This window comes from Paraglaciecola aestuariivivens (genome assembly GCF_052983255.1).
The window spans coordinates 173014-403699 of sequence record NZ_JBRKBA010000002.1 but is presented as its reverse complement, the minus strand read 5'-3'; the positions used below and the strand labels follow the sequence as shown (position 1 = coordinate 403699).

The 230686-nt window shown below is 41.4% G+C and carries 176 protein-coding genes, 1 tRNA gene, 2 pseudogenes and 2 riboswitches (2 of these 181 running past the window's edge); of the genes and pseudogenes, 91 read left to right on the top strand and 88 right to left on the bottom strand.

The window, feature by feature from the left end; translation table 11 throughout:
• The 9 genes from ACVCDT_RS04675 to ACVCDT_RS04635 all read left to right on the top strand — a co-directional run.
• Positions 1 to 36, top strand: the 3' end of a protein-coding gene (locus ACVCDT_RS04675) for a multifunctional CCA addition/repair protein (protein ID WP_447131587.1). Its footprint begins 1125 nt before the window's first position; only the last 36 of its 1161 coding nucleotides appear in the window; the start codon falls outside the window, past its left edge; the stop codon is at positions 34 to 36.
• Positions 37 to 229: 193 nt separating this feature from the next.
• The gene (locus ACVCDT_RS04670) at positions 230 to 1474 is read left to right on the top strand and encodes a beta-barrel domain-containing protein (RefSeq protein WP_447131586.1); all 1245 of its coding nucleotides are present in this window, start codon (positions 230 to 232) and stop codon (positions 1472 to 1474) included.
• A 209-nt stretch (positions 1475 to 1683) separates the two neighbouring features.
• Complete coding sequence (locus tag ACVCDT_RS04665; RefSeq protein ID WP_447131585.1) at positions 1684 to 1944, top strand: hypothetical protein; 261 nt, start codon at positions 1684 to 1686, stop codon at positions 1942 to 1944.
• Positions 1945 to 2328: 384 nt separating this feature from the next.
• Positions 2329 to 4470, top strand: a complete 2142-nt coding sequence (locus tag ACVCDT_RS04660; protein WP_447131584.1) for a peptidase domain-containing ABC transporter — start codon at positions 2329 to 2331, stop codon at positions 4468 to 4470.
• A gap of 63 nt (positions 4471 to 4533) precedes the next feature.
• Complete coding sequence (locus tag ACVCDT_RS04655; RefSeq protein ID WP_447131583.1) at positions 4534 to 5238, top strand: CPBP family intramembrane glutamic endopeptidase; 705 nt, start codon at positions 4534 to 4536, stop codon at positions 5236 to 5238.
• 131 nt (positions 5239 to 5369) lie between these two features.
• Positions 5370 to 6023 carry a dUTP diphosphatase gene (locus ACVCDT_RS04650; protein WP_447131582.1) on the top strand — a complete coding sequence of 218 codons (654 nt, stop codon included), beginning with the start codon at positions 5370 to 5372 and terminating at the stop codon, positions 6021 to 6023.
• Between the two features lie 40 nt (positions 6024 to 6063).
• Positions 6064 to 8223: a S9 family peptidase gene (locus ACVCDT_RS04645; protein WP_447131581.1), complete on the top strand. Its 2160-nt coding sequence runs from the start codon at positions 6064 to 6066 to the stop codon at positions 8221 to 8223.
• A gap of 83 nt (positions 8224 to 8306) precedes the next feature.
• Positions 8307 to 8882 carry a DUF6624 domain-containing protein gene (locus ACVCDT_RS04640; RefSeq protein ID WP_447131580.1) on the top strand — a complete coding sequence of 192 codons (576 nt, stop codon included), beginning with the start codon at positions 8307 to 8309 and terminating at the stop codon, positions 8880 to 8882.
• Positions 8883 to 8929: 47 nt separating this feature from the next.
• Positions 8930 to 9469 carry a GNAT family N-acetyltransferase gene (locus ACVCDT_RS04635; RefSeq protein ID WP_447131579.1) on the top strand — a complete coding sequence of 180 codons (540 nt, stop codon included), beginning with the start codon at positions 8930 to 8932 and terminating at the stop codon, positions 9467 to 9469.
• Positions 9470 to 9519: 50 nt separating this feature from the next.
• Here the strand turns inward: ACVCDT_RS04635 and lysC are convergent, their stop codons facing one another.
• From lysC to ACVCDT_RS04605, 6 genes are all read right to left on the bottom strand, one after another.
• A complete protein-coding gene (gene lysC, locus ACVCDT_RS04630) occupies positions 9520 to 10809 on the bottom strand; it encodes a lysine-sensitive aspartokinase 3 (protein ID WP_447131679.1) in 1290 nt (429 codons plus the stop codon).
• Between the two features lie 220 nt (positions 10810 to 11029).
• The gene (locus ACVCDT_RS04625; RefSeq protein ID WP_447131578.1) at positions 11030 to 11479 is read right to left on the bottom strand and encodes a DUF192 domain-containing protein; all 450 of its coding nucleotides are present in this window, start codon (positions 11477 to 11479) and stop codon (positions 11030 to 11032) included.
• 34 nt (positions 11480 to 11513) lie between these two features.
• Complete coding sequence (locus ACVCDT_RS04620) at positions 11514 to 11741, bottom strand: hypothetical protein (RefSeq protein WP_447131577.1); 228 nt, start codon at positions 11739 to 11741, stop codon at positions 11514 to 11516.
• Positions 11742 to 11821: 80 nt separating this feature from the next.
• Complete coding sequence (acnB, locus tag ACVCDT_RS04615) at positions 11822 to 14434, bottom strand: bifunctional aconitate hydratase 2/2-methylisocitrate dehydratase (RefSeq protein WP_447131576.1); 2613 nt, start codon at positions 14432 to 14434, stop codon at positions 11822 to 11824.
• 263 nt (positions 14435 to 14697) lie between these two features.
• Positions 14698 to 17505 carry a bifunctional aconitate hydratase 2/2-methylisocitrate dehydratase gene (locus ACVCDT_RS04610; RefSeq protein WP_447131575.1) on the bottom strand — a complete coding sequence of 936 codons (2808 nt, stop codon included), beginning with the start codon at positions 17503 to 17505 and terminating at the stop codon, positions 14698 to 14700.
• A 372-nt stretch (positions 17506 to 17877) separates the two neighbouring features.
• A complete protein-coding gene (locus tag ACVCDT_RS04605) occupies positions 17878 to 19002 on the bottom strand; it encodes a PQQ-dependent sugar dehydrogenase (RefSeq protein ID WP_447131574.1) in 1125 nt (374 codons plus the stop codon).
• 169 nt (positions 19003 to 19171) lie between these two features.
• Here ACVCDT_RS04605 and ACVCDT_RS04600 point away from each other — a divergent pair, with 169 nt between their 5' ends.
• Positions 19172 to 19582, top strand: coding sequence for a hypothetical protein (locus ACVCDT_RS04600; RefSeq protein ID WP_447131573.1), 411 nt, complete (start codon positions 19172 to 19174; stop codon positions 19580 to 19582).
• Here ACVCDT_RS04600 and ACVCDT_RS04595 read toward each other — a convergent pair.
• Positions 19579 to 20328, bottom strand: coding sequence for a substrate-binding periplasmic protein (locus tag ACVCDT_RS04595; RefSeq protein ID WP_447131572.1), 750 nt, complete (start codon positions 20326 to 20328; stop codon positions 19579 to 19581). The genes ACVCDT_RS04600 and ACVCDT_RS04595 overlap by 4 nt on opposite strands.
• Positions 20329 to 20709: 381 nt before the next feature.
• On the opposite strand from ACVCDT_RS04595, the gene pckA reads away from it, so the two are divergent.
• A complete protein-coding gene (gene pckA, locus ACVCDT_RS04590) occupies positions 20710 to 22353 on the top strand; it encodes a phosphoenolpyruvate carboxykinase (ATP) (RefSeq protein WP_447131571.1) in 1644 nt (547 codons plus the stop codon).
• Between the two features lie 193 nt (positions 22354 to 22546).
• On the opposite strand, the gene ACVCDT_RS04585 is transcribed toward pckA, so the two are convergent.
• The 8 genes from ACVCDT_RS04585 to hpf all read right to left on the bottom strand — a co-directional run bounded on the left by ACVCDT_RS04585 (position 22547) and on the right by hpf (position 32582).
• A complete protein-coding gene (locus ACVCDT_RS04585) occupies positions 22547 to 24829 on the bottom strand; it encodes a YgiQ family radical SAM protein (RefSeq protein WP_447131570.1) in 2283 nt (760 codons plus the stop codon).
• A 181-nt stretch (positions 24830 to 25010) separates the two neighbouring features.
• Entirely contained in the window at positions 25011 to 25562 is a 552-nt protein-coding gene (locus ACVCDT_RS04580; protein WP_447131569.1) for a heme NO-binding domain-containing protein, read from the bottom strand.
• Positions 25559 to 25963, bottom strand: coding sequence for a response regulator (locus tag ACVCDT_RS04575; protein ID WP_447131568.1), 405 nt, complete (start codon positions 25961 to 25963; stop codon positions 25559 to 25561). The genes ACVCDT_RS04580 and ACVCDT_RS04575 overlap by 4 nt, the downstream gene beginning before the upstream one ends.
• Positions 25947 to 27563: an ATP-binding protein gene (locus ACVCDT_RS04570; protein WP_447131567.1), complete on the bottom strand. Its 1617-nt coding sequence runs from the start codon at positions 27561 to 27563 to the stop codon at positions 25947 to 25949. Before ACVCDT_RS04570 ends, ACVCDT_RS04575 begins: the two co-directional genes overlap by 17 nt.
• 231 nt (positions 27564 to 27794) lie before the next feature.
• Entirely contained in the window at positions 27795 to 28985 is a 1191-nt protein-coding gene (locus ACVCDT_RS04565) for a lytic murein transglycosylase (RefSeq protein ID WP_447131678.1), read from the bottom strand.
• A gap of 212 nt (positions 28986 to 29197) precedes the next feature.
• Positions 29198 to 30964 carry an ABC transporter transmembrane domain-containing protein gene (locus tag ACVCDT_RS04560; protein ID WP_447131566.1) on the bottom strand — a complete coding sequence of 589 codons (1767 nt, stop codon included), beginning with the start codon at positions 30962 to 30964 and terminating at the stop codon, positions 29198 to 29200.
• A gap of 124 nt (positions 30965 to 31088) precedes the next feature.
• A complete protein-coding gene (locus ACVCDT_RS04555; protein WP_447131565.1) occupies positions 31089 to 32066 on the bottom strand; it encodes an oxidoreductase family protein in 978 nt (325 codons plus the stop codon).
• Positions 32067 to 32225: 159 nt separating this feature from the next.
• Positions 32226 to 32582 carry a ribosome hibernation-promoting factor, HPF/YfiA family gene (gene hpf / locus ACVCDT_RS04550; protein WP_447131564.1) on the bottom strand — a complete coding sequence of 119 codons (357 nt, stop codon included), beginning with the start codon at positions 32580 to 32582 and terminating at the stop codon, positions 32226 to 32228.
• A 183-nt stretch (positions 32583 to 32765) separates the two neighbouring features.
• Between hpf and ACVCDT_RS04545 the strand changes: the two genes are divergently transcribed.
• The gene (locus tag ACVCDT_RS04545; protein ID WP_447131563.1) at positions 32766 to 33605 is read left to right on the top strand and encodes a DUF2797 domain-containing protein; all 840 of its coding nucleotides are present in this window, start codon (positions 32766 to 32768) and stop codon (positions 33603 to 33605) included.
• A gap of 36 nt (positions 33606 to 33641) precedes the next feature.
• Here the strand turns inward: ACVCDT_RS04545 and lepB are convergent, their stop codons facing one another.
• Both lepB and ACVCDT_RS04535 read right to left on the bottom strand, forming a co-directional pair.
• A complete protein-coding gene (gene lepB / locus ACVCDT_RS04540; protein ID WP_447131562.1) occupies positions 33642 to 34292 on the bottom strand; it encodes a signal peptidase I in 651 nt (216 codons plus the stop codon).
• A gap of 404 nt (positions 34293 to 34696) precedes the next feature.
• Positions 34697 to 34912 (bottom strand): hypothetical protein, encoded by a 216-nt coding sequence (locus ACVCDT_RS04535; protein WP_447131561.1) that lies wholly within the window; start codon positions 34910 to 34912, stop codon positions 34697 to 34699.
• 190 nt (positions 34913 to 35102) lie between these two features.
• On the opposite strand from ACVCDT_RS04535, the gene ACVCDT_RS04530 reads away from it, so the two are divergent.
• A complete protein-coding gene (locus tag ACVCDT_RS04530) occupies positions 35103 to 35627 on the top strand; it encodes a mechanosensitive ion channel domain-containing protein (RefSeq protein WP_447131560.1) in 525 nt (174 codons plus the stop codon).
• A gap of 3 nt (positions 35628 to 35630) precedes the next feature.
• On the opposite strand, the gene ACVCDT_RS04525 is transcribed toward ACVCDT_RS04530, so the two are convergent.
• The 4 genes from ACVCDT_RS04525 to ACVCDT_RS04510 all read right to left on the bottom strand — a co-directional run bounded on the left by ACVCDT_RS04525 (position 35631) and on the right by ACVCDT_RS04510 (position 39089).
• The gene (locus tag ACVCDT_RS04525; RefSeq protein WP_447131559.1) at positions 35631 to 36158 is read right to left on the bottom strand and encodes a hypothetical protein; all 528 of its coding nucleotides are present in this window, start codon (positions 36156 to 36158) and stop codon (positions 35631 to 35633) included.
• Positions 36159 to 36241: 83 nt separating this feature from the next.
• A complete protein-coding gene (locus ACVCDT_RS04520; protein ID WP_447131558.1) occupies positions 36242 to 37156 on the bottom strand; it encodes a M14 family metallopeptidase in 915 nt (304 codons plus the stop codon).
• A 4-nt stretch (positions 37157 to 37160) separates the two neighbouring features.
• Positions 37161 to 37571, bottom strand: coding sequence for an ACT domain-containing protein (locus tag ACVCDT_RS04515; RefSeq protein WP_447131557.1), 411 nt, complete (start codon positions 37569 to 37571; stop codon positions 37161 to 37163).
• 12 nt (positions 37572 to 37583) lie between these two features.
• Complete coding sequence (locus tag ACVCDT_RS04510) at positions 37584 to 39089, bottom strand: Hsp70 family protein (RefSeq protein WP_447131556.1); 1506 nt, start codon at positions 39087 to 39089, stop codon at positions 37584 to 37586.
• Positions 39090 to 39328: 239 nt separating this feature from the next.
• Here ACVCDT_RS04510 and ACVCDT_RS04505 point away from each other — a divergent pair, with 239 nt between their 5' ends.
• Positions 39329 to 39955: a methyltransferase family protein gene (locus tag ACVCDT_RS04505; protein WP_447131555.1), complete on the top strand. Its 627-nt coding sequence runs from the start codon at positions 39329 to 39331 to the stop codon at positions 39953 to 39955.
• Between the two features lie 37 nt (positions 39956 to 39992).
• Here the strand turns inward: ACVCDT_RS04505 and ACVCDT_RS04500 are convergent, their stop codons facing one another.
• A complete protein-coding gene (locus tag ACVCDT_RS04500) occupies positions 39993 to 40793 on the bottom strand; it encodes a substrate-binding periplasmic protein (protein WP_447131554.1) in 801 nt (266 codons plus the stop codon).
• Between the two features lie 232 nt (positions 40794 to 41025).
• On the opposite strand from ACVCDT_RS04500, the gene ACVCDT_RS04495 reads away from it, so the two are divergent.
• Entirely contained in the window at positions 41026 to 42039 is a 1014-nt protein-coding gene (locus ACVCDT_RS04495; RefSeq protein WP_447131553.1) for an SPM autocatalytic domain-containing protein, read from the top strand.
• Positions 42040 to 42281: 242 nt separating this feature from the next.
• On the top strand, positions 42282 to 46412 hold the full coding sequence (locus ACVCDT_RS04490) for an EAL domain-containing protein (protein WP_447131552.1): 4131 nt from the start codon (positions 42282 to 42284) through the stop codon (positions 46410 to 46412).
• A gap of 18 nt (positions 46413 to 46430) precedes the next feature.
• Here the strand turns inward: ACVCDT_RS04490 and ACVCDT_RS04485 are convergent, their stop codons facing one another.
• Positions 46431 to 47657: a threonine/serine exporter family protein gene (locus ACVCDT_RS04485; RefSeq protein WP_447131551.1), complete on the bottom strand. Its 1227-nt coding sequence runs from the start codon at positions 47655 to 47657 to the stop codon at positions 46431 to 46433.
• Between the two features lie 265 nt (positions 47658 to 47922).
• Here ACVCDT_RS04485 and ACVCDT_RS04480 point away from each other — a divergent pair, with 265 nt between their 5' ends.
• Both ACVCDT_RS04480 and ACVCDT_RS04475 read left to right on the top strand, forming a co-directional pair.
• Positions 47923 to 48612: a DUF5020 family protein gene (locus tag ACVCDT_RS04480; RefSeq protein ID WP_447131550.1), complete on the top strand. Its 690-nt coding sequence runs from the start codon at positions 47923 to 47925 to the stop codon at positions 48610 to 48612.
• Positions 48613 to 48715: 103 nt separating this feature from the next.
• Positions 48716 to 50422: an amidohydrolase gene (locus ACVCDT_RS04475; protein ID WP_447131549.1), complete on the top strand. Its 1707-nt coding sequence runs from the start codon at positions 48716 to 48718 to the stop codon at positions 50420 to 50422.
• A 59-nt stretch (positions 50423 to 50481) separates the two neighbouring features.
• On the opposite strand, the gene pulA is transcribed toward ACVCDT_RS04475, so the two are convergent.
• Positions 50482 to 56958 carry a pullulanase-type alpha-1,6-glucosidase gene (gene pulA, locus ACVCDT_RS04470; protein ID WP_447131548.1) on the bottom strand — a complete coding sequence of 2159 codons (6477 nt, stop codon included), beginning with the start codon at positions 56956 to 56958 and terminating at the stop codon, positions 50482 to 50484.
• A 343-nt stretch (positions 56959 to 57301) separates the two neighbouring features.
• A complete protein-coding gene (locus tag ACVCDT_RS04465; RefSeq protein ID WP_447131547.1) occupies positions 57302 to 58204 on the bottom strand; it encodes a tetratricopeptide repeat protein in 903 nt (300 codons plus the stop codon).
• Between the two features lie 242 nt (positions 58205 to 58446).
• On the opposite strand from ACVCDT_RS04465, the gene ACVCDT_RS04460 reads away from it, so the two are divergent.
• Complete coding sequence (locus tag ACVCDT_RS04460; RefSeq protein WP_447131546.1) at positions 58447 to 58698, top strand: hypothetical protein; 252 nt, start codon at positions 58447 to 58449, stop codon at positions 58696 to 58698.
• 16 nt (positions 58699 to 58714) lie between these two features.
• Here the strand turns inward: ACVCDT_RS04460 and ACVCDT_RS04455 are convergent, their stop codons facing one another.
• The 11 genes from ACVCDT_RS04455 to ACVCDT_RS04405 all read right to left on the bottom strand — a co-directional run bounded on the left by ACVCDT_RS04455 (position 58715) and on the right by ACVCDT_RS04405 (position 72500).
• Positions 58715 to 59101, bottom strand: a complete 387-nt coding sequence (locus ACVCDT_RS04455; protein WP_447131545.1) for an MAPEG family protein — start codon at positions 59099 to 59101, stop codon at positions 58715 to 58717.
• 96 nt (positions 59102 to 59197) lie between these two features.
• Positions 59198 to 61030 carry a PepSY domain-containing protein gene (locus ACVCDT_RS04450; protein WP_447131544.1) on the bottom strand — a complete coding sequence of 611 codons (1833 nt, stop codon included), beginning with the start codon at positions 61028 to 61030 and terminating at the stop codon, positions 59198 to 59200.
• Complete coding sequence (locus ACVCDT_RS04445; protein WP_447131543.1) at positions 61017 to 61736, bottom strand: PepSY domain-containing protein; 720 nt, start codon at positions 61734 to 61736, stop codon at positions 61017 to 61019. The genes ACVCDT_RS04450 and ACVCDT_RS04445 overlap by 14 nt, the downstream gene beginning before the upstream one ends.
• Entirely contained in the window at positions 61729 to 64878 is a 3150-nt protein-coding gene (locus tag ACVCDT_RS04440) for an efflux RND transporter permease subunit (protein WP_447131542.1), read from the bottom strand. Before ACVCDT_RS04440 ends, ACVCDT_RS04445 begins: the two co-directional genes overlap by 8 nt.
• Before the next feature lie 14 nt (positions 64879 to 64892).
• Positions 64893 to 66635 carry an efflux RND transporter periplasmic adaptor subunit gene (locus ACVCDT_RS04435; protein ID WP_447131541.1) on the bottom strand — a complete coding sequence of 581 codons (1743 nt, stop codon included), beginning with the start codon at positions 66633 to 66635 and terminating at the stop codon, positions 64893 to 64895.
• Entirely contained in the window at positions 66635 to 68002 is a 1368-nt protein-coding gene (locus tag ACVCDT_RS04430; protein ID WP_447131540.1) for a TolC family protein, read from the bottom strand. The genes ACVCDT_RS04435 and ACVCDT_RS04430 overlap by 1 nt, the downstream gene beginning before the upstream one ends.
• A 119-nt stretch (positions 68003 to 68121) precedes the next feature.
• Entirely contained in the window at positions 68122 to 68502 is a 381-nt protein-coding gene (locus ACVCDT_RS04425; RefSeq protein ID WP_447131539.1) for a hypothetical protein, read from the bottom strand.
• Between the two features lie 149 nt (positions 68503 to 68651).
• The gene (locus ACVCDT_RS04420) at positions 68652 to 70496 is read right to left on the bottom strand and encodes an alkaline phosphatase family protein (RefSeq protein WP_447131538.1); all 1845 of its coding nucleotides are present in this window, start codon (positions 70494 to 70496) and stop codon (positions 68652 to 68654) included.
• Positions 70493 to 71410 (bottom strand): GNAT family N-acetyltransferase, encoded by a 918-nt coding sequence (locus ACVCDT_RS04415; protein WP_447131537.1) that lies wholly within the window; start codon positions 71408 to 71410, stop codon positions 70493 to 70495. The genes ACVCDT_RS04420 and ACVCDT_RS04415 overlap by 4 nt, the downstream gene beginning before the upstream one ends.
• 8 nt (positions 71411 to 71418) lie before the next feature.
• Positions 71419 to 72045: a hypothetical protein gene (locus ACVCDT_RS04410; protein ID WP_447131536.1), complete on the bottom strand. Its 627-nt coding sequence runs from the start codon at positions 72043 to 72045 to the stop codon at positions 71419 to 71421.
• Positions 72046 to 72320: 275 nt separating this feature from the next.
• Positions 72321 to 72500 (bottom strand): amidohydrolase family protein, encoded by a 180-nt coding sequence (locus ACVCDT_RS04405; protein WP_447131677.1) that lies wholly within the window; start codon positions 72498 to 72500, stop codon positions 72321 to 72323.
• 149 nt (positions 72501 to 72649) lie between these two features.
• Between ACVCDT_RS04405 and ACVCDT_RS04400 the strand changes: the two genes are divergently transcribed.
• The 3 genes from ACVCDT_RS04400 to ACVCDT_RS04390 all read left to right on the top strand — a co-directional run bounded on the left by ACVCDT_RS04400 (position 72650) and on the right by ACVCDT_RS04390 (position 76070).
• Entirely contained in the window at positions 72650 to 73642 is a 993-nt protein-coding gene (locus ACVCDT_RS04400) for a tellurite resistance TerB family protein (protein WP_447131535.1), read from the top strand.
• 143 nt (positions 73643 to 73785) lie between these two features.
• On the top strand, positions 73786 to 74964 hold the full coding sequence (locus ACVCDT_RS04395; protein WP_447131534.1) for an acetyltransferase domain-containing protein: 1179 nt from the start codon (positions 73786 to 73788) through the stop codon (positions 74962 to 74964).
• 134 nt (positions 74965 to 75098) lie between these two features.
• Complete coding sequence (locus tag ACVCDT_RS04390; protein ID WP_447131533.1) at positions 75099 to 76070, top strand: alpha/beta fold hydrolase; 972 nt, start codon at positions 75099 to 75101, stop codon at positions 76068 to 76070.
• 54 nt (positions 76071 to 76124) lie between these two features.
• Here the strand turns inward: ACVCDT_RS04390 and ACVCDT_RS04385 are convergent, their stop codons facing one another.
• On the bottom strand, positions 76125 to 77132 hold the full coding sequence (locus ACVCDT_RS04385; RefSeq protein ID WP_447131532.1) for a YncE family protein: 1008 nt from the start codon (positions 77130 to 77132) through the stop codon (positions 76125 to 76127).
• Positions 77133 to 77466: 334 nt separating this feature from the next.
• On the opposite strand from ACVCDT_RS04385, the gene ACVCDT_RS04380 reads away from it, so the two are divergent.
• From ACVCDT_RS04380 to ACVCDT_RS04370, 3 genes are all read left to right on the top strand, one after another.
• On the top strand, positions 77467 to 79065 hold the full coding sequence (locus ACVCDT_RS04380; protein WP_447131531.1) for a serine hydrolase: 1599 nt from the start codon (positions 77467 to 77469) through the stop codon (positions 79063 to 79065).
• A 196-nt stretch (positions 79066 to 79261) separates the two neighbouring features.
• Positions 79262 to 80077, top strand: coding sequence for a substrate-binding periplasmic protein (locus ACVCDT_RS04375; protein WP_447131530.1), 816 nt, complete (start codon positions 79262 to 79264; stop codon positions 80075 to 80077).
• A 163-nt stretch (positions 80078 to 80240) separates the two neighbouring features.
• A complete protein-coding gene (locus ACVCDT_RS04370; protein ID WP_447131529.1) occupies positions 80241 to 82484 on the top strand; it encodes a carbohydrate binding family 9 domain-containing protein in 2244 nt (747 codons plus the stop codon).
• A 294-nt stretch (positions 82485 to 82778) separates the two neighbouring features.
• On the opposite strand, the gene ACVCDT_RS04365 is transcribed toward ACVCDT_RS04370, so the two are convergent.
• Positions 82779 to 83474: a hypothetical protein gene (locus ACVCDT_RS04365; RefSeq protein ID WP_447131528.1), complete on the bottom strand. Its 696-nt coding sequence runs from the start codon at positions 83472 to 83474 to the stop codon at positions 82779 to 82781.
• 726 nt (positions 83475 to 84200) lie between these two features.
• Here ACVCDT_RS04365 and ACVCDT_RS04360 point away from each other — a divergent pair.
• Entirely contained in the window at positions 84201 to 85211 is a 1011-nt protein-coding gene (locus tag ACVCDT_RS04360; RefSeq protein WP_447131527.1) for a hypothetical protein, read from the top strand.
• Positions 85212 to 85829: 618 nt separating this feature from the next.
• Here ACVCDT_RS04360 and gcvP read toward each other — a convergent pair.
• The 3 genes from gcvP to gcvT all read right to left on the bottom strand — a co-directional run bounded on the left by gcvP (position 85830) and on the right by gcvT (position 90397).
• Complete coding sequence (gcvP, locus tag ACVCDT_RS04355; RefSeq protein ID WP_447131526.1) at positions 85830 to 88742, bottom strand: aminomethyl-transferring glycine dehydrogenase; 2913 nt, start codon at positions 88740 to 88742, stop codon at positions 85830 to 85832.
• 136 nt (positions 88743 to 88878) lie between these two features.
• On the bottom strand, positions 88879 to 89268 hold the full coding sequence (gene gcvH / locus ACVCDT_RS04350) for a glycine cleavage system protein GcvH (RefSeq protein ID WP_447131525.1): 390 nt from the start codon (positions 89266 to 89268) through the stop codon (positions 88879 to 88881).
• A gap of 49 nt (positions 89269 to 89317) precedes the next feature.
• On the bottom strand, positions 89318 to 90397 hold the full coding sequence (gene gcvT / locus ACVCDT_RS04345) for a glycine cleavage system aminomethyltransferase GcvT (RefSeq protein ID WP_447131524.1): 1080 nt from the start codon (positions 90395 to 90397) through the stop codon (positions 89318 to 89320).
• A 144-nt stretch (positions 90398 to 90541) separates the two neighbouring features.
• Between gcvT and ACVCDT_RS04340 the strand changes: the two genes are divergently transcribed.
• Positions 90542 to 91393 carry a LysR substrate-binding domain-containing protein gene (locus ACVCDT_RS04340; protein WP_447131523.1) on the top strand — a complete coding sequence of 284 codons (852 nt, stop codon included), beginning with the start codon at positions 90542 to 90544 and terminating at the stop codon, positions 91391 to 91393.
• Positions 91394 to 91828: 435 nt separating this feature from the next.
• On the opposite strand, the gene ACVCDT_RS04335 is transcribed toward ACVCDT_RS04340, so the two are convergent.
• Positions 91829 to 92893: an XrtA/PEP-CTERM system-associated ATPase gene (locus ACVCDT_RS04335; RefSeq protein WP_447131522.1), complete on the bottom strand. Its 1065-nt coding sequence runs from the start codon at positions 92891 to 92893 to the stop codon at positions 91829 to 91831.
• A 151-nt stretch (positions 92894 to 93044) separates the two neighbouring features.
• Complete coding sequence (gene trhA, locus ACVCDT_RS04330) at positions 93045 to 93686, bottom strand: PAQR family membrane homeostasis protein TrhA (RefSeq protein WP_447131521.1); 642 nt, start codon at positions 93684 to 93686, stop codon at positions 93045 to 93047.
• Between the two features lie 120 nt (positions 93687 to 93806).
• On the opposite strand from trhA, the gene ACVCDT_RS04325 reads away from it, so the two are divergent.
• Together ACVCDT_RS04325 and glnE are read left to right on the top strand one after the other, a co-directional pair.
• Entirely contained in the window at positions 93807 to 94100 is a 294-nt protein-coding gene (locus ACVCDT_RS04325) for a GIY-YIG nuclease family protein (protein WP_447131520.1), read from the top strand.
• Positions 94101 to 94107: 7 nt separating this feature from the next.
• Complete coding sequence (gene glnE, locus ACVCDT_RS04320) at positions 94108 to 97014, top strand: bifunctional [glutamate--ammonia ligase]-adenylyl-L-tyrosine phosphorylase/[glutamate--ammonia-ligase] adenylyltransferase (protein WP_447131519.1); 2907 nt, start codon at positions 94108 to 94110, stop codon at positions 97012 to 97014.
• Positions 97015 to 97038: 24 nt separating this feature from the next.
• On the opposite strand, the gene ACVCDT_RS04315 is transcribed toward glnE, so the two are convergent.
• Positions 97039 to 97656 carry a toxin co-regulated pilus biosynthesis Q family protein gene (locus ACVCDT_RS04315; protein WP_447131518.1) on the bottom strand — a complete coding sequence of 206 codons (618 nt, stop codon included), beginning with the start codon at positions 97654 to 97656 and terminating at the stop codon, positions 97039 to 97041.
• A gap of 22 nt (positions 97657 to 97678) precedes the next feature.
• Positions 97679 to 98614, bottom strand: a complete 936-nt coding sequence (gene lpxL / locus ACVCDT_RS04310) for an LpxL/LpxP family Kdo(2)-lipid IV(A) lauroyl/palmitoleoyl acyltransferase (protein WP_447131517.1) — start codon at positions 98612 to 98614, stop codon at positions 97679 to 97681.
• A 132-nt stretch (positions 98615 to 98746) separates the two neighbouring features.
• On the opposite strand from lpxL, the gene ACVCDT_RS04305 reads away from it, so the two are divergent.
• Positions 98747 to 101854 carry a PAS domain-containing hybrid sensor histidine kinase/response regulator gene (locus ACVCDT_RS04305; RefSeq protein ID WP_447131516.1) on the top strand — a complete coding sequence of 1036 codons (3108 nt, stop codon included), beginning with the start codon at positions 98747 to 98749 and terminating at the stop codon, positions 101852 to 101854.
• An 83-nt stretch (positions 101855 to 101937) separates the two neighbouring features.
• Here the strand turns inward: ACVCDT_RS04305 and ACVCDT_RS04300 are convergent, their stop codons facing one another.
• From ACVCDT_RS04300 to ACVCDT_RS04285, 4 genes are all read right to left on the bottom strand, one after another.
• The gene (locus ACVCDT_RS04300) at positions 101938 to 102252 is read right to left on the bottom strand and encodes a DUF3718 domain-containing protein (protein ID WP_447131515.1); all 315 of its coding nucleotides are present in this window, start codon (positions 102250 to 102252) and stop codon (positions 101938 to 101940) included.
• 294 nt (positions 102253 to 102546) lie between these two features.
• Entirely contained in the window at positions 102547 to 102876 is a 330-nt protein-coding gene (locus ACVCDT_RS04295; protein ID WP_447131514.1) for a hypothetical protein, read from the bottom strand.
• 83 nt (positions 102877 to 102959) lie between these two features.
• A complete protein-coding gene (locus ACVCDT_RS04290) occupies positions 102960 to 104084 on the bottom strand; it encodes an MbnH family di-heme enzyme (RefSeq protein ID WP_447131513.1) in 1125 nt (374 codons plus the stop codon).
• The gene (locus ACVCDT_RS04285; protein WP_447131512.1) at positions 104075 to 104944 is read right to left on the bottom strand and encodes an MbnP family copper-binding protein; all 870 of its coding nucleotides are present in this window, start codon (positions 104942 to 104944) and stop codon (positions 104075 to 104077) included. Before ACVCDT_RS04285 ends, ACVCDT_RS04290 begins: the two co-directional genes overlap by 10 nt.
• Positions 104945 to 104962: 18 nt before the next feature.
• Between ACVCDT_RS04285 and ACVCDT_RS04280 the strand changes: the two genes are divergently transcribed.
• A complete protein-coding gene (locus tag ACVCDT_RS04280) occupies positions 104963 to 107698 on the top strand; it encodes a choice-of-anchor B family protein (RefSeq protein ID WP_447131511.1) in 2736 nt (911 codons plus the stop codon).
• A gap of 112 nt (positions 107699 to 107810) precedes the next feature.
• Positions 107811 to 107887 (top strand) — tRNA-Ile (locus ACVCDT_RS04275).
• A 305-nt stretch (positions 107888 to 108192) separates the two neighbouring features.
• Here the strand turns inward: ACVCDT_RS04275 and ACVCDT_RS04270 are convergent.
• The 3 genes from ACVCDT_RS04270 to ACVCDT_RS04260 form a co-directional block, all read right to left on the bottom strand.
• A complete protein-coding gene (locus ACVCDT_RS04270) occupies positions 108193 to 108984 on the bottom strand; it encodes a hypothetical protein (protein ID WP_447131510.1) in 792 nt (263 codons plus the stop codon).
• 279 nt (positions 108985 to 109263) lie between these two features.
• Positions 109264 to 110016 (bottom strand): YiiX/YebB-like N1pC/P60 family cysteine hydrolase, encoded by a 753-nt coding sequence (locus ACVCDT_RS04265; RefSeq protein WP_447131509.1) that lies wholly within the window; start codon positions 110014 to 110016, stop codon positions 109264 to 109266.
• Positions 110017 to 110043: 27 nt separating this feature from the next.
• The gene (locus ACVCDT_RS04260; protein WP_447131508.1) at positions 110044 to 110955 is read right to left on the bottom strand and encodes a DUF2608 domain-containing protein; all 912 of its coding nucleotides are present in this window, start codon (positions 110953 to 110955) and stop codon (positions 110044 to 110046) included.
• A gap of 233 nt (positions 110956 to 111188) precedes the next feature.
• Here ACVCDT_RS04260 and ACVCDT_RS04255 point away from each other — a divergent pair, with 233 nt between their 5' ends.
• From ACVCDT_RS04255 to ACVCDT_RS04230, 6 genes are all read left to right on the top strand, one after another.
• Entirely contained in the window at positions 111189 to 114056 is a 2868-nt protein-coding gene (locus ACVCDT_RS04255; RefSeq protein WP_447131507.1) for an insulinase family protein, read from the top strand.
• Between the two features lie 199 nt (positions 114057 to 114255).
• Positions 114256 to 114981, top strand: coding sequence for a 2OG-Fe(II) oxygenase (locus ACVCDT_RS04250; protein WP_447131506.1), 726 nt, complete (start codon positions 114256 to 114258; stop codon positions 114979 to 114981).
• Positions 114982 to 115040: 59 nt separating this feature from the next.
• Positions 115041 to 115182: riboswitch (cobalamin riboswitch) on the top strand.
• A 145-nt stretch (positions 115183 to 115327) separates the two neighbouring features.
• The gene (locus tag ACVCDT_RS04245) at positions 115328 to 116161 is read left to right on the top strand and encodes an ABC transporter ATP-binding protein (protein ID WP_447131505.1); all 834 of its coding nucleotides are present in this window, start codon (positions 115328 to 115330) and stop codon (positions 116159 to 116161) included.
• A complete protein-coding gene (locus ACVCDT_RS04240; RefSeq protein ID WP_447131504.1) occupies positions 116158 to 117180 on the top strand; it encodes a FecCD family ABC transporter permease in 1023 nt (340 codons plus the stop codon). The genes ACVCDT_RS04245 and ACVCDT_RS04240 overlap by 4 nt, the downstream gene beginning before the upstream one ends.
• 33 nt (positions 117181 to 117213) lie before the next feature.
• A complete protein-coding gene (cobO, locus tag ACVCDT_RS04235; protein ID WP_447131503.1) occupies positions 117214 to 117819 on the top strand; it encodes a cob(I)yrinic acid a,c-diamide adenosyltransferase in 606 nt (201 codons plus the stop codon).
• Positions 117820 to 117845: 26 nt separating this feature from the next.
• The gene (locus tag ACVCDT_RS04230) at positions 117846 to 118691 is read left to right on the top strand and encodes a cobalamin-binding protein (RefSeq protein ID WP_447131676.1); all 846 of its coding nucleotides are present in this window, start codon (positions 117846 to 117848) and stop codon (positions 118689 to 118691) included.
• Between the two features lie 115 nt (positions 118692 to 118806).
• Here the strand turns inward: ACVCDT_RS04230 and ACVCDT_RS04225 are convergent, their stop codons facing one another.
• Positions 118807 to 124935 carry a beta strand repeat-containing protein gene (locus ACVCDT_RS04225; protein ID WP_447131502.1) on the bottom strand — a complete coding sequence of 2043 codons (6129 nt, stop codon included), beginning with the start codon at positions 124933 to 124935 and terminating at the stop codon, positions 118807 to 118809.
• Between the two features lie 321 nt (positions 124936 to 125256).
• Between ACVCDT_RS04225 and ACVCDT_RS04220 the strand changes: the two genes are divergently transcribed.
• From ACVCDT_RS04220 to ACVCDT_RS04205, 4 genes and pseudogenes are all read left to right on the top strand, one after another.
• On the top strand, positions 125257 to 127476 hold the full coding sequence (locus tag ACVCDT_RS04220) for a dehydrogenase E1 component subunit alpha/beta (protein ID WP_447131501.1): 2220 nt from the start codon (positions 125257 to 125259) through the stop codon (positions 127474 to 127476).
• 108 nt (positions 127477 to 127584) lie between these two features.
• Positions 127585 to 128091, top strand: coding sequence for a DUF3087 domain-containing protein (locus ACVCDT_RS04215; RefSeq protein WP_447131675.1), 507 nt, complete (start codon positions 127585 to 127587; stop codon positions 128089 to 128091).
• Between the two features lie 99 nt (positions 128092 to 128190).
• Positions 128191 to 128403, top strand: a pseudogene (locus ACVCDT_RS04210) (hypothetical protein); the annotation flags it as partial.
• Positions 128404 to 128405: 2 nt separating this feature from the next.
• Positions 128406 to 128633: pseudogene (locus ACVCDT_RS04205) on the top strand (sugar-binding domain-containing protein); the annotation flags it as partial.
• Between the two features lie 65 nt (positions 128634 to 128698).
• Here ACVCDT_RS04205 and ACVCDT_RS04200 read toward each other — a convergent pair.
• Both ACVCDT_RS04200 and ACVCDT_RS04195 read right to left on the bottom strand, forming a co-directional pair.
• On the bottom strand, positions 128699 to 129658 hold the full coding sequence (locus ACVCDT_RS04200; protein WP_447131500.1) for a carbohydrate kinase family protein: 960 nt from the start codon (positions 129656 to 129658) through the stop codon (positions 128699 to 128701).
• A gap of 340 nt (positions 129659 to 129998) precedes the next feature.
• Positions 129999 to 130868, bottom strand: coding sequence for a pirin family protein (locus ACVCDT_RS04195; protein WP_447131499.1), 870 nt, complete (start codon positions 130866 to 130868; stop codon positions 129999 to 130001).
• Between the two features lie 203 nt (positions 130869 to 131071).
• A riboswitch (cobalamin riboswitch) is annotated at positions 131072 to 131247 on the top strand.
• 149 nt (positions 131248 to 131396) lie between these two features.
• Between ACVCDT_RS04195 and ACVCDT_RS04190 the strand changes: the two genes are divergently transcribed.
• Both ACVCDT_RS04190 and ACVCDT_RS04185 read left to right on the top strand, forming a co-directional pair.
• Complete coding sequence (locus tag ACVCDT_RS04190; protein ID WP_447131498.1) at positions 131397 to 133277, top strand: TonB-dependent receptor plug domain-containing protein; 1881 nt, start codon at positions 131397 to 131399, stop codon at positions 133275 to 133277.
• Between the two features lie 155 nt (positions 133278 to 133432).
• On the top strand, positions 133433 to 134863 hold the full coding sequence (locus ACVCDT_RS04185; protein ID WP_447131497.1) for a TonB-dependent receptor: 1431 nt from the start codon (positions 133433 to 133435) through the stop codon (positions 134861 to 134863).
• Positions 134864 to 134956: 93 nt separating this feature from the next.
• Here the strand turns inward: ACVCDT_RS04185 and ACVCDT_RS04180 are convergent, their stop codons facing one another.
• The gene (locus ACVCDT_RS04180; protein WP_447131674.1) at positions 134957 to 137344 is read right to left on the bottom strand and encodes a zinc-dependent metalloprotease; all 2388 of its coding nucleotides are present in this window, start codon (positions 137342 to 137344) and stop codon (positions 134957 to 134959) included.
• A 219-nt stretch (positions 137345 to 137563) separates the two neighbouring features.
• On the opposite strand from ACVCDT_RS04180, the gene rfbB reads away from it, so the two are divergent.
• From rfbB to rfbD, 4 genes are read left to right on the top strand one after another with little or no spacing between them, the layout of a single operon-like run.
• Positions 137564 to 138646, top strand: coding sequence for a dTDP-glucose 4,6-dehydratase (gene rfbB, locus ACVCDT_RS04175; protein ID WP_447131496.1), 1083 nt, complete (start codon positions 137564 to 137566; stop codon positions 138644 to 138646).
• A gap of 45 nt (positions 138647 to 138691) precedes the next feature.
• The gene (rfbA, locus tag ACVCDT_RS04170) at positions 138692 to 139573 is read left to right on the top strand and encodes a glucose-1-phosphate thymidylyltransferase RfbA (RefSeq protein WP_447131495.1); all 882 of its coding nucleotides are present in this window, start codon (positions 138692 to 138694) and stop codon (positions 139571 to 139573) included.
• Entirely contained in the window at positions 139574 to 140122 is a 549-nt protein-coding gene (gene rfbC / locus ACVCDT_RS04165) for a dTDP-4-dehydrorhamnose 3,5-epimerase (RefSeq protein ID WP_447131494.1), read from the top strand. It abuts the gene before it with no gap.
• A gap of 41 nt (positions 140123 to 140163) precedes the next feature.
• On the top strand, positions 140164 to 141030 hold the full coding sequence (gene rfbD, locus ACVCDT_RS04160; protein ID WP_447131493.1) for a dTDP-4-dehydrorhamnose reductase: 867 nt from the start codon (positions 140164 to 140166) through the stop codon (positions 141028 to 141030).
• A 6-nt stretch (positions 141031 to 141036) separates the two neighbouring features.
• On the opposite strand, the gene ACVCDT_RS04155 is transcribed toward rfbD, so the two are convergent.
• The 8 genes from ACVCDT_RS04155 to phoB all read right to left on the bottom strand — a co-directional run bounded on the left by ACVCDT_RS04155 (position 141037) and on the right by phoB (position 150888).
• Entirely contained in the window at positions 141037 to 143193 is a 2157-nt protein-coding gene (locus ACVCDT_RS04155) for a S9 family peptidase (protein WP_447131492.1), read from the bottom strand.
• A 24-nt stretch (positions 143194 to 143217) separates the two neighbouring features.
• The gene (locus ACVCDT_RS04150; protein ID WP_447131491.1) at positions 143218 to 144444 is read right to left on the bottom strand and encodes a serine hydrolase domain-containing protein; all 1227 of its coding nucleotides are present in this window, start codon (positions 144442 to 144444) and stop codon (positions 143218 to 143220) included.
• A 155-nt stretch (positions 144445 to 144599) separates the two neighbouring features.
• A complete protein-coding gene (locus ACVCDT_RS04145) occupies positions 144600 to 145787 on the bottom strand; it encodes an ABC transporter permease (protein ID WP_447131490.1) in 1188 nt (395 codons plus the stop codon).
• A 2-nt stretch (positions 145788 to 145789) separates the two neighbouring features.
• Positions 145790 to 146947, bottom strand: coding sequence for an ABC transporter permease (locus ACVCDT_RS04140; protein ID WP_447131489.1), 1158 nt, complete (start codon positions 146945 to 146947; stop codon positions 145790 to 145792).
• Positions 146944 to 147642, bottom strand: a complete 699-nt coding sequence (locus tag ACVCDT_RS04135; protein ID WP_447131488.1) for an ABC transporter ATP-binding protein — start codon at positions 147640 to 147642, stop codon at positions 146944 to 146946. Before ACVCDT_RS04135 ends, ACVCDT_RS04140 begins: the two co-directional genes overlap by 4 nt.
• A 33-nt stretch (positions 147643 to 147675) precedes the next feature.
• Positions 147676 to 148683, bottom strand: a complete 1008-nt coding sequence (locus ACVCDT_RS04130) for an efflux RND transporter periplasmic adaptor subunit (RefSeq protein ID WP_447131487.1) — start codon at positions 148681 to 148683, stop codon at positions 147676 to 147678.
• 171 nt (positions 148684 to 148854) lie between these two features.
• Complete coding sequence (gene phoR / locus ACVCDT_RS04125) at positions 148855 to 150177, bottom strand: phosphate regulon sensor histidine kinase PhoR (RefSeq protein ID WP_447131486.1); 1323 nt, start codon at positions 150175 to 150177, stop codon at positions 148855 to 148857.
• A gap of 21 nt (positions 150178 to 150198) precedes the next feature.
• Positions 150199 to 150888, bottom strand: coding sequence for a phosphate regulon transcriptional regulator PhoB (gene phoB, locus ACVCDT_RS04120; protein ID WP_447131485.1), 690 nt, complete (start codon positions 150886 to 150888; stop codon positions 150199 to 150201).
• A gap of 197 nt (positions 150889 to 151085) precedes the next feature.
• Between phoB and ACVCDT_RS04115 the strand changes: the two genes are divergently transcribed.
• The 7 genes from ACVCDT_RS04115 (at position 151086) to arsJ (ending at position 158707) form a co-directional block, all read left to right on the top strand.
• Positions 151086 to 152807, top strand: a complete 1722-nt coding sequence (locus ACVCDT_RS04115; protein ID WP_447131484.1) for a sensor histidine kinase — start codon at positions 151086 to 151088, stop codon at positions 152805 to 152807.
• A gap of 73 nt (positions 152808 to 152880) precedes the next feature.
• On the top strand, positions 152881 to 153783 hold the full coding sequence (gene rdgC / locus ACVCDT_RS04110) for a recombination-associated protein RdgC (protein WP_447131483.1): 903 nt from the start codon (positions 152881 to 152883) through the stop codon (positions 153781 to 153783).
• A gap of 376 nt (positions 153784 to 154159) precedes the next feature.
• A complete protein-coding gene (locus tag ACVCDT_RS04105) occupies positions 154160 to 154921 on the top strand; it encodes a metalloregulator ArsR/SmtB family transcription factor (RefSeq protein ID WP_447131482.1) in 762 nt (253 codons plus the stop codon).
• Positions 154922 to 154932: 11 nt separating this feature from the next.
• Positions 154933 to 155955, top strand: coding sequence for an ACR3 family arsenite efflux transporter (gene arsB, locus ACVCDT_RS04100; protein WP_447131481.1), 1023 nt, complete (start codon positions 154933 to 154935; stop codon positions 155953 to 155955).
• Positions 155956 to 155969: 14 nt separating this feature from the next.
• Positions 155970 to 156473, top strand: a complete 504-nt coding sequence (locus ACVCDT_RS04095; protein ID WP_447131480.1) for a phosphatase domain-containing protein — start codon at positions 155970 to 155972, stop codon at positions 156471 to 156473.
• Between the two features lie 2 nt (positions 156474 to 156475).
• Positions 156476 to 157486 carry an ArsJ-associated glyceraldehyde-3-phosphate dehydrogenase gene (locus ACVCDT_RS04090; RefSeq protein WP_447131479.1) on the top strand — a complete coding sequence of 337 codons (1011 nt, stop codon included), beginning with the start codon at positions 156476 to 156478 and terminating at the stop codon, positions 157484 to 157486.
• A 9-nt stretch (positions 157487 to 157495) separates the two neighbouring features.
• Positions 157496 to 158707 (top strand): organoarsenical effux MFS transporter ArsJ, encoded by a 1212-nt coding sequence (gene arsJ / locus ACVCDT_RS04085; RefSeq protein ID WP_447131478.1) that lies wholly within the window; start codon positions 157496 to 157498, stop codon positions 158705 to 158707.
• A 680-nt stretch (positions 158708 to 159387) separates the two neighbouring features.
• On the opposite strand, the gene ACVCDT_RS04080 is transcribed toward arsJ, so the two are convergent.
• The gene (locus ACVCDT_RS04080; RefSeq protein WP_447131477.1) at positions 159388 to 160224 is read right to left on the bottom strand and encodes an HDOD domain-containing protein; all 837 of its coding nucleotides are present in this window, start codon (positions 160222 to 160224) and stop codon (positions 159388 to 159390) included.
• A 237-nt stretch (positions 160225 to 160461) separates the two neighbouring features.
• Between ACVCDT_RS04080 and ACVCDT_RS04075 the strand changes: the two genes are divergently transcribed.
• The gene (locus tag ACVCDT_RS04075) at positions 160462 to 162153 is read left to right on the top strand and encodes a dipeptidyl-peptidase 3 family protein (RefSeq protein WP_447131476.1); all 1692 of its coding nucleotides are present in this window, start codon (positions 160462 to 160464) and stop codon (positions 162151 to 162153) included.
• A gap of 57 nt (positions 162154 to 162210) precedes the next feature.
• Here the strand turns inward: ACVCDT_RS04075 and ACVCDT_RS04070 are convergent, their stop codons facing one another.
• From ACVCDT_RS04070 to folB, 4 genes are read right to left on the bottom strand one after another with little or no spacing between them, the layout of a single operon-like run.
• Complete coding sequence (locus tag ACVCDT_RS04070; RefSeq protein ID WP_447131475.1) at positions 162211 to 162576, bottom strand: histidine triad nucleotide-binding protein; 366 nt, start codon at positions 162574 to 162576, stop codon at positions 162211 to 162213.
• A gap of 16 nt (positions 162577 to 162592) precedes the next feature.
• Positions 162593 to 163393 (bottom strand): undecaprenyl-diphosphate phosphatase, encoded by an 801-nt coding sequence (locus ACVCDT_RS04065; RefSeq protein WP_447131474.1) that lies wholly within the window; start codon positions 163391 to 163393, stop codon positions 162593 to 162595.
• Between the two features lie 2 nt (positions 163394 to 163395).
• A complete protein-coding gene (gene folK / locus ACVCDT_RS04060) occupies positions 163396 to 163890 on the bottom strand; it encodes a 2-amino-4-hydroxy-6-hydroxymethyldihydropteridine diphosphokinase (protein WP_447131673.1) in 495 nt (164 codons plus the stop codon).
• Positions 163891 to 163907: 17 nt separating this feature from the next.
• Complete coding sequence (folB, locus tag ACVCDT_RS04055; protein ID WP_447131473.1) at positions 163908 to 164267, bottom strand: dihydroneopterin aldolase; 360 nt, start codon at positions 164265 to 164267, stop codon at positions 163908 to 163910.
• A 75-nt stretch (positions 164268 to 164342) separates the two neighbouring features.
• Between folB and plsY the strand changes: the two genes are divergently transcribed.
• Positions 164343 to 164942 (top strand): glycerol-3-phosphate 1-O-acyltransferase PlsY, encoded by a 600-nt coding sequence (gene plsY, locus ACVCDT_RS04050; RefSeq protein ID WP_447131472.1) that lies wholly within the window; start codon positions 164343 to 164345, stop codon positions 164940 to 164942.
• Here plsY and tsaD read toward each other — a convergent pair.
• Positions 164935 to 165948: a tRNA (adenosine(37)-N6)-threonylcarbamoyltransferase complex transferase subunit TsaD gene (gene tsaD, locus ACVCDT_RS04045; RefSeq protein WP_447131471.1), complete on the bottom strand. Its 1014-nt coding sequence runs from the start codon at positions 165946 to 165948 to the stop codon at positions 164935 to 164937. The two genes, plsY and tsaD, sit on opposite strands and share 8 nt — an antisense overlap.
• A 216-nt stretch (positions 165949 to 166164) precedes the next feature.
• Between tsaD and rpsU the strand changes: the two genes are divergently transcribed.
• The 4 genes from rpsU to rpoD all read left to right on the top strand — a co-directional run bounded on the left by rpsU (position 166165) and on the right by rpoD (position 170781).
• Positions 166165 to 166380, top strand: a complete 216-nt coding sequence (gene rpsU / locus ACVCDT_RS04040; protein WP_006991319.1) for a 30S ribosomal protein S21 — start codon at positions 166165 to 166167, stop codon at positions 166378 to 166380.
• Between the two features lie 85 nt (positions 166381 to 166465).
• On the top strand, positions 166466 to 166912 hold the full coding sequence (locus tag ACVCDT_RS04035; protein WP_447131470.1) for a GatB/YqeY domain-containing protein: 447 nt from the start codon (positions 166466 to 166468) through the stop codon (positions 166910 to 166912).
• Positions 166913 to 167020: 108 nt separating this feature from the next.
• Positions 167021 to 168787: a DNA primase gene (dnaG, locus tag ACVCDT_RS04030; protein WP_447131469.1), complete on the top strand. Its 1767-nt coding sequence runs from the start codon at positions 167021 to 167023 to the stop codon at positions 168785 to 168787.
• Between the two features lie 74 nt (positions 168788 to 168861).
• Complete coding sequence (gene rpoD, locus ACVCDT_RS04025) at positions 168862 to 170781, top strand: RNA polymerase sigma factor RpoD (protein WP_447131672.1); 1920 nt, start codon at positions 168862 to 168864, stop codon at positions 170779 to 170781.
• A gap of 102 nt (positions 170782 to 170883) precedes the next feature.
• Here the strand turns inward: rpoD and ACVCDT_RS04020 are convergent, their stop codons facing one another.
• Together ACVCDT_RS04020 and ACVCDT_RS04015 are read right to left on the bottom strand one after the other, a co-directional pair.
• A complete protein-coding gene (locus ACVCDT_RS04020; RefSeq protein ID WP_447131468.1) occupies positions 170884 to 173988 on the bottom strand; it encodes an efflux RND transporter permease subunit in 3105 nt (1034 codons plus the stop codon).
• 3 nt (positions 173989 to 173991) lie between these two features.
• Positions 173992 to 175053, bottom strand: coding sequence for an efflux RND transporter periplasmic adaptor subunit (locus ACVCDT_RS04015; RefSeq protein WP_447131467.1), 1062 nt, complete (start codon positions 175051 to 175053; stop codon positions 173992 to 173994).
• Between the two features lie 160 nt (positions 175054 to 175213).
• Here ACVCDT_RS04015 and ACVCDT_RS04010 point away from each other — a divergent pair, with 160 nt between their 5' ends.
• Positions 175214 to 175702: an NUDIX hydrolase gene (locus ACVCDT_RS04010; RefSeq protein WP_447131466.1), complete on the top strand. Its 489-nt coding sequence runs from the start codon at positions 175214 to 175216 to the stop codon at positions 175700 to 175702.
• A 143-nt stretch (positions 175703 to 175845) separates the two neighbouring features.
• A complete protein-coding gene (locus tag ACVCDT_RS04005; RefSeq protein ID WP_447131465.1) occupies positions 175846 to 177606 on the top strand; it encodes an acyl-CoA dehydrogenase family protein in 1761 nt (586 codons plus the stop codon).
• A gap of 86 nt (positions 177607 to 177692) precedes the next feature.
• On the opposite strand, the gene ACVCDT_RS04000 is transcribed toward ACVCDT_RS04005, so the two are convergent.
• Complete coding sequence (locus ACVCDT_RS04000) at positions 177693 to 181016, bottom strand: endonuclease/exonuclease/phosphatase family protein (protein WP_447131464.1); 3324 nt, start codon at positions 181014 to 181016, stop codon at positions 177693 to 177695.
• 417 nt (positions 181017 to 181433) lie between these two features.
• Between ACVCDT_RS04000 and ACVCDT_RS03995 the strand changes: the two genes are divergently transcribed.
• Both ACVCDT_RS03995 and ACVCDT_RS03990 read left to right on the top strand, forming a co-directional pair.
• Complete coding sequence (locus tag ACVCDT_RS03995; protein WP_447131463.1) at positions 181434 to 182291, top strand: SPFH domain-containing protein; 858 nt, start codon at positions 181434 to 181436, stop codon at positions 182289 to 182291.
• Positions 182292 to 182501 carry a type II toxin-antitoxin system antitoxin gene (locus ACVCDT_RS03990; protein WP_447131462.1) on the top strand — a complete coding sequence of 70 codons (210 nt, stop codon included), beginning with the start codon at positions 182292 to 182294 and terminating at the stop codon, positions 182499 to 182501. It abuts the gene before it with no gap.
• On the opposite strand, the gene ACVCDT_RS03985 is transcribed toward ACVCDT_RS03990, so the two are convergent.
• Positions 182498 to 183232 (bottom strand): choice-of-anchor H family protein, encoded by a 735-nt coding sequence (locus tag ACVCDT_RS03985; RefSeq protein WP_447131461.1) that lies wholly within the window; start codon positions 183230 to 183232, stop codon positions 182498 to 182500. The genes ACVCDT_RS03990 and ACVCDT_RS03985 overlap by 4 nt on opposite strands.
• A gap of 245 nt (positions 183233 to 183477) precedes the next feature.
• Between ACVCDT_RS03985 and katG the strand changes: the two genes are divergently transcribed.
• Entirely contained in the window at positions 183478 to 185679 is a 2202-nt protein-coding gene (gene katG, locus ACVCDT_RS03980; RefSeq protein WP_447131460.1) for a catalase/peroxidase HPI, read from the top strand.
• A gap of 65 nt (positions 185680 to 185744) precedes the next feature.
• On the opposite strand, the gene ACVCDT_RS03975 is transcribed toward katG, so the two are convergent.
• The 4 genes from ACVCDT_RS03975 to djlA all read right to left on the bottom strand — a co-directional run bounded on the left by ACVCDT_RS03975 (position 185745) and on the right by djlA (position 189372).
• Positions 185745 to 186128 (bottom strand): putative quinol monooxygenase, encoded by a 384-nt coding sequence (locus tag ACVCDT_RS03975; protein WP_447131459.1) that lies wholly within the window; start codon positions 186126 to 186128, stop codon positions 185745 to 185747.
• A 17-nt stretch (positions 186129 to 186145) separates the two neighbouring features.
• Positions 186146 to 187411 (bottom strand): serine hydrolase domain-containing protein, encoded by a 1266-nt coding sequence (locus tag ACVCDT_RS03970; protein WP_447131458.1) that lies wholly within the window; start codon positions 187409 to 187411, stop codon positions 186146 to 186148.
• A gap of 74 nt (positions 187412 to 187485) precedes the next feature.
• Complete coding sequence (locus ACVCDT_RS03965) at positions 187486 to 188538, bottom strand: helix-turn-helix domain-containing protein (protein WP_447131457.1); 1053 nt, start codon at positions 188536 to 188538, stop codon at positions 187486 to 187488.
• Positions 188539 to 188541: 3 nt separating this feature from the next.
• Complete coding sequence (djlA, locus tag ACVCDT_RS03960; protein ID WP_447131456.1) at positions 188542 to 189372, bottom strand: co-chaperone DjlA; 831 nt, start codon at positions 189370 to 189372, stop codon at positions 188542 to 188544.
• A 228-nt stretch (positions 189373 to 189600) separates the two neighbouring features.
• Here djlA and ACVCDT_RS03955 point away from each other — a divergent pair, with 228 nt between their 5' ends.
• The 8 genes from ACVCDT_RS03955 (at position 189601) to ACVCDT_RS03920 (ending at position 198820) form a co-directional block, all read left to right on the top strand.
• Complete coding sequence (locus tag ACVCDT_RS03955) at positions 189601 to 191790, top strand: LPS-assembly protein LptD (RefSeq protein WP_447131455.1); 2190 nt, start codon at positions 189601 to 189603, stop codon at positions 191788 to 191790.
• A gap of 92 nt (positions 191791 to 191882) precedes the next feature.
• Complete coding sequence (gene surA / locus ACVCDT_RS03950; RefSeq protein ID WP_447131454.1) at positions 191883 to 193175, top strand: peptidylprolyl isomerase SurA; 1293 nt, start codon at positions 191883 to 191885, stop codon at positions 193173 to 193175.
• Entirely contained in the window at positions 193176 to 194159 is a 984-nt protein-coding gene (pdxA, locus tag ACVCDT_RS03945) for a 4-hydroxythreonine-4-phosphate dehydrogenase PdxA (protein WP_447131453.1), read from the top strand.
• Positions 194156 to 194974, top strand: a complete 819-nt coding sequence (rsmA, locus tag ACVCDT_RS03940; protein WP_447131452.1) for a 16S rRNA (adenine(1518)-N(6)/adenine(1519)-N(6))-dimethyltransferase RsmA — start codon at positions 194156 to 194158, stop codon at positions 194972 to 194974. The genes pdxA and rsmA overlap by 4 nt, the downstream gene beginning before the upstream one ends.
• Before the next feature lie 14 nt (positions 194975 to 194988).
• The gene (gene apaG, locus ACVCDT_RS03935) at positions 194989 to 195357 is read left to right on the top strand and encodes a Co2+/Mg2+ efflux facilitator ApaG/CorD (protein ID WP_447131451.1); all 369 of its coding nucleotides are present in this window, start codon (positions 194989 to 194991) and stop codon (positions 195355 to 195357) included.
• A gap of 1 nt (position 195358) precedes the next feature.
• A complete protein-coding gene (locus ACVCDT_RS03930) occupies positions 195359 to 196174 on the top strand; it encodes a symmetrical bis(5'-nucleosyl)-tetraphosphatase (protein ID WP_447131450.1) in 816 nt (271 codons plus the stop codon).
• Between the two features lie 164 nt (positions 196175 to 196338).
• Positions 196339 to 198363 (top strand): methyl-accepting chemotaxis protein, encoded by a 2025-nt coding sequence (locus ACVCDT_RS03925; protein WP_447131449.1) that lies wholly within the window; start codon positions 196339 to 196341, stop codon positions 198361 to 198363.
• A 187-nt stretch (positions 198364 to 198550) separates the two neighbouring features.
• Positions 198551 to 198820, top strand: coding sequence for a hypothetical protein (locus ACVCDT_RS03920; protein ID WP_447131448.1), 270 nt, complete (start codon positions 198551 to 198553; stop codon positions 198818 to 198820).
• A gap of 53 nt (positions 198821 to 198873) precedes the next feature.
• Here ACVCDT_RS03920 and ACVCDT_RS03915 read toward each other — a convergent pair whose 3' ends face one another.
• Positions 198874 to 199359, bottom strand: a complete 486-nt coding sequence (locus ACVCDT_RS03915; RefSeq protein WP_447131447.1) for a VOC family protein — start codon at positions 199357 to 199359, stop codon at positions 198874 to 198876.
• Positions 199360 to 199484: 125 nt separating this feature from the next.
• Here ACVCDT_RS03915 and ACVCDT_RS03910 point away from each other — a divergent pair, with 125 nt between their 5' ends.
• The 4 genes from ACVCDT_RS03910 (at position 199485) to ACVCDT_RS03895 (ending at position 206294) form a co-directional block, all read left to right on the top strand.
• On the top strand, positions 199485 to 200372 hold the full coding sequence (locus ACVCDT_RS03910; RefSeq protein WP_447131446.1) for a LysR family transcriptional regulator: 888 nt from the start codon (positions 199485 to 199487) through the stop codon (positions 200370 to 200372).
• A gap of 174 nt (positions 200373 to 200546) precedes the next feature.
• The gene (locus tag ACVCDT_RS03905; RefSeq protein ID WP_447131445.1) at positions 200547 to 201935 is read left to right on the top strand and encodes an efflux transporter outer membrane subunit; all 1389 of its coding nucleotides are present in this window, start codon (positions 200547 to 200549) and stop codon (positions 201933 to 201935) included.
• Entirely contained in the window at positions 201928 to 203223 is a 1296-nt protein-coding gene (locus tag ACVCDT_RS03900; RefSeq protein WP_447131444.1) for an efflux RND transporter periplasmic adaptor subunit, read from the top strand. Before ACVCDT_RS03905 ends, ACVCDT_RS03900 begins: the two co-directional genes overlap by 8 nt.
• On the top strand, positions 203220 to 206294 hold the full coding sequence (locus ACVCDT_RS03895; RefSeq protein ID WP_447131443.1) for an efflux RND transporter permease subunit: 3075 nt from the start codon (positions 203220 to 203222) through the stop codon (positions 206292 to 206294). The genes ACVCDT_RS03900 and ACVCDT_RS03895 overlap by 4 nt, the downstream gene beginning before the upstream one ends.
• 106 nt (positions 206295 to 206400) lie before the next feature.
• Here the strand turns inward: ACVCDT_RS03895 and ACVCDT_RS03890 are convergent, their stop codons facing one another.
• The 3 genes from ACVCDT_RS03890 to ACVCDT_RS03880 form a co-directional block, all read right to left on the bottom strand.
• Positions 206401 to 207747, bottom strand: a complete 1347-nt coding sequence (locus ACVCDT_RS03890; RefSeq protein ID WP_447131442.1) for an extracellular catalytic domain type 2 short-chain-length polyhydroxyalkanoate depolymerase — start codon at positions 207745 to 207747, stop codon at positions 206401 to 206403.
• 72 nt (positions 207748 to 207819) lie between these two features.
• The gene (locus ACVCDT_RS03885; protein ID WP_447131441.1) at positions 207820 to 208074 is read right to left on the bottom strand and encodes an Ig-like domain-containing protein; all 255 of its coding nucleotides are present in this window, start codon (positions 208072 to 208074) and stop codon (positions 207820 to 207822) included.
• Positions 208050 to 208379: a hypothetical protein gene (locus ACVCDT_RS03880; protein WP_447131440.1), complete on the bottom strand. Its 330-nt coding sequence runs from the start codon at positions 208377 to 208379 to the stop codon at positions 208050 to 208052. Before ACVCDT_RS03880 ends, ACVCDT_RS03885 begins: the two co-directional genes overlap by 25 nt.
• A gap of 251 nt (positions 208380 to 208630) precedes the next feature.
• Between ACVCDT_RS03880 and ACVCDT_RS03875 the strand changes: the two genes are divergently transcribed.
• Entirely contained in the window at positions 208631 to 209929 is a 1299-nt protein-coding gene (locus ACVCDT_RS03875) for a cystathionine gamma-synthase family protein (protein WP_447131439.1), read from the top strand.
• Between the two features lie 86 nt (positions 209930 to 210015).
• Here ACVCDT_RS03875 and ACVCDT_RS03870 read toward each other — a convergent pair whose 3' ends face one another.
• Genes ACVCDT_RS03870 through ACVCDT_RS03860 form a run of 3 tightly spaced genes read right to left on the bottom strand, consistent with a single transcriptional unit; the run spans position 210016 to position 211776 of the window.
• On the bottom strand, positions 210016 to 210537 hold the full coding sequence (locus tag ACVCDT_RS03870; RefSeq protein ID WP_447131438.1) for a CC0125/CC1285 family lipoprotein: 522 nt from the start codon (positions 210535 to 210537) through the stop codon (positions 210016 to 210018).
• Positions 210538 to 210553: 16 nt separating this feature from the next.
• Entirely contained in the window at positions 210554 to 211291 is a 738-nt protein-coding gene (locus ACVCDT_RS03865; RefSeq protein WP_447131437.1) for an anti-sigma factor, read from the bottom strand.
• Positions 211288 to 211776, bottom strand: a complete 489-nt coding sequence (locus tag ACVCDT_RS03860; protein ID WP_447131436.1) for an RNA polymerase sigma factor — start codon at positions 211774 to 211776, stop codon at positions 211288 to 211290. Before ACVCDT_RS03860 ends, ACVCDT_RS03865 begins: the two co-directional genes overlap by 4 nt.
• Before the next feature lie 130 nt (positions 211777 to 211906).
• Between ACVCDT_RS03860 and ACVCDT_RS03855 the strand changes: the two genes are divergently transcribed.
• Positions 211907 to 213232, top strand: a complete 1326-nt coding sequence (locus ACVCDT_RS03855) for a S8 family serine peptidase (protein ID WP_447131435.1) — start codon at positions 211907 to 211909, stop codon at positions 213230 to 213232.
• Here ACVCDT_RS03855 and ACVCDT_RS03850 read toward each other — a convergent pair whose 3' ends face one another.
• Positions 213233 to 214162 (bottom strand): surface lipoprotein assembly modifier, encoded by a 930-nt coding sequence (locus ACVCDT_RS03850; RefSeq protein ID WP_447131434.1) that lies wholly within the window; start codon positions 214160 to 214162, stop codon positions 213233 to 213235. It lies immediately after the preceding gene.
• Between the two features lie 68 nt (positions 214163 to 214230).
• Positions 214231 to 215055, bottom strand: a complete 825-nt coding sequence (locus tag ACVCDT_RS03845; protein ID WP_447131433.1) for a prolipoprotein diacylglyceryl transferase — start codon at positions 215053 to 215055, stop codon at positions 214231 to 214233.
• A gap of 243 nt (positions 215056 to 215298) precedes the next feature.
• Here ACVCDT_RS03845 and ACVCDT_RS03840 point away from each other — a divergent pair, with 243 nt between their 5' ends.
• From ACVCDT_RS03840 to ACVCDT_RS03790, 11 genes are all read left to right on the top strand, one after another.
• Positions 215299 to 216591, top strand: a complete 1293-nt coding sequence (locus tag ACVCDT_RS03840) for a M24 family metallopeptidase (RefSeq protein WP_447131432.1) — start codon at positions 215299 to 215301, stop codon at positions 216589 to 216591.
• A gap of 29 nt (positions 216592 to 216620) precedes the next feature.
• Positions 216621 to 218345 carry a DUF885 domain-containing protein gene (locus ACVCDT_RS03835; RefSeq protein ID WP_447131431.1) on the top strand — a complete coding sequence of 575 codons (1725 nt, stop codon included), beginning with the start codon at positions 216621 to 216623 and terminating at the stop codon, positions 218343 to 218345.
• Complete coding sequence (locus tag ACVCDT_RS03830; RefSeq protein WP_447131430.1) at positions 218329 to 218997, top strand: GDSL-type esterase/lipase family protein; 669 nt, start codon at positions 218329 to 218331, stop codon at positions 218995 to 218997. Before ACVCDT_RS03835 ends, ACVCDT_RS03830 begins: the two co-directional genes overlap by 17 nt.
• Before the next feature lie 157 nt (positions 218998 to 219154).
• On the top strand, positions 219155 to 220783 hold the full coding sequence (locus ACVCDT_RS03825) for a TldD/PmbA family protein (RefSeq protein WP_447131429.1): 1629 nt from the start codon (positions 219155 to 219157) through the stop codon (positions 220781 to 220783).
• Positions 220784 to 220809: 26 nt separating this feature from the next.
• The gene (locus ACVCDT_RS03820; RefSeq protein WP_447131428.1) at positions 220810 to 222153 is read left to right on the top strand and encodes a TldD/PmbA family protein; all 1344 of its coding nucleotides are present in this window, start codon (positions 220810 to 220812) and stop codon (positions 222151 to 222153) included.
• Positions 222154 to 222204: 51 nt separating this feature from the next.
• The gene (locus ACVCDT_RS03815) at positions 222205 to 222912 is read left to right on the top strand and encodes a DUF4159 domain-containing protein (RefSeq protein WP_447131671.1); all 708 of its coding nucleotides are present in this window, start codon (positions 222205 to 222207) and stop codon (positions 222910 to 222912) included.
• Positions 222913 to 223076: 164 nt separating this feature from the next.
• On the top strand, positions 223077 to 224099 hold the full coding sequence (locus ACVCDT_RS03810) for an AAA family ATPase (RefSeq protein WP_447131427.1): 1023 nt from the start codon (positions 223077 to 223079) through the stop codon (positions 224097 to 224099).
• 6 nt (positions 224100 to 224105) lie between these two features.
• Positions 224106 to 224999 (top strand): DUF58 domain-containing protein, encoded by an 894-nt coding sequence (locus ACVCDT_RS03805; protein WP_447131426.1) that lies wholly within the window; start codon positions 224106 to 224108, stop codon positions 224997 to 224999.
• A gap of 25 nt (positions 225000 to 225024) precedes the next feature.
• Entirely contained in the window at positions 225025 to 226161 is a 1137-nt protein-coding gene (locus ACVCDT_RS03800; RefSeq protein ID WP_447131425.1) for a BatA domain-containing protein, read from the top strand.
• A gap of 117 nt (positions 226162 to 226278) precedes the next feature.
• Positions 226279 to 228441: a hypothetical protein gene (locus tag ACVCDT_RS03795; RefSeq protein WP_447131424.1), complete on the top strand. Its 2163-nt coding sequence runs from the start codon at positions 226279 to 226281 to the stop codon at positions 228439 to 228441.
• Complete coding sequence (locus ACVCDT_RS03790) at positions 228438 to 230345, top strand: hypothetical protein (RefSeq protein ID WP_447131423.1); 1908 nt, start codon at positions 228438 to 228440, stop codon at positions 230343 to 230345. The genes ACVCDT_RS03795 and ACVCDT_RS03790 overlap by 4 nt, the downstream gene beginning before the upstream one ends.
• Before the next feature lie 21 nt (positions 230346 to 230366).
• Here ACVCDT_RS03790 and ACVCDT_RS03785 read toward each other — a convergent pair whose 3' ends face one another.
• Positions 230367 to 230686, bottom strand: partial view of a sulfite exporter TauE/SafE family protein gene (locus tag ACVCDT_RS03785; protein WP_447131422.1) — the final stretch only. 433 nt of this gene lie beyond the right edge of the window; the window shows 320 of its 753 coding nt (coding positions 434-753); its start codon lies off the right edge, out of view; the stop codon is at positions 230367 to 230369.

The following is a 230686-nucleotide window of genomic DNA, read 5'->3' as shown; positions in this document are numbered from 1 at the left end:
CAGAGCTTTAAGTTACAGCATACAAAACCATCTTAAATTCTATTTAGATCTAAAAATCATTTTTTTGAAGGCAAATAATCTTAGCCTTAGGTCAATTCTTTAACCTAATGAAAATTAGCACTTTAATTCTAAAACTCGCTAGCGGATCAATGGCTAGGCCTTAGAATCTTTTTGACAGCTAACTTTAGCTAACCTAAGTTTTGCTTAACAATGATTTCAAGGATATGAAATGTCGCTGTTTAGAAAGGAAGCTATCAAACAACAAAGCGAGCGCCTTACAGGTGAAATTAGCTTAGCCCAACCCCTATCAATTCAACTAACAGTGATAGTTTTAGTCTGTGTGGCAATCTCTATTATTGTATTTTTATTTAATGCTGAGTATGCGCGAAAAGAAACCGTTCGTGGCTTTTTAATGCCTGACAAAGGCATGATAAAAAGTTTTGCCAACCAAGGCGGCATCATCGAGAAATTATGGGTAAAAGAAGGTGACAAAGTCGCAAAAGGCCAGTCATTAGCCACTATTGTAATCAAGCAACACAATTTCCAAGGTATAGATTTAAGTAGCCAATTAATCGAACAATTACAACAGCAAAATCAGTTGCTACAAGATGAAATACAGCAACACCAACAATTAAAACAGCAAGAAATTGCTAACTTAGACACGCAACAACAAGCACTAAAAAAACAGCGTTGGGCATTAAAAAATCAATACCAATTAGCCAACGACAAACTCAACATTTTACACATGCAACAACAACAGTTAGGCCAACTGAATGAACAAGGTTTTGTCACCAGCCTAGAAAAAGATCAGCAACAACAAGCCCTGTTAGAGGCAAAGCAAGAAAAACAAAATATTGCTCGGTTACTGTTACAACTCGAAAACGATCTGAATCAAATAGCCTTTAATCACACTAATATTCCGCAGCAATATACCTTGCGTATTAACAACTTAAAACGCCAACAAGCAGATTTACAACGCCAACTAGCTCAGGTTAACAGCAATCACAAATACACTATTACTGCCAGTAACAGCGGCTTAGTTACAGGTATTCAAGTGGTTGAAGGTGAAACTCTCAATTCAACAAAACCACTACTGCATATATTACCCGAAGGCTCTGAGCTAATTGCCGAATTATTGTTACCCACTCGCTCTGCGGGCTTTGTGCAAATAGGTAATATCACTCGTTTACGCTTTGACGCTTTCCCCTACCAAAGGTTTGGGTTTATAGAGAGTGAAATTATACGTATCGATCAGGCACTTATTAGCCCAAACGAAATACAGTTACCTATTGCATTGCAAGAGCCAGTTTACCGCTTGCGCGCCAAACTCAATCAACAACAAATGCTGGCCTTTGGTAAAAGCTTTAACCTAAAAAGTGGCATGTTATTCGAGGCAGATATTATGTTAGAGCGACGCAGCTTAATTGAGTGGTTATTGCAGCCAATCTACAGTTTAAAAGGGCGAGTGAGCTAACGGATATAAAACAAAAAATAACGAATTTTTCTACTAAGGCGGTGCACGAATTACCCATCATCTTTTTAGAAAATAAAGCGGCCGACCTTAGTCACACTTAGCAAGAACAACTAAAGCCGGCCTTATTAATCGCCAGCTTATATAAGTTGGCAATCAACAACCCAACCACTCTTTAGACAAAGAAGGTTGGATACAAGGAGTATAACATTATGCGTGAATTAAACGTAAATGAGTTTAAACAAGTAAATGGTGGTGGTGAAGACGGTGGTGTGGAAGAAAAAGATAGCCCGTGGACTACTCCAAATGCAGAGAGTGGACAAAATTGTTTAAACGAAATGGTTGAGATGGGTGGTGTTGGTGCAATCGGAGGAGCCTTAGGCGGCCCTGTTGGCTCTTTTGTTGGAGCTATAATAGGAGCTTTCGGCGCTTTTGTTGGTTCCGAAGAATGTAAAGACGCCAAAAACGCATAGTAATTTCGAGAGTAATCAAATGCTATAAGTTAAGTTTGGGGAAGCAAGTTCTTATTTTCCCCAAACTATTAACAATAATATATGGGGATTTAATAAATGAACAAAATAGATTTTGTAACAGAACAAAGGTTATTAAAAAAAATCAAACAGAGCTTTACGTTTCATTCTCTAATAGGGTGCTTTGTGGTCATTTTTTTGCTATTTCTATCTATATTTGAGCATTCAATATTTAATTTAATTCCTTTTTTACTTGTAGTTTTAACACTTTCATTAAATTATTTATTTATTAATGACTGTTTAAAAGAGCTATTTAGTATTTTTTCGACAAATGAAAAGGAATAAGATAAAAAGCATGCTTATTCTTTTGAAGAATGCATTTTCAATATGAAAATTGAAAATAAAATTCAATTTAGGTCTTTGAGAAGCCCACCTCTAATTTTGCAGACTGAATTGGCAGAATGTGGTTTAGCATCATTAGCTATGATAGCCAGTTTCCACGGTCATAAAATTGATTTGCCTGCTATAAGAAAGCGTTTTACCTCTAGATTAAAAGGAATTAATCTGCAAAATTTAACTGAGTTGTCTGATTCTATTGGTTTAGCAAGCCGAGCTGTAAGTTGCTCACTTGATGAAGTGCGTAAAGTTCAAACTCCATGCATACTTCATTGGGATATGAATCATTTTGTTGTACTTACAAAGGTTTCAGGGAGGGGAAAATCTGCAAAATATTTAATCAATGATCCGGCAAAAGGTAAGCTGAATTTAACTAATAAAGTATTCAGCAAACACTTTACCGGTATTTGTTTAGAGCTTTCCCCTACTAGTAAGTTTGAAGTCAAACAAGAACAAGCCCAGATGAAGTTCACCCAGTTGTTCAGTGCAATAAAGGGGTTAAAGTCGGGTCTGGTTAAACTTTTTGGTTTGTCCTTGGTATTACAACTGTTTGCCTTAATGGCACCCTATTACATGCAATGGGTGGTAGATGAAGTACTTATTAGTTTTGATAAACCACTTTTAACTGTTTTGGCGTTAGGCTTTGCCTTAATAGCAGTGATTTCGGTTATCACCAACTCTGTGCGTAGTTGGCTAATTTTACGTTTGTCTAGTTTGCTAAATATGCAAATGGGAGTAAACCTACTTAGGCATTTATTACGCTTACCCATGAATTATTTTGAATCACGGCATATAGGTGACATAGTCTCGCGCTTTGGCTCACTTGCTCAAATACGAGAACGTATTACCACAGGCTTTGTTGAGACATTAGTTGATGGGGTAATGGCCATCACTGTACTTATCATGATGTTGTTATATTCAATTAAACTAACTGCTGTGGTACTGACTGCCATAGCTTTATATACCTTAGTTCGCTTAGCTCTATACCGCCCCTTACATCAAGCCACCGAAGAAATGATTCAAAACTCCGCCAAAGAACAATCGAATTTTTTAGAAAACATTCGAGGAATACAAACCATCAAACTTTTTGGCAACGAGCCGCAACGCCAAGGCATTTGGCAAAACCAATTTGCTGAAGTCATTAATAGTGGTATACGTTTAGGGCGGTTAAATATTAGCTTCAATGCATTCAAAAACCTGCTCTTTGGCTTAGAGAACATTTTAGTCATTTATTTTGCCGCCATTATGGTGATGGCAAATAGTTTAACAGTGGGTATGGTGTTAGCTTTTATTGCTTATAAAGGTCAACTTACTAGCCGCTTTGCCAACTTAATTGAACAAATTATTCAATTCAAAATGATGCGGCTGCACCTTGACCGAATTGCCGATATTGCATTAACTAAACAAGAAGCTAATCGCGATGGCAATGCGGACTTTACTTATGCGCCAAAAGGTAAGCTTGAGTTGCGAGACATCTGTTTTAGTTACAACAATGACCAAACACTAATTTTAGACAGGGTTAATATACAGGTGAACGCTGGTGATTCAGTTGCAATCACTGGTCCGTCAGGAGCGGGAAAAACCACGCTAATGAAAATTATGCTGGGGTTATTGCAGCCCACCTCTGGCAAAGTGTTATTAGATGGTAAAGACATTACCCACTTAGGCCTCAAAAATTACCGCAAACACATAGCTGCTGTGATGCAAGACGATACCCTTTTAGCGGGTTCGATAGCCGATAACATTAGCTTTTTTGACCCTCAGCCAAATCATCTAAAAATAGAGCAATGTGCTCATATTGCAGCAATTCATGAAGATATTAGCCAGATGACTATGGGATATAACTCATTAGTTGGGGATATGGGCGCTAATTTTTCTGGGGGGCAAATTCAGCGTTTGTTATTAGCCAGAGCACTGTATCAATCACCCTGTGTGTTATTTATGGACGAGGCCACCAGCCATTTAGACAAAACTAACGAAGCAAAAATAAGCGAACAAATTCAGCATCTTCCAATCACTCGCATAATGATTGCCCACAGACAAGAAACTATTGATATGGCTGAACAGCTGTATTTGCTAAATAAAGGCAAACTTAATAATTTAACCTCCAGTTTGACACAAACTGCTAGCTAAAAATAAAAGTTAATAAGCTGGATGCTTTATTAATCTAAATGGAAATTAGGACATACTTTTACCATGCAAACTAACACAACAACAGCACCCGAAATTAACAGTACTCCATTGAGCTATACCAAAATCATTGGCTGGCTGCTAATTTTATTCTTAGTACCGAACATATTGGGCGTAATGGTTACTCAATTCATTTTTGATATTGATAGTAGCGTAACGGAAAAAATCAATCTTAGAGTTTGGCTTTTCCATAGCTTAATTGCGGCCGTTATTACCGCAATCATTATGTATAGACTAATCAAAATTAGTCCTAATATGATTTGCCTTGAGCCAGTTTCAAAAATTAAAATATTGATGTGTCTTTTGACTTGGCTGGTAATTACACTTGGCTATTGGATTATTTTTAACTACTTCAATCTTCCAAAATCTGACTTTCTTAACGGTATAAATCAATCAAGCACAAATTTGGCGCTTGGTATTTTAGCGGTCTGTACTATTGCGCCAATAATTGAAGAGTTAATTTTCAGGGGAGCCTTTTTTTCATTGTTATTAGATAAAAAGGTGAACAAATATGTAGTTTTATTTAGTACTTCTTTTATTTTTACAATAATACATGTTCAATACAGCGTAGCAGAATTAGGTGTAATCTTTACATTAGCATTATTTTTTGGCTCTGTTAGGCTAATCACCAAGAATGTGTTGCTGTGCATTGCCCTTCACATGCTAAATAATGTGTACGCATTTTTTTATTTTCTAATTACTCAATCTTAATTCTAAGCTTTGCATCAAACTGAGTAAAAACTCAAACGCCTTTAGGTTATTTTAGTCATGTCTCATGGTATAAATGCTAGTCACTTTTTTGTAGTATTAGCCGCAAATTTTCTAATAGGATCACAACAACTATGCTTAACGCCACCCAACTCGCCACTATGTTATCGCTGCAAGACGGCATGAATAAAAAGGTCAACCCAGATTGGTTAAACGCAGGGTACGCCTATTTGCGCGCGGCCATGATTGAGTCGGTTGAGGGGATAGAGCATCACGGTTGGAAGTGGTGGAAAGCTCAACAAAAAGACCTAGCTCAATTGCAAATGGAGTTGGTAGATATTTGGCACTTTGCTTTGTCAGATATCATTATTGGTTTTAATGGTGATATTGAGAAATCAGCTCAAACTATTGCTGAAGAATTAGCGTCTGGGCGTAAGTCAGTCACCTTTGATGGTAAGAATTATCCATTCAGCCAACAGCACATTTTAGATAACTTAGAATTAATGGCGGGGTTATGCGCGGCTAAGCGTTTTGATGTGCCATTATTTTTACAAATAGTTGAGCAAGCCGAAATGACGTCTGACGAATTGTATCGTCAATATGTAGGCAAAAATGTTTTGAATTTTTTCCGCCAAGATCACGGGTATAAAGAAGGCACTTACATAAAAATTTGGCAAGATCGTGAAGATAACGAACATTTAGTTGAGGTACTCGACAGCTTAGATATCGCGTTAGCTGATTATAGTGATCAGGTGTATGCTGGGCTTAAATTAAGGTATCCATCTTAATCATTACAAGATTTTTTACAGTCTATTTAAGGAGAAGATTATGCAGCTATTGGCTCTTAATCAGCGGGCGACTTGGGGTAAATTTAACCCAGTAACTGCTGTAAAAGGCTTAGCTAAAGCCAGTGTGTTTTGGGCAGTCGCCACCTCAACTTTGGTGAGCGTTGCTAGTGTAGCCGCCGAAGACAAACCAGCACAATCAAAACGCTTCACTGCCGAACGTGTATTTGACATTGAATATGCAAATGATCCGCAAATATCACCTGATGGAAAAAGCATTGTTTATTTGCGTCAAAGCATGGATAAGATGACAGATAAAAACGTCGGCAAGTTATGGATCCTAGATCTTAAATCTGGCAGCAATCGCCCACTAATTGCCGATATGAGTGCGTCTTCTCCTCGTTGGTCACCAGACGGAAAAAGTCTCATTTTTACTAGCTACCATGCTGGAAAACCTGAAATTAGACGCGTATTTTTAGATTCTGGCGCAAGCTTTTCATTAGCTCAGTTAGATTCTGGTGCTTCTAATGTAACTTGGTCGCCTAATGGCAAACATATTGCTTTTAATATGTTTGTTGAGTCAGAAAAACCCGCTTTTGCTAAGCCGGTTAAAAAGCCTAAAGGCGCTGAATGGAACGACCCTTTTAACGTAATAGACGATTTCACTTTTAGATTCGACGGTGCAGGTTATTTAAAAGAAGGGGCAAACCAAGTATTTACCTTACCTGTAAATGGCGGAACTCCAAGGCAAGTAACCTTCGAAGAGTCTGGCATGTCTAACCCCGTGTGGCTTAACAACAATAGCTTGTTGTTAACCGGTAACTTAGCTGCCGATCGCGATTTAGATCCTGTTGAAAGTGAAATTTATCGTCTTGATTTATCTAGCTTAGCTATTACGGCCTTAACCACAAGAAACGGCCCAGATCGTTCACCTGTTGTTTCTCCAGACGGTAAAACCATTGCTTATAATGGCTACGACGATAAAACCCTGTCTTATCAACAAAATGATTTGTACTTAATGGACGCTGATGGCAGCAATAGTAGACCTTTAGCTGAGGACTTTGCCGGCACTATAGGTCAAACTTTGTGGGCGCCAGATGGTAAAAGTCTGTTGGTTCTGTCGCAAGATCATGGAGTGTTAAGCCTGTATAACATTAGTTTAAAAGGCAAAGTGACTAAATTAGTGACCAATATTGGTGGCACATCTATAGGTCGTCCTTATGCTGCTGGAAGTTTTTCTGTCAGTGCTGGCAAAAAGCCTATGATTGCATTTACTGCGGGTTTTAGCGAGCGCCCTGCTGAAGTGGCTGTAGTTGATATAAAAGGTAGACACCAAAAGGTTTTAACTAACCTAAATGACGATGTTCTGCCTTATTTAGACTTAGCTAAAGTTGAAGAAATCAAAGTTAAATCATCTCACGATGGCCTAGAAATTGAGGCTTGGGTAGCCTTTCCACCTGATTTTAAAGCAGATGGCAGCTTTCCTATGATCATTGAAATTCATGGTGGTCCTTATGCTATGTACGGCCCTTATTTTGCCAGTGAAATTCAACGCTATGCGGCAGAAGGTTATGTCACAGTTTGGGCTAATCCTCGTGGCTCTACAGGCTATGGCGAAGACTTTGCTCTGGCCATAGATTTAGCTTACCCAGGTTATGATTACGATGACTTAATGTCGGTAGTTGACGAGGTGGTTAAACGTAAATATGCCGATCCAGAACGTCTATTTGTTACTGGTGGCTCGGGTGGTGGCATATTAACAGCTTGGATCACCACTAAAACCCAACGCTTTGCTGCAGCCGCGTCTATCAAACCTGTAATTAATTGGATGACCATGGCGCTGGCTGCAGATATTGGCCAAATGGTACGCCGTCATTGGGTGCGCGCCGATCCTTGGACTAATCCTGAGGTTTTCCTTAAACGCTCACCTATTAGCTATGTTGATAAAGTCACTACCCCTACCCTATTGATGGTAGGTGAAGAAGACTATCGCACCCCAGCTTGGGAAGCCGAACAATATTACACTGCATTAAAAATGCTAGAAGTTGATACTGCCCTGATCCGGGTACCCAGTGCACCTCATTATATTGCTTCTCGCCCTAGCCGATTGATCAGCAAAACCGACAACATTATGGGTTGGTTTGCTAAATACGATCCAGCTAAAAAACAAGACAAAAAAACCAGCTCAGAACAAACTAAATAAACCTTTGGCACTCATAGACTCTGCTCTATGAGTGCCTGACTTTTGTTAGTATTCAGCTCAATTCAGATAAAGCGATCTACTCTATGCGTTATTTATTGATTTTTAGTTTATTCATTAGTTCTACTGCTATTTTTGCCCAAGACAATCCAAGCTTGTCACAGCAACTAATTAAAATGGCTGAACAAAGCCAAGAGATTCAGCAAAAACTGGCGCAGTACCAAGATAAAAAAGCCCCAGAAGCGTTAAGCTTAATTGCGCGCCAAATTGATAAAACCCATACTCAAACCTTAAATTCTATAATCGAACTTCACGGTTGGCCCACCCAAAAACTTGTTGGCACAACTGGTGTGATAGCTGCCTTTACCTTGGTTAATCACGCTTCAAACTTAAGCTTTCAGCAAACTATGTTGCCTTTAATCATTCAGTCTTATCTCGACCAAGAGGGGTTAAGTGGCCAGGATGTAGCTGAACTCACAGACAATGTGTATCTTAAACAAGGTAAGGCCCAAGTATTTGGCACTCAAGCCGACTGGTTAAATGGCCAAGTAGTGTTTTTACCAATAGAAGATCAAGCATCAGTAGACCAATTAAGAGCACAATTAGGATTAGCGCCTTTGGCAGAATACAAAAAGTGGCTTCAAAACCAGCATCAAAACTAAGGTTGCCAATAGTTAATCTAAGCCAATATTTGAGTGAATAAATACCTATGAAAATTCAAAATTCTTGCCGTTTAAGCTATCAGTTAATCACTCAACCTGAGCCTGACTTTTTAATGCAGGTTGATAACGATCCAGAGGTTATGCGCTTTATTAACGGCGGAAAAAAAAGTACAGCAGAGCATATCGAAAAGGTGTTTATACCACGCATTGCCAAGTTTACTCAGGCAGAATTAGGTTGGGGTGTATGGAAAGTCAGCTTACTGGAAAACCAACAAGCCATAGGCTGGGTGTTAGTAAGGCCTATGGGATTTTTTACCGGCATAGCTAACCCCAAAGATCTAGAACTCGGTTGGCGTTTTGTGCGCGACTCATGGGGACAAGGCTATGCAACAGAAGCCGCCGAGCACGTAAAAAACCAGGTCAGTAAAGTGAACCACAATACTCATTTTAGTGCGATTGCGGTTCAACAAAATCATGCATCTATAAAAGTTATGCAAAAGCTAGGCATGAGTTATGTAAAAACCTACCTGCATCAAGATCCATTATTTACGGACGAAGTGGTGTTGTATCAAATGCCAGTGACTTAACGCGTGCTTGGCTAAGCAAGCACGCTAAGTTAATCACTGTTAAGACTTAATTATTCAAACAATTCTTTGTGTAAGGCACAAACTACATCAGAACTGTCTTGGTTACTTACCAACATAGATAAATTATGCGGGTTGGCACCATAACAAATCATACGTAGATTAAAGTTAGCCACGGCCGCAAATATCTTACTAGACACTCCTGCAGCGCTATGCATGTTATTACCAACAACAGTAATTAAGTCGTAGTTTTCTTCAACTAATACATCACAGAATTGGCTTAGCTCTTCAATGGTTTCAAAGTTTAAACGCTCAAGCACTGAGTTAGCGGGGTTATCTAGGGTAAAAGACACCGCAATTTCTGAGGTGGTAATAAGATCAACACTCAACTTATGCTCAGCAATAATAGTAAAGACTTTCTGCAAAAAGCCTTGGGCATACATCATTTTAGGGGTTTTTACCGTCACCATTACTTGCTCTTTACGGCGTGTAATAGCGCGATAAGATGGCTCTGTTTGGCAATCTCTCACAATCCAAGTGCCGCCTTTTTCAGGCTCGCGGCTAGATCCCACAAACACCTTAATATCTTGCCTAAGAGCAGGCTCCATAGTGGCAGGGTGTAAAACTTTAGCACCAAAGGTGGCCATTTCAGCGGCTTCTTCAAAGCTTAACTCGGGCAAGGGGCGAGCAGCAGAGGTAATGCGTGGATCTGTAGTGTAAACCCCTATTACATCTGTCCAAATCTCGCAGGTTTGGGCATCTAATGCTTCGGCTAACAAAGCAGCAGTAAAGTCTGAACCACCACGTCCTAAAGTGGTGGTATTGCCAAATTGATCGGCACCAACAAATCCTTGGGTGACTAATACAGTGTCGGTTAACTCAGGCAACATTAGCTTTTTAGCACATTGACTAATCTGCTCTAAATTAGGGGCGGCTTTACCAAATTCACTATCGGTTTTTAGCACATTGCGTACATCAAAATTATCTGCCACTAAACCAGATTGATTTAATACCGCAGTAAATAATAACGACGACATTCTTTCGCCGTGAGACAACAAGGCATCTTTTAAGTCGTGGCTGTGGTTAAGCTCTTCATGCAAGGCAAGATCAGTTAAAGATGCTAGCAACAGCGCCAGTTTAGGCTGCACCTCATCCGCTTTATCAAGCTTGTTTAAAATCGCCTGTTGAATGTTTTCGACTTCTGCTAGTTTTTGTTTGATTTGCTCTTTTGCCATAGCCGTATGAGCAATATCCACTAACAAGTTAGTCACACCAGCAGAGGCACTGACAACTACCACTTTGGTATTGGGGTTATTGATAACAATTTGCGCGCAGTTTTTCATGGCCGCAAAGTCGGCCACACTGGTGCCACCAAATTTCGCCACATTAATTTTGTTAGGGACTGAATTATTCACTAAGTTATGCTCGGGTTTAGGCTGTTAATGCTGCAAAAATAACAGCTTTTTTACTGTTTTAAAAAGCAAAACCTACGCTTAAAAACTACATTTTTTGGAATAGGTTATGCGAGAAGGTTAAAGCCAATAAAATTTGGCCTAAAGCAGGCTATTCACTTGCTTTGGGTAGGCTTATGCTATCACCCACTTTTATCCCTTGTTTTTCAAACCAGCCTCTGTTCATTTCCCATGCATAAAGCACAGGTTTAGAAGCGCTAGTGGTATTGAGATCGTGAGGTTGCATGGTTTTGATATCAGTGATTGTGCCGTTTTTACTAATAAAGGCCACATCCAATGGAATTAAGGTGTTTTTCATCCACATGCCAGCAAGCCTTTGGTATTCAAACTTAAATAACATGCCACAATCGTCACACAGACTTTCGCGGTGCATTAAGCCTAAGGCTCTTTGTTCAAAGGTATGGGCATATTCTAAGGAATAGGTTTGCTCATTGATTTTTATCTCTACTTGCCCAAAAGCCACATCTTGAGCATTTAACAAAGGCTGCCAAACAACCAATAAAAGCACAAACACAAAGGCAGAATATTTAGCTTGAAACATAAGTTTAATTCTTAATTAAATAATAAAACTTAGCTTACAACTTTTTGCACGAGCATCCCATTTGTTTATCACTGGTTTGCCATTCTTGGTATTCACCAAAAGTACATTGTTGTTGTAATTGATTGCATTTTAGGCGCGAAAACTCTACTTGTGTATCAACAGAGTTGCCAATGGCATTAGCTAATACTTGCCTGACCCCATTTTTAGTACAACTCGCCAACACCACCGCTACCAAAACCACAACAGTGACATTTTTACCCATCTGTTATTCCTTGTAAAAATCCTATAAATAAAAAAGCCGGCATAACTTACGCTATGCCGGCTTATATTTTTACGTGGTTTTTAGCTAATATTCAACGCTGGAATAATATTCGCCTGCGCTGCTTGCTCAGCCTGTTTAAAGGCATCCATACGGTCGAAATTAAGGTATCTAAACACTTCGGAAGACATAGACTCAATCTTACTGGCGTAAGACATGTATTCTTCTGTTGAAGGTATTTTACCCATAATCGCCCCTACCGCCGCTAGCTCAGCCGAACATAAGTACACATTGGCTCCATCACCTAAACGGTTAGGGAAATTACGGGTTGAGGTAGACAAGACGGTCGCATTTGGCTCAACCCTAGCTTGGTTACCCATGCACAATGAACATCCCGACATTTCGGTACGTACACCGGCCTTTGCATAAATATTGTAATAGCCTTCTTCGGTTAGCTGGGCCTGATCCATTTTAGTTGGAGGCGACATCCACAAACGTGTGGGTAGTCTTCCTTCAAATTGTTCTAGTAACTTACCAGCGGCACGGAAATGGCCAATATTGGTCATACAAGAGCCAATAAAGACTTCGTCAATTTTATCGCCGGCCACCTCTGACAAGGTTTTAGCATCATCAGGATCATTCGGGCAGCATAAAATTGGCTCTTTAATTTCGTTAAGATCAATTTCTATGGTTTCGGCATATTCAGCATCGGCATCAGCGCGCATTAGCTCAGGGTTATCTAACCATTCTTGCATCTTACGGGCACGACGCTCTAAGGTACGGGCATCACCATATCCCTCGTTTATCATCCAACGTAACATAGTGATGTTAGATCTTAAGTATTCAGCAATAGAAGCTTCAGACAGCTTAATGGTACAGCCTGCTGCAGAGCGTTCAGCTGAAGCATCAGACAATTCAAAGGCTTGCTCTACGGTAAGGTCGTCCAATCCTTCTATTTCTAATACCCGACCCGAAAATGCATTGATTTTGCCTTTTTTCGCTACTGTTAATAAGCCTTGTTTAATGGCGTAAAGAGGAATGGCATGCACTAAGTCACGTAGCGTGATGCCAGGCTGCATTTTACCTTTAAAACGCACTAAGACAGACTCAGGCATATCTAGTGGCATCACACCTGTAGCAGCAGCAAAGGCCACTAAACCAGAGCCCGCCGGAAAAGAAATCCCTAAGGGGAAACGAGTATGCGAGTCGCCGCCTGTCCCAACTGTATCTGGCAATAACATACGGTTTAACCATGAATGAATAATACCATCGCCCGCTCGTAACGACACGCCACCACGGTTCATAATAAAATCTGGCAAGGTATGCTGAGTTTCAATATCAATTGGCTTAGGGTAAGCCGCTGTGTGACAAAAAGACTGCATAGTTAAATCGGCAGTAAAACCTAAACAGGCTAAATCTTTAAGTTCGTCGCGGGTCATTGGGCCTGTGGTATCTTGCGAGCCAACTGTGGTCATTTTGGGCTCACAATAAGTACCAGGACGGATCCCTTCTACACCACAAGCACGCCCCACCATTTTCTGCGCTAAGGTATAACCTTTGCCAGTGTCTTTAGGTTGCTCGGGTTTGCGGAATAAGTCAGTAGGGCCTAAACCTAAAGACTCTCGAGCTTTTTCGGTTAAACCACGACCAATAATCAGGTTAATACGTCCGCCGGCTCGCACTTCGTCAAGCAACACTTCTGACTTATATCGATATTCGGCTAATAGCTCGCCTGTTTCTGCATGAGTGATTTTACCCTCAAGCGGGTAAATGTCGATCACATCGCCCATATTCATTTTGTCTACATCTGCTTCAAAGACCAAAGCACCGGCATCTTCCATAGTGTTAAAAAATATCGGCGCTACTTTGCCGCCTATACAGATCCCACCACCACGCTTGTTAGGTACACCAGGTAAGTCTTCACCAAAGAACCACAACACTGAGTTAGTTGCAGACTTTCGCGACGAACCTGTCCCTACTACATCACCCACAAAAGCAACCGGATGGCCTTTAGCTTTCATTTCTTCAATTTGTTTTAATGGCCCCACTTCACCATGCTTTTCTGGCTCTAGCCCTTCGCGGGTCATTTTAAATGCGGCACGTGCATGTAAAGGAATATCTGGACGCGACCATGCATCTGGTGCAGGCGACAGATCATCAGTATTGGTTTCGCCTGTTACTTTAAAAACAGTGGCAGTAATTTTTTCCGGTAAATCAGGACGCGAGGTAAACCATTCGGCTTCGGCCCAAGATTCAATTACCTCTTTAGCGTATGCGTTGCCAGCTTTGGCTTTTTCTTCAACATCATGAAAGGCATCAAACATTAACAAGGTATGCTTTAGCTCTTCTGCAGCAAGCTCGGCCAATTCTTCATTGTCTAGTGCTGCCACTAAAGTCACTATATTGTAACCACCGTGCATATTACCTAAGAGCTGGATAGCAGCATCTTTACTAATTAATGGCGAGCTGGTTTCGCCTTCCACTATAGCGGTTAAAAATCCCGCTTTAACATAGGCCGCTTCATCCACACCTGGAGGAACTCGCTCAGATAATAACTCAAGTAAAAATGTTTCTTCACCGGCTGGCGGTGACTTTAATAACTCAACTAATTCGGCAACTTGCTCTGCATTAAGTGGCTTAGGAGGTATACCCTCTGCTTCGCGCTCTTGTACATGTTTACGATAGGCTTCTAACACTTTTTGGTCCTCTTAGTTGACTCCATAAAATACGATTTAACGGAGTGTAGGAAAGTAACCGTACAATTATAAGGGTAATTAATAAAAAGTGGAATGAACTCAGTGACTTGAATTTATCTACAGACAAACTAGAGAAGCTAGCTGAAGGCTAAAATTTGTATTTCTTAACAAAGGCGAGCAATAACTAAAACGCAGAAATAAATTAAAAAAAAAGGTAAAACAAGCCGTTTGGCCTGTTTTACCTTTAGGTTTGACTATACCCTTTAGCTAGGGTCAGCAATTCTCACTGCAGCCGCAGGAGCTGAAGTTAAGGTATGAGTAGGAGGCGCAAAATCTGTTAGATTAATTCCCTCTACTGCTGCTGTGTACTCGTCCATTGTGGGGAAACGTCCTAACATAGTTGACAGCACAACTAAGGGAGTTGAGCCTAACAATGATTCACCTTTTTTCTCAGCTGAGTCTGCAACCACTCGACCTTGGAATAAACGTGTAGACGTAGCGATAACAGTGTCGCCTGGTTCAGCTTTTTCTTGGTTACCCATACATAAGTTACAACCTGGGCGTTCTAAGTACATGATGTTTTCGTACTTAGTACGTGCTGCATTTTTAGGTGAAGCATCGTCAAATTCAAAACCAGAATACTTTTTCAAGATCTCCCAGTCACCTTCAGCTTTTAGCTCATCTACTATGTTGTATGTAGGCGGCGCTACCACTAAAGGCGCTTTAAATTCAATTTTGCCATTTTGCTTTTCGATGTTACGGAACATTTGCGCGATAATTTGCATATCACCTTTGTGCACCATACATGAACCCACAAAACCTAAGTCAACTGGCTTATCTTTGTAATAAGACACAGGGCGGATCACGTCATGGGTATAACGCTTAGATACGTCTTCGTTATTCACATCAGGATCGGCAATCATAGGCTCGTTAATTTGATCTAAATCAACTACCACTTCTGCATAGTACTTAGCAGTGTTATCTGGGGTTAAGGCAGGTGTCTTACCTGATTTAATTCCTTCAATACGCTTGTTGGCAATTTCAATTAATCCTTGAAGCGTTTTGGCTTGGTTATCCATGCCTTTGTCGATCATGATTTGAATACGGCTTTTGGCAATTTCTAATGAACCAATTAAGGTTTCATCTTCAGAAATACAGATAGAAGCTTTGGCCTTCATTTCTGCAGTCCAGTCGGTAAAAGTAAAGGCCTGATCGGCTAATAAGGTACCAATATGCACTTCAATCACACGCCCTTGGAAAACGTTTTCGCCACCAAATTGTTTAAGCATTTGCGCTTGAGTTGCGTGTACCACATCACGGAAGTCCATATAACCTTTCATTTTGCCTTTGAAAGTTACTTTGACCGACTCAGGAATAGGCATGGCCGCTTCACCTGTGGCTAAAGCCAAGGCGACTGTGCCCGAGTCTGCACCAAATGCGACCCCTTTAGACATACGCGTGTGAGAATCACCACCAATAATAATTGCACGATCATCCACAGTAATATCGTTTAATACTTTGTGAATAACGTCTGTCATAGCTGGATATTGACCTTTAGGATCACGCGCTGTGATCAAGCCAAAGGCATTCATAAAGCTCATAAGTTTAGGAATATTCGCTTTGGCTTTGCTATCCCAAACCGAAGCAGTGTGACAACCAGATTGGTAGGCACCGTCAACCAAAGGCGAAATGGTTGAAGCCGCCATCGCTTCAAGCTCTTGGCATGTCATAGGGCCAGTGGTGTCTTGTGAGCCTACTATGTTCACTCTTACACGAACGTCAGAGCCCGCATGTAAAGCGTTTTCAGACGTGACACCTACAGCATTACGGTTAAAGATTTTTTCAACTGCGGTTAAGCCTTGACCTTCGATTGAGGTTTCTTTTGAAGGAGCAAAAACAGCAGGGATCTCAACACCTAAAGCTTCTGCGGCAAAAGTTTGTAACTTTTTACCAAAGACTACGGCATAAGAACCACCGGCTTTCATGAATTCTAATTTTTGCGGAGTAAAGGCTGAAGAAATATCGACTAACTCTTTATCGCCGTTAAATAGTTTTTTAGCTTTAGTGTCGATAGTTAAAATAGTGCCAGTTGCAACAGAGTATGCTTCTTCTAACACAGCGTCGCCATTTTGATCGACAACAGTATTGCCATCAGCGTCCACTTTCTTAACCCAGTTTTTCAGATCTAGACCAATACCACCTGTCACATCTACTGTAGTTAAAAAGATTGGAGAAATACCATTTGTCCCTGCTACTACTGGGGCAATATTTATAAAAGGTACATAAGGACTAGCTTGTTTACCGGCCCAAAGTGCGACGTTATTCACGCCAGACATACGTGAAGAACCTACGCCCATAGTACCTTTTTCAGCAATAAGCATGACTTTGGCGTTAGGGTGTTTAGCTTGCAAGGCTTGAATTTCACTTTGCGCATCTTCTGAAATCATGCACTTACCATGCAGTTCACGGTCTGCACGAGAGTGAGCTTGATGACCAGGTGATAATAAATCAGTAGAAATATCACCTTCACCAGCGATATAAGTTACTACTTCGATTTTTTCTGGCACATCAGGTAATTTAGTGAAGAATTCAGCTTGGGTGTAGCTTTCTAATAGTTCTTTAGCAACAGCATTACCGGCTTTATAAGCAGATTCTAAACGAGCCGTATCAGCGTCGTATAAGAAAACTTGAGTTTTTAATACGTCTGCAGCTTGCTTAGCTAAGGCTGAATCGTCACCTAATGCAATGTCCAATAACACTTCAATTGAAGGGCCACCTTTCATGTGTGATAACAATTCAAAAGCAAAATCTGCTGAAATTTCATCAAGGCTTTCGTTGCCTAAGATAATGTCTTTTAAGAATTGCGCTTTTTTGCCCGCCGCACCTGTCGTACCAGGCAAGGTATTATAAATAAAGAAATGCAAAGACTCTTGGCGATGTTGATGAGACTTATCTTTAATTTGTTCGATAATTTCGGCTAATAAATCTGCACTATCAATAGGTTTTGGCGCAAGACCCAAATCCTTTTTACGACTTTCAATTTCTTCAAGGTATTCTAAAAACAAACTCATATATAACTCCCAAGGGCGATAACATGCTAATTAGCAGGGTAAAAATTTAATCGAACTTTTACTTAACCAGTAAAAGTTAAGTGGTATTTGGTCGAGACAACAATGTTGGTTTAACAACGAGTGTAGCAACGAAGGCGTGGGTTGATCAGACCCAAGCTGAAAATTTAAGGTATTTAATGATTTCGAATTGACTCACTGAATGGCGACTTTATTAGCTAATAACTAAGCAAGTTCACCAGACAAAAACACCAGAACTTCAAAATATAACAAGTAATTATAAAGGTTTAAGTGCAAAAGTTAAATTGGCATAAGTAATTGTTTATTTATAACCAATATTTTCTATATTTATATCCCTTTATTGGGGCCTGTTTTTTAATCACTTTTAGCAATTACCCGATAAAGTGCACCTTGGGCACTATCAGTTAAAAAATAAATAGCCCCGTTACCATCAACACGCACATCGCGAATTCTTTGGCCTAGTTCAGTAAATAACGGAATTTGTTCGACTACTTCAAGACCATTCATTTTTAACCAAAGCACTTGTTTAAACTTAAGCACACTAACGAAAAGATCGCCATTTAGCTCATTGAACATTTGCCCTTGATGCACCGCCATACCAGATGGCGCGATTGACGGGGTCCAATCGACTAAGGGTTGTTGCATATTAGGATAATGGGTAAAAGGGCTAATTCTGGCGCCTATGTAGTCTCGACCATGGGTAATCACGGGCCAGCCATAATTGACTCCCGCTTGGATGATATTGAGTTCGTCTCCGCCTTCTGGCCCATGTTCGTGAGAGAAAATCACTTGGCGTTTCGCATCAAAAACTATGCCCTGATGGTTTCTATGTCCATAACTAAACACATAATTACGCAAAGCTTTAGTATCGTTACTAACAAAAGGGTTATTTGGCATGGCGCTGCCGTCGTCTTTTATGCGAATCGTTTTTCCTAATAAACTATCAAGCCTTTGCGCATCTTCGCGATAATCAAAGCCATCACCACTGGTTATTAACAGGCTATGGTCAGGTAAAAATGTCATGCGCCCTGCATAATGCACAGGCGTGTCTTTATTAGGCATTACCCTTAATAAAACTTGGGTTTCAGTTAGGCTATTCCCAACTAGTTTTGCACGTATCACTTTTAAGCCGTTACTGTTGGCACTGCCGCTTGCATAAGACAAATAAACCCAAGCGTTCTGAGAAAAATTAGGATGCAAGCTAACGTCTAATAACCCACCTTGTCCTTTAACATAGATGTCTTTGGGCAGGCCTTGAATCGCTTCAACCTGTTTGTCTTGGTTAATTTTTAATAATTGACCGCTACGCTCTGTAACTAACCACTCGCCACTTGGCAAAAACGCTAAAGACCAAGGGAAATGTAAATCAGTTGCTAAGGCTTGCAGTTGGTATTTAGGAAAACTGCTTGGGCTAGGATTGGCCAAAATCTGAAAACTCAATAACATCATCAAGGCCCATAGCAGAGTAGGCTTAATCATAACATCCTCCCACCAAAGGCCGTTTCTTTTGGGTTTAAACAGCTACTAATATTGATCTTCACCGGCAGTTCACTCATTATCGCTTTCAATTTAAATAGTAGGTTTATCACACTTGATGAAAATTACATATCTTCTTAGGCAGTGTACGCACTTTTTGGTGGCGGTGATTATGGCATTTGTATTAGCCAGTTTATTGCATAGTCAGTTAGTGATTGCAGAACTTGTAAAAGTTGGCGTGCAAGTGTCTATTGCAGACAGGTTAAGCATGAGCCTGGATGACTTATTGGGCCTGTACCCTACTTACGGAATAGTGATTGCCCTAAGTTTTTTGCTTGGGTTTATTGTCGCGCACCTTTGCCAAAAACGTTTTAATTTAAACCCATACTTGCTTTATGCTGCTGCAGGAGGCACAAGCATAGTAGTTGCACTTTGGGCTATGTACCCCATTTTAAACATTACCTTACTGGCCAGTGCGCGCTCTAGCTTGGGGGTAATTTGTCAAAGTTTGGCTGGATTAGTTGGCGGTTTGATTTATGTTTATTCTCGAAAACACTATACAAATCAACCCCAGCAGAACTAAAAGTTAAGCTGGTGTAATTGCAAAACCTTTTCTACTGCATTTTGTAATTTTTGTACTGTGTGTTTATCTACATCTTGACTAAGGGCAAAGTAATATCTTTTGGCGGGGAAACGGTAAACCACTTCAAAGTCATTGGGGTTTAAATTGGATGCTAGCAGCGATTCGCGCCAACCATCTTCCCCAAATATCCATAAATCTATGCGCCCCATTGCTAACATTTTGCCCAAATTAGTTGAATGACTCAGCAATACTATGCTGCGCATAGGAACCCCTTCAGAAAGCAATATTTCTTCCCCTACATCTCCTCTAACGGCACCAGTTAGGTAGTCTTTCATTTGTTTAGGATCGGCAATAACAAGCTTGCGAGATTTGGCAGCAATTAACACATCACTTTCGGTGGCAATAGGTCCAACCCATTGAAATTTAGCTTCGCGCTCTGAGGTTCGTATGGTACTAAACAATACTTTGTTTGGCCCTTCAATGGCTTGTTTAAAGCCTCTTGACCAAGGTAAAACTAAAATATCATCTCGCTGAATTGGCGAGTTTAAGTATTGAGAAGCGGCCAATAACAGATCGACTGCGGGTCCTTGCAACTTGCCATCACGTACAAAATTATACGAAGCGCTGCTTTCGGTAATAAATGTCAATTGATTTAGCGGCACTGACGCTAAGGCCTGACATGTTACCCACACAGAACAACCTATAAATAGCATTGTATGTAACAACTTGGTTAATTTGCGCTGCATTTAACCCCTTGCAAGTTTGACTGCTAAATTTGTTGCTAAAGCATTGATATGTTTTAAATCAGTGAATGGATCAAAAACACTGGAATGGAGGTTATTTGAGCAAAAAAAGAGTCGATGCATCTTAAAAAATACTTGTCTACTTAGCTCATTTACCTCTAAGCATATTTTCAAAAACCTCGTCAATGTGTCATATACGCAGCAAATTTGCATGGTTTATTTTCGATTTACCACGAAAAACTGCTCAAAATTCACACAAACCTCTTAGAGTGTATAAAAATAGTGCCAATTTGACCTAGGTAAGATACTGGGCTGGAACTATTCTTATGCTTTTTTTATCTTTAAAATAGCAAAATAATTCAGACTAAGACTAATGGACATAAAATGACCACTTCCGCCCCAATTTCTAGTAATACCAGACTCGATAAAGTTCGCGCACATTTAACTTCTATTGGTCTTGAAAATATTAATCAGATTATCCACAACCCCAGCTATGACGAACTATTTGAAGCCGAAACAGATGCTAATTTAACTGGATACGAAAAAGGCACTATTACAGACTCAGGGGCAATTAATGTAGACACTGGCATTTATACAGGGCGTTCACCTAAAGATAAGTTCATAGTGCAAGACCAAACCACCAAAGATACTGTGTGGTGGCGAACTGACAGCAATAAAAATGACAACAAACCTATGAGCCCAGAGACTTGGCAAGCACTAAAGAAAATCTGCCAGTCGCAACTGTCTAACAGCAAGTTATATGTAGTAGATGCCATTTGTGGTGCCAACCAAAACACTGCACTAAAAGTACGTTTTGTTATGCAAGTGGCTTGGCAAGCGCACTTTGTCAAAAATATGTTTATTCGCCCAAGCCAGCAACAGCTAGATGATTTCGAACCCGACTTTGTGGTGATGAATGCGTCTAAAACCAGCGATCCTGACTTTAAAGCCCATCAAACCAACTCTGAAACCTTTGTAGCTTTTAATTTAACTGAAAAAATGCAACTGATTGGCGGCACCTGGTACGGTGGCGAAATGAAAAAAGGCATGTTCTCTATGATGAACTACTTTTTACCTTTGCAAGGTATCGCCTCTATGCATTGCTCAGCCAATGTAGGAAAACAAGGGGATACCGCTATCTTTTTTGGATTATCTGGCACCGGAAAAACTACCTTATCAGCCGATCCAAACCGCGCATTAATAGGCGATGACGAACACGGTTGGGATGACGATGGTATTTTCAATTTTGAAGGGGGTTGTTATGCCAAAACCATAGATTTAGATCCAGCCAAAGAGCCAGAAATCTATCAAGCAATTAAGCGTAACGCATTGTTAGAAAATGTAGTAGTAAATGGCAGCACCCCTGATTATAGCGACAATAGTAAAACCGAAAACACCCGAGTATCTTACCCCATAGAACATATTAAAAACCGTGTTATGGGCGTGAGTAAAGCTGGTCATGCTAAAAAGGTTATTTTTCTAACTGCCGATGCCTTTGGTGTTTTCCCGCCAGTTTCGCGTTTAACTAGCGAACAGGCAAAGTACCATTATTTGTCTGGCTTTACTGCCAAACTTGCAGGTACTGAACGCGGCATAACTCAACCAACCCCAACCTTTTCATCATGCTTTGGTCAAGCCTTTTTAAGCTTACACCCTACCCAATATGCCCAAGTGTTAGAGCAACGCATGGCCGCTTCTGGGGCCAGTGCATATTTAGTAAACACAGGTTGGAATGGCACAGGAAAACGTATCAGCCTTGCGGCTACACGCGCCATAATTAATGCGATTTTAAATGGTGAAGTAGAACAGGCAGAATGCGAAATAATGCCATACTTTAACTTGGCCTTTCCAAAAGCGTTAACTGGTGTGGATAGCCATATTTTAGATCCAAGAAACACCTATGCTCAGCTAGAAGACTGGGATAAAGAAGCACAAAAACTAGCAACTTTATTTATCGATAACTTTACTAAATTCACTGATAACCAAGAAGGCCTAGCCCTAACTGCAGCTGGCCCTCAACTAGGGTAATGCTAACCTAATAGCAAATACCATTATCAACCGTTAGGCCTTCAAAACATTAACAGTCACTTTGTTATAAAGTGACTGTTTTACCCATAAAGCCTAAAGCTACCAAGTTATTCTTTTACTCATTTTGACTACAAAAAAAACCACTAGATATTTAGCTAGTGGTTTGTTGATTTGTAACTAAAAGGCGTAAAAATTAACGGACTTTTCTTCTTTGCCCCTTAGGCTTTTTACTTTTTGCGGCTTCATTGTGAGGTTGGTTGTCACTAAACCGGGTTAGGCCTTTTTGTGCTTTTGCCGCATTAGCCGATTTGCCTTTGGCATAGGCTTTGTTAACCGAACGTTTAGCGTATTCTTTTTGTTCTCGTCCGCGTAATTCATTACGGCTTTCAGCAGGCACTAAACAGGTTGGCGAGTTGCCAATAAGATGAGCTTTGCCCATTTCCTTTAGGGTTTTACGTAATAATGGCCAGTTTGCTGGGTCGTGATAACGTAAAAACGCGCGGTGTAAGCGGCGATGAATTTCACCCTTAGGTACTTCAACCACTTCACTTTTGTGCGTCACTTTATGTATCGGATTTTTATTGGTGTGATACATAGTAGTGGCATTGGCCATTGGCGAAGGATAAAAGTTTTGTACTTGATCTAACTTAAAATTACGGGCTTTTAACCATAGCGCCAAATTAAGCATGTCTTCGTCTTTGGTGCCCGGGTGCGCCGATATAAAGTACGGGATTAAGTATTGGTCTTTGCCCGCTTCTTTGGTGTATTTGTCGAATAGTTCTTTAAATCTGTCATAAGTCCCCATGCCCGGTTTCATCATTTTATCTAATGGAGCTTTTTCTGTGTGTTCTGGGGCAATTTTTAAGTACCCTCCCACATGATGGGTGACTAATTCGCGCACATAATTTGGGTCTTCTATGGCCAAGTCGTAACGTACCCCAGAAGCGATCAATACTTTTTTCACTCCTTCTACATCGCGCGCTTTGCGGTATAGTTCTACCGTTGGGGTTTGGTCGGTATCTAAATGACCACAAATTTCAGGCCATACACAAGACAGCCTTCTACAAGCTTGTTCTGCTTTGGGGCTTTTACAGCGCAATTTATACATATTGGCTGTGGGGCCACCTAAATCTGAAATCACCCCAGTAAAGCCAGGCACTTTGTCACGAATTTGCTCGATTTCGCGAATGATGGATTCTTCAGAACGACTTTGGATCACTCGGCCTTCGTGTTCGGTAATAGAACAAAAAGTACAACCACCAAAACATCCTCGCATGATATTCACCGAGGTTTTAATCATGTCGTAAGCAGGAATTTTAGCTTTGCCGTAACTTGGATGAGGTACGCGGGCATAAGGCAAATCAAATACCGCATCCATTTCTTCGGTTTCTAGCGGGTAAGCAGGTGGATTGATCCACACTATCCTGTCGCCATGGCGCTGCACTAAAGCGCGCGCGCATCCTGGGTTGGTTTCTTTATGCAAAATACGCGAGGTGTGTGCGTAATGGGTTTTCTCAGCGCGCACCACATCGTAGGGTGGCAACAACACATAGGTTTTATCCCAAGGTTTAACTCGTTTAGTTTTAGAGGTAAATGGCTGCACTACTATGGGCTGAGCTTTTTGCGCATCTATGGCCGCTTGTTTGTCTTCTTCCGACGACACCGCACATTTTTCTTCTATGTTTTCGTATGGACTAATAATGGGGTCGATTTTGCCTATGGTATCTAGATGGGTCGAATCTACTCCTTGCCAGCCAGGTAAAGGCTCTTTTCGAATAACAGCGGTACCACGAATATCGTGCATTTGCTCAATGCTTTCTCCAGAGGCAAAACGATGGGCCATTTCAAGCAATGGACGCTCGGCATTACCAAACATCAACATGTCGGCTTTTGAGTCAAACAATACACTACGGCGCACTTTGTCAGACCAATAATCGTAATGAGCAATACGCCGTAAACTGGCTTCTATGCCGCCAATAATAACCGGTTTTTTGTAGGCTTCTTTGCAACGCTGAGTGTAAACCGTTACGGCTCGATCTGGACGTTTTCCGCCTTCGTTATTTGGTGTGTATGCATCATCATGACGTAATTTTCGATCAGCAGTATAACGGTTGATCATGGAGTCCATGTTGCCAGCAGTCACCCCAAAAAATAAATTAGGCTCGCCTAATTGCATAAAGTCATCTTTGCTATGCCAATTGGGCTGCGAAATAATCCCTACTCTAAAACCTTGGGCTTCTAAGGTTCGCCCAATAACCGCCATCCCAAAACTAGGATGGTCAATGTAGGCATCGCCAGTAACAATAATAATGTCGCAGCTATCCCAGCCTAATTGATCCATTTCTCCACGAGACATAGGCAAAAAGGGGGCAGGTTCAAAACATTCCGCCCAGTACTTAGGGAATGAAAACAAGCCACGTTCGGCTTTCATACGGGCCACAGGCTTAGAGCGAGAAACAGGTTGAATGGTTGGCATGATGCCCTCTAAATAAAACAACTAAAACGCAGTAGTAACGAGAAAACTAAAGCTGGTCAAAAAATCGGCGGGATTATAGCAGATATTTCAATATTAAACGATTTTCAATTCAGACAATTATTAAGACATTTGATCGGCGCGCATTAAGTACTGGCAAGTTTTGCGTTACTTTAAACATGTTCTAAGCCTTATTAGTTAACACTATATGTATTTCAATGGCGTCTTGGCCTTTAAAAGCGCCTGGCTTTTTGGTGACTTCGGCATCTGTATTAAAATGCGCTAAACAGCCTTTTATTAATCCTATTGCTAAGTCTTCAAAGTGCCGAGAAGATAGATAATACATGGTTAAATGGTTTTCCGATTGTAGATCACAATAAAAGCGCGGTAACTCAGCATCTGGATAAAGTTTTTTTACTTCTACATGGATATAACTGTCAACGTTTTGTAAAAATGAAAATGGAGTACGAGTAATTTCAAAAAACACTGGATACTTTTGATAAAAACGGCCAAATAGGTGCTGTCCAAAGGCTTCTAATAAACTTGATACTGGCAGATCAACTAACTGACTTAAATGGGTGGTCATTCTGACTATTTCTTGATGACTGTATGTGCCTACTGCTGTATATGCTCCGTCATTGGGTAAGTCGCTAAGTTCGATAACCTCCTCTAATATATCTTCTGAAAAGACCTCGGCCACCATATCCATAAATTCGGTAAAGACTATGCCTTTCATAGTAGCTTTTCCTTTTTAAGGTAATTTTGTAAGGTTTCTTCGATGCGTTTTGAATTAAAGGGTTTTACCACAAAGCCATTAGCGCCACTTTTGATGGCTTGGGTCACATTGTCGGCAGAGCTTTCGCCAGAGACCATTACCACCATCACTTCGCCGTAAATTTGTCGAATTTCTTTTAAGGTCTCTAGTCCACTTTTACCCGGCAAATCAATGTCTAAATACACTATATTGATATTTTGGCTATTGATGAAATCTGGGATCCCTTCTCCGTTAGAAGAATTAAAAAAAGTGGGTTTAATATCTACATCTTGCTCGTGAATACAGGCCAATAACGCAGCACGTAATATCTGCCTGCTATATTCCACGTCATCTACAATCAAAATGTTAAGATATATGCTCATCTAATACTTCCGTTATGCTTGTTCTTAATTTAGTGCAAAGTGTCAAACCTTGCTTATATTCTTTTTTTCTAAGTGACAATAACGCCTGATCGGCCAATTGCCCAAGTTCGTCGTAACCAAATGTAGCCGCAGCACCTTTGATAACATGGGATAAGTGAGTTAATTCTTGATAGTTAGACTGCTGAATAGATTGGTCTAACATTTTGTGTTGCTTTGTTAACTCAGCGTAAAATAAAGCCGTTATTTCTGGAGTAGGCACAAATTTAGATAAAGTCGCGCTTTGACCAACTTTTAGATGTTTATTCAGTATTTTATAGAGCAAAGGCAACTCTATAGGTTTACTTAAGGTGCCGTTAAACCCTAAGGAGTCATAGATTTTAATATCATCAGACATTACATTGGCTGTTAGCGCATAAATAGGTAAGTTAATGCCTAATTGCCGCAGTGACTGCAAGGCTTGTTTGCCGTCCATAATTGGCATTTGAATATCCATTAGCACTAGATCGTAGGCGCCAGACAAAACTTTTTGAATGCCTAGTTCACCATTTTCGGCTAGGTCAACCTGCACCCCTGTTTTTTCTAAATGCAGCATAATCAATTCTTGGTTCAATTTATTGTCTTCAACCAATAACACTTGCCCTTGTAACTTAGGGATGGAAATAAGTTGACTATGACTTTGTTCAGTATCAGTTAAAGAGTGACATTCTCCTTCTTGTGCATGGCATTTTATAGAAAATGAAAATGTCGAACCTTGCCCAACTGTCGAATTAATAGTTAACTTCCCCCCCATTAATTCAGTTAAATTTTTGGCTAAATATAACCCTAACCCTGCGCCTTCTAAATTATGCATTTTGCTTGGGTTATCTTGTTGAAAAGATTCAAATATCAGTGCTTGTTTGTGTTCAGCTACCCCTTCACCTGTATCTATTACATCAAAAGTTAATAATTGTTGCGCTGCGTCAAAAGCAATATTTAAACTCACACTACCTTGATCTGTATAGCGAATGGCATTGCTGAGTAGGTGATTAAGAACTTGGGTTAATCGCAACGGATCGGCTGTCAGCCAGACCGGTACACTAGAGTCTAGTTTTAAACTGAAATCTAATTGTTTATGTAAACAATTCAATTCATAAACTTGCTCAATATCTTGTAACAGTTGGGGTAGATTAAAGCGTTCTGGATTAATGCTTAATCTATCAGTTTCGATGTTACTTACGTCAAGTATTTCCCCTAGTAAAGCACTGAGGTGACGTCCACTTCTAATAATAGTATTCAGGTATTTTTGACTGTCTTGGGGATTGAGGTCTTGCTGCAATATCATCTCTGCAAAACCAATTATGGCAGTTAGAGGAGTGCGGATCTCGTGACTCATATTAGCTAAAAATTGAGTTTTGGCATGATTTGCCCTATCTGCATCTTCTTTAGCTTTTTCGACTTCGTAAGTTCTGGCTATGACTTTAAGCTCAAGGTTGTCTTTTAACTCTTCTAACTCTTGATTACGCTTAAATAACTCTAATGACTTTTGCTCAAGCAAAGCCTCGGCTGCAAGTCTCGCCTGCCGCTCTCTGTCATAACGTTTTTTTAATCTCTCTTCATCCATGCAATTAATTTCTGATGACTATTAGGTAAACCATAACAGAGAATTCACTTTTTGATATTCTACCAAAGTAGCTAAGTGTATCGGATCTATAGTCTTGTTTTAGCAGAGGTTTATCTAATGTCAAAAATTCGCGCCAGAAAACCTAGCAAGCCTTAGCAGTACATAATGGAATTTATGTACTGCTAAAACTTCGATCAATGATTAGAAATTTAAGTGTGAAATATTGCTAGCTTAGATATCTAGCTGCTGGCTAATGGCCTGTTTAACTGCGGCAACTGTTGCTTGAGAAGGATAGCCATCAGCAATTAGGTTATGTTTTGCTTGAAAGGCACGTACCCCAGTACGCGTAGCTGGCCCTAAAATACCGTCAGCTACCCCCACATCAAATCCTAAGCTGTTCAGATTTTCTTGAAATTGTTTCATTTCATCTAAGGTATAATTAGGCAGTTCAGGCAAAGGTTTAGATAAACTCGACTTACCTGCTATGCGATCGGCTAAGTGCCCAACTGCGATCCCGTAATATTCAGAATTGTTCCAACCTAGTATCACATCAAAGTTCGAATACACTAAAAAGGCTGAACCTGTATGCCCAGCTGGGATAAGTAATGAAGCTTGAATATCGCTAGTGTCTAACGCTTGGCCATTGGTTTGAGTCACACCTTGCTGTGCCCAAAATGTTAAAGCTTTGGTTTGTTTTTTACCTGCTAACACATAATTAAAATCATCAGGCAATTGTACTTCTCGCCCCCACTTAAACCCAGACTTCCAACCCAACTGCTGCAAAAAGTGTGCAGCCGAGGCTAAGGCATCAAGTTCATTATTCCAAAGATCAATCTTGCCATCGTTATCACCGTCTTTGGCATACTTAATATAAGCGGTAGGCATAAATTGAGTATGCCCCATAGCCCCAGCCCAAGAGCCAATCATTTGTTCTGGAGATAAATTGTCTCGCTCTAATAATAAAAGAGCTTGGACTAATTCTTTAGAAAAGAAGGTACTTCTGCGTTGATCACAGGCTAAAGTGGTTAACGCAGCCAAGGTAGGGATTTTGCCTTTAATTCCGCCAAAATTAGTTTCTAGGCCCCAAAACGCCATTAAATAATGGCCAGGCACACCATATGTCTGGGTCAATTTTGCTAAAAACTCTTTATGCTCAGCTAACTTTTCTCGCCCTTTATTAATACGCCAGTCTGTCACGCGTTTCGAAAAATAGCCTACAAAGGTTTGCACAAACTCTGGTTGATTACGGTCGTACCCTAGAATTTTAGGTAAGGGCTGAATCTTGCCTAAAATATCGGTAGTGGTTGTACTAGAAACCCCCGCCTCTAAAGCTTGCTTTTGCAAACCACTAAGACAAGCAGCAAAGTTTGTTTCTGGGTTAGTGTTGGTTTCTTGGGCTGCAAGCTCAGTAGACAGCAGCATAACAGAAGCAGACAAAAACAAACCTGAAAATGAAAAAATAGATGCCAAAATAAATGTCCTGATGTGAATGAAAGAACATGCTAACCGACTCGATTCACTTTGATAAGTAAATTTCTTTAAGCAAAGAACATTTGCTCCAACATACTTAGTTGATTGAAGGTGAACTCACTAGCTTTTTCCGATTAAATGTTCTTATTTGCTTTAAACATGCCTTAACTAACAAATTGCAATTGGGCAAATTCGCGATACAAAGCATTGCTAGCCAATAAGTCTTGATGATTACCTATGGCCACAATTTGACCTTTATCTAAAACTATTATGCGATCAGCATTAATAACAGTGGCTAACCTATGCGCAATGACCAAAGATGTTTTGCCTTGCATTAGCCTTTCGAGCGCCAGTTTTACTTGTTGTTCACTGCTTGCATCAAGCGAGCTGGTTGCTTCGTCTAGAAGCAGTATTGGACGATCTGCCAACATTGCCCTAGCTATGGCAATACGTTGTTTTTGACCACCAGATAAGCGCACCCCTCGTTCACCTAAATAGGTATCATAGGCTTGAGGTAAAGCCTGAATAAACTCGTCTGCACAAGCAGCTTTTGCCGCTAACTGGATCTCTGATTGGCTGGCGTTTGGTCGTCCGTAAGCAATGTTTTCACTTACACTGGCTGCAAATATTACCGACTCTTGTGGAACCAAAGCATATTGCTGTCTTAACTCGCTAATATCCAATTGGCGAATATCTTGATTGCCTAACAATATTTGCCCTTGGGTCACATCATAAAAACGCAAAAGCAATTGAAACAACGTTGACTTACCTGCGCCACTTGCCCCCACTAAAGCAACACGCTCACCACTTTTAATACGTAAGTTAATATCCTTTAGCACAGTGATATTGTTGGCTAGCGGATAACTAAAAACTAGTCCATTCAGCTGTATATCTGGAATACTCTTGCTCACTAAGGGGTTGCTTTGTGCTAAAGATGAGATGCTACTAGGGGTTTGTAAAAGCTCTAACAACCTTTCGCTGGCTCCAGCGGCTTTTTGAATTTCACCTAGCACTTCGCTAATAGTTGCCACCGCGCCACCAGCTAAAACTGCGTAAAACATAAAAGCCGTTAACTCCCCTGCGCTTAACTTTTGTTGTAACACTTGCTGCGCCCCAACCCAGGCCACAATAGTTATGGCCAATATACTTATGCCAATAATCACTGCCACTAACAAAGCACGGTATTTAATTCTTAATTGGGCAGCCTGCATCACGCTTTCGATACGCGAGGTAAAATGCTGTTTATCAATATCTTCGTGGCCGTATGCTTGTACTGTATGGATTTCATGTAGAGTTTCGTCTACGTATGCCCCTACATCAGCCACTTTATCTTGGCTGTTTTTGGCGTGAATTCGCACCTTTTTACCGAATATTTTAATAGGCAACAAAACCACTGGAACAGCCACCAACACATACAAAGTTAAGATTGGACTAGAAACCAACATTAAAGCTAAAGCTCCAATAAAGGTAATACTGGCTCTTAAGCCCATGGATAAGCCCATACCAACAACAGATTGCAATAAAGTGGTATCAGCAGTAAAACGTGAAATCACCTCTCCGGTACGAGTTTTAGCAAAAAAAGCTGGTGATAAAGTTAATAAATGACTAAACACTTGTAGTCTAATATCAGCGCTAACTCTTTCGCCTAACCAAATCATCCAATAAAAGCGAAAGTAGGTGGCCAAGCTGCCAATTAAAGCAATGCCCAATATCATCAACATTGCCTGATTTAGGTGTTCTGCGTTATTCGCCACAAACCCGTTATCTACGACTAACTTAATGCCTTGGCCTAACAGTAACCAAGCGCCTGCTCCTACCAATAGTGCACTTAGGGCATAAGCAACTTTACTTTTATAGGGGATAAGTTGGCCAAACAGCCACTTCATTATTTCGCTGGTTTTTGCTGAAGACAATAGGGTTCTCTTAGTCATTAGGGCCTAACCACTTTTTGCTATTTGCCCATGGCCAAATGAATGGGAGTAGAAGGTGGGTTAGATCAGTCTGATTTTTGTTTGCTCACCATAAATCAAACGGTCTAAGATGCAAGGGCCTTACTTATAAATTTGTAATTACCCGCTCAGCTCGTTCTTGCATATAAGCGTTAATTTTAAAGTGCTCAGGACTCCAGCCTAATAAAAATCGATAAAAGTCTGCCCAAGCAAAATCATACAGTCTGCGCCACTCAGACTCTAAAGCTGACCAATCTAGATCCTGTTGGTAATGTTCAAGTCCTTGTTTTAAGTAGCTAAAGTAGCAATCGACTAAAGGTTGTTCTAAGGCAAATAAATCTGCCTCAGCTAAACAAGAGCCTAAAAAGTAAGCCAAATCTTTTACCCCTACTCCTTTACCTACATATTGAAAATCTACTGCGGCGAGTCTGTCACTTTGGCGATCATCAGGAAAACAAAAGTTAGCTAACTTAGCATCCCCATGCACTAAGGTTTGAAACTTAGCTTGGTTAAGGGCTTGATCTATTTGCTGCGCATGTTGTTTTAACGGGCCGTCTTGCATGGCAGCCAGCTCATCTTGCCGAGTTGCTAAATGCCAGTAGCAGCCAATAGGCCATAGGTCTTGCGCTTGATGCTGAAAAAAACGCGCGTGAAAATTTGCCAACCATTTGATGCCATGTTTTATATCATCATTTGATGCGGTGCTTTTTCTAACTGAAAAACCCAGGCTGTCTAAATCAGTTAAAACTAAAACTTGCTGCTGATTTTGATTAAAAGAAGTAAGCAGGTTAGGCACTTTACAATCGAGATCACACTGGTCTGCATAGAATTTATAAAACGCCCCTTCCACTTGGTAAGAGTGTAATTTTCGTAAATGACTGGTTTGAGTATTCCAACCTTTAGGATGTTTTGGCTGGCGCACAGGATCGATATGTTTAACGATTATTGACTGATCGAGTCGCGGACTAAAATACCGTGCAATTTCGCCATATCCACTCCATAGCGATTGCACAACTTCCTGTTTGGTTATACAAGGATCTGAAAAGTGCTGTTTTAATAAAGATAATATTTGTAGTTGCGACATTAACTCAAAAGTCCATTTGCGCGTTAAATCAAAAAATATACAAAGGGTATGATAAGCAAACTAGACTGCACAAATAAACTACAAAATGAATTTTATTCGGAATGTATAAAACTAGGGATGGCACTTACCTTTAAAAGTTAAGTGCCAAAATTGAGTAAATTAACTTAAATCCATGCCTTGAATGATTTCATGGGCGATTTCTGGGGTGGTCACAACTGGCTTTTCGTGTAAGTCGCCTTTAAGTTGCCCTTTACGGTGTTTCAGCGCTGCATCTAATTTTTTACAGGCTTGAGAAATGGCAGGATACATCACAGCACCTTTGCCTCGAACGGCTATACTGCTTCCTTCGTATTTGGTAGAGACTTCAGCACTAAACTCTCCGTGCTCTTTGGTTACTATGATATCTAAAGCGATTAAACTTGGAAAATGATTGGCGATTTTAGAAAACTTTTGTTGAATATCTTCTTTTACAGACTCTGTGATATCGCAATGATGACCTGAAACATTTATTTTCATAGAATTTCCTCTTTGCTTTAATTACATTTTTTTTACACTCTCTTTATAGCTTGGGTCATCATGCCCAGAAAACAAGAAAGATCCAAGATAAATAAATTATTCAAGCAAGAATTGATTGCTTAGCCCAAAGCACATGGTATTTTGACTCCCATAGTTTTTGTTTTTATAGGGTTCAGTTTTTTTATGACCATTTACCAGGGCAACATTCGCAAAATGCGCGTTAGCACCAATCAAGATAACCTAGCTCAATACCAATTACCCGTTGGTGACAGCAGCATTAATATGAACGCGCTAATTGGCGAAAATATTCAAGTAAAATATGCTGGCGAAATACATTGTGTACATTGCGCCACGAAAACCAAAAAAAGCTTTAATCAAGGCTATTGCTATCGTTGTTTAACCAAACTCGCTCAGTGTGATACTTGCATAATCAAACCCGAACTTTGCCATTATGATGCGGGTACTTGCCGCGAACCTGAATGGGGCGAAGCCAACTGTTTATCTGATCATTTTGTGTATTTGGCCAATACTGGCACCATTAAAGTGGGAATTACTCGACACGTAACAGACGGGGTATCTAGCCGTTGGATAGATCAAGGTGCCACCCAAGCCATTGCTATCATGCGGGTACAAAATAGATTGACCAGTGGCCTAGTAGAAACTGCCTTTAAAGCACATATTGCCGACAAAACAAACTGGCGCACCATGTTAAAAAGCCAACCCGAGCAAGTTGACCTAGTGGCGCTAAAAGAGTCCTTGCTGGAGCAAGTTGAACCTGAGCTAGACGAAATCATTGAAGAGTATGGCTTTCAGGCAATAGGCATAACCGACTCACCAGCCATAGATATTCATTACCCAGTCAGCCAATACCCCGAAAAAGTTAAGTCTATTAATCTAGATAAAGAACTAAGCTTTGAGGGAACACTAGTTGGCATCAAAGGGCAATATCTGATGTTAGATAACGACAGAGTGATTAATATGCGTAAGTATGCTGGTTATCACTTACACATAGAAACCTCCTAACCTATAACAGGGCCTAAGAACTAAGAATAAGGTGTATTAGATCAAAGGAATATTAAAGCGCTCAGTGCGCGGCAAATAATAATTTTCAGCATCTAAAGATACCAACACCTTATTCGCTTTGCCTTGAATCTCGATAGCTGGCACAAAACCATAAAAACGTGAATCTGCACTGTTATTTCTGTTATCACCTAAGACCAAGTAATGCCCTTGTGGCACCGTCACTTCAGCAAAACTGTGTATGGCATTGGCCACTGGCATAAATTGCACCTTATGTTCAATTTTACCTAAATGTTCGATTTTTCCTTGAGCATGGTTAGTCTTTGTATAACGTACTTTTTTGCCATTTATAATCAACTGATTGTTTCTCATGGCCACTCTATCACCAGGCTCACCAATCAATCTTTTAACTAATCTATTACCGGCTTTTTTTGAAGTAAAAACCACAATATCACCACGTTTAGGTTGACCGGTTTGCATGATTTCAATATCTGTAAAAGGCAGTTCTAAACGATAAGCCATTTTATCCACCAGAATACGATCTCCCTCCACTATAGTGGGCAACATTGAACCTGTGGGAACTACATACCAATCAGCAAAACTACTGCGTGAGGCAAATAACACTAAAACAAAGAGTAAAAATCCTAGGTTTTCTTTTATTACTTGTTTGAACGAAAGTTTAGTTGGCATGGCTATTCCTTGAGTAAACGTCTTGATGCTGAGACTCAAACCATCAATAAAAGTTTATTTTGCCTTTGTAACCTTTTGTTTCGAACATATTGCTTAATACAAAACAGACTTGTATGAATTGTTTTTAAAGCCGTGCTCTATTGCCAGAATATTTCAGGTAAATAATTTGCACTTATGAATTTTTCTGACTAATTTTTGCAGGTAAGATTTATAGGCGATTTATTTTAATATTAGATGAAATTTTTTTGTCATCTTTGTTGTCTATATTGATGTAAGGATATTGAAACAAAAAGGTATTTTGTTTTGATGTTCGTCTTCAGAGAAAACAACTCCTCCCAAGAGTACTTTAAGAGATCCATTTGGATCTCTTTTTTTGCCTAATTGAAAGCGATTATCAGCCAGCTTTAGAGTTCAACACCAGCATATTTTGCCGCCAAATTGTCTAACTCAGATAGGGTGTAATCAAAACCCATGCCGTCAAATTGATAACTTACTTTTACCGACTCTGAGCCTTCAAAGAGCTTGGCTTGTACTTTTGCAACCGGCCAATGTTTTAACTCATTCAAAAATCGATTGGCATTTTGAGCCAAGTTAAATTGATAACAAATATCGGTTTGCATTTAGTTTAAACTCTTTTTATTGCAGGGCTATTTTAATGGCATGGCAGTGTGAGCATTTTTAGCAAAGAGTCAAGGCATTAACTTTAAGTTTGCCCTAGTAAAATAGTTTTACATTCTTGCTTGCCGTATTGGCATAAATACTCGATCATGCCTAAAGATAGCAAAGCGCAATAAGGTTTAAGGACCGACCATGACCTACAACTGGTTTTTATTATTACTGATTCTTATTTTATTTTTAATTACCCGCAGATGGGTAATAGCCGCATTCGAACGTTTTGCTAAACACAAAAAAGCCACATTAAAACGTAAATTAATGGTTAGGCAAATATTATTGCTCACTCACCTTATTGGCTTTTTTATTATTGGCTCTATTACATTAGGCATAGATTACGGTAAATTTACCGTGTTTTTATCTTCGGCTTTTGCCGTATTAGGTATAGCCTTGTTTGCTCAGTGGTCTATCTTGAGCAATGTCACAGCTGGCATTTTAATCTTTTTTAACTTTCCTTACCGAGTGGGAGACACGGTAAAAATCGCCAACAAAGATTTTGATTTGGTGGGCATGATAGAAGAGATAACCACCTTCCATGTACTAATTAGACACGCCGATGGCGACCTCATCACCTACCCCAACAGCCTGATCTTGCAAACACCAGTTATTAAATTAAAGCCCGCTAAGTTAAAAGCCCCAGAAGAAGATGAGCATAACGAATAGGTACTAGCTAGCTAGTTTGGCTCTTAGGTCATTTAACGCTTCAACCGAAAAACCTTGATCGTAAAAGTAAGCGATTCGGCCATTTTTATCTAAAAGGATGACCCGCGCATTATTAGGGTTAAGGTTGCCTGTAAAGCGTTGTACCGCTTCTCCATCGCCATATACAGTGATTACCCCTTGCCACAAAGCTTTGGGAATACCTTTGCGCATACCGTTATCAATTATAGGGCTAAACATTCGCGGAAACATACCTTGAATAGTAGGAATTTCGTAGGTAGGCACTTGAGTTTGGGTCATGTCTAAGGCAATAAGCCAGCGATCTATATCAAACTGGCTATCTTGTTTATACCCAAATAACAACAAGGTATTTTGACCTGAAAAAGCACTAGGAATTTGCACCTTTTCACCGGCTAAACTTTCTCCCTGAAAGTTTATGATAGTTTTGCCTACTTCTACCTCACCCGGGTAATCATAGGTTGCACAACTTACTAGTCCAAGCACAATCAGAAGCGTCAACAATCTGTTTTTCATCGTTAGTCCTTTTAGATTTTTTTAAAGCCTACGATGAAAGTGAGAAAATGGATTATTTTTTACTGATCTTTTTTACTTAGCTGTTATTTAGTTTTTTTTAATAAATAATCTAAGGCCCCAGTTATTGCTGCTACTTGCGCCAAAATACAGTTTTCGGCATCCACTTTAGGGCTATCTGGGTAAACTTCAGTGGTACTAACATAGTCAGCATTAGTTACGCAGGCGCATAAACCCAATTTTTTTAATGGATAGTTAATCACGCCCGGTTGCTGCAAAGCCGAGCCAATAATGCAGCCGTTTTCATCAGCTGGTGCAATATGCGTGACTTTGGCTACCGACTGGATAATGGCAGCTTGAAATCCTTCACAAGGATTTTCAGTATCACCCACAGTGTAAAAGCCATCAGGGATTGCCCATTCTTTATGCTCCACAGCATCGCGGGCCGACAAGGCCGGACGAAACTCCGAATTATCGGTATCTGTGGTTTCGTGTAAATCAATATGCATCAAAAAATCTAAGTCACCCACTAGTTTCATCAATGCTGCAGATTCTTGAGCAGGGCTTGGCGTATAAAAAGAACGATTAGGATCTATGGCATCTGGATTCCAGCGATTAATGGTTTCGTATCCCCAAGGACTGATGCAGGGCACTACCATAAGATTAAAATGCTGGTGATAATCCTGGGCTGCCGATTTTGCAAACCTAAGTGCACCATGTACTCCACTGGTTTCGTAACCATGTACGCCACCCGTTACTAATACATTGGGTTTGTTTTTATCCCAGTTTAAACTACCCAATGCATAAAGATCGTATTGACCTTGCGCGTAGGTTAGGCGTGCATATTCTTCGATATCAAATTGCTTTTCTAATCCTGCTAGCTGGCTCACCACATCATCTTGGTATGAACGTTTTATCTGTTGTGCATTAAGCCATTGTTGCTTTTCTGCCTCTGCCCACTTTTTGCCGGGTGTACCTATAGGGTAAATATGCTGGGTCATTTGATTATTCCTTTGAATTAAGGGTTAGTTGTGACAAACAAGTTAAAGCTTGCTCAGCAGCCTCGGATGGCACAAAAATATGATCGTGAAAATAAGCAGCCACCACATTGGCACTTATCCCTTGCATGGCCAAAGCCGACGAAATTGCAGCAGTGAGTCCCACTGCCGATAAACTCGAGTGTACCTTTAAACTAATCAGCCGAAACACCCCTTGATAATCCCAGCCTTGCTGTTCTGCTTGGCTTTTTAACAAGATAACACTTAATCCTTCTTGTTCTGCAAATGTGCCTAAGGGGTTAAGCTCTGCTAAGTGACTGCTTTGCTCGCGGGTTAGACTCACAAATACATATTCATCAGGCATAATTTCGGGTTGCATACTGCTTAATAACTTAGCTAAGTTGGTTTCGCCAGACATAGTCACCTCGGATTAATTTTGGTTTAATTTAGCCGCTTGTATGGCCAGCCCTTCACATACAGAATTAAAGGCATCGCCTTGCATTAAGGGTAAGTCAGGTAATAACTCTAGCAGCGCTTTTTTCACTATGGGCGATAAACTCATGCCACCGGTTATAAATAACATTTCGGGTGCTTCGCTACTTTTTTGCAAGCACTCTGTCACTAAGCTTTTTACTCGGCGCAGCCAAGACTGCATAGAGCGATTTAATTCTTCGGTGTTTAAATCAACTTCGTAGCCTTGCTCAATGTAATGCAAAGGCAAAGTAATTTGTTCTTTTGAGGATAACAATTCTTTGGCCAATCTAGATGAATTTACTAGGCGAGCCGATAGTTTGTCTTCTTGCACAACCTGTAGACGTTCTAACAATTTAGGCTGTTTAACTAATGATTTAGTTTGGGCAATGTCTAACCAATATTCATCAGAAAAAAAGTGATTAAGTTTAGGAATATCATCTACTGCACACATATCAGAAAAATACGCAGGCGGTACTGGCAAGCCATTGTGCATCAATAAGCCTTGCCCCATAGTAGGTGCGATAGATTTTATAATTAAATTTTTGTCACATTCCATACCACCTAAACGCGTGCCGGTAACCGACATCACATCTTGTTGACGGTCAATATTAGCCAGTTTTTCTGGTGATAATTTAATACAGCATATGTCTGTGGTTCCGCCGCCAATGTCTACTACTAATACATTGGTATGTTGTTTAAGCTCACGCTCTATTTTGTAGGCAGCAGCAATAGGCTCTTCTAAAAACTCAACTTGTTTAAAGCCCGCCATGTTTGCTGCTTGTTGCATGATTTCAATGGCTTGTTGATTACCTTCTTGTCCTCGGGTGCCATGAAAGCGCACAGGTCGCCCAATCACAGCCGACTCAACAGATTGGCCTAATTGCTGCTCGGCACTATTACGAAAAAACGCCAATTGTTTAGCGATTAAGCCAACAAAAGCTTGTTGTTGTCCGGCAACTAAATTTGCCCCAAGGAAATTCTTAGGTGAATAAATTAATCGCCCTTTATCGGGCATTTTTAAATAGCGTTTAAAGCCTTCTTCTCCAAAGGCAAATTCGCCAGTTTCTACCAACTGTTGCAAAGGCAGATCTTGCACTGTCATATCTTCTAAAAGGAATTCAATGGCGCGTTGTTGCAATGCAGGCAAGTTGTGGAATTCGGCTCTTAGATCATCAATTTTATTGCTGTAAATCTTTTGCTCTCTAGGATCTTGCGCGTCGTAATAGCCTTCTTTGGCTTTTTCAATTTTTTCACTGATAGCGCGTTTTATTTGCGCCACTTTAGCTTCAATGACGGGAATGGGCGGCGTAGGCAATTCATCTTTATAATAAATAAAAACCGAAGAGCGAATTTTGTTGACATTGTCTTGACTAGGATCGAGTTTGATAAAATGATGTTGTTGCCCATCAAAATAGGCTACTTCTGAATTAGATGTACCGTAATCTATACCTATTGCTGCCATAACTGCTGAAATTGCCCTTAAAATAAAGCGCAGAATTGTAATGCAAAATATCTAGGACTTCATTAACTCTTTCACCCACTGCTTGCCTAGGCTCACTTGTTGGCAAAGCTCTAAAACCTAAGCAAGGTAAAAGGCAAAAAGCTAGGTAAAGATTCTGGCCTAGATTGTGTTGTGTAGATTTCTTCTATACTGTACAAACCTTGTATATTTCCAACCCATTAACCCACTAAGTTGCTTGCATGATCTTGACCTTTACTACCCCAGAATTAATTGAGTTTACACGAGTTTATCTTGCTGGTTTTTATACTTTTGTGGCCTGTTTTTACACAATAAAAATAATCTGGATGAATAAACAGCAGCGCCGTTTTTTTATTTTTACCGGGGCGCGCTTTAGTGATACATGGTGGAACCATATAGTGTTTCGCATATTTAGAGCCACAATATGGCTAATATGTGTGATGCGATTATTTTACCCCGAGCTAGATTACTTTTTGTTTGAAATTACGCTTATGCAAGAAGTGGCGGTGATAGTAACAGGTTGTATGTTTTTAACTTTAGGTTTTGCCTGGACCATGGCCGTGCATTTTTATATGGGCAAAGTATGGCGAAGTGGCATAGATCCACAAGGTCCGCCTAAGTTAATTACAACAGGCGTTTATAGCTACTCACGTAACCCAATGTTTATGGGCATTATGCTGGCGCAACTAGGCTTTTTCTTAGCATTACCAAGTGTATTCTCTGCCTTGTGTTTGGTTATTGGGGTGGTGGTATTGATTAGGCAATCAAATGCCGAAGAACGTCATCTATCACAGGTTTTTGCTTCAAAATATCAAGAATATCAAGCTCGTACCCCTAAATGGCTTTAGCAACAAGTTGTCAAATGCTCATTGAAGTAAAAGCACTTTATGATTTTGAAGACCCCATATGACATGAAAGGCGACTTGGAAACTTCATCAAAGACGAATGATTACGAAGAGACTCTTGCATCTTGCCATTTGAGATAAACTGCTCAATTTGTTGATTAACAAGGCTATGCACTTCTGGCATGTCTGGGCGCATAATTAAAACTAAATCCACTTCATTGGTTGTAATGGGTGATTGATAAATAGTGGTATTGCAAAACGCTTTATTGGCAAAAATAGCCGCGGCATTATGGTTATTCATCACTACATAATCACAGCGGTTTTTTAATAACATCATGGCCATGTTCGGCTGACCACTAGAATCTACTCTTACTAAAGAATTATTCTCAAAATATTGATTTAACCCAGGATAAACAAAGCCCCATCTTGCACATATTTTCGAATTTTTGATGGAATCTAATGAAAAGTCTTCAGGAAAGGGAGTAAGGCTATATAAGTAACTCTTAAATTTTAAAATTGGCACACTGCTAATCAATTTGTCTGGATTATCTAACCAGTCTGGACTGTTTAGCATCATGTCTGCTTTGCCAGCAATGATAAAACGTTCGCTACGTTTGCGACTAGAATCAATAAATTTAGCTTTTAATATTTGTTGATTTTCTAGTTCTTTAAAAAAATCGACAACTAGCCCTTGGTAAGCGTTTTTGACTTTATTAAAATATAAATAAGGAGGTGCACCAGGAGAGTTGACAACAAACACAAGGGCACTAGAAGCGCTAGACTTTTGACTAAATAATAAAATGGTCGCTAAGCATAGAAACAAACAAATTAAACGTGGCAAATTTACAATCCTTGGAGTATCAGCTCTAGTTATTTTTTATATTTCAAAGTGAAAAGATTAACTCTTTTAACCTTTACACTTTAGCATATAGTTCAAAATTTAAGCACTAAATTTAATTGCAACTATACCCATTAGGTTCACCTTTTTTCATTTCCCCTCAAATAAAATCGACACAGAAAACATTAAAGTAATTTAGAACTCGGCAGATAAAGCTAACGAGGAGGAGATTATTATGCAAATGTTGAATCAACTAACCACAGTTGACCATATATTTGAGCATAAAAGTGAGCAAGAAGTTAACCCTGTTGTTAGTTCACCTAATAGGCCAATTACAGAGTCGCTACAACTTACAGACAAGGCAACTAGCCAAACTACCACTGTGCCAGAAAATGCCAGTGCTGAAGAAGTCACGCTTTCGCCTAAATTACAAATCAATCAAAAGATCATTGAATTATTTGCACGCCAAGCTAATGGCTTAAGTATTGAGCCTAAACAATTTGGCTTAAAATCTTTATATGCAGAAAAATCAACAGAAACCGAGTTTAAACAAGCAGAGTTAAATCAAGCTAAGCCAGCAGGTCCCGCCCCTACAGAACTAAGTTTTACAATTTTGACTGCTACCCAAACTGTCTACGAACATGAACGTTTAGACTTTCAACGCCATGTTCAAGTGATCCAAAATGATGGTACTCAAAGCGAACTAAGCTTGGCCTTTTCTTATCAGCGCGAATTACAGCTTAAACAAGAAATCAGCTTCTCAGTGGCTCAACTAAAAGATCCATTGATCTTAAACTTAGGCCAACAGAGCAGCTTGTTCTCCCAAGACACCCAAGAATTTGATCTAGACGGTGATGGACAAAAAGAATTGATCCCAGTTCTTAGCGACAACTTATGGTTTTTAGCCTACGACCGCAATAACAACGGCATAATAGACAACGGATTAGAATTATTTGGCGCTAAGACTGGCGACGGATTTGCTGAGTTAAACGCCTATGACAGCAATGCTAATGGATTACTCGACTATGAAGATAAAGACTACAAATCTTTTGTATTGCACCATAGCCAAGCCGAACAACAGACTTTAGCCCAAGCTGGGATCAAGGCCATTTCACTCGATGCTAGCCATAGTCCTTTTTCATTTAAAGATAATCAAGGCAATACCCTAGCACAAATGCGTAAAACCAGCGTTTACCTAAACGACAAACAACAACTTGGCGCTATTCATCAAGTTGATTTTGTGGTGTAAATTGTTTGCACCACAAAATTAAAAGCAGAAAATTTTAATAAAGGTGTTAAGCCAGCCCAAAAAACCTCAAGCTTACTTCTATTTTTAGTGCATACTTAGATCACTTAGCGTAAAAATCATCCAGGATTGTTTACCCTAAGTTCTCGCTGTGATTAATAAAATCATCAATATAAAGTCTAGATGCAGTTGACAAGATGCCATTTAAAGCTCTATTGAAAATTTACCTTTGCTTAGTACTTTTAGTGCCTGAACTGGTTTGGGCAAAATCAAGGCATTTTCAACCTATCTCAACTGAATCCGATTTACCTTCACCTTTTGTTAATCATATTGAAGTGTTAAATAATGGTTTTTTATTATTCAGTACTAAATCTGGCGCGAGGTTATATGATGGCTATCAATTTATTCCGGTGCTTTCTGAGTCTAGTGCTCAATTTAGCGTATTAAATACTACGGTTTATATTACTAAACAAGACAGTGCTGGTCATATATGGTTTGGAACAACCTCTGGTTTATTTAGATTAGATCCCAACACATCCAAGCTCAAACGCTTTGCTCACGATCCCAACGACCCTACAACCTTAGTCAATGATTCTGTCAAAAGGATTTTTGAAGACTCCCAAGGGTATATTTGGTTTGGCACCACCAACGGCTTAAGTCGTTACGATCCTAGAGAAGATAGCTTTAGTGAATTTACCCCTAAAAACGACTTGGCATTAACCAATTCGGCCTTCGATATTCGTTTTATTTTAGAAGATGGGCAACAAAGAATTTGGTTCGGCGGCTCTCATGGCAGTTACTTTTATGATTATGCTGAAAAGCATACTTACCAGCCAGAAGCTAACATATTTAAGCAATACACTACATCGGGCATTATTAGTGGTATAAACCAACAAAGCGCGACTAATACTTTATGGTTAGCAAGCTTTCGTAATGGATTGTATCAAATTGATTTAAGCCATGAGCAATTTGCCTACAAGCACTATCAAACTGCAGCACAAAGCCAGAATTCTTTATCAAGCAACAGTGTTTGGCGCCTTTTTGAAGATGAACAAGGCTTGATTTGGATAGGCCATTGGGACTCTGGCTTAAACATACTTGATCCTAAAACTGGCAAGATTGAAACCTACAACCACAACCCTAGTGAACTATCTGGCTTACCTAGTAATGCAATCAGCGCTATTACCCAAGATAAATCAGGTTTAATTTGGTTAGCTACCGCCAACGGTGCGGTTAGCTACAATTCAAATGCCCTTGAAATCACACATTTAACTAGTCAAAAAACTCGAGCATTGTCATTGCTTACCAATGAAGTGTGGAGCATTTTAGAACAAAATGAGCAACAGGTATGGATAGGAACAAGCAAAGGCCTAAATGGGTGGAATACCACCAATCAAAAGATCGAAAGCTTTATTCATTTAGCAGACAACCCCCAGAGTATTTCTGCAGGTTCAGTGTGGGCAATTAAACCACTTAATAACACTGAGCTCTTAATTGCTACTGATTCAGGCTTGAATAAATTTAATAAAATCAATGAAACTTTCACGCAGATTGCCCAAACAGGACAAAGTGAATTTGAACATCAGCCTATTTACGCTCTACATTCAATAGCAGAAGGGCAATTTTTAGCGGGTGGAAAAAGTGGCAATATTTACCATTTTAACGCTCAAACAAATAAGCTAACGCCTTTTATCATTCGACAAAACCATCCTGAATTACATAACCTTGAGTACATCAATACCATCAAGAGCGATGCCAAAAACAATATTTGGTTTGGTACCACTACTGGCTTATATCGCTATGACCAAAAATCTCAAAAAATAATGACATTTAACACTGATAGCTCAATGTATAAGTTAAATGCTAACAATATTGAAAGTTTGGTGATTGATACAAAAAATCAGGTTTGGGTGGCAACACGAGGCGCAGGCATTCAAAAAATCACGCCTACTAATAAGGATTTAAATGCATTTAATATTACTAGCATAACCACCAAACAAGGATTGCCTGAAAACTCTGTAACAAACTTAATCTTAGATAAAAATGACTCGCTCTGGTTCACTACTCGTCGTTTTATTGGTCAAGTCAACAATATTACCAACCAAATAACCACCTTACCTACTCAAAAACACTATCGTTTTGGTTTTACTCCAGGTGCGGCTTATGTAGGGCAATCAGGTCAATTTTATTTAGGAGGGGAAGGTTTGTATCGATTTTCCCCTAATTCGTTAACCTCGTCGACCTTTGCCCCTTCAATTGTCATTACAGGGGTGACAAGTATGCATCGAGACTATGCTAACTTTTCACCCTTAGCGGTAAACCCTAACATTGAGTTAACCGCACAGGACACTTTAGTTACATTCAGCTATTCGGCGTTAGATTACCGCTTTCCTAACTTCAATCGATATCGATACAAACTTGAGGGGGTAGACAATCATTGGTTAGAACCTAAAGCAGAACATCAAGCCACTTATTCGCACCTGCCTTTTGGTGAATTTTTACTGCGCGTACAAGGTACTAATGGTCATGGCGTGTGGAGTACTCAAGAAGCACAACTTAAGGTAAAAGTCATTGCTCCTTGGTGGCGAACAAATCTGGCTTATAGTCTTTATGCCATTAGCATTCTATCGTTCATTTTGGGATTAGTTGTTTATTTCACAGGTAAACGTGCGCAAGAACGCAAACGTAATAAAGCCATTAAATTAAGTGAGTCGAGACTTAAAAGTACCTTATGGGCCAGTGGAGATGAACTTTGGCATTGGGATCTAAAACAAGGCCTTATTCTTCGAACTAATTTGATTTTTGCGCTAGCAAATACGCCAAACCCAGAAAAGCTGAACCAAAAGGATTTTTATACAATTCTTCACCCAGAAGATAAATCCATCTTAGAAAACTCAATTTCAAAGCATTTGCAGGGTGAATCTAAACATTTTGAATGTGAATGTCGGCTTCTCATTCAGAATATTGGCTATCAATGGGTATTAATGCGCGGACGTATTATTAAAAAAGATAAAATCAATCAGCCCTTGATAATAGCTGGCACAGTTAGAGACATAGCTGAATTAAAGAAAAAGGAAGATGCCCTCACCTCCATGGCAAATTACGATCAATTAACCGGATTGCCTAATCGCCATTTGTTTAAAGAGCAGCTAGATCATGCCATTTCTCAAGCTAAACGCTTTGATGAATCAGTTGCCCTGTTATTTTTAGATCTAGACGCCTTTAAACTAATCAATGACACCCATGGTCACGCGGTAGGCGACGAGTTACTCATACAAGTGGCCGAGCGACTAACTGAATCAGCCAGAAAAAGTGACAACGTAGCCCGTTTAGGTGGTGACGAATTCACTGTTATTTTAGAAAGAGTGACAAATCAAAATACCATTATTTTGTTCTTAGAAAGGTTATTACAAGATATAAACCTTCCTTATAAGCTCTCCGAACATACAGTTAATACCGCAGTTAGTGTTGGTGTGGCGGTTTTTCCAGACGATGGTCAAGACGCTCAAGAATTACTTAAAAGCTCAGACATTGCTATGTACGAAGCTAAAAAGGCGGGTAAAGCAACCTTTAGATTTTTTACCGAAAAAATGAATACTCAAATCCTACAAAGAGTAGAGCTTGAGGCCGAACTCAGGTCAGCAGTAAAAAATAACGAGTTTGAATTGCACTACCAGCCCAAAGTTAGTGTAAAAACCAGTGAAATATTAGGCGTAGAAGCCCTAATAAGATGGCAGCATCCAAGCAAAGGTTTTATTCGCCCAGACCTTTTTATTCCTATTGCAGAAGAAATTGGATTAATTAATCTGATTGGACAATTTGTGTTAAACCAAGCTTGTAGCCAATGTGCAAAATGGCGAGAGAAAGGCTGGCTAGGTGTAATGGCAGTGAATGCTTCTGCCAAAGAAGTACAAAATTTACAATATATTGAAAGTATTGATGAAGTGTTAAATAGGTACCAACTTCCTGCACATTCCCTTGAAATAGAAGTTACTGAAGGGGTGTTTATTGCCAACTTACAACATACTCAGGCTTTACTACAAAAAATTCGCGATAAAGGCGTACGCTTAGCATTAGATGACTTTGGCACTGGCTATTCATCACTCGCTTACTTGAAGAACTTACCTATTGATACGCTTAAAATAGACCGTTCTTTCATTGCAGAAATAGAAGCAGGACAACGAACTTACCACTTAGTTAAGGCCATAGTGCAAATGGCCCATAGCCTTAATTTAGAAGTTGTAGCTGAAGGAATAGAAACCCAAAAGCAGCTTAATGTACTAAAAGAGTTTGGCTGCCAAGAATACCAAGGTTTTTACTTCGCCAAGCCCATGAGTGCAAGTGAAATTGAGCGATTAATTTTTAATTCAAACTAACGAGTAAAGCTTCCTTTTCTATAAAGCCTTACGCGTAGGCATTACTACGTTAGCAAATATCAATCCTGCCACTAACGACATTAATATTAAGAAGGTTTCTTGGCCAATGTGGTCAGTTTTTATAATGTCTTGCCCTGAAATAAACGAATTTAAGCCAATGTAGGTTTTTGAACCAGGAACCAATACGATCAAACCATGCATAGCCACTATACTCGAAGGTGCATTGGCAATACGCGAAAACACATTAGCAAACACCCCTAGAGCAAAAGCGCCAACGAAGGCCCCTAACCCATTTTCTAAATAGGCTGAGCTCCAAGTTGAGGCGCTGTAGGCAATAAATGTAGAAGTGACCGCCCATAAAACGTGCTTCATCCGAGTTCTAAATATGGCCACTAGCCCCACACTTAGCATTAACACCCCTAACCAGTTCACCCAAAAAGGTAAAGTTTCGGCTAGGGCTAAGTCTTGTTGGCCAAATAATTGATAACCTAAACTCACCCCTAAAAACGCCCCAAAATACAATTTAAATAATTGCATACAGGCATCCATCACTCGCACAGTGCCCGACACCATATTGCGAGACGACAGCTCTGCTAAGCCCATGGTTAAAGACAATCCTGGCACTAAAATGATCAGAGAAGATAGAATAATTAACCAAATGTTTAATCCAGAAGCTGAATAGTGATTAATTGCACACACTACAAAGCCCACAGTAAAAGAAGCAACAGGCTCTAACATCAGATTCACCCGCTTCGACCGCAGCGCCCATAAGGTCCAAAAATACACCATCACGCCTAACAAACCGGCATAAAAAATTTCAGACCACCCTGCTCCCATTAGCATGGCAAAGGCACTAGTAGACAAACCAAAGGCTAAACCTGTAATGGTTTTACCGTAGGGGCTGGGCATTTTGTCAATTTCATCTAATTTTTTGTCGGCTTCTGCCAACGAAATATTGCCCGAAATTAATTCAAAGGCCAGTTCATCGGTTAACGACAAAGCGTTCATATCCAACTCACCGGGTTGCATTCTGGCTGAGTGGTTATATTCGTCTTCGTGACGATCACTCCACAACACTATAGATAGTGAAGTAGGGGTAGAGATAAAAGACGCATGCACACCAAAATGCGTAGCAATTTCAGTTAGATAGGCTTCAAGCCTAAAAGATGGCGAGCCGTATTTGTGCAACATTTTACCCAATTTAAGGATAAATTTACGTATTTGAATAAACTCTAACTTGTCCATTTCATCACTACTATTATTTGAAGACTAGGCCAATTTTTGCCCAATAAAATTAGCGGCGGATCCTAGTGCGAGTTGCACTGACTTACAAGGTACATTTTTTAGTCATTATGCATTATAAAAACTAATACATAGCCATACTCCCAAAATCTTAGCTCTGATAGACTAAAGTTTTGAATTGTCTAGAAATCATGCTAAACCATAGGGGGCGTTAAAACAATTTTATGATTTATAAAGATAACCACACTAGACAAAGAGTAGGAATGAAATGAAGTTTACTGTTGTATTAATACTCGCGGTATTGGCTCTGCCTAGTCTGGCTAATCCATTACGCACCGACACCAGTTTAACCTTGCTTTATGGTAGCCAATACCAAGTGGGCGATGCGACACGCACAGTCTTTACCCTAGAGCACAGCAGTGGTTTTACTTGGGGTGATAATTATTTCTTTCTCGACCGTATGTTTGGTGAAAATGGTAATCACAGTACCTATTTTGAACTTGCTCCACGGTTTTCTATTAGCGACTATCAAAACCAATGGATCAAAGGCATAAAAATTGCCACAACTTGGGAAAGCGGCAAACACTTTGATCATAGACTCATTGGCTTAGGTACTAATTTAAAGGCCAAAGGCTTTGTGTACGTTGGCCTTAATTTTTATCGCAGACTCAACGACAACCGACCCAATACCTGGCAAACCACATTAAACTGGCGTAAAAAATTCCAATTTAACCAGTGGGATTGGGTATACGATGGATTTATCGATTGGGCTTCGGCCAGTGCTGTGCAAGCTTCAAGTTTTAACTTTACCTCTCAGCTTAAAATTAACCTGGCTCAGCATTTAGGTTTATCTAAACCCATCTATCTTGGTAGCGAAATTGTTATTTGGAACAATAAGTTTGGCATCAACAATGTCAATGAACGTAACCTTAATTTGTTATTTAAAGCACATTTTTAAGCGCTTTAAATAGCCTGGCTAAACTTGTCATTTTCTAATTATTTCAGTAGCTTAAATATCAACAATTAATCAAGTCTGTTCGTTTCTATAAGGAATACCACCGTTGATAGTATCCATTAGTTATTTACCACGCTTAATGTTGCTGGCAACGCTGTTATCTTGTGTTTTAAAAAGTCAGATACTTTACGCTTGTGAAAAAGCCGATTTAGTCATTTACAACACTAAAATTTATACGGCAAACGACCAACAATGGACAGCACAAGCCGTGGCCGTTTTGGCAGACAAGATTATTTTTGTTGGTACTAATCAACAAGCCCAAGCTTATTTATGTGGGGCAGCTAAAACGTTAGATTTAGCTGGCATGGTGCTCTACCCAGGATTAACCGATAGTCATCAACACGTTGAAGGCGTGGGTGAACGCCCTAAAACCCTGAGTCTTTTTGGTTTACCCAGTCTTCAAACTACAGTGAATGCGATTAAAGATTTTGCCCAAAAGGTGCCAGATGGTCAGTGGATACAAGGCCGAGGTTGGATTGAACGTGAATGGACAGATGAACAACGATTTTTAACTAAACATGATGTAGATTTTTTTAGCCAAAACAAACCTTTGTTTATCCCTCGTGCCGATGGCGTTTCTGCGTTAGTTAACTCAAAAGCATTAGCACTGGCAGGGATAAACCAAGACTCTGCTGATCCCGTTGGGGGCAAATTTGAACGGGATGTAAATGGTGAGCCAACTGGTTATGTGCTTGCGACTGCCATGCAGATATTTCGTGATCTGATCCCAGCTAAAAGCCGTGAATATAAAAAACATAGTCTAGAACAAGGCATGCTTGAAAATGCCAAAATGGGCTGGACTAGCACTCATGATGCCGGCATGCCTTTTGAAAATGTTGAATTAATCAAAGAGCTGCATGCACAAGGAAGAATGGCGACAAGAATTTATGCCTCAGCCAATGTCAAAGAAGCAGCCACTATGCTGAAATTAGGCCAGCAATCTACAGCTGATAAGTTTTTTACTTTAGGTGGAATTAAAGTCTACATAGACGGCACTTTGGGCTCTCGCGGGGCGGCCTTAATTCACAACTATAGTGATGCTAATCATAATGGCTTTATGAACCGTACCACTCAAGCTGAGCTGGAACCAATACTGCGCCATGCATTGCGCCAAGGCATACAAATACAAACCCATGCTATTGGAGACCGTGCCCTTCGCTCTGTTCTAGATTGGTACCAACAGGCTTTTAATGATGTGCCTATGGCACAAAGAGCCATACCAGAGCCACGTTGGCGGCTAGAGCATGCCCAAGTCATACCACCTGCCGATCAGCAACGCATGCAAAAAATGGGAATCTTAGCCTCTATGCAACCTAGCCATGCTATAGGCGACCTTAATTTTGCTCCTGCTAGACTAGGCTCAGAACGTTTGGCTTATGCCTATCCTTGGCAACAACTAGTTGAACAAGGGGTAAAAGTATTAGGAGGATCAGATGCCCCAGTTGAAGCCGGTGATCCACGTATCGAATTTTACGCAGCGGTAACACGCCAACGTTTAGATGGCAGTTCAGGTAAAAACTGGCATCCTGAATTAGCGGTTAGTCGCCAAACAGCGTTAAAAATGTTTACCCTATGGCCAGCATACGGAGCCTTTCAAGAACAAGTGTTAGGATCTATTGAAGTAGGCAAATATGCAGATTTTAGTGTGTTTGATACCGACTGGTTAACTGCTGCTGAAGATAAAATTTTAACCTCGGAAAATATCATGACTATAGTTGGTGGAAAAATTACTTATCAAAAAGGCCAAGAGTAAATCCTGCCCATAAAAAAACCAGACCTAGGGTCTGGTTTTTAGTCTCTTGTTAGCTTGGCTTACTGACTGGTATCACAAGTTGGTGCCCAAGTTGCGGTGGCATAGTCGTAACAACCATTTTGCTCTCGATACAAGTCACTGGTTTGTTCGCCTGTGCCATGAGAATCGTTAAAGATCAGGTTACTCGAACGCACGCCTTCAGGAAATTGAAAGTAAAACCAATCATTGCCTAGATTGCTCATGGGCTGTCCAGGCCAGCCCGGACCTGCAACACTGGCATTCCAAAAATAAACTTGTGGATCGTTGCTCCAGTTAAGCGGCTTTTTAAACCAAATTGACATACCAGGTAACACACAGCTATCTGACCAAGTATTAGTGCTTATTTCAAAGCAGCCTTCACTGTCGCGATACAGATTCTCTGTTTGTTGACCATTGTTATTGTTGTTAAATATTAGGTTTGCCGCAGCCACACCAGCAGGGAATTGATAGCTGTACCAATTGTCACCTAGCTCTTGCAATGGCTCGCCCGGCCAATTTGTCGCTCCTGCTGGGGTATCCCAATAGTGAATGCGTATCTCTTGCCAATCGGCAGGCTTTTGCACATAAACCACTAAACCGGGCTCGCTAACGCTGCCCGCTTGAGGGTTACAGGGGTATTCACCCTGAGTGCCTTGCTGTGGTTTAACAAAAACCGCTGCAGTGTGGGCGGCAACAGTATAAGTGGTGCCTTGAACACTGCTGGTTTTAACCACCTCATCAACCCCATTTTGTTGCAAAGGGTGCAGTACTGAGTTTTCGGTTCCATCTAAGGTAAAACTAATGGCACTGTCATCACTGTTAAACAACACCAATATACCGTCGTAGTTTGGATCTAAGTCTTCACCTGCACAGATACCATCACTTAATGTCATAGCAATAAGACCAGTCGTTTGACTAGGACCAGTATTATGATATCCCAGTCTAGTGTTCACTTGTTCAGCCGTATCTAAACGGAACAAGGGCGACGAATAACGTATGGCTAATTGTTGTTTAAATTGTGCTTTGGCTTGAGCAATATGACTAGCATTTACCACTATATTGCCATTGTTAAGCACCTCAGTAATGCCTGAGTAAGAGTTTTGATTATCTTGCGCAGGAGGCAGGCCTTTAGCCCAATTATTATCGTGCCCAGAAAAATCTACCGCGTTATACCAGTCACCAGAATTATAGGAGTTGCGATCCATCGACTTACTACGTAGCAAGTCTGTACCCATTTGGTAAAAAGGTATGCCTTGACCAAAGTTTATTAGAGCGTTACTTAACATATGTACTCTCACTCTGTCTTCCACCGACATAGCAGCAGGCAACTTGCCCTGGGTGTTGTCCCATAAGGTTTCGTTGTCGTGTTTATCTACATAATTTACCGACTCTTGAGGATCTAAGGTGTAACCCACTCCCGCATAGTTAATACCAGTATTGGCATTGCCACTGTTGTCGATAAACCCATAAGTTTGCAAATTACCAACCATACCAATACGTATACGATCTGCTTGATCAACAGAGGAACTTGCTCCTGGAGCCACCCCATTGGCAAAAGTCTCATTGCCATTCACCCAGCCTTGAGCCGCCCCATTACTGCTAAAGTTGCCACCGCGAATAGCGCTTCTTATTCTGTCGTTAAATGTACCTATGCCAGTGCCAGCCATATTAAATTGTGTGGCTTGCTCAAAACGCTGACCACCACCAATTTCGCCAAAGTCCCAGCCTTCTCCGTATAGGTAAATCTTTTCGCCATCAACGCCATCAGTTTGTAATTCTAGTTGCGCCAAAGCTTGTTGCGCGGCAAGCATAGAAGACTTAGGAATATGCCCCATTAGATCAAAACGGAATGAGTCGATTTTGTAGAACTTAGCCCAGTCCACTAAGGTATCGACCATAAGTTTTTCCATCATCTTATGTTCGGTGGCGGTATTATCACAACAGGTACTGTTTTCTACTTTGCCAGTGATAGGGTTAAGTCTTTGGTAATAGCCAGGCACCACTTTGTCGAGTACCGAGTTATCATACAATCCAGATGCCGATGTATGGTTGTACACTACATCCATCACTACATTTAGATTGATATCGGCCAATCCTTTAACCATAGAACGAAACTCAAGTATTTTTGCCGTACCATTCGCATCACTAGCATAACTGCCTTCTGGGGCATTAAAGTGATAAGGATCATAGCCCCAGTTAAAGCTGTCTATTCGAGTCAGGCTATCACCGTCGGCAATTATGGCTGGAATGTCAGCATTAGCAGGATCACCATTGGCTAAGTCATTTAATATATCGCGAATAGGGGTATCTCCCGCACTTTCACAACGACTTTGCACAGCCTCAGTGGTGACCTTGGCACAAAGACTTGAATAACTGTCATCTAAATCAACCTTTTGACTGTCATCTTCGTTAATTGAAGAAATATCAAACACAGGCAACAAATGGAAATGACTTAATCCCGCTTGTTGTAACCCTGTAAGATGAGCCATGCCATGTGATAAAGGCTGACCATTTAAACCTGTATAACTAAAGGCTAGATATTTACCACGATCAGCCGCATCAACACTGAGATCGTTAATGCTAAAGTCGCGAATATGCCCTTCATACAAACTAATGTCTTTGTGCTCAGGCAAGGCCTTTTGAATGTCGTCCCAGCCTTGAGGTTTTAAGCTTTCATCATTAGCTAAATCAACCATCTGACTGAACTGCCCATTCGCGCTTAAATTTAACGCATAAGGGTCGGTGACTTCATAGGTTTCTATGGCATTTGTTTTAGGGTGGTATACCTTAATTTCAAATCGATAATAGTTTTTATCCCAGCTAGTATCGCCAGCAAACAGGTATAAACCATTGTCAGCTTGAGTAGCAGCATGCGTGGCCAACAAGTTACCGTTTAGATCGTAACGTTTAAGCCAAACGTTTTGCGCTGTAGGCGCCCATAATTGTAGGCTAGGCGCACCATCTTGGTAGCGCACACCTTGCCAATCACTGCTGGCAAATAATTCATCTACCACTCTAGGAGCTTGTACTTGAGTGGCTTCTACTACATTGCCACTGCTATCCATAGCTACTGCTAACAATTGCGATTGCAGTATGTTTTTAGCGCTTGGCGCATCAAGCTCTAGTTGAAAGGCAGGCCAGCCAGCTAAGTGAGGATCTTGTTGGGCTAACTGCCCATCTACCGCACCATTGGCTGCCATTGTCACAAAACCATCAAAACCATTGACTACCCCATTGTCTAGGCTTAACGCCGCATTGGCAGAAAAATACAGGCGATATTGACTGGCGCGACTGTCTGCCACTTGCCAAGATAAAGTGTCGGTGGCTAACCAATGTGCTGCAACATTTTGCACCCTGACATTATTTTGTTCAGGGGTAATACAAGAGTTGCGCCAGAAGTCACCAAACTCGCCATAACACCCACCTTCTTGAACATATAAATCGCCAGTTTGTTTACCATTACCATCGTTAAAGATTAGATTGGCCGCATCGACGCCTTGCGGAAATTCAAAGCTATACCAACCGTCACCTAAAGCCGTCATAGGTAAACCAGGCCAACCCGGAGCCCCCTCAACATTCCAGTAATACAGATTAACGCTTTGAGCCCAATCTTGCGGTAACTTAAAGTAAACTTTCATTCCTTGAACTGGCAGATCACAGCTATCTGTCCAGTTAGTATCAAAGCTAAAACAGCCCTGACCTGCTCGGTATAAATCTGCGGTTTGACCGCCATTGCCACCATTATTAAAAATAAGGTTTGTGGCCTCTACTCCAGCTGGAAATTGATAGCTATACCAATTTTCGCCTAATTCTGTCATCGCTTCGCCAGGCCAAGCTACAGTACTGGCTGGTCCTGGGCTAGGCTCCCAAAAATAAGTATGAGCGGTATCCCATTCTTGTGGTTTTTGAAAATACACAGTAAATCCAGGGATAGCGCAAGTGTCTGTCCACTCTTGGCTTTCAATATCGTAACAACCGTCGCCTTCGCGATATAAATCTGCGGTTTGATTGCCAGTTAAATCATTAAAGATAAGGTTGGATGCATTCACCCCATTAGCAAACTGAAAGCTATACCAATCGTCACCCAAAGCGGTCATTTCTACGCCTGGCCAATCTGGCGCACCAGGGTTTTGCCAAAAATAGATATTCGGCACATTCCAACTTAATGGACGGCGCACATAAACTGTCATGCCCTCGGTTTCTGGTGGTGGTGAAGTATCACAGCTATCGTACCAAGCACCATCAGCATAACAGCCATTGGTATCACGATATAAATCTGCAGTTTGTTGGCCATTGGCATCGTTAAAAATCAGGTTAGCTTGTTGCACATTGTTATCAAATTGGAACTGATACCAATCATCATTAAGCTGAGTCATGGCCACACCAGGCCAGCCTGTTGAGCTTTGTGGCTCGGCATTCCACCAATAAATATTGGCCGCCGCCCAGTTAGCTGGCTTTTTAAAGGTAATAAGCAAACCAGGAATAAAGCCTTTTTCCACCGAAATTAAGGTTTCATTGGCTTCTTCATTGTAGTTATCTACTGCAGCTTTAAAGGTAAACACTGTGCCATCTGGGTAGTTTTCAGTGTTAAAAAATACCTTATAGTCGGGGTTATAATCTGTGCCTAAAGGCTGAAAATCACCGCCATTCACACTTACCGAAAAATGCACTCTGTGTAGAGCAATGGCACGCTGGTCGCTATTAGTTAACTCAGCAGACAATTCAAGCAAACCCGATACTTTTGAGTCAGGGCTTAGTCCACTAAATTGGATCTCAGGTACAAGATTCGAGGGTTGAACCTTATCTTTTGACACTAAAACAACTGTACTAAGAGGAGCAACATCAAAGGCTAGCTGACCTTGCATAGTTTTAACTTTTAGCTTTTCTTCAGACCATAAAACTTTGTATTTGTCGGCCATAGCCGGCAAGTTCAAAGCTTGGCTTTGGGTGCTAGTATTAAACACCACTATGGCTTCTTCTTGTGATGCAGCAAGATATTTAGATAACACCAACAAGCCAGGTGTATCTTGCGCTACACGCACAAACTGTTTGCCTTGAGTTAACACCTGCGACTTTTTATACACTTTATTGAGGTCGCTTAAATGTTGGTAAATTGGATGCTTTTTATCAAAATTGTCTTCTGCAGTAGTCGCATTGGTGCCAATTAGCTGATTGTCGTTGTAACTGGCAACTTGCGAGGCAAACATATCTTCGCGGGCATCAGCATCGCCACCATCACCCGTAAATCCTTGCTCATCACCGTAATAAATCACAGGAATACCACGCGATAAAATCATCATAGATTGAGCGAGTTTTGCACGGCTTAATTGATCTTCTGCACTTTGAGTTGGCATATCTTGAATGGCCTTACCAATACGCCCTACATCATGGTTACTGATAAAATTCATAAGCTGGTTGGCGTCACTGTCGGCATCTGTGTAATAGTCATCTTGACTAAATACCCAGGCTAAACGATCGGTTCCTTGATTGCCGGTAACCGCATCTTTAATGGCAAAATACAAACTAAAATCTAACACCGAAGGAAATCCAGCATCGCGAGTGTATTGACTTAAGTTAGCGGGCAAGCCATCAAACATTTCGCCAAAAATGAAAAAGTCGGCATTACCTAAACTTGCGGCATGGGCCTTAATTTCGGGCACCCATTGTTGCCAAAGTGACATATCTACATGTTTAATGGTATCTACTCTGAAACCATCAATGGCAAAGTCGCTGATCCATGTTTTGAAGATGTCTGTCATTCCCTTCACCACTTCTGGGTTTTGGGTATCTAAATCATCTAAACCGTAAAAATCGCCATAAACCGCTGATTCACCACTAAAAGTTGAATCACCTTGGTTGTTGTAATATTGAGGATCGTTTAGCCAACTTGGCTGTTTCACCGCACTTTCGGCAGCGGGAACAAAAGGGCTATAAGGGCTGGTTTGTTTTTCTTGTAAAGTTTTATAAGGACATTGGCTTAAGCCGTCTTTTAGGTTGCCATCGGCATTGTGGCATTCTTCATATAAAATCACGTCTGCGGTGTGATTGATCACCACATCAAAAAACACTTTTATCTTTTTGTTATGGGCTTTTTTAATAAACTCAGCCAAGTCTTTATTGCTACCCCAATGTGGGTCAATCTGGGTATAGTCTGTAGCCCAATAACCATGGTAACCAGCCGAGCTGCCCTGCACTGGTTTATTTTTAAATGGCGGCGTAAGCCAAATAGCCGTCACCCCCATTTTATCTAGATATTCTAATTTTTTGGTTAGGCCTTTAAGATCACCACCGTGGTAATACTTACTATCTGTGGCATCAAATCCAGTAATTGATTTATCGCCTTGTAATCCACCTGTATCGTTGCTCGGATCGGCATTGTTAAATCTGTCTTGCAGTACAAAATAAAATACCTCGTCTTCAATACTGCTGGTCTTTTTAGCTTGCACTGCACAGCTCATTAGCGCCGCACATAACAAAGCAGCAAGCAAAACAGAGCTTTGTTCGAATAACCTTTTCATAACGTCCCCACTAGCCTTCTAGCCATAACATGTTTTATAGATGGACTGCTGAGCATAACCATCACTTTTTCCAAGCACAAAATATTAACATTCCATTTACTTAAATAGGCTGATTCAGGCTGCGCAACAAAAACCACAGGTAATAAAAACTTGCAGTTCAGCTTCACGGAATTTAAATTTAAATTGATATAATTCAACAGGTTATAACTAATTTACAACCGAAAACTAAAGACTAATAGTTAAAATGAATACGATTGCAAAGCTTTATTGAATACGTTTGCAAGGTCCTTTAATTCAACTAAAGGTTTGGCCAAACAAGTTGAAAATTTTGTTGATATATTGTTTATGGATTAAGCGATATGACTTGCTTTATAAGCTGCCACTTTTTTTGTTGGTAAGGTAACACTGAGCCACTATCAATAGATTTAGCCACAGCTTGAGCAGCTTTGATTTGCTCTTGAGTCGCATAAAAATAAGCCAAATCAATTTTTGCATTGAGTATGGTAGAGTTTTGATTATCTTGTTCAGCATACTGCAGGGCGTGATTAAAATGTTGTTGCGCCAAGTCAAGTTGTCCAACTAGGTGATACATTCGAGCAACATGAGTATGTAGTACTGAAATTTGTTGTGCCACGGCCAATTGCATAGCGCAATCAAGCGACATTTTATAATAGTCTAACGCCTGTTGATGTTGCCCAAGAAAGCGATAGGTGTGACCTAAATTGCCGTATAGCTCTAACTTTAGGTAGCTGTCTTTACTGTTTTGATAGTCGACTGCCACTTGCTCTAGTAGCACTTTCACTTGTTGATACTGTTCTAAATCTAACATTAAGTTAGCGATTCTGACTAATCGATTGGGGCTGTAAAAAGCTTGGTTTAACTGTTGTAAATCTTGTAGCGATAAATTAATTAAAGCCTTAGCCTGCTCTCTTTGACCATTAATCAACCATAACTTGGCTTGATAGATTTTAAGTTGAGTAGCAAAAACCTGAGGTAAATTAGTTTGATTATTAAATTTGTCTAATTGCTGCTGCAACTCAACAAAGTTTTTAGTGGTAGTCAGGGCATCAAACTGTAAGAGTTTTAGTTTATACCAATACTTAGATTGAGCTGAAGCATTGGGCAGCTCTGTTTCTAACCAGGTTAAACACTCTTTGGTTGGAAGGTCACATTGTGCTATGCCTTGTCCTAAGACCAATGGCGAATAGTTTAACAGTAAGATGACCCATAAATAACGATAAAGCATGCGGTAATTTTTGCTCCCCGTTAAGCCACTACTGACGCACATCAACCAAGGATAATAACAAAATCACTCAGGCTAGGTCTAAACTTTTTTTGCACAACCAATACAGCCGAGAAGATAAACACCCCAAACGGTAAGCAAAAAAAAGAACAGAATAACAAACTTACTTCACCCAAAGATGAAGTTGCAGCGGCTAAAGTGGGGAGTATGTTAAGCTAAAAACTTAACCAGCATCTTAAGATAAAATGAGCAAACCTAACAAAAAAGCCCCAGTCACCACTGTTGATATTTATTGCAGCCAATGTAAAACCCAACTATTTAAATACCACAAGGGTGGGAAAGGCCAATTGGTAAAATGTTTTAAACAGCGGATCAGCCAAGACTTTACTCACACAGCTTGTACTTGCCCTAAATGCCACAGCGTATTTGCCAGAGATACCTTAATTCGTGGTACCCCAGCGTATAAAATCATAGGCGCTAAAGTGTTTTGTAAATAAATACGCTGGTTGTTGGTTAGCCTAACATGTGCAGCACTAAACCAATTAACCCACCTATAACCAAAGCAAGATTACTAAAAAAAGTTAAAGCAAAACCTAAAACTCTAGACTCTGGCGCCTTAACATAAGTAATGGCATAAATTTGACGTCCAAGAATAAAAGCAACACCAGGCACTAACACCCACAGGTGGCTAATATATTGGCTAAAGATCAATACTCCAGGGATAAATACAATCAGCTGTTCTAAGGTATTTTGCTGTACTCGAAACAACCTTTCCCATATATCGTTGCCGCTGGTTTTTGGTGCAGGCATATCCATTTTAGGCCGCGATACTCCGGCTTTTAAGGTAAACCCCATATATTGTAATAACGCAATTAAGATTAATAACTTTGAAATTTCCATTGTTGCCTCGTCAGTTGTAAAAATGCTTTATGTCTTCTTAGCAGTATTGCCAAACTAAGAGCTGTTATGCAAAATTTTTGTTCACAATCAAAATATTTAGCGACTAAATGAATCTTTAAAAATCCGCGATTTGTGTATGCCAAAATCTGCCAATAATTGCTCTACCTCTTGCATCATTGCCTGTGGACCACACAAATAAAACTCGCAAGTACTACGCTCAATACCTTGTTCTAACAAGGCTTTGAGTAACACTTGTACATAACCTTTATGCCCCGACCATGCTTTAGTTGGCGAAGACAAAGTAGGCAAATAAGTAAAGTGTGGGTTTTGTTGTTCAAGTGCCTGTAATTCAGTGTGATAAAGCAAACTATCTTGATTGCTAGCGCCATAAATAAGCGTAATAGGATTGGTTTGCTTGAGCCTGTAGATTTGCTCATAAATAATTGACCTAAGTGGGGCTAACCCCAATCCTGCTCCAATAAAGAAACGTTGATTAGTTAAGCTGTTAGTGGCAAAAAATTCCGAGAACGGCCCTCTTGCCAAAATTTTATCACCCACAGCTAAGCCACCTAAATACCCCGAGCCTATACCGCCATATTCGCCATTTTTAGTCAGTTGCCAGCGAACATTAAACCTAAGGCTTTGGGATTCTTGTGCATAATTTAGTATTGAGTAGTTTCTTAGCCCACCAGCATGTGTATAAGTTTTATCTTTAACATCTTGCCAATACCCTAAAAAACCCTCGGGAATATCAGCTGGCCTTAGCTTATTGTTAGCTTTAGGGATCACAAACTGCATGTAAGCCCCTGCTGCATAATCTAACGCCTGACCACTAGTTAAAGCAAAGCTAACTTCTTTAACAAAAGGGCTAATAAATTGACTGTGAGTCACCACTAACTCATGTTGCTGGGCGCTAGTTTGAGCAGAAATATCTAAATGAGTTAGATCAACAACCTTTTGCTGACAGCCAAGTCTATAGCCTTGTTCTAACTGAGCTTGGCTTAAATGTTCGTATTCACTGGCTGTAACTTTTATCTGCGCCGAAGTTTTAAACACACATTTACCGCAGGTACCACCACCTCCACAACTTGACGGCAAGAAGATATGCTTTTCGGCTAAGCCATCTAACACTGTGGCATGCTTAGTTAAGAACAAATTGCTAGCATTGGCCTCTGTGGCAGTTTTAAGGGTAATACTTTGTTTAGCTTTAGAAAACTTGATGGTTAACATGCCGTTTTTAAATAATGACAGCAGCCAAGTAAGGCCAGTCATTGACAACAGCAAAGTGCCAATTGCAAAGCTAATGATCAACCAATGGTTAAAACCTCCAGTGCCAAAATAGTCCATAAAATGCAGCATTAACATAAAATCAAATAAACGCTTGTCGTTGTTGATATGGGCTATCACTCTGCCCAAACTGCCATCTATATATACATTGGTCTGATTGGCATCATCTAAGCTAACCTGCCATAACGGATTTTGTTGATTCACTAATTCGTCTATAGGTGGTTTAAGATATTGGCTTTTAACTACTTTGGCATTACCGGCATAAGACGCTAGGGCAATACGTTCGGCCATATCAGCCTCTAACATATAGGGCTGTCCTGTCACTGCATCAAACAGCTCTATGTGTTTGGCTTGATAATCATGCTCAGCTGCTTGATACACCACTTGATAAAACGGTTTACCTAAAATAAATAGCAGATTCACACTTTGTGCGGGAGCAATATTTAATTGAGTTGGCTCAATCAAGGGCGTCAACTGCGAGTTACTATTATGCTCTACACTTTGCCTAAATTCGTTACCACCTGCAGTGCTATGATCCATTAGGTTAAAATACAAACCGCTAATTAACCAAATAAGCAACTGCCCGCCCACCAGCACAGACAACCACTTATGTACCGACTTATTTAATTTAAACAGAGGCATGTTGTTGCTCCTGTTGTTCCGCCTTTACCACCCTAAAATAGGTCAATATCACTCCAGCCAAGGCGGCCAATAAAGCCAAACAGGCTATAACTAACAAAAACCAATTTGCGACATTTTCGCCATCGTCATAATCCATAATATGAAATCGCCACATCCAATCAAAAGCCCGCCAATAATCGTGTCTTTTAGTGACTATGGCCCCAGAGTCTTGTTGAATGTAAAAGGTTGGATTGGCAAAGTCAGCAAAGGTCACTTGCCAAAAAGGTAAATGTCTTGGGGATAACTCGGCTGGCATGTCTTGCATTTTGGTCATGAGCTTAATGGACTGAATCTCTTGATTGCCGGTGTAATAGTATTGGGCAATCTGTTTAGCTTGGTTTTGGTCCACTTTACCTAATGGCTTTCCTGTACTGGCATCAATTAATTGTTTGCCTTGACCGGCTAAATTAAAACGATACACAGGCTGCCCCATTAAGCTAGTTAGCTTAATTCCTGTGGCACCAGGAAAATCAGCCAAAAGTGCGTTAATCGAATAATGCACTTCAGCTAAATTTAACTTTTGTTGTTGATGCTGGGCTAGATTTTCGCCATGAATAAAGTGAATATTTAAACTCACCATATACAAACCCGTTACTGACCAAATCAAAAACTGCAGACCCACAAAGGCCATTAACCATTTGTGGTATTTTCTTATTGTCTTAATCATGCAAACTTAACTCTTTATGTACTGCTTTAATTTGTGGCCATTTCACTAAACTATAAATGGCAGGCAACACTATTAAGGTGAGAAGCACAGCGCTAGTCATACCGCCTACCATAGGCGCTGCAATTCGGCTCATCACTTCTGAACCTGTGCCCGTGCCATACAAAATTGGTAACAAACCAATAATAATGGTGGCCACTGTCATCATGACAGGGCGTACGCGCAGACCCGCACCTTGTAACAACGCTTCTTGGTAAGCCTTGAGGGTAATGGCTTGATGACTGTCTTGAGCTTGTTGTACAAGATCTTTTACCGCTTGGTTGAGGTACACCAGCATAATGACCCCAATTTCCACTGCCACCCCAGCTAAAGCAATAAAGCCCACTCCTACTGCCACCGAGAAATTAAACCCTTCAAAATACATTAGCCACAAGCCGCCTATCATGGCCATAGGAAGGGTCAGAATAATAATCGCCACTTCACGCATATTGCCAAAATTTAGGTAAAGCAAAATCACTATAATGGCCAAAGTTAAAGGCAAAACATAACTTAGCTTTGCTTTGGCGCGCTGCATGTATTCATACTGCCCCGCCCAAGTAATTGAATAACCAGCAGGTAAATTAAGATGCTGCTGTAAATGCTGTTTGGCATTGTCTACATAAGTGCCCACATCTACACCGTCTATGTCGATAAAGGTCCAACCGTTAATGCGGGCATTTTCACTTTTAATGCCTGGGGGGCCATTTTCAATCCGAATATTGGCTACATCCCCTAGTGCAATTCGCTGGCCATTTGGAGTAACAACAGGCAGCCTAGCCAATTGCTCTGGCGAGTCACGGTAGTCTTGTGGGTAGCGCAGGTTAACCGGATACCTTTCTTGGCCTTCAACGGTTTGCGTCACGTTCATCCCCCCTATAGCGGTAGAGACGACTTGTTGCACATCGGCAATGTTTAAGCCAAAACGGCTGGCTTTATCACGCGAAATATCTACTTTAATGTAACGCCCACCTGCAACTCGTTCTGAGTACACAGAAGCAGTGCCGGTTAACTCTGGCAAAAGCTTTTCAATTTGCTGACCTATGTCTTGGATCACAGCTAAATCTGGCCCCGCTACTTTTATGCCCACTGGGGTTTTTATGCCTGTGGCTAACATATCAATTCGGGTTTTAATTGGCATAACCCAAGCATTAGTTACCCCAGGAAATTTAACCAATTGATCAAACTCGGCCTTTAAACTGGCGGTGGTCACCCCTTCACGCCATTGATCTTGAGGCTTTAACTGAATAAAGGTCTCTATCATAGTTAGCGGAGCTGGATCAGTCGCGGTTTCTGCACGGCCAACTTTGCCAAATACCGATTCAACCTCTGGCACTGTACGAATTAACTTGTCGGTTTGCTGTAACAACTCGCGGGCTTTACCAATAGAGATACCTGGATAGGTGGTAGGCATGTACATTAAATCGCCCTCATCTAAGGGCGGAATAAACTCACTGCCAATTTTATCAATAGGGTAAAAACCAATTAAAGTGACAATAAAAGCCAAGACTAAAGTGGATTTAGGGAAACGCATCACTTGCCTTAACGCAGGCATATAGATGGCAACCATTAAGTGATTAAGGGGATTTTTCTTTTCAGACACCACTTTACCGCGAATAAAATACCCCATTAACACTGGTACAACTGTAATGGCTAAACCTGCAGCCGCCGCCATAGCATAAGTTTTGGTATAGGCTAAAGGCGCAAACATACGCCCTTCTTGTGCTTCTAAAATAAACACAGGCATAAAAGACACGGTAATAATTAACAAACTAAAAAATAATGCCGGCCCAACTTCAGATGCCGATTTGGCCACAATTTGCCAACGGTTGTGCTCGGTAAGCGGCGTTTTCTCCATATGTTTGTGCATGTTTTCAATCATGACTATGGCACCGTCTGTCATGGCCCCTATAGCAATGGCAATGCCGCCCAAAGACATGATGTTGGCGTTAATGCCTTGCATATACATAATGATAAAAGCCACCAGAATACCCAAAGGCAAGGTAATAACGGCCACAATAGATGAGCGTAAATGGAACAAAAATGCCACACAAACTAAGGCAACTACCGCCAATTCTTCTAATAGTTTGCTCCAAAGATTATCAACTGCCGATTCAATTAATTTTGATCTGTCGTAAACCGGAACAATCTCTACGCCCTCTGGCAATGAGTGTTTTAATGTTTCCAGCTTGGCTTTTACTCCATTAATGGTGTCTTGCGCATTTTCACCAAAACGCATAACTACTACGCCGCCTACCACTTCGCCTTCACCATTTAATTCGGCAATACCACGGCGCATTTGCGGCCCAAGGTGCACATTGGCTAAATCACCAATACGTAAAGGTGTGCCTTGTTCACTGATCCCCAATGGAATTTTTTCAATATCGGCCACAGATTGAATGTAACCTGTTGCCGTCACCATGTACTCGGCTTCGGCCATTTCTACCACAGAAGCGCCGGTTTCTTGATTACCGCGCTTTAAGGCATTTTGAATATGGCTTAAGGGCATGTTGTAAGCGCGTAGTTTGTCGGGGTCTACTTGCACTTGATATTGTTTAACCATGCCACCAACGGCCGCCACTTCTGACACCCCTGGCACAGTTTGTAATTCGTACTTTAAAAACCAGTCTTGAATGCTGCGTAGTTGACTTAGATCGTGTTGGCCAGTTTTATCTTGTAAAGCGTAAATATAAACCCAGCCCACCCCTGTTGCATCTGGCCCCAATTGCGGTTTAGCCGAATCGGGCAAACTAGGAGCTACTTGACTTAAATACTCTAAAACCCGGCTTCTTGCCCAGTAAATGTCGGTATCATCGTCGAAAATTATATAAACGTAAGAATCGCCAAAAAACGAATAACCGCGTACGGTTTGCGCCCCAGGTACAGACAACATGGCTGTGGTTAAAGGGAAAGTCACTTGGTCTTGCACCACTTGCGGTGCTTGGCCTGGGTAACTGGTTTTAATTATTACCTGCACATCCGATAAGTCTGGAATGGCATCTACAGGGGTATTTTTTAGGGAATACAAGCCCGCAAAGGCCAACATAATAGTCACTAGCAACACAAAAAAGCGATTGCCCACCGACCATTTAATTATTGATTCAATCATACTTCTCTCCCTAATTAATGCTGAGAATGATCAACAGCTGTAGCTGCTGGCTCAGACGGTTCGGCATTAAGTGTGAGCGAAGTGATCAACAAATCATCATGCACTTCAAAGGTAAAAGTGATTTTTGCCCCTGCATATAAGGCGTCTAAATCTATAGTTTTATCCGCCACAAAGTCCATGGTGGCAGCCGCTCGGTTCCATTTTTCTATTGGCCCACGGCTAATGTTTAACACTCTGCTGCTTTTATCATTTGAATGAATTTCTCCAGACACAGTTGCACTCGATACCTGCGGCTGTGCTTGCGGCTCTGACTGCATAATATGTATGCCAGTAATTTGATAGTCGCTAGTATCGGTTTTACTCACTTCAAAGTGCAAAGATTGGCCGGCTTGTAGCTGGTTAATGTCTACTTGAGGAGCTAATACAAAGTCCATGGTCATTTCAGGCCAATCCCATTCTGGTGCAGGTCCATGGGTAATATTCACCATCTTATGTGCCGCCATGACAGAATTTATTTCACCTTGCATCCACACTGAACTCGGTACTTGCTGCTGGCTCATGCGTTTAAAGTCAGAGCTTTTGCTTGATTCAGAATCAATTAAAAATTGGGCCGAAGTCACCACTTTTTCGTCTTGCTCTAGACCAGACAGAATTTCAATATAATCTGTACCTACTCGGCCAATTGTCACAGCTATAGACTTAAATTGCCCTTGGCCTAAATCCAGCACTACTCTGTCTTGTTTACCTGTACGAATAACCGCTTCTTTAGGCACTAACAAGCTTGGCTCTGCAACTGCGGCGTGTATGCTAACCTGTGCAAACATATTGGGTTTTAGTAGATAGTCTGCGTTATCAAACTTTAACCTGACTCTTAAGGTACGGGTTTGTGTGTTTAAGCTAGGGTACACATAATCCACTACCCCAGACCAAGTTTTGCCCGGAAGATAGTCGAGCTGCATGGTGACAGGTAAGCCTTTTTGTATAAGTGCGGTGTCGCGTTCAAACACTTCAGCTTCTACCCAAACCTGATCAAGCTTGGCAATGCTTAACAAGGTATTACCAGGTTTAACATAAAACCCTTCACGCACTTGTAAATTGTCTACCACCCCAGCTTTAGGTGAGTAAAAGGTAATGGTATGTTGCACTTTTTGCTGTTGGGCTAATTTGTTTATAAAATCGGGAGCGAGCTGCAAAGCTTTAAGGCGCTCTTTAGCTGCACTGATCAAAGATGCATTATTGCGCTTAATGGCAATTAATAATTCTTCTTGTGCATTCACTAATTGCGGTGAATACAGGGTATAAAGCGGCAGACCTTTTTCCACCGGGTTGCCTGCAGCTGTTACGTATAGTTTTTCAATCCAACCATCTACACGTGGATGAATATGAATTAATTCATCTTGGTCGTATTGCACATAACCAACTGTGACAATATCGCTAGGCATGCTTTTATACTCAACCGCGGCGCTACGCACCCCTAAATTATTCACCACATGCGGGGCTATGGTCACTGCACCTGGGCCCACATCTGAGCTGTCAGACTCTTCATAAACTGGAATTAAATCCATACCCATGGGCGACTTACCCGGTTTATCACGTTTGTAGTTAGCATCCATGGGGGCGACCCAATACAAAGGTTGTTTGTCAGTGCTGGCCTGACTTTCACTGTTAGGCTTATCTGATTGCCAAAACGCTAACAAACCCGCCCCTAACAATACTCCAATACTTAGCCCAATGGCCGTATGTTTAACTGATGACATTAGTATTCTCCCTTTGGATCATGTTTGGCTGATGAGGGTTGAGCGCCAAGTAAAAAATAATTAATTCGGCTGATGGTTTTAAGTCGGTCAAGATCAATTTTTAACGCCGATATGTGGGCATTGAGCTCTGCCACTCTAGCGCGCACCACCTCAGAAAAATCGCCATCATCATTGGTATAAGCGGTTAACGAAGCTTCGGCCTGATCATGAGTTTGTTTAAGTAATTGCTGCCGATACAGGCTTTGACGTTTTTCTAATTGAGTTAATTGCTTAAGATTTTTTTCGAGCGCACTGAGCATTTGTTTAATTAGCAGTAACTTTTCGGTTTTCACTGCTTCTGATTCGGCGATAGAAGCACTGACTTGTTTATCTTGGCGATTTTCAGTAAATAAAGGTAAATCCACGCTCACCCCTAACGAAAACAAATCTGCCCGTCCTTCTCCCGAAGGCATATTGTCGCGATACCCATAACTGGCATTCACAGCCCATTGTGGTTGATATTGTTGTTTAGCCAGTTCCACCTCAGACAACTTCACTTTTTGCTCTACCTCTACCGCTAATATGGCCGGGTGATTAGCTAAAACACTGGCCATTTTGTTACGAGAATAATGTGCTGGACTGAGTAACTCGGGCGTTAATAAAGCAAGACTTGGCAAACGACTAGAAACGGTTAAGGCAGATGTAGAGCCTTCAAAATTAAATTGGCTATCTAAATTTTCTGGAGCAAACACATGTAACCATTCATTCAATGCCGCCAAGGAAGTATCTAACTTTTGTTGCTCGACAGTTAACCTGTCTTCTAATTGGATAATTTCAAGCTGCGCGCGGATCACATCTTGCTGCTGAGTTTTACCGACAGCATTTGAATAACTGGCATTGGCTACATCAGCCATTTGTTCAAATAAGGCGCGGTCTTGCTCAATTAAGGCAATAGATTGTTGGGCGAGATAGGCGTTTAACCACAACTCAGCCACAATAGTGGCCAATTTGGCTTTGCGGTCTTCACGTAATAACGGAAACTTGCTTGAGGCTAACTGCAATTGTTGTTGTTTAATTTGCAAACTACTGCCCCGCGGAAACATTTGGGTTAAGCCTAAACTAAACTGGGTCATGGCCTCTTGCCCAAAATTAAAGGTATCTGTGGGCATATTCATTAACCCAATAGACAGCTTAGGATCGGGCAACTCACCCGCAGCCACACTTTTATCTTGAGTCGCTTGTTGCTGCAATTGACTGGCATGCAACCAAGGATCGTTTTGTTGAGCCAAGTTTATAGCTTGCGACAAGGTGATGCCTTCATCGGCTTTTACCACAGATGCAGATAACCCAAGTGAGATTACTAGCAGTTTTACAAATTTATATTTCATTTTTGCCCCCAGACTAAGCTGGATAATACTTTGCGCAAAGGCGCTTAATTAACAGGAAAACTAACGAAAAGTGGCAATGAGCCTGCGGTTAACTAAATTGCAGGCGCACTAACCCTAGGTTAGGCAAAAATCGGTGGACGAAATAAGCTGCTAGAAATAGCAGTTAGGGGAAAAGTCAGGTAACTAATGGTTAAGCTGCTGGTTGGCAGAATGCTAGTTATGCCTGAGTTTGAAGTAAAAACCACAACCGATGAACAGGCCTGAGCTGGACAAACACAATCCAGTTCACAACACTCTTCAGCACTGCTGTTTTGCATCATGTTGCTATGATCCATGCCTGCATGATCCATAGTACTGTGATCCATTTGTTTTGCCGCATGAGACTCAGAGTTTGCATGTACCGACATTTCACAAGACATAGCCGAATACGCCAGAGCTTGCCCTACAAAGGCAACCAGCATAACAACTACCAGCAAAATGTGTGAAAAAGGTTTAAACATACCAAGCTCATCAACTAAAACGCCCACGATACTAAGCCAGATTAGCCCCTAAGTAAATATCTGGCTGAATAACAAACCACCAGCTAATTGCTAGGGAGCGGATTAGTTTGGTTAAGCATTCCTGATATAAAGCGCCAGCCTTAGTTTTTTTATAGAGTGGTAATTTTGGCTAATAAACTATGAGCTTGGGTCAAGTCTGGCTTTATTTTTAGTGCCTGTAAAACATCTTGATGAGCCAAATCAAGCTGCTGAGTTTGTAAATAAACTTGTGCCCTATTAAGCAAGTATTGAGCATTAAAAGGATGTTGAACTATAGCCGACGAAAACGCTTGTAAGGCTTTCTCTAAGTTTTCTAATTTTAAGTGAGCCTGACCTAGCCCTTCATAAAAGCCGGCTAATTCACCTTTTCCTTGCAAAGCCGCTTGGTAAGCTTGGCTAGCTGCTAGCCATTGTTGTTGAGCAAATTTAGTATGGCCTAACCAGCCGTAAGCATTAATAGGACTAGTTGCAGAGTCCACCAGTTTTAACAAATGTTGTTCAGCCACTTGCCAGTTTTTATTTGCAAAGGCAATCAAACTGTTGATCACATGCGGCCAATCGCCTTCTTTAGCTGCAGCTGGAAAACCCTCACAAAGTTTTCTGCAAGCCTCTATTTGCCCACTTTCAAGTAACTGATTAGCCAAACTGATCCGCCAATTCAAATTATTTGGTTGAATTTCGAGGGCTTTTTGCAGCACATTTATCGCTTCGCTTTGGTTTCCTTTGGCATATTTTACCGCTGCCCATCCAGCCATAATTTCAGCTTTAACTTTATTAACTATAGGCATCAGTGGATCAATGACAGCTGGCTGGTAACCATGCTCCCTTAACCAGGCCAAACTGGCATTATCGATTTTTGGCTGTATGAGTAAATCAGACAAGCTTAAACTGCTAACTGATGAATCCGGATTGTCAGCACAAGGCTTGATGTCTTTAAATAAGCTTTTGCCTGTCATTGTGCTTGGTATAGGTAATTCAAGTAACCCCAAAATGCTAGGGCATAGGTCTAAGCCACTGCTATCGGGTAACAAAATATCTTGAGGAATATCTGGCCCACACGCAATGATGGTACCTGCAGATTGTCGCGCAAATAAATGCTCAAAATCGCAATCTTGATGCAAAGGCACGCCATGATCAGACACTATTATTAGATTTGCGGCTGGACCTGCCAATGCCATATAACGTCCAATCATCAAATCTACATATTGGTACCAAGGCTGCATTAGCGCGTGAAGATCAGCATTTTGCTTTGCGTAGGTACTGACTAAAGTGGGCAAAAAGCTAAATTTTACTGCAAGTAATGCCCAATCAGAATGCTCAGCCCAATGCGTACCTATATTATGTAAGCTGGTGATTTCGGCGAGTAAACCCGCGGTTAACTGACTCAATTCAAGTGAATTAGAATTTGCGGGTAAAAGTGGTTGCAACATTTGACTGTCGAGGTCGGTTGGGTGCACCAGCAAAGACAAAATAGTTTCTCTGTCTGCAATTGGGCTTACCAGTTCAGGCGCGAGAGGCCAACAATGATCGCCAATGGGATGCGCCTTTTCTACTCCTTGGGCAACAATACAACTGCCTTGTGCATTAGCCAAAATGGTGGAATTTGACGATGCGGGCCAACCAGCCACTTTTACTTTTTTACCTGCTTGCATGGCGGTTTGCCAAAACGTTGGGGCTTTAAGTGATCTGGCGCTAACGCTTTGCGCAGTCAAGCCTTCTTCTCTAATGGTTAGTCCATGGCAAATACCATGTTGGTCGGCGAGTAGGCCAGTGGCAATAGTGCTCCAAACAGCCGCATTGCTGTGAGGGGGCGGAGTATTTAATCTTCCACTTGCTCCGTTTTCTATCAATTTTTGACAAAAAGGCATAATCCCTTTATCTATGCCTTGCTGTAGTATTTGCCAGTCTAATCCATCAATAGCAAGGACAACCAAAGGGGCCTTAGTTGAACTCATGAGTGCGCGCCCAGTTTTAACATAAAGCTACGCCTGATATCGGTTAACTCCGCACCAGATTTTTTGGCAATATTTAAGGTAGCTCTGGTTGTATGGTTACAAGAGTATGCGCCTTGCTTTATACCTCTTGCGTTCGCTTGGCTTACAAACTTCTCTAAAATTAAAGCGGCAGCCCAACCTTGTTGATAGTTTTTCCCCACAACCCAATATTTAACCTCTGGAATGTTTTGACTTTGCTTTGCAAGTAAAAAGCCTACAACTTGCTGGCCGTTACATAAGGCCAAGGAAATTTCTTGGCTCATGGGCTCGTTTAAAGCTTGTTGCATTTCGTGCACAGCATGTGCAGATGGCACATGAAATTGCTCTGCAAATAACGCAGAGACCTGCGCTATATCGGCATCTACCAAGGGTTGTAATTTGTAGCCATTAGGTATGCGATTACGCCTATACAAAGCTTTAACTAACCTTTGCAACATAGGTAAAGTTGTAGGCATTTGGCTCAAAAAATAATGCATTTTGCTACTTGTTTGAAAATGCTGCTTGAGTAAAAACTGCGCGAGAGGACTATTGCTCGCAATGTGTTCGGTTACATGCAAATAATCCACATTCCAGCTTTTAGCCTCAACTTTTATTTTTTCGAGCAAGGCGCTACCCACTCCTTGACGCCTAAACTTAGGAATTACGTTTAAAAGCAAAGCAAAGCCTGGCCATTTAGTACTAATAATATGCGGCACACAGGCGGCAACACCGAATATATGTGATGGGTTATCTCGACAGCGCGCAATAATAAATTGAGTGGGCAAAACCTGAGCTGACATTAAGCTAGGCAAAAGAGTTAGCACGGCTAGGGTTTGCGAAGGCCGTGCTATTTCAACCACAAAATTTAATGTTTTTGTGGTTGTGTTTATTTCCATACTAAATTTTAAGCGTTAACTTGTGTAGTTTTGCGACGACGCGACACAGCAATGCCTGCTGCACCTAAAGCTAACAAAGCCAAACCTGTTGGTGCATTTACATCAGTAGCACCTGCAACAATAGATTTTCCAGCTTCAGTTTCGTATCCCCAGCTATCTACAAATACAGATGCTAAAGGATTTGGATCAGTAAAATCACCGTTAACTATGTTAATTTTTATCCAACCAAATTTAGGATTTAAATCAGATCCGAACTTAAAACCGAATAATTTGGTAAAATCAGTAACCGGAGCAGGTCCACTTCCAATGGTTAACGGTACTGCAGTTGTAAACACTGTAGCAGGTCCTATAGTTGTTCCTGGTAATACATGGGATACAACTGAATTCGCAATGGAATCGCTTCTTAATTCTGATTTGACGTTGCTACTAAAAGTAGTAGTTACAGTATAATCAATGGTCAGGCCTGTCACACCGCCAATATTGGTCAGCACTTCCCCTGGCAAAACTTCTTGATTTAAGTCTGTTTGGCTAATAATGGCAGCATTGGCACCATTGGCAACAAATACCGACGCACTTGCTAAAGCAACAGCTGGCAATGTGACACGAGACGAGTTAGTTGAATTGAGTGCACTCATACATACTTCCTAATAATTGACAAAATTTAACTTGGGCTAGGCCAGTGTCAAACATTTTGCCATTGGCTATATTGCCCCATTACATCAATCAAGCAAAATGTAAGCCATAAAATCGTTTAAAATAGTAGGCAATTGTTTTCAAGGGATAAAAATTAAGTTTTTTAATTATAAATTAGATTTTTAGATTTTAATAAAGACCTAATTTGTAAAAATATCTGACACAAACTGTAAGTAAATGGTAAGGGAAATTCGCATTGACAATTATTGCCTTAAAACTAAGGCAACGAGTAGACAAGTTGGCCTTCAATGTAATTTTTTAACACTTTGATATCTTTTATTTTTACTGGATCTATTGCTCTGGGATCGTGAGATAAAACAATAAAATCTGCCAGTTTTCCTTTTTCTAAAGTGCCATGTCGCTGCTCGCTGTTAAAGGCGTAACTGTATGGGCTAATCGGGCTTGAGATAGGGCAATTTTATATACATCCACGCTCTTAACGTCGAGTCATTTTTCACCTTTTCAGAATAACAACCAAGTAAAATTGTATAGATATCAAGCCTTTCTTATACTTTCGTTATCAGTACAAGGCTAGGAGCTTTTTGTATGTCGTTGAGCAACCTTGATTTTAATACCTTTATTCGTATCTGGGTGTGGGTGTCTTTAGTTTTGATGTTTGTAGAAGCATATTTAACAGTCAATAAAATATGGAGTCGAAAACACGAAAAGGTGGTGGCTGAAAGTATATCAATAAGCGCACAATTACTGGCTCTGTGCACAGGCTTGCCCTTTGTGGCTTGGTTTTATATTGAAGGCACGTACGAAGGCATGATTGCCGAAATGATATTTTTAGGGGTGAACCTGCTATTTATCGCCATAGGCGCTGGCATGTGGTTACAAGGCTATCGTTCTGGTGTTTTTTGGCGTAATTTTCGACAAGCCATACGCTTAGACCAAAAAGAAGCAGGCAACTTACTTAAAGATATGTTTAGACCTGTGGCCGCAGAAGAATTGGTTGCGGTGTTAGATGCCATGGCACGTTTAGACGATCACCTCGACCCCAGAGAACAAGCCTTAATTAACGACTTTGCCAAAACCTGGGACGTACCACAAAAGTCGCTACCTAAACCCGATCCTAGCCATTGCCAAGAACCACACAGCTTATTGCGCAGCCGATTAACTCAATATCTTCATCGACACCCACCGCGCGAGCAAATATTACAAGTCGCTGATTTAATGACAGTGATAGCCCAAGCCGACAATGATGTGAGCTTAGATGAACAGCTGGTACTTAACGAAACTCGAGACTTACTCAACGCCCACCTTGCTGGCAGCAAGCTAGCCCAACATCATGTGTTATTAGTGCCGCAATCTAAAGCCCAAATCAAAGCGATAAGCGACCTGCACCCTCACCTGCCCTTAGCCACAGATCATATGGGCACTGTATTTAAAGTAGGTTGTTACCACACTCGCGCCTATGCTCGAGTAGTTAAGCAATGGTATAGCGACAGCGGTTTTTTAAGCTTAGTGGTAGACCAAACCGAAGCCAAAGATTGCACTGAGTTAACCCCCAACCCCAATAAACCGGCCTTAGCCTAAATTATTGCTTTGAGGTGAATGGCAATAGTTTATAACCAAGTCCATTAGGCAATGGCTCAATTAAATATGGCAGTATAGTTGCCCTAGACTATAGTGTTTTTTGTAACAGCAAATAGCTATTACAAAACCAAGGACATATTTAAATGCATTCCAAACGTATTGAGTCACTAGATATGCTTAGAGGATTAGTGATAGTCCTAATGGCCTTAGACCATGTACGTGACTATATCCATTTGGGGGCGTTTTTATATGATCCAACCGATCTTGAAACCACTACTGGGCCAATATTTGCCACTCGTTGGATAACACACTTATGTGCACCAATATTTGTTTATTTAGCCGGAATGTCGGCCTATTTATATGCCAGTAAAGTAAAAAGCCAAGGCAAAACGGCGCAATTCTTACTGACCCGAGGGTTATGGTTAATATTTTTAGAATGTACCTTAATTACGTTTTTATGGACCTTTGATCCTAGTTACAACTTTATAAATTTACAGGTTATATGGGCGATTGGCTTCAGTATGCTAGCCTTGTCTGCTCTTATTTATTTACCCATTAAATGGTTATTGTTGTTGTCTCTGGTCATTATTTTTGGGCACAATTTACTCGACTCCTATACAGCCCAAGGTTCGGACTTTTCGAGCATCCTTTGGTACCTTTTTCATCAAAGTAACTTTATTCAGTTTAGTGAAAACTTTGCTGTGGCATTCTCTTATCCGGTATTACCCTGGATAGGCGTAATGGTTTTAGGTTATTGTTCGGGGCAACTTTATACCCACTTCTCCAACACTCAAGAGCGTCAAAAAATGCTCCGCTGGATGGCGCTAGGCATGTTGTTGTTATTTGTGCTAGTTCGTTATTTTAATCTTTATGGAGATTTGAAGCCGTGGGAAGAGCAAGCCTCTACATTATTGACCTTTATGTCTTATATGAATGTGACTAAGTATCCCCCCTCTTTGGTTTTTATATTAGTTACACTAGGTTTAGGTTTATTGTTTTTGGCTTATTTTGAAGCAGCACAAAACAAAATCACTCACTGGCTTGTGGTTTATGGACGAGTGCCGTTTCTTTTTTATATTTTGCATTTATTCTTAGCTCATTTCCTTGGCAACATTTTGGCAATTTTGCAAGGAGGTTCATGGAGTGATCTAGTCATGACCTCAGAATTATTTGAAAGTGGAAAATTATTAGAGCATGGAGTCAGCCTGCCACTAACCTACTTAGTCTGGATAGCTGTGGTACTGATCTTGTACTGGCCATGCAAGCAATATCATGCCTACAGAGCCAACAATCCACAAAAATGGTATTTGAAGTATTTATAAATCGACTTAATTAAATAGGTAGATTTGTCACTAGTCCAGTTTGTTAGGTCAATAAGAGCAGACGTAGACTTTATTGACCTGGTATTTCCCCTGTGTTAATAATCTAATAACTTTATATAAATCAACGGATTAATGTGCCTTCCGTCGTTCAGCGTTTCACCTCAAACAAGTTCATTTTTATCACTGGCTTAATAATAGGTTGCTATTTATTACTGCGTGCCATTGCGTATTATCAGCACCAAGATTTTTCATTTTCGGGTAACTATTTTAGTTATGAGGGCAAGCAAGTTAGATACTTATGTCAAGGCCAAGGTAAACCCTATGTGTTTTTTGAAACTGGGTTTGGCTCAGATTCAGAACAAAGCTGGAATGAAATTGTTCAATCACTACCTAGCACTTTTACCGCTTGTTATTACGACAGATTAGGCCACGGGGGGAGCGACAATGTCCCTACTACTTTTAGCACTGAACAAAAATCGCAACTTCAAGCTGCGCTTATTCAACATATTGCTGGCGACCAACCTGTCATCTTAGTTGCACATTCTTATGGCGGCATTATTGCTCGAAGAACAGCTGCTAATGCCAAGATAAACTTAGCCGCGCTAATTTTGTTAGATTCGGCGCACGAAAATCAGCATGGCTTATTACAAGGTAAACTCGAACCCATAGCTGAGTATGTAAAAGTATGGCATTACCTAGATGCGGTATTAGGTGTGTCTGCCATTAAAAATATGTTTAAAACTTACACCTCAGCAACCTCTAAACGCCTAGACCAATATTATGCCAGTTTACAATACGCTCAGGTGCTTTCGACCTACAGAAACGAAAAAGGCTTTTATACTCCCTTGGCCCAGTTTAACTACGATTTTGGCGATTTAAGGCTACTAGTGTTAAGCCACGACAGCGCCACCTATGCCAATAACCCAAGGTTTTTTAAGGTGACAAACCAGTGGCAAAAAATGCAAACCAGTATTGCCAAATTATCGAGTAATTCAGAACATATTATTGTCAAAGGAGCCACTCACAACATACCTGCCGATGCACCTGAGGTTGTGATAAGCAAAATACTCGAAACAGTCGATTATGTGGCTGAAGTGGGTCACTAAGGTAAAAAAAACTTGGCACTTTAGTGCCGAATCTAAAAAACCAGAGGTGTTGTATTAATTATCGTAATAAAACACCACACCATCAGGGTTATTGCCTGTTGGGTACTCAGCGATAATTTTTCTAGCGTTAATATCAATGGCCACTATTTTATTTTTTAAATTTAATGATAAAAACGCCACGTCCAATTCTGGGTGCAAGCTAATACCTTGAGGCCCTGCTCCTTGCTGCAGGGTTAGTGTTCCTAGCTCTTGAAAGGTATTGCTATCAAAAAAACGCACTTGGTGGCGGCTAAAGTCAGGCACTATTGCTACTTTTTCGTGTTGCGAAAATAACACTCTATAAGGAAAGCCAAAGCCCTTAAATTGAGCTAATTGAGTTTCGGTGTTGGCATCAATTACCGTCACCAGTCCTTGTTTATTTGCCCCATACCAAAGGTGCTGGCCGTTAGACCTAATATTAATGGCTTCGGGCATGGCATGGGTTTTTATCTGCTTGAGCAAACTCATAGTTGCCAAGGAGATCTTTGAAATACTGTTTGACCTAATGTTGGTGGTAAAAGCAACGTCTTCTTTAGGACTTATTGCCAGCATATGGGTGGTTTGTTGTTGGGTGTTCACTGCTGCTTCAATGTGGCCACTTTGAATATTCGCTATCACCATATGTTGGCTCTTACCTGAGGTAAAAGCCACGCGTTGTTGGTCTTTTAAAAACCTAATACCATGTGGTCCCGGATACTGGGTTAAGTTGATGGTTCGGGCAACTTGTTGTTTTGCCAAATCGAACACAGTAAGACTGTCGCCACCCACAAAATTAGTACTAACGGCCCACTTACCGTTTTGGCTAACAATTAATTCGTGCGGCCCTAATCCGGTTGGTAAGGTGTTGATAATTTTACGTGTTTCAAGATCAATTAAACTAATTGAGTTGTCTGACTTATTTACTACCGCCAGCTTACCCTTTAAGACAGCTAACTCAGATGAGGTTTTTGCCACTGATATTAGAGGGAATAGGGTCAGCGCCGAGAAGGTTAAAAACACGGTAAATAATGATTTTTTTAGCATAGATAATTCTCTTTCAATTATTTAAGCCTTGTAGGCTTTAATTTCTATTTGTAGCACTAGGAATTGTAAGTCAAGTATCCGCAATTACTAGCTTATAACTAATACGGCAGTAAGGCCAAAATCGTTATATTTTGAGTAAAATACTTTTGCTGCAACTTGATACCCTAGTTACTACACCTATAAGCCTTATCAAAACTATTATTTACAAAACCCTTAGTTTTAATTTATGCATGTTCAGGATTATCGCTCAGAGCCTATAACCTAAGAGATTGAATTTAATGCAAAACTTACGCACAATTGAAGGCATAGATGGTCTACTGGTTGAATAAGTTTTATGAAAAATTTTGTGCTGTTTGTCATATTATTAGGGCTACTACCTAGGGTAGAAGCAAAGTGGGATCCACAAGCCTTAGATGAAACGGTAGAAAATGCCTTAGATACTTTTCATACCCCAGGCATGAGCGTATCAGTTGTGCACCAAAACCAATTGATATATGCCAAAGGCTATGGTCTTGCCAACATTGCCACACAACAAGCTGTAAACGAAAATACTTATTTTCGATTGGCCTCTACCAGCAAGGCCTTTACCGCCGCAGCATTAGGCGTACTTGTCGACCAAGGAAAACTTAATTGGGATGACTTAGTTATAGACCACCTCCCCAACTTTAGAATGCAAGACGACTACGCCACTAAACATTTTACTATAGAAGATTTACTCACCCATAAAAGCGGGCTAGTTGGCGGCGCAGGCGACAGTATGATTTGGCCAGAGCCAAGCGGGTTTAGCCGCCAAGAAGTGGTCAAAAACTTGCGTTTTTTAACCCCTAACTATCAATTTAGACAAAGCTACGCCTACAGCAATGTGCTTTACATAACTGCCGGTGAAATTGTCGAAAAAATCTCGGGAAAAAGCTTTGAAGACTTTGTTGACCAACAAATTTTTAAACCTTTAGGCATGCAATGCTACGCCGGTGATATGCCCAAAACTGAACTAACCCAAAGTGCCATGAGCTATGGTCACAACGACGAGCAAGGTATTTACCCCATTCCACGTAACGCCATTTTAGGTGATGCACTAATGTCTGCTGCAGCTGGGGGTATGGTGTGCAGCGCCGCAGAAATGAGCAAGTGGGTTAGCGCACTCTTGCATGACGCAAACATGAATGACGAGGCTAGCGACTCAAACGAACAACAACTAGGCCAGCAACACTTGCCTTTTTCTCGCCAACAATTAGAAAAAATGTGGCAACCGCATACCATACTAGGCGTATCAGACACAGATACCGAATGGGACTCTACCTATTTTCGTACCTACGGCCTTGGTTGGCGCTTAAGCAATTATGAAGGCTATAAACGTATTTCTCACACTGGCACTTTGTCGGGCTATCAAGCTTTTGTTGCCTTAATTCCAGAATTAGAGCTTGGGGTAGTTGTGCTTAACAACGGCTCTAACTACGGTGCCCGCGGCGCGGTAATGCAAACCATTCTAAAAATGTTTATGGATACTGAGCAAAAAGATTGGGTAGCCGAATATGTGGCTTATCAAGACGAGCGAGAGCAGGCCTATCTATCACGCCCCGACACCACGCCTAAAGCCACAGCTAAAGGCACACTAACTAACAACCAAGTAGTGGGCACTTACACAGATCAATGGTTTGGTGACTTTGTCATTACCCAACAAGCCACCAATAAAAAGGCTGGTAAACTTCGAATAAAATCATCGCGCATGGCGAATTTGCAAGGCACCCTTAGCGCCTTTCAGGATACCAGTTACAAAATTGAATGGGACAACAAAAATGCCGCATCCGACGCTTTTATACATTTTGAGTTAGATGTTAAGCGCAATGTAATTGGCGCTAAACTGCACCCCTTTACCACCAGAGTTTTAAGCTCACATGAATGGCGTGATATGCACTTTATAAAAGTTGAGTAATGGCAACACTACCTTTTTAAGTGAGTATGGCAGGCGAACCCAGGCAGACTAAAATTAGCAACTCAAGCCTGCATTCTGAACGTTGGAGAAAATATTTTAGAGATTTTTTGCATATTGCCCAATCACTATTATGCTTGAGCACATAGCAACTCACTTAGATATTAGATCACGAATTAGATTAAGCCTATGGTGTTAAATGACCCTTACTAAAATTAATGTATTTCTTATTTTATTAGGTCTGTTGAGCCCTTTATCGAATGCCCAAAAACTGTCTGTGGTTATATTCGACTACCCTCCCGTCATGATTATCAATAATAGCGATAGCTCCGGATACTGCTATGAAATAATTGAGCATTTATATTCCAAGCTAGGTTATCAAGTAACTAAATTTGAATTAAATTTATCTAGGGCATTGCGTTCGGTAGAAGCACAAGAAATAGATTTAATCTGTGCCATTAATACCTTTAACAGCAAATATTTAGCTGTGAGTAAGCAATCTCTAATGAGTATAGTTTTTTATTTTTGGGCTCGTAACGATAGCTCTTTTTATTATGATGGAGTGAGCTCATTAGAAGGGCAAAGAATTATAAACATCTCAGGGTTTAACTATTCATCCACTAGCCAAGCTTATCAAAACTACCTTGAACAATCGGACAACATAATTAAATTAGGCGGCGAAATAGCCATCAAGCGTGCCTTTAACATGATCAACTTAGGCCGAGCAGATATCATTGCCATAGACAAAGACAACGCCTACTACAATCTCAAGCAGATTAACTTACAAGACAAAATAAAAATGGCTGGGCGCCTACCAAACGCCCTTCCCGCCTACCTAGGCGTGAGTAAAAAACACCCACAAAAACAACAATTATTAAATCAGTTTGATACTGAATATCCCAAACTCATACAGTCAGGGTTTGTTGATAAGTTATTGAAAAAATACGATATTCAGATTACTGAATCCACTACCCAATTTGCCAAACCTGCATCATCTTGTACTTCTGATTGTTAGCCAGCATAAACTGTAGTTAATCATTTACAGAGTCAACCATCATGATTTTTAGAGAATTAGGATGGGTGACTAGTTCATTTCTGTTATTTTTTAATTTAATTTAAACTATTGGCGAGTTTACTTCGACTTAGGCAGTAAAGTTCAAACAAAGCAGTAAATAAAAATGGAAATAACAATAAATAAACGGGTAAAACAAATAGGGTGGATACTAGGATTAGCAGCGAGTATTAGTACGCCAAGCATGGCTGATAATAGCAAAATCATTCATCAATTAGTGCACGCCAATGAAGTAGTTAAGGTAGATGGCGTATTAGATGAAAGTGTTTGGCAACAAGCCACCCATCTAAATTTACAATATAATATTAACCCCGGTGAAAATACGCCCGCCCCAGTAAAAACCGACTTATACCTATACGAAAACGGTGAGAGTTTATTTGTTGCCTTTAAGGCCTACGACCCCGAACCCGAAAAAATTCGCGCTTATTTTCGCGACAGAGATACCCTGTTTCAAGACGACTTTGTGGGCATAGTGCTCGACACCTTTAACGACAATCGTCGTGCTTATGAGTTTTTTGTTAATCCCTTTGGTGTACAAGGCGACTTAATAAAAGACGATACCCAAGGTGGTAACGAAGACTCTAACTGGGATGCTATTTGGAGTAGCGCAGGCCAAATCACTAAAGACGGCTACATAGTAGAGATGGAAATTCCATTTTCTGCTTTGCGCTTTCCTGCCGACCAAAGTGACATGACCTGGGGTATACAAGCGCTGCGACTTTACCCGCGCGATAGTCGTATGGTGATGTCTAATTCAACGGTTCAACGCGGCGTAGATTGTAGCTTGTGTCAGTTCGAAAAAATAAAAGGCTTATCGGATTTAAGTCAGGGCAATAATTTTCAAATTACGCCCACCCTAACCTATAGTCGCTCAGAAAATAAAGACAGCGTACCAGGCCCTTGGAACGACGCACAAGACGATACTCAAGCCGGTGTTGATCTGCGCTGGGGAATAAACGAAAACCTCTATTTAAATGCCACCATCAACCCTGACTTTTCGCAAGTAGAGGCAGATGCCGCGCAACTCGATATCAATAATACATTTTCGTTATTTGTTAACGAAAAGCGTCCATTCTTTTTAGATGGCCGCGATTACTTTAGTACCCAGCGCATGAACCTTGTGCATACCCGCAACATTAACGCGCCAGAGTACGGTGCTAAATTAACCGGTAAGCAAAACCAGCATACTTATGGTTTATTGGTTGCCAACGATGAAGCAACCTCATTTTTAATGCCTGGCAACCAAGGCTCAAGTGTGGCCACGTTAGACCAAAGCTCACAAGTGCTTGTAGGGCGCTATCGCTTAGATATTGGTAAACGCAATAATATAGGTGGCATAGTCACCTCACGTAAAGCAGATGGCTACTCCAACACAGTGGCTTCAATAGATGGTTACCAGCAATTTACCAAGGCTGACTCCCTTAGTTATCAAGTGGCTTATTCTGACAGCAGCAACCCACTAAGTGTACAAAACGATTTTGGTTTAGCTGCAAGCCAACAAGATCTCTCTTATTCATTGGGTTATCGGCATAACACCCGCGATTATGGATTAAGAGCCTCGCATATGAAAATGGGTGAAGACTTTAGAGCAGATTTAGGCTTTGTAGGGCGCACGGGTTACCACATGTCTGTGATTGGTGGTAACTACGATTGGTATGGTGATGAAGGCAGCAAATGGACACGATACGGAATATTTGGTGATTACGACAAAACTTACGCGGCCGACGGCACTATGTTAGAAGAAGAAATAGAGCTACACGGCAATGTTCAAGGTCCTAAACAGTTTTATACCAACTTTGGCATAGTCGCCCGAAAATCCTATTGGGCAGGTGAATATTACAAAGTAAATAACTTTATGATGTATGCCCGCTTTGACCCTTTACGCAATCTACGATTAAGTGCGTTCACCCGCATAGGTGATCAAATAGATTATGCCAACAACCGTTTAGGCGACAGCATATTTTTAGACTTAGGTAGTGAATTCAAAATTGGCACCCACCTAAACGGCAGAATATCCTATGTACACGACCGTTTAGATATAGACGCTGGCAATGTTTACACCGCAAACCAATACGATGTGCGCATCAACTACAACTTCAGCTTGTTGTCTTACTTACGCTTAACCGTGCAATATACCGACATAGAACAAAACCAAGCACTGTATATCGACAGCGTAGACAAAATGTACAAAGGCATGCGCACCGAACTCCTGTACGCTTACAAGTTAAACCCGCAGTCATTACTTTACATAGGGTATACAGACCAGGGTTACCAAGATGACAACTTACAAAATATCGAAAAGAACAATAGAAAAGTATTTATGAAGTTAAGTTATGCGTTTCAGATGTAGGTTTGTTACAGGCTAAATAGCTGCGATTGGTGTAAAAGTATCAAGAACCGACGCAGTTTATTTTCTTAAATGAACTGCGATAGGTGCTTTGTTAATTGGGAGATAGACGAGATTATAGCTGTTTGTCTATACCTCTATTTTCATGGTTCACCCCATTGATAATTGTTTACGACTCTTTCAGGGTTAAATGACAACTAATTTTTATAGTGACAGTCCTTGTAATTCGTCCTTGTAATTCTCTGACCTCTCTTTAGCCAATCGCCACGCTATAAAATAGCCATCGGCCAAGCTATTTTAAGCTACTACTATCTTTCGACGCTTTTGTGCTACTGGACTGATTCTTACCCATTTAAATAAAAACATAATGATGACTTTAGTAATAGCACTGGTAATAGCCAACACTAACAACGGCCAACCTAAGCTTAGCCCCATGCTTAAAGCAAAAGCTATAGTCGAAATATCCATCATAAAGATGAATTGACTCATCTTTAAATCGACTGCTCCTGTACTACCTGAGTTTATAATTAGCTTAATTTGATGGTAATAGCCTTGAGCTATCAAGATAGTGACCAAAACAATAATAGTTGTAGAAATATACTTTCCTTGATCGATAATTGTTTCACCCTTAATCAATCCGGCGATAGCAATTAGCAAAGTTACACAGGCTAAACTAAAGCAAACCCTAGCATTTTTAGATTGTCGGTCTTGCCAAACTTCAAATAAAATAAATGCTACTAATACCGACGCAAGTAACCTCGGCCAGACTATATAGTGATTAAACGGTTCTATTGAATACCCGTATATAAAGAACGACAAATATGCCAAGTAGCTAACTGTAAATTGGTTTAATGATAAAAGTGCAGTCGGCCTTTGGTTTTCACTACCAGACTCTTTTCTTTTCCATATCATTCTCAATTGAGAAAACACGCCATACAAACTAACAATAATAAAAATAGTATTGATCGTTCCGAAAATATTATATGAGTCCAAATTAACCTTCTTCTACTTTGTCGCCCGCCAAATTGTCGACAATAGTAGATTTATGGTAGTTGAAAATCAATTAAAATTAATTATCACCACCAAATTGTCGACATGCTGGGTATTTTTAGAAGGTGTTGATGTGTTTCTATTTAGCTACGATAGGCAAGTGTCATCAGGTAAAATTGAACAAGGCACCCATGTTAATTTTTAGTGAGTTACGATGGGGAGTTACGATGGGTGTCTTGTTAATTAGTTAGTAATAATTTGGGGAAATAAACTATCAAATGTGCCGAGTACGAGGTTGCTTGGTAAATCATAAGCATGGAAGTTCGATTAGTTGTGCTTGGCGTTTTGAATGGTTAGGCCCTTGATTAACATGCGTGTCTGGATAGTGTTTATCGGTAAAGCCGATTGTCTTGTTCTCTTAAGGTCATTTCCAGTTAGCGTTGTTAAATAATTAAATTTTGCGAGCCGTTTTGAATTTATGTTTTTCTTAGCCAAATTAACGACTTGAACACATTTTGAAGCAATTGTTAAGTAGACCTTTGCGATGCAGTTAGTTAGGTTTAATAAATAACTAGAACATGGCTGCGCAGCCATTATTTTAATAAAAGAAGTGACTATATGTTTGTGAAAATACCCACTCGGTTGTCGATAATTTTTTTAATCTGTTTATTTTCAGCATGCTCAATTCATTTAGGGCACAAGCAAGTTGTGCACAACGATGGCTTTTCTTTGAGTATTCAGTCCCCAAATGGCGATAGCAAAAGCGGCATTCGTTTTAACCAAGATGAATCAGCAATTGCGGTGTTACCTACTAAGGTGAAAATCGAATTGTCTGATTACAGTGACGGAATAAAACGCAAACTCACCATCTACAACCCCGACGATCGTACATTATATGATTACCAAATAGATGGCCGCTCAGCACCTTACGATGCGGTAGCGCAGCAATGGTTTGCTACGCAGATACCTAAAATATTAAGAGAAACGGGCATTGATGCTAAAGGGCGTATTAATAGAATTTTTGCGCGTTATGGCGCCCAAGGATTATTTGAGGAAGTGAGCCATATCAGAAGCGATCATGTAAGAGGTATTTATCTGCAAACTGCTATTAACACTTTACCGTTGCAAGAAAGCGATTTAGCACAAAGCATTTCATTGATGTCTTCAATTGATTCTGATTATCAGTTACGCACGCTGTTACAGAACGTTGTCGACAGTCACCTTTCACAAGAAAGGCTGATTCAATTGTTGGAAGTATCTCGCAATATACAATCTGATTACGAGTTATCTACTTTTTTAACTCACTTTCCTAAACGCTACTTGGCAAATGATGAGATACAAATTGCGTTTTTTAACACCAGTCTGTCAATACAATCAGACAATGAAATTAGTAAGTTATTTGTTGAGCAAGTGCAAAATATAAAGGTGTCAAACAATGCATTTGCGGCCATGTTAGCGTCACTTCAAACCATTCAGTCTGATTACGAAATGCACAAGGCATTATCTGCTTTATTGAGCTCGCCAAATTTTACAGCAAACAAGCCTGCGCTTATTGAACTGGCAACACAAAATATCCAATCAGACCATGAATTATCACTAGTTTTAATTGCGACAATCAACAGCGCTGATTTCACCCCAGAATTGCAAAGCGCAATACAAAATGCCGCACTGAATATGCAAAGTGAGCATGAAAAAGGCAAAGTGTTAATTAGCCTAGTTGAGGCTTTAAAGAAAGATTAACTGTTATCCAGGGTAAATCCAGGTAACAGATTTCAACGGCTCTGACCCCGCTGATTCATGGGCAACCAAGCTTCGTGTCACCAAACCCTTTAATAAAGTGGTAGTTGCCGTAGCTCATCGCTTAGCAAAGGCTTATCGAGACATCCACTGTAACAAAAAAGATAAAACGTTATTAAGAAAAAAGTAATACACAAAAGCAGTGACTGATTCACCCTAGTCGTTATCGGCGAAGCCGATGCTCTTGTCTTTTGATTTACCCTCGAGCGGCCCTTATAGCTTACTTTTTGCGGTTGTAGGTAAAAAGTAAGTTGGGGCTCATGGATGAGGCTTGAAAAACGTTATGGAGGACATAAGTGCAGTGCATGCATTAAGAGTAAAGAGATTCCGGCTCAAAAGACTGCCGGAATGACGGTGTGGGTGGCACGGAATTACGGTGTGAGGGTCAAGGATTGTCGATGTGGGGTTCACGAAATGTCGTAGTGATGGAGTGAAGGAGTGACAGGAGTGACAGGAGTGACAGTTTGATGTAATAACCTAGTCACGTTGCACAAAAAAACGAGCCTAAGCTCGTTTTTCATAATACTAAAGAAAGTTTGAAATCCTTTTCAAAAACCAAAACTACTCTTCAATATAACTCTCAATCGAAGGACATTCGCAGAATAAATTTCTGTCGCCATATACATCGTCAATACGGTTTACTGTAGGCCAGAACTTATTTTTAGCTACGCTTGGTACTGGGTAGGCGGCTAACTGTCTGTCGTAGCTGCGATTCCAGTTGTTGTCGCAGATGTCGTCTAGTGTGTGTGGTGCGTTATGTAATGGATTGTCGATGGCATCCCATTCGCCAGATTCTACTTTGGCGATTTCGGCGCGTATCGACACCATAGCTTCGATAAAGCGGTCAAGTTCGGCTTTGGCTTCTGATTCTGTTGGTTCAATCATTAGCGTGCCTGCTACTGGAAAACTCATAGTAGGCGCATGGAAGCCGTAGTCGTTTAAGCGTTTGGCTACGTCCATTTCGGTTACACCTGAGCTTTCTTTCAGTGGGCGTAAATCGATAATACATTCGTGGGCAACACGGTTGTTACGGCCACGGTATAACACTTCGTAATGGCCAGATAATTTATTGGCCACGTAGTTAGCGTTTAACATGGCCACTTCTGTGGCTTTTTTCAGCCCTTCGCTGCCCATCATTTTGATGTACATATAACTAATTGGCAAAATTGAAGCGCTGCCCCAAGGTGCGGCCGATACAGCACCGTGTTCACGTACTTGGTTGTCACCTGCGTTTTCTACCCCTACCACTTTGTGATTAGGTAAAAACGGCGCTAAGTGGGCTTTTACGCCTATTGGTCCCATACCTGGGCCGCCACCGCCGTGTGGAATACAAAAGGTTTTGTGTAAGTTTAGGTGCGATACATCTGAGCCAATATAACCTGGTGAGGTAATACCTACTTGAGCGTTCATGTTGGCGCCATCTAGGTAAACTTGCCCGCCAAACTCGTGCACTATGTCGCACATTTCGCGAATGGTTTCTTCGTATACACCATGGGTAGATGGATAAGTGATCATGGCACAAGCGAGATTGTCGGCTACTTCTTCGGCTTTTTTGCGTAAGTCGGCTAGGTCAACATTACCGTTTTTATCGCAGTTTACTACTACCACTTTCATGCTAACCATTTGCGCTGATGCTGGGTTAGTGCCGTGCGCTGAGCTAGGAATCAAACACACATTACGGTGCCCTTCGCCACGGCTTTCATGGTATTTTTGAATAGTGATTAGGCCAGCGTACTCGCCTTGCGCACCTGAGTTAGGTTGCATCGACAGCGCATCGTAACCGGTAATGTCGATAAGCCATTCACTTAGCTCGTCGATCATTTGTTTGTAGCCTTGGGCTTGGTTTAAAGGTGCAAAGGGGTGCAGTTGCCCAAACTCAGGCCAAGAAACTGGGATCATCTCAGCTGTGGCGTTAAGTTTCATGGTGCACGAACCTAACGAAATCATTGAGTGATTTAAGGCTAAATCTTTGTCTTCTAAAGACTTAATATAACGCAGCATTTCAGTTTCTGAATGGTAACTGTTAAATACTGGGTGCGTTAAATAATCTGAAGTACGCACCAACTCGGCAGGTATGGACTGACTACCGTTTTCGATAATTGCTTTGTCAAAGGCTTGAATATCAAGCTCTACATTTGCCCCTACAAAAGCTTGGTACAAGGCTTGTAGATCTTCACGGCTAGTGGTTTCGTCTAAGCTGATAGCCAAAACCCCGTCTATATCTGTGCGCAGGTTTAATTGGTTTGCCACTGCCGCTTCAATAATGGCTGATTTTTTATCTGCCACTTTTACTGCAATAGTGTCGAACCAGGTTTGATTGACTAATTCGAATCCGGCTTTTTGCAAGCCTGCAGCTAAAATATCGGTAAAACGGTGAATACGCGAGGCAATAGTATGTAAGCCTTTAGGGCCATGATACACAGCGTAAAACGACGCCATATTGGCTAACAATACCTGAGCAGTACAAATGTTTGAGTTGGCTTTTTCGCGGCGAATGTGTTGCTCGCGAGTTTGCAATGCCATACGTAAAGCTGGACGACCGCGGGTGTCTTTAGATACCCCAATAATGCGCCCTGGTAAAGAACGTTTGTAGCTATCACGCGTAGCAAAAAACGCCGCGTGTGGACCACCATACCCCATAGGTACACCAAAACGTTGGGCACTGCCTAATACTACGTCTGCACCCATTTCACCTGGTGGCTTAAGCATCACTAAGCTAAGCAAGTCAGCGGCCACTGCCACTATACCTTTGTTGGCTTGTACCGCAGCAATAATATCGGCAATGGCGTTAACTGCCCCAGTTGAGCCTGGGTATTGCAATAAGGCCCCAAAAATATCGTGCTGACTGGCGTCTTCAGCTTTACCTACAATAATATCAAAGCCAAACATATCAGCGCGGGTTTGAATGACATCTAAGGTTTGAGGGTGAACATCGTCGGCCACAAAAAAGCTGTTGGCTTTACGGTTTTTAGATACACGCTTAGCTAAGCCCATAGCTTCGGCAGCGGCTGTGGCTTCGTCTAACAAAGACGCCGAAGCCAATTCCATACCCGTTAGGTCAACTGTGGTTTGCTGAAAATTAAGCAAGGCTTGTAAACGCCCTTGCGCAATTTCTGGCTGATAAGGGGTGTAGGCGGTGTACCAACCCGGATTTTCTAACACATTGCGCAAAATAACATTGGGAGTAAAAGTGTTGTAATAGCCCATACCAATAAACGAACGCATCACTTGGTTTTTGCTGGCAACATTTTTTAAATAGGCCAACGCATTGGCTTCGGTTTGCGCTTCGCCCACTTTTAATGGAGCAGGCAAACGTATGCCTTCAGGCACGGTTTGTTGCATTAAATCGTCTAGCGATTCAGCGCCAATGGCAGATAGCATTTCAGCCATTTCTGCATCGCTAGGACCAATGTGACGGCGAACAAAGTCTTGAGTTTGTTCTAGTTCTGATAATGAAGAATGCGATAATGACATAGCTAACTTATATTTCCCGATGTAAAGCAAAGCTAAGGACAAGGCTTATGTCCTTAGCAATGTATTGCAATAATGTGTAAAAGAGTTAAAAACTAGAGGCTAAAACGCCTGTATTAGGCGCTTCAACGAGTGGCTATTACTCGTCGTCTATGCTGCCTTCGTAGCCTTCTGCATCTAACAAGCTGTCTACTTCTGAAGGATCTTCAGCTTTAACTTTAAATAACCAACCGTCACCATAAGGGTCAGAGTTAACCAACTCTGGGGTGTCTTCTAGGTCAGGGTTAACTTCAAGTACTTCACCACTAATAGGCGCGTAAACATCAGACGCGGCCTTAACCGATTCGGCAACGGCTACGTCATCACCTGCGGCGATTTCGTCACCCACATCTGGCAATTCAACAAAAACCATATCGCCTAATAATGCTTGGGCGTGATCGCTGATCCCTACGGTAAATACACCATCACCTTCTGGACGAACCCATTCGTGAGTAGAGGCATAACGTAAATCTGCTGGAATATTGCTCATAATTGTTCCTAATTGTTCGTTGTTTTAATGTTTAATTTAGCTGTTATTTTTATAAAACACTTTTGCCATTTCTGACAAAACTAGGTTTAACCACATTGACTGTAACCCACTTTTTGCGCATTTCCACTTCGGCGGTGCTGCTAGTGGTAGCTGGCACTCTAGCCATGGCAATGCTGTGGCCTAAAGTTGGCGAAAAGGTACCTGATGTAATCACCCCTTCACCTTCTGGTACTTTTACCTTTTGACCGGAGCGTAATACGCCTTTGTCGGTCATCACTAGGCCCACTAACTTTTCTGTTCCTGCGGCTTTTTGTTGCTCAAGTGCTGTACGCCCTACAAAGTTACGATCTTTTGGTTGCCAAGTAATAGTCCAGCCCATGTTAGCGGCAAGTGGCGAAATAGTTTCGTCCATGTCTTGGCCGTAAAGGTTCATGCCTGCTTCAAGTCTTAGGGTATCGCGTGCGCCTAAACCACAAGGTTTTACCCCTGCGTCTAGCAGCTTTTGCCAAAAAATGCCGGCATCTTCTTTGGGCACCATAATTTCGTAGCCCGCTTCACCAGTGTAACCAGTAGTGGCAATAAATAAGTCTTCGGCTTGAACCCCAAAAAATGGCTTCATACCAGCAACCGCTTCGTTTTGCGCATCAGAAAAAAGCGTGGCGGCTTTTTGTTTGGCGTTAGGACCTTGCACCGCAATCATGGCAAATTGATCACGCTCGGTAATTTTAACCTCAAAGCCTTTAGCTTGGGTATTTAGCCAGTTCATGTCTTTTTCACGAGTAGCCGAGTTAACCACTAAGCGATAATTGGTTTGGTCAAAGTAATACACAATCAAATCGTCTACTACGCCGCCTTCTTCATTTAACATGCCACTGTATAGTGCTTTGCCTTTGTCTTGTAACTTGGCTACATCGTTGGCTAGTAAAAAACGTAAATAGGCTTGTGCTTGGCTGCCAGTTACGTCAACTATAGTCATGTGAGATACATCAAACATACCTGCATCTTGGCGTACCGCGTGATGCTCTTCTATTTGAGAGCCATAGTTAATTGGCATTTCCCATCCGTGAAAATCCACCATTTTGGCGCCCGACTCTAAGTGTTTAGCGTGAAGAATTGTTGTATTTGGCATGTAAGACTCTGCTTGATAAAAATAATAGTGGCAGTATAGGTAGTGACATCACACACAACAAATTGAAAGTTTTAATGTTTACATTTGAATTTCTTATGTATTATTAAAAAATCATTTGAAATTCTTATTTAAAGCTAGTCATTTATGAAGCAACTTTCGTTAGATAATTTACGCACCTTTGCTGCAGTCGTTGAATTAGGTGGTTATGCCAAAGCTGGGGAGTTTTTGGGGCGCTCGCAACCCGCGGTTAGCTTACAAATAAAACGCATTGAGCAACAACTTTCTACTCGCTTGTTTGATAAACAAGGGCAACGACATTTAATTAATCAACATGGCCGTAAACTCTATCAAACCGCCAAACAAATGTTGGCCTTAAACGATCAACTATTTAGGCAATTTCAACCCACAGCCTTAAAAGGCCGTTTACGACTTGGCATACCCAGCGAATTCGCCACTACTTTGTTGCCCAGCATTATTGGGGAATTTGGCAAGGTTTATCCTGATGTAACCTTAGAAGTCACCTCTGCATTGAGCAAACACCTGCTAACAGACGACAACCAAGGCGGCTTTGATTTAGTGCTGGCCTTAGTCGACCCGCACGTTCAAATAGATGGGCAAGAAGTATTAATAGATGAGTTAGTTTGGGTGGGCGACCAAGGTTTTACCGCGTCAAACAGTTTGTCTTTGGTGCTGGCTCCAGATGGCTGTGTGTATAGAAGCCGAGTGATCAGCAAACTCAAACAACAAACCCAACAATGGCGTATTAGTTACACCAATGCCGATTTAAGTGGCATTACTGCTGCTATCAAACAAGGCTTAGGAATTAGCGCATTAGCCAAAAGCAGTGTGCCCGAACAATTGCACATTATTCAGCATAATCACTTACCCAAGTTAGGTAATATTAAAATATGTTTAATTAGTAAAAGCTCGCAACATCCGCAGGCGTGTAGCAAGTTGGCCGAGTTTATTACTACGCGTTTAACCCAAGTGCAGTAATGCTTTTAGTGAATGGCTTTATTTCAGACATAAAAAAACCGCTAATGCTGGCCAAAGGCACAAATTAGCGGTTTTTAACTATGTATTAGCTTAGTTAGACGCCTTGTTTCATTATAAAAAATAACAAACAACTTGCCACTAACAACAACGAATACATACGCTTAGAGTACTTTCCATGATAATAAGCTTTGCGTCGATCCTTGAACAAAGGGCTTTCTGGATTAAATCCAGAAGTTTGCCTTCTCTCATCAATCAAACGTTTCATTTTAAACCCCAAATGTAAAGGACTGCTTATTATTCATTTTTTATACGCCGCAACCCTCAGATAAGATCTTAACTTAAAAGTTCCTTTATTACATCGGCTTTATTAACAAAAACTTAACCTAAAGCGAGACAATTATTTACCAAAGATAGGGTTTTAGCAAAAAAATAGGGTTAATCGTCTGATTTTAAGCGCACATAAGTTTTGTATTTCTTTTGCAATAGGCGGTCTATGTAACGTGTGAGTTTAATTTTTTGACTGATGGCGTTATCTAGCGCATCTACTAACTCAGTGAGCATAGTTTTATAATATTCTACGTCTTTAACTTGGCCGTCTTCGGTCGAGTCATCCAATATACCTGTTGGTTTAGCTGGCACGTTGGCCGCTTTGGCTTCTTGGGCTTTTTGCTCAGGTGTCTTATTAGGTAAAAACATTTCTTCTGAAACTTCTTTCACCACATTTTCTACTGCTTCTTCATCTAGGGTGGCTAGATCTTCTAAAAATCCAAATAACAAAATGCGGTCCATTAGGGTGTTGATTTTACGAGGAACCCCATGGGTAAATTGAAAGATCCGGTCGTAAGCCCCAGCCGAAAATAAGGCTTTTCCATCCCAACCTGCTTGTTTCATGCGATATTCAATATAGGCTTGGCATTCTACATCGGTTAACGGGGCTAAATGGCAAGAAGCCACAATTCGTTGTCTAAATTGTTCCATATTAGGCGCACGTAATATGGGTTGTAACTCTTCTTGGCCTAGCAAAAAGCTTTGCAATAAAGGTTTTCCTGCGGCCTGAAAATTCGACAACATGCGCAATTCTTCAATGGTTTCTAAGGGTAAGTTTTGTGCTTCATCGACTAACAATAAGGCGCGTTTGCCGTCTTTGTGTAAGCCCATTAAAAAGGCTTCTAAGTCATTTAAAATATCGGTTTTGGTGCTGCCTTTTACTGGCACGTTAAACTTACTGGCTACCATTTTTACCAGTTCATCTGGGCTAAGTTTTGGCGAAACAATTTGCGCAGCCACTATGTCGTCTTGCATGTCATCTAAAAGGCTATTAGCAATAGTGGTTTTGCCGGTTCCTATGTCGCCGGTAATGACAATAAACCCCTCTGCTTGAGATAAGCCGTATTGCAAATAAGACATGGCGCGTTTATGCCATTTACTGCCAAAGAAAAAGCTAGGATCGGGTGTTAATTGAAAAGGTTTTGAAGTTAGTCCGTAATAATTTTCATACATAATAATGCGTCACTCGATCCGAAAAAATGAAAAGAAAAATCCAATTGCTAGCTTAAGCCATCCACTGGCTGCCTTGCAATCTCATCGCCCTAGTTTACGTTAACTGCCAACAGATTGGCAGCAAGATATAAGCTAGATAAATATAAGGCGCTTAAATAACAAATAAGTAGATGGCAAAAAAATGGCAAGCGCAACCTGCCACTACAAACATATGCCAAATAGCATGGGTAAATTGCCGACTTTTAGCCACATAAAACCCCACGCCTAAGGTGTAACTTAAGCCACCGGCTAACAGTAAATAAAACCCCGCACTAGGTAAAGCTTGATACAGAGGATAAATATAAAATACCGCTAACCAGCCCATCAGCAAATAGGTTAATACTGATAATTTTACTAGCTTTTTATGCGCCAAACTTTTAAACACTATGCCTAAGCCAGCAATGCCCCAGATTAGCCACATGGCCCAAAAGCCTGTGCTTCCAGATACAGCTAAAAGCATAAAAGGCGTGTAAGTACCCGCTATCAACAAATAAATGGATATATGGTCGATTTTTTTAAGTTTGGCTTTGAGTAAAGGGCGCTCAACACTGTGATACAAAGTAGACGACAAAAACATCAAAATTAACGAACAGCCATAAACCCAAACTGTCCCTTGCGCATAGGCCCCTTGGGCTTTCATTAACATAAAAACTAACCCCACCAGCGCGGCAACTAAGCCTGCCCCATGGGTTAAGGCATTGTATTTTTCTTCTAATAAAGAATAGGAATTTTGTTGCGAGTTAAGGTGATTCATCTGGGGCGATATGGTAAAAAAAGAGACTCATCATATATTTTCAGCGTACACATGTACACTCAAAACCTAAACTAAAAGGTAAAGTGTTGTAATGCCAAGTTATTTAAGAGTAAAACAGCTGTGAGCAAGTGGTATGTATATATAATAGAAAACAAACTGTCGCACTTTTACACTGGCATATGTACCGATATTGACAGGCGTTTTTCAGAGCACCAAGCCAGTGGCCCAAAATGTGCAAAGGCGCTAAAAGGCAAAGGGCCACTTACCTTAAAATTAACCGCCGAAGTTAATAATCAATCTGAAGCCCTACAAGCCGAAATCTGGGTGAAAAAACTAACTAAAGCGCAAAAGCTCAAGCTACTCAAAAATGAATTACAAGACGCGCCAATCGTTAACACTTTAGCTATAGGATAAGTTAACTGTGGATCAACAAACTGTTTCATCTTTTCCTGCATCATTACAAACTCTTGGTGCCTCTCGTTGGCAAAGCTTTTGCGAAAGTTACTCTGAATGGCCCAGCTTAGACACATATCAAGCCGATATTTGCCACGCTTTTGGTTTAAGCGATTTTATTTTTGAACAAGCCATGAAACACCCGAGTTGGATAGACGAGTTGTTAATTGACAACCAACTCAACGAGGTAAAAATAGATTACCAGCAGGCGCTACAAGACGTTCTAAGTCAGGTAGAAAACGAGGTGCAATTGCATCAGCGCCTTAGGCTGTTTAGGCATTTTCATATGTTGCGTATAGCCTGGTTAGATTTACTCAACTTACAGCCTATTGAAGCCTCGTTAGTACAAGTGTCTGAGCTTGCTAAACAATTAATAGTGCAAACCAATCAATGGTTATATCAATCATTACAAGTAAGGTTAGGCACCCCTTTTGGCCAATTTGGCCCCCAACCTTTGCTTATTTTGGGTATGGGAAAACTAGGAGGAAACGAACTTAACTTTTCTTCTGACATAGATTTAATTTTTACCTACCCAGAAGCAGGCGAAACCCAAGGCGGTAAAAAGACTGTTGAAAACCAACAGTTTTTTACCAAACTCGCACAAAAGTTAATTAGCGCTTTAAACCAGATTACTGTTGATGGTCAGGTTTATCGGGTTGATATGCGCTTACGACCTTTTGGTGATAGTGGCCCGTTAGTGATGCACTTTGATGCCATGGAAGATTATTACCAAGAGCAAGGACGAGACTGGGAAAGATACGCCATGCTAAAGGCGGTTATTTTGAATCCGCCTTGCCAGCATAGTAAAGAGTTATCGGCTATTTTACGGCCCTTTATTTATCGTCGTTATTTAGACTTTAGTGCCATAGATTCGCTGCGCAGTATGAAAAACATGATAGTGCAAGAAGTGCGTAGACGTGGCCTTTCTAACAACATCAAACTGGGCCAAGGCGGGATCCGCGAAGCAGAGTTTGTGGTGCAAAGCTTACAATTGATTAACGGAGGCAGAGAGCCAAGTTTACAAGTACAAAGCTTACAATTGGCCCTAACCGAGTTGGTCAATTTACAAATATTGCCACAAGACGGTGCCAGCAATATAAGAACTAGCTATTTATGGCTGCGCAAAGTCGAACATTGTCTACAGCAATTTGCCGATGCTCAAACCCAAGAATTACCTGACGATCCATTAAACCAATCACGCTTGGTTTATGTGTTGGGGCTAAACAGTTACTCAGAATTTTTAAGCCATTTGCGCGAGCATTGTGAACAAATTCATCAGCAATTTTCGTTGTTAGTTAAAGAAGAAAAAGTCCAACTTGAACCAACCAAAAATGAAGCACAACAAGCCAGTATAGATTTATGGCAATTAGATCTCGATCCGCCGCATATTCAAGAAATTTTAAGCCACTGGGTCACCACTGCCACCACCGAAAAGCAAGACACCTTATTTTGCCAACAATTGGCCGAATTTAAACAAATACTCAGTCGCAAGCGTGTTGGGCAACGCGGCTTGATCAGTTTAAATCAATTAATGCCTGCGTTATTAGACTGTATTCGCCAGGCCGGATTTAAACGTTATGGCGAACTTCTTAAACGCTTATTAAATGTGTTACAAGCAGTGTTAGGCCGTACCGCCTATTTACAACTTTTATCAGAAAACCAAGGCGCCTTAGTACATTTAGTTAAGTTATGTGCCGCTAGCCCTTGGGTAACAGAGCAAATTGCGCGTTTTCCCTTGTTATTAGATGAGTTATTAAACCCCGCGCTTTTATATCAACCTGTGCCACTAACTCAATACAGTGATGAGCTTAGGCAGGCGTTGTTGCGGGTAGAGCCAGAAGATCTAGAGCTACAAATAGAAACCTTGCGCCAGTTTAAGCTCAGTCAGCAGTTGAAAATTGCCGCTGCCGATATTGCTGGCCCTTTGCCCGTTATGAAAGTGAGCGACCATTTAACCTACCTTGCCGAAGCCCTGATCAGCCAAGTTGTTGATATTGCCTGGCAACAAATGGTGGCTAAGTATGGGGTGCCAGTTTGCCAAACCAAAGGCGAAAAAAGCATGCAAGACAAAGGGTTTGCTGTAATCGCTTACGGCAAACTCGGTGGGTGGGAGCTGGGCTATGGCTCAGATCTTGATTTAGTTTTTGTGCAAAACTGTGATGGCGCATTATTTACTAATGGTGACAAGCAGTTGGAGTCTAGGCAATTTTACCTAAAATTAGCCCAGCGCATATTGCACATATTTACCATAAAAACCGGACTGGGCGAATTGTACGAGGTAGACATGCGCTTACGGCCTTCGGGTAATTCAGGTTTATTGGTTTGTCATATTAATAGCTTTAAAGCCTATCAAACAGACGATGCCTGGACTTGGGAGCATCAAGCCCTAGGCCGTGCTCGATTTGTGTACGGCTCAAAAGACCTTTTTAGGCACTTTAATCACATTCGTCACCATATTTTAGCTAAACCAAGAGATATCCAGAGATTAGCTAAAGAAGTGCTAGAGATGCGCGAAAAAATGCGTGAGCATTTAGCCGAACATAAACTCAATAAAATTGACTTAAAACAAAGTAAAGGTGGCATAGCCGACATAGAGTTTTTAGTGCAATTTATGTTGTTAGCCCACACTCAAGAGTATAAGAGTTTAAGCAAGTGGCCAGACAACGTGAGAATTTTAGCCGAATTGTCCAAGCTGTCTTTGTTAACGCCAGATGAAGCCAACGACCTGACTTTAGCCTATTTAGATTATAGAAATCAGGCTCACAGGTTAGCGTTACAAAATACCAAGCTGGCTAAACAAGATGACAAACTTATTGCTCACCAAACTAAAGTAAGTGAGATTTGGCAAAAGTATTTGGTCGAGCCTTATCAATAGGCTTAAGCTAAGGTTTAAGCAAAGTTAGCGCGCACTGGTACAATTTTTTTCTAAATACTCAGTGGGCTTGGCAGTAATCACTAAAGAGCGTTGACGCGGGCACATGTAGGCTTTTACTTCTCCGTCAAAACTGGTGTCTATGGCAGTGGCGATGGCATCTAAACTACCTAGAATAGAATCGTCTAGTTGAAAGGGATGCTTAACAATAAAATCGCGATTAAGCTCCCAAATCACCTGCATTCCTTCTGATTGTGCATAGTCTGTGATGGCCGTTCTTAGGGTGCTGCCAGCTTTAAATGAGCGATGTTTATGCTCTCCTACCCAACGTCCAGAAATAGGTTTTTGTAAACTTTCCATTTTTTTAAGACGGTTATCTAGTGGCTCTTCATTGACTTTAACTTCCATCACAAAATCACCTAAGTCTTCTTCTCGTGGATGGCGAGACGACAATCGATAGTCAGAATAAAAGTTAGCCATATTTTGCTCTATGCTTTTGCCTTTACTCTGCCCCTCGGGTTGCACACTAGAGGTGTTTTTTTGTTGCATAAAAATCACAATTCCAGCTATGACCATAATCAAAATAGCCAAAGAAACATGCCTCACCCACAAATAAGACTTTTGCTTTTTGCTTGCTTTTTTCATTGCTGGTTAGATAACCTCTTAATTATTTATCGTAAACCGATGGCGCTTTAGGGTCTGGCCTAGTTTTAAACCTTTTATGCATCCACAAATACTGCTCGGGGGCAATTTGTACCATTTCTTCAATCTTTTGATTGATACGAGTCACATCTTGTTTATCGTCACCAGAGGGGAAATTCTCCAGTCCTGGCAACACTTTAATTTTATATCCAGTTTCTGTGCGTAGCGACACTAAAAATACGGTTTCGCAGTTTGCTTGTTTAGCAAAAATTAACGAGCCTGTGGTGGTGGCCGCGTCTGGCACACTAAAAAAGGGCACAAACTCTGATTTACGCCTACCGTAATCTTGGTCGGGCAAATATAAACACAATTCGCCTTCGTCTAAGGCATTTAGCAAGCCTTTAACATCGCGCTTATGCACCATGTATTTATTACTTTGCTTACGCCCATGGTATTGAATGTATTCCATTAAAGGATTGTTATGTTTGCGATAAAACACCACAGATGGATACATTAACCCGGCAATTCTACAACCAAACTCTATGTTCATATTGTGAATAGCATAAGCCAACACACCTTTACCTTTGGCTAAAATTGCCTCTATATGTTCAAAGCCTTCAAATTCTGCTTTACGTTGCACACGCCAGGTAGGCCACCACCAGCCCATGCTGGCTTCTAAAATAGCCATGCCAGCATTGTCTAGGTTTTCTTTAAGTAATTGCGCACGCTTTTGTTCAGACAATTCAGGGAAACACAAATCAATATTACGTTTGGCCACCCAATAACGTTTTTTAGCTAACCTTTTCAGGAGTTTGCCTAATATTTTTCCCAAGCCAAGTTGCAAATTGTAAGGCAACCACGAGATTGTGTATAAACAAGCTATACTCAACCAAGTTAGCCAATATTTAGGTAATAAAAAACCTAGCTCAAACTTAGGTGCAGCGATGATGTGTGTGGCCAAACTTTTCTCCAATTCATTAATTAAGGCTATTCTAATACGTAATGGCATTGGGCTAAACGAAAAAAGCAAAATGCTAAGGTATAAGTCTATAAATCATACAATTAGGCAATCTGATTCAGGACTCCACCAAGAATGAATAAAACCCCAGACGAGTCTAACTTCCCAGTAAATTTTGAACAATTACAAACAATATTAGATTGTGTCTCTAGTGCAGTATTAGAAATATCCAAACAAGGTCAAATACGCTATGCCAACCCAGCTGCAGTGCATTTATTTGGCTATACATCAGTAGAGTTTACTAAGCTGCAATTTTGTGACTTGTTAGTTGACTCTAAGCTGGGCCAAAGTGCAGAAGACATAAACACTTGGTTACAATCTTGCCTTAAACACCAAACCACCAAAACCCAAAGGTTTCTTGCCAAAAGTAAATACGATTTAAGCTTTTACATAACGGTAGATTTAACCCCTACCTTCGACACCACTAGTGAGTCTATGGTGGCCACTATTTTAGAATCTACCGAATTGCAGGCCATTCAACATAATTTGCAACAAACCAAGCTCAGCTTACAAATGGCCAAAGAGGCTTCTCGCATTGGAGTGTGGGAATTTAACTTAGATACTAAACAGTTGATTTGGGATAAAGAGCTGTATTTACTTTATGACGTAGATCCAGATGAATTTGTGTTGACTGTGTCAGCATGGGAAAAACGCGTGCACCCCGATGATCTTGGCATTTTATTAGATGAAATAGATCATGCCCTGCGCAACAAAGAAAAACTCGACACTTCTTTTAGGATCTTAGTTGCCAACAATAAAGTAAGGTATCTAAAAGCCTATGGCCATGTGATTAAAGATCAGCAGCAAGGTGGCTATAAATTCATTGGGGTAAATTATGACCTAACCGATTTTAAAGCGACTCAGGCCAATCTAAAAGCCAGTTTTCACGAAAATAAACTCTTAGCTAAAGTAGTAGAAAACACAGTAAACGCCGTCATCATTACCGATACAGATGGAATAACCACTTGGGTCAACCCCGGTTTTGAAAGGATCACAGGCTTTTCACTACACGAAGCCGTAGGTAAAACACCTGGTAGTTTGTTACAAGGAGAAAAAACCGATAAAAAAACCATTCAGTTAATGCGTGAGGCCATACTAAATCGCGAAAACTTTGACGTGGAAATTTTAAATTACCACAAAGATGGTTCAACTTATTGGCTACTTATTAATTGTCAGCCTTTGTATCAAGATGACGAATTTATTGGCTTTATGGCTATAGAAACTGATATTACTGAACTGAAACAGCTTGAGAATGAAAGGCAAGATCAACAAGAGGTACTCAAGCGTACAGGTAAAATTGCCAAGTTAGGGGGCTGGCAATATAACCTCATAACTAATGAAGTAATATGTTCAGACATGGTGTACCACATTCATGAACTGCCAGTGGGAAGTAAAATCAATTTACTCACGGTAAGCGAATATTTTGCCCCGGAAATGCGCCCAGTAATTAACCAAGCAATTGAACAGGCCATGAAAAATGGCAGCCCTTGGGATTTTCAATCCCGCTTTATTACAGCAAAAGGTAGAGAGATTTGGGTAAGAGCAGTAGGTTATGCAGAATATTCAGGGGGCAAAGTCACCCTGTTAAAAGGCGCGATCCAAGACATAACAGAATTAAAGCAGGCTGAAGAAGCTGCCAAAGAAGCAAGTCGGTCTAAGAGTGAGTTCTTGGCCAATATGAGCCACGAAATTCGTACGCCTATCAATGGCATTTTGGGTATGAACGACTTGCTTATTCACTCTTTACTAAATGAAAAGCAGCTGCATTATGCCCAATTAATTAAATTAAGCGGCCAATCTTTATTGCATTTAATTAACGATATTTTAGATTTTTCTAAGATTGAAGCAGGGCAACTGTCGATTGAACCCTGCCTTACGAATTTACCCGAGTTGTTGTCAGACACTGCAGATTTAATGGCCTTACGCGCTCAAGAAAAAGGCTTAGAATTAGTTTTAAATATTGCTCCTGATTTACCCACTTGGGTAAATATTGATCCACAAAGACTTAACCAAATTCTTAACAACTTGTTAAGCAACGCCATTAAATTTACCAGCCAAGGAGAAGTGGTTCTGCGCGCCGAAACAGCCGGCGAGCTACTGCAGTTTTCTATTACAGACACAGGCAATGGGATCCCCAGCGCTTCGCAAAACCAATTGTTTACCCAATTTATGCAAGTGGATGGCTCGACCACCCGAAAATATGGTGGCACTGGTTTAGGTTTAGCCATTAGCAAACAATTATGTGACTTAATGGGCGGTAGCATAGAACTTAAAGAGTCATCACCTAGTGGTTCTACTTTTAGCTTTAGCATAGGTTATCAAGCAACGGATTATGTTGAAAAATACACCAGACAAAACCCCGCGGTTTTGGCCAGCAAAATATTAGTGGTAGACAATCATTTTAGTGTGTATTCGGCCATAAAAAATATGTGCAGCTTGCATAATGGACAAGTTGAAAACGCCCAGAACGCTCAAGCCGCATTAAAAATGCTGCAGCTAGCCTTAAACAAAGGTACTGCCTTTGACTATGTGTTAATTGATGTAAATTTAACAGGTATAAATGGTATTGCCTTAAGCCAGGCGATTAACGCTGACAAGAGCTTAGCAAAGCTAAAAATCATCTTGCTTTCATCACCTTTAGGGTTAACTGATGAGCAAAATCTGGCATTACCCAATGTCACTGCTGTTTTAATTAAACCTGTTACCCTTCATCGACTGTTAAGCGCGCTGTTAAACACTAAACAGCCCAAACCAGAGGTTGAGCAGCAAACTCAATTACCAAGCACTAAACTTAACACTCAAGCTCATATTCTGGTGGTTGAAGACAACAGTATTAATCAACAAGTGATTACTGGCATGTTAGAAAATTTTCACTGTCACTATCAGCTTGCCAACAATGGCAAAGAAGCATTAGACATTCTGGAACAAACAACTTCACCCTTTGATCTAATTTTAATGGATTGCCAAATGCCGATTATGGATGGCTACGAAACCACTAAACGTATACGCGCCAAACAAGTTAAACAAATAGATGCCAATATTCCAATCATTGCGCTCACCGCAAACGCCATGACAGGGGATGATATAAAGTGTAAAAAAGCAGGAATGAGTGACTATCTAAGCAAACCAATATTATCTGGTAGCTTAGAAAAAATGCTCAGTAAATGGCTTTCAGTTAATTAACAAAAGAATAAAACAAGGTGAGTAAATTTAAGCTTGGATAGCCGATAAGCTAAGCTAAAACTCACTCACCTATTTAGCTGCCATTATAATTTAGCAATCAATTCGTTGTAATTAATATTGCCTTTTTTAGCAATAAATTTAGCTGAATTTTCTGCATTGTTAATCATAGCAAATGTAACTGCATCATACCCATTACACACTAGGCCTTTACTAATGGCACGAGCTTTAAAGCCGCTTTTTTTAATGGCTTTATGTACTCTTATTTTGCTATCGCTTTTAAGGGCTTGGCAAATTTCCACTAATTTTGCTTCAGTTTGTTTATCAATATATTTAGCTTGTGCTGTACCAGTTAATAAAACACCCGCTGTAATTATGCTGCCTAAAATAAGTTTTTTCATGACGTTTCACCTTTTTGTTGTTAGCTTTGCAATATTGCAAGTTCAGATTGAATGTAGGGTGAAAAGCCAAACAAAGAGGGCTAAAAGCGCTTAAATACGGCCAAATGCGACCAAGCGATAAAGTGTCGAATCGCTGCGGTAATTGAACCAAATAATTAGTATTTTAATCGAGAATTTAGATAATTTGTTACATTCAGCGGGTTAGACTTAGTTAAAGTCCTCTGCTCTAACTAGCCATTGAGCATAAAAAAGCCCTGCAAGCAGGGCTAATTTAAAACTAGGTTTACCTATTATTTAAAAGGCGTTTTCTTGATGAATTTTAATAAATAAGGGGGTGCCATATTTGCTGTAATCAATTTTATATTCTTTGCCGTTAATGGTTTGAATAAACAATAAGATTTTTTCTTCGCCAAATACATCTAAGCTAGTCACGTCTAACATTTCCATGTCGTTTAGTTTTGCTTCACGTTTGTTCTCTGGCACTTTGCCAGTATATTCTTTGATGCTTTTGTGGGTAACAATAATAGGCGGATGATCTTCCCCATTAAGAACAAGTAAGTCTAACTTTCTTATTTTATGAATTAAGGTATTACGACCACTTACTAAAAAGGGTTTCTCAGTCATTTCTCTCTCCGTGCGTGATGCGCTAAATATATTTAGTCTAGCTTTTTTTAGAAGATATCAAAGTTCTAATAAGCTTGCACCTCTTAGTTTGGGCGCAATGGCCTAGATTTAACCGCTTGCAGGCGACTTTTTTGTACAAATTGTGGGTCGGTCAGGCTTTGTAAAAAAGCAATAAGGTCTTGTTTCTCACTCTCTTTTAATTCAAAGCCTTGCACAAACACACTTTTAAGCGGGCTATGTTGCCCTGCTGCTCTGCCACCTTTGGCATAAAAATCAATCACCTCTTCTAGGCTAGCTATGCTGCCGTCGTGCATATAAGGCGCAGATAATTGAATATTTCTTAGGGTTGGGGCTCTAAACTTGCCCATGTCTTGGGCTTGCAAAGTGATTTCAATCAAGCCTTGATCCTGTATTGGAAATGCCCCTTGGCCATCTTGATTGTATAAACCAGTATTATGAAAGGGCCTTAAGTCGAGTTGCTGATTTTGATGCTGGCTTGATTGTGTAAAGTTCACCCCGCCATGGCAGTGAAAGCACTCCAATTTTTCTGAGAAAAATAATTCCATGCCACGTTTAGCCGATTCTGACATGGCCGCATCATGGTTTAAATAAGCGTATTGATCAAAAGGTGAGTTAAAACTAATTAAGCTGCGTACATAACTAGCTAAGGCTTTAACTATAAACTCAAAACTGGGGGCAGACTGACCAAATGCTTGCTGAAATAACTTGGCATACTCAGCACCAGTAAAACGTGATAACACGGCTTCTTCGTGCCCTGTAATGCCTAACTCTATGGGATCTTCAGAAAACATAGGAATTAAAATTTGTTGTTCTAGCTGATGCAAACCCGAGTGCGCCCATGTTAAGCGGCTGTTGTAAGCCACATTCACTAAAGCTTGAGAATTGCGTCTGTGTGCTTGCCCTGTTGCTCCAATCGCGACTTTTTTGGGCTCGGCAAAAGCAAAGTCAGCTTGGTGACAACTGGCGCAAGATGAAGCTTGATTAAAAGATAAGTTTTTATCAAAAAAAAGCGCTTGCCCCAGAGCAACTTTTGCCTCTGTCATAGGATTATCTGCTGGTACTAAAGGCTCAGGAAAGCCTGGAGGTAACGACCAGTTGTAATCTGGCGTTGTGTGTGGCTGACAAGCTAATAAAGTCACTACCCCCAGACCAGCTAAGCCCCATTTCAAGCAAACTTTTAATGCCATTCAAACACAGCCAGATTATGTAAATTATGCACTAGGGTTTGACAGCTGCTTTGCCCAGTATTAAATAAACAAGACTGCTCATTTTGCAGTACTAAACCATTAAACAAGCGGTCTAGATGCAGCACTAGCTTAGTGCCTTGCTGCATTTTATTTAACTTATATTGCACTCTATTGGGCTGCAAACATTCAGCTTTAGGCCCGCGCATGACACTAGCAGACTCACAACCTACACTGCCTAAATGAAACACCCAGTTATCTTGTGGATTATGTAAATCTAGCCGAAAAAATTTATGCCCTGCCCGCCACGACCAAAACATAGTAGGCAGATTAAACGGTGACTCTTGCTGCAAAGGGTTTTGATGATTTAACGCAAAAGGTACTCCTAAACTAAAATGCAGCTCTGTTACTTGCTCAAGATCAATAGGCTCAGCAAAAACGATTGCCTGACTGCTTGCAGCTGAGATTGACTTAACTGCTGCCGTTGCATCTGTTTGTTTAACATCGCTACATTTAGCCAAATTGGGCATTAATAAACTAACTTGCTGACTTTGCCACTGAGAATTTTGAAGTGCTGGCTGCAGTATTTTTTGCTCAGTAGTAAAGCTAAGTTGGCTTACAAAAAAAGCAAAATGACGAATGAACCACTGCTGCTCTTGGGTTTCAAAACTTTGACAAGTTAAAGGTTCGCCATTAAACCACAGCTCAAAGTTAAGTTGATTAACCGGATTGGATTTTGAGCAGCCAGTTAATACCAACAATAGCGTACTAATAACTAAAACCAAGCGGTGTTTGATTAAATTCGAAAAGGCTAAATATTTGGTAATATTTAGCGCAATAGGTAAGGTATAAAACAACTTCATGAAATACGAGAACATCCAATGCAGTATATAATGGCCGTCATAATGATACTGAGCATAGCTTTTAGTCAAGGTGTTCAGGCGCATGCAGAACATGACAAAGCCAGATTTGTGGCTGCCAATGGCACCAATAGTGGCTCCTGTAGTAATAGGTTTAGACCATGTAAATCAGTAAGTTATGCTGCTCAGCAAGCAAATAAAGGCGACACTATCTTAGTCGCCCAAGGCCGTTATGCCATTGAATCTGAACAAGACCTACTTTATTTAACTGGCGAAGTCGTACCGGTTTTAGGCGGCTTTAATCAAATAGACCAATATCAAAACCAAAATCCAGACCGTTATCTCACCACTATTAGTGGTGTGCCTTTGCAATATGTTAATCAACTTGAAAACCAAGGGTTTAAGGTTATTCGAGACAGCAAAGGCGCCGCAGCTTTAAGCTTAGCCAGCAAAGGGCTTAGCAGCGGCCACTTAGCTTTAATGAAACAATCTCAGTCTAACCTAGCTTGTGTAGATGGGCAGGCCGATGGCTATGAGTGTTCGAATATTGATTTGTTGGCGCATATTCCTTTGGATGACTTTCCATCTAAACCCAGCTCAGCCAACGACATTTGGGGCTTTGTTGATTTAAACAACCAAAAAGAATACGCCATTATTGGCTTAAGAAATGCCATTGCGCTAGTGGACGTAAGTGAGCCAAGTGCGCCAAAAATTACCGGCAGCATAGACGGTTTACCCACAACCTGGCGAGATATTAAGGTTTACCAGTTTTATCATAAGCCAACATTAAGGTGGCAAGCCTATGCCTATGTCACCTCAGAGGAAGAAGAAGGCTTAACTATTCTTGACCTTAGCATTCCAGACCAAGGCATGACCTTAGTCACCCAACAAACCACAGATAAAAGCGCCCATAACATTTACATTAGTAATTTAGATTATTCGCTCAATATTGCGCTGCCAGACCAACAGCCTAACGTGCACATTATGGGGTCAAATAACTTTTCTGGCGCGTTGCGTTCGTATTCATTGGCCGATCCCTCACAATTAACCCCAACCTATTCGCTGACTGGTGCCAGTGCCAGCGACTATAGTCACGATGCATCGTCGCTCAACCTTACAGATGAGCGCGCGCAAACCGACTGCCAACAAACAAACCAACCAAGCTGTTTAGTAATATTAGATTTTAACGAAGGCTCTTTACGTTTATGGGATCACACTGACGCCAGCCAAGTCACTGAACTAGGAGCCGGCACTTACCCCAACTCAGCCTACACTCATTCGGGATGGTGGAGCGAAGACAAACAATATGTGTTAGTGCACGACGAATTAGACGAACGTAATTTTGGCCTCAATACCACCCTAAATATTTTTGATATTAGCCAGCTCTCAAACCCTAGCTTAGTAGGAACCTGGACCGGAAGCACTCAGGCTATAGATCATAACGGTTTTGTACGAGGCAATCGTTATTACATGTCGAATTATGAAAGAGGCTTAACGGTTTTAGATATTAGCAACCCAAGCAATCCGCTTGAAGTTGGCTTTTTTGATACTTATCCGGTGTCGAACAACACAGGTTTTAATGGAGCTTGGGGTGTGTATCCCTATTTACCTAGCGGGCATATTTTAGTGAGTGATATCAATAGCGGCCTATTCATTTTACGCGACCAAAGCTTAAACAACGACATAGGCCAGGTTAGTTTTAGCCACTCAAGTGTAACGGTTAAAGAAGGTGATACAGCCAGCATCACAGTGAACAAAACTGGCAATGGCGCCACTAGCCTAAGTTATCAAATATTTCCCGGCTCTGCCGATCTCAGCGACTTTAGCTTTAACCAGCACACTCTTAGCTGGCCAGCCAATAACAATCAGCCGCAAACAATTGACATTGCCACCCTAGTTGATGATGTTGACGAAATTACCGAAGACTTTTATGTGCGCTTATTTAACCCGCAAAACGGTGCAACTTTGGCTGTGCCCAATATCATCAAAGTCCAGATCACCGACACCCTCAACCAAGGAAAAATCGTATTTACTCAAGCCGAACTTGAAGTAAAAGAAACCGATGCTTCACTACAAGTAGCTGTCGCTCGCCAAGGTGGCAACGATGGTGAAGTAGAAGTGAATTACCAACTGCATTCGGCTAGCGCCACTGTAGGTCAAGATATACAAGACACAAGCGGCAAACTCGTTTGGGCAAATGGCGATACCAGCCACAAGTTAATAGAATTGCATTTAATAGACGACCAAGAACAAGAATCTTTAGAAAGCGTTAACCTCAGCCTAACCGCAGACAATAGCCAAGTACTAGGAGACCAAGTTAACCTAACTATTAATATTCGCGATGATGAGTCAAACCAAGCGCCCGCAGTAAGCACCACAGCTAACTTTGAGGTTAATACCAGACAAAATGTTAGCCTAACTGCCAGTGCAACCGACCCTGAAGCTAAACCTCTTACCTATGAATGGACACAAACCTCAGGCACGCCTGTCACCATTAATCAGGCCAATACACTCAACGCAAACTTTACTGCCCCAAGTGCCGCAACCAGATTAATTTTTAACTTTACCGCCACCGATGACTTTGGGCTAAGCAATACCGCCACAGTAACGGTCAGCGTAGTGGCCCCGCCCACTACAGATACGGTAAGCCGTTCAGGCGGAAGTTTTGCAATTTTAATGCTTGGCTTAGCAGCACTTTGTTTAATTGGCAGCCAAAACTGGCGAAAATTACACCAATCAAACACATTAGCCGAATAAGTAAGATGACAAGCTAAAAAAAACTGCTTATACTGCGCGTCGTTTTCAATCGACTCGATTAAAAACATCTGTAAGCCGTTATTCAAAACTGGCTTACAGCAAAATCTAAAATGGCCCGATAGCTCAGTTGGTTAGAGCATCCGACTCATAATCGGCAGGTCCCCTGTTCAAGTCAGGGTCGGGCCACCATTTTTTTCATTACAAATCATTGAGTTACCCCACACCCGCCGACTTATATTACTTTGACCTGTTTAGTCTCATTTCGAGAAACAGTTTTCTATATTAAATAACCTTTGGCAAATCAGTTTAAATAATTCAGTTGGCCCTGCGTTATTAATAAATAGCCTCAAATTACGATGGGTGTCCTTTTAGTACTGCATTGTTATATACCTATGAGTGTCTCATTAAGACATTTTAAAGAAACTTTTTTACCATAATTTGACCGTTTGGCGTCACTCACAATAATGAATGACGCCTACTTTTTCTGAAGTTAACTAGTTTTCAATCAAAGCAGCTGTAATAGCAATTAGTTCATTGTCAGCCTGGAACAACACAAGTTTAGTATCAATCCCCTCTATTGTTCCCGCGGGGATAACAGAGGCTAAACCTTTATATGTTCCGTTACCGTCTTCACAGTTTTCTACGATAACACTCATTTCATAAACATTGACATTAACATTGGGAATAGTCATTTCACCTGAATAGACGCAACTATAATCATCTACCCCGTTGATTTTTCCATCAGCATCAAACGAGATGCTAGTGGAAAAGTCAGGTGTTACATAGTTCCCCGTTAATTTATCAAAACTAGCGCCAAATTCAGTCAACTCCTCTTCCTTATCTAAGACAAAGCTAGCCGTGTTGCCATCTAGGGTAGTAGTACCAGATAATTTACCATTATCAATTGTCCCAGTTGCAGAGCCATTTGTATTAAATACAGAAGCATAATAATCGTCTGACAAATAACCATCAGAGATAAATGAACTGAGTGGGTCAACTGAAAAGCCAGAATCGGTAATTGTAATGATTCCTTTTAGTTGCTCATCGAGAGAGGTAATAAAACGAATCTCTCCTGATGGTGCGACTATTCCATCGACTTCAAACTCTTCTCCACCAGTAGCAAATTTACCAGAGTAAATACCTGCTAAAGTTTCAACTTTAATTGCAGGAGACGGAGTTGGTGTTGATGATTCAATGGGAGTAACACTTTCGCTACTTCCTCCACCGCATCCAATTAATGCAAGTGTTAGAGATAACGAAATAGTGGTTTTAGAAAGAAATTTCATGCAGATATCCTTATATGTAATTCATCACTCCAGCGTGATAACGCGCACACTCTATTGTTAAACACTCCTAAGTTCAAGCTCGAATTAAACGTAATTTATTGATTTTTATAAACTAATTGAACAAAATTCAATCTATTCTTACCTGCTAAATTGCTAAAAATAATTTTTAGAAGAGTTATCTAACTTACAAATGAGAACTTTATAAAATTGACCAAAATCGAGTTTACCTCTAATCAATTCCTTACAATTAAACCCACTGGCTAAGCTCAAACTAATTAGTTATTCAGGTTGATTGTAGTTTTGCCAATTTAGTTTGTGAGGGTCGAATCCTTGTTCAATAGTGGGTTTGATTATATTGAAATAAGGTGACAGGTCGAAGTCTTTGGGCACAAAAAGGCTGTAGTGGCGGCTGGTGTACACTTCTTGATGACTGCTTTTGATTAAAGATACTTCTGGCAGTATAGGGTATTGAATTGACTGGAAGGTTTGTGCCACTAATGTACTGCAAATGGCTTTAGTGGGGTCACCACTGCCTAGGGCCAACATGTTTCTGCGCCATTTAGTAGGCACTGGCGGTGTTTGAATAAGATAACGCATTAGATCAAGCACATTTTTGGTGTCGTACTGGTGCCCTACTTTGGCTTTAGCAAAAGCAATGGCTTGCTCAATTTCTGCGGCATTTAACCCCACAGGGCGACAAATTCTAGTATTGACATTTTGATAGTGAGCCAGAGAAATAATTCTAACCCCTTCAATCACATCTGCTTCTAATAACCAGACTTGGTTGGGATCTGGGCTATCGGCATGTTTTTGATCTTCGATGCACAGGGCCGCATGTGACCAGGTGGATTGGGTAAGGTATTTAATGGCCTTACTAATACGACTAGAGCCGTCTACTAGCAGTACATCGCCACTGCGTATACTGCCAGCAACCAACTGAGTTTGACGGTTTGAGACTTGCTTATGGTCAGCACTTGGCTTGGCTAAATATTTAGCCAATAGTTGACCAATTTTACTTAATACTGGAGTCATGTTTTTAGTTAAATGCCAGTAAAAAACTTAATAGGCACATTGCCCTTTAGTGATAGCTTGATATCTGTCGGTAAAATGCTGTTGCAACAATTGCATTAAATCATTGGCAGCTGCTTGAGCATGTTTAACTTCTTGTGAAGACACAGTTTTATCTACTCTAGTGTACTTAAAGCCGTAATAATCTATACCTGCTGATTTAAGTGCATTGGCCATATTATTAATGTTATGGGATTTGTCATCGACAAAGACTACCGCTTGGTAACTTTTATTTAGGCGTTTAAGTAAGTCTAACAACATTACGCCTTTATCCATGCCTTGCACCATAAATACCCCATCTACATAACTAAGCGTGGCAGTACGGCCATTGTGGGTTTTAGGGTAATGAAGGCCTTGATCTTTTGCGGTTAAAGCTTTTGTTTTTAGGTCAATTCCATTGCGATTTAATTCGCGCATGGTGGCTGCTCTGTAGTTACCAGAGCGTGCGGTCAAAATAAGCAAATCTTGCTGCACCTGAGCCACTAAACTTTGCATATTGGCCTGAGTAGGAATATTGCTGGCAATTTCGTAGGTCATGCCTAAAACATCAAACAAACAAGCCACTTTATCTTGTTCACTGATAGGTTGAGCTTGGCCATTTGGTTGCAAAGCTCGGCCACGTTGCCAGTCGTACCATTTATCACTGCCAAAAAATTCACTGGCAGTCAGTAGGGTATCGTCTATGTCTAAAATCACTAGCGTAGACTCAAAGGGTAATAATTTTGCTTGGTCTGTGGCCTTTTTCAGATCTTTTATCTCTACAATTTTGCTGACCAAATTTTCTTGGGTGTTATTTTTACCGTCTTTAGCCGACACGCTAAATACACTTACACTAGTCAAAGCTAGTACTAAAACACTGGTATTAATGACACTTTTTATTCTACAAACCACTGGGTGAAACATCTAAGCCTGATCCTGTTTTTTAAATTTCCTACATAGCATACAACAGCCAATCAAGGTTTCGGTAACTTCTACTAAAAAATAATTTTTCTAAGGTTTTACCTTTAAATTTGCCTTGTTCAAGCCTTTTAAAGCGGCCAATAAGATCTGTTTACAATATTTACACTGCATGTTTTACCAACTTAGGTAGACTGTTGGTTTTTATTTTTGCTGTACCTAACCTACGGATAATATTTATGTCTATTACACGTTCTGTAAGCGCTTTAACCTTAATGCTGACGCTAGTCGCTTGCCAACAAACTAGCCTCACGCAAAAAGTGGTTGAGGGGAAACCCAAGGTTCCTATTATCAGTGAAAACGATGATAGAGATTACGCCAGTTTACAATTGCCAAATGGACTAGAGATTTTGTTAGTGTCTGATCCTAGTGCTGAAAAATCTGCAGCCTCGTTAAGTGTAGGTGTAGGTGCACTGCAAGATCCAAACACTCAAGCAGGCATGGCACATTATTTCGAGCACATGTTATTTTTAGGTACAGAAAAGTATCCAGACACTGCAGAATACGGCAACTTCATGTCGAACAATGGTGGGGCATCTAATGCTTATACATGGCTTGAAATTACTAATTATATGTTTCAAATTAATAATGATGCCTATGACGAAGCACTAGATCGTTTCTCAGACTTTTTTAAATCACCTAAGCTTTATGCTGAATATACCGAAAAAGAAAAAAACGCGGTAAATGCCGAGTGGTCTATGCGCCGCGAAATGGACTTTTTTGGTCGCTTTAGTCTTGCCCGAGAATTATTTGGCGAGCATCCGTCTAACCGTTTTTTAATTGGTAACCTAGAAACCCTAGCCAACAATGACGGCACAAATCTGCACGAAGAAACGGTCAAGTTTTACAACCAACATTATTCAGCAAACAAAATGAAATTGGCCTTGTTAAGCAATTTGCCAATCGACACCATGCGAGCCTTGGCCACTAAGCACTTTGCAGCCATTAAAAATAAAAATGTTGAAGAGTATCAAGTCACTACCCCTATTTCTGCCGACAAACGCGGTGGTAAAAACATTTATTACGTGCCAAACGAAGACGTAAAACAAGTTATTTTAGACTTTACCATTACCGATAACTCAGCGGATTATTTAGTTAAACCTAATCGTATAGTGTCTTATTTAATTGGTTCAGAAATGGTAGGCACGCCTGCATACCTACTAAAACAACAAGGTTTAATTTCTAGCTTAAGCGCCAGCGCTACGCCTAATATGTATGGTAACTACGGTACTTTGTCGGTCGACATTGAGTTAACCGACAGAGGCATGCAGCACCGCGATGAAGTTGTGAAAACCGTCATGCAATATATTCAGCTAATTAAACAGCAAGGGGTAGATAAAAAGTACTTTACCGAAATTAAAACTATGCTGGCCAATAGGTTTAGATTTTTAGAAAAAGGTGGAGCTTTTGGTTATGTATCGACTTTAGCGGCCAATATGCAGGAATACCCTATACAAGACGTAATTGCTGCCCCTTATAGATTTGAGAAGTTTGATGAACAAGCTATCAATAAGGTATTGGCACAATTAAACAGTAACAATCTAAAAGTCTGGTTCATCAGTAAAGCTGAAAAAGCCGATCAGGGCTTGCACTTTTACGATGGTCGCTACCGTCTTGAAGACTTTAATCAAGAGCAGGTTGCAACCTGGGAACAACTTAACCCTATGTTAAAAATGCCTAAGGTAAATACCTTATTGCCAGAAAACTTCAACATTCATGAAAATCCAGCTATGGAATTGCCTAACCTAACTTACGACAGCCCAGCTGTGAAAATTTGGCATTACCCAAGTCAACTATTTAAAACTCAGCCTAAAGGTGTAATGCGCGTGTATTTTAATAATCAGGCTAGGCTGCATTCTGTTAAAGCCCAAGTGTTACAAAGCCTATGGGTAGATTTATTTAATGTGGCAGAAAGTGAACTACTCACAGAAGCGTCAGTTGCTGGCATGAACCTAAGTTTATCTGATAAAAATGGTATGGAGTTATCCCTTGGCGGTTTTACCGATAAACAAATGCAGCTATTAAATAAAGGCCTAGCCGCAATGCAAATCCAAGTTACAGATTTAGCCTTTCAGCAGGCAGTAGATAGATTTGTACGTGGTACAGCAAACAGTGAAAAACGCTTTCCTTACTCGCAGTTATTTTCAAATTTAAATAAAGTCATTTCGCAATTTGGTAGCAAAAACGCTGAATTAATAGAAGTGGCTAATGCTCTTACAGCAGAGGATCTGCGTCAATTTATTCAGCACAGCATGCAAACTAACCAAGTACGTGTTTTTGCCTTTGGCAATTATAGTCAAGCCGATCTAGCTTACGTGGCAGATAAAATCACTAAGGTGTTACCAGACAATCATCAAGTTAGTGCTTATACCCAGTCGCCTTTATGGAAGCCTTTGGCTAACACTCGTTTAGCTTGGCAGAAGGATATTCCAGTAGCCGACAATGCGCTACTAGACATTTCTATGCATAGCGAGCCATCTGTAGCTAATCGTGCTATCGCCAAAATCATAGGTCAGCACATAGGTACTAAAGCCTTTGATAAATTACGTACCGAAGAGCAACTCGCCTATGCCGTAGGTGCTTTTGCTTTTGATATTCGTGATTATTCAGGACTGGCTATGTATATCCAAGCACCTAGCTTAGATTTACCCGCTACTCAACAACGATTTGATGAGTTTAAAAAGCAATACCTTGCCGATTTAGCCAGCTTCACTGAGCAAGAATTTAATCAACTAAGAGATAGTTTATTAATTTCTCTTAAAGAGCAGCCTAAAAATCTAACCGAAGAAATGAGTGAATTTATTTCTGATTGGTATAAAGAAAACTGGCAATTTGATAGTAAAACCCAATTAATTAACGCGGTTGAAAATGCCCAATTTAATGACTTTAAACGCTACTATCAGCAAACTATTGCTAATGCTGAAGCCCCTAGAATAAGAATTCAATTACGTGGAACTACCTTTAGAGACGTAGATTTTGATACTTATCCGCGGGAGCAAGTGGTATCAGATTTAAATAGCTTTCACAAAACTATGCCTGTGCAATAAATCTAAAATTAGCGCCTAAAAACAGGCAAGCTAAGATTAAACAGCCGAGTCTCTTTTGAGCTCGGCTTTTTTTATTGTCGGTAATTATCATGTAGATTTAGATTTATTGTTCTTAGCTATTTCAATTGCCGAGCTGGATTGTTTATGATGGTCTTGATGCAATGGCAAAGTGGTTGTCATTTTAGTTTTAGGAAAATCTATGTCTGCAAAAATTGCCATTAACCCTATTCACGATCCCAGCGCCCTTGCAGCCCAACTTCAAACCCATAAGCGTATTCAGGTAGCTAATTTTTTTACTCAAGAAAGCGCCGAATATTTGCATCATCTTTTAATGACCAACACAGATTGGAATTTGGCCTACAACCAAGCAAATAACTTTTACGAAAGTCCTTTAAGTGAATTTCATGCTTTGCCACCCCAAAAAAAGCAGCAGTTTATGCATAATATTTATGCTCGTGCCCGTAGCCAGTTTCAGTATGTGTTTATTCAATATTATATCACTCAAGCCATTCAGCTAAACGAACAACCTGGGCATCCTATGCATGCCATGCATGATTTTATGAACCAACCCGATACCCTTGAGTTTATGCGTGAGCTAACAGGCGACCGCACTGTAGCTAAGGCCGATAGTTATGCCTCTTGTTACTCACCAGGGCATTTTTTAACTCAACACGACGACCGCCACGATAAGCACGACCGTGTAGCCGCTTACGTGTTTAGCATGACCAAAGATTGGGATGTAAATTGGGGCGGGCATTTAGCTTTTTACGACCAACAAGGCAATATTGAACAAGCCTTTATGCCCACTTTTAACACCTTAAATTTGTTTTTAGTGCCACAACAACATGGAGTTCAGCATGTTGCCCCTTATGCAGGAAAAGGACGCACCAGCTACTTAGGTTGGTTACAGCGCGAGACGCAATAATCTATTGTAAGTTACCTATACCAAATAACACTCGTACTGAATGCAGCAAGTTGGTATATTTCTGCTGCAATCATTAAGGTTTTGTGGCACTTAGTTAAGTGACATAAATGCAAATGGGAATTTGGTGAAAATCCAAAACTGTACCCGCAACTGTAAGCGTACTCACGCAAGTCAGATACCAGCCTTAAATCGCCCAAGGGCGTAACAACAAACAAATGTCGTGCGGGAACACACGGATAACATTTTCTCTGGCCAGTATTTTAGGCTGTCAATGTTGCTACTTTCCGCTTTTTTTAAGTCAGACTAAAGCCTGATTTTGATCATAAACAGTTGAGTCAAAGCGTGTATGCCTAAGCCAGCAAACTTAATTGCCAAGCAGGTTAATTTAACTTTAGGACAGCAACAAGTGTTAGCCGATGTGTCGCTAAATGTTGTTGCTGGCCAAGTGTTAGGGGTGTTAGGTCCTAATGGGGCGGGCAAAACCAGTCTACTTAAAATGTTATCTGGACAAATAAAAAGCCAAGGCAAAATCAGCTGGCAATCCCGCCTATTAGACGACTACGAACCTATGGCCTTAGCTCGCCAGGTAGCAGTGGTAAATCAACTCAACGAACAGGTCTTTGCCCTTAACTTACAACAAATTGTAAGCATGGGTTTGTTGCCACATAAGTCTCTATTAAGCCGCGAAGATCACAAAGATCGGCAACGCGTTGCTCAAGCATTAGCTGTGGTAGGGTTAGCAGATAAAGCCCAGCAGTCTTTTGCTTCGTTGTCGGGCGGTGAGCAACAACGAGGGTTAATAGCCCGAGGGTTGGTGCAACAAGCCAAACTTTTTGTATTAGACGAACCGGTTAATCACTTAGATGTGTATTACCAGCATCAAGTTATGAATTTACTGCAATCATTAGCTCACCAACTTAAGCTTGCTGTGGTGATCAGTTTGCACGACCTTAATTTAGCTGCCCATTATTGCGATCAATTGTGCTTACTAGATAAAGGCAAAGTTGCAGCAGTGGGTACACCTGCACAAGTGCTAACAACCCAACGCCTAGAACAAGTGTTTAATTTGCCTTGCCAAGTACAAAAGGCCACAAGTCAAAATTCTCTTAGGATTGAGTTTTTCCCACCTGAACAGGTAGCTTTTGATCTTATGGCAACCCAACAGGCAGATTCAGTATGAATAAAAAGTGGGGCTTGCTCTGCCTCTTTGCTCTTTGTTCGCCTATAGCAGCGCTGTTTTTTGGTGCGGCAGATATTGCACAGCAGCAATTAGTACAATGTATGTTACTGCAATGCCAAGATCCCATTGAGCAAATGATATTTTGGGAAATTCGCGCACCCAGAGTTTTTGTTGGCTTTTTAGTTGGCGCCGGACTAGCAGTGGCGGGGGCAACACTACAAAATATTACCCGCAATGGGTTGGCCGACCCCTATTTATTTGGCGTGGTATCGGGTGCAGGCTTAGGGGCAAGTATTGCAACTTTATTGTTTGACAGTAGTCGCTCACAAGATTTCACTTGGTTAAAGGCATATGCAGATTTTTCTTTTACCTTGGCGTTACCTATAGCGGCATTTTTAGGTGCCTTATTTGCCGTATTGTTTGTACAAATATTGGCGCGTAAAACCTTTGGCAACCGCACGGAGCATATGTTACTGGCGGGGGTAGCCGTGTCTTTTATGTTAAGTGCGTTAAGTCACTTCATTTTATTTATTGGTGATCCCTTTGCCGCCAACAAAGTGGTGTTTTGGTTAATGGGCAGTTTAGCCAGAGTAGAAGCTTGGTATGCCTGGGTAATGTTGCCTGTAGTGCTGCTAAGTGTGGCTATGTTGCTACTATATCACCGACATATAGATGCCCTGCTGCTTGGCGACGACAATGCCAAAACCTTAGGGGTGCAAGTGCATAAAATTCGCTTTTTAAGCCTGGCCATTTGCGCCGCGCTAACCGCTTGTATAGTAGCCTATTGTGGTGGAATAGGTTTTGTGGGTTTGATGATCCCACATTTAGTCCGTAATTGGCTTGGGGTGACCAGTAAAGTGGTGATTATTGGTTCGGTTTTATTAGGCGGCTGTTTTATTGTATGGGTTGATGTTTTGGCCAGAGTCGCCCTGCCCGACCAAGAAATTCCCATAGGCATTATTACCGCTGCCATTGGTAGCGTATTTTTTCTTTTGGCTATGCGGCAAAAGTCCAGCTAAGCCCAATGCATGCTCAACAAATAGGTAAATAACATGACAGATATCAATTCAGACAAAGCCAAACACAAGGCTCGCATGCAAGCACAAAAAGCCAAAGTAGATGCACAAATTGCTGCTGCCACCCAAGACAAAGGCTTGTTATTGGTGATTACGGGTAACGGCAAAGGTAAATCTACCTCGGGATTTGGCACAGTCGCCCGTGCTGTAGGCCATGGCCTTAAGGCAGCGGTAGTACAATTTGTAAAAGGGGGATGGGAATGTGGTGAGCGTAATTTATTAGAAAAAAATGGCGTGAGCTTTCATGTTATGGGCACCGGTTTTACCTGGGAAACCCAAGATAAAGACACCGATATTCAAGCTGCACAAGCCGCTTGGCAACACAGCAAAAGCCTACTACAAGATCCCAGCATAGACTTAGTGCTGTTAGACGAAATTACCTATATGTTAAGTTTTAAATATCTAGAGCTAGATGAAGTGCTTGAGGCCTTAGCCTCTCGCCCTAAAGATCAACATGTGGTGATCAGTGGCCGAGCCTGTCACAGAGCCATAATAGAGATGGCCGACACCGTAAGTGAAGTACGCTCTATTAAACATGCCTTTGATAATGGCATTCAAGCGCAAAAAGGGGTGGATTGGTGATACGTTTATACTGGGTTGTTATAGCCTTGGGGTTATTCACAGCCTCAGCTGGGTCGTGGGCCGAAGACAGTATTCAGAATAAACAACAAAGGCGCATCATTGCCTTAGCCCCGCATTTAGTGGAGTCACTTTTTGCCATAGGGGCTGGGCAACAAATTATTGCTACTACTGCACATGCAGATTACCCAAGTGCGGCCAAGCAAATTCCGGTAGTAGGCAATTATGCACGCTTACAAATTGAAAAAATTTTGCAACTACAACCAGACCTAATCATTGCGTGGAAAACCGGCAACCCTATAGATGACTTAGCTCGTTTAGAGCAATACCAGTTAAATGTGGTGTATACCCACCCTCAAACTTTAGCTGATGTGGCAGAAGAATTATTATTACTGGGTGAGGTCACTGGACGCAGTCAAACAGCCCAAGCCTTAGCCGAGCAATATTTACACAGATTAAACCAGCTTAAACATAGCTATGCACAACAAGCTAAAGTGTCGGTATTTTATGAGTTATGGTCGCGGCCTATTCGTACTGTGGCGAACCAAGCTTGGCCGCAGCAGCAATTAGCATTATGTGGTGCGCAAAACCCCTTCGCCCATGCTCAAGATGACTATCCTAGTGTGGGCTTAGAACAAGTGTTAGCCAGTTTACCGCAAGTGGTGATCCAGCCCAGTCAAAGCACCAGTGGTGATCCCGACCGATTAAATTGGCAACAATGGCCACATATTCCTGCGGCCAAACATGGTTTTATTTTTCATCCAAATGCAGACAAAGTGCACCGTATGAGCCCGCGCATGTTAGATGAAGTAGAAAAGATGTGCGCTCAAATTCATTTAGCACGGTTGTTTTATTTAAACCAACTTACTCGCTAATGAATCGACTATAAAAGAGTCTATGATTTTAAAATTAAGAATAATAATTATTAACTGAAGTTAATTAAAACCAGAGTTGCCAAGCCATATTGGCTTGGCAAACCTATAGCCTAGTTTAATTTTTCAAACGACGGCGTAAACCTATAAACAATAATGACAGCCCAAGTAGTAACCAGGTCTGAGGTTCATCAACGTTAATCGCTTTGCTATTTTGAGATGGTAAACTAGCAACTGGTGTTAGATTAATATTACTAAAGTCAGGTGTCGCTCCATTAAACTCAAGTACTGAGGCACTGCTACCAGCATCTGAAGATGTAAAGAATGAAACAGTACTGGTAAGTACAGAAATGAAGTCGTCGAGTAAGTCCTCAGTAGAAAAGGAAAAGAAGTCACTAAACTCAAAGCCACTTAGTACGTCAGAAAGGCTTGGAGGGGTAGCAAAAGCAGATTCGAATAATAGCTCTACTGCACCGCCTGTCACGCTAAATCCGCCACTTACGTCATACTTATCAACAATTATCGTTCCGTCTGCTAATTCTTGAATTTCCAGTTGTAATATCCCGCCTTCACTTAGGCTCAAATCGCCATCTATATATAATGTTCCTGGAGAAAAACCTGGGTTGACAATGCCACCGTCTTCTACAAAAACTGAACCTAATATGGTTCCACCTCCGGCAAGTATGCCGCCGTTAGCAACAGTTAATTGGCCGCTATTGTTATTTTCAGGATTATAAACTAGCTCGATTAAACTTGAATCGGCGAGCGAAAGTGTACCTTCACTGATTAACGCCTCTTCAAATTGCGCAGTGCCTTCAAAGGTAATAAAACCCGCACCTAATTTTTCGAATTTTTCAATATTACTGATTTGAGTGCCACTAACAACATTGACCTCACCTTCACCAACATCGGCTCGAAAAGTATCAAAGCCTTGCCCGCCATCTATCGTACCTACAACAACAGCGGCACCTTCATGGGTAATAATGTCATCACCCGCGCCTAAATTGACATTGCCCATAATTACCCCAGCATTGTTAACTGTGTCATTAAATAGGCCGGCATTTATATCGGCAGCATCAACATTTTCGGCACTAACAAGATTGATTGCATTGCCTACCCCATCAACGTCAGTATCACCGATAATTTGGCCATCACTAAAGTTGTTTATAGTAACTTGGCTTTCGCTATTAATTGCACTGCCAACCGAGGCAATAACTCCATGGTTATCAACGACTACGTCGTTCACATTCGCGCCTATACTAATTCCTGCAACATTCTCTGCAGGAATAAAACCGTTGTTAGCCAGAGGACCGTTACCTAAGGCTTCTATTCTGCCGCTGTTGTTAATATAACTGGAAACGTTATCAACCGGATTGGTGCTATTTGAAACTTGAACGCGAATGCCACCATCTTGACCTTCTATAACACCTTCGTTAGTAATGACATGGTTGAGTTCTGAAACCAAAATACCATTACGGTGGCCATAAATTTCACCAGACGATTGGTTAACGACTGTAAAATTCACCGCATTTTGATCGACTGAGTCACCCGAACGAAGAAAGGATACTATGCCATCAGCGCCATTTGATGCATTACTACCACTACCACCAGTTATGGTACCCGAATTTACAACTGAGCCGCCGTTATATAAACGTAGTCCGTCATTAGTTTGACTGGTGATGCTTCCCATATTTTCAACTTCAGCAAAACCATTATTGCCAACAACAGCCACGTCAACAGCCTTTATCACTCCGCTAAGATCATTATTAACCGATCCGCCTTCGCGCATGTAAATAGCAACATTGCTGGCATCAATAGTAGCTGAATTGTATACATTACCGTTATTACCCAAAAAGATACCGGTTTGTGCTTCTATATAACCGCCATTTTGGTTACTCACTTCCCCGTATTGCTCTAGCGATACCCCAACATCCAGGCCTGAAATCTGCCCGCCGTCGTTGTTGATGTGACCACCAGAGGCCACAACACCATTACCTGACGTGCCACTGATTGTGCCTATGTTGTAAATATCGCCACCGTTTTCCAGCAATACCCCATTGTTATTACCTGTAATGCTGGCTGAGTTATTCACTGTGCCGCCATTGACTAGCCGAACGCCTGTATCACCCGTGATTTCGCCACCGTTTTGGTTACTCACGTCCCCGTATTGGTCTAACGATACCCCGGCATCCTGACCGGATATCTGTCCACCGTCGTTATTGATGTTTGTATAACCACCAAGCGCCACAACACCATTACCTAAAGTGCCACTGATGGTGCCTGTGTTGTAAATATCACCGCCATTATCCAGCGATACCCCATGGGTATTACCTGTAATAGTCGCTTCGTTATTCACTGAGCCGCCGTTATCTAACTGAATGCCGGTATCACCGGTGATTTGGCCACCAATGTGGTTAGCCACGTAGCCGCCTTGGTTCAGCGACACCCCCTCGGTCAGACCTGAAATCACACCGTCGTTATTTATGTAGGTATAATTTAATGCCACAACACCTCTGTTTTCGCTGCTGTTTATGGTGCCTGTGTTAAAAATATCGCCACCATTGGCCACTACCCCTGCATCTCGGCTTTGAATTTGCCCGTCATTCAATAGCTCACCGCCATTGTCTAAGTTAACGCCTGTGCCATTGCTGCTGGTTAATACCCCGTCAACGAAATTGTGTACGCGGCCACCGTTATTCAACACCAATGCCGCATCGCCGATGTCTGTGCCGGCATTAATTTGACCTGAGTTTAATACTTCACCACCATTTTGAAGTTGCACGCCGTTACCATTAGTACCACTGATAACGCCACCGAATTCATTAAAAACTTGACCACCTTGGTATAGCACCACACCACTCCATTGGCCTGATATCGTGCCACTATTTGACACTACGCCGCCTGCAGCCGAATACACACCCGCACTATCGATACCGCTAATAGTGCCTGAGTTGTGAACATCACCGCCGTTACCCAGCCATACCCCATGGCGATCACCTGTAATGGTTGCTGAGTTATACACTGTGCCGCCATTAGTCAGGCCAACGCCGTAATAGCCGGTGATTTGGCCACCATTTTGGTTACTCACTTCCCCGTATTGGCTTAGCGATACCCCGGCATCCTGACCGGATATCTGTCCGCCGTCGTTATTGATGTTCGTGTTACCACCAAGCGCCACAACACCATTACCTGACGTGCCACTGATGGTGCCTGTGTTGTAAATATCACCGCCGTTGTCCAGCGATACTCCATGGGTATTACCTGCAATAGTCGCTGCATTATTCACTGAGCCGCCGTTATCTAACTGAATGCCGGTATTACCGGTGATTTGGCCACCATTTTGGTTAGTTACATGCCCGCCTTGGTTCAGCGACACACCCTCGGTCAGACCTGATATCACCCCACCATCGTTATTTATGTTGGTGTCACTTAATGCCACAACACCTCTGTTTGCGCTGCTGTTGATGGTGCCGGTGTTATAAATATCGCCACCATTGGCCACTACCCCTGCATCCAAGCTTTGAATTAGCCCGTTGTTCAGTAGCTCACCGCCATTGTCTAAGTTAACGCCTGTGCCATTGCTGCTGGTTAATACCCCGTCAACAAAGTTGTGCGCGCGGCCACCGTTATTCAACACCAGTGCCGCATCTGAAGTGCCACTGATTGTGCCTGAGTTGAGAATATCACCGCCGTTATCCAGCGATACCCCACGGTTATTACCTGTAATTGTTGCTAAGTTATGCACTAGGCCGCCATTGACTAGCCGAACGCCTGTATCACCCGTGATTTCGCCACCGTTTTGGTTACTCACGTCCCCATATTGGTCTAACAACACCCCGGCATCCTGACCGGATATCTGTCCGCCGTCATTGTTGATCTTCGTGTAACCACCAAGCGCCACAACACCATTACCTAAAGTGCCACCAATTGTGCCTGTGTTGTATATATCGCCGCCATTATCCAGCGATACCCCATGGTTGTTACCTGCAATGGTTGCTGAGTTAATCACTGAGCCACCGTTATCTAACTGAATGCCGGTATCACCGGTTATTTGGCCATCGTTTTGGTTAGTTACATGCCCGCCTTGGTTCAGTGACACACCCTCGGTCAGACCTGATATCACCCCACCGTCGTTATTTATGTTGCCATTAATTAATGCCACAACACCTCTGTTTTCGCTGCTGTTTATAGTGCCGGTGTTAAAAATATCGCCACCATTGGCCACTACCCCTGCATCTCGGCTTTCAATTAGCCCGTTATTCAATAGCTCACCGCCATTGTATAAGTTAACGCCTGCGCCATTGCTGCTGGTTAATACCCCGTCAACGAAATTGTGTACGCGGCCACCGTTATTCAACACCAATGCCACATCGCCGAAGTCTGTGCCGGCATTGATGTGACCTGAGTTTAATACTTCACCACCATTTTGAAGTTGCACGCCATTACCACTAGTGCCACTGATGACGCCACCGATTTCATTAAAAACTTGACCACCTTGGTGTAGCACCACACCACCCCATTGGCCTGATATCGCGCCACTATTTGACACTACGCCGCCTGCAGCCGAATACACACCCGCACTATCGATACCGCTAATAGTGCCTGAGTTGATAACATCACCGCCGTTATTAAGCCATACCCCATGGCGCTCACCTGTAATGCTCGCTGAGTTATGCACTGTGCCGCCATTAGTCAGGCCAACGCCGTAATAGCCGGTGATTTGGCCACCATTTTGATTACTCACTTCCCCATATTGCTCTAGTGATACCCCGGCATCCTGACCGGATATCTGTCCACCGTCGTTATTGATGTTTGTATAACCACCAAGCGCCACAACACCATTACCTAAAGTGCCACTGATGGTGCCTGTGTTGTAAATATCACCGCCATTATCCAGCGATACCCCATGGGTATTACCTGTAATAGTCGCTGAGTTATTCACTGAGCCGCCGTTATCTAACTGAATGCCGGTATCACCGGTGATTTGGCCACCAATGTGGTTAGTCACGTAGCCGCCTTGGTTCAGCGACACCCCCTCGGTCAGACCTGAAATCACACCGTCGTTATTTATGTAGGTATAATTTAATGCCACAACACCTCTGTTTTCGCTACTGTTTATGGTGCCGGTGTTAAAAATATCGCCACCATTGGCCACTACCCCTGCATCTCGGCTTTGAATTAGCCCGTCATTCAATAGCTCACCGCCATTGTCTAAGTTAACGCCTGTGCCATTGCTGCTGGTTAATACCCCGTCAACAAAGTTGTGCGCGCGGCCACCGTTATTCAACACCAATGCCACATCGCCGAAGTCTGTGCCGGCATTGATGTGACCTGAGTTTAATACTTCACCACCATTTTGAAGTTGCACGCCGTTACCACTAGTGCCACTGATGACGCCACCGATTTCATTAAAAACTTGACCATCTTGGTATAGCACCACACCACCCCATTGGCCTGATATCGCGCCACTATTTGACACTACGCCGCCTGCAGTCGAATACACACCCGCACTATCGATACCGCTAATTGTGCCTGAGTTGTTAACATCACCGCCATTATTCAGCCATACCCCATGGCGATCACCTGTAATGGTTGCTGAGTTATGCACTGTGCCGCCATTATTCAGGCCAACGCCGTAATAGCCCGTAATCTGGCCACCATTTTGGTTAGTGACTTCCCCGAATTGGTTTAACGATATCCCAGCATCCTGACCTGAAATCTGTCCACCGTCGTTGTTGACTTCTGTATACCCATCAAAGGACACAACACCATTATATACAGAGCCACTGATTGTGCCTGTGTTGTAAATATCACCGCCGTTATCCAGCGATATCCCAAAGCTATTACCTGTAATGGTCGCTGCGTTATTCACTGAGCCACCATTTGCTATGTGAACGCCTTCACCGTGAGAAGCACTGATTAATCCGCTCGGAAGGTTATAGAGCACGCCGCCTTGATTCATGTTGAGGCCATAAAAGAGCCCCTCAATAGAACCAGCATTATTAACGTTTGCTATAGTCACTAGGTTAATCGCAGTTTCACCTTGAACGGTTGCATCTGCCAAAACTTCAACTTGAACATTATTTTGAATGATCTCAATACCGTTTGCGTCTAAGCCGGTACAAGTTACTACGCCGCCTTCAACTTGTTGAGTAGACTCAGGTGAACATGCTGACCAAGCAGATTGCATAAAGGTAAAAGGTAAAGCACATAACAAACCACTACGCACAATAGATAGACAAGACATAAATAACCTCTTTTTTAGAATCAAAAAATATTTATAGGTTTAGAACACCACATCAAGCAAAAATCAATCCAAAAACAAATAACAAAATAAAAACAATAACTTAACATTAAATCAAGTGAATTTTAAAATGTAACATGTAAAAAAAACCGACAACAAAATCCAAAAAACTTACAGAGTAATTTACCTCTGCTATTTCAAGCAATTATTCATATTTAACATTGAACAGGACTTTTTTTTCTGTCATGTTAAACATTAACATTCTATTCACAATTAGACGGCCTGTACTGTTGTTAAGTACAAGAATTAAGGCGCAATCACAGTATGCAAGATCGAAATCTCAAGGTTAAACAGCAAATCATTCAAGCTATCGAGTCCGATAGTTTACCTAAAGTTAATTCCACTTATTCTTTGGCTGATGTGGGCCTAGATAAGTCTCAATTGATTGACTTGTTTGAAACTCAAGTAATGAGTCGGCATTTAGATTTGCAGTCGCGGGTGATGCAAAAACAAGGGCAAAGCTTTTACACCATTGGCAGTGCAGGGCATGAAGGCAATGCAGCCTGTGCTGCGGCATTTAGGCCAGACGACATGGCGTTTCTACATTATCGCAGCGGTGCCTTTATGATCCAAAGGGCCAAACAAGTGCCTGGGCAAACCCCTTTGTACGATATGTTGCTGAGTTTTGCCGCATCCTCTGAAGATCCAATTTCTGGTGGCCGACACAAAGTGTTAGGCAGTAAGTCGTTATTTATTCCACCACAAACCAGCACTATAGCGTCGCATTTACCTAAGGCAGTGGGTGCAGCATTTGGTATTAGTTTGTCGCGTAAAGTAGAAGTCGACAACCTATTGAAAAAAGACAGTGTAGTGCTGTGTAATTTTGGCGATGCCTCGTCAAATCATTCAACTGCCCAAGGCGCTATCAATGCTGCTGCTTGGGCGGCCTATCAGTCTGTGCCTATTCCTTTAGTCTTTATATGTGAAGACAATGGCATAGGCATTTCTACCGCCACGCCGAAAGGCTGGGTGCAAGCCAATTTTGAGCATAGAGCTGGCTTACATTATATGCAGTGTGATGGCTTAGACTTACTTGATACTTACCATAAAACTCAACAAGCGGTAGACATTGCGCGTAAACAACGCAAGCCAGTATTTTTACATATGCGTACTGTTCGGCTTTTGGGCCATGCCGGCTCAGACTCAGAATTTACCTATCGAAGCCAAGCTTATATTGAAGCCACTGAAGCACAAGATCCTTTGTTATTTAGCGCGGCTTTGTTGTTAAAACACCAATGTTTAGCCCCTCAAGCCATTATTGATTTATATCAAGACATTGAACAAAAAGTTGCCGATATCGCCAGTGAAGTAGTGACCAAACCTAAACTCACTAGTGCAGAGCAAATTAAACAAAGCATTATTCCGCCTCCCTTAAACAAAAACAAACCCGCCTTACTCACAGACCAACAAAGAGACGTTTTGTTTAAGCACGAAAAACACAACCTGAGCAAAAAACAACACTTAGCCAAGCTGCTTAATTGGGCCATGTTAGATTTAATGGCCGAACAGAAAAATATTGTGATGTGTGGAGAAGACATAGGCAAAAAAGGCGGGGTATATAATGTCACTAGCAAGTTAGAAGAAAAGTTTGGTCCACAAAGAGTGATTAATACCTTACTCGATGAACAATCGATTTTAGGTATGGCTATTGGCTTAGCTCATAACGGATTTTTACCTATCCCAGAAATTCAATTTTTGGCCTACGTACATAACGCTGAAGATCAAATTCGTGGTGAAGCAGCCACCTTGCCCTTCTTCTCTAATGGCCAATTTAGCAACCCTATGGTGATTAGAATTGCAGGTTTAGCTTATCAACGAGGCTTTGGCGGACATTTTCATAACGATAATTCTTTTGCGGTATTTAGAGATATACCAGGGATAATTATTGCTTGCCCTTCAAATGGCGCAGATGCAGTAGAGATGCTCAGAGAGTCGGTGCGCTTAGCCCAAGAAGAACAAAGAGTGGTGATATTTATTGAACCTATAGCCTTATATATGAAAAAAGATCTACATCAAGAAGGCGATGCCTTATGGTCTTTTGATTATGTTGAACCTAGCCAAGCTAAACCAATTAGAGTGGGGCATTTGGCCAAGTATGGTAAAGGGCAAGACATCTGCATCATCAGCTATGGCAATGGTTATTATTTAAGTCGCCAGGCCGAAAAAATTCTGTCTGACAATGACATTAACGCCACTGTCATTGATTTAAGATGGTTAGCCCCTTTAGACGAAAAAGCCATAGTGCAGGCCATTGGCAAAATTAAAAATGTGCTGATAGTCGATGAATGCCGTAAAACAGGCTCAATTAGTGAAGCTATATTCACTTTATTAAATGAGCACGACCAAGCCATTAAATCACGCAAAGTTGAACGCATTACTGCCCATGACAGTTTTATTCCGCTAGGCACGGCCAGTTACCAAGTGCTGCCCTCGTGCGAACAGATTGTTGAGCAGGTTAAAACTATGCTGGCAAAAGCACCGTAAAACTATAAATACTGGGCTTGCTCTACCCAAGCCCAGATATATTCATGGGCCTACTGCCCATGTTAATATGTGCGAAATCATTTATTCCCGCATTTAACATGAGGCATGATGCAACTCATTAAGATCAACAAAACGCGCTACAGACGACACCTTAACTGGGTTATTGCTGGCTGTATTGCGGCCTTAGTGTTAGGCAGTTTAACAATTTCACAAACACTTATTGCCCTATTTCCACACGAAAGTGGCAGCCACTTCTACTGGAATTTGACTGGCGTTTTAGTAACAAGTTTGGGCATTGCATGGGGCTTAAATAAATTCCGAGCCCACCCATTTATGACCGAAGTTGTATACGTGTGGGAATTAAAACAAGAGTTAAACAAAATCCATCGCAAAATGCCTAAAATAAAAGCCGCCGCCCAACAAGGCAATCTAGACGCATTAGTGGTCCTGCAATTTAGTTATGCTGGTTCGCGCTTATTGTGGCAACTCGATGACAACACTATAGTTATGGACGAATTAGCTATTGCCCAAGCAGAGCTGGATGCACTTGCCGCTCAGTATCAAGTTGATATTAATGCCAATAACTATCACCCAGACTGCCTAAATCGATGGTAAATTATTCTACCCAGCCAATATTAGTTAAATGCCACCTCGAGCATTTGCTTGATGGTGCTTGAACCACCACTGCTTATTTTGTCAGGTAATGCAAAAGAAAACGCATTAATTGATAACGGAATTACCGATTATGCTACAGCCGAAATTGGCATTCAGTTGAGTTACAGCGAAGCACTAGATCACGGCATTATTCGTGCCTTTAACGTAGCTGGGCATATTGCTACTTCTAGTTTTGGCGAAGCTTTTCAAGAAGGCCCTGGGTTTAATTTTCGTATTCAAGGTACCTTAGAATTTGACGCTGGATTTAAAGTTGAGGGGAAATTATTAGTTGGGTGTATGACAGAGACGGTAATTTAGTGGATTGTGCAGTGAATGACAGAGTGGCAAGTACCCCGCTTAAAATCAACTCAGATAAACCAGTTATCGCCATTGCTGCAGGACAAGAAAAAGTCACTGCCATTTTAGGTGCACTAAGATAAAAAATGATTAACGGTTTGATCACTAATGAATATACGGCTGAAGCCATACTTAGCTTAGATTAAATCAACCAACCTATGCTTAAAACCTAAAACAAAGGGGAGCCATGCTCCCCTTTTTTGTGCTCGTGTTATTGATTCAATTCAAATTCTATCGCATTGACCTCAGCCAAAGTTGGCAAGGCCGACATTGCGCCAATCTTAGAACAAACCAATCCACTGACTTTTCCAGCAAAGGCGACAAAATCGGCAAATTGATCTTGATAAAAACTATCATCTTTTGCTGTGTTAGCCAGTTGAAATAAAATAGCCCCAATAAATGAGTCGCCCGCGCCTGTGGTATCTACTACCTTAATTTTATAAGCTGGAACTATGCGTTGTTGACCATTTTGCGAAATTAAACAACCATCGCCACCTAAAGTGACCAATACCACTTTGACCCCAAGATCATGGAAGTACTGACAACCTTGATGCATATCTTCAGAGCCAGATAATAAGGTTAACTCTTCATCACTGACTTTAACTATGTCAGCAAGTTTAAAATAAGTTTCGCAGGCCGCTTTAAATTGTGCTTCACGCCCTTGCCATAAGCCAATTCTAAAGTTGGGATCAAAACATATCACCCCACCTTTTTGTTTGGCCGCCACAGCAAGCTTATAATAACTTTCAGTTAAGTCGCCACCTAACAAAGCCGTCGCAGAGCCTAAGTGTAAAATAGCATCTGTGGTCAAGGCATCTACTCTGCTGTCGTCTATCGCTAAAGCTTGATCAGCGCCGCGGTTAAAATCAAATTCTCTGTCGCCATTTTCATCTAAAGACACAAAGGCAAAAGTTGTGGACATAGGTAAAGTGGCGACATATTGAGTATCAACTTGGTAAGCTTTAACTTCGTCAATTAAAAACTCGCCAAAAGGGTCTTGGCCTACCGCTGCCACTAACTTGGCATCGCCACCTAGCTTGCCTACACAGGCCGCAACGTTTGCTGGTGCCCCACCCGACTTTTTGAGGTAATTTTCCCCATGTACTAATCCTTTATTTGTATCAGTACAAACAAAGTCAATTAACATTTCACCTACACAAACCACTTTCATCAATTTATTCCGTTTTAAATTTAGCCTGTTAATTACCTGCAATTCACCGCAGAGCATGCAGCAATTCTTGGCATGTTAGCTTAGCTCAAATACTAACAAGTTTTAGGGCAGAAACGAATGCAAATATGCTTATAAAACAACATCCATTTTAGCGCTTTGCTGCCTTATTTAGCCTAGCACTAGGGAGTGAAAGGGATAGGGCCTAACAGATATTTACGCAATATATTATGCCTAATAGTCAGGTTGGCCCAAAGGGCGTATTTACCGGTAAAAATACAGGAAAAAAACCAAGCTTAGCGCCGCTTTTAAGCAGGCGTTAACAACTCACCTACCCTAGTGTTTAGTTGCCATCAATGCGGGCAAATCGCCCTTGTTGAAAATCTTCAAAGGCTTGAATAATTTCAGCTTGAGTATTCATGACAAAAGGCCCGTGCCCAACTACTGGCTCATCAATTGGCTGACCATTTAGGATCAAAACTAAGCTAGGCTGATGCGCCTGTATGTTTACTTTAGTTTGTTCTCTAGAAAGCATGGCCATCTGCCCTGCGTTAATAGGGGCCGATTGGTTAATACTCACTTCGCCTTCTAGCACCACTATCGCTGCGGTCCAGTCTTCAGGCAAATCTAGTTCTGTTTGCGCATTTGCAAACAAACGCATATCCCACACATTCATTAGACTAAAGGTATTGGCTGGCCCTCTAACTGAGTTATATTCGCCAGCTATAAGTCGCAATGTACCGGCATCATTGGGCAAATCTAACTGCGGAAAATCGGCACTTTTAAGCGCCTGGTAATTAGGCGCAGTGAGTTTATTTTTGGCCGGCAAATTTACCCACAGCTGCACCATTTGCATATTGCCACCTTGACGACTGAACTCCGGCGAATGAAACTCTTCGTGCATTATGCCTGCACCTGCGGTCATCCACTGTACATCCCCTTGTTTTATAATGCCGCCTTTGCCAGTGGAGTCGCGATGGGATACTTCACCTTGATAAACAATAGTCACGGTTTCAAAGCCTCGATGTGGGTGCTCACCTACCCCTCTTTTGCGTCCGTCACCAACAAATTCAGAAGTTTCGGCATAGTCGAGCAATAAAAAGGGGCTATATTGCTGAACATCTTGCTGGTATGAAAACAACGAACGTACCCAAAAACCGTTGCCTACCCAATGTTTTTCTGGCGGCTGCACTATTGCTAACACATCTTTCATTAGACCCTTCCTGTTCGTTGTTGTTAAGCTCGTTTTACTCGCTTTTTTTCAATTTAGAGCGAGGTTTTAGCGCACTTAGCTTAACCACCTGGCTTGTTGGTTAAATATGGCACAATTGAGCTAATTTCAATCACTTAATGCTAAGTTGAAAAGCATAAGGCATAGCAAATTGAACATTGACATCTATACCCACAAAACGTACTGTTTTTGCCGCTATTCTAGGTGCCTGTCGATTAATACCTTTTGATCTGGACAGGGTAAACGGGAAGTGTGGTGAGCCTAACTATTGGTAAGTTAAGAGCAATTCCACCGCTGCCCCCGCAACGGTAAAACGTAAAAATACGTTTAGCCCGACACCGGCCTAAGTCATAGCTTATGTACGAATGGAGCGGCGGGCTTCATTAGAATGTTTCACTGGTTAAATTTGGCTAAAATATCTCACTCAAGATTTGCCGATATTTTTCCAGCTATCCCATTTCTATCCCCCACTCTCAATCGTGAAACCTACAAGATTGAGGATTAACCTAAATGAAACCCAGTATTTTAGCAGCCCTGATAACTGCCATTTTTTCCACCAATTCAGTGAAAGCACAAACCCCAGTCAACCCTAGTGAAGACAGTCAAATAGAAGTTTTACAGGTGGTGTCGAGCCGAGTCGCCACTCCCTTACGTGAAGTGGCTATCTCTGTCACTCTAGTTAGCCAAGATGATATAAACGCGCGGGGCTATGCCAATTTAACTGATGTATTGAAAACTCAGGTCGCGATTAATGCCAACAACAGTGGTGGCCTTGGCTCTCCTACGGCATTAAGAGTGCGTGGCGAAGAAGGCTACCGTACTTTAGTTAGAATAGATGGAGTGGATATTTCAGACCCAACAGGGCCACAAGTTTCGCCACCATTAGCACATTTACAAAGCGCCAATATTAGTCGAGTTGAAATTTTACGAGGCTCACAAGGTTTAGCTTATGGTGCTGATGCTGGAGGGGTAATAAATATTTATAGTGGCAGTGCAAGCCAAGAGCTAGGGGGTCAAATAACCGGAGAATGGGGCCGTTACCATAGCCAAAATTTATCAGCTAATATTGGCGCTACCCACCAGAAATTTGATTATTTTATTGCGGCTTCAGATTATTCCACAGACGGATTTAATGCCCGCCTAGACGATACAGATGCTGACAAGGATGGTTATCAAAATACCACTATCCACAGCCGTTTTGGTTGGCAATATAATGATGATCTAGCCCTAGGCTTAGTGCTAAGAAACAATTCAGGCTTAGGCCAATTTGACAATTGTGGCTTTGGCGCCAGTGCCAGCAATCAATGTGAAACCGATTTTAATCAGTCTAATCTGCGCGCCGATCTAACTTACACAACAACAGATTCAGAGCACCAATTTGCCTACAGCAAAACCCTAATTGAACGAGAAAACTTTAACCAAGGCTTAGCCGAATTTTCAACCAAAGGTGCACTGCAACGTTTTGAATATATTGGTCATACTCAGTTTAATTCAATCAGCCGCTTAATTTATGGGATTGACTGGGAAAAAGAACAAATCACCTCAGAAAATCAAAGCCGTACCAGTACAGGCTACTACCTAGAATATCAAGCCGAGCCAGTAGACAACTTATTTGTCACGGCTGGGTTACGCCATGATGACAACCAAGATTTTGGCCAGCACAAAAGCCTGAGAATAAGCGCCGCTTATATTTGGCAGCTAGCAGACAAACAAGTAAAACTTAGGTCGGCTTATGGCACAGGGTTTCGCGCCCCCAGTTTGTTTGAAATTGAATACAACCGCGGCCCATACGCTTTTGCCCCAGCGACCAATTCACAGTTAAAAGAAGAAAATACTCAAGGCTATGAAGTGGCCCTTGAATACCAAAGCCAACAAGGTTCACGCTTTGAGTTAGTGTATTTTGATCAAAACATAGAAGACAGTATCTACTTTGATTTATCTGGGTATTCGGGATATTTGCAAGATGCCGGGCAATCTAGCTCTGAAGGCATTGAAGTAATTGGCAGCATTAAACTTAATCTAGCCTTAAGTCTTCATGCTAACTACACTTACAACCAAACTAAAGACACAGCCGGACAACAACGCCTAAGGCGCCCTAAGCAGATTGCTAATTTGGGCTTTGATTATCGAGCCGACAAACTCACCTTAGTTGCCAATCTTAGAGTTGTTCGCGACTTTACCGACTTAGTGATGGATCCCAGCACTTTTATGAGCGTGGTTACCCCGCAAGATAACTATCATTTAATCGATTTAAGCGCGAGATACCAAATAAACCAACAACTCACTGCCTTTGCTCGCATTGAAAATTTATTTGATAAGCAATATCAAGACTTAGCTACGTTTAATACTGCAGGAGAAGCGCCACATATTGGCATTACTTACCAATTTTAATTGTAGAAGCATCGGAGTTTTAACTTTTTGTTAACTATTTCATTATATTATTCAATGAATTAGTCAGGCTTATTGGTAAATTTAGATTTATTGAAGTGAGGAAAAAAGGCTACAATACGGGTATTCACCTATTTGCTGCTTTCTATGGAGAAATCATGGATAAAAAAATCGAGAACCGCCAAAGCGTCAGTTCGCGTACTACCAGTCAAAAAGCGCTTCGTATTAATTTAGATGAGAAAAAATACGGCACTATAGTAGAAATTGGTGCTGGCCAAGAAGTTGCCAGACAATTTTTCTTAGCCGGCGCAGCAGCAGGTACTATAGCTAAAACCATGTCGGCTTATGATATGAAGTTTTCCGATGCCATTTATGGGGTCCAAGAAGACGGCCGTTATGTGAGTAAAGCGCGCGTAAAAGCCATGATGGAACAAGAGTTCGATTTGGTATTAGATCGAGTGGGCAATGTACGCTCAAAATCTTCTCGTTATTTTAGCTATGCTGCCACAGTAGCGGCCAAAAGCTTTAACCGAAATAACGAATGCCATGCTTGGTGCGGTGTAAGAGTACAAATGTACCCAGGGGCTAAGCCTTCAACCATCACAGTTCATGTGCGCATGTTTGATGATAATGCAGAAGCGCAACAACAAGCTTTAGGGGTGTTAGGGGTTAACTTAATTTATGCGGCTTATTATTATTTTGAGAATCCTAAGCAAATCATAGACTCGTTAACCGACGGCATGAAAGCCAATAGAATTGAAATTGATTCTATTGATTTTGAAGGGCCATATTTTGAAGATGCCGACAATAGAGTTAAAAATATCCACCTCATTCGTAGTTGGAAAACACGCGCCATCATGTTTAAACCCGATGGCACAGTAGCTGTACCTGCAGAAATGCTCTACAAAAAGAATGTGATGACCATTCGTGGCTCGTTTAGGCCAGTGACTAAATTGAATGTAGACATGATTGAACAAGGTCAGCATTCGTTTTCAGCCTTACCTGGGGTTGATCCTAGCAATACTGTTGCCATTGCCGAGATTTCCTTAAACGATGCCAAAGGTCATGATGCCAAGGTACCTGAAAGCGACATAGTGGCCAGAGTGCAATTGTTAAACTCTTTGGGTTATAACGTTATGGTGTCAGATTACACGCGTTATTTCTCTTTGCGTGCCTATTTCCGCCAATTTACTAAAATGCAAATAGGCATAGTAGTAGGCATGGCAAACATCAGACAAATTTTTGATGAAAACTTTTACCGCGGGGTAGAAGGAGGAATATTAGAAGGTTTTGGTAAGTTATTTCCAGATAACACCCGTTTGTTTATTTATCCAGAAATGGATGAAGAAGGCAATATCAGTGAGTTCACCGATGTAAAAGTGCCTGATCACTTGCGCTTTTTATATCGTCATTTATTGGAAAATGGCTTTTTACACGGCATTGAGTGTAGTGATCCTAAGTTATTCAATATTTACTCGCGCGAAGTGCTTAAACAGTTGTCTACTGGCCAGCAAGGTTGGCAAGAAAGTCTGCCCGAAGGCATAGCTGATGAAATCATTAAAAATAGATTTTTTGGTTATCGCGGATAAGCGCCTAAGGTCAAAATAGACAAAAATTAGGTTTTAAAAAAAAGGGTGAATACCTAAGGTATTCACCCTTTTTGTTATGTGCTTTGGGTGAGTTTAAATGGGCGAGCCTGGAGGCAAGGCTTTAACTTGAAATAAGTCTTGCCACTGACCAGTACGCCAGTATTGCTCTAACATTTTGGCCATAATGAGGTTATGTGGCTCGCGCTTTTTGTTTTTAAGCCATTTATGTAGATCCATTAATTGTAATTCGATTTGGGCTCTGACTTCTGGACCCAAATTGTGTTGTTGTGAGGCTCTAACCACTTGATCAAGCACTAGGTAATTAATTCTTTGACTGAGTTGCGGATAAGTTTTGTTAGTGCCACTTTGAATGGTGCGTTTAAATAAGCTATTTAACAGCTCTGGGAGTTGAATGCCTTTTGCTGGCGTACCACTCTGGTAGGCCACACGATTGAGTCTTTCTGCTTTAAGAAGCAATCCTAAACTAAAGCCTGCAGCCGCTTCTGCGGCACTCACAGGATCAAAAGTTAAACCTGTGCGGCCTTTAAAACTTTCACGGTTACGACTCTCTCCATAGGCTTTAGGGGTGATAAGCGCGACTAATTCATCAGGTAAATGTAAAAACTCCGGGCTTAGGGTAGTGAACAATGCTTCTAAAGCTTGTTGCTGTTTGTCTCGGCTAACCGCCACCACCCCTTTTGCTGGAGAATGATCACCTTTTAATTCGTATTGATAATCTACCCCGCCAATTAATTTGGCCACGGCTTCTACTTGGTATCTATGTAACAAATAAATAGGCGCTAAGGTTTCTTCAAGAGAAGAAAGTGAGGCCCCAGTTTTTAAGGTTTTTAAACCAAAGTTTGCTAACGCCAGGCGGCGTACTTGAGATAAGCGCACTAATTCAGCCACAGGATCTGAGCCGTTATCCCATAAATGCCCTTGGGCATTGGCTGCCGCTGCAGGCCGGGCATCAGGATCCGACTGATAAGCGAGTTGGTTGGCACGTGCTTGCTGAGTTAATTGTGCTAACCCTTGTTGTTCTTGCTGGCTATTGGCATAAGTTTGGTAACCATAGGCAATCACGTATTTATCCCATTTTCCTATGCCCACTGCGTAAGCCTTATCTAACTGTACTTTGCCTTGCTCTACTGTGACATAAGGATGGGGATAGTCCATCACCGAAGCTCGATCATCTTCACTGGCAGCAAAATTATGCGCTATGCCTAAAGTGTGGCCTACTTCGTGGGCAGAAAGCTGCCTAATACGCGCAAGCGCCATGTCTTTTTGAATTTGAGTATCGACCTTGCTGTCATCACTGGCATTTTCACTAAAAGGGCTAGTTAGGCCTAAAGCAATTAAATAATCTTGTCTTACCCTTAAAGATCCTAAAGTAACGTGGCCTTTAATGATTTCGCCGGTTCGGGGATCGATGACAGACGAGCCATAAGACCAGCCTCGGGTAGCACGATGCACCCATTGAATCACGTTGTAACGCACATCCATAGGATCTGCATCGGCCGGCAATATTTTTACTTGGAAAGCATTTTTATAACCAATGGCTGAAAACGCTTGATCCCACCATAATGCCCCATCTTTTAAAGCGCTTTTAACCGGCTCTGGAATGCCAGGATCTAGGTAATACACTATTGGCTCAACGGCTTGACTAGAAGGCGCTAAAGGATTTTGTTTGTGCAAACGATGCCTTGGAATAAACTGAGTATGCATGCTCTCTTCAATAGGCACTGAGTAATCTTGATAACCTAAAGCCCAATATCCTGAATAAGGTGAAAAGCGTCTAGGCTGATAACCAGGCTCTGGCAATTTAATAAAAGAATGATGTAAGTGCACAGTTAAACTAAGGGGATCGGGCGCCACTTGTTTCACATATTGCCCCGGAGACGAGCCTCCAAAAGTGACTATGGCTTCTAGTTCAGTATTGTTCACAAAAGCTTTACTGCGAGGTAAATACACGGCACTGCGATTATCATCAATTTGATAACTGCCTTGTTTGGTGGCCGACAATCTTTGTGAAATTTGATGAATATCACTTAACAAAAACTTAGTGTAATCAATCAATACTGCTTGTTGATCGGCCGCGACAATAGTAAAACCGGCAATTACAGAGTCGGCAAATGCTTGATCTATGCTGTCTTGTTCAGCTTGGTTTTCTGAGGTGGCACGGTACTGAGTATTTAACTGTTTTAATAAGACTTTGTTACCAAAGCGCGAAAATTCTACTAATCGGGTTGCCCCTAATTGCCCTCTATCTAAGCCAATATCGTTAGAGCCAATCCCTTGGGGTAAGCTACTTTGGAACAAAAACTGCTGTTCGAACTTATCTACTTGCAAGTAAATTTTGTCTTGCTGGGGATCATAATAAAAGTCAATAAACCCCGATTTGTGCTGCATGTTTTGGGTAAATTTAGCCACACTGGGATATTGAGGCGGATCAGATGCCCATACTTGAAAACAAAACACCATTAAACCAAAAAACACGCTGCGCATTTAACTCACTCCTATAGTCTTATTATTGCATCAACATTAACCATATTTATAACTAAGCTCAACTGAACAGACCTTAAAAAGTCGCTCGATTGACTAAATAACAGGATTTATTTGCATATCCTTTTCAGAGCTTTAAAATCCCTGCCCTTAGGTAAGTATTTAACAATACTATGGTCATGGTTAAAGGATATTAAGATGAAAGTGTTAGTGACAGGTGGTGCGGGATTTATTGGCAGTGCAGTGGTAAGACATATATTGTCTGACAGCCAAGACAGCGTGGTCAATCTAGATAAACTGACTTATGCTGGCAATACCGAATCTATTCCTAAACATTTGCATAGTGAACGCTACAGCTTTGAACAAGTGGACATTTGTGACGCTGCCGAGCTCAAACGCGTATTTAATCAGCATCAACCCGACCTAGTAATGCATTTAGCCGCAGAATCTCATGTAGACCGTTCTATAGATGGACCCGGAGAGTTTATTCAAACCAATGTTGTAGGCACTTACACTTTGCTTGAAGCAGCAAGAGCTTATTACAGCGAACTCAGCGCAGACAAAAAACAGCAGTTTGTTTTCCATCATATATCGACCGATGAAGTCTACGGCGACTTACCCCACCCTAATGATTTACCGGCAGGCAGTGAATTGCCATTATTTACTGAACAAACCCCTTATGCACCTAGTTCGCCTTATTCGGCAAGCAAAGCCAGCTCTGATCACTTAGTGCGCGCATGGCAACGCACTTATGGGCTGCCTACTGTTATCACTAATTGTTCAAATAACTATGGACCTTATCATTTTCCCGAAAAACTAGTGCCGCATATTATTTTAAATGCATTGGCGGGCAAAGCTTTACCTGTTTACGGTGATGGCAGTCAAATTCGTGATTGGTTGTATGTAGAAGATCATGCGCGAGCATTATGTTTAGTGGCCAAATCTGGCAAGGTAGGCGAAACCTTTAACATTGGTGGGCATAACGAAAAACGTAATTTAGAAGTGGTCGAAACCATTTGTGACTTATTAGATGAGTTAGCCCCAAATAAACCCAATAATATTAACCATTATCGTGAATTGATCACCTTTGTTACCGATAGACCAGGGCATGATGCAAGATATGCCATAGATGCAGACAAAATTAAAAATACTTTAGATTGGACGCCCCGAGAGACTTTTGAGTCTGGTATTCGCAAAACAGTACAATGGTACTTAGACAACCAGCAATGGTCAGATCGCGTATTATCGGGCGCCTATAAACTCGATCGTTTAGGCGCGTAAAGCCAATATTTAACCCTATTACTAGAATCACCTTAAGGACATAACATGGCCAAATATAAAGGCATCATTTTAGCTGGCGGCTCGGGCTCACGGTTACACCCTATTACCCAAGGCACCTCTAAACAGCTTCTGCCCATATATGATAAGCCAATGATTTATTATCCTTTATCTGTGTTAATGCTGGCAGGTATTCAAGATATTTTGATTATTACCACCCCAGAAGATCAAGCCAATTTTATAAACTTGTTAGGCGATGGCAGTGCTTTTGGGGTAAACATTAGTTATACCATTCAGCCAAGTCCAGATGGATTAGCCCAAGCCTTTATTTTAGGTGAAGACTTTATTGGCCAAGATAATGTGAGCTTGGTATTAGGCGACAATATTTTTTATGGTCAGCACTTTTCAGATAAGTTAAAAGCCGCCACTCAAGTAGAACAAGGGGCCACAGTATTTGGCTATCATGTGAATGATCCAGAACGTTTTGGTGTGGTTGAATTTAATGAGCAAGGCAAAGCCATTAGCATTGAAGAAAAACCCGCTGTGGCTAAATCAAATTATGCTGTCACTGGCCTATATTTTTACGACAATTCAGTGGTAGACATTGCCAAAAACATTAAACCTTCGGCGCGTGGCGAATTAGAAATCACTGATTTAAACCTAGCCTATTTGCAACAAGGCAATTTAAATGTGTCTTTATTAGGCCGAGGTTTTGCTTGGTTAGATACCGGCACCCATGATTCATTATTAGAAGCAGGCCAATTTGTTCAAACCGTTGAACACCGTCAAGGTTTAAAAGTGGCTTGTCTTGAAGAAATTGCTTTTAGAAACAATTGGATATCCGTAGAGCAGCTAACCCAACAAGCAGAAAAATTAGCTAAAACTGGCTATGGCCAATATCTCCTAAAAGTCGCAAAAGGATATAAATAAATGCAGGTTACCCCTACCCCTCTAAATGATGTATTAATCTTTGAACCTAAAGTTTTTGGCGACCAACGTGGATTTTTTATGGAAACCTTTAGGCAAGATTTTTTTGCCGAACAAACCGGCATTGAGCACTTTGTGCAAGATAATCATAGTAAATCAGCCAAAGGCATATTACGTGGACTACATTATCAACTAGAGCACACCCAAGGTAAGTTAGTGCGCGTCACCCAAGGCAGTGTTTTTGATGTGGCCGTTGACCTTCGGCAATCATCTTCAACTTTTGGTCAAAGTTTCTGTATAGAATTATCGGCTGAAAATAATAAACAACTCTGGGTACCACCTGGATTTGCCCATGGTTTTTACGTCACTAGCGAAACCGCGGAGTTTGTGTACAAGTGCACCGATTATTATCACCCTCAATCTGAAGTGTCGATAAAATGGGATGATCCTAGCTTAGCCATTGATTGGCCTTTAGTTGAAGGAACTTTGCCTTCTTTATCGGCTAAAGATGCTGAAGGGCAAAGTTTTATCAATGCCCCTAAATTTGCCTAAGTTTTAGGCTTTTACTACAAAGTTAAATAAAAGGGTTGGGCGTGAAGGTTTTAATAACAGGTAAAAATGGGCAATTAGGTTGGGAGTTACAACAGCAATTGCCAACAGGCGTGAACATTTTAGCTCTAAGCAGCCAAGAATTAGATATTTGCGACGCTAGCAAAGTTAAGCAAATTATCACTGAGTTTAACCCAGATTTAGTTATTAATGCTGCAGCTTATACCGCTGTTGATAAAGCAGAAAGCGAACAAGAAAAGGCGTATGCGGTGAACCAAGACGGGGCTAAAAACCTAGCCCTTGCATGCCAAGAACAGCAATCAAGGTTGCTGCATATTTCCACTGACTTTATCTTTGATGGTGAAAAAACCACTCCTTATCAATCCCAAGATCCGACTAATCCATTAGGCGTGTACGGCGCGTCTAAACTAGCGGGTGAGCAACAAATTTTAGCCCTATTACCCTCAGCTGTGATTGTAAGAACTGCTTGGGTGTATTCGCAACATGGCAACAACTTTGTGAAAACTATGCTGCGTTTAATGGCTGAAAAGCCAGCGCTTGGCATAGTCCATGATCAGGTTGGTACGCCTACCTGGGCTGCAGGACTGGCAAGTTGGTGCTGGGCTGTTGCACAAAAGCCGCAAGTTTCTGGGGTCTTTCATTGGACAGATGCGGGGGTCGCCTCTTGGTACGATTTTGCCGTGGCCATCCAAGAGTTAGCGGTTGAAAAAGGCTTGTTGGCAAAAGGCATACCACTCACTGGCATTCCTGCTAGTCAATATCCCACCCCAGCCAAACGTCCTAATTTTTCGGTGCTAGATAAGTCTTCAGCCGAAGCTGCTGCAGGGATAAAAACCACACATTGGCGTCAGCAGCTTAGTACTATGTTAGATAGCCTAAACAAGCAGTAGCTGATGTTACTGCTTAATTTGATGGGCCACTAATACAAACCCATATTCTTCTGCAATATCTTTAAGTTGGCCATATCGGCCGCTATTGGCAAAGTGCCCCGCGCCCATATTCATGCGCATCACTAACAAATTCTTATCGGTTTTATTGGCGCGCATTTTGGCCGTCCATTTTGCCGGCTCCCAATAGGTCACACGGGGATCATTCAAACCACCTGTAACCAGCATAGGCGGGTAATCTCGCTTTTGAATATTGTCGTAAGGAGAATAACTTTTGATCAATTCAAATGCTTGTTGAGATTGAATAGGGTTTCCCCACTCCCCCCACTCTGGCGGCGTTAAGGGTAAAGACGCATCTAACATAGTATTTAATACATCTACAAAAGGCACTTTTAACGTGGCACTTCGCCACATGTCTGGCGCTTGAATGACCGCCGCCCCCACTAACTCGCCACCCGCACTGCCACCAGAAATAGAAATATTGCCCTCAGCCACATAGTTTCCTTTAACTAAAAACTTTGCCACATCAACAAAATCATTAAAGGTATTGGTTCGCTTGGTTAACTTACCGTCTAGATACCATTGATAACCTAACTCATCCCCCCCTCTGACATGGGCATAAGCATAAATAAAGCCCCTATCTAATAAGCTTAAACGCACCACAGAAAAATTAGGCGATAAGCCACTGGCATAGGCACCGTAACCATATAAATACAGGGGCTGGCTGGCATCTTTTTTTAGACCTTTTTTATACACAAGAGTAATGGGCACTAACACTCCATCGCGCGCAGAAGCCATCAGGCGCTCGGTTTGATATTGGCTTTTATCATAACCAGCAGGGATCACCCGATTTTTGCGTACGCTTAAGGATTTTGCCTGAGTATCATAATCAAACACTGTATCTGGGGTGATCATAGATTCGTAATTAAGCCTTATGTGTTGTTGCTCAAACTCAGGGTTGTAAGCTAAATGCACACTGGCAACCTTTTCTGGGAAGGCTATGTTGTAGCTCTCTCCGTCAAGGGGTAAAACCGTAATAGTTTGCACAGCATTAATACTTTGTTCTAACACTAAAAAGTCTTTAAATACCTGAAAATCTTGTAAATACTGGGTATCTGAACCTGCAATCAAAGTCTGCCAATGCTGCTTGTCTAATTGGGTGTCTAGGGTTTTAGCTAGTCTAAAATTAACATGAGTATCATTAGTCAGTAGATAAAACCCCTCATTGCCGTGATCTACCGACAACAAGATATTTTGCTCTCGCTTACTTAAAAATCGAGGTTTAGCGGTTAAGTCTGCCATAGGCAAAACCGCCACTTCAGAGCGATCAGCGTCACTGCTGCGCAACACTAAAAACTCTTGGCTACTGGTTAAATAAAAGCCTAAACCAAAACTGTGATCGGTTTCTGTAATCAGTACCTTATCGGCCTTTTGTGAGCGACCTAATGGGTGCAGATTAACACTTAGGGTTCGCCACTTATCTGGATCTAATGAGGCATATATCAGGCTTTGACTGTCTTGACTAAAGGCTAACTCACCTGCCGCGTCGGTTAACACATCATCTAAATACTGATTAGTAGTTAAGTCTTTGATCTTAATAACTTTACGTTCGCTACCATCCACATCAATACTGTAGGCTAAATAACGGTTATTAGGGCTAATATCCCACTCATATAACACAAAATAGTCAAAATCTTGCGCTAGTTTAGGCTCATCTAAAAACACCTCTTGCTGTTGGCTACCTAACTTGCGTCTTGTCCAAGTTCTATAATCTTGGCCTTCTTGAAAAAACCAGCGGTATTCGTAGCCGTTTTTTGTAAAAGGCACTGAAGTATCGGTGTCATTGATCCTGCTTTTAAACTCACTAAACAGGCGTTCTACTAGTTGTTCATGTGGCGCCAAAAACTGTGCATAATAGTCATTTTCTGCTTTTAGGTAGTCCAATATATTAGGATCTGTTACCTCAGGGTAATTAGGATCTTTTAACCAGTGATATTCATCTACTAGGGTCAAGCCGTGATATTGGCTTTGATGAGGTTTTTTAGCCGCCATAGGCGCAGCTTGCTGTAACTCAGACACTCTAGGGAAAGCACTTGAAGTCTGCTTGCTAGTACAAGCTTGCAATCCACTCATAATTAACCAAGCGGCAATAAATCGAATGAACATAGTTTTTCCTTAAATGTTTTAATTTTATTTAACATGCTTAGCTATCGCTCTAAACATAGCGTAGTGCTTAGCATTCCATTGGTAACTTTTATCGGTAAATCTATAGTTAGCTGAATTTTTGACTATCACTAGGGCTTGATCTGGGTCTACATAAATATATTGGTCGTATATACCTTGAGCAGAAAATTCATCATCTGCATCAATTGGCAACCACCATTGATAACCATAACCAAAACTCGAACTAGATAAAGGATTGTCTGCACCCGGCACTAAATGGGGCGCGTCTGGCGTGACCGAATCAATAACCCACTGCTTAGGTACCACTTGTTGCATTTGCCCTTGAGCGTTTTGCCACTGCCCTTGGTTTAAATATAACCATCCAAGTTTAGCGTAGTCTCTTAAAGTTACATTGAGCCCACCTAACGCTAACTCCATGCCGTCATCATCTGCCAACCAATAGGCTGGATATTCCATACCTAGTGGTTGCCAAAGCTTTTCAGAAATATATTGGGTTAAACTTTTACCTGTGGCGCGGGTTAGCAACATACCTAATACTTGGGTATCGATACTCACATAATGATGGTAGGTGCCTGGCTCGCGTGCTCGTGTTAAAGACGCACTAAAATCATCTAAAGAGGTGCCAAAAGCTGTGGCACGAGAAAAACGGTTTATGTCAGAATTAAAATCGCCATAGTCCTCGTTAAACCTAACTCCAGACGACATTTGCAATACATCTTTGATCCGCACACCTTCATATCCTGAACCCATTAGCTCAGGTACATAATCGCTCACCACCTCTTCAATACTATTAATATGCCCTTCTTCAATGGCGATACCTATTAATGCCGACACAAAAGACTTGGCCACCGAAAAAGAAATATGTTGTTTATCTTGGGCGTGACCTAACCAATAGTTTTCGTACACTATCTTGCCATCTTTTAACACCAACAAGCCGGTGGTTTGGGTATCTTCAAGAAACCCCATTAAAGACATAGGCTGCTGATTAAAATCAAAAGATTTAGGCAAAGGCTGCAAAGCTTGGGCAAACACCTTAGGTTGAGTGCTGGCAGCAATAGTGGTGGCATTAAATGACTGATACATAGTTAAAAAGTTATGCGCAATTTTATCTTGGTCGTACAAGGTCACTGCTGTGTACAAACGCACTAAATTTTTTTGGTAGATCACCAATAACACTAAGACCACCAGTAAAAATCCAAGGCCAATGCCTTTAAAGCTTAAGATTTTTTTCATTAACAACTACCATTTTTATATTCACACACTAAAGGTTAAGAGATTTACCTAAAATTTTAGGCCAATAAGATAACATATTGAATAGGCTCACAAAGTAAAAAAGCCGAGCTTAATAGCTCGACTTTTTATTAGCTTTTAACTTGACCTAAACTGACTTACCTAGCCGTTTGAAAGGCCACTATAACCGGCACTCTTGCAGCTCGCCATGCAGGAAACACCCCACTAATAAAACCTATGATTAAGGCCATACTAATGCCTTGTTTAAATAACTCTGGAGTAAGCTGAAAACTAAACACCACTTGGGTAAAGCTTCCCCCTAAAGTAGAAGCATTCATGCCGTCAAAAAAAATAAAGGCAGCTAAAGACCCAACTAAACTTCCCAATGCGGCTAGGGTCATAGCTTCAACCATAGTGCCAATAAAAGCAGACATAGAACTAAAACCTATGGCCCTTAAGGTAGCAATTTCCATGGCGCGATCTGAAACCGAGGTATACATAGTATTCAGTGCACCAGCTAAAGCCCCTAAGGCCATGATCGAACTAATCACCCAACCAAACATAGCCATATATTCAAGGCTTTTTCCTTGCGCCGAAAAGTAGGCCGACTCGGTTTGTACTTCGTGAGTGAGCCTAGGTTCAGACTTGAGGTATTCAGCAATGCCAGCTATATCGTCGCTTGAGCCTATTTGTGCTCTTACACTTTGATAGGAACTGCCGCGGTTATACAGATTTTGAATCACCTTAGCATCGGCCCAAAGTTCACTTTCAAACACGTTGCCCCCTGTACTAAACACTCCTACTACTTTCCAAGTATATTTACCAAAGCGCAGCTCTTGCCCTAATTCAAAGCCATCAAACTCCCTTAATATGCCTTCGCCTACTATGAGTTCGTCTGTACCTGGGCTAAACATACGGCCAGCGGTTAAGGTAAAACCTTTACGCATATCTATGCCCGGCTGACTTAAACCTCTAAGAGGAATATTAGCTTCTTGTTGTGTGCTTTTTTTAACCCCATCAACTATCACATATAGTTCGGGTGACACCATTGGTCCTTGGTCGTCTTTGATTATGCCTGGCGCATTTTCGATGATATTCACTTGCTCTCTAGAAACAGAACTGTTGAGCTCGGCGGCTGAACCCGTACGCATAAAAAATGCAACATTGTCAGAGCCAGCGCTTTGCATAGTGGCTTCAAACCCCTTAGACATAGCTAAAAAGGCCAATAAAATTGCCACCACAACCGCGCTAGCAAACACCATAGCCAAAGACATCCACATGCGTCTAGGCAGACTGCGAATATTCATGGCAATAACGGCACGACTTTGAGATAAAATATGGCTCATGCTTAACCCCTGTTAAATGCAGTAATAATATTTAGACGTAAGGCACTGTAGGCAGGGGCTATGCCGGTGATTAAACCTAGCAGTAACATATACCCAAATGCTTGCAAAACTATGCTTTGATCTAACACTAAATTGGGTAAAAACCTGGCTAAGTTTTCGGACGCTCCCTGCACTATGATATAAGCCCCTAATAAACCTAAGCCTCCACCAACAAAAGCCAGTAGACATGACTCTAACAAGACCATTTTAAAAATTCGTGACGAGGCAAAACCTAACGTTTTAAGTACCGCAATTTCACTGGTGCGCTCTCTTATGGCCAGTACCATGGTATTTCCCACTACTATTAAAATAGTGAAAAAGGCCATAAATACTACCCCAAAGATAATTAATCCTATGTTGCCAATTTGTTCGATAAAGGCTTTGTTAAAGGCTTGCTCGGTACTGGTTTCGGTTTCGGCATTAGAGTTGGCAAAGTTATTGTCTATGGCCTTAGCCACACTTTCATTTAACTCGGCGTTTTCAGTGGTTAAAATTAACCAACCAATATTGTCCCCTCCCCAAGATTGGGTTTCGTTAAAATATTTATAGTGAAATAACAAATAACTGGTATCGACTTTTTCTTGCTCGCCCTTGAAGATCCCAGCAATTTTAAAGTCCCAGGTTTGTCCTCCGTCTTTGTGAGAAAAGATATTAGAGGACAAAGGAATTTGATCACCCACCTTCCAACCATTGGCAGTAGCAATTCGTTCCCCCACCAAAATACTCGACTGATCGCTTAACCAAGCTTGACGTTGTTCGGGGCTAACCACAAGTTCAGGGTAAACCTCTAAATAAGTTTCTGGATCGACGGCAAAAGTTACCACTTGATTGGCCGGTTGTTGGTAATAACCGCCAAACCAATTGGCATGGGTCACATCTTTAACCCCTTCTACCATTTTTGTTTTATTGACATAGGCATAGGGTAAAGGATTAGTGAAATTGGTTTTGTGCACCACCACTAAGCGATTATCTGCCGACATTTCTACCCCAGAGTTTAATGCGCCGCGTAAAGTCATAATGGCGCCAAAAATTAAAAAGGCGATAAAAATGGCAAAGGTAGTTAAAAACAGGCGCATCTTTTTGCGGGTTAAATTTTTATAGACTAGATATAAGTCTTTCATTGAGTTAGCTCCTGTTCTTGAACAAACTCTCCTTTATTTAAGTGCACTGTACGTTTGGCATATTTGGCGGCAGATGGATCGTGCGTAACCATAACAATAGTTTTGCCAAACTTTCGATTTAATAACTGCAAGGTTTCTAAAATTTCATCTGCGGTTTGTCTGTCTAGATCCCCAGTGGGTTCGTCACATAACAAAAACTTAGGATCAGAAACCACAGCTCGTGCAATGGCCACCCTTTGTTGTTGACCACCCGACATTTCACTGGGCATATGTTTTGCCCTGTCGCTCAAGCCCACTAATTCTAACGCTATGTTTACTTGTTTTTTCCTTTCGCTACGACTCAAGTTAGTTAACAACAAAGGCAATTCAACATTACGCGCCGCGTTTAACATAGGCATTAAATTATAAAACTGAAAAATAAAACCAATATTGTTAGCCCGCCATTTAGCCAGTTGGCTTTCGCTGAGATTATCAATGCGCTGCCCATCAAAGGTAATTTGCCCTTCTGTGGGTTGGTCTACCCCACCTAATAAATTTAACAAGGTGGTTTTGCCTGAGCCAGACGGCCCCATTATGGCCAGAAAGTCACCTTCTTGGATCTGCATATTTAAGTCACTAAAAATGCTGATGGTCTCTTTGCCTTTAGTGAATCGTTTGGCAACTTGGCTTAACTCAAATAAATTTTTCTGGCTCATAAGGCGTTTTCCTTAGTTATGCATTGGCAATTTTTAGTCTTTTAAAAACCCAACTTTGACTCCCATATCGGGCAATATTCTGCTGTCTTCAATCTCAATTTTAATTCGCACTTGTACAGTGGCTTTAGCTCGATCTGCGGTAGGAATAATTGCAATGACAGACGCAGGTACATCCCAATTAGGGTAAGCATCTAAAGATGCTTTAACTTTTTGACCTGGATAAATTCGCCCAATAAAAGACTCATTCACATCCACTTCTATCTCCAAAGAGCTCATATCTACTATGGTACAAATGCCAGTACGCGTAAATCCGCCTCCTGCAGATGAAGGCGCCACAATTTCTCCTGGTTGAGCGTTTTTTTGAGTCACGACTCCGGCAAATGGCGCTCGAATAGTATGATCATCTAAACGCTCTTGTTGTCGGCGGATCTCAATTTTGGCCAAGTCCATATCGGCCTCGGCACTTTCTAAATTGGCCATCAAGCTTTGTTGGTTAGCAAAACTGCTGGTTTTTTCAGCCTCACTCGAATAAGGATTGTTGATCACCCGCTGATAATGTTTTTGCGCTTCTTCAAGATTGACACTTATGGCTTTTTGCCTAGCTTTAAGTACCGCCAATTGGGCCTGCGCATAATCCAAATTCACCACAGCTAAACTGCTATCTAAGTTAGCTAATATTTGCCCTTGTGCGACTTCCATACCCTCTTCTACATTCACTTGGGTGATCAGCCCCATGACTTCAGAAGAAACCGTTGCCATTCGTCTGGCGGTAATATAACCAGATGAATTTAAGATAGTGTCGCTGGCTTCAACTGGCGTGTTAGTTGCTGCTGTTTCAGGGGCAGTGGTGGGGGGCTTACTGGCTTGGGTTACCACCTTTTGGGGTGAGGGCTTGGCAGCAAATTTGAGGGTAAACCAATAGGTTAGTCCTATGCTCAATACTAATAACAACAAGACTAACCACACCGACAAACCTTGGCTTTCTTGAATCTCTTGTTTATCTAATTTAAGTTGCTGCAATAGCTCACTTTTATCCTTCACCTGTACCTCTAGCAAGTCGCTGCATTTTTATACAGATTACCGTTTAAAAGCAAAAGGTAAAGCCCTAGAGCTAGGTGTTAAAGCAAAAGTCTGCCAAAAACCTCAACAGATACGCTCTATGGCAATTAACGCCTTGGTTGGTGAAGAAAATTACTTTGTAAAAAAATGTGTTTAATAGGGATCGAGATGGGTGTCGACTATATAAGTCATCTCGGGGGAGAAACTGCATGAAAAAGTTGAGCCTTTACCGACTCGGCTTGTTATCTGCAATGATGAGTTATGATGAGATAACACATGTTTAACTATGGCTAAACCTAATCCAGATCCTCCGGTTTGGCGGGAGCGGGCTTTATCTACCCGATAAAAGCGTTCGGTTAATCTTTCGAGGTGCTCAGGTGCAATGCCATCACCGTTATCTTTTACACTAAACTTAACTTGTTTACCTTCTAGGCCCCATTTCACCTCTATCACCCCTTTGGCGGGGGTATAATGAATGGCGTTAAAAATTAAATTAGAAAAAGCACTTCTTAGTTCACTTTCAATTCCGTAAACATACAAAATTGGTGAAATATCAAAAAACAGCTTATGTTGTTTATCACGATTTAAGGCTTCGGCTTCAGCCTGAATTTGCCAAATTAACTGGGGGACATTGACTAGTTTCTCGAAAGCCCGTTCGGCACTTGCTTCGATACGCGACAACTCCAATAACTCTTCAATTAACGATTGCATACGTAACGATTGACTGCGCATTTCGTGAATGGCTTTACTCATTAGCGCTTCAGGAACCTTGCCATCTTCTGGCAACATTTCTAAGTAGCCACTTATTACAGTTAAAGGGGTTTTTAATTCGTGCGAAACATTGGCCACAAAATCTTTTCGCATTTTTTCAATTTGGGTCAGCCTAGTCACATCTCGCGCAAGCAAGATAGTGTATTGCTCAGCGTAAGGCACGGCTCTAAATTCTAAAATTTTATCTGGGTTAATAGGCGAGGTGATTTCTAAAGGTAAATCAAATCCTTGACCAATAAAGTATTCAGTAAAGCTTGAAATAGATAATAACTCGGTTATTTTTTTGCCTTCATCTTGAGGCCAATTTAATCCTAACTCAATTCTAGCCAGCCTATTACACCACTTCACTTCGCCTTTGGCTCCTAGCACTACTGTGGCATCGGGTAATGCTTCTGAGCCTAAATAATAACGACGCAGCGCTTCGCCCAAGCTTTTTCGTTTATTGCGGTTTTGCAGATTTAGCTGATGGATATTTTGAAAAATATGCGACCAAATGCCCGCAGTTTTAGGCGGCGAGATCTTTTTGCTTTGGGTTAACCAAAAATTCAGCTTATAAATATGCCAGTAGTGTACACAGAGGATGCTGCTGACACCCAACAACAGAGCTAACTCTAGCTGATGGGTATACAGGCCAATTAAAGCGCTGATTACCAAGACTGTTAGCACTCTGGCTAAACTCATAAGCCAAATTAAGGCTGGCTTCATTTTAGGTATGTCTCATTTGCGTTAAATTTTACTTGAGAAACGATACCCCGCTCCTCTGACCGTTTGGATCATAGGATCGTGGCCAAATTCAGAAAGGGCTTTGCGTAATCGTCGAATATGTACGTCAACAGTTCTATCTTCTACATACACATTTGTTCCCCATACATTATCTAATAATTGCTCTCTACTATATACCCGTTCAGCATGGGTCATAAAGAAGTGCAATAACTTAAATTCGGTAGGCCCCATATCTACAGGCTGCTCTTTAGATGACACCCTATGTGAAACCGGATCTAACTTTAAGCCTTGGTATTCTATAGCATCGTCGCTTGAGGTAGGTGTGACTCGTCTGATCACAGCTTTTACCCTTGCCACTAATTCCTTAGGCGAAAATGGTTTGGTGACGTAATCATCTGCGCCAGCCTCTAACCCTCGAATTTTATCTTCTTCTTCACCTCTGGCAGTTAACATAATAATTGGAATATCTCTGGCGTATTCGTGTTGCTTTAGCTTTTTCGCTAATTGCACACCAGAACCACCGGGTAGCATCCAATCCAATAAAATTAGATCTGGGAAAGGTTCAATAATTTTCTCAAGTGCAACATCAAAATCTGCGGCTTCTATTGTCTGAAAACCTGATTGCTCTAACACAAAGGTTAACATGTCACGAATAGGGGCTTCATCCTCAACTAATAATATTCTTTTTGCCATTTTTATCTTCCGTTATACAACTATTTGCACTTTGATTATTCAGGCTAATTGTGACACTTTTATTAAAGATAACATTTTAAGCCTGATTTATATGGCAAAAAGGTTTTTTGACTTGGCTTGATGTGGGTGTCTTGTTTATTTTTTTGATTCCGCATATTCTTAATTATGCTCACATACTAATCAATATTTGGTAATAAATGTCTAAAGTAAAACAAGGGTTATCAAAAAAACTGCTCGCCAGAGTACTTTCTGTTTATTTTGTCTTAACTTTTGTGGTCACTATTGGGCAGATTTTTACCGAATATCTAAATGCTAAAAGTCATATCGAAGGCGAATTACGTACCCTTAAAAATACCTTTAGTACCAGTTTAACCCGGGCAATTTGGGAATTAAATACTCCCCAAGCTAAGTCTATTGCCGGTGGTTTAATGGAGTTGCCCATAGTTGAAGGGGTGCAAATCCGTGATGAAAACAGTAACTATATTGCCGACCTAGGCCGTACCTCTCAATTAGTCAGTGAATCCATTACCAAAGGAGTTGTGAGAGATCATGAAGGCGGCACTTTTGGTTATAGTTTTCCACTGATATTTGAATTTTCTGGCCGAACTTCTTTGGTGGGCGACGTCACTTTATACTCTAGCTCAGACATTATTTTGGGGCGTATTGAAGTTGGGATATTTTTCTTAATTGGTAACGCCATAGTAAAAACCGCGTTTTTAGTGTTTTTGTTTATGAGCGCCTTTAGAACTATGTTGACTAATCCGCTCAACGAATTAACCCAACAAATTACCGATTTTAATTTAGACGATCCAGAATCTTCTAAACTTGATTTAAACATAGAAGATAACAACGAGCTTAAGCTGCTAGAAACCTCCTACAACAAATTAATTGATGAAATGATTGAGTTTCAATCTAAGTTGTCTGGGACCCAAAATGAATTAAAAGAAGCCAATCGTCGCCTTGATGATCAAAATATTTCACTCGAAGAAGAAGTGGCCAAAAAGACTGCCACTTTAAGCAAGATCATGCTGGATCTTGAACAGCAAAAAGATGAACTACTAATTAACCAAAGAGAATTACGCCAAGAAAACGAAAACCGCCAATTTATTGAAGACGAATTACGCAAAAGAAACTCTGAACTCGCGGCCTCAATGGAAACCATTCAATTAGCCAAAGATCAGTTAGTAGAATCAGAAAGAATGGCATCTTTAGGTGGATTAGTGGCAGGCATTGCCCATGATGTAAATACCCCATTAGGGGTGAGTGTTACCGCCACCAGTTTTTTACAAGATAGAGTGCAGAAATTACAAACTGCTTACGACGAAAAAACTCTTACGGGCAGCACTATGAGCTCATTTTTATCTGAGGCTCAGCAAACCATTAACTTGTTGACCAACAACCTGAATCGCGCGTCTGAATTGATTTCTAGCTTTAAACAAGTGGCAGTCGATCAAACCAGCGAAGCAGAGCGTGAAATTAATGTTAGTGAATACTTAAGTGAAGTGGTGCAATCTTTAGCACCAAACTTTAAAAAGACCCAACATACCATTGATATTCAATGTCCAGATGACCTAACTATTAAATGTGCACCTGGGGTGTTAGCGCAAATATTAACTAACATGATAATGAATTCGTTAATTCATGGTTTTGACAACAAAACCAAAGGTGCAATTAAAGTAGTCATATCTCAACAAGACAACAACCTAATTATTAATTACTCAGATGATGGTAGGGGTTTAGACGAAGGCACCTTAGAAAAACACTTTGATGCGTTTTTCACCACTCGTAGAGGTAAAGGTGGTAGCGGTTTAGGCACTCACATAATGTACAACTTAGTTACCCAAACTTTAGGTGGTGAAATAGAAGTATTTAGTCAGCCAGAAATGGGTCTGCAATATAAAATTACTATCCCAGTTTAAGTAAAATTCTGCTAGTCTCTACCCCCATTTTTAATGGTGCATCTCTGCACCTCTTCAGATATCGGACAATTCTATGTGGTTTAAAAACCTAAAGCTTTACTCAATTACCCAAGATCTAGAATTTGCAGAAGATGACATTGAAAGCAAATTAGCTGAGTTTAAATTTCGCCCTTGTGGCAGCCAAGAGCTTGCAACTATGGGCTGGGCTTCACCCTTTAACGAAGGCAAAGCTTTATTGCACAGTGCAGCCGGCAAGGTGTGGTTAACCCTAAAAAAACAAGAACGTATTTTACCTGCTGCTGTGGTAAACGCCGAACTTGCCGACAAAGTAGCTTTAATTGAAGCAGAAACTGGCTCACCTGTTGGTAAAAAAGCGCAACAAGATCTCAAACAAGAAATTATTCATCGTCTATTGCCACAGGCCTTTACTAAAAATAGTTTTACCCACGGTTTTATTTCTACTCAAGATAACCTAGTAGTGGTGGATTCATCGGCAGATGGCAAAGCCGAAGCCTTTTTGGCTATGTTGCGCAAAGCTATTGGTAGCTTACCTGTAGTGCCATTAGCCAGACAATCAGTTCAAGCCGAGCTAACCACATGGATAAAAGATGATGCCGCCCCTGCTGATATACAAGTACTAGAAGAAGCTGAATTAAGAGCCCTAGAAGATGAAGGCGCTATCATTAGATGTAAAAATCAAGACTTGTACAGCGAAGAAATTATCCAGCACCTAGAAGCAGGCAAAGCCGTACAAAAAATTGCGGTTGAATGGAGTGAAACATTCAGTGCCGTGATCCAAGAAGACCTAAGCATCAAAAAGGTTAAGTTCACTGATGTCATCAGAGAACAAAACGATGATATTCCTAAAGACCAAATGCTCGCCAGAATGGACGCTAACTTTGCCTTAATGTCGGGAGAAGTGGTGCGCTTTGCCAAGCGGTTGCAGGAAATTTTTGCTTTAGATCCTCAAGAGTAGTCTTAAATCTACTAACCAGAACTAAACTGACACACCTGCCAAAGCAGGTGTTCGGTTGCTGTTCCCTCATTCCTAAATTGATTGGGGAGCTTCTCTTCTGAACGCAAAAACCTCATTCCATACTTGACTGCAGATCTCTGCTTGCTGCTTCTTTGACACCAACACTTACTTTAACAATTAATAAAACCCAAATAACTGACATTAGAGCTTACTCGCATAGAACTAGGGTATAGCTCGCCAAAAGCCAAACTGGATTTTTGGCATTAGTTGTTCAGCCTCTCAATAGCATTAGTTTGAAGTCTTATTTTCAATAAATATCTGTTGCACCCAATACATAACAAATTTATTATATAAGAAAAATATTATATGACGACTCATGAAAGTTCTCTTCTTATGCACAGAAAATTCGGCTAGGTCTATCATGGCTGAAGCGTTATTAAAACATCATGGAAAAGGCGAGTACGAGGTTTACAGCGCGGGTACTGAGCCATCTAGTGTTGATAGCCGCACATTGTCAGCTATTGAGCACTTTGGGTTACGTATCGATGGCTTACGCTCAAAACACCTTCATGAAGTTAGCAATATTCATTTCGATTTTGTTATTACACTGTGTGAGAAAGCGGCAAAAGAGTGCGATGGCCGAGTCAACGGCACTAACTGTCTTGCTTGGGATTTTCCAGAACCTCGCACTCGCAGAGATGCCAACCCGTTTGAGAAGACACTGCAAGAGCTGAACGAGCGGATAAAATTGTTCTTGTTGATTCAGGAAAAGCAAAAGCCTGCCCCGATAACACCTACTACTTTCTATAAAGCGCTCGCTGACGATATTCGTTTGAAATCCTTACTAATAATAGCTGTTGAGGGTGAAGTCTGTGTCTGTGAATTGATGACAGCTTTGGATGAAGAGAGTCAGCCCAAAGTATCACGTCACCTAGCTCAGCTTCGAAAAACTGGCATTTTATCTGACAGAAAACACCAAAAATGGGTGTTTTACTCAATCAATCCAACACTACCAGAGTGGATGAAACAAACTATTACTTCAACAGTGGTAAATGAACCTATTTTCATTAAAAAAGAACTAGCCAGATTAAATGCTATGGGTGATCGCCCTACTCGTTTAGCAAGCTGCTGTAATTAAAGTATCTGACGATGGGAACTTTTGAACGTTATTTAACTGTTTGGGTTGCGATATCAATTGTCGCTGGCATCACAATGGGCTTTGTTTACCCACCTCTTTTTGAGACTATTGCAAAGCTTGAAGTCGCTTATGTTAATGTGATTGTTGCTGTTTTCATTTGGGTAATGATCTATCCAATGATGGTTCAGGTAGACTTTTCAACCATTAAAGAAGTCGGCAAAAATCCACTAGCTTTAGTGTTAACTTTAGTGATCAACTGGCTTATCAAACCGTTCTCCATGGCAGCATTAGGTTGGCTGTTCTTTGAAGGACTATTTGTCGACTTTGTTTCACCTGAAACTGCACAAGAATACATTGCAGGTATGATTTTACTTGGAGTAGCACCTTGTACCGCAATGGTATTCGTCTGGTCGCAATTAACCAAAGGTGATGCCAATTATACCTTGGTTCAGGTATCGGTTAACGACATCATCATGATATTTGCATTTGCGCCAATTGCAGGGTTATTGCTGGGGATGACTGATATTCACGTACCTTGGAGAACGTTGATCATCTCGGTTATTTTATATGTATTACTTCCTTTAATTGCGGGGATACTGACTCGAAAGCGTTTAAATGCTTCAGGCCGTGATGAAGCGGCTATCACGATCTTATTAGAGAAATTAAAACCGTTTTCTGTCATCGGCCTATTAGCGACAGTAGCACTGTTATTCGGGTTTCAGGCTAATACCATTTTAGAGCAACCGTTAAATATTGGATTAATCGCGGTTCCACTCATACTTCAATCCTATGGCATCTTCATTATCGCTTATCTAGTAGCACTCAAGCTTAAGCTAAAACACAAGATTGCAGCACCTGCCAGTTTAATTGGTACATCTAATTTCTTTGAAATGGCAGTTGCAGTGGCGATCTCCCTTTTTGGCTTACATTCAGGCGCTGCATTGGCGACCGTAGTTGGAGTTCTAGTTGAAGTTCCCGTCATGCTATCTCTGGTAGCGATTGTGAACCGAACAAAACATTGGTTTAACGAATAATTTAAAGGATTCTTATGCAATCTCACCCATATGACAAACTGACACTTAATAATGGCGCAAGCTTTATCTTTACCCCCTGCCCCGGAACCAAGGATGTTGACTTAACAACATCGCTCAAACAATTAAAAGCCGCTGGAGCACAAGCAATTGTCACGCTGATGTACGATGCAGAAATGAAGAAAAATCAAGCCGAAGCACTTCCTCAAGTATGTGAGGCACAAAGTATTAAATGGTTTCAGTTACCTATTTTAGATGACGATGCACCTAATGAAGACTTTGCTACAGCGTTCAAATCTCACCTTAATGACATCTTAGCTATTTTACGTAATCAAGGCACCATTGCCGTACATTGTAAAGGCGGCTCTGGTCGGACTGGCTTAGTCATTGGAGTACTCATGTATGAGCTAGGTTACGACAAGTCAGAAATTATTAATCAAGTGCAGAAAGTACGCCCTAAAGCGCTTACTCATCCTGTACAACTTTCTTTTTTTAACGAGTTTCAAAAAGTAGGAGCTTAACAATGGCAATTAAAATTGGTATTAACGGTTTTGGTCGTATGGGGCGTTTAACACTTAGAGCTGCTATGGGTTGGCAAGACATTGAGTTTGTGCAAATCAACGACCCTGCAGGCAACGCAGAAACGCTGGCGCATTTATTAAAGTATGACTCTGTGCATGGCACTTGGCCATATGATGTCGCTCATGATGACAATAATGTGATCATAGGTGGTCAAGCCATTCGTGTGACGCAAAACAAAGCGATCAACGATACCGATTGGTCTGAATGTGATTTAGTCATTGAAGCCTCAGGTAAGATGAAGAAAACTGAGTTGCTGCAAGCATACTTAGATCAAGGGGTGAAAAAAGTAGTCGTAACTGCCCCCGTAAAAGAAGATGGTGTGCTCAATGTGGTTATGGGGGTTAACGACCACCTGTATGATGTAAATAAACACTCAATTGTAACGGCTGCGTCTTGCACCACCAATTGCTTAGCACCAGTAGTGAAGGTTTTGCTGGATAAAATTGGCATCAAACATGGTTCAATGACCACCATCCACGATATTACCAATACTCAGACTATTTTAGATGCACCGCATAAAGATTTACGTAGAGCGCGTGCCTGTGGCATGAGCCTTATTCCAACCACTACAGGTTCGGCAACAGCAATCACTCATATTTTTCCAGAGTTAAAAGGCAAACTGAATGGTCATGCGGTGCGTGTACCATTGGCGAACGCATCAATTACTGACTGCGTATTTGAGCTTGAGCGCCCAACAACGGAAGCCGAAATTAACGCTTGGATGAAAGAAGCGGCTGAGGGCGAATTAAAAGGCATTCTTGGCTATGAAGAAAAGCCCCTTGTGTCTATCGATTACAAAACCGACCCACGTTCTAGCATAGTCGATGCGCTATCAACAATGGTCGTTAACGGCACCCAGCTTAAGTTATACGCATGGTATGACAACGAATGGGGATACGCCAATAGAACAGCTGAGCTTGCCCGTAAAGTTGGTTCATCAATTAAAGGGTAATATAACACCATGAAGCGCTTGGCATCATTATCAGACGATATTAAGCAATACCTTGTTGTAACAGGTAATTATTGGGCATTTACCTTAACAGATGGCGCACTACGCATGTTAGTCGTGCTGCATTTCCATGCGTTAGGTTATAGCCCCCTTAACATCGCGATGCTGTTCTTGTTTTATGAAATCTTTGGCGTTGTCACTAATTTAGTTGGCGGTTTCTTAGGGGCTCGTTTAGGGCTAAATAAAACCATGAACATAGGCTTAGCCATTCAAATTATCGCTCTGTTAATGTTAGCTGTTCCGGCTGAATGGTTAACAGTCGTGTATGTAATGATTGCTCAAGCACTTTCGGGCATTGCCAAAGACTTAAATAAAATGAGCGCTAAAAGCTCAATTAAGATGTTGGTTGCTGCCGGACAAGAAGGTACTTTGTTTAAATGGGTTGCGGTATTAACAGGCTCTAAGAATGCCCTTAAAGGCGTTGGATTTTTCTTAGGCGGCTTACTGTTAACCTTGCTTTCTTTTAAAGGTGCAATGTTACTGATGGCAGGTGTGTTAGGACTTGTTTGGTGTTACAGCCTTTATGCCTTAAAAAGCGACTTAGGTAAAGCCAAGAACAAACCTAAGTTTACTGATATTTTCTCAAAGAGTCGTTCAATCAATATATTGTCAGCCGCCCGATTATTCTTGTTTGGAGCACGAGATGTCTGGTTTGTGGTTGCACTGCCAGTATTTTTGTCACAAGCCTTTGAATGGGATCATTGGACTGTAGGTGGGTTCTTGGCGCTTTGGGTGATTGGTTATGGTATTGCGCAATCAATGGCTCCTAAGCTAATCAACTTCAAAGATGGCGTTTCTCCTGCCACTGAAACGGTAAAATGGGCAAGCTTGTTGGCATTAGTGACACTAGGCATTGCCTTATCATTATACTTTAGCTGGGAAGTTAAAACGGTACTCATTGCTGGGTTAATGGTATTTGGCGCATTATTCGCAATTAATTCATCACTGCACAGTTACTTGATTGTAAGCATGGCAGATGCCGATGGCGTTTCATTAGATGTCGGTTTTTACTACATGGCAAATGCTATGGGGCGTTTGATTGGGACGGTAATATCAGGCTGGGTGTTTCAGTTATACGGATTAGCTGCCTGCCTCGCAATCTCTTTTACTTTTATTAGTTTAGCGGCACTTATTTCTGCTAAGTTACCGGACATCTTAGAGTGACCTTTTGCATAACATGCGCTTCACTGCTTTGCCTGTAATTTGAGTTTGGTTATGAATTTAATCATTTTAAGCCTTTCTCATGCCTAAAATTGAAACTTTCTAACTTTTAAAATCAACCTACCTTAAATGCAGCAGGATTTTATACTTGTTAATTTCGCTAAATTTTTTGGGGAGTTTGTTTCTTTGGGTGTCTTACTAAGGCTCTTAACTAAACTTTTTGTTACTAAGCATTTGGAGCTTTTAGCAGTAAGCGGTCTTTGAGGATATCTAAGATATTACATCTCGCCGACGGCGCAGATATTGAAGATATTACACGTCATTCCCTCGGAGGAGGGAACCCACTAATAGTTACCGTACAAGCAATTTAAGTTCTGTAAATCAGTATGATAGGAGTGAGCTTTAATCCATTTTAACTCTGGAAACAACATACTTTTTTGACTTCACAGATGTTGCAGGAGATTCCTTCCTCCGAAGGAATGACGGGGGATAAACGGGAGGGGGCAACGACCGCTTTCTCAGTAAAGTCATACTTATGGTCAATGATACAACTCATTAATGCATTATTAGCTTTCCATTTCCAACTTTAGCGATCTTAGTAACCAATAAATATGCTCTAAATCACTAAGCATAAAAAAAGGCAATGCCTTGCATTGCCTTTGATACTTTATAAGTTACATCGCTTAGCTAAAAAGTTGTTTAGTATTGGCTTTTAAGTCGGCGAATTCGTCGGTTAAAAACTTAGAGATATCATCTACTATGCCTTTTTTAACCGCGATTTCGAACACTTGTTCTTTATGTTCTTCAAAGTTGCCGCTTAACGCTGCCCCTAGTCGCACAAAGTCCACATAAGTTATTTTATCTGACTGCACAGACATATCTTTCCAATGCAAAGCCACATCAATAAATTCTGGTTCAAAGCCCCATTCTTTCATGATGCCAGCACCAATTTTGCCAGATAGTTTTTCTATCGCTACATCTAAGAATGTTGGGTTAGCAAACACTTCTTCATGACGCTCAGCTTCGGTTAAAATGGGTAAAACTCCAATATTATGCATCAAAGACGCAAGCATAAGAGTTTCTAGCGTCAACACACGGTTTTTAGTCAACTTAACGTGCGTGTCTAGTGCCGCCATTGAACAAGCCACTACATTAACAGTGTCGTTCCAAATTTTTTCCATGTATTGCTTAACTACTGCGTTTTTAGACACAAATAGTTGTTCCATGGCCAAAGCAGTAGCGATATTTTTTATTTGTACTAAGCCAATTCGAGTTACAGCTTGTTGGGTAGAAGTAACTTTAACGGTACGGCCTAAATAAGCGCTATTAGAAATTTTTATCATACGTGCACTTAACGAAGGATCATGTCCTATCACATCAGCCATTGCATTAAGGTTGATATTTGGATCGTCAGCAGCTCGTCTAACTTTCAGCGCAATAGCCGGAAGTGTGGGTAGTACTAAGGTATCGTTGTTGGTTTTTTCAACCAAAATGGTGAGAAGCGCATTTTCTGTGGCCATGTATTTACCTGTATTCCGTCATAACAGTTAAACTTAAAGTAATGATCTTCACCGAATTAACGAGCTCGATTAAAACATTATTCAAGTTGGTTTTTGAACTAATCAAACAGTGTCAAATTGAAGTACCTAAATGCTAGCATATTTTTTAAATCTATCTAGCAATGAAAGCAGTATTAAATACGAAAAATTTGTTATATTTCAGTAGATCACGTGATAAACCCCAAATAAAGGTACACCATGAAACGTAATTTCCACGCAACTTTTTTGTTGCTATCAATCGCAGCTTTTACCACTTTAACCATATCTTGCACACCGGCAGATCAACAAACTAGCGCCACTAGCGCAAAACCAGAAACTCAAGCAGCACCTGAACTCCTTGCTGAGTTTAAAAACAGGCTAGATATATATCACCCTGTTACCCTAACCGCAGATTTAACACATTTAAGCCCAAATCAAGGTGAAATGTTAAAAGTGTTAATTGAAGCCTCCAAGATTATGGATGATTTGTTTTGGCGCCAAGCTTTTGGAGATAACAAAGCCAGCTTTTTAGCCAGTATAGCTGATACCAATACCAGAAAATTCGCTGAAATTAACTATGGGCCATGGGATAGACTGCAAGGCGACCAAGTGTTTTTAAGTCATACTCCAGAAAAAAACCTAGGGGCGCAGTTTTATCCTGCTGATATGACTAAAGCAGAATTTGAAGCCAGTGACTTTGCCGACAAAGACGGCTTGTATTCTATGGTTCGCCGCAACGAAGCTGGCCAATTGGTGGCTATTCCCTATTCTGAATATTTTGCCGAAGAGTTAACTCAAGCCGCCAGTTTATTAAAAAAAGCAGCCAAGCTAGCTGACGATCAAAGCTTTGCTAATTACCTAAATATGCGAGCCCAAGCATTACTAACCGACGATTATCAAGCCTCTGATTTTGCTTGGATGGATATGAAAACCAATCCAATTGAATTAGTTTACGGCCCTATCGAAACCTACGAAGATCAACTTTATGGATACCGCGCAGCCTTTGAGTCTTACGTTTTATTAAAAGATCTATCTTGGAGCGAGCGCTTAAGCAAATATGCGTCTTATTTACCTGAGCTACAAAAAGGACTGCCTGTTGCCGCTCCTTATAAAGCGCAAATGCCAGGCGCCAACGCAGACCTCAATGCCTATGATGTAATTTATTATGCTGGTCACTCAAATGCTGGCAGCAAAACTATAGCCATTAACTTGCCTAACGACGAAGAAGTGCAATTACAAAAGGGCACTCGCAGGTTACAACTAAAAAATGCTATGCGTGCTAAATTCGACAATATTTTATTGCCTATAGCAGAGCAGTTGATTGTGCCAGAACAACGCAAGCACATTACCTTTACCGCATTTTTTGCTAACACTATGTTCCATGAAGTGGCGCACGGCTTAGGTATTAAGTCTGTATTAAATAGCCAGCAAACAGTTAGACAAGCCTTAAAAGAACATGCATCGGCCTTAGAAGAAGGCAAAGCTGATATTTTAGGTTTATATATGGTGCAGCAATTATTAGCTAAAGGTGTGATTGATGAAGGCATGTTAGAAGACTACTACGTAACCTTTATGGCCGGAATATTCCGCTCTGTGCGTTTTGGTGCTTCTAGTGCGCACGGTAAAGCCAATATGATTAGGTTTAACTTTTTCAAAGAACATCAAGCTTTTAGCCGAAATGAACAAGGGTTTTATCAAGTCGATATGCAAAAAATGGGTGAAGCAATTGATGCTTTATCCAATAAAATTCTGACCTTACAAGGTGACGGTGATTATGCAGGCGTGGCTGAATTAGTGGCAGATAAAGGGGTAATTAAAGCCCAGTTACAACAAGATCTAGATAAGTTAACTGCTGCTGATATTCCAGTGGATATTGATTTTAAACAAGGGGTTAAGGTTCTAGGACTTTAAGCTCACAAGCACCAAGCTTAGGTATTGGGCTGTGTAATAGCCCAATACCTATAGGCTTTATTTTACTTTAAGGGTTTCTTGGTAAGGCGGCCAACCTAAAGGTTTGCCGGCCAAAACATGCAAATGAATGTGATACACAGTCTGCCCACCATGGTCATTACAGTTCATCACTGCTCGATATCCGTCATCGGCAAAATTTAACTTATCAGCTAACTGGGCAGCCACCCAATATAAGTGACCCACCACAGCTTTATCTTCTGGCTGTATATCATTGATTGTGCCTATAGGCTTTTTGGGGATCACTAAAAAATGTATGGGCGCTTGTGGATTAATATCTTTAAAGGCTAAGGCTAATTCATCTTCGTATAAAATCTCAGCCGGAATTTCTTTGTTGATAATTTTGGTAAAAATCGTATCACTCATGTCGTCTCCTTTTAAATCAATAAAACACAAATAGCAGTAACAATGCCCCTAAGATCAAACGATAGATTACAAAAGGCAGCATGCCAATGCGTTCAATCCAAGCCAAAAACAAATAGATACAGGCATATGCACTTACAAAGGAAAACCCAGCACCTAATATCAATGCATACCAGTCTACTATTAGGCCTGCTTGTACTAAGTCAATGGTGGCTAAAGTGCCCGCCCCTAAAATCACTGGAATAGATAACAAAAAAGAAAAACGCGCAGCATTTTGGCGATTAAGCCCCATTAATAGGCCAGCTGTCATAGTTAGGCCAGATCGCGAGCTACCCGGTATTACCGCTATGGCTTGAGCTAAGCCAATAAATAACACCTGTTTCCAATTAAGATTATCTATACTTTTAGTTTGCTTGGCGGTGTGATCTGCATACCACAACAGTAATCCAAAGCCGATAGTAGTGGTGGCTATCACCAAAGCTGAACGCGCATAAAGTTCAATAAAGTCTTTAAAAGCAAAGCCCAATAATACTGCGGGAATGGTGCCTATAATCACCCACCAGGCCAAACGGCTTTCGTTTGATTGTTGCTTTCTAAAACCTTGTTTAAACCAAGCCTGGGTTAAGTCTTGAATATCTTGGCGAAAATAAATCATCACAGCCAACAAACTGCCCACATGTACAGCCACGTCAAAAGCCAAGCCTTGGTCTTTCCAACCTAAAACTTTAGACGGCAAGATTAAATGAGCAGAGCTAGAAATGGGCAAAAACTCGGTGAGCCCTTGAATAATAGCCAAGATAATAATTTCGAAGATAGTCATGCTTACTTAGGACTCCACTCGAATGCTATTGGCCATAAGTTTTGTTGGCTTTTATCGTATTCTTGCCATAAATCCGCATAGGTCTTGCACATAATAGGGTGTAATTCTTGGGCGGCTAATTCAGCTAAGGGTTTTAGCACAAAAGCGTTGTACAACACTTCTGCCCTAGGCAATTCAACAGGAACTTCAGTGACCAACTGATCGTAGAGTAATAAATCTAAATCTAGGGTACGAGGTGCAAACTTTTGCTCTCCTCGTTGACGCTTATTATCTTGCTCAATTTGCTTTAAGACCCGGCAGACTTCCTCTATAGACATGCTAGTTTGCGCTTTAACCACTAAATTATAAAAATTATTGCCATCAAAACCGACTGACTCGCTTTCGTACACCGAGGACATATCTAAAGATCCAAACACTTTATGCATGCCATCTAGGCCAGCTTTAGTGTGCTTTTCTTTATCTACATTACTGCCGACACTAATATAAATGGTGTGCATGGTACTAGAGGTGACACTCAATTTGACTGTTCCTTAAACACTTCTACCGCAACATTTTGGGCGCCGGCTAAAATATCTGGTTTGCTGATTTTTAACCTAATGCTTTGTAGGCTGGGAAAATTAGCTAATAACTTGTAGGCCAATTGGCTAGCTAGTGCTTCAAGTAATTTAAATTGGCTTTGCGCGCAAAACTCCGAAACTTGTTTGGCCACCATGGCATAGTTTAACGTATGAAGCACGTCATCAGTTTGCCCTGCTAGGCTTAGGTCGGCGGTTAACTCTAAATCAACTCGCAAACGTTGTTGGTTTTCTCGCTCCCAGTCATAAACGCCAATCAACGCTAAAACCTCAAGCCCTTCTATATGAATTTTATCCATCTGTGATCCGCGCTGCATTTTATTGAGCTTTAGTATATTCTGCTAAATTGTAACTCATTCTTTTAACACAAGTACATGACAGCACTCACAATCTTAATGTTGGCCATAGCCTATTTGTTAGGTTCTATTTCCAGTGCGGTAATCATTTGTCGTCTATTTAAGTTAGGCGATCCCAGAAAACAAGGCTCTGGCAACCCAGGGGCAACCAATGTGTTACGCCTAGGAGGAAAGCTACCAGCCATTTTAGTGTTAGTGTTTGATATTTTAAAAGGCACTATCCCAGTGTGGGTAAGTTATTATTTAGGCTTAGCGCCAATTTCTTTAGCTTTAGTAGCAGTCATGGCCTGTTTAGGCCATATGTATCCGTTATTTTTTAACTTTAAGGGGGGCAAGGCGGTTGCTACGGCTTTTGGTGCTTTACTGCCAATAGGTTTAGATCTTGCTGCTTTATTAATTTTAACTTGGGTAGTTATACTCTGGTTTAGCGGCTATTCGTCGCTAGCTGCGGTAATTACTGTAGCCTTAGCACCCTTTTTCACTTGGTTATTAAAGCCCGAATATGCGTTAGCCGTTTGTCTACTTAGCTTGCTCATAATTTGGCGGCATAAAGCTAATATTATTAGGTTATGCCGACATCAAGAGCCCAAGTCATCCTTTAAAAACCGACTTAAATAGCGGCTAAGTCTTCTAACGACCAACGTGGTTTGGCTTTAGTGGTTAAACTTTCTGTTTCTCCAGCCAATAATCTTTGCAGCCCTGCATAGGCGATCATCGCACCATTATCGGTACAAAATTCTAATCTAGGATAAAACACCTCACCTTTAATGCTCTGCATCATGCTAGCTAATTCACCACGCAATTGTTTATTGGCACTCACACCGCCAGCAATCACCAAACGTTTTAATCCTGTTTGTTTGAGTGCCCGTTTACATTTAATGGCTAAAGTATCGACCACCGCCTCTTGAAACGCATAAGCAATATTTGCCTGACTTTGTGGTGAGCCATCTGAATCACGTATGGTATTAGCAGCAAAGGTTTTAAGCCCACTAAAACTGAAATCTAACCCTGGTTTATTGGTCATAGGACGAGGAAATTGATAATGCCCAGGCTCACCTTGTTCAGCAAGTTTGGCTAAAAGTGGGCCTCCGGGATAATCCAAGCCCAATAATTTAGCGGTTTTATCAAAGGCTTCTCCGGCTGCATCATCTACTGACTCGCCCAGCACTTGGTATTGACCAATGCCTGCCACCTTAACCATCATTGAATGCCCACCAGACACCAATAAGGCAACAAATGGAAAGGCTGGGGCAGGCTCATCTAACATGGGTGCTAATAAATGCCCTTCCATATGATGCACTCCCACTGCCGGTTTATTCCAGGCATAGGCCAAACTACGCGCAACAGATGAACCAACCAGCAAGGCACCAACTAAACCTGGCCCTTTAGTAAAAGCAATACCATCTATGTCTGCTTGGCTAGAATTTGCTTCTTTTAGGGCTTGTTTAATAAGCGGGACTAATTTTCGCACATGATCGCGAGAGGCCAACTCTGGCACAACGCCACCATAATCTGCATGTAACTTTACTTGACTATACAATTGATGAGATAACAAACCTTGATGTTGATCATAAATCGCCACACCGGTTTCATCACAAGATGTTTCAATACCTAACACACGCATAAATTTAAAAACTTTTTGAGTAAATCTGCCTGCATTTTACTTAAACCCTTTAAAACAGCCAATTTAATCTGACAATTCTTAGAAATTATCTGCTTTTTCCCTCATCAAGGCTTTACTTCTAGTTTGTCAATGATTAGAATGCCGCACCATTTTTAACCGAGCTGGCTATAATTTGTGCCGGTACGATATAGTTTATATTTTTGAGGTAAGAGTTTAATGCCAATCGTTAAAGTTAGAGAGAACGAACCATTTGATGTTGCATTGCGTCGTTTTAAGCGTTCATGTGAAAAAGCAGGTGTACTTTCAGAAGTTCGTCGCCGCGAATTTTTTGAAAAGCCTACTTGGGAACGTAAGCGTAAGAAAGCTGCTGCGAAAAAACGTCTTTTGAAGAAGTTGTCTCGCGAAAACGCTCGTCGTATCAGATTGTACTAAATCTCTTCTGAAGCGCGTTATTATTTAATAACGCGTTTTAAGTCGTTTTATCACACATCCTTTTTCGTTTTCATTGAGTCATTCCATGTCGTTATTAGATGATTTAAAAAATGCCCAAAAAGATGCGATGCGTGCCAAAGACAAAATTCGTCTTGGAACAATTCGTATGGTTTTAGCTGGGGTTAAACAACGTGAAGTTGATGAACGTATAGAGCTTAACGACAGCGACATTCTCGCGTTGTTAACTAGGATGGTAAAACAGCGTAAAGACGCAGCTAGTCAATTTGAAACCGCCAATCGTCAAGATTTGGTTGATATAGAATTAGCTGAAATTGCTATTTTGCAAGATTTCTTGCCGCAGGCATTAAGTGAAGCTGAATTAGACAGTCTGATATCAGAAGCGATAGTGGCTACCCAAGCCGCAGGTATGCAAGATATGGGTAAAGTAATGGGCTGGTTAAAACCTAAAGTCCAAGGCCGAGCCGATATGGGCCCGCTAAGTGCCAAGATTAAAGCCAAGCTAAACGCCTAATTGCAAACTAAGCATAAAAACAAGCCGCACTAAGATGCGGTTTTTTTATGTTTTAAATTTGTTTTCAAGGTTATGATACTACACTGTTGTTTTTATTGAGAAGGTAAAATGTCTGGTCGTATCCCCCGCGAATTTATAGACGATATTATTGCACGCACAGACATAGTTGAATTAATAGATAGTCGCGTAAAGCTAAAAAAAGCTGGGCGTAACCATCAAGCTTGTTGCCCGTTTCACAATGAAAAAAGCCCCTCTTTTACCGTCAGTCAAGACAAGCAGTTTTATCACTGTTTTGGTTGTGGCGCGCATGGCAATGTAATTTCATTTTTAATGGAATTTGACCGCTTAGAGTTTCCTGAAGCAATAGAAGAACTGGCTCAGTACCATAGTATTGAAGTGCCTCGCGAAAAAGGTGGGGCTCCCTCTCCTTCACCTGAATTAAAGCAGCAAAAAGAAAGCGACTACGAACTAATGGAAAAAGTCGCTAAATATTTTGCTAAACAACTGCGTGTGCACCCAGAAAAAGACAAAGCCGTGCAATATTTAAAAAAACGCGGGTTAAGTGGCGAAATTGTCAAAGCTTTTGATATGGGTTATGCCCCGCCTGAGTGGGACAGCGTATTAAAAACTTTTGGTGTTAGTCCGGCTTACCAAGCGCAATTGCTCGATTTAAAACTGATAACCGAAAACGACAACAGACGTCGCTTTGATTTTTTCCGCGACCGTATTATGTTCCCAATTCGCGACAAACGCGGGCGGGTTATTGGTTTTGGTGGCCGAGTGTTAGAAGACGGCGGGCCTAAATACCTTAACTCTCCAGAAACCCGAATTTTTCACAAAGGCCATGAGTTATATGGTTTTTATCAAGCCAAACAAGCGCATCGTAATTTAGCTCGAGTGATGATAGTTGAAGGCTATATGGATGTGGTGGCCTTGGGCCAATTTGGAATTGACTATGCGGTGGCTTCGTTAGGCACGGCCACGACTCCAGAACACATTCAAATGTTATTTAGAGCCACCTCAGAAGTAGTATGTTGCTACGATGGTGATAGAGCCGGACGCGAAGCAGCATGGCGAGCATTAGAAAACGCACTGCCCTACTTAAAAGATGGGGTACAAATGAAGTTTCTATTTTTACCCGATGGTGAAGATCCCGATACCCTTGTTAGACAAATAGGCAAAGACGCCTTTGAAGAAAAACTCAATATCGATGCCGTGCCTTTATCAAAATTCTTTTTTGACAACTTGTTACAACGTCATCAGGTGGGTAGCAATGAAGGCAAGGCCGCATTAAAAGCCGAAGCACTACCACTGATTGAACAAATTGTTGGGGACAATATCCGCGACATGTTAAGTGCTGATTTAAGTAAGTTTATGGGTGATCAAAACAAACATAAATTAGATCGTGACATCGCCAAAGCCAATCAACATAAACACCCGCAAAAACTCGACTTTAACACCCCAAATAAAAGCACCATTTCGCCGGTTCGCATGATGATCCGTCTATTGTTAGACGATCCAGGTTTAGCCGCCAAATGCCCTGATGCCAACCCTAGCGCATTAGCCTCAGTCGAAGTGCCTGGCATGAGTATGTTAATTGAGCTATACAACTTTTGTGCAACTCGGCCTCAAGCTAAAACCGCTCAAGTGTTAGAGCATTTTCGAGGACATAAACAAAGTCAGCACTTAGCTAAATTGATGATGTGGGAATATGCCGAACAGAATCAGCTTGCGGTATTTGAAGACAGCTTTGCAAAATTACTTGATTGGCATTTGCAAAGCCGCATGGAACAGCTATTTTCTAAGTCTAGGGTGGGTAAATTAACCGACGAAGAAAAACAAGAGCTTAACCTACTTGTAAAAGAACAAAAATGACCCAATATCTAGCCCAATCCCTACTGAGTCTGCTATACTGGCGAATTCGCTAAGACCGCAGTAATAAAAAGTACATACTGGGTAGTGACAGCAACAGACAGCGTAAACCCTCTGTAACAGAGGTTTTAGATAAATATTCAACCAATTCGAGAAGTGTAAGTTATATGGTGCAAAGCAAGCAGTCGCAGATAAAACTCCTCATTGCTAAAGGTAAAGAACAAGGCTATTTGACTTTTGCGGAAGTTAACGACCACCTTCCTCAAGATATTGTCGATTCAGACCAAATTGAAGACATCATCCGCATGATCAACGACATGGGCATCAAGGTATTTGAAACTGCCCCTGACTCAGATGAGTTGTTGATGCAAGAAAGTGACACGGATGAAGAAGTAGCAGAAGCCGCGGCTCAAGCGCTAGCAACAGTAGAAAGTGAGATTGGAAGAACCACTGATCCTGTGCGTATGTATATGCGCGAAATGGGAACAGTTGAACTTCTTACTCGTGAAGGCGAGATTGTCATTGCCAAGCGCATCGAAGAAGGCATCAATCAAGTTCAGTGTTCAGTTGCTGAATACCCAGAAGCCATTACCCATTTATTAGACCAATGGGACTTGTTTGAAGCTGAAGAAATTCGTTTAAGCGATATCATCATAGGTTTTGTTGATCCTAACGAGCAAGATGTTGCTCCTACCGCTACACACGTAGGTTCTGAGTTATCTGAAGAAGAATTAGATGACGAAGACGATGATGGCGATGATGAAGACGAAGAAGAAGAAGATACAGGTCCAGATCCAGAATTAGCCCGTGAAAAATTCACTGCGCTACGTTTACAGTACGAAAAAGCCCGCGATGTAATCAACGCCAAAGGCCGTTCGCATAAAGATGCCCGTGTGCAAATCAACGAGTTGAGTGAAGTCTTTAAAGAATTTAGACTTACTCCTAAACAGTTTGATCGCATGGTTAAAAACATGCGCAGCATGATGGACCGCATTCGTGTGCAAGAGCGCATTGTAATGAAGCATTGTGTGATCACTGCCAAAATGCCTAAGAAAGACTTTATTAAAGCCTTTGCTGGAAACGAAACCTCTACCGATTGGTTATTCGAAATTTTAGATTCAAACTTGCCTTACGCACAAGAAATGCGTGCGCACCAAGAAGAGCTTGAACGTGCTATCAGCAAAATGAACGCGGTTGAAGAAGAAACCGGCCTTATCATTGCGGATATTAAAGACATTAACCGTCGTATGTCGATTGGCGAAGCAAAAGCACGCCGAGCGAAAAAAGAAATGGTTGAAGCCAACTTACGTTTGGTTATCTCAATTGCCAAAAAATACACCAACCGTGGACTGCAATTCTTGGATCTTATCCAAGAAGGTAACATTGGTTTGATGAAGGCCGTTGATAAATTTGAATATAGACGTGGGTATAAGTTTTCTACCTATGCAACCTGGTGGATCCGTCAGGCTATTACGCGCTCTATTGCCGACCAAGCACGTACCATTCGTATTCCTGTACACATGATTGAAACGATTAACAAACTTAACCGTATCTCTCGTCAAATGTTGCAAGAAATGGGGCGTGAGCCGTCTCCTGAAGAGTTGTCTGAGCGTATGTTAATGCCAGAAGACAAAATTCGTAAGGTCTTAAAAATCGCTAAAGAGCCGATTTCAATGGAAACCCCTATTGGTGATGACGAAGATTCACATTTAGGCGACTTTATTGAAGACAGCACTATAGTACAGCCTCTCGATTCGGCTACAGGTGGCAGCTTAAAGGACGCCACTCAAGAAGTGTTAGCCGGCCTAACCGCGCGTGAAGCTAAAGTACTAAGAATGCGTTTTGGTATAGACATGAACACTGACCACACCTTAGAAGAAGTAGGTAAGCAGTTTGATGTAACCCGTGAACGTATTCGTCAGATCGAAGCCAAGGCATTACGTAAATTGCGTCACCCTAGCCGCTCTGAACAGCTTAAGAGTTTCTTAGACGAATAAGTCGATTCAAGATAAAAAAAACCTCAGTTATAAACTGAGGTTTTTTTTTGCCTAATTTAAGCTGTGATACTCGCCCTTAGCAAATGCGTAAGGGCAAGATTATTACTGGCCCTTTTTGTAAGGTATGTCTTGGCTTAACTTGGCAATTTGTTTGGCTCTTTCGTTAGGCGAGCCTGTGCCTTTAGCCAGCAAATAATAAGCTGTGGGCACTATATACAAGGTTAAAAATGCCGAAACTAATACACCAGCAAAAATCACCATACCAATTACAGTACGGCTTTCAGCACCCGCACCACTAGCCATCACTAAGGGTAATGAGCTAAACACTGTAGTAAAGCCTGTCATCACAATAGGACGTAAACGTTGTGCAGCAGCTCGCCTAAGGGCTTGTTCAAACTCTATCCCAGCATCACGTAGTTGGTTAGCAAACTCTACAATTAAAATACCATTTTTAGCCGCTAGCCCTATTAACATCACTAAACCAATTTGGCTGTAAATGTTGAGACTCATGCCAGAAAAATACAAGCCTATAAAAGCCCCTAACAGCGCCAAAGGCACAGTGAGCATTATAACTAAGGGATGTATCCAACTTTCAAATTGAGCAGCCAAAATAAGGTAGGTCACGGCTAAAGCTAAAGCAAAAATAAACAAGATCGAATTGCCCGACTCTTGGTAAAGTTGCGACTCACCTTTGTAGTCAATAGAGACTTCATCCGGTAATTCGGTTTTCACTATATCTTGTAAATAGGCCAAGGCTTGACCCACAGTGTAGCCATCGGCCAAGTTGGCGCTTATGGTAATACTGCGCATACGATTGTAACGATTTAATCTAGAAGAGGTGGCCCCTTCTTCAACCTTAAGCAGGTTATCTAACGGGATCAGCTGATTAGTTTGGTTCGAGCGCACATATATATTTTCTATACTTTGCGGGCTGCGGTAGTCCGACTCCTCACCTTCCATGATCACATCATATTCTTGCCCCCTATCAAGGTAGGTAGATACGCGTCTTTGCCCTAACATGGTTTCTAAGGTGCGGCCTATGTCACTGATCGACACACCTAAATCGGCTGCGCGGTTTTTATCAATGTTCACTAACAATTGCGGCCAGGTTTCTTTAAAGTCTGAATCTAGGCGCAGTAAATTAGGGTTTTCTCTGGCCTTATCTAAAATTATGTCACGCCATTCCACCAGCTCTTCATAGGTATTTCCTTGCAATACAAATTGCACAGGCCGACCTAATCCACCGCCGCCTAAACTGCTGCGCATAATGGCAAAGGCGCGCACATCTGGGATTTCCGCTAGCCTAACACTAATTTCGTCCATCAGTTCAAAGGTAGAGCGTTTACGGTCGTCACCTAAGGGCATGCCCACTATGCCTATGCCAGCAGAGCCACCAAAGCCTGGGGTACGCACTAATACTCTATCCACTTCACCGCTGTCGGCATATTCAAGTAAGATTTTTTCAATCTTTTTCATATTGGCGGCGTTGCTTTCAAAACTGGCCCCTTCAGCAGCTTGCACACTAATGAAAAAGTTACCTCTGTCTTCTTTAGGAACAAATTCGCTTGGCAATATTTCTGCCAGTTTTAACAGTGCTACTATGCTTACCACAACTAAAATCGCCATAATCCAAGGCTGGTGAATAGTGGTGGCTAGCCCTTCAAAATAGCGTTTTTCTACTAAATGAAATTTATTATCTACCCAATGTGCAAAGCCACTTTTTTTCTGACGTCTTTTTAATAACAACGAACACAACATAGGCGATAGAGTTAGGGCGGTAACACTAGAAAATGCTACTGCTGCTGCAATAGCCAAGGCAAACTCAGTAAACAACCTACCTATATTGCCCTGCAAAAATATTAACGGAACAAATACCGCTATCAATACCAACGTAGTAGCAATAACCGCAAAGCCCACTTCTTTGGCGCCACGATATGCTGCCAATATAGGCGGCTCTCCTAGTTCAATTCGCCTAGAAATGTTTTCTAACACCACTATGGCATCATCTACTACTAGTCCTATGGCTAAGACTAGGGCCAACAAGGTTAACAAGTTGATACTAAAGCCTAAGGCGTACATCACAATAAAAGCCGAAACCAGCGAAACCGGTACAGTGACAGCCGGGATCACAGTTGCGCGAATATTGCCTAAAAATACGTATATCACTAACACCACCATAAAAATGGCAATGGCCAAAGTCTCGTACACTTCGTTAATAGAGGCTTCGATAAATACCGAAGAGTCGTAACTGTTAACAATAAAAATGTTATCTGGCAGGGTTTGTTCAATTTGTTTAATGGCTTTTTTAGCCGCGCGCGCAACGTCTAAGGTGTTGGCTTTAGATTGTTTAACTATGCCAAGCCCAATCATGTTGACACCGCCACCACGAAATTCTGTTTCGTCGTCTTCAGCGCCTAATTCTACTCTTGCTACCTCATGTAATTTAACTAGATACCCATCTGCACTGGCTTTAATAGTTAAATTGGCAAAGTCATCTGGGGTTAAAAAGCTACGAGTAACACGAACTTCAAAGTCACGATCTATAGATTGCACTTCGCCGGCGGGTAATTCGACATTTTCCGAACGGATCACGTTTTCAATGTCGGTCACAGTAATTTGTCTGGCTGCCATGGCATTACGATCTAACCATACTTTCATAGCATAACTACGACCACCACCAAGGCGCACACGAGCCACACCTTCGGCAATAGACAAACGATCAACTATAAAACGGTCGGCGTAATCGGTGAGTTCCATCACCGATAGATTGTCACTGCGTAAGTTGTACCAAACAATTACATCTTCATCAGAGTTAGATTTAGATACCTCAGGCGGATCCGCTTGATCTGGCAAGTTATTCAGGGCCCGACTTACCCTTTCACGCACATCATTTGAGGCCGCATCAATATCTCTAGATAAGTTAAACTCTATGCTAATAGATGAACGTCCATTACTACTGGTAGAAGAAATATTTTTTATGCCTTCGATTCCGCTAATGCGATCTTCGAGCAATTGGGTAATACGGGTTTCAACAATAGAAGCCGAAGCACCTGGATAGTTAGTGTTAATAGAGACTATAGGTGGATCAATATCAGGGTATTCTCGCAAGCTCAAAAAGCTAATAGAGACTATGCCAAAAACCACCAAAAGCAGGTTTAAAACCGAAGCAAAGACAGGTCGTTTAACCGACACATCAGATAAAAACATGACTTAGCCCTGCCCTTTTTCTAATAGAACTTTTACTTTTGAGCCTTCGCGTATTTTTAACGCCCCTTGTACTACTACTAAATCTCCAGGTTCTAACCCACCTAATATTTGTACCACCCCAGGTTTACGGCGACCCACTTGTACCTCTACTTTGCTAGCAGTTTGGTTGTTCACCACAAACACAAATTGTTTATTTTCTACCGGCACTAAGGCAGCTTCGGGGATCACTAACGACTGCAACACTTGTTTTTGCAAAACAATCTGCAACAACATGCCTGGTCGTAGTTTTAGTGATTGATTATCTATAGTGGCGCGAATTTGAATGGCTCGGGTATTAGGATCTACCCGCGAGCCAATGCTAACGATTTTGCCACTGAACACCTCTCCTGGATACGCAATTGAGGTAGCCCGAATTAGCTGACCTAAGGCTAAACTTGATAAGTGCGATTCAGCAATCTCAAAATCGACTTTAATGGTATGAATATCATCTAAAGTGGTAATTTGGTCGCCTGGGCGAACCAAGGCACCTTGGCTAATTTGTCTTACGCCCAACACACCAGCAAAGGGGGCTTTAACTTCTAACTGAGCTAATTGGGTTTCTGCCACTAACACTTGCGCGCTTAATTCTTTTACTTTGGCTTGTTGCTCGTCTAACAATTGTTCAGACGCCACATTACTTTTGGCCAAATTGGTTATGCGTTTAAGTTGGCGTTTGGCTTCTTCTAAGGTGACATTTAGCGCTGCAAGTCTGGCTTTTTCTTCTTGATTGTCTAACTCTAATAATAACTGCCCTTGCTTCACCACATCACTGTCATCAAAATGAATTTTATGCACTATGTCGGAGGTTTGTGTGGTGATCACCACAGATTCATTTGCCTTAGCTGTACCTAAGGCCTCAATGGCCACTTCAAACTCTTGCAAGGCTATTTGTTGCGCAACTACTGTGGTTTCGCCTCCTTGTCTTACTACTTCTGTTGATTCTTGTGGCATGTATAAATACACCACTAGTCCTGTACACAACAATACCGCTAACAACAGCGGAGAAAACCTAATTGCTTTTAACATGTAATTACCTAATGAAAAATTCGAAAAAATGAATGGCCAAACAGCCATTTACTTTACTAGTAAAATAAATTGCTGGAAAACCAGTTAGTTAATGTAATACTTACTGATAATACAAACTATTGTACTTAAGATTTTGCAAATAAGAGCACTTTTTAGCGTTATGGTTGTAACAATTTTTGTTTTTGCTTGTAGCAGAGACAATCCCGCTACCCCCATGTGCCGTACCCACCCAAACATTCAATATAAACAAGCCAGTGCAGCTGCTTGTTTAATTAAACATAATGGCCAATTATTAGCTTTGCAAAACGACTCAAGCGAGCTTTGGCATCTTCCACAACAGCGCTTAAACCCTAATCTAAGTGGGCAATGCAATGCTCATCAAGCGGTTTGGAAAGCCACAGGTTTAAATGTAGAAGTCGGCCAACTATTAATGACAGACTCTCACCAAGTACAATACTTTAGTTGTGCAATTACCGATAGTTACGCTCAAGAGCTGACAGAATTTAGCTTACCTGCCTTTGCCAGTAGAAACCTAACTCAGATTGCCCTTATCGATCCTTTTGCTATACAACCCCAACAATGGAGCGAGCAAAGTGATTTGATTAAAGTTAGACAGGCTTTCACCCAAATCGATTTCAACGCTCCCTAAACTTTATTAAAACCTTAACCTAAAGCCAAACTCAACTTTGTGCATTATCACTACATTTAATCCACACTATAAGTATTTTAACCTCACACTTTAGCAAAATCCCGATACAATCAAGTTAGGTTAATAACTAAAATAGGTCTGATATGCCAAGTTATGTTGCTCCACTTAAAGATATGCAATTTATATTGCACCACTGGTTAAAGTTGTCTGAACACTATAATTCATTAGGGCTAGAAGATTTTGATCAAGAATTAGTTAACGAAATCCTGAGCCAAGGAGCCAAGTTTGCCCAAGAAGTTATTGCGCCACTAAACCGCGAAGGAGATGAGCAAGGGGCCAAGTTAATAGACGGCCAAGTGACTACCCCAGATGGTTTTGCCGCAGCTTATCAAGATTACATAGCCAATGGCTGGAATGCCATGTTAGGCAGTGCTGAGTTTGATGGCCAAGACTTACCCAATACAGTCGCAGTGCCGGTACACGAAATGTTAAATTCAGCCAATTTAAGTTGGCGATTAACTGGCATGCTTAACGAAAGTGCAGTACTGGCCGTCACTAAACATGCTAACCAGGCATTACAAAAAACCTATTTGGCCAAACTCATATCTGGTGAATGGACAGGCACTATGTGCTTAACCGAACCTCATGCAGGCACAGACTTAAGTTTGCTAAGCACTAAAGCCGTACCAAACCAAGACGGCAGTTTTAATATTACTGGCAGCAAAATTTTCATCTCGTCTGGCGATCATGATTGGACCGACAACATAGTGCACTTAGTCCTTGCGCGGCTGCCAGATGCACCGCCTGGGGTAAAAGGCATTAGCTTATTTTTAACCCCTAAATATTTACCCAATGATGATGCTAGCCTAGGTGAAAAAAACTCAGTCACAGTAGGCAGCATAGAGAAAAAAATGGGGCTAAAAGCCAGCCCTACTTGCGTAATGAACTTTGACAATGCCAAAGGCTTTTTAGTAGGTGAAGCTAACAATGGCCTAGCTTGTATGTTTACCATGATGAACGACGCACGCTTTCAAGTTGGTCTGCAAGGTCTTGGCATAATAGAAGCCAGCTACCAAGGCGCCCTCACTTACGCTAGAGAGCGCCTACAGTCTCGCGCACCACAAGGCGCACAAACCCCAGACAAAAAAGCCGATCCTATTATTTACCAACCTGACGTGCGCAGAATGTTATTAACCCAAAAAGCCATAGCTGAAGGGTGTCGAGCCTTAGCTTTACTGTATGCCCAACAAATGGACATAGAACGTTTTGCCAACCAACAAGCTAAATCTAAAGCCAAAAACGTAGTGTCTTTTTTAACCCCAATAGTAAAAGGCTTTATGACAGATATGGGCACCGAAATGAGTAATTTAGGTGTGCAAGTCTATGGTGGTCATGGCTATATTCGTGAATGGGGCATGGAGCAATTAGTACGTGATGCTCGAATTACTCAATTGTACGAAGGCACTAATGGTATTCAAGCCCTGGATCTCATTTCAAGAAAACTGGCTCGTGACAAAGGGTCTATGCTTGCAGATACCTTTGACTTGTTTAACCATAAAATCCAACAAATGTCAGACACCGAAAAACAAACACAAGCTTCAGACTTATTAAATGAGTGGTTTGCCCTTGCCACTCAAATCAAGCAACAACAAGCTGTGGATTTAGCCGCATCAGCATACGACTTTATGCATTACAGCGCATATTGTTTATTAGGGGTGATTTGGTTAAGCATGGCCGACACCGCAGGACACTCACAAGATGCCAATATCAAAACAGGTAAAACCAACACCTGTAGATTTTTTCTAAAAAGGTTATTACCCAGAAAAGATTTGTTTAAGGCCAACTTATTAACCGGAGCTGAGGATTTATTGGCGGTTAAAGATCAGGAGTTTGATTATTTGTAGACGTTTAGAATATAGCTACGGATAGTAAAAAGGCGGTTGAAATCATTTCAACCGCCTTTTACTTTTCTTGCAGTTATTTATCTTTACTATTGATTTGCAACTTGTTCAGTCCAGACTTTCATCACACCAGTACTACAACCGTGTTTTAAATGACCTTTACCTAAACCTTGTTGTTCAACAATTTGTTCACACGAACAGCCTTTAGTGTCTTGTAAACTAAAGCTATCTTTGGCTTTACCTTTAGTATCAAACCAAATATCACCATCTAATAAAGCAAAGTGGTTAGGATTCAAACCTTTACTAGGCGCTGTTTCTGGAATATTGGTATTAGCACACATATCAACACCATCAACAACACTGTCGTTATCTGAGTCTTTATTAATAAATAACACTAATCCGTCATGATCTGATGCTCGATACGCAGTAGCATCATCATTAACCAAATTGGCAGGCGAATCAGCATTGCCGCGTGCAAACACAAAATCTGTTACTAAGTTGCTTAAATTAGATGTAGTTAAAGCATGATCTAATACTTGTGCACTGCCATTGAACACAAATGAGTATTGCTCGCTAGCCGGGATATTATTCACTTGGTTAGTCAAGGCTGGGAAAACTGGACTAGGCTCCCAAAGCATATTGTCTTGCTCAACCGAAGTACCGGCAATTTGACCAACAGCATCAACATAACCATCAGTAAATTGATAAGCATTAAAGTCACCCGTTACTACTAAATTAGCTGCAGGGTTTGCCGTTTGAATTTCCTGAACAATATCAGCCACAAATTGTGCTTGAGCCAAACGTTTATGACGTACTCGGTCGCTGGTATCAATACTGCTAAGTGAACGGTTATGCACTACCAATACTTGGATAGGGAAGTTACTACCATTAGAAATTACTCGTCCACTAAACAAAAGCGGTGGACGGTCATTGAGTAATCTATTGTCGTAATCAAAGATAGTATCTTTACCGTATTGCGTTACCGAATCCATTTCAACAGATTGACGAACCAAGAAACCTACATCTATACCACCCACATCATTACCTTCAATAAGATATGGCGTGTAATTAACAGATGAATCATCGTTATTGATTTGATCGGCAATGGTTTGCAACACATCAAGGTTTTCAACTTCACTCACAGCTAAAATATCAGGCGAGTCCATGACTGTGCGTACAAATTGAGAAATTTTGCTCAAGCGCTCATCATAATATTTAGCAATTTGTGATGGACGGTACATATTTAATGAACCCACTGTCATTTCACTAGCCGTTCTAGCACGCACTTTTTTCAGTAAATCAGGCTCAGGTCCTTTGGTTAAGCTAGTTGGCCAAACTTGGTAATCACCAAATGAAAAGCCTAATGGGCCGGTTGCTGAAACACTTTGTCCTGCAAAGAAGGTTTCATTTTCAAGCATTAAGCCATCAGGATTTAATTCAAATATCTCAGGATTACCATCCCAAACAGGCAACCCTGCTTCGCCTGGATATGCAATACCAGGCTCTCTGAATGCACGCTGGGTACCTACTACAACAGCAGTATCACCAAAACGGTCAGTAGCAGAAGTTGCTACCCCATCAAAACTTACTATCATGCCTTCAAAACGTTCAAGTTCGTTTTCAGCTTGAGGTTGATTTTTAGAAGGAGTGTTTTCGTCAAATACCACAAGTGGAGGTAAGGCATTACCTGAGCTGATAGTGGTTACTTTGGTACCACCAGAAAACTCAGTAAAGTTATGGAACTCAATGACTTTACCTACTACATTCACTTCATCACCCACTACAACATTGGGGGTATTGCCAGTGAAGACAAAAATACCATCTGAAGTTTCAACATCATTATCACTACGCGATACTGGGGTTTGCATAAAGAAACCATTGGTATCAAGTGCGGTAACTAGGTTATTTTTACTGGCCACAAATCTATCTTTATATGGCGAGGTCAATCCACTACCTTGAATTGCAAAGATTTCAACAACTTCAACATTGCTTTTACCTGGTGTAGGCACTTGTTGTAAATACACAGAAGTATCTAACGCAACCCCACCATCTGGTACACGAGCATTTGAATGATTATCTTTATCACCTGCGCCACCTTCATTTTGCTGAGCCTGGCCTGGCGTTAATACTGAGATTAAGTCTAAATCGTCGCCATCATTAGTGTCATACACTAGGGCGTCAACCAAAGAAAAACCACTGACTGGAGTGTCATTGGGATAATCAACTGCGTTTCCAAAATGTATAGCTACAGCGTCTGCACCGTTTTGCAAAGCATTATTGTTAATTACAATAGATGCAGCAGGTGAAACATCGGCATTACCTAACACAAAGAAACCTTCTTCGTTGGTGCTAAAACCATCTAAATCGAAAGCGTTGTTGTATGATTTGTTATCAGAGCCGTTGTAAAGTACAACAACCAAGCCATCCAGTGAGGTATTACCCACACCGCCGTCATATAACTCGATAAATTCAAGTGAGTCTGAACCTGCGGTATCAGCATCTACTTCGTTGATCACTATTGTAGAATTAACCGCTGTGCCAAACTTGAATGAATAATCCGCTTCCATAAAATCCGGACCGTCATTAACGTCAACATCATTCACACCAGTTGCTTTAACTACCACTGTACATACTTCATTCTCAGCAAAATCAGTATCAGGATTTAAAGTGAAATGTTGAGGGCCTTCGCTCACGCTAGCGCTATGTGTGCCACTCACTGAACAATCAATTGTAAACCAGTTACCCACTACGTTAACTGATTCACTAAAGCTAATTTCGATATTGGCATCAAATGCCACTACACCTGTGTTGTTACCAGGATTAGTGGCAATGACAACAGGCGCCACATCAACCGCAGGGCCGCCACCGCCAAAAGTTTGCCCAGTGTTCACATCGCCAAATGAACTCGCACTAGGTGCCTGCCAAGTAAAATCGTCAGAAGTACTTCCACTCCCTACTAATTGCAAAGAATGGCCTACTGGAGTACTACTGCCTTCTTCTACACCAATATCAGTGCTAGTCATGCCTACCGCTGGACCTTCGGCTGCAGTAAATGAACCTTCATAACTTATAAATTGAATAACATTGCCCAAAGAATCGACTAAAGCAAAACCATCTGGGGAGCCATTTTGAATCCCAGGAATAGCAAATGATAAAGTCCCATAACCATCTTGTTGGTTTGGAATGCTGCCAGTTAACACTTCGGTTCCGTAAGGTTTTAATTGAGAAGAAGACCCATTGTACAAAACAAGGCTCATACCATTTAGGTTGGTGCCTGCAGGGCCGGCAATTTCAACCCCTTCGCCAGTATCACCACCGGCGTTGTCGTAGTGTATTTCGTTGATGAAGACATTAGCAGCAAACACTGATGGGGCGCATAAGGCTGCCATTAGTGCTGGTAATTTTAAATTCATGTTTTCTCCTGATAATTGGTCAGTGTCGGTGAGCCGACTTTTAATAATTATTTATTGGTGGAGCGATGTTCATTTACTTCTGTGACATCCATATGACAGGGAGCGCAAAACAGATTTTTTGGGAATAAATCACCCATTTGGCCAGCTTAAAAGCAAAAAACATACCCATTATTTTTTAACTTAAAAAACAACACCTTATAATTTATAAAAATATTAACGCACAAAAAGTGATAAAAAAGCTGACACTTAAACTAATGAATTAGTTTGTTTTTTGCACAGTTTCATCTAGCAAAAATTACAGCTAATAGACCTAAGGTTAATTCCCAACAAAGCCCCTCACGAAAATTTATATTGCGTTTTAAGTTAAATGCATCTAATCTAATTTTGATATCATAATGACATCATATAGGAGCGGTCATGATTTCTGAGAAAAAAGGGTTTTCAATTAATGGGTATTTGGCATTCTTTGTGGTGCTACCTTTATTACAAATTGGCTTTGCCTTGTTAATGTTCAACAAAATGTTTGTAGTTTTCAGCTTAATTGGCAGCCTGATTACAGCAATTTGTTGGGGCGGCTTTTTTATGGTGCAACCTAATCAAGCCAAAGTGATGACTCTGTTTGGCAGTTATGTGGGTACCGAAAAACGCAATGGCTTACGCTGGACCATTCCGTTTTTTATGCGCAAAACTGTGTCATTACGCATTCGCAACTTTGAATCGGCAAAAATTAAGGTGAATGACAACTTAGGTAATCCCATAGAAATTGCCACTATAGTGGTGTGGTCGGTTACCGACTCTGCAGAAGCTATGTTTGAAGTAGATGATTACGAAAGTTACGTGACCATTCAAACTGAATCTGCGTTAAGAAACATGGCCAGCAGTTATTCCTATGATCCACAAGATGATGACAGTAGCGATATTGCTTTACGCAGTCATCCTCAGCATATTTCAGATATCTTAAAGCAGGAAATTCAAGAACGTTTAGGCAAAGCTGGATTAACTGTGCACGAGTCTAAAATAAGTCATTTGGCTTATTCACAAGAAATCGCCAGCGCCATGTTACAGCGCCAACAAGCCACAGCTATTATTGCCGCACGCAGTAAAATAGTTGAAGGTGCAGTGGGCATGGTTGAAATGGCCCTTGATAGATTAAAAAGCCAAGGCGTGGTAGAGCTTGATGAAGAGCGTAAAGCTATGATGGTAAGCAATTTATTGGTGGTACTGTGTGGAGATAAAAACGCCCAGCCAGTGATCAACAGTGGAAGCTTGTATTAAATGGCTAAAAAAGCTTTTCCTCTAAGAATAAACGCTGATGTATTAGCGGCTATGCAACGCTGGGCAGATGATGATCTGCGCAGCGTTAATGCACAAATTGAATATGTGCTGCGCGAGGCGTTAGTAAAACAAGGGCGAGTAAAACTCACCCAAAAAATGATCACCGAGATTGTCGATACCACTGGGCCAGAAGAGCAGCAGAAAGACTAAGCTAAACTGGCGTTTTTCATTCTGTAAAGGCCCACTATTAACAATAACACTAAGCTCCACCCAGCTAGGCTACCTCCGTGCTCGTGCACTACTACCACAGGAGCGCGGTCATAGTTTTTGCTTTCTAACGAAATTAAATACAGATCGGCGTCATTATACCCATCGTACACGGCCACCAACTCGTTAGTGTATGCATCGTATAACTCAATTAATACTTCATAATCATTGCTGGGAAAGCCTGTTAACAATTCAGTTTCTATTACATAAGAATCATCAGAACTGTCGCCGTAAATGGTAAAGTTATCTGTCACATGAAACTCTTGAAACACTTCGTTAACCCCTAAATAAAGTCTAGCGTAGAGTTGCGCCGAGGCATATTCAGTATCAGCGTCTATTTCCAGTGAAAAATGGTGATAATAACCGTCATAATCTCTATCTTGATGCAAGGTAAGCCAAGCATCAAATACCCAAAACTCTTGATTTAACCCTGTATCCTGAGTTCTAGACTTTAACAGATTAAGGCTATGCTCTTGGCTATTGCTGTGACTATTAGCAGCCGATTTGAGCAGCTCATTAGTAGCTGAATTTTTACTAGAAAATAATTGTGTTGCTCTGACTTGCTTACCATTTTGAAACTCGCTGGACTGTGTTGTCCAACTGCCTTGCTCAGCGCCAATGGCGATAGAAGAAATCCATAGGCTAACCACAGATATTAATAATTGTTGCTTCATCATATGCTCCTTTTTGTCTAACTACAGTTTTACCTTAACTGTATGAACAAAAACTGAAGCTTGTCTTAATCCTGTTTAAGTAGGGGGCAACAGCCTAAATCGTAAAATTCGATTAAGTGATTCAATTTAATTCAATATCCACTTTTTACTAAGTTGTCTTAGACTCATTACCTAGCCTTCTGCAATTTGGCCAACAGATAAGATTGAATTGCAGTGCCTAATGTTTTTAATAAAAGGAAACAACAATGCAAAACACATCATCTGGAAAATGCCCTGTCATGCATGGTGGCATGACTAAAAATGCAGGCGTAGGCACCACTAATAAAGATTGGTGGCCTAATCAATTAAATTTAAATATTTTGCACCAGCATTCAGAAAAATCTGATCCCATGCGAGGCAGCTTTAGCTATGCCGATGCCTTTAAGCAGTTAGATTTAGATGCACTTTGTGAAGATTTGCAGCAACTTATGACCGACTCTCAAGAGTGGTGGCCTGCAGACTACGGTCATTACGGCCCCTTATTTATTAGAATGGCATGGCACAGTGCTGGCACCTACCGCACAGGCGATGGCCGTGGGGGCTCGGGCACAGGATCGCAGCGTTTTGCCCCATTAAATAGTTGGCCTGATAACGGCAATTTAGACAAGGCCAGACGTTTGTTATGGCCAATTAAACAAAAATATGGCAACCAAATTTCATGGGCCGACCTGATGATATTAGCTGGCAACGTAGCCCTAGAATCTATGGGTTTAAAAACCTTTGGCTTTGCCGGTGGCCGCGAAGATATATGGGAGCCAGAACAAGATATCTATTGGGGAGCCGAAGATAAGTGGTTAGGCGACAATAGGTATTCAGGTGAACGTGAATTAGAAAACCCACTGGCCGCTGTGCAAATGGGCTTAATATATGTCAACCCAGAAGGCCCTAACGGCAAGCCTGATCCCCTGGCTTCGGCCATAGATATTCGCGAAACCTTTGCGCGTATGGCCATGGATGATGAAGAAACTGTAGCCCTAGTTGCGGGCGGCCATACTTTTGGTAAATGTCACGGTGCAGCTGAAGAGTCGCATTTAGGTCCAGCTCCAGAAGGAGCCCCGATCGAACAACAAGGCTTAGGTTGGCAAAACAGTTTTGGCAGCGGTAAAGGTGAACATACTATAACCAGTGGAGTAGAAGGTGCCTGGACTACCGCGCCTACCAAATGGGACAACGGCTATTTTGATGCTCTATTGGGCTATGATTGGCAGTTAACTAAAAGTCCTTTTGGCGCCCATCAATGGACCCCAACCTCTGAGTCGGCAAAAGGCACAGTACCCGATGCGCATAACCCTAACAAAAGCTATGCACCCATGATGACCACAGCAGATATGGCATTAAAACTGGATCCAATTTACGCACCTATTTCGAAAAAGTTTCACAACAACCCAGAGCTGTTTGCCGAAACCTTCGCTCGAGCTTGGTATAAATTAACTCACAGAGATATGGGCCCTGTTTCAAGGTACTTAGGCAAACTTGTGCCTAAAGAACAATTAATTTGGCAAGATCCCATTCCTGAAGTTGATCACCCATTAATCGATAGCCAAGACATCGCTTTATTAAAAGAGCAGATCTTAGCCAGTGAGTTAAGCATTGCCGAATTGGTTTACACTGCGTGGTCTTCAGCCTCTACTTTTAGAGGCTCTGATAAAAGAGGTGGAGCCAATGGCGCACGCATTGCGTTATTACCGCAAAAAAATTGGCAGCACAGCCAACCTAAACAATTGCACAAAGTATTAGAGGTATTAACTGCGATCCAAAAACAGTTTAATGCCAGTCAAGCAGGCAATAAAAAAGTTTCATTGGCCGACCTAATTGTATTAGCAGGGGCAGCAGCCGTTGAGCAAGCGGCTAAAAATGCAGGGCTGTCGGTCTCATTGCCATTTGCACCGGGTCGAACCGATGCAACACAAGAGCAGACTGACCAACAGGCCTTTGCTGTTCTAGAGCCTCATGCCGATGGGTTTGTTAACTACAAAAAGGCTAAGTTTTCTGTTTCAACTGAAGAGTTATTGTTAGATCGTGCACAACTTTTAACCCTGACTTCGCCAGAGATGACTGTCTTAGTCGGTGGATTAAGAGTATTAAATGCCAACTTTGAGCAAAGCCAAGACGGCGTTTTTACCCAACAAAGCGATACCCTAAGTCAGGACTTTTTTATCAATTTATTAGATATGAACATTAGCTGGCAGCCTACTTCAGAAGAAGCCGAGCATTTCATAGGCCGAGATCGTAAAACGGGCGAGCAAAAATGGACAGCTAGCCGAGTCGATCTCGTTTTTGGTTCAAATTCGCAACTAAGAGCCATTGCCGAAGTCTATGCAAGCGCCGATGCAAAATCTAAGTTTATTCAAGACTTTGTAGCGGCATGGACAAAAGTCATGCAAGCAGACAGGTTTGACCTTAAGTAACTCCCCTTAACTAACGAAAAGCCAAGCATACAGCTTGGCTTTTTTATTGGAGACTATAATTAACCTTAACCAACTAACTGCCCACCTAAAGGTTGAGTCTCAATTCTTTCAGCAAACCTTTTAATCAATGGACGGCCTTGCTCAATCGCCTCTTCAACTGAAGGTAAAGATAATGCATCTTTATGTTTTTGCGCACTTTCCCATACTTCAGTAATCCACAACGCATCCTCTTCAACCTTGTCATTGGCCACAATATAACTTAAACAGCCTGGCATACCGGCCACACCTTCAATTAAAATAGCGCTTAACTTATCTCTATCACTTGAGATGATTTTTCCTATCAAACCATACATAACTTTACCTCGCGGTTGTGATTGAACGTCTTTGGATATTGGCAATAAAACCGCCGCGCCCAGCCAACTAATAAATTCACGCCTGCTAATACTCATTCAAATTTCTCTTCAACTTAGGATTTGGGTTGAATGTTTGTCTGCTCTATCACCTGAATAAATGAAAATGCGATAATTTTCCACACTTTAGAAAAGTGCGCAAAATCATCTGTATTAGCATTAATATTAACTGCCATGCTTAACTTATATTCAGGAATTAACACTAACAGACTTTGCGCTCCTCTCGATACCCCGCCGTGGTGCATTACCTCTATTGTTTTGTTGCCATATTCCATCTGATCGACTCGCCAGCCTATTGCATAATTTTGCCGATTAACTTGACCATTGGACAGGCGCTGCGGGGTCCAGATTTTTTGTTGGGTTGCAGAACTAATAAATTCATTATCAAAATAGGCATTGCCTAATTTAACTAACTCAGATGAGGTTGATACCAAACCACCACCAGCTAATCTATGACTAAGGTCGACCTGTCGCCAAACCCGTAAATGTTGATTTTTCCCTTTATTATTCCAATAAAAAGTGGCTAATTTTCCACTACTGCTAAATTCAGCTTCTGCTCCTGTTAACCCTAAGCCAAGAGGCTTAAAAACCTGTTGTTGCATGAGTTCAAGATATGGCAAGCCAGCCGCTTCTTGCATCACAGCACTTAATAGCACAGTGCCATAAGTGGAATAACTAAAGTCACTACCAGGTACAAATTTTAATTGGGTCTGATCAAACATCTCTAAGGCATCATTGACATCGGCATAATGAGTATCTAGCGCAATACTTCTATATAACCCCACTTTGTCATCAAATTGTTTGTAATGGGGTAAACCAGACATGTGAGAGGCTAAATGTTTAACCTTTATTTCTTGCCATTGTGAGTTAGGAAGATGGTGGTGATACTCAGAAATTGGCGCATCCAAATCTATCAACTGTTGGTCTAATAATCTGGCTAGGCCGGTAGCGGTAATCGCTTTTGAAGTACTTCCCACTCTAAATTGAGTATTAGCATCAACCGCAAGTGCTTTTTCGATATCCGCCCAACCCGCAGTGCCGCCCCATACAAGCTCGCCATCTATCCCAACCGCAGCTGATATACCTGGAGCATTGATATTTTGTTGATGGCTTACTAAAGAAGCTAATGCCTGATTGCCAACGTGCTTGAATCTTTGCTGTAAAACTTGCTGACTGTGAGGGGAGCTGGATGGTTTGGAGATTTCTCCCCAAGGCATAAACCCCACTTCTCCCTTATGAGCATAAAATTGATAAACCGGCCACGACAACCAAATTAGATAAAACACAGCACATAGAATGACAATTAAAATTTTTTTTAACACAACAAATATTCCTTATTAGTAAAGCCTTTACTCTAAGGAATACAGCGAGTTAGATGCTCGCCGATTTTGAAAAACTATGCCCGAATTTGAAAATTTTTACGATATTCTGTGGGTGTCACACCAACCATCTGTTTAAAAGCGCGGTTAAATGGGCCAATTGAGCCGTAACCTAATTCCAAAGCTATGGTTAGCACAGGTATTTTAAAAAATTCAGCTTCTTGCAATTTTGCTTGCGCGGCGGGTATACGATAACTGTTTAAAAAGCCTGAAAAATTTTGAAATCCCAAGTGTTTGTTGATCAATACTCGCAGTCGATGCTCTGGTATGTCTATGGTCTTAGCCAAAACACCTATGGTGAGGTTGGATTGAGCGAAAAATTGCGCTTCCATCAATTCATTCACCTTTGCTAACTCGGCGCTAAATGTTGCTGGTACAGCGTTACTCTGCTGTTCATGGTCAATAGTCGGCTGTGGATTGGCACTATTTTGCGTAATCTGAGCAAGCTTAGAGAACAAAAATATCAACATGAAGATGGTGGAAGAATTTATCACACTAAATAAAGTACTACCTCGTAGCGACAAATCAAAGATTTCTAACAGGGCTAACAAAACACTATAAGCCCCAAAAAACACCGCCATCAATACCCGCATTTTTCGTCTTTGTGCTAACAAATCATCTTGAAAATCATAGACCGCCATAAAGGCGATATGACAATAAATGACTATGCCAAAAAGGTGATTTATTGTATGAAAGCTACCTCTGCCTTGCATTATTGCAAAAAAGTAAATAAACCACATCAGCATGCTCAAGGCTGCAACTTTCACTAGCCAAGGCAAGTTAGACAAAGAGGTCTTGGGGTTAAGCAACACAAAAACATAAAGCCAAAGACAGTAAGGTAATAATTCAGTCAATAACAAGGCTAAGCCACGTACGAAGCCATAGGTTTGGTCATTAATTGGTGCGGTTAAAACTAAGTAACCAGATAGACAGATTAATAAACTGCGTGTCACCCAAATATGCTCTGAGGTGTTTTTTTCTAGCCATACAAAAGCTATAAAAATTAAACTACCCACTGCGGCAAAACGGAAAAATAAATCAAGCAACTCAACTTGAGTAAAACTCAACATTGATTATCTAAAACCACGTTTGTCTTTAATCATTTCGTAAGCAGCTTGCACATCTTGCGCTTTATTTTTAGCCATTTCTAACGCTTGCTTAGGCAACCCTTTAGACACCAATTTATCTGGGTGATGTTCACTCATTAATTTGCGGTAGGCTTTTTTAATGGTTTTATCGTCGTCAGCTTTTGACACCCCTAAAATTTTATAAGCATCGTCGAGAGATTGTTGGGATGTGTAGGAGTTATTTTGCCCCTGTTGTCTGCCGCCTGTACCCTGTCTAAAACGCATTTCTGCTTCAAACGCCGACATTAAATACAACAAATCGTGCTGGCTAAAGCCAAGGTATTGCGCCACAGTTTCTAAAATTTGTTGCTCAGCCCTGTCTAACTTGCCATCAACATAAGCCGATTGGATCAATATCTCTAAATACACTTGCAAAATGTCACGGCGACCATGGCATGAAGCCTTAAATTCTTTGACGGTTTCCTTTAAGGCAAAATCTGCAGCTTTGCCTTCTCTAAAAGCTTGTTGTGCTTCGCTGCGCATATCCCCTTGAATATTCATTTGATCCATCAAGGTGCTGGCCATTTTAATTTCAACATCTGTTACCTTGCCATCGGCTTTAGCAATGTGCCCCATGACCGAAAAAAGAGAGTGGAAAAAAATAGCTTGAGTTTTAAACTCGTCTTGGCTAGTAAAAAAACGGTTAAAGCCGCCCATTTGATTAAAGTCTTGGCTGTAACCTTTATCAAACATGTGCCCCACTATAAATCCCAGTATTGCGCCAGGGATACGTCCAAACATAAAGCCAAAAATGGTTCCTAAAATTTTTCCAATCATTTGTGTGGGTTAACCGTCTATAGTTGTATTAAGTCAAAGAGATACTTAAGTAAATTTGCTACTTTATTCAAGAAAAAACTTGGGTGGGTAAACAATTTTAAGCAATGTAATACTGCAAAGAATGGCGAAATAAGGCTTTTTTTGCAAGTTTACTGGTAAATCTTAATGAAACCTTTAAAATTGCAGCTTTAGTCTGTAATTTTAAGCTAACTTTAGGCCACATCTTTCTTGTCTAGTATACAAAACAACCAATTCACTCTTATCGGCATGCTGCTATTGTCCATTGGTGCCGCAGAGGCACAAGAGCGCTGTTTTGTTCCTTTGCCAGGGCCAAATCTTAGTAATTCCCTGCTTGAAGGACAAATTCAAGTCAAGTCTCAAGATAGCGATATTAGACAAAATCTGTTTGCAAAATTTAATGGCAAAGTAGAAATCGACAGCACAGAGTTAAAAATTCAAGCTGACCAAGCTATTTTAAATCGCCAAACCCAAAGTTTAAAAGCCACCGGCAATGTAAGCTACCAAGACAACAACATCACTGTTACCAGCGAAAATGTGCAGTTAAATAGGCGTTCAAATGAGCTGCTTATTGAAAATTCGTTGTACCAATTAAACAATGTGCAGGGCCATGGTCGTGCTGAAAAAATTTCGTTAAGCCAACAAACAGGGATTAACTTAGTTGAATCAAGCTTTACCACTTGCCCTGTAGATAACGAAGTGTGGCGAATTCAGGCCAGCAACATTGAGCTTTCACCCGACCAGTCGCGCGGCGTAGTTAAGCATGCAAGATTTTATGTAAAAGATGTGCCGGTTTTGTATTTGCCGTATTTTTCTTTTCCGGTAAACGACCAAAGACAAAGCGGTTTACTTTACCCCTCTTTAGAAAGTGATAGCGCAACAGGCTTGAGCATAGAACAACCCCTATATTGGAATATTGCGCCCAATTACGATCTTACTTTTAGTCCTAGGCTTATGACAGAGCGTGGATTGCAGCTTAAAACCGAAGTTCGTTATCTAACTGAACAACACTCTGGGCAAATAAATTTAGAATACTTGCCCGAAGATACCAAATTAAACAACAACCAAAGCCGCTATTTTTATCGTTATGTACACAGCGGAGTACTGGCCGACAACTGGCGCATTAACGCCGACCTCAATGGACTCAGTGACGACAACTACATAGTAGACTTAGGCTCAGACTATTACACCCGTGCTGATACTCATTTGTATAAAACCCTAGGGTTAAGCTATTTTTCCGATAATTTAGATATCACCGCGCAATTTAGAGATTTTGAAGTATTAGGTGATCATCCAGATAGTTACCGTGCCCTGCCCGAAATTCGCCTAAATTATTTGACCCCATTAGGTTTAGGGGCCGAGATTGAAGTACAGTCTGAGTTAGCCTATTTTGAAAGCAATGATCCTACTAGCCCAACAGCAGGGCGTTTTCATTTTGCGCCTACAATCAGATACCCATATAGAAATCAATGGAGCGAGTTTTTAGCTGAAGCAACGCTTTTACATACTCAGTACCTACAAGATAATATTGAGAATACTCCATTAGAAAAAAATGTGACTCGTACCTTAGGCCAAGCCAAACTTTATGGAGCCTTAGCTTTTGAGCGTGCCACAGATTGGTTTGGCCGCAATTCAACTCAAACCTTTGAACCTAAAATTCAATATTTGTACACCAGCTACCAAGACCAAACCAATATAGGTCTGTACGACACCACGCGTTTATTTAACAACTTTGCTGGATTATTTAGAGGGCAAGAATTTACCGGTTTAGATCGCATTAGCGATAACAACCAAATTACCTTAGGTATGACGACCCGCTTTATTGATGCCAACAACAAAGAGCGCTTTAAACTTAGCCTAGGGCAAATTTTTTATTTAAAAGACAATCAAGTGTTAGACGCCTCGAAAAAAGACGACCGTTCAGCTCTGGCGGCAGAGCTTGATTGGCAAATAGGCAGCAAGTGGTATGTACATACTCAAGCCCAGGTCTCTACTATTACCGATAAAATTGAACGCAGTAGTGTATCGTTAGAATACCAACTGGCTAAAAATAAAATTTTGCAGTTCAACCACAGGTATGTACGAGATTTGTCGTCAGAAGAAATCAATCAAGTGGGTGTTACCACCAGTTGGCCACTTAGCCAAAACTGGCAATGGGTAGGCCGTTGGTATCATGACTTAGAACTAAACCGTACAGTTGAAAGTTATACAGGGGTGCAATATGAATCATGTTGCTGGACCATTAGCTTAGTCGCCCAACGTAACTTAAGTAACAGATTTAATGATGATGGTGTGCAAAGTACCGATGAATTTGAATCGGGCTTTCATGTATACTTCACCAGTCGCAATTTATTACGCGAAGGGTTATTTGGATACAGACGCCCTTATCTTTTGAACTAATTGAGGTTTGAAATCACTAATTGTTTCAAACATTCGGATGTCCCCCTGCTAGGCGCTTAAGCTTAGCTATAAATGAGAAAAGAAAATAAAACATGAAAGCATTAGTTGTCGCCATTTTAATTAGCTCTTTTTTATCGATAAAAACCCACGCAGCCCCAGAGTTACTGGACAGCGTTGCGGTAATTGTTGATCAAGGTGTAGTGTTAGAAAGTCAAATCGAAGAATTAATCACAGTTGTTAAACGCAATGCGGTATTAAACAATCAAACTCTACCCTCTGATCGTGTCATTCGTACTCAAGCCATAGAGAAACTCATCATAGACAACCTGCAAATGCAGATGGCCGAGCGCATGGGTATACGTATTAGCGACCCTCAACTAGAACAAACCATTGCGAATATTGCCCAAAGCGAAAATATGAGCATGGCTGAATTTCGTCAAAAAGTCGCGCAAGAAGGGGTGACTTTCGACACCTACCGCGAAGAAATTCGTAAAGAATTAATTTTAGGTGAAGTACGCCGCGCCAATGTACGTCGTCGTGTGTATATCACTGAGCAAGAAGTCAATAATCTAGTTAAGTTGATCGACGAACAAGGCGACCAACAAGCCGAATATCACTTAGGCCACATATTGATAGAATTTCCGCCTGAGCCAAGCGACCAAGACATAGAAGCGGCTAAAGTACGAGCCAACAAAGTCATTGAATTATTAAACAAAGGCTCTGACTTTGCCAAAATTGCAACCGCCTCTTCTGGTGGCCCAAGAGCATTAGAAGGCGGTGACATGGGCTGGTTAAATATCAACTCTATGCCTACTTTGTTTGCCGAAGCCGTACAAAGCAAATCAAAAGATGACCTCATTGGTCCAATTCGCAGTGGCGCCGGATTCCATATACTTAAAATTAAAGATTTACGCGGTATAGAAAAAGTAGAAATTGCTGAGGTCAAATCAAGGCATATTTTGATCAAACCTTCGGTCATTTTAAGCGACGATAAAGCCGAAAAAATGTTACGCGAATTCCGTAGCCAAATTTTGGCCGGCGAAGCTGACTTTGCAGAATTAGCCAAAGAGCATTCGGCCGATCCAGGCTCAGCCTTAAAAGGCGGTGAACTAGGCTGGGCTGATCCTAATGTTTATGTGCCAGAGTTTAAAGACACCTTAAACCAATTAGCGATCAACGAAATCAGCCAACCGGTGCGTACTCAACATGGCTGGCACATTATGCAATTGTTAGACAAACGTGTGGGTGATGCTACCGAGCAACGCAAGCAAGACAAAGCCTATCAATTATTATTTCAACGTAAATTTGCTGAAGAATCTGATGCATGGTTAAGAGAAATGCGCGCGGGTGCTTATGTTGAAGTGTTAGCACAACAGGGTAAGTAATTGAAACCATTACGTATTGCCATTACCCCAGGGGAACCTGCAGGAATAGGTCCTGACTTATTATTGCAAGTGATACAAAAACAATGGCCGGCACAATTGGTGGCTTTTGCTGATGGGCAAATGTTAACCGAGCGTGCCAAACAATTAAATTTGCCATGTAAACTTGTGCCCTACTCAGCCGATTCAGACCAAATATTGTCTGCAGGTGAGTTATTTTTAATAGATATAAAAACTCAAACGCCAGTGGTTACCGGTCAGCTAGACAGTGAAAATGGTCACTATGTAGTAGAAACCTTGCGTCAGGCCTGTAAAAAGAACCTTCAAGGTGAGTTTGATGCTGTGGTCACAGGGCCAGTACACAAAGGCATTATTAATCAAGCAGGTATTTCTTTTAGTGGGCACACAGAGTTTTTTGCTCACGAGTCCAATACCAATGACGTAGTAATGATGTTGGCGACCGAAGGTTTAAGAGTGGTACTTGCTACCACGCACATACCTTTGGCCTATGTATCTAAAGCCATTACTGAAGAACGCTTACGCAAAGTGCTACACATTACCAATACCGATCTTATGCTGAAGTTTGGTATTAAAAAACCGCACATCTTTGTGTGTGGATTAAACCCTCATGCTGGTGAAGATGGGCACTTAGGTAAAGAAGAGATTTTAGTCATAACGCCAACCCTAAATGCGCTTCGCGAAGAAGGGTTAAATATTACTGGGCCTTTACCAGCCGATACCATTTTTAATCCTAAGTACCTAGAACAGGCGGATGCCATTTTAGCTATGTACCACGACCAAGGCTTGCCAGTGTTAAAGTATAAAGGCTTTGGAGCCTCGGTTAATATTACCCTTGGCTTGCCTTTTATTCGCACCTCGGTCGATCACGGCACTGCCTTAGATTTAGCTGGAACCGGTCAAGCCGATGCCGGCAGTTTTCATTTAGCCTTAGATAAAGCCATTTCAATAGCAGCGCAAAAACAATGAGTAAACAACATTTAGGTCACACGGCCAGAAAACGATTCGGGCAAAACTTTTTGCACGACAACTATGTTATCGACCAAATAGTGTCGGCCATTGCTCCGCAAAAAGGCCAGCACATGGTAGAAATTGGTCCGGGTTTAGGCGCCTTAACTGAGCCGGTCTGTGAATTAATCGACGCCTTAACTGTGATAGAACTGGATCGCGATTTAGCCGCAAGGTTAAGAACCCATCCGTTTATAGCCAGCAAACTCACTATTGTTGAAACCGATGCGCTTAAATTTGATTTTACTGAGCTATTAAAAAACGATCAGCCTTTACGGATTTTTGGTAACTTACCTTACAATATTTCCACCCCTTTGATGTTTCACTTATTCTCTTTTGCCAACAAAGTGCAAGACATGCATTTTATGCTGCAAAAAGAAGTGGTAAATCGACTGGCGGCCTCACCTGGTAATAAAAACTATGGGCGTTTATCTGTTATGGCCCAATATCATTGCCAAGTAATACCTGTGTTACAAGTGCCGCCTGGAGCGTTTAATCCCCCACCTAAAGTTGATTCAGCTGTTGTTCGTTTGATCCCGCACGCACAAAAACCCGTCAGCTTATTAAATGAAGAGATGCTACACACAGTCTGTGCACAAGCCTTTAACCAAAGACGCAAAACTATCCGTAATAGTCTCAAAAAAAGCCTTACTGAGGCGCAACTTATTGATCTAGATATTAATCCTGAGTTGCGAGCCGAAAACTTGTCATTAGAACAATACGCCAAAATAGCTAATGCTGTTGAGACTTTGTCTCGTCAATCCAAGGATCGCTAGGTAGATAAAAGATCATGACTCAAGCTATTAGCATTAAAGTGCTGACCCAATATTTAGATGGGCGTATTCCAGATAAAGCCCAGTTTCCTTTTGCCTATACCATTACTATCACTAACCAGGGTCAGCAAGCTGTGCAGTTACTAAATCGATATTGGTTAATTACCGATGGCGATGGCAAAAAAACTGAAGTGCAAGGCCCAGGGGTGGTAGGTGAACAACCTGTTATTGAAACAGGCGAGTCTTATGAATACACCAGTGGAGCCATTTTAGATACCCCTGTAGGAACCATGCAAGGCTTCTATGAAATGCAATGGGCAGACGGCGAATTATTCCAAGCCCCCATTGAAGTCTTTAGTTTAGCCGTACCAAACGTCTTAAATTAATATGGCAACTTATATAGTAGGCGACATACAAGCCTGCTTTACTGGGCTGCAGAGGTTGCTAAAAAAAGTCCAGTTTTGTCCATCACAAGACCGTTTAATAGCGGTAGGCGATTTAATTGGCAGAGGCCCCGCGCCTTTGCAGACCTTAGATTATTTACACAGTTTAGGCAGCAGTTTTACTACTGTGTTAGGCAACCACGACTTACACCTCATGGCTATTTTTGCCAATATTCGCCAAGCACATCCCAGTGACAACCTTGATCAATTATTAACGAGTCCGCGAATAGAACAACATATTAATTGGCTAAGAGCCCAGCCTTTAGCCTTAATGGCAAACGAGCACACTTTAGTGACTCATGCGGGTTTATATCCTAAATGGTCGGTCAAACAAGCTCTAAGTTACAGCAGCGAAATCAGTCAATTATTACAAGCAAAAGACTGGCAACACTTTGTTGCCAACATGTATGGCAATCAGCCCAATAGTTGGCAAGAAAGATTAACCGGAGTAGAGCGCGCACGTTTTATCGTTAACGCCTTAACCAGAATGCGCTTTGTAGACCAAAATTTGCACCTTAACTTTAGTTGTAAAGTGGCGCCAGATGCGGCACCAGACTCCTTAACCCCTTGGTTTAACATACATAATGCCCAATTAGCCTCAAGCACCACAGTGGTTTTTGGGCACTGGGCATCCTTGCATGGCCATACCCAAAATCAGCAGTTTGTTGGGCTAGATACTGGATACATTTGGGGGCAAAGTATGAGCTTATTAAATTTAACCACGGGCAAAATAGTCTCAGTTAAGTTTCAAGATCCTTGATCAATTGCCGATACCCTAAACTGAGATAAATTTTTGCAGTATTATAATTTTATCCTCAGTCAGTTATAGTTAAGATAAGTTGTTAATATGGTACTGCAGAGTTACCAATTAAAAAAATGTAAAACGTTAGTATGGACACTGACAAAATTACTTAGGGCCATTAAATGAAAATTACAGTAGCTACTCGAGTTGTCGGTGGATTTGGCATAATCACCCTTTTATTAGTGATCTTAGGCGTTGTTGCAGTCTCCAGTTTATCAAGTGTGGATAGTGCCACAGAAGAGGTCAATATCCTTGCACTGCCAACTGTTAGTGGCAGTAGCCAGTTAAAAGTTTCCTTTTTGAATATGGGCCGCCTCACAACAGAAGCCTATTACGAAACAACCTTAGATGGCTTAGAGAGTCAACAAGCCGCATTTGAAGAAAGTCAGACCAATTTTGAAAGCGAACTCAGAACCCTAACCAGTGTGGTTAGCAAAGAAAAAGATCTGCGTGCTTCGTTAATTGAAACTGAAAACATTTTCCGTGAATACATAGAAAATGTTAACGCCATTTTTGAAAATAAAAAAGCCGATCTTGAATACGGCAACAAAGTATTAGATGTACTAAGTGATATTGAAGACAATGCCGATGATGCTTCTACGCTAATTGTGGATTTTGCCGATTTAGACGAAGTGCAAAGCAATAGTCAATTGGCCAAAGCTTCGACTATAGCCAATGGCCTTGAATCTAGCCTAACCTCTTTACTAACAGTAGGCGCCGAGTATGTTAAAACTCAAACCTTAATTAGAGCCGACACTATTGGTAACGAAGTAGAGTTAGTGGTTGACCAAATCAAAGATAAAACCCAACAAATACAAGACACAGCAGGTAATCGCGATACATCAGGAACTCTAACTGAGCTGTACGATTTAATTTCGGTAGTAACCGATTCTATCGCGTCTTCTGACGGTTTATTACAATCTCAAATTAAACGTCTAAATAGTCAGCTCGATGCAACTTCTGCCTATCAAGCTTCAGAAGAAAACATTAAAAGTGCCATTCTAAAACTCGATGATTTATTAAAGCTGGCCGACAACAAAGCAACTGTTGCCAAAGAAGATGTATCTAACTCTGTTAGCACAGGTAAAACTGTGACTATAGTCATAGGCGTAATTTCGGTGTTAATTGCTGGTGCCATTGCCTTAAGAACAGTCATGGCAATTATTCAGCCATTGCATAAAGTCAATCAAATGTTAAACATCGTATCTACTGGTGATTTGACCGGCCGACTTGATGACACTAAGCAAGACGAATTTGGTGAGTTAGCGAGAAACTGTAACAATCTAATTGATAGTTTAAAAACCTTAATATCTGGCATCAGTTCGCGCGCAGCTCAGTTAGCTGCAGCTGCTGAAGAAACCTCAGCGGTAACTGCGCAAACTACCCACTCAATTCAAGATCAAAAATCTCAAGTGGCACAAGTTGCAGCCGCCACCACAGAAATGCACAGCACCTCACAATTAGTGACTAAGAGTGCCGAAGATACATTGAATCAAATTAAACATGCAGATTCTGAGGCTGAAAAAGTCAAAGCCATCTCTATTGAGAACAAAAATACTATTTTAGTGTTAGCCAAAGACGTAGAAGAAGCCGCCAATGTAATTAACAAATTACATCAAGATAGTGCCAGTATTGGCGGTATTTTAGATGTTATCAGAGGCGTGGCCGACCAAACTAACTTATTAGCATTAAATGCCGCCATTGAAGCCGCCCGTGCTGGTGAGCAAGGTAGAGGCTTTGCCGTGGTAGCCGACGAAGTACGTACCTTAGCCAGTCGTACTCAGCAATCAACTCAAGAAATCAATTCTATGATTGAAGTCTTACAAGCAGGTGCCGAAAAAGCAGTGTCGGTAATGAATCAAGGTAAAGAACAAACCACCTTATGTGTTGAGCAAAGCGAAACTGCGACAGAGGCCCTTGAGTCTATTACAGATGCAGTACACAAAGCCTATGACGTCAGTAGTCAAATTGAACAGTCTGCACGCGAACAAAATATTGTTTCAGCAGAAATCAGTGAAAAGTTAGAAAGCATTGTAAATATTGCCGAAGAAACCACTATAGGCGCAAATCAAACCTCTGAATCTAGCCACGAAGTGGCCAAACTAGCCGAAGAACTACAAAGTTCGGTTCAGCAATTTAGAGTGTAAAGCAAACCTTAGTTCCATTCTTTTTGCTTTTATATAAACCGGCCTTGGCCGGTTTTTTTATTTTGTTTAACTGTGCTTTAATTGGTTTTTGTCATATTTTTTAACATTTTAGTCCCTTGCAAAATCAGCCATAGTCGCGCACATTAAATCTTAGAAATTTACACTCAAAGTAAAGTGAGTCCGACAGATGCTTAATTTTAAAAATGGCTTTTCAATATTAACCTTATTCACCGCCACCTTATTATTGATCCCTTTAGTTGCTATGCAATTTACTCAAGAAGTCAATTGGACCATGAGTGACTTTGTTGTAATGGGGATTTTATGTTTTGGCTTAGGCAGTGCCTATATTGTATTAGCACGAAAAACCCCACAACGAAGAATCTTACTTGCCCTATTGTTTGCCGCCTTATTTATTTATACCTGGGCAGAACTAGCAGTAGGTGTATTGATTTTATAAAGATAAGTAAAAGGCTTAGGTTAATAGCCATTAACCTAAGCTGAGTTTAAAACCTAGTCGTAGTCAGACGCGTAAGTCTCTTCATAGCTATGTGAGTACAATTCAAATAAATTACCAAAAGGGTCTTCTAAATACACCATTTTGGCCGGCTTAGTATCATCATCAGGGTGGTAGCGCATAACATCCATTCTCACTTTTCCGCCATATTGTTCGGTTTTTTGCATCACAGTTTCAAAGTCATGAGTCTGCAAGCAAAAGTGAAAAATACCCAAGCGTGAAAAGTCTAGATCGTGGCGCTCAGCCCGATTTTTCATTTCAAACAACTCCACGCCAATACCATCTGTTGTCACTAAATGGGCTATATTAAATTCACCAAAGCCTTCGCCAAATACCGCTATACACATCTTGCCTATGGCGCTTTTTCGCTCTTCAAGAACTTTAGTATTGTTCATCACTATACGTAGACCCAGCACCTGAGTGTAAAACTCAACTGCCTTATCCATGTTACCTACCATAATACCTATATGATTCATTTTCATAACACTCTCCAAATTTAAGCAACAGTCAAGCTAACCAGTTGATGCAAGCAGTGTAGAAAACCAATAGCATTACGTGAAATTATCATTAATAATTAAAATAATAATTTTTTGTTATCAAGATAGAGATGTTAAATCCAACCTGGCTTAAAACATTTGTGACTCTGGTGGATACTGGGCACTTTACTCAAACCGCTGAAAAGCTATTTATGACTCAGCCTGGAGTTAGCCAACATATTAATAAGCTTGAACAAGCATGTGGCCATAAATTAATTAAGCGCGATAAAAAATCTTTTTTAGTGAGTGAACAAGGACATATAGTTTACCACTACGCCAAAACCTTAGCGGCTAACGAAAATGCCCTGTTAGAGCAGCTGGCCTTTGATGATCCTGTTGCGGGTCAATGCAGCCTGGCTTGCTCTGGCGCATTAGCTTTGCTGCTCTACCCGCACCTGTTAAGCTTACAAGTGGCGCACCCTAATTTAATCATCAAACTTAAAGCCGCTCCCAATCGGCAGATCTTAAATGAAGTAAAAGCCGGTGACATAGACCAAGGAATAGTAACAGATATACCTAATTCAGGCTTATTTGATGTGGAGCAAATTGGCCAAGAAGAATTGTGTTTAGTGTTACCAGCCTCTGCCGACATCCAAATGCCTGCAGCTCAGTTGTTGTTGCAAACCGGGCTAATTTCTCACCCTGATGCCGAGCATTATTTATCTATGTACTTAGTTAAATGCCAGACCCCAGATTTACAACTACTGGATATGCACAAGGTACCTATTGCTGGCTTCATCAATCAAATTGGACAAATTTTACAACCTGTAGCAAAAGGCTTAGGTTTTACCCTGTTACCCAGAAGTGTGATCAACAGCTTTGCTCAACCACAAAATTTGCAAATACTGCCAGCTACCAAGCCCGTATTAGAAAACCTATATCTGGTGAAAAAAAAGCAGCGTATTTTGCCAGCTCGTTACGCCACTTTGAACGCCCTAATTTTGCAACATTGCCATTAATTCTTGGCCTCTAATGGCTAACTCTGACTAAGCGTTATCACCGTTTGAATGGCATCCTAAGACTTTGCCTAAGTGATTAAAATTTAATAAAAAACCGCAACTGTAAATCTTCTGTAAAGTCACTTCATTTAAATAAAATTCAATATATAGTGGCGCTTCACTAAGGGAGAGATCGTGCGTAAATTCAGTTACCTTTTTATTGCAATTAGTTTATCTGCTTGCCAAGCCAAGATGTCATTTCCAAGCGCGGATATGGATCAGCATGCACCAGCAAACTGGATTGCCCAGCCACAATTAGACCAGCAAGCACAGTCTTCAGACAGTTGGTACCAAAGTTATGCTAATCCAGAGCTAGATGCTTTAATTACACGTGCTCTAAGCCATAACCCCGAGCTACAAAAACAAGCCTTGGCGGTTAAGATTGCCGAAAAACAATTAGATAATCAGCAAGCACAACTTTGGCCTACTTTAGGATTAAATATCAATGCCTCGCGTAGTCAGTCTCAAACAAGTCTAAGCAGTGGCCACGGTGTGAGTTTATCGGGCAGTTACGAGATTGACCTTTGGGGTAAATTAGGGGCACAAGCCCAAGCGCAAGCTTACCAGTTATTAGCCAGCCAAGCTCAATACCAACAAGCCAAACAAAGCTTAATAGGCGAAGTCTTTAGCTTGTACACCCAAATTCTAGAGGCTAAGGCTTTACTTGCTTTGTTTGAACAACGTGCCAAAAACGCTGAGCAAAGCCAAATGATAATAGAGTCTGGCTATCAACAAGGATTAAATAGCGCACTAGATGTGTACTTAGCTCGCAACCAACTGCACTCAGATCGCGCTAAGGTAACGGCACAACTACAAACAACAAAAAACCTAACTCGCCAACTTGAAAAAGCACTAGGTTTTTATCCCGAAAGTGCCTTATCTTTTAACCAAAACATGCCAACACTTAGTGATGACTTAAGCACTGGCCTGCCCGCCGATATTGCTAAAAATAACCCTAAAGTCAAAATGGCCTGGTTAAACATGTTGCAAGCCAATGAATTAGTAGCTGTGGCACATAAACAGCGTTTTCCAAGCTTTACCTTAACCAGTAGCCTAGGTAAATCTTCAGAAGATATCAGCCAATTGTTTTCATCAGATCTTATTTGGTCTGTGGTGGGAAGTGTAGTTACCCCATTATTTAACGCAGGCAAACTTGCTAACAACCAAGATATTGCCGACTTTACTGCACAACAAGCAGAGTTAGATTACTTAGATACCCTACGCGAGGTGTTTTTCTCGGTTGAAAATGCGCTGTATTTAGAGAGTAATTTAGCCACCAGAATTCACGACTTTGCCACAGCCAAGGACAATGCTCAGGCTGCAGAACAACTCGCCTTTGAGCAATATCAAAAAGGCTTAGTGGATTACACCACAGTGCTAGAGGCGCAAACCCGAGCTGTAGATGCACAAAGTAGCCTAATTCAGCTGCAAAGCGAATTAATCACCAACCGTATCAACCTGCACTTGGCCTTAGGTAGCGGTTTTAACTTTTTGACCAGTGAAAAAATGGACGCTAATGAATAAATTACATAAACGCTGGATCCCAGCAATTATTATCCTTTGTAGTGTGGGCATAGTCTTGTATGTCACCTCAAATCCGCCCAAGACTGAGCGACGTTCAGCCGGTGCTGGCACCCAAGTTATGGTCGAGGTCAGTGAAATTGTGCCGCGCCGTTATCAAGTTATGCTTGATAGTTTTGGGGTAGTCCAGCCACGCACACAAAGTGTATTAGTTGCACAAGTAAGTGGCCAGATTATAAAAGTAAGTGAGCAATTTAGAGATGGCGGCTTTTTTGAAAAAGGAGAACCTTTGGTATGGCTTGATGATCGCGACTTTAAAGCCGAATCATTGATTGCCCAAGCCAATGTATCTAGTGCCCAACAAGCGCTTCTCGAAGAACAAGCCAAAGCTGAGCAAGCCTTAATAGATTGGAAACGTTTAGGTAATGGCGCTAAACCTAATTCTTTGGTGCTACGTGAACCCCAATTGGCTGCCGCCCAAGCCAGTTTATTGTCTGCTCAGGCGCAAAAACAAAAAGCCGATTTAGCCCTTGAGCGCGCCACCATTAGAGCACCTTATGCAGGACGCATTCTAAAAACTCAGGCTAATTTGGGCCAGGTAGTCAGTTCTAATGCGAGTTTGGCCAGCATTTATGCCATTGATAACGTAGAAGTTCGCTTACCTATTAATAATAGCGACTTAGCATTAATTGATTTACCTGTTGAGTATCGCGACCAACAAAACAGCGCTGTGAATGCTAAGGTTTATTTATATTCAGATTTAGTAGGTGAGCAAAAGTGGTTAGCTAAATTAGTTCGTACTGAGGGCGCCATAGATGCCAGCACCCAACAACTATATGCAGTAGCGCAAATAGAAGACCCTTACAGCCGCAACAACAGTGATTCGGTGCCAGTAAAAATTGGCCAATACGTAAATGCTCGCTTAGAAGGCAAAACCTTAGATAATGCCATAGTGATCCCCAATAGTGCCATTTATCAAGGCAGCTATGTTTATACAGTCAGTAACAATACCCTGCTGCGCCAAGACATTAACATTAGATGGCAAAACAACAGCGAAGCCATCATTAGCCAAGGCTTACAAGCTGGCGATACTTTAGTGCTAACTCCTATGGGTCAAGTGAGTTCTGGCACTAGAGTTCAAATAGCCGAGCCTAAAGATACCAGTAACCAAATCCAAATTGGCAGTATGCAAAAACCTGGGCAGCGAGACAGGTCGAAGGACGCTGATAAACCTAGGCCAGCAAAAGGCAAAGCTTCTCAATCTACTAGCAACACAAGGCCAAACTCATGATCGCTTGGTTTACTCGAAACTCAGTAGCAGCTAACTTGCTGATGGTTAGCATTCTTATGGGGGGATTATTTAGCTTATTTACCCAAATTCCCATTGAGGTCTTTCCTACCTTTGAGTCTGAGCGCATATCGGTTAGCGTAAGTTTACGTGGCGGCGCCCCCGAGGACGTTGAGCAAGGTGTGACTGTGCTGATTGAAGAATCTGTGCAAGATCTTGAAGGAATTAAAAAGATTACTAGTCGTTCGTCTGAAAGTTCAGCTTCAGTCACCATAGAAGTTGACAACGGCTATGATGCCCGTGAGATCCTTGCCGATGTTAAAAGCCGAGTAGATGCCATTAATAACTTTCCAGTTGATGCAGAAAAGCCGGTTATTGCGTTAGCTCAAAGACGTAGAGAAGTGATTGCGGTGACTATTTCTGCGCCTTATAGCGAAAAAGAGATCAAAGAATATGCCGAGCAAGTACGCGACGAATTACTGTTAATTGATGGGGTCACCCAAGTTGATTTAGATGGGGTGCGAGATTACGAAATTAGCATAGAAGTCAGCCAAGCTAAATTGCAACAATACCAACTTACAATTAACCAAATTTCCAACTTAATTGACAATGCCAGTGCTGATTTGTCGGCTGGCAACCTAAAAACCTCAGGTGGCGATGTACTGATCCGCACCAAAGGTCAGGCATACCATAAAGACCAATTTATCAACATTCCTATTCTTACCGATGTGAATGGCTCTGTGGTGCGCTTAAAAGACATAGCCACTATCACAGATGGTTTTGAAGAAACGCCGGTAAGAACCCGATTTAATGGCAAACAAGCAGCCTTTTTAGATGTGTATCGCATAGGTCAACAAAGTGCCATTGAAGTGGCCGATCAAGTCAAAGCCTACATCAATCAAAAGCAAGCCAGCTTGCCTGTGGGCTTTGAATTATCCTATTGGGATGATGATTCAGAAGTGGTAAAAAGTCGTATCGCCACACTGACTTCTAATGCCATTCAAGGTGGTATTTTAGTGTTGTTATTACTGACCTTATTCTTACGCCCTTCTATCGCATTTTTTGTATTTATTGGCATTCCTGTGTGCTTTTTAGGGGCCTTTATGTTTATGCCTGTGATGGGCGTTACCATTAATATTATGAGCTTGTTTGGCTTTATCTTGGTATTAGGCATAGTAGTAGACGATGCCATAGTCACAGGGGAAAACATTTACACTCACTTAAAAACCGCCACCAGCAGTGAAGAAGCAGCCATTAACGGCACTAAAGAAGTGGCAACCCCTGTGACCTTTGGGATATTAACCACAGTGGCGGCATTTTTACCTTTAGCCTTTATTGAAGGCAACCGTGGGCCAATTTTTGCGCAAATTCCTTTTGTGGTTATCCCTGTGTTATTGCTGTCTTTAGTTGAGTCTAAATTTGTACTGCCAGCGCACCTTAAAAACATTAAATTACGTCAGCAAAAAAGTTCGATGAATGGATTTGAGCGTTTTCAACAACGCTTTGCTGATGGCTTTGAAAAAGCCATCATGACTTATTATCAACCTATCCTAAATAAAGCCTTAAAAAACAAAATGACCACCTTAAGCATCTTTGTGGCGGTATTTGTGATTATTTCAGCGCTAATAACCAGTGGCTGGACCAAGTTTGTATTTTTCCCACGCATTCCAAGCGAAACGGTAAGAGCAAACTTAACTATGCCTACAGGCACACCTTTCGAAATAACCAATTTATACATCACTCGTATGACAGACAAAGCCATTGAGCTGCAAAACAAGTACGTTGACGATGTGACTGGGGAAAAGGTCATTACTAATATACTCTCAACTACAGGTGGCCGGGGTGGTAATACCAATGTTGGTGGGGTGCGCTTTGAGTTAATGCCGCCAGAAAAACGAACCCTAGACATTACCTCAGCACAATTAGTTAGAGAATGGCGACGTTTAATTGGCTCAGTTCCAGGCGCTGAATTACTCACCTTTAGAGCAGAAATAGGCCGCTCGTCTGACCCTATAGACATTCAACTAAGTGCAAAATCTCTCACCACGTTAAATCAGTTAGCCGAGCAAGTGAAAAAGCGCTTAGCCACCTACCCTACAGTGTTTGAAATAGCCGACAGTTTATCTGATGGTAAAGAAGAACTACGCATAGAGCTGACCGAAACAGGTAAGGTTTTAGGCTTCACCCGTATTGGCATATCGCAACAAGTACGTAATGCTTTTTTTGGTTCACAAGTGCAACGTATTCAACGTGGCAGTGATGATGTACGAGTTATGGTGCGCTTACCTCTGTCAGAACGCAGCTCCTTGTCCACCTTAAAAGACATACTAGTGCAAACACCCACTGGTGATAAAGTGCCGCTTTCTCATGTAGCAGAGCTGATCCCTAACAAGAGTCCTTCTACTATCTATCGCATCGACCGCTTTAGAACTGTGAGTGTGACCGCAGACGTAGATAAAACCAATACTAATATGACGGTTCTGCAACAAGACATTTCAGACTATTTAGCCGACTTAGTGAAACAATATCCTGGGGTAAAATACAGTCTTGAAGGCGAAGCCAAAGAGCAGCGCGAATCTTTTGGATCATTAGGCTGGGCCCTAATATTTGTATTTTTTATTATTTACTGTTTATTGGCTATCCCATTTAAGTCTTACTTACAGCCCTTAATCGTCATGAGTGTTATTCCTTTTGGCATGATAGGCGCAGTAATGGGGCATTGGCTAATGGGCATGGATCTCACCATATTCAGCTTACTGGGCATGTTAGCCCTGATTGGGGTAGTGGTGAATGACTCACTGGTATTAGTTGACTATATCAACAAAAAACGCGCTCAGGGCATGGCCTTGCTCGACGCTGCCACCACTGCTGGGGCGGCGCGCTTTAGACCAGTTATGCTAACTTCTTTAACCACTTTCATTGGTTTAATGCCTTTGTTATTCGAAAAATCCACTCAAGCACAATTTTTAATTCCAATGGCCATATCTCTAGGTTTTGGCATTTTGTTTGCTACCTTTATTACCCTGATTTTAGTGCCAGTGAATTATATGTTGCTAGAGAAAGTAAGAAGCTAAAAGACACAGCCAAAACCTATATCAGCAGCTTTTGGCAACTTTGCCTCAATAAAAACGCCCAACTCTAAGTTGGGCGTTTTTGTTTGGCTAACAAAATAAACAATAACTAAGGAATGCCAGGCACAGACACTGCAAATTGTTTTGATGGTTTACCCTCACCTAAATCAGCCCCAACCGCAACCACTTGATAATAAAAAGTTGAACCAATAGGCTGCTGAAAATCAAAACTTGGCTCAACAATAAGATCACTAGATACTAAAAAGTAAGGACCATTTGATTCCTTGGCTTGATAGACAGCATAACCTTGCACTCCCGCTTGAGCGTCCCAACCTATTTGTATGTGTCCCGTACTTGGTAAACTTATGCTTAAATTTTCAGGTGCATCGGGGGCTGGTGCTTGTTCATCATTGGCAGTGAGCCTATTGATCATTTGCATTACTACATCCATTTGATTACCTAAACGCTTGGCATAATTTGGGTCATCATATCCCCACCAATCCCAACAGCCATTGCCATTACCTTGCTCTAAGCTAGCCGTGGCCTGGGGATACAATACAACAATATTATTTCGTTCGGCCCAATCGTTATAACCCGCCCGCTCAACAAAGGTGGTACCAATTCGATCTGCGCTTTGCAGGCAACCGTGTAAGGCAAGATGTAATTTGCACTTAGGTAATTTCCCACTTTTTCCTCTAGGGGTTTCGCAACTTTGGGGAATATAAGCATAACCAGTTTCAGCTAACCCATGAGAATTGGGGTTGGCTATAAAACTACTTTGATCAAAGGCAATTAAGCGCCCGCTAAGTTCAGTATTTTTTGGTGGCTTAATACGCTTATAACTAAAAGCTAGTAACTGCCCTGCAGCATCAAAACCGCAGTTATTGATAAAATGATCCTCGCTGTTACTGCTCTTGCCTAAATATGCACAGGGGTAACCAAAATCATCGGTAGGCATTGAATGCTCACCACCGATATTATTCACATACTTTAGATTGTCAGGCTTAATATATGCTTGGTAATAATTTACCAAACTATCACTTGCAGCTTGTAGTACCACTGAATCAGCTGCGCTTGAAAATACCCAAACCCTATCATTTTGCATATTAGCAATAGGACTAATATCACCATTGGCGGCAAACTGAGTTGTAATGCTCTGCAACCTAGCTACATCTGGCTTATTGATATCATCAGGCTTCATGCAACGTGTAAGCGCAATAGAAAGATTGTTTTCGGCACAATAAAATGGTCCACCAGCGATGATGGCCGCTGCTGAAAATCTATTGCTATACGCAGTATGTAGCTGTTGAGCCATATAAGCGCCACTTGAAATTCCCGAAACAGTCACTTCATTTGTAGGAATATTTAATGCTGGCAAGGCTTCTTGGCTATATACAATTTTGCTCCCCAAGAGCGAAACTAAGGTCAGCCCAACAGCTTTAGAAATACTAGACATGCAATTACCCTTTAAAGTGGTAGACCAGTCAATTTACGCCTTGTATGGATTTTAACCAACTGTACTTTAGTGCTATGCCTGCCGTTTTCCTAATAATCTAGATAACCACATTTGCAAACGCCTAGTGAATCTTATACATAAATTTGCTTCAGGCTCAACAGTTACACTAATAACAGCCGCTTTACTGCTGTTACCAGCTTCATCTGTTACCACTAGTTGAAACTGGTATTCACCTGCACGAGTTAAGCCTTTTACCCATAAAAGTGGTTCTGCACTGCTATAGGCTTGATTAAGGGTTAACTTTATGGGGCTTTTATTAAGGTCCATGTAAACCTATTTAACTTGCCACCTATATCAATAGAGCGCTTGCCACTAAGGGCAAAGTCTTTACCAAAGCCAACCCTATCTGGTGCGTCAATAACGGCAGTAGGCGCGGTATCATCGGCTATCACTATTTTAACCGTTGTTGGATTCGACTGGTTGCCAGAATCATCTGTCACCACTAACTGAAATTCATAAGAGCCAGTGGCGAGAGGGTTTTGTGAGTCTATGGTCACGTTTAATAGAGCGTCAGGTGCTGACGCGGCTATCTCTTGATTAACGGCGAGATCTGATGAGCTAATAGTAGGCATAAGGGCTCTCACGGTAATTAACTTGAAACCTGAGATTAGTCACACATGTGCCGCTTCGCAAGCTCCTAACCCAATGCAAAAAGCACCTTAGTTAATATCCGCATCTATTTACACTAGTTGCCCGCGACATTTTAGTTGCAGCTGTGTACTTATCTTAAAGCTAAACATAGACTGCTCACATAAAGATTGGTTGACTAGGCACAAGATGCCCTTGTCTCTCACAGCATAATAATTAAAACGAGATTAGCTCCATGACAAAATCTAGAAATTACAAAAAAAACGCCATTGGTGAACACCAACTCAAACCCGAAACCTTAATGATGTCTTATGGTTACGACCCACAATTTTCAGAAGGCTCAGTCAAACCACCGGTTTTTCTCACCTCAACTTTTGCCTATCAAACTCCAGAAGAAGGGGAAGAGTTTTTTGATATTATGGCAGGTCGTAAACCCGCTCCCGAAGGCAGTGTGGGCGGCTTGATATATAGCCGTTTTAATCATCCTAATGTAGAAATTATTGAAGACCGTTTGGCCGTATTTGAAGGCTCAGAAAGCGCGGTGGTATGTTCAAGTGGTATGGGCGCCATTAGCGCCATTCTATTAGCCTATTTGCGCCCTGGAGATGTGATAGTACAAAGTGCGCCTCTTTATGGCGGAACCGAAACCCTTATTCGTAAGTTTTTGCCTGAATTTAATATTAAAACCAGCGAGTTTCACAATGGGCTAGATGAATCCGCTATGTTAGTTGCCATGCGAGAGGCCACTAAAAAAGGCCGTGTTGCTATGGTATTTGTAGAATCGCCAGCTAACCCCACCAATTCATTGGTGGATTTTGCCGCCTTAAATCGTGTATTAGATACTATTGAGTCAGAAACAGGGCACCGCCCAATAAGCGTGTGCGACAATACTTTGATGGGGCCGGTATTTCAGCAAGCCGTGCCACAAGGTATAGATATGGCTATGTATTCACTGACTAAATATGTGGGTGGACACAGTGATTTAGTTGCCGGTGCAGTTTGCGGTAGCCGCGATATGTTACGTCCAGTTAGGGCTACGCGTGGCGCCATAGGCTTAAACTTAGATCCACACACTAGCTGGATGATTTCGCGCTCCTTAGAAACCTTAAGTATTCGTATGCAACGTGCCGCCGATAGTGGCAAAAAAGTGGCCCATTGGTTAGCCCATAATCCTTATTTAGCCGCCAAAGTATTGCATCCTGAGTTTATCACTGATGCTGCTTATCAAGCTGTGTATCAGCGCCAATGTTCTGGGCCAAGTTCAACTTTTTCTTTTGTGTTAGATGTACCCAAAGCCAAAGCTTTTGAGCTAATAAATAATCTATCTATCTTTAAATCGGCTGTAAGTCTAGGCGGCAGCGAAAGCTTAGTTTGCCACCCTGGCAGTACCACCCATTCGGGAGTGCCGGCTGAATTACGTGATAAATTTGGTGTCACTAATGGACTTATTCGCTTGTCTATTGGCTTAGAACATCCTGAAGATTTAATTGCTGATTTAGATAACGCCTTTAGCCTCACCTTTAATCAAGCTTAGATAATGATTAATGCTATTTAAGTTGGCAACGCCTTACCCCTAATAAAGAGGTAAGGCAAAGAGGTAAGGCGTAGACAGTGACCTAACTATTTTTCGATTTTACTACTCAGGTTGTCGAGCACATCTTGCGCACCATAAACCTCGGCATTGGGTTTAACGCCTTTACCCATACGCACTTCGATAATACTTACCACCTCTTTACGTTGACTATTCATGCCAGTGTTGATGCTCATCGCCACTTCGGTTGAAGGGCGGCTACGAGTTTCACAGCTTAGCAAACCACAATGCCTTTCTACCCGTCGAGATTGGGTCATGCCAATGGCAGATTGAGGTTGTACTTTTTCTGACTCAACAAAGGTTTCTTTGCTGGTCACCACAAACCAATCAAAACCTTGAGCTTGGGTCAATTGAGCAGCACGCAACAAAGCATAATCCGATGCATCAGCCACATTATGACTATAGCTTTTAAACTGCACTCGATAACGGTCATCTGTTATCTTTTGCTCGGAGTAGCCAGCCGAGCCATTTTTGGCTTCTCGAAAATCAGGCTTAGACGCACAACCCGAGATTGTTAGCATTAAAATACATATCAGCGAAAAAGATTTCATCGTTTACTCCTCAATATTAGTTGTTGTTTTGCCAATCTGTTTGTATGGCACTTTGTTCTTGTTGACGATCAAAAGGCGCACCGGCAATCATCTTGTCTATCATTTGGTCAAGCTTATGTTTGCTTGAAGCGGTTTGATACTCAGTTGCATTGGCCACATTAGGTTCATCTGACTGCGCTTTTAACTCCCAACCTGTGGCTCCTTTACACGCAATCTGAGTCGAGCTGTGTACATCTTGTATTAGGTATTGACGACAAAACTGGCCTTGTTGATTGGCAAAACTTAATTGTGCAGTTACAGTCTGACCGCTTTGCAAATCATAAGCCTGACCACTTAAACTGGTATCTAAAACCTTGGCAACCTCAGAGGAAAAACCACTTTGTTGTTTAATCTGCTGTGTATCTAACAAGATAAAACTCGCCACTATTGCCACACCAGCAGCTAAAGCATGAGGCACTTTAAAATCAGCCGTCCATTTTTTCCAGGCAGACATCTGTACAACATTATTGGTTTGTTCAGGATATTTTTGCTGTTTAGCATCTATTTGTTTAGCCAAAGACACTAATATTTCTGGCACTGGGGAATGGTCAATTTGTTTAGCATGCTCAACCACCCATTGGTCTACCTCCGACAGTTCAGCCATACGCATCACTAACTCATCATCAGTTTCAAGGGCAATACGCACCTTTTCCATATCTGCTTGGCTTAACTCTGCGTCTAAAAAGCCAGTCAACATTTCATCCGTTATGCTCATGCGTTTTCTCCTATTTCTTGCCCCTTGACCAAAGTCAATAAACTTTGCCTGGCTCTTGAGAGGCGGCTCATAACAGTGCCTATGGGAATGTCTAAAATGTTTGCCACATCTTTGTACGGCATACCTTGCAATGCCACTAACGACAAAATGGAACGCTGTTCGTTTGGTAGGGTGTCCATAGCCGAGTTAACCTTTGTTAAAATGCTTTTGGATTCGTGTTGTGGATGCAACTCAACCAGCTGCTCTTGTAATTCAGGTGCCTGGGTAGCTTGTTGTCTCACTTTGTTGGCGCGATATTCATCTATCCATAAATTGCGGCATACTTTAAATGCCCATTTCAAAATCTCCACATCTTCGGGAACGCCTTTAGCTAAGATTTTTTCAAAGGTGGCTTGCACCAAATCATCGGCATCTGCATGACTTCCGGTAAGCGAATAGGCAAACCTTCGTAACATAGGTATGATATTTTCAAAAGATTCCTGCATAGTTAATACTCTTGTTTTTACGTATTTGCTAAGTTGACGAACCACTTAGACTTTTATTCCAAAAAAATTGAAATTTATTTCATGTTGAAACGTTAACTGCCTAAGTTAGTCTTTTAATTACGAGGAAACCATGGGAATTTGTAAGCTTACCCTAATGACTCTGTTGGCTTTTAGTCAATTTTCAGCCGCTCAAGTTATTAATACTAAACAACTCCTTAAACCAGTAGATCAGATTACCCGCAGCACAGCAAAAATTGAACAGCGTTTAAAACAAACAATTAATCGGCCACCTTTTGCGCTAAGTAGTTTACCTCCTGCTTCAGAGGTCATTACCTTGCCTCTCGATGCCTTACCTAACACCTTAGCCATAGGCAAAGACTTAACCACCCCTGCGCTGATTGAAGTAGAAGTGGAAAACGGTTGGCGTGCAGTTAAACATCAATGGATGGTGCTTGCTTCAAAAAGCGTAACGCAAAAATTAATCCAACTTGGCGCGCAAATAAATGCCACTGAGTCTTATGCTGCGCTTGGCTTAGAGCTATTACGCTTTACTGTGCCCGATTATTTAGACACCAAAGCCGCTCTTGCTAAACATTTACCTGCTGAATCTATGGCCAGTTTAGGTAGAAATCATATTTACCAAGTACAAACTAGTGGCGATAAGGCGCAACAATCTACCGCCCCAAATAGTCCCGCCAAAGCTATGTGTAATCAACAAGTATCTATTGGCATAATTGACAGCGGCATTGATAACCAGCACAGAGTATTTGCCAAAAGTCGAATTCAACAAAAATCGTTTTTACCTGAAAGCCTCAGCTCACCGACTATTCATGGCAGTGCTGTGGCCAGTGTGTTAATTGGGGCAAGTGACGAGCTTAGCCCCCTGTTACCTAAAGCTGAGCTTTATTCAGCGGCAGTATTTTATCGTCAATCTGAGTTTGCCCAAGGCGCGACCTTACAAGCCATGATAGCAGGGCTCAATTGGCTACTCGAACAGCAAGTTAAAGTTATTAATATGAGTTTATCAGGCCCAGCCAACGCTATGCTTGAACAAATCATTCATGCCGCCACAAAACGCGGAGCCTTTATTGTAGCAGCTGCGGGTAATGAGGGGCCCGCAGCTCCAGCGGTTTATCCGGCTGCTTATCCCCCCGTAATAGCAGTGAGTGCCTTTGATCAGCAGTTACAACCTTATCGCTGGGCTAATCGTGGTGACTATATTGATTTTTCAGCCTTGGGCGTGAATGTATTAAGTGCGCAACCTAACCATAGTGTAGGCAAAGAGTCGGGTACCTCTATGGCCGCACCTGTGGTAGCGGCAGCCCTAGCCTGTATAGTTGCAAAAAATAAAAAGTGGGATACACAAAAAGTTCTTCACTACCTTTTGCAACAAGCAGAGGATCTTGGTGCAAAAGGTAGAGACCCTATTTACGGCGAAGGCGCCATTCGCCCTTAATTAAAAGCTGTAAGTGAGGCCAAGGCTACCAAGAGTTTGCTGATAGGTTTGACTGTCTAATTGAGAATCAAAATCGCCATGTTCTAACTCAGTTTTTAAAGCCAAGTTATCTAACAGGGTTAACTGCCAACTGGCCTCTATTACTCGCCTAGTTTCATCTCTGTCTGTGCTTTCTTCTGTCAATACACTGCTGTGCTCTGTTGTTTGATAGTCTTTTTGTTGCAATCGCAAGCCCAAAGCAAATTTAGTATCAAGCCCAAACAGACCAAACTTATGGCTGACTTTAGTGACTAACCCTAAGCCATTGTATGTAAATTGTTGATCTTGAGCGTCTTCTTGCTCAGCACTTAGCCCCAGCATCAACATAGTATTGGCCCCATTTAAAAAATGGAACAAATCGACTGAGGCACCTACTCCTTTTGCATCACGCTCAGACAATTCGGCAAAGTGCTTTTGTTTAGTTTTTAAACTTGAGCGTAGGTAAGTTTGTGGCTGAATAAAGTACCCTAAATACACACTAACCTGTTGATAATCTAAAAAAGTATCACCAGCCAGTGCCGCCGAAGCGGCATCCGCTCGTATTCCTAGCTCACTTTTACTAAATAAATAACTGCCATCAACCGACAGTTGCTGCAAAGCTAAATCGTACTCAGAAAACTCGCGATATTGTTGTTGGTTATAGGTGTAATTAGCAGTTAACTTAGTATGTTTGGTTGTGCGCCACTCCGCCCCTAAGTTTGCAAACCACTCATATCCGTTATCTCCTTGTGATGAAACATCATCAAGTTCATCCACACTTAAGGCTGAGTTTGCAATCACTCCTGCTCCAGCTTCGCCATTAAATTTTAAGCTAGACTCCGCCATTACTGTGATAGGGGCGCTACTGGCCAATATTAACAAGGCGGTTATTTTATTGAATAGGTGTTTCATAATGATCTCCTACAAGATAAGAAAGAAACGCCGACTTATAGTCGGCGTTAAATGAAGGGAAGGTAAACTTACAGCCCTAAATCTAGGTCGCTGGTAATAGCGTTAGCCACTTCTGCTGCTGTTGCACTTACTACCTCAGCCTTGACTTGCTCACTCACCAGAGTACTAACTTGGTTGTTCACAGTTTGCGTGACAGTGCTTTGCGCTTGGCTACCAATAGACTCAGCTAAGTTGGTATTCACAGACTGTTGAATAACCTGACTAGCTTGAGATGCCAGGTCAAGGTCAGCAATTTGCTGCACATTAGCGGCTAAGTTGTTTGTCAGATCTGCACTATTATCTAGTTCTAAAGCGTTGCTTGTTTCTGGCACTTCTGGCGATTCTTCTGGAGTGGGCTCTGTTACATCTTCAGCTTCGTCTGCAGGTAACTCAGCTTCTGGGCTGTCTACCTCAGGGCTTTCTAACTTAGATTCTGCCGTTTCAAACAAAGACAGCGCGGTAACTGCAGACATGCCATGGCTACTTACCACCTCTGTGGTTTGCCCCAATGTACTGCCCACACGTTGCGTACTATTGGCAACCACCTCTGTATCTAGCTGAGTAAATTGCTCTGCAACGGCTTCTGCGTTGTCATCGGCGCTGTTTTGCGTTTGTTCTTGCTCTGATTGAGTATTGGCATCGGCCTGCACATCAGTGTTGTTTTGTGCCGATGAGTCCGATTGCACTTGGCTATTAGTATTTGTTGATTCAGTATTAGATTGTTGTGAAACCGAAGTCTGATTATTCACACTAGTCTGTTGAGACACAGTAATACCCGCAGCAAAAGTAGCAGTAGAGTATTGTGCTACACCAGCAAGGATCATTAGGTTAAGAGTTTTGTTTAATTTCATCATGTTAATTTCCTATTGTGTTTTGTTAATCTCACTGGGTTAACGGATGGAAAAAACATTTATTCCCAAATACCTTAAAAGAAACTCGAAAGTGAGCTAAATATTTGGGCCTTTTTAAAGAAAAATTAACCTTACAGACACATAAAAACCTAGGTGTCGCGAGATTGCTAAACACCTACAAAAAAGTCACAAATTGTAATAGGCTGTGGCTCACGTTAATTAGGTTCATCGTTTCGAGGCAACCAAATGCAATTCAACAAACGACAATTTTTAAAAGCCAGTGGAGTCGCCTTGGCCTCACTGCCTTTTGCACATTCTGCGCTGGCGTCATCTTCTAAATCTGGCACTAAGCCGCTAGGCGAATTAAAAAATCTAACCACTAATGTAAAGCCCATTTCAGTGACTGAAAGAAAAGCGCGTATTGCCAAGGCTCAGCAGTTAATGCAACAGCACAACATAGCCGCCATAGTATTAGAGCCGGGCGCGGCCATGGATTATTTTAGTGGTATTCAGTGGTGGCGCAGTGAAAGGTTAACCGCTGTGGTGATCCCTCACGAGGGCGAAATAGCCGTAGTCTGTCCGTTTTTTGAAGAGCCTAGCATTAGAGAAAGCTTAGCCTTAGGTGACGATGTGCGTGTTTGGCAAGAACATGAAAGTCCTTTTGAAGCCGTCAAATCTATACTGGCCGATCGTAAAATCACCTCAGGAACCTTAGCCTTTGAAGATTCTGTGCGCTATTTTGTACAGCGCGGCATTATGAGTTTATTACCTGCCATGCAAGACACCAGCGCCGAGCCCATTACTTTGGGTTGTCGTATGTACAAAGACCAACACGAATTACAACTGATGCACAAGGCTAACGAAATCACCTTAACAGCTTATGCGCACGTCTGGTCACAACTTGAATTAGGCATGAGCCAAGGAGATGTGAAAACACTGATGGCCGATGCCCAAGCCAAACTGGGTGGCAGTGGAATTTGGGGCATGGCCTTGTTTAACGAAGCCAGCGCCTATCCCCATGGCACTAAACAACAACAAACCATTCGCGAAGGCTCTATTGTATTAATGGATTGCGGCTGTTCGGTTGAAGGCTATCAATCTGACATTAGTCGTACTTTTGTGTTTGGAGAGCCAAGTAAAAAACAACAAAAAATTTGGAACACTGTACGTAAAGGCCAACAAATTGCGTTTGAAGCCGCCACTTTAGGAACACCGGCAGGCAAAGTAGACGAGGCTGTACGTGCCTATTATGAACAACAAGGTTTAGGACCAGATTATCAATTACCCGGCCTTTCACACCGAACCGGACATGGTATAGGTATGCAAGGTCACGAACCCGTCAACTTTGTGCGTGGAGAAAAACAACCACTACAAGCTGGAATGTGTTTTAGCAATGAACCTGGCATTTACCTGCCCGGAGAGTTTGGTGTGCGTTTAGAAGACTGCGTATACATGACAGAAAAAGGTATGCAATGGTTTACACTGCCTCCTGATTCATTGTCTGAGCCTATTGGCAAACTAGCAAAACTTGCTATTTAATATCCACACAAAAACAACAAGAGAGTGATATGTTTACTAAAGCCTTAACCCTTTTAACGGCCTGCTCATTAAGCTGGCAAGTTCTAGCAGATGCCAATCAAGATCTTAGCCGCATCATAGATCAACACTGGCAACAGGCCCAACAAGAAAAAGTGTTTTTTAGAACCGACCCAGATGGATGGAAGCCCAAAGGCAAGCTAGCAGAATTTACCCCACAAGCCCTAGCCAGAAGACAGGCTTATAATGCAAAAGTGCTAGAGCAGTTACAACTTATTAATCCGCAACAATTAACTGCCGAACAATTAATGAATTATCGTTTATTTAAATATGAACGCGAAACCGAAGCGCTAAGCCACCAGCATCAAGATAAATATTTCCCCATTAACTTCTTAAGTGGTTGGCACACCTATTTTGCCGAAGCGCCAGCCAATATGGCCTTTTTAACCCTTGAAGATTACGATGACTTTTTAATTAGCTTGGCCGACTACCCACGATTTAACCGTGAAAAAATCAACCTAATGAAAGCCGGCATACAAGCGGGATATGTGCATCATTGTGAAAGTTTTAAAAACTACCATCAAACCATTAGCAAGCACATAGTAGATGATCCTAAAACCAGTGCCTTATTTGACCCTTTCACTCGCTTCCCTAGTACCTTTACCTCCAAGCAAAAAAGTGACTACACTCAACAAGCCGTTAAACTCATTCAATCGGCAGTCGTGCCAGCTTACCAAGAGTTTTATGACTTTTTTGTAAATCAATATATGCCTAAGTGTCGTACCGAGCCAGGTATTGCCAGTGTAAAAGGTGGAGCCGAGTATTACGCCTACACAGCCAACTATTACACCACCACAAATGCCACAGCCAAACAAATTCATGAATTAGGCCTTAGCGAAGTGAAGCGCATTCGTGCAGAAATGCAGGCCATTATTGATCAAGTTGGCTTTACAGGCAGTTATGCAGAGTTTTTACAGTTTTTAGCCACCGATCCACAGTTTTATGCCAAAGACCGTCAAGACGTGTTAGAAAAAACCGCTTTCATTACTATGAAAATGTACGGCAAATTACCCAGCTTTTTTAGTCATCTACCACGCAATACTTTTACCATTAAAGGCTCGGCCACTCGCGGTGCTTTTTATATGCCTCCCCCAGACAGTCGTACCCCTGGTACCTACTTTTTAACCTCAGAGCCAGCCCAGCAGCCTCTATATAATTTAGAAGCCTTAAGCTTGCACGAAGCCGTGCCTGGCCACCATTTACAAAATGCCGTGGCCATGGAGCTAGAAGTGCCAGAATTTAGACGGACTTTAAGTCATTCTGCCTTTGGTGAAGGTTGGGGCTTATACTCTGAACGTTTAGGTAAAGAAGCCGGCTTTTACCAAGACCCATACAGCGACTTTGGGCGCTTAGGTTACGAAATGTGGCGTGCCGTGCGTTTAGTGGTAGATACTGGCATACACGCTTTTGGCTGGAGCCGTCAACAAGCTATTGATTATTTGGCCCAGCACACAGCCTTAACCCAAAAGTCGGTAGAAGATCAAATCGACCGTTACATTTCTTGGCCGGCACAAGCCTTGTCGTACAAAATGGGCGAAATTAAAATCCGTGAATTACGTGCTAAAGCTGAACAAGCCTTAGGCAACCAATTCGATATTCGGCGTTTTCACGATACTGTGATAGGTCAAGGTTCATTACCTATGGCTGTGCTAGAAGATGTCATAAACGATTGGATCATCAGTGAGCAAGCCAAGTAACCAAACACCTCTTGCGCTTATTCCCTGTAAAAGTGAAGAAGACTGGTGGCTAGCACGCCACCAGCAAAAGCTAAGTGAAAAACAACAACTTGAACAGCCTTTAGATTTACTGTTTTTAGGCGACTCCATCACCCACGCCTGGGAAGTTGAAGGCGCTGAGGTTTGGCAACAAGACTTAGCGCATTTGACTAAATTTAACTTAGGTTTTGCCGGAGATAGAACCGAACAGCTGTTATGGCGAATTCAGCATGGCCAAATAGAGCAGCTCAACCCTAAGTTTTGTATAGTATTAATTGGCACCAACAATGCTGGGCATAGGTTAGATCCACCCAAGGAGATAGTGTTAGGCATACAAGCCATAGTATCAGAACTACAACTACGCCTACCCCAAAGCCAGTTGGTACTTATGGCGCTGCTTCCACGTAGCCGAAACCCCAATAAACCCATGCGTCAACGCATTGATGCCACTAACTTGTTATTACAAAATTGGGCAAAAACCCAGCCATTAATATGGCTAGATATCAATCAAAAATTCTTAGATAAAAATGGCCGCTTAGACGAAATTTATATGCCAGACTTATTGCATTTAAGTGCCAAATCTTATGCCCTTTGGGGCCAGGCCATTCTTGACCTAATAGAAAAAAATAACTAATAAAAACAATAAATTAAATAATTAACACAAGAGTATGTAACGACTTGTTACTTATTCTTTCGAAATAGTTAACAAGTATCTATTGAGACTTAATTAATAATTGCCATACACTGGTTAATTACCAATAAAAAATTCAGCTACGACAGAGGAATAGATCATGCAAAGACGCGATTTTATGAAAATGGGTGGAGCAGGTATGGGCGCGCTAATGCTGCCTGTATCAGGTATTGCCATATCCGCCGAACAACTCTTAGATAAACCCATGGACGTGGCGTACAAAAAAAAGCTAGCAGACATTGCCTTAAATGCAGCAAAAGCTAAAGGAGCTAGCTACGCCGATGCACGTATTGGCCGCTACTTAAACCAATTTGTTACCACGAGAGAAACCCGTGTTGAAAACATTGTTAACACAGAATCAGCAGGTATAGGGGTACGTGTTATTGCAAATGGTACTTGGGGTTTTGCGTCTACTTCTAACATGACTCCAGATAGCGTAGCAAAAACCGCAGAGCGTGCAGTGGCGGTAGCCTTAGCCAACTCGAAATTTCAAACAGATCCAGTGAAATTAGCGCCAGTAAAAGGTGTAGGTGAGGTTAGTTGGCAAACTCCTATAACAAAAAACGCCATGGAAGTGCCCATTCAAGATAAAGTCGATTTGTTGTTAGCAGCCAATGCCGCTGCGATGAAAAATGGGGCAAACTTTATTTCTTCTCGTTTATTTTTAGTGAATGAACAAAAGTATTTTGCCTCTACCGATGGCTCTTATATCGACCAAGATGTGCATAGATTATGGGCGCCCTTTACGGCCACAGCTGTGGGTAAAAGCGGTTTTAAACAGCGCAGTGGTTTAGGCAACCCAGTGGGCATGGGTTTCGAATACCTTGATGGTCTTGAAAAAGATAAAATCAAAATAACTGGGGCCAATGTTGGTTATAAAAACTCTTACGACATAGTTGAAGATGCCGCAGCAGCGGGCAAACAACTACAAGAGAAACTCAAAGCCAAATCAGTTGAACCGGGCAAATATGACCTAGTGTTAGATCCTGCCCATTTGATGTTAACCATTCATGAATCTGTCGGTCACCCATTAGAATTAGACCGAGTATTAGGTTACGAAGCCAACTATGCAGGCACCAGTTTTGCCACTTTAGATAAGTGGAAAAGTGGTACCTTCCAATATGGCTCAGATATTGTGAATTTGTTTGCCGATAAAACTCAACCAAATTCATTAGGTAATGTGGCCTATGATGATGAGGGCGTGAAAACCAAAGAGTGGGACTTGGTCAAAGACGGTATATTAGTGAATTACCAAGCAACTCGCGATCAAGTACATATGATCGATCAAAACGAATCGCATGGTTGTAGTTATTCACAAAGCTGGCGTGATGTGCAATTTCAGCGCATGCCGAATGTATCGCTTAAACCAAACAAACAAGATATTTCTGCCGATGATGTAATTAAAGACGTCGAAAAAGGCATTTACATTGCCGGTCGAGGGTCGTTTTCTATTGACCAACAAAGATACAACTTCCAATTTGGTGGTCAGCTATTTTATGAAATTAAAGACGGCAAAATTGTCGATCAAATTGAAGATGTGGCATATCAATCAAACACCCAAGAGTTTTGGAATAGCTGTTCACAGTTAGCGGGTAAATCTGACTATCGTGTGGGTGGTTCGTTCTTTGATGGTAAAGGCCAGCCTTCACAGGTCAGTGCAGTTTCTCATGGTTGTCCAACAACGCGATTTGACAACATTAACGTTATCAACACTGCGCGAAATGTGTAAGTCGGTTACAAGAAGGAATAACAATTATGACAATTTTATCTGAACAACACGCTAAAGAATTACTTAGCAAAGTCATCAAACACTCAAAAGCTGATGAAATAGAGTGCAATTTAAATGGAGACGTAGGCGGTAATATTCGTTATGCGCGCAACACAGTGTCTACCGCTGGTGAAGAAAGTGATTTAGTTTTAGTGGTGCAATCGACTTTTGGTAAACGTACAGGTGTAGCAACCATCAACGAATTTGACGATGCCTCGTTAGAAAAAGTGGTGCGTCGCTCTGAAGAGTTAGCCAAACTTGCGCCAGAAAATGAAGAGCATATGCCAGTTTTTGGGCCACAAAAATACCTATCTTCTAATACTTACTTTGATTCAACAGCAAAAGTCACCCCGGACTTTAGAGCCAAAGCTGCAGATGACAGTATTACCCCATCGAAAAAGAACAAATTAGTGGCTGCTGGCTTTTTAGAAGAATTTGTAAGTTTTCGCGCCATAATGAACAATAAGGGTTTGTTTGCATACAACAAAAGCACTGAAGCCGATTTCTCAGTCACTATTCGTACCGAAGACGGCACAGGCTCAGGTTGGGTCACGCGTAATGTCAGCGACATCAAAGATTTAGACACTGCCAAAGCCTCAAGTATTGCCATACAAAAAGCCAAAGGCTCAGTGGGTGCAAAAGCCATGGAGCCGGGTAAATACACAGTTATTCTAGAGCCGGCGGCCAGTGTAGGTTTGTTGGGCAATATGATGAACAACTTTAATCAGCGTAGTGCCGACGAAGGCCGCAGCTTTTTAAGTTACAAAACAAAAGATGGCGAAGATCCTGAAAAGGCGCCTAAAAATAAACTAGGTCAAAAAATGTTTGACGAGCGCGTCAACATTTATTCAGATCCACAGCATCCTATCGCCCCGAGCGCCCCTTTTGGCGCTGATGGTTACCCGCGCAATCGTACTGATTGGATAAAAAACGGCACTGTTGTAAATATGCCTAATTCGCCTTATTGGGCGAAAAAAACTGGGGTAGATTATGTACCTAGTGGTGGCAATATCATCATGGAAGGTGGCAATGAATCGCTAGAAGATATGATTAAAAATACCCGACGCGGCATTTTGGTTACACGTCTTTGGTATATTCGTTCACTCGACCCTCAAACCTTGTTATATACAGGTTTAACCCGCGACGGCACCTTTTATATTGAAAACGGTAAAATTAAATATCCTATTAAAAACTTCCGTTTTAACGAAAGTCCAATAGTGATGTTGAACAATATCGAAGCCTTGGGCAAGCCTCAGCGAATTAATGGCAATATGATCCCGCCTATGAAAATCAGAGACTTTACCTTTAGTAGTTTATCTGACGCGGTATAAGCTTGTGGCCACACATAGTCAAGATGATTGTGTGTGGCTGATTGCACTTTGATGAAAGATTTAACCCGTCGCCACTTTATTCGCTCTAGTTGTGCTATGGCAGTTTGTGCTGCCCTGCCCATGGCTGTGCGTGCACAAAGTGCTGACTACGACTTTTATTTTACTCGGCTAAGTTATGAGTCGGGCAATTGGGAAGTCGACGAACGTATGCCAGCCAACGTACTTAACTCGCTGATTGAATACACTAGTTTACGGGTGGATTTACAAGAACGAGTGATCCCCCTATCTGATCCCAGCATGTTAAACGCGCCTTTTTGTTATATGGCGGGACATAGGTTGGTACAGTTTAATCAACAAGAAAAACAAAACTTTCAACGCTACGTGGAAAACGGCGGATTTGTGTTTGTGGATGATTGCAATCACGATATTGATGGAATGTTTGCTCGCACTTTTGAAGCACAAATGGCCGAGATTTTTGGCGATGATGCATTAAAAAAAATCCCCAATGATCATCCGCTGTATTCGTGTTTTTTTGAATTTGACGGGCCGCCACGTACTTCCATTGAGTTAAATGGTTGGGGTGATGATTTAGTCCATGAATATCTAAAGGCCATAGAAATTAACGGGCGCATAGCTGTGTTATACAGCAACAAAGATCTTGGCTGTGAATGGGATTACGATTTTAGAAACAAACGTTGGTTAAAGGTAGATAACACTAAGTTTGCAGTGAATATTGTCATTTACGCTATGACGGCCTAATCGCCATTACCAGCAGAAAACTAGCAGAAAACTAGCAGAAAACTAGCAGGCAAAGATACAATAGAATTTATGGAACTAAGCGCATTAAGAGCCTGTGGCGAATAAGCTTTTGGCTTTTCACTCGCAACTTGCCGCTTTTGTCTCCCTTAACTTAAAGAGATTTCATGAGCACACAGAATTTATCTGAACAAGACATTCACACTTTGCTAAGCAAATTGACTCAAGTTGAGCAAGAAGTGGGTAAGGTGATAGTTGGCCAGAAGAACGTAATCCAAGAATTATTGGTCAGCATGTTAGCTGGCGGCCATTGTTTATTAGAAGGTGTGCCAGGCTTAGCCAAAACCTTAATGGTTAATGCCTTAGCCGATACCCTTGAGCTTGGCTTTAAACGGGTGCAATTTACTCCTGACTTAATGCCTAGCGATATCATTGGCACCGAAATTTTAGAAACCGACCACGACACAGGCGACCGTTTTTTTAAGTTTCAGCAAGGCCCAGTATTTACCAACATTTTATTGGCTGATGAAATTAACCGTACTCCACCTAAAACCCAAGCGGCATTATTAGAAGCCATGCAAGAAAAACGGGTGAGTTATGCTGGCACTAGCTACCCCTTACCTAAACCTTTTTTTGTGTTAGCCACACAAAACCCCGTTGAGCAGGCAGGTACTTATCCCTTGCCTGAAGCGCAGCTAGATAGGTTCTTAACTTTTATTAAGGTGGATTACCCTACAGAGCTAGAAGAAATCGAAATTTTACGCCGCACCACTGGCAATAACTCGGCAAGCTTAAACGCCATTTTGAACGCACAGGACATCATTAATTTACAGCACTTAGTCAGAGATATTGAGATTGCAGAACCATTGTTGGTTTACATTAATTCGTTGGCGCGCAATACCCGACCAGGCAATAGTCAATCTCCCACTATTAATCAATTTGTGCGCTGGGGCGCAGGGCCCAGAGCAGGCCAAGCCTTAGTGTTATGTGCTAAAGCCAATGCCTTAGTATCTCAACGTTTTGCTGTGACTATGCAAGATATTAAACAAGTGGCACACAGTGTATTAAGGCACCGTTTGTTATTAAGTTTTCAGGCTGAAGCGCAAAACAAAACCACAGATCACATTATTGATGCTTTGTTAGCTGATTTACCCGCTCCTGCTGGGCCATTTTCTACCAATGAAAATTGATAAGTAATGCAAAACTTTCTTGACCCACTAGTGTTGGCCAGCATCAAAGACATGCCTTTGGTAGCTAAAACCGTGGCACAAGGTTTTTTGCATGGGCGACATAACAGTGTGCAGCGTGGTACAGGCATAGAATTTAGCCAATATAGAAGTTACGAGCCCGGTGATGCCCTAAATGCCATAGATTGGAAGCTGTTTGCCCGCTCTGATCGCTATTTTGTTCGCGAAGCTGAGCGTGAAAGTAACATCAATATTTGGTTGGTGGTGGATGCCAGTGGCTCCATGTTGCAAAAATCAGCTCAGTCAGCCAAAGCCTGGCATAAGTTGGACTACGCCAAACATCTATTAGCCAGCATAGGATATATCGCCCTGCAACAAGGTGACGCTTTTGGATTGTTGGGTCTTTCAAGCGATAAATTGGACTTTTTACCTGCCTTAACCGGCCATCAACAATGGCAAAAATTGCTGCTAAAGCTTGAACAAATGCAGGCGGGCGCGGTCTTTCCTGATCCACAATTATTGTTAGCCCAGCTGGCAAAAATGCAATCCAATAGCATTATTTTTATAGTCAGTGACTTTTATCAGAAAAACCATGAAATAACTGACTTCATGCAAAACTTAGTCGGTAAAAGCACTGAAGTGGTGGCAGTTCAGTTAGACAGCAATGATGAAAACACTTTCCCCTATAAAGGCCTAGTTCGCTTTGAAGAGCAAGAAAGCCATGAGCATATTCTAGTTTCGGCACAAGAGGTAAAAGCCGATTATTTAAAAGCTCGCGAGGCGTTTAATCTTTCTTTAGCGCAACAATTCCATAGCTTTAATATTCATCATATAAAAACCAATATAGAGCATCCATTGGATGACACCTTGCGACAATTTTTAGCGGTCAGACAAAAGTCATGAATACGCCAAAAACCTGGGGGTTAACATGTCTAGTTTAGGCTTTTGGCTGCAATCACCCTTGGCCTTGTGGGGCTTGTTAGCTTTGCTGATCCCGCTGGCAATTCATTTATTAAGTAAAAGCCGGGCAAAAATAGTGCCTTTTGCCCATTTGGCTTTAATTACAGTTAAAGCCTCTCCTCGCTTGCGTCAACTCAGGCTCACTCAATGGTTGTTATTATTGTTGCGGAGCTTATTGTTGCTCATCGCCACCTTCGTTTTGGCACAGCTGTATTGGCAAACCGGGCAAACATCTAATCACCCGCATATTTTGCTGACCCAAGATTGGCTCGAGCATGCCAGTGATACAGAAAGAAGCCAATTACTTGAGCAATACTCAGTGGCAAATTTTACCTTGCTTGACCAAGCTAATCTTGCGTTAACTAGCCAGCAAATCAGCCAATGGCCTAAACCACCATCAACAGCTGAAGTTAGCCCGTTAAATGTATGGGAAAAAGTCGAGCAATATGCCGCTCAACTACCTAAGCAAACACCTGTCATTGTTTATAGCACTAACCGCTTATCACAATTTCTAGGCAATAAACTGCCTTCCGTTAGTAAGCTTAATTGGCAAATAAAATCCTTGCCTTCTAACGAGCGAGAACAAAGATTTCAAGCCTCAGTTTTAGTGCTATTTGAAGAAGTATCAGCACCTTCAATGCCTTATGTAAAAGCAGCCTTTGATGCCTTAAATACCCATCAGCAAATAGAGCTGGCTGTGCAATATAGTGACTTGTCAAAGCTAAATGCTGACATTAAAACAGATGTAATATTGAACCTTAGTACTGCAGAACTAGCTAAAGACATAACTTCATCACAAGCTAGTTTAATTGGTATGAATCAACTAGGTGCATTAGAGCAACCAGACTTCCCTTTAGTGTTATTTGATTTATTGTTTAATCAACCACTACAAAATGGTTATTTTCAAAACGCTAGGTTATCTGAGCAGCAAATAATCATGTCCTCGCCAGCTAACACAGTGCAACAAAACCCAATAAAATCACCTAACCCACATACACAAGCTTTGCACCTATGGTTAATTTTGTTGCTGGTCATGATATTTGCCGCTGAACGTCTGTTAAGTGAATGGCAACCTGTTGATAAAAAAATCGCAGTGGATAGTTAAGTGACTCAGCAGACCCCCTCAAATAACCGCCTGAACTACTGGGTTAACAAAATAAAAATAAGGTTACTGCTGCAAAGGCTAACTTATGCCTTATTGCCTGCTCTGTTGGTGGCAGCTGTGACATTTTGGACTACCCACTCATTGGTAGCCGCACTTATCAGTTTTATGGCAGTGCAGCTTGCTGCAGCTGTATTTATTTGCCAAACCCAACAATTTAAAAACATAGACGCCAAGTCTTTGTTGTTGCACCTAAACCGAAAATTTAAACAATGTGAAGAAAGTGCTGAGCTAATATTGCAGCCTGACCATTGCTTAACCTTAATGCAGAGGTTACAAAAACAACGCATTCAGGCCAATGTAGAAAGTTTATTATTAAGTGATCTTGGCCCTCACCTGCCCTATTACTCAATGAGACAACCTATTTTGTTAGCTGCAATCTTACTGCTGATCCTAATAGGCATTGAGCACAGAAACACCTTATTCACATCAACCTTAAGCCCTGAAAAGACAACAAATCAGTTGACGAGCAAACAAACTACAACTTTGCGTTCTGCCCAAGTGACTATCGTTCCTGCGCCTTATACAAATTTGCCCAAGACCCAGTTTTTAACATTAGACATTCAGTTAGTAGCTGGCGCTGAGGTAAGTTGGCAATTAAGCTTTTCTGAGCTAGATACCAATTTACCGCTGTTTTTGCACATTAATGATCTAGACCCAATTCCCCTAACAATCCAACCAGATGGAAGTTATCTTGCTAATTCAGAAATAACGCAATCAGCTGTGTATTATATTTCGCAAAACCAACAGATGATTGGTGATATACATACCATTGAAGTCGCTCAAGATAGTCGTCCTAGCATTCGCTTTATTAGCCCAGTTAATACCATTACAGAAATTCCTAAAAACGCCCTACCAAAAGTGCAAAGCATAGTAGAGATAGAAGATGACTTTGGTCTAAGTAAAGTGGAAATTTTAGCTTCGGTAGCCAGCGGCTCTGGCGAGGCGGTCAAGTTTCGCGATCACACTTTTGAGTTTGATTCACAGCAACAAGTAGAGGGCAAAATCCACTTTATTAAAAATTGGGGTTTATCCGAATTAGGCATGCAAGCTGGGGATGAGTTGTATTTTAGTGTGCGAGCTTGGGATAACCGCACGCCTGCGCCTCAACAAAGCCGTTCGCCAAGTAAAATTATTCGCTGGCTTGAAGATCAAGAGCAAGCCGTTATGGTTGATGGTGTGTTAATTGACTTTATGCCTGAATACTTTAAAAGCCAGCGTCAGATCATTATTGAAACCCAACAATTGATTGCCGACCGCACCAATTTAAGCCAAGACTTGTTTGACACTAAATCACGAGAGCTAGGTACAGCGCAAAGTGACTTAAAGCAAAAATACGGGCAATTTTTAGGTGACGAATTTGACAGTGGCACTATGCATGGCATGGAGCAGGGGCTAGACAGTCACCCAGAAGCCCATTCTGCTGATGAAGAAGATGGCAAAGAAACACATTCAGCACAAGCCTCCCATGAACATCAAGACGAGCCAGAAGAGCTTAGTCAAGACAAATCCGGTTATAGCCAAATCATCGAACAATACGGCCATGCACATGGCGAAGCCGATGATGGCAAATTTATCAAAAAAGGCATTCCTAGCCCTACACTATTAATGAAACGTGCCATCGGCAATATGTGGCAAGCGGAATTGTTTTTACACTTGTCTCAGCCTGAAAAGGCCTTGCCCTTTGAAAACAACGCCTTAGAGCTGATCAATCGAGCCAAAAAAGCCGAGCGTATTTACGTTAAACGTTTAGGTTTTGAACCACCACCGGTTTCTGAAAAACGCCGCTATCAAGGTGATTTGTCAGACATTCTCAGCTATGAACGTAATCAACAACATAGTTTGCCTGCGCCTATTAGCGCAGATTTTAAAAGATTGTTAAACAGGCTCAAGCAAGCCTCATCTTCGCCTCAATCCATTGAGTTAAATGACACAGACTTAGCTGTTATTCAAAAAATAAAAGACTATTTTACCCAGAGCCTTGAGGCTTCACCTGAATATATTAAGTTGATAGCTAGCTTGCAAAAAATTCAAAGCACTCAAAGTTTTACCCTTAAAAACTGTGACAAATGTATTAAGGAACTCCAGCAAACCTTGTGGCGATTATTGCCCGCGCCCATAGCTATGCCAGTGAAGCAGAAAAAAGCCTACTCTTTGCAAAATCAGATACTACAAAACTATCAGCGTTTAATTCAGCAGCACGGGCAAGGAGCGCAGCCATGAGGTTTTCATTAGGGGTGTTTGAACATCAATGGGCGCTAAGTCTTGGGCTAATACTTATATTGTTTGTGGTTAGTTTAATCAGTAGTTATCTTGCTTACAAAAGACTAAAACAACACAAAGTTAGATTGATTTTGGTGCTCAGTGCCAATATCGCAGCGGCTGTGGCCATTTTGGGTTTGGCATTTAACCTACAGCTAAACAATGCAAGCACAGTCACTAGCTATCTCATTACTAATGGTGCCCAAGCAGAACAACTTAAACACATAGATGGCTCTCAGCCTATATACGTTTTAGCTAAGCCCGATGACAGTTTAACTGAAGCACTGACACAACATGCCTTTGTGCCGTTGAACTCAGTCAACCAACTCTTTGAGTTACAGCCCGACATACAAAATTTGCAGCTGATTGGTAGCGGTCTGTCTAAACAGCAATGGCAAGACTTAGAGCTGTTATATGGCGATAAACTAAAAGCCATCAATATGACATTTTTACCTACCCAACCTAGCTTGGGGTTAGTGGAGGTAAAATGGCCAAAGGAAAGTGTGGAAGGCCAATTTATCCAGCTAAGTGGCCGACTTAATGCCAATGTAGATAATCCCGAACTCATATACGAGCTAAGTTTGCTTGATCCCATAGGTGAGCAAGTACAAGTCGTTAGATTAAAAGCACAACAAGCATTCAGCTTCAGTTTTGCCGCCAAAAGTGTCGGCCAGTGGGTATATCAATTACAGCTTACACAGGCCAATCAAACTGAGCCTATTGTTAGCGAACCTGTAGCTTTTAATGTACTTGCTGCACCTGTGCTAAAAGTCTTAATTAAACAAGCAGCACCCTCTTTTGAGACTAAACAGTTCAGCAACTGGGCTAGTGCCTTTAACGCCAAAATAACGGTATTAACTAGTATCAGTAAAAATAAAGATATTCGGCAAAACTTTAATTTTACTACTCAAGAATTAGCAGCTTTAAAATCACCATTAACCAAACAAGCATTAACCAACTTTGATTTAATGCTAATAGACGGCCGGTCTTTCATGACCTTATCTAATGCTCAGCTACAAGATCTTGAATCGGCGGTTAAATCAGGGCTGGGTTTATACATATTGCTAGACCAAAGCTTAATCGACGCTTGGCCCAATTCGTCGCCGAGTTGGCTATCCAAGCTAACTATTACTCCCTTAGATAGCGCAACTTACTCGGCCATTCCACAATGGCCAAATAGCCGCATCGACCAGTCCATTGCTTTGGTAAAAGCACAGTTATCAGTGGCGCAAGATGAAATTTTGGTCACTAGTCACCAGCAACAAGCATTGGTCACTAATACTAAGCTGGGTTTGGGGCGAGTGGCAGTGTCTTTAATTAACAGCACTTATGGTTGGCAGACAGCAGGACTTTCCAGTGAGTATAGCCATTATTGGCAACACATTTTATACCATCTTAGCCGCCCTCAAACTCAACCCTATTGGCTCGCACCCAGTGATGCTCAGATTCAATTTGTGCAACAAAGGCATCAAGCCTGTATGGCGGCAGATGTTAGGAATAAAACCTTAACCCATTCTACTAATACCAAAAAATCAGCGCTTTTTGCTGTGCCTAAACCAATGCACCATGAGCAATATTGTGTGCCAATTTGGTTAACTTCAAGCGGTTGGCATCAGCTAGAAATGTCAGCAGAAAACAATGAGCACAATCCTGTTCAAACCAGCAGTTTTTATGCTTACCAGCAAACTGACTGGATGGCTTACAGACACCTGCAAAATATTAACTTAACCCAACAGAAGTTAACTCAGTTAACTGACGGAGCAGAGGTGCAGCCGCAATTAAAGGACATGCCTAAAGCCTGGTTTTGGTGGGCTTTAATCATTGCTTGTAGTTTTCTATGGATAGAGCGAAAGACCTTTGTTTAGAAAGCTTGCTGCCAAGCAAAATTAAAACAACATTAAAATTGCTGCTACAGCTGTCATGCCAATCACTAACCAACGATACTGTTGTTCGGGGATCTTTTTAACTATCACTATGCCACTCCAAGCACCCAGGGCAATAAAAGGTAAACAGATCAGATTGAGCAAAAAAGAGTTGAGATCGATGCTTTGCCAACTGAAAATATGAAAAGGCAGCTTAAATAAATTAATCACCAGAAAAAACCAGGCGGCAGTACCAATATACACATTTTTGGGCAATCGCATACTAAGCAGATATAAAGCCATCACTGAGCCGGCTAGATTGCCTACCATAGTAGTGATCCCCC

Excerpts from the sequence above, each read along its gene's own strand:
- ACVCDT_RS04670 (WP_447131586.1), top strand. The coding sequence starts at position 230 with ATGTCGCTGTTTAGAAAGGAAGCTATCAAACAACAAAGCGAGCGCCTT.
- ACVCDT_RS04665 (WP_447131585.1), top strand. The coding sequence starts at position 1,684 with ATGCGTGAATTAAACGTAAATGAGTTTAAACAAGTAAATGGTGGTGGT.
- ACVCDT_RS04660 (WP_447131584.1), top strand. The coding sequence starts at position 2,329 with ATGAAAATTGAAAATAAAATTCAATTTAGGTCTTTGAGAAGCCCACCT.
- ACVCDT_RS04655 (WP_447131583.1), top strand. The coding sequence starts at position 4,534 with ATGCAAACTAACACAACAACAGCACCCGAAATTAACAGTACTCCATTG.
- ACVCDT_RS04650 (WP_447131582.1), top strand. The coding sequence starts at position 5,370 with ATGCTTAACGCCACCCAACTCGCCACTATGTTATCGCTGCAAGACGGC.
- ACVCDT_RS04645 (WP_447131581.1), top strand. The coding sequence starts at position 6,064 with ATGCAGCTATTGGCTCTTAATCAGCGGGCGACTTGGGGTAAATTTAAC.
- ACVCDT_RS04640 (WP_447131580.1), top strand. The coding sequence starts at position 8,307 with ATGCGTTATTTATTGATTTTTAGTTTATTCATTAGTTCTACTGCTATT.
- ACVCDT_RS04635 (WP_447131579.1), top strand. The coding sequence starts at position 8,930 with ATGAAAATTCAAAATTCTTGCCGTTTAAGCTATCAGTTAATCACTCAA.
- lysC (WP_447131679.1), bottom strand. The coding sequence starts at position 10,809 with ATGAAAAACTGCGCGCAAATTGTTATCAATAACCCCAATACCAAAGTG.
- ACVCDT_RS04625 (WP_447131578.1), bottom strand. The coding sequence starts at position 11,479 with ATGTTTCAAGCTAAATATTCTGCCTTTGTGTTTGTGCTTTTATTGGTT.
- ACVCDT_RS04620 (WP_447131577.1), bottom strand. The coding sequence starts at position 11,741 with ATGGGTAAAAATGTCACTGTTGTGGTTTTGGTAGCGGTGGTGTTGGCG.
- ACVCDT_RS04610 (WP_447131575.1), bottom strand. The coding sequence starts at position 17,505 with ATGAGTTTGTTTTTAGAATACCTTGAAGAAATTGAAAGTCGTAAAAAG.
- ACVCDT_RS04605 (WP_447131574.1), bottom strand. The coding sequence starts at position 19,002 with ATGATTAAGCCTACTCTGCTATGGGCCTTGATGATGTTATTGAGTTTT.
- ACVCDT_RS04600 (WP_447131573.1), top strand. The coding sequence starts at position 19,172 with ATGGCATTTGTATTAGCCAGTTTATTGCATAGTCAGTTAGTGATTGCA.
- ACVCDT_RS04595 (WP_447131572.1), bottom strand. The coding sequence starts at position 20,328 with ATGCAGCGCAAATTAACCAAGTTGTTACATACAATGCTATTTATAGGT.
- pckA (WP_447131571.1), top strand. The coding sequence starts at position 20,710 with ATGACCACTTCCGCCCCAATTTCTAGTAATACCAGACTCGATAAAGTT.
- ACVCDT_RS04585 (WP_447131570.1), bottom strand. The coding sequence starts at position 24,829 with ATGCCAACCATTCAACCTGTTTCTCGCTCTAAGCCTGTGGCCCGTATG.
- ACVCDT_RS04580 (WP_447131569.1), bottom strand. The coding sequence starts at position 25,562 with ATGAAAGGCATAGTCTTTACCGAATTTATGGATATGGTGGCCGAGGTC.
- ACVCDT_RS04575 (WP_447131568.1), bottom strand. The coding sequence starts at position 25,963 with ATGAGCATATATCTTAACATTTTGATTGTAGATGACGTGGAATATAGC.
- ACVCDT_RS04570 (WP_447131567.1), bottom strand. The coding sequence starts at position 27,563 with ATGGATGAAGAGAGATTAAAAAAACGTTATGACAGAGAGCGGCAGGCG.
- ACVCDT_RS04565 (WP_447131678.1), bottom strand. The coding sequence starts at position 28,985 with ATGCTGCTGTCTACTGAGCTTGCAGCCCAAGAAACCAACACTAACCCA.
- ACVCDT_RS04560 (WP_447131566.1), bottom strand. The coding sequence starts at position 30,964 with ATGACTAAGAGAACCCTATTGTCTTCAGCAAAAACCAGCGAAATAATG.
- ACVCDT_RS04555 (WP_447131565.1), bottom strand. The coding sequence starts at position 32,066 with ATGTCGCAACTACAAATATTATCTTTATTAAAACAGCACTTTTCAGAT.
- hpf (WP_447131564.1), bottom strand. The coding sequence starts at position 32,582 with ATGAAAATAAATGTTTCAGGTCATCATTGCGATATCACAGAGTCTGTA.
- ACVCDT_RS04545 (WP_447131563.1), top strand. The coding sequence starts at position 32,766 with ATGACCATTTACCAGGGCAACATTCGCAAAATGCGCGTTAGCACCAAT.
- lepB (WP_447131562.1), bottom strand. The coding sequence starts at position 34,292 with ATGCCAACTAAACTTTCGTTCAAACAAGTAATAAAAGAAAACCTAGGA.
- ACVCDT_RS04535 (WP_447131561.1), bottom strand. The coding sequence starts at position 34,912 with ATGCAAACCGATATTTGTTATCAATTTAACTTGGCTCAAAATGCCAAT.
- ACVCDT_RS04530 (WP_447131560.1), top strand. The coding sequence starts at position 35,103 with ATGACCTACAACTGGTTTTTATTATTACTGATTCTTATTTTATTTTTA.
- ACVCDT_RS04525 (WP_447131559.1), bottom strand. The coding sequence starts at position 36,158 with ATGAAAAACAGATTGTTGACGCTTCTGATTGTGCTTGGACTAGTAAGT.
- ACVCDT_RS04520 (WP_447131558.1), bottom strand. The coding sequence starts at position 37,156 with ATGACCCAGCATATTTACCCTATAGGTACACCCGGCAAAAAGTGGGCA.
- ACVCDT_RS04515 (WP_447131557.1), bottom strand. The coding sequence starts at position 37,571 with ATGTCTGGCGAAACCAACTTAGCTAAGTTATTAAGCAGTATGCAACCC.
- ACVCDT_RS04510 (WP_447131556.1), bottom strand. The coding sequence starts at position 39,089 with ATGGCAGCAATAGGTATAGATTACGGTACATCTAATTCAGAAGTAGCC.
- ACVCDT_RS04505 (WP_447131555.1), top strand. The coding sequence starts at position 39,329 with ATGATCTTGACCTTTACTACCCCAGAATTAATTGAGTTTACACGAGTT.
- ACVCDT_RS04495 (WP_447131553.1), top strand. The coding sequence starts at position 41,026 with ATGCAAATGTTGAATCAACTAACCACAGTTGACCATATATTTGAGCAT.
- ACVCDT_RS04485 (WP_447131551.1), bottom strand. The coding sequence starts at position 47,657 with ATGGACAAGTTAGAGTTTATTCAAATACGTAAATTTATCCTTAAATTG.
- ACVCDT_RS04480 (WP_447131550.1), top strand. The coding sequence starts at position 47,923 with ATGAAGTTTACTGTTGTATTAATACTCGCGGTATTGGCTCTGCCTAGT.
- pulA (WP_447131548.1), bottom strand. The coding sequence starts at position 56,958 with ATGAAAAGGTTATTCGAACAAAGCTCTGTTTTGCTTGCTGCTTTGTTA.
- ACVCDT_RS04465 (WP_447131547.1), bottom strand. The coding sequence starts at position 58,204 with ATGCTTTATCGTTATTTATGGGTCATCTTACTGTTAAACTATTCGCCA.
- ACVCDT_RS04460 (WP_447131546.1), top strand. The coding sequence starts at position 58,447 with ATGAGCAAACCTAACAAAAAAGCCCCAGTCACCACTGTTGATATTTAT.
- ACVCDT_RS04455 (WP_447131545.1), bottom strand. The coding sequence starts at position 59,101 with ATGGAAATTTCAAAGTTATTAATCTTAATTGCGTTATTACAATATATG.
- ACVCDT_RS04450 (WP_447131544.1), bottom strand. The coding sequence starts at position 61,030 with ATGCCTCTGTTTAAATTAAATAAGTCGGTACATAAGTGGTTGTCTGTG.
- ACVCDT_RS04445 (WP_447131543.1), bottom strand. The coding sequence starts at position 61,736 with ATGATTAAGACAATAAGAAAATACCACAAATGGTTAATGGCCTTTGTG.
- ACVCDT_RS04440 (WP_447131542.1), bottom strand. The coding sequence starts at position 64,878 with ATGATTGAATCAATAATTAAATGGTCGGTGGGCAATCGCTTTTTTGTG.
- ACVCDT_RS04435 (WP_447131541.1), bottom strand. The coding sequence starts at position 66,635 with ATGTCATCAGTTAAACATACGGCCATTGGGCTAAGTATTGGAGTATTG.
- ACVCDT_RS04430 (WP_447131540.1), bottom strand. The coding sequence starts at position 68,002 with ATGAAATATAAATTTGTAAAACTGCTAGTAATCTCACTTGGGTTATCT.
- ACVCDT_RS04425 (WP_447131539.1), bottom strand. The coding sequence starts at position 68,502 with ATGTTTAAACCTTTTTCACACATTTTGCTGGTAGTTGTTATGCTGGTT.
- ACVCDT_RS04420 (WP_447131538.1), bottom strand. The coding sequence starts at position 70,496 with ATGAGTTCAACTAAGGCCCCTTTGGTTGTCCTTGCTATTGATGGATTA.
- ACVCDT_RS04415 (WP_447131537.1), bottom strand. The coding sequence starts at position 71,410 with ATGGAAATAAACACAACCACAAAAACATTAAATTTTGTGGTTGAAATA.
- ACVCDT_RS04410 (WP_447131536.1), bottom strand. The coding sequence starts at position 72,045 with ATGAGTGCACTCAATTCAACTAACTCGTCTCGTGTCACATTGCCAGCT.
- ACVCDT_RS04400 (WP_447131535.1), top strand. The coding sequence starts at position 72,650 with ATGTCGTTGAGCAACCTTGATTTTAATACCTTTATTCGTATCTGGGTG.
- ACVCDT_RS04395 (WP_447131534.1), top strand. The coding sequence starts at position 73,786 with ATGCATTCCAAACGTATTGAGTCACTAGATATGCTTAGAGGATTAGTG.
- ACVCDT_RS04385 (WP_447131532.1), bottom strand. The coding sequence starts at position 77,132 with ATGCTAAAAAAATCATTATTTACCGTGTTTTTAACCTTCTCGGCGCTG.
- ACVCDT_RS04380 (WP_447131531.1), top strand. The coding sequence starts at position 77,467 with ATGAAAAATTTTGTGCTGTTTGTCATATTATTAGGGCTACTACCTAGG.
- ACVCDT_RS04375 (WP_447131530.1), top strand. The coding sequence starts at position 79,262 with ATGACCCTTACTAAAATTAATGTATTTCTTATTTTATTAGGTCTGTTG.
- ACVCDT_RS04370 (WP_447131529.1), top strand. The coding sequence starts at position 80,241 with ATGGAAATAACAATAAATAAACGGGTAAAACAAATAGGGTGGATACTA.
- gcvP (WP_447131526.1), bottom strand. The coding sequence starts at position 88,742 with ATGTCATTATCGCATTCTTCATTATCAGAACTAGAACAAACTCAAGAC.
- gcvH (WP_447131525.1), bottom strand. The coding sequence starts at position 89,268 with ATGAGCAATATTCCAGCAGATTTACGTTATGCCTCTACTCACGAATGG.
- gcvT (WP_447131524.1), bottom strand. The coding sequence starts at position 90,397 with ATGCCAAATACAACAATTCTTCACGCTAAACACTTAGAGTCGGGCGCC.
- ACVCDT_RS04340 (WP_447131523.1), top strand. The coding sequence starts at position 90,542 with ATGAAGCAACTTTCGTTAGATAATTTACGCACCTTTGCTGCAGTCGTT.
- ACVCDT_RS04335 (WP_447131522.1), bottom strand. The coding sequence starts at position 92,893 with ATGTATGAAAATTATTACGGACTAACTTCAAAACCTTTTCAATTAACA.
- trhA (WP_447131521.1), bottom strand. The coding sequence starts at position 93,686 with ATGAATCACCTTAACTCGCAACAAAATTCCTATTCTTTATTAGAAGAA.
- ACVCDT_RS04315 (WP_447131518.1), bottom strand. The coding sequence starts at position 97,656 with ATGAAAAAAGCAAGCAAAAAGCAAAAGTCTTATTTGTGGGTGAGGCAT.
- ACVCDT_RS04305 (WP_447131516.1), top strand. The coding sequence starts at position 98,747 with ATGAATAAAACCCCAGACGAGTCTAACTTCCCAGTAAATTTTGAACAA.
- ACVCDT_RS04300 (WP_447131515.1), bottom strand. The coding sequence starts at position 102,252 with ATGAAAAAACTTATTTTAGGCAGCATAATTACAGCGGGTGTTTTATTA.
- ACVCDT_RS04295 (WP_447131514.1), bottom strand. The coding sequence starts at position 102,876 with ATGACTGAGAAACCCTTTTTAGTAAGTGGTCGTAATACCTTAATTCAT.
- ACVCDT_RS04290 (WP_447131513.1), bottom strand. The coding sequence starts at position 104,084 with ATGGCATTAAAAGTTTGCTTGAAATGGGGCTTAGCTGGTCTGGGGGTA.
- ACVCDT_RS04285 (WP_447131512.1), bottom strand. The coding sequence starts at position 104,944 with ATGAAGTTGTTTTATACCTTACCTATTGCGCTAAATATTACCAAATAT.
- ACVCDT_RS04280 (WP_447131511.1), top strand. The coding sequence starts at position 104,963 with ATGCAGTATATAATGGCCGTCATAATGATACTGAGCATAGCTTTTAGT.
- ACVCDT_RS04270 (WP_447131510.1), bottom strand. The coding sequence starts at position 108,984 with ATGAAATTTCTTTCTAAAACCACTATTTCGTTATCTCTAACACTTGCA.
- ACVCDT_RS04265 (WP_447131509.1), bottom strand. The coding sequence starts at position 110,016 with ATGACTCCAGTATTAAGTAAAATTGGTCAACTATTGGCTAAATATTTA.
- ACVCDT_RS04260 (WP_447131508.1), bottom strand. The coding sequence starts at position 110,955 with ATGTTTCACCCAGTGGTTTGTAGAATAAAAAGTGTCATTAATACCAGT.
- ACVCDT_RS04255 (WP_447131507.1), top strand. The coding sequence starts at position 111,189 with ATGTCTATTACACGTTCTGTAAGCGCTTTAACCTTAATGCTGACGCTA.
- ACVCDT_RS04250 (WP_447131506.1), top strand. The coding sequence starts at position 114,256 with ATGTCTGCAAAAATTGCCATTAACCCTATTCACGATCCCAGCGCCCTT.
- ACVCDT_RS04245 (WP_447131505.1), top strand. The coding sequence starts at position 115,328 with ATGCCTAAGCCAGCAAACTTAATTGCCAAGCAGGTTAATTTAACTTTA.
- ACVCDT_RS04240 (WP_447131504.1), top strand. The coding sequence starts at position 116,158 with ATGAATAAAAAGTGGGGCTTGCTCTGCCTCTTTGCTCTTTGTTCGCCT.
- cobO (WP_447131503.1), top strand. The coding sequence starts at position 117,214 with ATGACAGATATCAATTCAGACAAAGCCAAACACAAGGCTCGCATGCAA.
- ACVCDT_RS04225 (WP_447131502.1), bottom strand. The coding sequence starts at position 124,935 with ATGTCTTGTCTATCTATTGTGCGTAGTGGTTTGTTATGTGCTTTACCT.
- ACVCDT_RS04220 (WP_447131501.1), top strand. The coding sequence starts at position 125,257 with ATGCAAGATCGAAATCTCAAGGTTAAACAGCAAATCATTCAAGCTATC.
- ACVCDT_RS04215 (WP_447131675.1), top strand. The coding sequence starts at position 127,585 with ATGCAACTCATTAAGATCAACAAAACGCGCTACAGACGACACCTTAAC.
- ACVCDT_RS04200 (WP_447131500.1), bottom strand. The coding sequence starts at position 129,658 with ATGAAAGTGGTTTGTGTAGGTGAAATGTTAATTGACTTTGTTTGTACT.
- ACVCDT_RS04195 (WP_447131499.1), bottom strand. The coding sequence starts at position 130,868 with ATGAAAGATGTGTTAGCAATAGTGCAGCCGCCAGAAAAACATTGGGTA.
- ACVCDT_RS04190 (WP_447131498.1), top strand. The coding sequence starts at position 131,397 with ATGAAACCCAGTATTTTAGCAGCCCTGATAACTGCCATTTTTTCCACC.
- ACVCDT_RS04185 (WP_447131497.1), top strand. The coding sequence starts at position 133,433 with ATGGATAAAAAAATCGAGAACCGCCAAAGCGTCAGTTCGCGTACTACC.
- ACVCDT_RS04180 (WP_447131674.1), bottom strand. The coding sequence starts at position 137,344 with ATGGTGTTTTGTTTTCAAGTATGGGCATCTGATCCGCCTCAATATCCC.
- rfbB (WP_447131496.1), top strand. The coding sequence starts at position 137,564 with ATGAAAGTGTTAGTGACAGGTGGTGCGGGATTTATTGGCAGTGCAGTG.
- rfbA (WP_447131495.1), top strand. The coding sequence starts at position 138,692 with ATGGCCAAATATAAAGGCATCATTTTAGCTGGCGGCTCGGGCTCACGG.
- rfbC (WP_447131494.1), top strand. The coding sequence starts at position 139,574 with ATGCAGGTTACCCCTACCCCTCTAAATGATGTATTAATCTTTGAACCT.
- ACVCDT_RS04155 (WP_447131492.1), bottom strand. The coding sequence starts at position 143,193 with ATGTTCATTCGATTTATTGCCGCTTGGTTAATTATGAGTGGATTGCAA.
- ACVCDT_RS04150 (WP_447131491.1), bottom strand. The coding sequence starts at position 144,444 with ATGAAAAAAATCTTAAGCTTTAAAGGCATTGGCCTTGGATTTTTACTG.
- ACVCDT_RS04145 (WP_447131490.1), bottom strand. The coding sequence starts at position 145,787 with ATGAGCCATATTTTATCTCAAAGTCGTGCCGTTATTGCCATGAATATT.
- ACVCDT_RS04140 (WP_447131489.1), bottom strand. The coding sequence starts at position 146,947 with ATGAAAGACTTATATCTAGTCTATAAAAATTTAACCCGCAAAAAGATG.
- ACVCDT_RS04135 (WP_447131488.1), bottom strand. The coding sequence starts at position 147,642 with ATGAGCCAGAAAAATTTATTTGAGTTAAGCCAAGTTGCCAAACGATTC.
- phoR (WP_447131486.1), bottom strand. The coding sequence starts at position 150,177 with ATGAAGCCAGCCTTAATTTGGCTTATGAGTTTAGCCAGAGTGCTAACA.
- phoB (WP_447131485.1), bottom strand. The coding sequence starts at position 150,888 with ATGGCAAAAAGAATATTATTAGTTGAGGATGAAGCCCCTATTCGTGAC.
- ACVCDT_RS04115 (WP_447131484.1), top strand. The coding sequence starts at position 151,086 with ATGTCTAAAGTAAAACAAGGGTTATCAAAAAAACTGCTCGCCAGAGTA.
- rdgC (WP_447131483.1), top strand. The coding sequence starts at position 152,881 with ATGTGGTTTAAAAACCTAAAGCTTTACTCAATTACCCAAGATCTAGAA.
- ACVCDT_RS04105 (WP_447131482.1), top strand. The coding sequence starts at position 154,160 with ATGAAAGTTCTCTTCTTATGCACAGAAAATTCGGCTAGGTCTATCATG.
- arsB (WP_447131481.1), top strand. The coding sequence starts at position 154,933 with ATGGGAACTTTTGAACGTTATTTAACTGTTTGGGTTGCGATATCAATT.
- ACVCDT_RS04095 (WP_447131480.1), top strand. The coding sequence starts at position 155,970 with ATGCAATCTCACCCATATGACAAACTGACACTTAATAATGGCGCAAGC.
- ACVCDT_RS04090 (WP_447131479.1), top strand. The coding sequence starts at position 156,476 with ATGGCAATTAAAATTGGTATTAACGGTTTTGGTCGTATGGGGCGTTTA.
- arsJ (WP_447131478.1), top strand. The coding sequence starts at position 157,496 with ATGAAGCGCTTGGCATCATTATCAGACGATATTAAGCAATACCTTGTT.
- ACVCDT_RS04080 (WP_447131477.1), bottom strand. The coding sequence starts at position 160,224 with ATGGCCACAGAAAATGCGCTTCTCACCATTTTGGTTGAAAAAACCAAC.
- ACVCDT_RS04075 (WP_447131476.1), top strand. The coding sequence starts at position 160,462 with ATGAAACGTAATTTCCACGCAACTTTTTTGTTGCTATCAATCGCAGCT.
- ACVCDT_RS04070 (WP_447131475.1), bottom strand. The coding sequence starts at position 162,576 with ATGAGTGATACGATTTTTACCAAAATTATCAACAAAGAAATTCCGGCT.
- ACVCDT_RS04065 (WP_447131474.1), bottom strand. The coding sequence starts at position 163,393 with ATGACTATCTTCGAAATTATTATCTTGGCTATTATTCAAGGGCTCACC.
- folK (WP_447131673.1), bottom strand. The coding sequence starts at position 163,890 with ATGCACACCATTTATATTAGTGTCGGCAGTAATGTAGATAAAGAAAAG.
- folB (WP_447131473.1), bottom strand. The coding sequence starts at position 164,267 with ATGGATAAAATTCATATAGAAGGGCTTGAGGTTTTAGCGTTGATTGGC.
- plsY (WP_447131472.1), top strand. The coding sequence starts at position 164,343 with ATGACAGCACTCACAATCTTAATGTTGGCCATAGCCTATTTGTTAGGT.
- tsaD (WP_447131471.1), bottom strand. The coding sequence starts at position 165,948 with ATGCGTGTGTTAGGTATTGAAACATCTTGTGATGAAACCGGTGTGGCG.
- rpsU (WP_006991319.1), top strand. The coding sequence starts at position 166,165 with ATGCCAATCGTTAAAGTTAGAGAGAACGAACCATTTGATGTTGCATTG.
- ACVCDT_RS04035 (WP_447131470.1), top strand. The coding sequence starts at position 166,466 with ATGTCGTTATTAGATGATTTAAAAAATGCCCAAAAAGATGCGATGCGT.
- dnaG (WP_447131469.1), top strand. The coding sequence starts at position 167,021 with ATGTCTGGTCGTATCCCCCGCGAATTTATAGACGATATTATTGCACGC.
- ACVCDT_RS04020 (WP_447131468.1), bottom strand. The coding sequence starts at position 173,988 with ATGTTTTTATCTGATGTGTCGGTTAAACGACCTGTCTTTGCTTCGGTT.
- ACVCDT_RS04015 (WP_447131467.1), bottom strand. The coding sequence starts at position 175,053 with ATGTTAAAAGCAATTAGGTTTTCTCCGCTGTTGTTAGCGGTATTGTTG.
- ACVCDT_RS04010 (WP_447131466.1), top strand. The coding sequence starts at position 175,214 with ATGGTTGTAACAATTTTTGTTTTTGCTTGTAGCAGAGACAATCCCGCT.
- ACVCDT_RS04005 (WP_447131465.1), top strand. The coding sequence starts at position 175,846 with ATGCCAAGTTATGTTGCTCCACTTAAAGATATGCAATTTATATTGCAC.
- ACVCDT_RS04000 (WP_447131464.1), bottom strand. The coding sequence starts at position 181,016 with ATGAATTTAAAATTACCAGCACTAATGGCAGCCTTATGCGCCCCATCA.
- ACVCDT_RS03995 (WP_447131463.1), top strand. The coding sequence starts at position 181,434 with ATGATTTCTGAGAAAAAAGGGTTTTCAATTAATGGGTATTTGGCATTC.
- ACVCDT_RS03990 (WP_447131462.1), top strand. The coding sequence starts at position 182,292 with ATGGCTAAAAAAGCTTTTCCTCTAAGAATAAACGCTGATGTATTAGCG.
- ACVCDT_RS03985 (WP_447131461.1), bottom strand. The coding sequence starts at position 183,232 with ATGAAGCAACAATTATTAATATCTGTGGTTAGCCTATGGATTTCTTCT.
- katG (WP_447131460.1), top strand. The coding sequence starts at position 183,478 with ATGCAAAACACATCATCTGGAAAATGCCCTGTCATGCATGGTGGCATG.
- ACVCDT_RS03975 (WP_447131459.1), bottom strand. The coding sequence starts at position 186,128 with ATGAGTATTAGCAGGCGTGAATTTATTAGTTGGCTGGGCGCGGCGGTT.
- ACVCDT_RS03965 (WP_447131457.1), bottom strand. The coding sequence starts at position 188,538 with ATGTTGAGTTTTACTCAAGTTGAGTTGCTTGATTTATTTTTCCGTTTT.
- djlA (WP_447131456.1), bottom strand. The coding sequence starts at position 189,372 with ATGATTGGAAAAATTTTAGGAACCATTTTTGGCTTTATGTTTGGACGT.
- surA (WP_447131454.1), top strand. The coding sequence starts at position 191,883 with ATGAAAGCATTAGTTGTCGCCATTTTAATTAGCTCTTTTTTATCGATA.
- rsmA (WP_447131452.1), top strand. The coding sequence starts at position 194,156 with ATGAGTAAACAACATTTAGGTCACACGGCCAGAAAACGATTCGGGCAA.
- apaG (WP_447131451.1), top strand. The coding sequence starts at position 194,989 with ATGACTCAAGCTATTAGCATTAAAGTGCTGACCCAATATTTAGATGGG.
- ACVCDT_RS03930 (WP_447131450.1), top strand. The coding sequence starts at position 195,359 with ATGGCAACTTATATAGTAGGCGACATACAAGCCTGCTTTACTGGGCTG.
- ACVCDT_RS03925 (WP_447131449.1), top strand. The coding sequence starts at position 196,339 with ATGAAAATTACAGTAGCTACTCGAGTTGTCGGTGGATTTGGCATAATC.
- ACVCDT_RS03920 (WP_447131448.1), top strand. The coding sequence starts at position 198,551 with ATGCTTAATTTTAAAAATGGCTTTTCAATATTAACCTTATTCACCGCC.
- ACVCDT_RS03915 (WP_447131447.1), bottom strand. The coding sequence starts at position 199,359 with ATGAAAATGAATCATATAGGTATTATGGTAGGTAACATGGATAAGGCA.
- ACVCDT_RS03910 (WP_447131446.1), top strand. The coding sequence starts at position 199,485 with ATGTTAAATCCAACCTGGCTTAAAACATTTGTGACTCTGGTGGATACT.
- ACVCDT_RS03900 (WP_447131444.1), top strand. The coding sequence starts at position 201,928 with ATGAATAAATTACATAAACGCTGGATCCCAGCAATTATTATCCTTTGT.
- ACVCDT_RS03895 (WP_447131443.1), top strand. The coding sequence starts at position 203,220 with ATGATCGCTTGGTTTACTCGAAACTCAGTAGCAGCTAACTTGCTGATG.
- ACVCDT_RS03890 (WP_447131442.1), bottom strand. The coding sequence starts at position 207,747 with ATGTCTAGTATTTCTAAAGCTGTTGGGCTGACCTTAGTTTCGCTCTTG.
- ACVCDT_RS03885 (WP_447131441.1), bottom strand. The coding sequence starts at position 208,074 with ATGGACCTTAATAAAAGCCCCATAAAGTTAACCCTTAATCAAGCCTAT.
- ACVCDT_RS03880 (WP_447131440.1), bottom strand. The coding sequence starts at position 208,379 with ATGCCTACTATTAGCTCATCAGATCTCGCCGTTAATCAAGAGATAGCC.
- ACVCDT_RS03875 (WP_447131439.1), top strand. The coding sequence starts at position 208,631 with ATGACAAAATCTAGAAATTACAAAAAAAACGCCATTGGTGAACACCAA.
- ACVCDT_RS03870 (WP_447131438.1), bottom strand. The coding sequence starts at position 210,537 with ATGAAATCTTTTTCGCTGATATGTATTTTAATGCTAACAATCTCGGGT.
- ACVCDT_RS03865 (WP_447131437.1), bottom strand. The coding sequence starts at position 211,291 with ATGAGCATAACGGATGAAATGTTGACTGGCTTTTTAGACGCAGAGTTA.
- ACVCDT_RS03860 (WP_447131436.1), bottom strand. The coding sequence starts at position 211,776 with ATGCAGGAATCTTTTGAAAATATCATACCTATGTTACGAAGGTTTGCC.
- ACVCDT_RS03855 (WP_447131435.1), top strand. The coding sequence starts at position 211,907 with ATGGGAATTTGTAAGCTTACCCTAATGACTCTGTTGGCTTTTAGTCAA.
- ACVCDT_RS03850 (WP_447131434.1), bottom strand. The coding sequence starts at position 214,162 with ATGAAACACCTATTCAATAAAATAACCGCCTTGTTAATATTGGCCAGT.
- ACVCDT_RS03845 (WP_447131433.1), bottom strand. The coding sequence starts at position 215,055 with ATGATGAAATTAAACAAAACTCTTAACCTAATGATCCTTGCTGGTGTA.
- ACVCDT_RS03840 (WP_447131432.1), top strand. The coding sequence starts at position 215,299 with ATGCAATTCAACAAACGACAATTTTTAAAAGCCAGTGGAGTCGCCTTG.
- ACVCDT_RS03835 (WP_447131431.1), top strand. The coding sequence starts at position 216,621 with ATGTTTACTAAAGCCTTAACCCTTTTAACGGCCTGCTCATTAAGCTGG.
- ACVCDT_RS03825 (WP_447131429.1), top strand. The coding sequence starts at position 219,155 with ATGCAAAGACGCGATTTTATGAAAATGGGTGGAGCAGGTATGGGCGCG.
- ACVCDT_RS03820 (WP_447131428.1), top strand. The coding sequence starts at position 220,810 with ATGACAATTTTATCTGAACAACACGCTAAAGAATTACTTAGCAAAGTC.
- ACVCDT_RS03815 (WP_447131671.1), top strand. The coding sequence starts at position 222,205 with ATGAAAGATTTAACCCGTCGCCACTTTATTCGCTCTAGTTGTGCTATG.
- ACVCDT_RS03810 (WP_447131427.1), top strand. The coding sequence starts at position 223,077 with ATGAGCACACAGAATTTATCTGAACAAGACATTCACACTTTGCTAAGC.
- ACVCDT_RS03805 (WP_447131426.1), top strand. The coding sequence starts at position 224,106 with ATGCAAAACTTTCTTGACCCACTAGTGTTGGCCAGCATCAAAGACATG.
- ACVCDT_RS03800 (WP_447131425.1), top strand. The coding sequence starts at position 225,025 with ATGTCTAGTTTAGGCTTTTGGCTGCAATCACCCTTGGCCTTGTGGGGC.
- ACVCDT_RS03790 (WP_447131423.1), top strand. The coding sequence starts at position 228,438 with ATGAGGTTTTCATTAGGGGTGTTTGAACATCAATGGGCGCTAAGTCTT.